Raw genomic sequence first — 227,789 nt, 5'->3', positions numbered from 1 at the left:
CGCGCAAGGGGAAGGTAGACTTATCTGGTGTGTTTAACCTGAGTTGCCGGAGACAGGCACTGCAGTAGCGGACGGGAAAAGAGCTTCAATTTCTAGGTTGGTACTTTGGATTAAGTGGTATCGGAGGCGACAGTTAGTAACGTTTGTTTTCCTGCGGGTTCGAAGGCGGGCTTTAAGCCCGCCTTAATCGTGCGAGTTTCGGTTCGGATGATGTGGAGGTACTGATCATGCTTGCGCCGGAAGGTTACGATTATTCAAATAATATACATTTGTTCTCAATGAAAGGGCTGAAGTTTGCTCTCGATGTGAATAGTGGGGCGGTTAGTGTTTTGGATGACATCGGTTTCAGGTTTCTGAGCGAACTAGTGCTGGCTGGCGGAAATCTGGAGCAGGCACGGAGAAGATGCCTGGAGCTAGCCTGCCCGCAAGAGATCAGAGAAGCAGAAGCGGAACTGCAGGAGGCGAGAGACAGGGGATACCTATTTACAGCCCAAGAAATCCCGTGTTTTGCTTTTGACGAGATGCCGGTAAAGGCATTGTGTCTGAACGTAGCCCACAAGTGCAATCTTCGTTGTAGGTATTGTTTTGCTGCTCAAGGTAGTTTCGGCGGGGAAGAGATGCTCATGACCAGCGAGGTAGGACAGCGGGCGGTTGATTTTCTTCTCGCGAACTGTGGCCAGGTCAAGAACCTTGAAATCGACTTCTTCGGAGGAGAACCTTTGCTGAACCTGGATGTAGTCCGGGACACGGTGCGCTACGGCAAAAAATGTGCTGACAAATTAGGAAAAACCATCAATTTTACCCTCACTACCAATGCGGTTTTATTAACGGAAGAGATCATGGATTTCTTGCTCGCCGAACACATCGCCCTCATATTGAGCCTTGACGGTCGACAGGAGGTGAACGATGCCTGCCGGGTAAGCTCCAGCGGGAAAGGCAGCTATGATCTAGTTCTACCCAGGATTCAAATGGCTGTCGCCAAAAACCCCCATAGCTACTATGTAAGAGGGACTTTTACCAAGAAAAATCTAGACTTCGGTCGCGACCTGGAGCACCTTATTGAATGTGGATTTACGAACGTTTCTTTAGAACCGGCAGTAGGCGGGGCCGAGGGTTACGCCATCGGCGAGGCGGATCTGCCGAGGGTTCTCCACGAATATGAACAGTTAGCGGGTATTCTCTGGGACTATTATCTGAGAGGGAAAGAAGTAAATTTTTTTCACTTTAACATCGATTTCGAGCGAGGGCCGTGCTTGGCCAAGCGGGTGACAGGATGCGGGGCGGGAGTTGAGTACCTGGCGGTTACCCCCAAAGGGGAGATATACCCTTGTCACCAGTTTGTCGGGAACCAGGATTACCTGATGGGCGATATATACAAAGGCCTAAGGAATACCGAGGTGCGCGGGCTTTTCGCCGAGAATCAGTTGTTTTTCAAGGAAGATTGCCGGACGTGTTGGGCCCGCCATTATTGCGGGGGAGGGTGTGCAGCGAACGCCTATTTTGAAAATGGGGACTTGAAGAAACCGTCACAGGTGAGCTGTGCCATGCAGCGTAAACGCATTGAATGTGCGATCTGGCTGGAAACCCAGAAACAGCTCCTGGCTGAGGAAACCAACCATAATATACCAAGATAAAAATGGATTGATAAAGAAGGAGATCTCGAACAACGTATAGAATACACTAGTACGTACCAGGATGAATCGAATAAATGACAACCGAAATCAAAGAGTGGGAGAGGGCCTATGAAACATCTTAACAGCAGAAGCCTGGTCTACCCACTGCTTGCGCTGCTTGGTCTGTGGTTACTAATCGGAGTCTGTCGAGCCGAAACCAACACAACTGCCTGTGCCGTGTACTCTGGAGACCGACTTTTAGGTATAGTCGAGGACAAGGACGCGGCGAAAAAAGTAATCGGTGAGGTTTGCCGGGAAAAAGAAAAGGAGAGCGGCCAGCAGGTTGCTATCCGAGACCGTATAGAGTACAAATCTACTATTGTCGACAAACGCGAAGTATTGACCGTAGCTGAATTTAAACAGGCGGTTGCCCAAAAGCTTCGTTTCAGTGTCGAGGGAGCCTGCATCACAGTAAACGGGAAAACAGTGGCGGTTGTGAAAAACGAAGGAATAGCAAAGCGAGTCCTGGATGATTTGCGACAGCAGTATTCCTCCTGTGAGCAGGGGGAGAAACTGGTTTCGGTGGCTTTCAAGGAATCAGTAAAGGTGATAGTAAAACCGGTTCCGATAGAAAAGATCGTGGACCAGAATCGGGCTGTTGAAATCTTGAAGACAGGCACCGATACTCCGGTTATTTACCAGGTAAAAGAGGGAGATTCTCTTTGGCTGATTGCGAGGAAACACAACACGCATGTAGCGGACATCAAAGCTGCAAACGGCTTGCAAGGGGAAGATCTGCAGCCGGGACAGAAGCTGAAGCTGTATGCTAGCGAACCGTATGTACACGTGGTAGCTGTGGTAGAAGGAAGCAGGAACGAGAAGATTCCGTACCAGACTAAGGTCATAACTGACCGTTCATCGAGCAGCGTTCGAGTCAAGCAGGCAGGGGAAGAAGGAGAAAAGCAGGTTACATACCGGGCCGTTCGAGAAAACGGCAAGGAAATAAAAAAAGAAATTCTTGCGGAAAAAATATTAGCCCAAGCCGTTGACCGCATCATAGTGAAAGGGCAAAAAGTACAGTTGGCCTCGCGTGGCGGGTCAGGAATATTGTCTTGGCCCCTGTTCGGTGCGATTACTTCCTACTTCGGTGCCCGGGGAGGCAGCCACACTGGCGTGGATATTAACGGAAGAACAGGTGATCCTATAAGGGCGGCTGATGATGGTCAAGTGATTTTTGCGGGCAGAAGAGGAGGCTACGGGCTGACGGTTGAAATCAGCCACGGCAACGGAATTGTCACCCGGTATGCTCACTGTTCCAGTATCCTGGTCAACGTAGGTGACCAGGTAGACAAAGGGCAGATAATCGCCCGGGTCGGTTCTACCGGGCACAGCACGGGATCCCACCTCCATTTCGAAGTTATTACCAACGGTACTCAACGTAACCCATTACAGTATTTGAGATAGTTTCTTCGAATAGCCCCTGGACGTATCAGGGGCTATTCCGTTTGAGGAGGATGTTTCGGGATCTGACGGTAAAACTAATCACAAGGCTAGTAACACGTAAGGTTTAAACGTTGTTCAGTATCGTCGAAATCCGCGATTTTCGCGTGAATCTAACGGAAGATCTTTCTTTGGAGATTGTCGAAGGGGGTGCGTCGGAGATGGACCGATATGAAGTAGTGATAATCGGGGGCGGGCCAGCGGGGCTTACAGCCGGTATTTACGTGGCTCGATCCCGTTTGCGGGCATTGCTACTAGAAGCCGCGTTTCCGGGAGGGAATGCGGCTCTTACTGACCAGATTGACAACTATCCAGGATTCCCTTTCGGTATTTCTGGACCAGAACTAGCAGACCGGTTTCGCCAACAGGCAGAACGGTTGGGGTTGGAAATCAGGATAGCTGAAGCCAAGAAAATAGCCCTGGAAGGGGACTTGAAAAGGATAGACACGGACAAAGGTAGTTTGGTGGCGGACATTGTTATCGTGGCCGCTGGCGTTCGCCGACGGGAACTGGGGGTACCAGGAGAAACCGAGCTGGTAGGGAAAGGAGTGTCGTATTGCGCCACTTGTGACGGGCCCTTCTTTGAGAACCGCAGGGTGGCGGTAGTGGGTGGAGGGGACTCGGCGGTAGAAGAGGCTCTCTACCTGAGCGGTCTGGCCGAAAGAGTGTATTTGGTCCACCGGCGAGATACGCTCAGAGCTAATCGCATGGCTCAGGAGAAGTTGCTGGCCAATAACAGGATAGAGTTAAAGCTCAACCGGGTAGTGGAGCGATTAGAAGGGGAAAAGATGTTAAAAGCACTGGTGTTGAAAGATACGGTGACTGGAGACTTGGAACGGCTTGAGGTAGACGGGGCTTTTGTGAGCATAGGCATGAAACCAGCTTTGGAGTTTTTGGGAAACTTGGTTGAGCTGAAAGAAGGGTACATCGTCACGGACGAGAACATGCACACCTCGGTTCCGGGGATACTGGCAGCCGGAGATATACGCTATAAAACGGACAGGCAGATTGCTACAGCGGTTGGGGACGGGGCTATAGCCGGGATGGAAGCAGTTCGCCTACTTGAAAACCGCCGCTAACAAGGTGGTTCGCGGTTACAGTCGAGGGTCTTGAACGCATATCTTATATAGTTTGCTCAAAGGTAACACAGGCATGACATAAATTGGATATCCTCTCTTTCTCCCCTGAGTAGTATAATGGTAGCGACAAAGGAGGAGGAAGAGAGTTGTTGGGGAAGGGGATATGGTTTGCCCGTCTGGCAGTAGGTTTGCTACTTGCCTGTTCGGCGCTTTTTTTTGTACAACTGTGGGAATGGCCTGCTTTTTCAACTCATGGGATATACAAGGTTTGGCGTTATCTAGAGGGGGTTAAGGCTAATGTCCAAACCCGAAACTTTAGTACCATGGAGACCGGCCATTTTGTGATAAAATTCATACAAAAGGATAAGCCGTACGTGCAGATGGTTGCAGATAACGCCGAAGAGGTATATGGCCCAGTTACCGAGTTTTTTGGTTACTATCCTGGGGACAAGACGGTTGTAGTGGTTTATCCAGACGGGGAAAGCTTGGCGGCAAGCTTCGGTTGGGACAGGGATGAACAGGCAATGGGGGTGTACTGGGCAGGGACTATTCGGATACTTTCTCCGGGAGAATGGATCAGCACCCGAGATACAGAGGACGTCTTTAAACGGGAAGGACCGATGGCCCATGAGTTAACCCACCTGCTGGTAGATAACATCACCAAGGGTAACTACAATCGCTGGTTTACGGAAGGAGTAGCTCAGTACGTAGAACGAAGAGTCACGGGGTTTTCATTTGCCGAGCCTTCTCCTGATCGCCAGCTTCGGTACTATGAGTTTGAGCTTTTGGAGAACGACTTTGACAGTCTGGATCAGAGACTAGCTTATTGGCAATCCTTGGTGGCGGTTGAGTGCATAGTTGATAAGGCAGGAAAAGAGGGATTGCTGCAGGTAATGAAGGCCTTAGGAGATGGTTGCAGTTTCGAAGAAGCTATCAAAAAGGGAACAGGGATGGATTTTAATCAGTTTGCCCGAGAAGTGTACTTTCGCCTGGATCATAACTTAGGGTGAGGAGGTACTTTTAGTTGGATGAACCGTTGACTATCGAAGGAGGGCACCCGCTTCGAGGCAGGGTAAGGATCAGCGGAGCTAAAAACGCTAGCCTGGTAATAATGGCAGCCAGCGTCATGATAAAAGGAGAAACGGTTTTAGAAAACGTACCTAGGATTCGGGATGTGGAGGTGCTGTGTGGGATCCTCCAGCATCTCGGCGCTAGGGTTGCGTGGCAAGAAGATAACAGCCTGTGCATCTCAGTGCCCGAGAACATCGACGTTGAAACTCCGTATGAATTGGCTAAGAAACTCAGGGCATCGAATTTGCTGCTGGGCTCTCTGCTTGGGAGGAAGGGACAGGCGCGCATTTGCCTTCCGGGGGGTTGTAACATAGGGTCAAGGCCCATGGATTTGCATTTGAAGGGGCTTTCGGCTCTAGGGGCAGAGGTGAAGCTAGAACACGGTTTTGTTGAAGCTTACACCGGTAATTTGTCAGGAACAAGGGTCTACCTTGATTTTCCGAGTGTTGGGGCCACAGAGAATATAATGATGCTGGCGGCTCTGACCCCTGGACAGACGTACGTCGAGAATGCAGCCAAGGAGCCAGAGATCGTCGACCTCGCCAATTTTCTTAATGCAGCAGGGGCTAAAGTTCGGGGAGCCGGAACGGACTTGATAAGAATAGAAGGTGTAAAGGAGCTGAGAGGGACCCGCTACACTGTTATTCCAGACCGTATTGAAGCCGGTACTTTTATGGCGGCAGCAGTGGCTACTGGTGGGGATGTACTGGTGGAAAATGTAATTCCCACTCATTTGTATTCGATCATGGCCAAACTGCAGGAAACCGGGGCAGTTATTCGACAGGTCAACGGTGGTGTCAGGGTAATCGGGCCTAAGGAGATAATGCCGGTTGATGTTAAGACTTTACCTTACCCCGGTTTTCCAACAGACATGCAATCCCAGATGATGTCCTTGTTGGCCACGGCTAAAGGCACCAGCGTAATCGTGGAGAACGTTTTTGAAAACCGTTTCCAAATGGTGGATGAGATCAAGCGAATGGGGGCCAAGGTCAAGGTAGAAGGGCACACCGCAGTCATTGAGGGAGTGCCTGCGTTGTACGGAGCTCGAGTCAAGGCTACTGACCTCAGAGCGGGGGCAGCCCTAGCCATAGCAGGTCTAGCAGCTCAGGGATTAACCGAGATCGAGAACGCGTATTATATTTACCGGGGATATGAGAATTTTAAGGCTAAGCTACAGAATCTAGGCGCTCATGTGTGGTAACAGGCAGCGGCTAGTTTTGAAGTAGGGTCACCGTTACCACTGTACCTAAGCCTTCTTTGCTCTTGATCGAGATGGTGCCTCTGCATGATCGCAGTATCTGCTGGCAAACTGTGAGTCCTAGGCCAGCCTTATGAGGGAAGGTGGAGAAGAAAGGGTCAAATATCCTTTCCATATTGGCCTGGCTTATTCGGCATCTTCGGGTGTGGGCAGCTAGTGACCAGCCAACAGTAAGGTGGAATCTCTTCTATATTCGCCCTGTATCTCCCTCCATTCACCAGGCCTCGGTCTACTTTACATTGTTTATGGATATATTTCCTCATCTTCATCAAATTTCCTCTGTGGAAAATTAATAAGTTTTGTCGAAACCGAAAGCGTGGGTTGGTATTTGTGGTATTTGCATGAGAAGAGGACTTGTGCCAAAATTCAGATTAGGTGGTAAAGTCTGACATGGAGATAAGACTGATTTCGGTTGGTAAGATCAGAGATAAAGTTTATAAGGAAAAAATCGACGAGTATTTGAAGTGGATTCGACCTTATGCTAGAGTAACTTTTACAGAGGGACTGGAAGAGAGGCTGAGCCCCAAGGCCGGGTCAAGGGAACAGGAAGAGGCGAGGCGGCGTGAAGGGCAGCGGGTGCTTTCCCTTATCGACAAGAACGAGTTATTGGTAGCTTTGGATGCCGGCGGGGAGCAGGTAACTTCCGACCAGTTAGCGGCAATTCTCGAGCGACTGCTCGTGATGGGTAAGCGACGTTTGAATTTTGTCGTGGGAGGAGCGACCGGGCTGGACGGGTCGGTAAAGGCACGGGCTGATATGGTGCTGTCTTTATCGTCTTTGACTTTTCCCCACCAACTGGCGGTGCTGGTGTTATCCGAACAGCTGTACCGTGTGTTTACGATTATTCATTCTCATCCGTACCACAGGTAGAGGACAGAAGGATACAGGTGTATTAAAATAGTTGTCAAGGCACACAACTAACTTAACAAGGAGGAACAGGAAATGGCTGCAACTTATTCCGCTCCCCCAACCAATTTTATCCAAAACATTATTAACGAAGACCGGAAAAGGGGTAAGCACGGGGGTAGAGTACATACTCGTTTTCCTCCTGAGCCCAATGGATACTTGCACATCGGGCATGCCAAGTCGATTTGCTTGAATTTTGGGATTGCTCTAGCCAACGGCGGACTTTGCAATCTTCGGTACGACGATACTAATCCCAGTAAGGAAGAAATCGAGTACGTCAACTCGATCGAGGAAGACGTTCGCTGGCTGGGGTTTGACTGGGAAGACCGGAAGTTTTACGCTTCCGATTACTTTGATCAGTTGTATGACTATGCGGTCCAGCTGATAAAAGAAGGTAAGGCTTATGTATGTGATCTCAGCCCCGAGGAGATTCGCGAATACAGGGGGACCCTGACCGAACCCGGGAAAGAAAGCCCATACCGTAACCGTTCGGTGGAGGAAAACCTGGACCTTTTTGAACGGATGAGAGCCGGGGAATTCCCAGACGGGTCACGGGTTCTCAGGGCCAAGATCGATATGGGTTCACCTAATCTCAATTTGAGAGACCCGGTTCTATATCGAATTATGAGGGTACCTCACCACCGCACCGGGGACAAATGGTGTATTTACCCGATGTACGACTACGCTCACCCCATATCGGACGCGATCGAGGGAATAACGCATTCTATATGCACGTTGGAGTTCGAGGATCATCGGCCGCTTTATGACTGGGTGTTGGATGCGCTACATTTCGAGGTAGATGACAGACCACAACAGATTGAATTTGCCAGGCTCAATCTCACTTATACCGTAATGAGTAAAAGAAAGCTGAGATACCTGGTGGAAAAAGGTTACGTGAACGGCTGGGACGATCCCCGTATGCCTACCATTTCGGGACTGCGCCGGAGAGGCTACACGCCGGAAGCCATCCGCGATTTTTGCGAGCGCATCGGGGTAGCCAAGAGCAACAGTGTGGTGGACATAGAATACTTGGAACACTGCGTCAGGGATGATCTTAACGCCAGAGCTCCCAGAGTGATGGCAGTGCTCCGTCCCCTGAAGGTAGTGATAACGAACTACCACGATAATTTGGTAGAAGAGCTGGAGGCCGAGAACAATCCAGAGAACCCCGCTATGGGTTCGCGTAAAGTGCCGTTTTCTAAAGTAATATACATCGAAAGGGACGATTTTGCGGAAAACCCGCCCAAGGGCTTCTTCCGCCTATCGCCCGGGCGTGAAGTTCGATTAAAACACGCATACATCATCAAATGCGATCAGGTGATTAAGGACGAGAAGACAGGAGAGATTGTGGAAGTCCATTGTACTTATGACCCCGAAACCAGAAGCGGAGGATCGGCTGCCGGGCGCAAGGTGAAAGGGACTCTACATTGGGTCTCGGCAGAACATGCGGTCAAGGCCGAAGTGAGGGTGTACCATTACTTGTTTACTGTGGAGAACCCTGACGAGTTTGATGCCGTGGAAGAAGTCTTGAATCCAAGTTCACTCGAGGTCCTGACCGGCTGCCTCATCGAGCCCACCGTGCGCGGGGCCAAACCTGGGGACAGGTACCAGTTTTTGCGGCAAGGGTATTTTTGCGTTGACCCAGATTCACGAGGGGAGAAACTGGTGTTTAACCGTATCGTGCCCTTAAAAGATTCGTGGGCGAAGATCAAGAAAGAATAGAGCGTTTACTTGAATAAACTGGAGGATGAAAAGAGGGCAACAGGTGCCCTCTTTTTGCTTTAGGGTTGAACAGCAGGGAAGTGAACACGTGTCGTTCAACGAGAAAGTAGGAGCTAGCCTGCGGAAACGCAAAAAATTCGGAGTTGAAGAGATTCAAATCCGAGCCAAAACTTTTCGAAAAACAACACTAGTCTATCACCGCTTATCTTATAAAGAGGTAGCAGACGATTGTAACGGTAATTTCAATCAACCCACGGGGGTCCGCATTTAAAAAGATGAGCATGTTCTCGAGATGCGTGCCGCTTTGCTCTGTACAGCAGCCATTTCTATCTGGGGCTGTTTCTGTTAGTTAGGTAAACAGAAACAGTATTACGGGACCGGGAAGGGGAGCGAATGAAACTAATGAGACGGGTAGGGGCTTTTTTTATACTGATCACGTTTTTTCTGTCATTGCTGTTCCCTAGTTCGCTCTTTGCAGCCAGCACTATAAGCGTGACTGATATTAAAAACGCCAACGGAACCAGTGACGTTACGGGCGGTTCCTTAGTAATAATCGACGGCTCGGGCTTCGGCGCTTTCGGCAATGATTGCCAGGTGACCTTCGAGTTCAATACCGTATCCATGAACGTTTACCGCATTCAGACCTGGTCAGATACCCAGATAACCGTGAGGGCTCCTTATTATACTCTTGGGACTAAGGAAACGGAGCAGGTACTCGCAGTTACCATCACAACCAACGACGGTCGCACCTATACCTATACCCAGAAGAAGCTCACCTATGTCCATGATCCCTTTATTACTAACGTTTACCCCTACAGCCTTATCACAGTGAGCGGGTTTGACCAGAATGGAAGGCCAATCATACAGTCTACAGTCAAGAGGGTAGCGGTTGAAGGGGCTTATTTGAAGAAGGTATCGAAGATAAGGGTAAGTGCGGCTGTGAGCGGCAATTCCATTTTATACAGTAACCTCGACGAAGACAAAAAGGAACCAGGTTATGCGGGCGGTATCTCCTGGGACAGCGAGGGGGCCATATACGTTGCCTGGAATTCGCTTATGGAGAACAACGACCTGATTTTTACCGCGGAAAGCACGGCCGGAGGGCTTTCTAATGCTTACGAGGGCGCCCAGGGCGAAATGCGGCTCTCCAACATCGGTATCCCCGAGGCTACCAGCTTTAATCCGAGCCCGTCAGCTCTAATAAGGGGCATCGATATTGCGATTACCGGTTCGAATTTCGAAAGCACTCCTGCTAACAACGTTGTCATAATCGCAGGTGGCGAGGCGACTGTTAAGACAGTGGAGCAGGTGGGGATGGGCAAAAAGATAGTAGTCACTGTCCCTAGTTCCGCGGACAAAACCCAGCATGACCTGCGTTTTAAGATAAAGGACCCGGCTACAGGGAAGGTAAAATCTGGGGCCATATATGCAGGAGCGGTGAACATTCTCCCGACCCCAGGAGAGCTCGAGATACTCGGGGTAGTTCCCAATGTGGGTACTCCTGCGGGGGGTACCGAGATCATGGTTATCGGGCGGGGGTTCAATACCGACACCGAGGTGTTATTTTCATCGGCGAACCCCAAATGGGAAGGTTTAGGCGCGAACCCCAGGCTGCTTTCCAGCGAGGAGCTTCCAGCCGGATACCCTGAAGATGCGGTTGTTCTTAAGGTTTCAACCCCGCGCTCGCCTAACAACGGCTATTATACCGGACCTGTGGACGTGACCGTTCGAGACAAAAACCTACCGGACATCGTCAAAGACACCCTGACCAACGGCTTTTATTACAGTACCCAGGGCCAAGCTTTACGGCTTACTGCTATTATGCCGATCAGTGGACCCGAGGAAGGCGGGCAGACCGTGACCCTGACTGGAAGGAGCTTTTTCCGCTTCCGTTCGAGCGACCCTGTTACTTCCCTCCGCTATGCTAACGGCCGACTTATTTCGGCCGACTACAACTCGAACCCCTACGTCATTTCAGGGTTTGAACCGGCCTCGGACAATAACCTTGTAATAACCGAAAAGATGAACAGCTATTTGGAATATACTGACGTAGTTGTTTACCGCACCATCTCGGTCACGATCGGCGGTACGCCAGTAAAGATAACCAAGGTCACCGAGCTCATACAGGCTGACGGGCAGAGGGTGCAGTATTTGGAAGGTACCACCAACGCTCACTACCTTGATCCCTTGGTCCTAGGGGAAACGGTGGACGTAGTGGTCACCGTAACGGAAGAGATGTTTACCGGCGGGCAGCGGCTGGTCATCCCCGAGGATCCGGCAGTAGCTGAAAGGGCTGTCTTGTCAAAATCTTATACCTACCAGCGAGTTAAAAGCGTGCCAGAGATAACGAGCATTACACCTACCAAAGGCCCGACTGCGGGCGGAACCCAGGTGGAGATTGAAGGCTTCGACCTTTACCAGGGGCTCAGCGTCTTTTTCGGGGAAACGAAGGGGACCGTAGTAGACATTGTTCCCGGAGGTGTTGAGGACGGGAGGCCGAAGGCAAAGGTTTCCGTACTTGCACCTGCCCATGCTAAGAGAGAGAGGGTAGACGTGCGGGTTGTGAATTGGGATGGTGGCGAAGATGTTCTCGAGGAGGGCTTTGAATACATCAGCAGCCCCACGATTACTAAAGTCAGCCCGGCGGTGAGCTCTCCTGCCGGCGGGGTTTTTGTGACTGTTGAAGGCAAAGACTTTATGTACGGGTCGGCGGTGAAAATCGGAAATAATGTGGTAATAGGTCACGTTTACGAGGACGAGACAGAAAACCAGCGCTTCTATACCGACCTTATCGATAGCCTTTTTCCTGGTGAAAACGTTACCTTCTTTGATGAACTCGAAATCAGGGTAATGCGGGACGCGGTAGAGCTTGCCCCCTACGACCGTGCGAATGGCAACCGCATATACCTGGAGGTACCGCCGGGAGAGCCGAAAGAACAGGACTTTTGGGTCATCAACCCGGATGGCGGGATAGCTCTGTGGCAGAACAAGTTCCAATACCTTGAATCCAGCACCCAGCTGGCCCCCAGGATCAACACTATAACCCCGAATGAAGGGAACATCCAGGGGGGGGAAGTTGTAACTATAAACGGCAGCAACTTCAGAGACGGGGCTCTAGTAACCTTTGACGGGCAGTTGGCCAGTGCGATTACGGTAAGCCAGGCAGGGCAGACCATCACCTGTCACACCCCCCCGGGTACGCGGAGCGACGTTTGGGTGCCGGTGCAGGTGATAAACGTTTCCGCCAACGGTATAGGGGTTGCGACTGTTGCTCAAGGGTTCAGGTACCACGCGGTTTACACCAACCCGACTATAAACAGGTTTGCGCCGACGCACGGCACGAAAGGGACAAAAGTTGTGGTTGAAGGGGCTGACTTTGTTGTCGGAGCCGAAACAAGGGTATTTCTTGGGGACCAGCTTTTGACAGCTGTTACATCGTGGAATAGCGACCAGCAGGTAATGGGGGCAGTGTATGTAAAGAGTCCTGAACTTATCGAGTTCATCGTTCCGGAACTGCCCTCTCCTGGCGAGTACGCCATCAAGGTGATTAATCCGGATACGGCCCAAGCCATCGCTGCTAAGCCGTTTGTGTATCAGCTTCCTACCAGTAACCCGACTATCGAGGATATAGATGGGGACCAAAAGGCGGTTAATCCCGAGCGGGGCTCAGTATACGGCGGTACTGACATAGTGGTAGAGGGGGCTGATTTTAGGGAAGGGCTCGAGCTTTATGTAGGAACCCAGTTAGCCAGCGAAGTAAAGCTCGAATTGGTACATTTCGACAGCGGGGCTGGGATTTGGAGCAAGTGTCGGGTCCGGGCCAAGACGCCTGCTCTTCCTGCAGGGCAGACCCCAGGACCGGCAGACATCATGATCGTCAACCCAGACGGGGGAACTGCTCGTGCGTTGGGGGCGTTCACCTATGTTACGCCTTCCAGCAGCCCGGTCATAACCGCAGTTCAGCCTAATAAAGGACCAGCGGCCGGAACTCAGGAAGTAATAATTCGCGGGCGTGATTTCAGGGTGAACAGAGATGAGAACAATGTAATTACGGATTGGCCCGTGGTAACCTTCGGAGGAATAGAGGCAACTGTGGTCAAGGACGATACTCTATCCAAGAGCCAGGGTACCCAACTGAAGGTAATAACCCCGCTATATTCAGGGGGCGGGGCGGTCGACGTAACCATTACCAATCCCGATACCGGGACCTATACGCTGAAGAAGGGCTTCACCTTCGAAGTGAGCAAACCCACCATCAGCAGTGTGAACCCGTCTAAGTTTCCAAAGAGCAGGCCTAGCCTGGCGACGATCACGGGTAGCGGTTTTGTGGTTCCATCTGAAGCGGAGGGGGTAAAGTGGGCCGGTAGCGATGTTCTTTTGAGCGATGCCACCGGGCAGACATTCACTTCGCTCGCCGATGTAACTCCTACCGGCAAGACGACTATCGACGGGGCGGAATACCCGAACATCGAAGTCCTGGATGCGTCCCGTATAAGGGTAGTAATTCCTCCTTTGAGCACAGGCCAGTTCATAGGAAAACGGGTACTGCGGGTCCGTAACCCGGACGGGGGACAGGCGGACTGCACGGTAGAGTATGTATCACCGGTAGTAGAGCCGACGATAAGCTCAATCGAGCCATCTCAGGGGAGCGCTAACGGTGGCACCAACGTGACTATAACCGGTACCAACTTCCGGGATCAGGTCGAGGTATACTTTGGGACCGGCCAAGCTACCATTATCGAAAAGTCTGAAAACAGACTGGTGGTGCGTACTCCGGCTTACAGCATGCCTGCCAACCAGACCACGGCAGCGGTGGATGTATCGGTAATCAACACAGCCGACCAGGGGACGGCGGTAAAACCGTCAGGGTTCACCTACGTATCTCCTGAGCTGCAGCCAACGATAACCAGCATTACCCCAGATCACGGAACAACCCTGGGAGGTACGATTGTAGTAATAAAGGGAGACAACTTCCGCACCGGATGCAGGGTATTCTTCGGAACGTTGGAAGCGGCTTCAGTAACTTATGACCGGTACGACCAGCTTACGGTAGTGACTCCCTCACATGCCAAGGGGTCCGTGGACGTGTCGGTGCGCAACCCAGCTCCCGACTACGGCGAGGCCCTGAAGGCCAACGGTTTTACTTTCGAGGAAACGGTAGCTCCTCCGCCGTCGGATTTCGACGGGGAATTGTGGAACCGGCGCGCTATCAAGCTTTTCTGGTCGGCGAGTTCGGTGCCGAGTAGTTACGAGATATATGTAAACACCCGTTCCAGCACCAACTCCAAACAGTTCCTGGTTTCTACTGACAAAACCGAGTTCGTGTTCGAGGACATCGAGCCCGGCAAGCGCTATTATTTCTGGATGAGGACCTTCAACCAGTACGGCTGTTCCGATTTCATCGCTTGCAAATCGAATCCCATTTACGTTTCCGACGATGATGTCGAGAACCGCCCACAAACGGCCGAAATATTACAGAACACAACTAGGATCAGCCGGGAGAAAGATGACCTGGTTATAATCGTGGGGGACGAGATTTCGTCCTGGTCAAGCAGCTACTACGACGTCACCTTAGACTCTGAGCAGGCAGCCCTAAAACGGCTGCGGCTGATGATCCCCTTGGTCGGGGTTAGAACGAACCCTGATGTAACTCTGAGGATTAACGGGGACAGGATAAACCTGTCCGTACCTCTGAAAGTATTAAAGACATCGGAAATGCAGGACTTTTGGAGCCGAACGGGAGAAGGTTACGCCTTCATCTACATCTATCCCACAAGTACGGCGGTTTTGGAATCGGTTAAGGCCAATCGGTCAGGTTCGAGACCTCTTGATGGGTTCGCCGTCGAGATCGGATTCGAGGCCAAAACCAGGAAAGTTCAGGCCTCAACCCTGGCAGGCAGCCTGCGGGTGGTCTGGCAGGTGGAAGGCGGGGTCGGTCGCCCGACGCGGGCGGAGTATTACTCGTACCCGCGTCTCGAGTGGGTGAACTGCACGGATGTGGCAAGCAGCCTAACCGGCAGGATAGAAGTGCGGGTGCCGCAGCCGAACCTTTTCATCATTTTTGGGTAAGGGCTGAGAAAAGTGAAGCGACTTTTGATTAGTTGGATAACTCTGATATTGATGCTGTTCCTGGTATTTCCCTTGAAGGCGGAGGCAGCGGATGTCTACTACGGGAGGCTAGGGGCAGGAACAGATATTTCCCATCTGTCTTTTGCCGATGTGGCTTCTCATTGGGCTCGTAGCTCAATTTACCGCCTGGCTGCGCTAGGGGTATTGAGGAGTAGTGGGCCGGACTTTCGCCCTGAGGCATATGCGACCAAAGAAGAGGCCTTGGGAATGGTTGTGAGGCTGGCCGGAAAAGAAGGCGAAGCCCAGAAGCTGGCGGTTGGACCTGGGGAAATGGCCAGCTATCGAACTCCTTGGGGAGCCAACTACACCCGACTTGCTCAAAACATGGGCATCGTAACCCCGGCCGAAAGGGCAAGCGCCAACTGGCAGGCCCCTGCCACCAGGGAAGAAGTAGCCTACTGGATAGCCCGGATGAGTGGGCTTGCTCCTGTATACGATTCCGAACAGCACCCGGTTTACTCTTTTCAGGATTGGGCAAGGTTCAGCTCCGAGCGTATCCCCTACTGCGCAACCGTGGTCAAATTAGGGATAATGAGCGGAAGGGATGCAGGGATGTTCTATCCGCAAGCGAGCATAAGGCGGGGAGAACTGGCTGCCGCCCTGGACAAGGCCAGCCGTATAATCCTGGCCGGACAGGGATACAAGGAGCTTTCCGGAACGGTGGTCAGGGTTTCGAGCGGCGGTCAGGCCGACAGTGCAGATACATATGTTCAGGTCGCCCAGAACGACGGGCTGAGCTTCTACGTGATTGCAGGAAGTGACAAAGAGGTATTCGTGTATGACCGAACATCTGGGAAAACAGGTCTTTCGGGTCTGTTGACGAGCGGGGATCAGGTAAGTGTTCTGGTGACACCGCAGAACCTGGTTGCTTATATAGAAAAAAGGCAGGTAGCCGAAGCATCCGTCAGTGGCTACCTGGATTATGTGGATAGCGTTAAAAGGATCGTACGGGCGACCGCGAGTGACGGGAAAAGCTATGAACTGGCAGTAAGTCCTTTATGTAAGATCAGCCTTAGCGGGTATCCGGCGAGGATGAACGACCTTGTTCCAGGCCAGCCCGTGGTTATGCTGGTTAGCGGTTCCCAGGTATCGGAGATAAGAGGTGACCTGCCGGATTCGCTGACAAGCGGTGAAGTGAACGGGACGCGGGTTGTTTACGGAACGCTCTTTACCAAAACGGCAGGCGAGATCAGCATCCGGGATGAGAACGGGAATCCTTATACCTATTCCTTGACAAGCGAGACCGACTACTATGTTGGCGGCGTAGTCAGCACCTACTATTCCCTCAAGACCGGGGACTATCTAAAGCTCACAGTTGATAGTCAGGGCAATGTGATCCGGGTAGATGTTCGCAAGGATGCAGGAGACCTGGCGGTTTACCGCGGTTATTTGGACGAAGTGAAAGCTGCTTTTAGTACCGTACGTTTCACGGATATCTACCGGTATGAAAACGGCGACCTGGTAAAGGAAACGTCAGCAGCCAAGACTTTGAAACTGGCTAGCGGCGCCGAACTCTTCGCCAGCAGCAACCGGCTGAGCGCAGCCCAGCTTGAAGCTTATCGCGGCAGGTATGCTTTTGTCGTTACTTCCATCGAAGGAGGAGAAGAACGTATCGTCCGGCTGGTAGTAAGAGGCGATTCCGAGCGTCGGATAAACGGGAAGGTCGAGGAGCTAGATGCTTACCGTGATTGCATGACCGTAAAGTATGAGCCGGCCTTGATCCAATACGACCAGTCAACCATAGCAGTTGAAGACAACCGCTTGGTGGATCCGGATATGGTACAGGCAGGGGATATGGTGACTGTACTGGCCGAACGGAAAGACAACTCTTCTGTATTAGCGAGGGTCATTGTGATCGAGGGAACGGAGGAAGCCCGCTATACAATCGGCAAAGGAGTTCTGGATGAGGTCCTTTCGCGGAGCTCGATTCAAATCGACTCACTCGACTGCTTGGAGAACAACGAATGGGATTACGTGGGAAGCAACCGCGAGTACTATTACGATGCCTTGACCTATATTGTCCTTGCCACGTCGTCTTCCGTGCGGGAGCTGAACGCCGAAGAGTTCTACAATCTCGACGAGGACCTCGAAGAAGACGATATTCTCTTTATAGCGGAAGGAGACCGGATATTAGCCTTACTTGTTGCAGACGGGATAGAGTTCTCAAATGAGATTATCACAAAAGGCGCCGTGACTTCGCTCGACTCTGGTTCGATAACCATCGGCAGCGTGACCAACTGGTCTGGTTTCACAGAGAAATGGGTGGCCCAGAGCGATAATCTTACGGTGAAAACGAAGTATGCTTTAGTCGTGAAAAAAGGGCAAGGCGGCTCGGCTTCCAAACTGGCTACGAAGGATGCGGTCTACTTGCTACGGGCGTCGGTAGGAGGGGAAAGGGATGTCTATGCTGCAGCCATTCTGGTGGAATAGTCTGGGAAAGCGTGTCTTTGCAACGGTGTTGGCGGTTTTTTTAGCTGGGACAATGGTGCTCAGTACAGCAGGAGCGGGTCTGGCCTTCACCGGTTTTGATCCCGGGGTGTCGGATGGGCAGGAATACCAGGAAGTAGTTTTTGTAGCTGGCACTCCGCAGGTATTCAAGGGAACGGTCAAGGAGACCAGTCGAGATCGGGGCGACAGTCGGCAGGTCACCCTTACCTATAAGCTGGTTCAAGTCGGGGGAGACGGAAAACTGACCCGCAACGTAAAACTGACGTATAATGTACAACGTAGCGGTGCCCAGGAGGTCCAGGTTATGAGCCTGGACGGGTATACGGAAAGCCTCACGCTGGGGAAGACGACCTACAAATTGGATAAAGATAAGCTTTACTTTTCAGGATCGCAGGCTATCGACCACCGGCCGGCGGTTGATTTTTGGGCCGGGAACTGGTATATGAAAAAGGTGTATGTAACCGGAAGGGGCAGCAAGAACCAAATCACGGTAGAGTCTGCGGGGAAAAGCGAAGGGTACTCAAATGCTTGGGGGAAAGGAGATACCCGCATTATAGATGTATCGGTCAAGGGAGAACCTTCTGATGGAGATAGCTGGGAGGGTTCAGCCCGCATAACCATGAACGATACCCTCTCTCGTTCCCTCGCCTACGTAAGCCAGGGGGCAGAACTTTCGAGCTTTGACGGAGGCTTCGTTGACGAGACGCGCACCCAACAAGTGATGACGGTTGAGTACGACCTTCCGTCCACTGGGAGCGAGGGGATTGATGACGACCGGAGAAACGAAGGTACCCTGGAACTGTCTTCAGCCTCTCCGGCCCAGCAGAAGCGGCTGTTCATCAAGGAATTTAAGGACCTACGGGGCCACTGGGCAAAAGAAGCAGTGGAGTCACTTTGCGGTCTGGGGGCTATAGACGGGGAGAACGCCTATTTCTACCCAAACCTTCCCGCCCGTCGGGGAGATTTCATCAGAGCCTTGGTCACAGTGGCAGGGATGACCTCTGCCAGCGAAGAGAATACGGCCAAAAGCACTCGAAGAACGAAAAACCAGGCAACAACTCCGCTTTTCTATGATGTTGACTCCAGCAGCCCCTACTTCAAGTATGTGCAGATTGCGGGCGAGAAGGGGCTCGTAGACGGCAAAATATTCGGGCTGAACGATAATATAACCAGGGCCGAAGCGGCTGTGCTACTGGTAAAAGCCATGGGGCTAGAAAACCTGTCTCCAGGACCCGAGACCTCAACCGGGTTCTATGATGATGCGCTGATACCGCTCTGGGCCAAAGAATCGGTTTATGTGGCGCAGGAATACGGCATAATCGGCGGGGAAACCGCGGCAGGAGCCAACTTTTTCAGGCCCAACGATATCGTGACCAGGGCAGAGATGGCAGCCATGTTAGACCGGTTTAGGGAATTTCTGAACCGCGATTTTTCCAAGGATTACCGGGACAGGCTCTACGAATTCTCTCGCAGCTGAAACAACCGGACGAGAGTGGGGGCAACATGGTGCGAAACAAGCGGTTTTACCTGATGATACTCGCGGTGCTGCTTATAACGGGTGCCGCTGTTTTTGTTTGGAAGTATTGGCTTTATCACGCCGTAGGCCTGCTAAAAGGGGGAAACGGAGACGCATTCGGCCGAGGAGGCGACACTTTTCCTCCTACCGAGGAAACACGTTACAACATGGGCCTTTATCTGGACGTGTCAACACTGACACTATATGGAACTAGTGTTATCGAAACCGAAAACAACCTGGACGGCCCCCTTTCGGAGATGTACTTCACCTTGTATCCTAATGCTTTCGAGGAAAAAGCCTCTTCACCTGCGCCCCCATCGGCATACAAAAACGGGTTTGATCCCGGGTATATAAGGGTCACCGAGGTAAAGACTGATGGTATCCCTGCTTCCTATGAAGTTCAGGGCACGAAGTTGAAACTCACGCTTGAAGAGGCCCTGTCTCCCGGGCAACCCGTAAAGATCGAGATGGCGTGGAAGGTTAAAATACCGCAAGCAGCCTACCGCTTCGGTGCCTGGGATGGGGTGTTCATGTTGAGCAACTTCTACCCGGTTCTCACTGTTAGAAAGGGAGGGGAATGGCGGTTTGCCGAGGAGACCCCTTTGGGGGATCCGTTCTGTTTTGCTTGTGCAGACTACCTGGTGAAGTTGAACCTTCCGTCGGAGTATCAGGTGGTTTCAACCGGTCATGTGCTGGCGAGAGAAGCGGGAGCTGAAGGAAGGGACACGGTTCTTATTGAGGCCAGCCGAGCCCGCGATTTTGTAATCGCGGCAACCTGGCGTCACCAGCAGTTGGACACTAAGGCCATGAATATTCCGATCAGAGTGTATGTAAATCCGGGGTACGAAGACACGGGAGTGCAGGTTTTGAGTGAAGCAGAGAAGATACTCGAGTATTATGCCTGCACATTTGGGTCTTATCCTTATGAGGAACTGGATATCATACAAGTGCCGATGGACGGTTTTCAGGGCATGGAGTATTCAGGGGTCATTTTTTTACAAGATCAAGTGTTGTCAAAAGCGTATTCCCCGAGCAGACGCGAGTTCCTGTTGGCTCACGAGATTGCTCATCAATGGTGGTTTGGGCTTGTTGGAAATGATCAATCGCGGGAGCCTTGGCTGGACGAGGGCCTGGCCAATTGGTCGGCAGGGCTTTGTCTAAGGAGGACAGGAAAGCAAACCGGCAGCGAGCAATCTGCGGGAATCAAAGCAGCGGACCTTTCCCGTTCCCTGACGGAAATGAGATCCAGAAGCGATTACCTGTACTCTGCTTACCGGGGAGGCGAGGCTTTCTGGAATGGGTTGGAAGGGGAGATAGGGACGGACAAAGTCGTCGGGGTCTTACGAAGGTATTTGGCCGAAAACAGGTACGGAATTGCTACCAGCGAAGATGTTCTGAGAGCCGTGCAGAACGAGACAGGAAAAGACATGACCCGGTATTTCTCGCAGTGGTTTCGAGACTGGCAGGAAAAAGCCGCCCCTGTGGTGAAAGTCAAAACAGGGGGTGATTAGTGTGGAAAACCTCGCTTTCATGTATACTTTGGTCAACAAGCTCTTCCTGGCCATTAGCGAAGTAATTGCGGAGTTGCCGGATGGGCAGCAGTGGCTGGAGCGGGTGATTGAGAGCTTATCTCGCCGGGTTTACTACGAGTTCGAGCGCGACTATTACAGCCGGGGGAATCAGGCGACGGACTACGCGCAAGCTTGGGTTAGGGTGTTGGGCAAACAAGGGTTTCTCAAAGAAAGCCACTATCGATTTGTACAAGAAGATGGTGTAATAAACGTTTACATCACAAACGGCACTTGTGCATACCGGGAGTACTGCCGACAGGCCAAAAGGGAAGGTACCCTGTTCGTATGCCCGCGTATGACCAGCATTAAATGGATAATCGCCGTCAAGACGGGGCAACCTTATCTGATGGTGACTGACGAAATCGACAACGAAGGGGTATGCCGGGGCAGGGTTTACCCAGAGGATTCTGGGAAATAATTGTATATAATCTTTGCTTAACCCCATAATATAATAATGTTTGTGGGAGGCATTACAGCATGGATTTGGTAAAGAAGATTCAGGATGATCTGAGGCAGAAGATCGTGACAGCACTCGAAAAAGCGAAAACCGGAGGCAAATTTAACTACCAAGAGATACCGGCCTTTGTTATTGAAGTTCCGCGCGAAAAACAGCACGGGGATTATGCCTGTAATGTAGCCATGCTCTTGGCTCGACAGGCCCGCATGTCCCCAGTTGCGATAGGACAGGCCATTATAGATCTCTTGCCCCAGAATGATCCCCTTATATCAAGGGTGGAGGTTAAAGGGGCAGGATTTATAAATTTTTTCCTTAAAGAAGACTGGCTATTCGATGTGCCTAGAGTGGTTTGGCAAAGCGGCGAGAGTTACGGGCAACATAAGCCAGTAGGGAAGAAGGTTCAAGTAGAGTTCGTCAGCGCCAACCCTACCGGAGATCTTCACATGGGCAACGCCCGCGGGGGGGCTATCGGGGATAGCCTGGCTAATATTTTGTCCATGGCGGGATACGAAGTAGAGAGGGAGTATTACGTAAATGATGCCGGGAACCAGATTGAGCTGTTTGGACTGTCCTTGGAAGCGCGGTATTTGGAGTTGTGTGGATGTGAATTCCGATTCCCGGAAGGTGGATACGAAGGACAGGATGTCGTAGAGACGGTTCGGCATTTCATAGAAGCATACGGGGACTATCTGGTTGGGGCTAATCCATACGAGAGACGGCAGAAACTCACGGAATTTGCTCTGAAAGAGAAATTGGAAAGCATTAAAACTTCTTTAGAGGCTTTCGGTATAAGATACGATGTCTGGTTCAGTGAACAGAGTTTGCACGACTCTGGTAAAATAGAAGAAGTGACTGAGGAATTGAAAACTAAGGGGTATTTGTACCTGAAGGAAGGGGCCTGGTGGTTTAGAGCAGGAGAAGACTCTGGCGAAAAGGACGAGGTGGTTATTCGTAAAAATGGCCTTCCTACTTATTTTGCTGCGGACATAGCCTACCACAAGAACAAGTTTGAGCGAGGGTTTGACTGGGTTATCAACGTGTGGGGAGCAGACCACCACGGGCACGTAGCGAGGATGAAAGCGGCTATCGCTGCCCTGGGCTATGACCCGAACCGGTTAGACGTTATCCTGATGCAGTTGGTGAGGTTGTACCGGGGAGGGGAACTGGTACGGATGTCTAAGCGTACGGGGACTCTGGTAACCTTGGACGAGCTGCTGGAAGAGGTAGGGAAAGACGCCGCCCGGTTCTTTTTCGTAATGCGAAGTCCAGACAGCCACCTGGACTTCGACATGGAACTGGCTCAAAAGCAGAGCCAGGAGAACCCGGTTTACTACGTCCAGTACGCGCATGCCCGCATTTGTAGCATTATGAGGCAAGCTGAGAGGGCTGGCATTCTTCTAAAGAATCCGGATGAAGTTAACCTGCGGCTTCTGTGCCTACCTGAGGAATTAGAATTGCTACGCAAGGTAGCTGAGTTCCCTAACGAGATATCAATGGCAGCAGCAACCCTGAGCCCGCACCGCATCGCCCGCTATGTGCTGGACTTGGCCGGGATGTTCCATAGCTATTATAACCATCACCGGGTGCTGAACGAGGAGGAGAATCTGAGAGACGCTCGAATGGTATTGATGGAAGCTATAAGGCGAGTCGTCAAGAATTCTCTGGGTGTTTTGGGGGTTTCGGCCCCGGAAAGGATGTAGGGGGGACTAGCTTTGACCGCTAAGAAAAGCGAGGCAGATTGGGCTTACGAGGTTTTGCGAAACCGGGAAGGTCCTGTGTATTACCGAGAACTGGTGGAAACTGTATTACAGTTTATGAACCGGGAGATCAACCCGCGCAACATGGCCGCCGTTTATACCCAGATTAATCTCGATAACCGGTTTGGTTATATGGGAGATGGATACTGGGCATTGAAGGTCAGATAGGAGGGAAAACCATGAAGCTGACTTGGTACGGTCATGCCTGCTTTTTGATAGAAGGAAACGGGGTAAAAATTCTGACAGACCCGTTCGATAAGTCTGTTGGTTACCCTATTCCTCAGGTAACGCCGGATATAGTCACCGTCAGCCACGAACACTATGATCACAACGCTGTCGGCTCTGTAAAGGGTTCTTTCCTTGTAGTCCGGGGGCCAGGGGAACATTCAGCTAAGGGCGTCAAAATCAAAGGCGTTGCCACTTACCACGACCGTTCAGGAGGAAAGGAACGGGGGAAGAATACCGTTTTTGTCTTGGAAGTGGAAGGCATCAAAATAGCTCACCTGGGAGATCTGGGGCATGTACTGACTCCTGCCCAGGTTGAGGAGATAGGGAGTGTTGATGTTCTCTTAGTTCCGGTAGGCGGGACTTATACCATCGATGCTGATGATGCGGTTAAGGTCGTCAACCAGCTTGATCCGCAGGTAGTGGTGCCAATGCATTTCAAGACCCCTCATTGCCAAATTAATATCGCACCGGTCGAGGGTTTTTTGAAAAATTATGCTAAGGCTATAAAAAAACCATATCTCGAGTTAACCGGCGTAGACCGTACGGGAGAAAAGCAAGTTACAGTCCTGGACTATTTCCAAAAATGAGGGAAGCGGGGAACAAAACCCCGCTTGCTTTTGGATTTGGAGGACGGTAGAGAGGGTCGCGAGTCAAAAAAAGGGGGAGCAGGAATTGACCAAGTTCATATTCGTAACAGGAGGAGTAGTATCATCGCTGGGGAAGGGAATTACGGCCGCATCGCTCGGTCGACTGCTCAAAAGCCGGGGATTGCGGGTTTCTCTCCAGAAGTTCGATCCTTACATCAACGTGGATCCGGGGACGATGAGTCCTTATCAGCACGGAGAAGTTTTTGTGACTGAGGATGGAGCGGAAACCGATTTGGACGTAGGACATTATGAACGGTTTGTGGACGAGAACCTGAGCCGTAATTCCAATGTAACGACCGGCCAGATATATAAGGCCGTGATTGACAAGGAGAGAAGGGGAGACTACTTAGGACAAACCGTTCAGGTGATACCCCATATTACCAATGAAATAAAGGAAAGGGTTATTCAAGTAGCAAAAGAGTGTTCGCCCGATGTGGTCATAACCGAGATTGGGGGCACGGTAGGGGATATAGAATCGCTGCCTTTTCTCGAGGCTATCCGCCAGTTGAAAAAGGATGTGGGCAAGGAAAACATCCTATATATACACGTTACCCTCATTCCTTTTATCAAAGCCGCGGGGGAACTTAAGACCAAACCGAGCCAACACAGTGTCAAGGAGCTCCGCAGTATAGGTATCCAGCCGGATATCCTCGTCTGCCGTACGGAGAAAAAACTTTCGCGAGAAATGAGGGCTAAACTGGCCTTGTTCTGCGACGTGGACGAGGAAGCGGTTATCGAGGCCCTAGACGCGTCGACCATCTACGAATTACCGCTCATGTTCCATGAAGAGGGACTCGATGACATCGTTCTCAAACGTTTAGGGCTATCGTGTCCCCCGGCTGACTTAGATGAATGGCGCCGGTTGGTAAGTAGCCTTAAGAACCCGTGCGGGTCGGTGCGGGTGGCTCTGGTCGGCAAATACGTGCAGCTTCCGGATGCTTACTTAAGTCTTATCGAGTCTTTACACCATGCCGGTATATATCACCAGTTAGGCGTGGAAGTTAACTGGGTCTACGCCGAGGAGATTGAAGAGAAGGGCTGCGGCTGCTTAAAAGAAGCAGATGCGGTGCTCGTTCCAGGCGGTTTTGGAGAAAGAGGAGTGGAAGGGAAAATAAAAGCGGTCCAATTCGCGAGAGAAAACCGGATTCCTCTTTTGGGAATATGTCTGGGCATGCAGTGCGCCGTCATCGAGTTTGCCCGGAATGTCTGTAATATGGCGGGTGCTCATAGTTCCGAGTTCGCTCCTGATACGCCTTACCCGGTGATAGATCTTTTGCCGGAGCAAAAAGAGGTTCATGCCAAAGGGGGAACCATGCGCTTAGGGGGGTATTTGTGCCAGTTGGTGAAGGGAACTAAAGCCCATCTCGCCTACCAGGTAGACCAGGTAGTTGAAAGACACCGTCACCGGTATGAGTTTAATAACCGGTATCGAGAGGCATTAGAAGAAAAGGGTCTGGTAATTAGCGGGATTTCGGTAGCTAGGGATCTTGTGGAAATCATTGAATTGAGGGATCACCCGTGGTTTGTGGCTTGTCAATTCCATCCTGAATTCAAGTCCCGGCCAAACCGGCCTCATCCCCTGTTTCGGGATTTTATTCAAGCAGCTTATGCCCTGAAGAGTCAAAAGAAGTACGAGCCGTGATCATATCATAGACAGCATCTTATGACACTGTGCCCACCTTATAAGGGGTGGGCTTTCTGATAATCATATCGGCCAGAAGGAGAGAGTAGTGTGTACACAGGTCGGGTCGTAATAGACCGAGAGAAGGAGATGTTCGACGAATTTGTATCCCGGCACCCCAAAGGCCACATCCTTCAAACCTGGGAGTGGGGGCAGGTCAAGGCATTTACCGGTTGGAAGCCTCTACCCATGGTGTTGGAGCGGGACGGACAGGTAGTTGGAGCAATCTTGATACTGAAACGGCGGCTTCCGATACCAGGACTCGAAAGGAGCATTTTTTACGCGCCGAGGGGTCCAGTAATCGATGTGCATGACCGCGAACTTTTTGCGGCTTTGATAACAGAGGTAAGGAAACTGGCACGGAAACACAGGGCGATATTCCTAAAGATAGATCCGGATGTTCCGGCGAGCGACGAAGAGTTTGTCCGTCTTTTACGCGAAAACGGGTTTAAGAAGACGGTGACCGCAGAAGGGTTCGAAGGGGTACAGCCTACTTTTGTCTTTAGACTGGACATTTCTCCTTCCGAAGAAGAGCTTCTTGGCAGGATGAGTTCGAAAACCCGCTATAACATCCGGCTAGCTGTACGAAAAGGAGTAAAGGTCTACCCGATGGAAACCAAGGAGCAACTCCCCGTGTTCTACTCCATCTTGAAGGAAACCGCGGAGAGGGACAATTTCCTTATTCGCGGGTATGACTACTTCAGTACCATTTGGGATGAACTGGTACCGCAAGGCCTTGCCCGTTTTTTTCTTGCCGAATACGAGGGAAAGGTGATAGCAGGTACCTTAGCATTAAAACTGGGGAGCAAGGTATGGTACAGCTACGGGGCTTCCAGCAACCAACATCGCAATGTTATGCCTAATTATCTTTTGCAGTGGTCTATGATCCGATGGGCGCAACAAGAGGGATGTACGCTGTACGATTTTCGCGGGGTGTCCGGGGAATTGAGGGAAGATAACCCCTTGTATGGGTTGTACCGGTTTAAGAAGGGATTTGGCGGTGAATTTGTAGAATTCGTGGGTGAATGGGACAAGGTGTTCTCGCCTTTTTTCTATTGGCTGTGGGAATGGGCCTTACCATTATACTACCGGGGGACAAGATGGATTATACGGTGGCGAAAACGCGGAGGAAGAAAACAGGGACATGCAACTTATGCCGAATAACCGCTGGATAGAAGTTGATATTGACGCGCTGGTTCATAACCTTGAAGCGGTTAGATCCTTGCTGAAGGAAAACACCCGCCTCATAGCCGTTCTCAAAGCTAATGCATATGGATTAGGAGCGGTGGGGACGGCACGGGTGCTCGCGCGGCACGGGGTAGACTATTTCGCCGTTACATTTCCTGAAGAGGCCTTCGAACTGCGAGAAGGAGGAATCAGTACCGATATCCTGGTATTTGCCCCTGCAGGCGAACGGGAGATCGAGAAGGCCGTTGAGCAGGGACTGACCCTGACGGTGGCGAGCTACAGGGACTACAGGCTAGCGAGTGAGGCTGCCTCTCGCTTCAATAAGAAGGTGAGAATTCACTTGAAAATCGACACTGGTTTGGGAAGGTTCGGGGTAACAGCAGACCGGGCTTTAGAGTTAGCCCGCTTAATACACTACGACCAGTGGCTGGTTTTAGAAGGGTTGTACACGCACTTTGCGGAGGCTGGGGCGCGGAGTCCAAAATTTACGCAGAGCCAGTTCGAACAGTTGCAGAAGACTGTAGATGCTCTAACCAGTAATGGTATAAGGCCAGCTTTAATACACTGTTGTAACAGTGCGGCTGCTCTTCGTTTCCCCGAAATGCACCTAGATGCGGTCCGGATAGGAACGTTGCTTGGCGGACAGCACCCGGCTGGACACGTACCCAACAAGATAAAGCTTAAAAACCCTTACCGGTTCAAGGCGAGAGTAACGGCGGTGAGGGAAATGCCAGCAGGCAGTTATCTGGGCTATTACCGTACCTATCGAACCAGGGCAGCATCGAAAATAGCAGTGGTACCGGTCGGGTTCGCGGACGGATTGGGGCTAGAAGCGTTATCAAGGCCTGGAAGTTGGTTTGACCTGTTCAAGATAATCGCCAAATTGGTAGGATCATACTTGAATCTAAGCCGGTTTACGGTTAAGGTCAAGATAGGAAAAGACGAGTACCCGGTCAGGGGCAAGGTGTTCATGCAATTTTGTTTGGTTGAGCTACCTCCGGATTTTCCAGTGGAACCGGGCACAGTGGTGGAGGTACCGGTAAAAAGGACCTTAGCTCCCAGCGACATTCGTCGTGCATACATAGAGAACGGATGTTTAGTTGAAGCGGAAGGGGATGACGAAGGAGTCTTGGGTGCCAAGAGGGAGGTGGTGGAGTGAGGCAGAGGTTAGTGGTTGGCCTTATCGTGGCTTTTTGCTTAGCTGTGCTGGTGTTGGCGGTAAAATGGTCTCCCGATACTTCCGGGTCAGCGTCCATGGTCGGAGCCGGGGGAGCAATCGGAGTGGTGAGGATTGAGGGCGTGTTGAGTGGGGCCAGCCAGGGGTACGGGGGAGCTACCCAGACAGAGGAGATTATGGAAGCTTTACGAGAGGCCGGAAAAAGGGACGACATAAAGGCAGTTCTAATTCGCATAGATAGTCCGGGAGGTAGTGCGGTAGCCGCCCAAGAAATCGCAAGGGAGATAGAGCGGCTAAAAAAGAAGGGGAAACCCCTGGTGGCTTCAATGGGAGATGTAGCTGCTTCCGGCGGATACTGGGTTGCTGCTAGCTGCGATGAGATATTTGCCAACCCGGCTACTACTACCGGCAGTATTGGAGTCATAACTGAGCAGGTAAATCTGGAAGAACTGTTCAGTAGAATGGGGATCGAAACTGAGGTAATAAAAAGTGGTTCATACAAAGATATGGGATCCATAACCCGAAAACTATCTCCTGAAGAGAGAAAATTGCTGGAAGAATTGGTTGATGATGTTTACCAGCAGTTTTTGCTCCAGGTAGAGAAAGGTAGGCGGGGCAAGATGAGCCCTGACGAGATACGAACTATTGCAGATGGTAGAGTCATGACCGGAAACAAGGCTAAACAAATAGGGCTCGTCGATCACCTGGGCAACTACTACGATGCTTTGGAAAGGACAAAGGAACTGGCTAACCTGTCCGGAGAACCGCAAGTCATCGAGTTAAACCCACAAGATCCTTTTTCCAAGGTTTTTTCCCAGTTACTGAATTCAAAGGCTATTCTTCAGCCTTATCTAAGTATAAGATGAACTGCTTTCAAGGTTAGGAGTCGCAAGGCAAAGTCTAACACGGCAGAATATCAGATGGTCTTTTTGCATTCTTGGGGAAGGGGGGAGGAACTTGCGGGCACACGAATTAGTCTACGGGGTATTCTTTAACCCGGCTGCGACCTTTCGCTACGTGGGAGAGGAAAAGCCTCTCAGGCAGGTTTTTGCGATTTGGTTGGCGGCTTTGGGGTTCGGGGCTGTGGTCAGTTTCAGCCTTTTCAGGGGAAATGTAGTTTCTGGTTTGCCGCCGGATTGGAGTGTGCTTGCTGACCGTGTAGCCAATTTTTCTCTGGTATACGGGGTAGGGTATGTAGTGGTGTCGTTATTAATATGGTTTGTTTCGGCAGCGGTCTATTCATTGGCATCCGAAGTGTTGTACCAACGGGGAAACGGTCGAGGCCTGTTAGCAGCTTTGGCTTTGGCTAACTTGCCCAGCACTTTGGGGCCGGCCTTTCGGCTGCTGGGACGGGTGTTTGTTTGGGAGTCTTTGGTCATTTTGCTGACGTTGGGAATATGCCTTTGGACCGTTGGCCTGCAAGTCGTGGCCCTGCGCGAGGCACTAAAGGTGTCAACATCACAGGCAATAATGTTGTGGGCTTTTCCCATGGTGATAACAGGGTTGCTTTTAGTGATAATGATAGTTCTGTTGGGGGTAGCGGCAGGGGGATTCTAGCCATAAGTGCCAATAAATGTATATAATGCTTTTAAGGGCGGATATCGAGTGTACGATACTCTCGATGAAGCACTAGCTTGGAGGGAGGAAAAGGATGGCTCGACGTATGTTGGTCGTCGATGACCAGAAAGGAATTCGCCGGCTTTTGGAGGAACTGTTCAAGCAGGAGGGGTTCGAGGTAACTGTCGCGGCTGACGGCAGGCAGGCTGTTGAGGAAGTGCGAAAAAGCATCCCCGATATAGTGTTGATGGACATGAAAATGCCGAATATGAACGGGATAGAGGCGTCGGAGGAAATACTAAACATAAGTGAGAATATACCGATTATTTTGATGACCGCTTACGGTGAAATCGAACTCATAGAAAAATCCCAAAAAATAGGGGTTAGAAGGTACATTGTGAAGCCGTTTGATATATCTGTTTTGAGAGAAATGGTGGCCGAAGAACTCGGCTAGGCTGCACCGCGTTTCTTGTACATAAGTGGGCTTTGCGATTTACATAATATCACGTCAGAGAGGTGAGGATAATGGCTTTGGTACCTGTAGCTGATCTATTGGTACAAGCGGAGAAAGGGGGGTACGCGGTAGGCGCCTTCAATGCCAACAACATGGAGATCGTTCAAGCCATCATGGAAGCTGCTAGGCTTGAAAAGGCTCCGGTCATAATGCAGGCCAGTCAAGGAGCCATCCAGTACGCCGGGCTCGACTTCATTACCGGAATGGTGAAAATTGCGGCAGGAGACGAGGACATACCAGTAGCCCTGCATCTTGATCACGGTACCAGTTTTGAGCAGGTAATTCGCTGTATCAGAGGTGGATTCACTTCGGTCATGTATGATGGTTCAAAATTGCCTCTGGAGGAAAACATCGCTATCACCAAAAAAGTGATAGAGATCGCTCGAGCCGTTGGAGTATCGGTGGAAGCAGAGTTGGGGAAAATAGGCGGTACGGAAGATAACGTGTCGGTAGACGAGCGCGAGGCAATGTTTACGGATCCTGAAGAAGCTCGGTATTTCGTAGAACAGACAGGGGTGGATTCGCTGGCGGTGGCCATAGGGACGGCGCACGGGCAGTACAAAGGCGAACCCCGTCTTGATTTCGACCGGCTGGCCAAGATTCGCCAACTTACTAATATACCAATCGTTCTGCACGGTTCATCCGGGGTACCGGACGATCAGATCCGGAAGGCTATCAGTTTGGGCGTGAGAAAGGTAAACATTGACACCAATATCCGGGAAGCGTTCGTAGGGAAGATGCGGGAGGAACTAGCCAAGAACGAGCGCGAAATCGATCCTCGGAAAATTCTCGGCCCAGCCAGGGAAGCGGCCGTAGAAATAATAAGGGAAAAGATAAGACTGTTTGGAAGCGCGGGTAGAATTTAGAATTAAGAATTAAGAATTAAGAATTAAGAATTGGGGAGGAGCGTTGTTGGTTTTTGGCTGGCTGCTGTCAGGGTGAAAGAAAGGGGGAGTTTGGCATTGCGCATTTTTATCGATTCGGCCAACGTGGAAGAAATAAAGGAAATAAACGACATGGGGTTTTTGGCTGGAGTTACCACTAATCCTACCTTGGTTGCCCGGGAAGGAAAAGATTTTAAGACCGTGGTAAAGGAAATATGTGGTATAGTGGATGGACCAATTAGTGCTGAAGTCATAAGCATGGACACAGCAGGCATGATAGCTGAAGCCCAGGAATTAGCGGCTATTCACCCGAACGTAGTTATCAAAATTCCCATGAGCGAAAGCGGGTTGAGGGCCATTAGATTACTGGCTGATAAGGGGATAAGGACTAATGCTACTCTGGTTTTTTCTCCAGCCCAGGCTTTGCTCGCAGCCCGCGCCGGGGCCAGTTTCGTCAGTCCTTTTATCGGCAGAATTGACGATACCGGAAATAACGGGCTGACGGTATTGGACGATATAGTGTCTATTTTCAACCAGTACCTCATCGACACCGAGATCATAGCAGCCAGCATAAGACACCCGGTACACGTGGTGGAAGCTGCCAAGATCGGAGCTCACATAGCCACGGTTCCCTACAACGTTATCAAGCAGATGGTAAGGCATCCTATGACAGACCTGGGTATAGCTAGGTTTTTGGAGGATTGGAAGAAGGTAAGGGCGTGAGGCCGGGTTACGGCAAGGGAGGGAAACCACAATGGAGAGGGAACTCGCACTGGAGTTTGTGAGGGTTACCGAAGCAGCTGCTTTATCCGCTGCTAGGTGGATGGGGAGAGGCAACAAGGACGCGGCGGATGAGGCTGCCGTCTCAGCCATGAGGGCAACTTTCGATACAGTTCAGATTGACGGTATTGTTGTCATTGGTGAAGGGGAAATGGATGAGGCCCCCATGTTGTACATCGGAGAAAGAGTTGGTATGGGGGTGCCTCCCATGGTCGATGTTGCTGTAGATCCGCTGGAAGGGACAAACATAGTGGCCAAGGGCTTAACCGGAGCTATTGCCGTGTTAGCAGTGGCGCCTCGGGGTACCCTGCTTCATGCTCCAGACATGTATATGGACAAGATTGCGGTAGGCCCTGAGTGCAAAGGCAGGGTAAGTTTAGATGCCCCGGTAAAGGACAACTTGAAAGAAGTGGCCAAAGCTTTGAATAAGAAGATATGCGAACTAACGGTGGTGGTTTTGGATCGACCCCGGCACCAGGAGTTGATAGAGGAAATCAGGATGGCGGGAGCCCGGATTAAGCTGATTACGGATGGAGACGTTTCCCCGGCAGTGGCGGCTGCTTATCCAGGATCCGGAGTCGATATATTGATGGGGATTGGCGGAGCTCCGGAAGGGGTTATTTCGGCGGCAGCCCTACGTTGCTTGGGCGGCGACTTTCAGGGACGGCTTTGGCCGACGGAAGAGGCAGAGGTAGAAAGAGCTCGTAGCATGGGGATATCCGACATTAACCATTTATTCACTTTGGAAGAATTAGTACAGTCGGAGGATGTAATTTTCGCCGCTACTGGTATAACCGATGGAGATCTCTTGAAAGGAGTGCGGTATTCGGCAAGGAGAGCTCGAACCCACAGCCTGGTGATGAGGGGTACGTCCGGGACGGTAAGATACATTGTGGCAGATCATCAGCTTGATAGAAAACCGCTTTTCAAGGATAATAGAATTAAAGTATTTGAACCATAAAGAGATAAGTGAGGATGTTGTACTATTTCTAGGATCAAGCGCCTGCGTAAGTCGTTGTCAGACCTGCTGTTGCGCGTGTTTAAAAAGGAAGATGCGGCCCTACGAATAGCCGTGGGCTTCGCCCTCGGTTCCTGCGTGAATTTTCTTCCTACCATGGGATTTGGGCTTCCGATAGCTGTGGCAGTTGCTTTTATTTCTCGCACCAACATAGTGGCTGCTGTTGCTGGAGAGACTCTATTTAAACCGTTGTTTCCTGTAATGTTATACTTGAACTTCAAAGTGGGGGCGGCTTTGACGGGGAATTATTTGGGAAAGGTTTTCAGCTGGCCTCTTGAGTCGCCCCGCTTGGTCTTTCAGACTTGTTTAGCCTATTCCAAGGTTTTCGTGGTGGGACTGATTACCAACACAGTGGTGTTAGGAGCAATTTTGGTGGGGGTATTAGTGGTGCTCCTGTCAAAATATAGACAAAGAATTATTAGTTTGCTGTCAACCAGAGAGGAGGATATTGGTTGAACTTATCGGAACTGGAACAGAAAACCATGGTCGAGTTGTACCAAATGGCCAGAGAGCTTAATCTAACCGGGTACTCTCGCCTGCGAAAAAAAGAGTTAGTATTCGAGATAATGAAGGCGCTTACCAACTCAGACCAGCTTTTGGAAGCATCAGGAGTACTCGAGATTCTGCCCGACGGCTACGGTTTCTTGCGACCCTTTGCTTATCTCCCCAGCCAGGATGATATTTATGTTTCTCCATCGCAGATACGCAAGTTCGATTTGAGGACTGGGGACCGGGTATCCGGACAGGTAAGGCCGCCAAAGGACAGCGAAAGGTTTTTCGCTTTGCTTAAGGTGGAGAAAGTTAACGGGTTTGCGGCCGAAGAATCTCCCCGACGCTTGCACTTCGATGCGCTGACCCCGTTATACCCCTACGAAAAAATCAAGCTAGAAACTACCTCCCATGAAATCAGTACCCGCATAATAGACCTGGTAGCTCCTATCGGAAAGGGACAGAGGGGGTTGATAGTTGCTCCCCCCAAAGCAGGAAAAACAGTACTGTTGCAAAAGATTGCCAACGGCATTATTACTAATCACCCGGAAATAATAGTATTTATTTTGCTCGTCGACGAGCGTCCAGAAGAAGTAACCGATATGCAGCGTTCGGTACAAGCGGAGGTAATCGCTTCTACCTTCGACGAGCCCCCTGACAACCACGTAAAGGTCGCGGAAATGGTGCTTGAGAGGGCGAAACGTTTAGTAGAGCATAAGCAGGACGTGGTTATCCTCCTCGACAGCTTAACCCGCCTGGCAAGGGCCCACAATTTAGTAATTCCCCCCAGTGGCCGGACCCTTTCGGGAGGGCTTGACCCCGCTTCGTTGAACAAGCCCAAGCGCTTTTTCGGTGCTGCCCGCAAGATTGAAGAAGGAGGTAGCTTGACTGTTTTGGCTACGGCCTTGGTAGAGACCGGTTCGCGTATGGACGAGGTTATATTTGAAGAGTTCAAAGGAACAGGTAATATGGAACTGGTCTTGGATCGAAAGCTAGCCGAAAGGCGGATTTTCCCAGCCATCGATCTCAAACGTTCTGGTACTCGCAAAGAGGAGCTCCTTCTTTCTCCGGAAGAGTTGGAACTGATGTGGAACTTAAGGCGGATGTTCAGCAATTACCAGACAACCGAAATAATGGAGATAATGATCGACACGTTGAGAAAAACCAAATCGAATCGAGACCTGCTGCGGGCAGCCCCCATGGTGTTTGCCGATAACTAAAAAAAGGCCGAAACCGGTATAATCTGTGCACTGTTGGGAAAAATAAGGGTGATTGACCCTTATTTTTTTCTTCGAGGTGGAATTATGTTCCCAAAAGCGGGGAAACTGGCACTTGTATTGGCTCTGGTTATAAGCCTGGCCCCAGGTCGCGCCCAGGCCTGGATTACCCGCGACGACTTTGTCCCTTGCGTGAGAAGCGGTACTTCTGCCGCTGACAGCGAAACCAGGTTGCACCGGGTAGCGAGGGGAGAAACACTGTGGGGTATAGCCCGCAACTTGGGCATCGACGTAGAAGTGCTGATGGCGATGAACGGTCTTGACGACAACAGCTTACTGTTAGAAGGACAGCTGATTAAAATTCCCTACCGGCAATCAAGGTTACACCGGGTAAAGACGGGCGAGACCGTGTGGAAGATTGCCCGCATGTATCAGGCGGACGTTAACGAAATCCTTAACGCTAACCGGATTACCAGGCCGGAACGCCTGAGAGCCGGTACAGTTCTGTTAATTCCGGGAAGCAAGCCGTATCCGGTTGTTGCTCCAACCTCCCGTGGCTTCTTGACTTCCGCTCTGAGTTGGCCGTTAGTAGGAACCATTACTTCAAAGTTCGGGGGGCGGAAATCAGGGTTTCATCACGGGGTAGACATCGCAGCCAAAAAGGGAACACCTATCCGTGCCGCGGACGCAGGAGAGGTGATATTTGCGGGTTGGAAACCGGTTTATGGGCAAACGGTGATAATAAAACACCCGGGAAACAAAACCACGCTTTACGGGCACGCCAGCAAAATAAAGGTCAAAAAGGGGCAAAAAGTAAGGCGGGGACAGGTGATAGCAGAGGTGGGAAGTTCGGGAGTAAGTACGGGGCCTCACCTGCATTTCGAAGTTCGCGTGGACGACGAGGTAAAAAACCCTCTGTTGTTCTTGTCACGCTAAAACTGACCGTAACCCAAAAAGAGCCGGCCGCGACAGGTTTCGGCTCTTTTTTTTGGGGGTGCGCATGTCATGGGCGACCGCTTACGGGTGGGAGACAGAAGGGTTAGTGTCATGTTAGTATTGATATGCATCCTGATGAACTTCGAACTGATAAAGGCAGGCTATCCTCCAGCCATCATCAAGAAAAGAGACCGTCTGAGATATTACGAGGCTTTGGACGAGGCACACATTAAAGGAGATTACCGGAGTTTTACCTTGCTTGTTGCCCGCTGCGTCGAAAGAAGCTTGGATTGGTGGCTGGAAACGCTAGGCAATTGAACCAGTTGTATTAGGATTAGCTCGAGGGTTATCTATGAAAGAATAAATAAGAGTGATAATTGGATAAGGTATGTGCGGTCGAGAGGAGAATCCTACATGTATTTGACTCTATTCGCAGATGAGAAGGGGCGTGTCTTCGAACACCCCCAGTTGCAGATGCTGGGGAGGACCGCTGATAGCTGGGCCCTTCCGAAGCGAGGAGAAATGATGAGGTTGCCCTCAGGTGCGTCTCTGGTAATGGTACCTCAGCATTACCCGGTGGGTTGGGACCCGGAGCAGGGTAAAGCGGTCCTGTTGGAAGCGAACCCTTACTCTGGCAGGGGCAGGGTTTATGCTGTGGCTGCCCTTTTGCCGCAGGGATTTACGAGGACCTATCTTCCGGCCACGGTTGTGCCGACAGGGAAAAAGACCTTGCCCTTGCTAGGGTACGCGGCTGTCGCTTTGAAAGGCGATGAAGTTTACGTGGCTGCGATTCAAACCGATGAACACCGCAAATGGCACCCTCGTTTCTACAACACCCCATCCCTGGAGAAGAGGATCGAAAAGCGGCTTTCGCTCCACTCTCACAACCGGATACTGCAGCACCTTTCGCACTGTGCCAAGCACTACAGCTGCTTTACCGCGCAGAACATATTCTACGAGCGCTGGGAAGGGGGAATACCCACGTCCCCGGCTTGCAACGCGGCATGCATAGGGTGTATTTCCGAACAGCACGGGGACGCGGTTTCACCCCAGGATCGGCTTGACTTCGTGCCGGAAGTAGAAGAGATTGTCGAGGTAGGGGTGCACCATCTGGCGCGAGCCCGAGAAGCGATTATAAGCTTCGGGCAGGGATGCGAAGGGGAACCTTCTCTGAATCATGAAATCTTGGCTGAAGCTGTAAAGGCCATGCGCAAAAGAACAGGCCGCGGCACCATAAACCTCAACACCAACGCCGGTTTTACTGAGGGGATAAAGAAGATAGTCGATGCCGGGCTGGACGCTATGAGGGTGACTATTTTTTCTTGCCGCCCGGAGAATTATGCTGTTTATCACCGACCTCGAGATTTCCAGCTCGAAGATGTAGAAGAATCTATCCGTTACGCCAGAAAAAAAGGCGTATATGTCTCCTTGAATTTGCTGACCTTTCCCGGATTTACCGACCGGGAGGATGAAATAAGAACCCTTCTCGATTTCGTTACCCGAAACGGCGTAAGCATGGTCCAGCTACGGAACCTTAACCTGGATCCTGAACAGTTGTTCCCTCTTTTCTCGTGTTCTGGTGCCACCATGGGTGTCAAAGGCTTGATCCTGGCCCTGCGTTCCGCCAAGGTCCGGGTAGGTTCGTACACGTGTCCCAAACCCGTGTAGCTACGATTTCGGGATACGAGCTCGTTGCTGATGAGATAGAAGGCCGTGGGATTTTGACAACATCACCCAAAGCAAGATATAAAGTATAACAATTTAAGCTTACTACAGAGATGGGATAGCAGGGGGAAAGTAGATGCGGAAAGTCAGGGAGCCGAAATTACGGATGGTGAGAAAACAGACATACATCATGCCCGAACAGGATGAGGAGCTAAAAAAGCTGGCCGAAGTCAAACGGGTCGCCGAGGCCGAGGTAATACGGGAGGCACTGGACAGTTTTATCAGACAGGAAAAGCATAGATTGAACATTAATCCTTTACGAAGCATTATCGGGATAAGCGGCGAAATAGAAGGCCCGGAAGATGGGTCGGCAGCTCATGATAGATATATATACGGTCGAAGACGACTGTAATCTTGTTTTTGGCAGGCCCACCTGATATAATTATCTGCGTTACCAAGGGAGGAGAAGAGGTGAGAAAGTGAAAAAAGAGATACATCCCAAATACTTCAGGACTACCGTTACCTGTGCTTGCGGTAACTCCTTTGAGACCGGTTCCACTAAGGAGAACCTGAGGGTCGAGATCTGTTCGAAGTGTCATCCTTTTTATACCGGAACAAGGGTAAGGGTTGTAGAGACAGGCGGTAGGGTAGACAAGTTCAAGAAGAAATACGGGCTCAAGTAATAGCAGGGATCATCTCTGCTATTCTTTTTAAACGATAGTTCCGTAATCATGAAGGGGACCGAAAGGATTGGTACTATTGCCCCGGAAACAAGGATATTTATTCCAGAATAGTTTTATCCCTCGGGTAGGCCGGCTGCGTGTGGGTTTGCATTCGGTCGTCAGCTCTTTTAACTATGGAGGGCAGGCCGTTATCGAAGGAGTAATGATGAGGGGGCCACGCAGCTACGCAGTTGCAGTAAGGCAGGCAGATGGGAGCATAGTTGCCGAGAAGGAAAGAACCGTCGCCTATGCGGAACGAAACCCGGTATTTAAATGGCCGTTGCTACGAGGGAATTTTGTCCTCTTCGACTCATTAGTTCTAGGAATGAAGGCTCTCAGCAAGTCTGCCAACTTGGCCATGGAAGAAGAGGAAGAGTTGTCGTGGGCAGAAATGTCTGGCAGTATACTGCTGGCCCTTGTTTTGGCGATAGTACTATTTATAGTGGCGCCCGTGGGGGCAGTACATCTGATAAGACATTGGGTGCCAGGGATTTTGGTTCAGAACGTTTTGGAAGGCTTCATACGCATTGCGGTTTTTCTAGGCTACCTGGTAGCTATTTCGCGAATGAAAGATATAGAGCGGGTCTTCATGTACCATGGGGCGGAGCATAAAGTCATCCATACGTACGAGCACGGCGACGACTTGACAGTGGAAAACGCTCGTAAATATTCCACTCTTCATCCTCGTTGCGGTACGAGTTTTCTTCTAGTAGTCTTAGTAATTTCTATCTTCATATTTGCTCTGCTGGGAGGAGGAAGCCTGTTTTGGAAAATCGGGTCCAGAATACTGGTATTGCCAGCAGTGGCTGGTTTGGGATATGAGTTCATCAGGTTTTCGGGGCGATGGCAGCAGCATGCCTGGGGTAGGTTTTTGATTGCTCCGGGACTATGGTTTCAGGGGTTGACTACTCGTGAGCCTGACGACGAACAGCTAGAAGTAGCTATCCGTGCGCTGGAAGAGGTTTTGAAGGACGAAAACTGATGCTTTGGATGCAGGAGGATGTTGACAAGTATGTTAGAGAAGCTGGATAAGCTGGAAGAGAAATTTGAAGAGATAACCGCCTTGCTTTCTCAACCCGAGGTAATTGCCGATCAAGCGCGGTTTCAAAAATATGCAAAAGCCCACGCTGAACTAAGTGAATTGGTTGACACGTACAGGGAGTACAAACGAGTTCGTCAAGACAAAACCGATGCCAGGGCAATGCTGGAGGAGGAAGAAGATGACGATCTTCGAAATATGCTGGTAGAGGAAATCAGGGTCTTAAGTGACAAGGAAGAGAAGTTAGAGCAAAGGCTTAAACTGCTACTTTTGCCGAAAGACCCTAATGATGAGAAAAACGTTATTATGGAAATTCGTGCTGGGACAGGGGGCGAGGAGGCGGCTTTATTCGCGGCCGACCTTTTCCGCATGTATAGCCGTTACGCGGAGAAACAGGGATGGAAAGTAGACATCATGGACACGAGTTATTCGGATTTAGGCGGATTCAAAGAGATTATTTTTATCGTCGAAGGCAGAGGGGCTTATAGCAAACTGAAGTTTGAGTCCGGGGTGCACCGGGTCCAGAGAATACCGGTTACCGAGTCGGGAGGCCGCATCCACACCTCGGCAGCAACGGTAGCAGTCTTGCCGGAAGCAGAAGAGGTAGAAGTGGATATAAACCCGAACGATTTGCGGATAGACGTCTTTTGCTCGAGTGGTCCTGGAGGACAGTCGGTGAATACTACCCAGTCGGCCGTAAGAATTACCCACCTGCCGACGGGAATCGTGGTAAGCTGCCAGGATGAGAAATCACAGCATAAGAATAAAGACAAGGCCATGCGGGTTTTGAGGTCGCGTTTGCTCGAGTTGAAGCGTGCTGAACATGAAGCCGAGATTGCGGATGCCAGGAGGAGCCAGGTGGGAAGCGGGGACCGCAGCGAACGGATCCGTACCTATAATTTCCCCCAAGGACGAGTGACTGACCACCGCATAAACCTTACTTTGCATAAATTGGATGTTGTCCTTGAAGGTGAGCTGGATGAGATAATCGAAGCCCTGATAACCCACGATCAGGCGGAGAAAATGAGGCAGGTCGAGTAGATGCAGGAGCCTTGGACAGTTAAAAGTCTTTTGGAGTGGACTACCGGGTATTTTCGTCGCAAAAACATAGCAGAACCTCGATTGGAAGCAGAGCTGTTATTAGCCTATGTTCTGGGAATAGACCGGGTAGGCCTTTATGTAAATTATTACCAGCCCGTGAATCAGGATGAAAGGTCTTGTTACCGGGAAATCATTAAACGACGAGTCCAGGGTGAGCCAGTAGCGTATCTTACTGGGAAGAAGGAGTTTTTTTCTCTTGAGTTCGATGTGTCCCCTGAGGTGCTTATCCCGCGGGCAGAGACGGAAGTAATGGTGGAAAAAGCGATAGCAATTGGGCGCGGGATGGGCGGATCACTCTGGGTTGCGGATGTCGGAACTGGCTGCGGGGCTATTGCCATAGCTCTGGCCGTGTACTTGCCTAATGCCCGCATAGTGGCAATTGATATCTCCTCCGCGGCTGTAGAGTTAGCTCGCAAAAATGCTCGCCGTTACCAGGTTCATGACAGGATCGATTTTATGGTAGGGGACCTTTTGACCCCATTAGGACAGGACAATGCCGGTTTAGACATCGTAGTAGCCAACCTTCCTTATGTTCCTACGAACGAATGGGAGAATCTGGCTCTAGAAGTGAAAGAATTCGAACCCCGGATTGCATTGGATGGAGGGGCTGATGGTCTGGCTTATTATCGGAGGTTGATGCCCCAGGCACGGCAGTGCTTGCGAGAGGGAGGATATATCTTAGTCGAGATTGCGTGGAACCAAGGACCTGCTATGCTTAGTTTGATGCAGCATTTCTTTGATGAAGTGGAGGTAGGACAAGATCTGGCAGGAAGAGACCGAGTTGTAGTCGGAAGGAAAGGGGCTGAATCACCTGCAAACCAAGTGTTATAAGGTTGATCCGGAGACCCCGGAGGCTAGCGTTATAGCAGAAGCAGCCGCTCTTATTCGCAAGGGCGAAGTAGTCGCTTTTCCAACCGAGACCGTATACGGGTTAGGCGCTGATGCTTTCAACGAGGAAGCGGTCTGCAAGATTTTTATCGCTAAGGGGAGACAGCCAGACAATCCTCTAATAGTTCACATTAGCAACATGAGCCAGGTTTCAGCGTTGATCAAGTCGGTTCCGGACGAAGCCCGGCTTCTCATGGACAGGTTTTGGCCTGGTCCTTTGACTCTGGTTATGGAAAGTCTGCCGTCAGTGGCCTCAGCCGCTAGGGCAGGGGGGAATACCGTGGGAGTGAGGATGCCCCGACATCCCGTGGCCTTAGCCTTGATCGATGAAGCGGGGCCATTAGCAGCTCCGAGCGCCAATCTCTCCGGCCGACCAAGTCCCACTACTCCCGAGCATGTGAAAAACGATCTGGATGGCAGGATAAGCGCGATACTGGACGCGGGCCCAACCGGCATGGGAATAGAGTCCACGGTACTGGACATGACGCAAAAACCTTTCCGTATACTGCGTCCCGGGGGGATATCGCTGGAGGAACTGGAGGAAGTACTTCCTGGTATGGTTGAGACCGCAGAAGCTAAAGGGCCGGCGGACAGGTACCCCCATTACCAAACTCGAGCGCGGGTTATCCTTTTGTCAGAGCCAGCAGATGTGGCAAGCGCTCTACATGAATATAAAAAGCAGGGAAAAAAAGTAGGGTTAGTGGCTCATAGTTATGAGGAGTATCGCCATATCGAGAAAGAATCAGACCTGGTTTATTGGCTGCCGCCGAGTGCGGAAGAGGCAGGGAAGCGTTTGTATGCCGTCCTGCGCGATGCGGACCAACGGGGTCTAGATATACTCTTCTTTGAACCTTATCCCGAGGAAGGGAAGGGATCAGCTCTTATGTATCGTTTGAAAAAGTCTAGCCAGCGGTTAGAGGAATAGAAAGAAAGGCAGGGCTGGCAATGGTAATGGAAGACGCCGCAACAGTTGTAGCTGTGGCCGTGGCTTTGGGAACCGACGCTTTCTCTGTGGCTCTAGGCTTTGGGATTGCTAGGGTTGTCGCAGGTTTTCGAGCGCGATTTGTAGGCATGGTTACCTTGCTCCACATACTGATGCCGTTGCTCGGACTGGAGATAGGATTGACGGTCGGTAAGGTGTTGGGAGTGTGGGCGGGAAGATTAGGGGCTTTGGTTCTGATTTATGTTTCCTACGATATGATAAAGAAAGGGATGAAAGGACAGAAAGAATATTCCTGGCAAGAAAAGGCCCTAAGGGGAAAAGAAACTGGCGCCACGGTAGTCAGCTTAGCAGCTACAGCTGTACTCGGGTTATCAGTAAGCATGGATGCTCTTACTGTCGGTTTCGGGCTAGGAACGGCCAAGGTTCCAATAGGGGTTACCGTCGCGGTAATGGGAATTACCGCCGGCTTGATGACTGCTGCCGGGTTTTGGGGAGGACGGTGGCTGGGGAAAACGGTGGGGAAAATAGCGCAGACGCTTGGAGGTTGCGTTCTTTTATTAATAGCTCTTAAAATGGTGTTATAATGTGTTGCTTTAGGGGGAGACGAGCGGATGAGGAAGGTCCGGGTTTTATTTGTTTGTAGCGGTAATACTTGTCGCAGTCCCATGGCGGCTGCTTTATTCCGCAAGTATCTGGAACAAGAGTTCCCCGACTATAAAGATGCTTTCGTGGTCGATTCGGCTGGACTTTACGCTCTGGACGGGTCGCCCGCTACGAAAGAAGCGATAGAGATCATGGCTTTATGCGAACAGACGGATTTGACTGAGCATCGGAGTAAGTCGGTACAACAAGGACTGATAGAAGAATCGGACTTGATACTTGCGATGACTGCCATACATAGAGACGAATTGATAGAAAAATACCCTTGGGCAGCAGACAAAATATTTACCCTGAAGGAATTTGCGCTGGACGAAAACAGCACCGGAGCGGACCCCGACCTCGACGTTATGGATCCGTTTGGGCTGGGGCTGGACGCTTACGAAGAAGCTTGTACTGAACTCAAGCAACTGATAGAGGTAGCCTTGGAACGATTGGTGGAACTATGCGAAGAACAGGGAGGATAGAGGCTATAACTATCCCTGAGCTATTCTTTGGTGTGCGAGGTAGATTTTTTGGCTTGTTTCGGGAGGATATGCTACAGACGGGCTAGAAAAAAGTTTATGAGGTGAGGGGTTTTGACAATTGTTATAGGGAGTGACCACGCAGGGTATGTCCTCAAGGAGTTTCTCAAAACCAAACTTGGGGGTGAAGGATACAGGGTTGTTGATTACGGAACTGATTCGGAGGAACCTGTGGATTATCCGGACGTAGCGGAAAAGGTAGCCCTGGCGGTGAAAAGCAGCGAAGAGAGCCTGGGGATTTTGGTTTGTGGGACAGGCATAGGGATGTCTATCGCTGCCAACAAAATACCGGGAATAAGAGCCGCAGTCTGTCATTCCCGTTTTACTGCCAGAATGGCCAGGGAACACAACTGGGTGAACGTCATAGCCGTAGGGGCACGGGTGCTTGAACCCAATGAGGCCTGGGAGGTTGTGAAAGAATTCCTAAGTGCATCGTTCCAGGGAGGTAGGCACAGCCGCAGAATAGAAAAAATAACTGCCCTGGAAACAAAGTACATGAGCCCAAAGTATAGGTGATGAGGGGGTTTTTGAGGTTGGATTACATTGAAAAATATGTAAGGCCGGTTGACCCGGAGGTGGCTGAAGCTATTGCCAACGAAGAAAGAAGAGAGGCCACCAAGCTAGAGTTGATAGCTTCGGAAAACTTTGTATCCAGAGCAGTTATGGCGGCTCAGGGATGTGTAATGACTAACAAGTACGCTGAGGGATATCCGGGCAAACGCTATTACGGCGGGTGTGAGTTCGTTGACGTGGTGGAAGAGCTGGCGAGAGAAAGAGCGAAAAAGCTTTTCGGAGCGCAGCACGCTAATGTACAGCCCCATTCTGGAGCCCAAGCCAATACTGCGGTTTATTTTGCTGCTTTACAACCGGGGGATACTATTCTTGGCATGAACCTGTCCCATGGGGGACACTTAACCCACGGAAGCCCAGTGAACATTTCGGGTACGTATTTTAATATCGTGCCCTACGGTGTAAACCGGGAGACAGAGACCATCGATTACGGGGAATTGAGGGACATTGCCCGGAAAGCCCGCCCCAAGATGATAGTAGCCGGAGCCAGTGCTTACCCGCGGGTGATAGATTTCAAAGCCTTTAGAGAAATCGCCGACGAGGTAGGGGCATTGCTGATGGTGGATATGGCTCATATAGCTGGCCTGGTAGCGGCGGGGCTTCATCCTAATCCGGTTCCCTATGCTGATTTCGTTACGACGACTACCCACAAAACCCTGAGAGGACCGCGCGGCGGCATGATACTTTGTCCTTCGGAGTGGGCGGCACGCATCGATAAAGCGGTGTTTCCGGGGACTCAAGGGGGACCGCTCATGCACGTTATAGCGGCCAAGGCTGTGTGCTTGAAGGAGGCTATGAGCGAAGAGTTTGCGACTTACCAGCAAAACATAGTTAAGAATGCTCGGGCATTAGCCAGCGGTCTTATAGCCCATGGGTTTAGGCTGGTGTCTGGCGGTACAGATAATCACCTGATGCTGGTGGATGTAAAGGCTAAGGGAATGACCGGTAAAGTCGCGGAGGAGCTTTTAGAAGCTGTAAACATAACTGCCAACAAGAATACAATACCTTTTGACACGGAAAAACCGACTGTCACCAGCGGTATTCGTCTGGGAACTCCGGCTGTTACTTCACGGGGACTACAAGAACAGGATATGTATGAGGTTGCGCAGGCAATAAACCTTGCTCTTAACCATCCTGAAGATGACCAGAAAAAGCTCGAGGCCAGAGAAATTGTGGCTCGGTTGTGCCAGAAATACCCTCTTTACGGTATCTAAAATGATTTGCGAGGGAGAGCAGCATGGACTATTGTCGACCGTCGTGGGATGATTATTTTTTGGAGCTGACACAGGTAGTGGCGAAAAGATCTACCTGTTTGCGGCGGCACGTAGGCGCGCTATTGGTCAAAGATGAAAGGATTATCGCGACCGGTTATAACGGTGCCCCGCAAGGATTGAGACACTGTTTAGAAGCTGGTTGCCTGAGAGAAGAAAAAGGAATTCCATCTGGAGTTAGATACGAGCTATGCCGGGGGGTCCATGCTGAGCAAAACGCCATAATAAACGCCGCGCGCTACGGGGTTTCTACTTTGGATTCGGTTCTTTATTGCACCGACCAGCCCTGTATCCTGTGTGCGCGTATGTTGATCAACGCCGGGATCAAGAAGGTTATACACCAGGGAGACTTTAGAGATGAAGTGGCATTGCAGTTCTTGGAAGAAGCGGGAATCGAAGTAGTGAAGGTCCCGTTTCAAAGCAGGTGATGGCATGAAAACCAAAACTATTTCTTTGCCTCGGCTGAATGGCCTTTCTCCGACGTTGGAGTCGACTGCTCTCAAGCTGATGGAGGAGGCAGGAGAACTAGCTCAAGCCATCGGCAAGTTACGCGGGCTCAGCGGAGAGAGGATTGAGGTTAGCGAAAACGAGGCGGTGCAACTGATAACCAAGGAGCTTTTGGATGTAGCACAGACAGCGGTTTCCATGATGTTTGTGATGGAGGAAAGGTATGGAGTTGACATCGAACAGGCTCTTGACCATCATTATGAAAAGCTTTACCGGAAGGGCTATTTAATTAAGAAATAATAATGAAACTTGTTTAAAAAGGGTTTTTAATACCGATGTAGAATAACCACTTGTTACGAGAGCTCATACATCACTAACTTTTTTTTCGGGAAAAAGAGGAACTTTGTTACGCGTGGCGAATAAAGATTTTTGGTGTGTGACTGAATGTATAATGGAGCTACGTGAGAACATGCGTACTGAAGGTGAGAGGTGATGGCTCGGAGGCAAGGTTGGCAACGGGCCTTGGGGAATGCCCTTTCCATGGCTACTAACATGGCTGCGGCTATCGCCCTCGGGTACTTTGCAGGGAAGTACCTGGATAAGTGGCTGGGGACTGACCCGTGGCTAACATTGTTGCTGTTCTTGCTCGGAGTAGCGACCGGTCTTAAGATAGTATACGATCAGGCCTTCGGCAAAGGCAGGAAGAACGGCCAGCACGAAGAAGATAAGGAAAGTGATAACAACATCAAGATAAGACCCGGCGACCAGGTGATAGAAAGTCTCAAGGTTGCCCGCGAGAGTCTCAAGGAAGTTCAAGAAAAGGTTAAGGATATCTACCCGAGTCAAGACGAAGAGAAGACAGGAGACAGCGATCCGAAGGACAAAACTAAGGGAGAAGATGGTCAGGATTGATATGGGCTGGCCTCATTACAGGTCTGGCTGTTTACACGGTTAACCTATTTCTGGTGGTCTTAGTATTACGCAAAGCTGAAATGCTGCCGGAGGAAGAGGCGCCGAAATACATTGCTATGAGATACTACCTCCGGTACGCGGTTCTCGTAGTAGTGTTAGGAGTGCTGGTCTGGCTAGGAGGACTGCAGTTTGCCCTGGGTACTATGGGGGGATTGGTGCTGGCGAAGGTTATTCTCCTAGCGATAGGCAGCCAAAACAAGGGTCTTATTGCCCGGTTAATCAAGGGTAGTAATATTGACACCCCGGGCGAGGAATAGGCAAAATTTCATTACGGAAGGGGGGGAGAAGATTGATTTTCGGAGCATCGTATGAACCGCTGTTTCATATTGGTCCAGTACCTGTCTATGATCATGTCGTGGCACAGTGGCTAGTAATGATTATCCTGGCGGTTGTATGCATTCTGGCAACCAGGAACATGCAGGTGGTCCCCCGTGGGCTGCAAAACTTTTTCGAATGGGTCGTAGAGTGGTGCTACAATTTCTTTGGTGGTGCTTTGGGCAACGAGCATGCTGCCAAAAGGTATACGCCGCTCTTAGCGACGTTCTTCCTTTTTATTCTCACCAGTAACTATTTCGGTCTTATCCCCGGAGCGGGAACCATCCACGGTTTCGTACCACCTACCTCAGACTGGAACATCACCGCTACTCTTGCCACAATTGTCTTTTTTGCAGTGATCATTGTCGGCTTTAGAGAACAAGGAAGTCACTACCTGGCACACTTCGTTTCACCGTACTGGCCCTTCTTGCCGATGAACATTCTAGAACAGTTTGCCAGGCCATTGTCCCTGACTCTCCGTCTATTCGGCAACATATTTGGTCATGAAATGATAGTTGCCTTTCTAGTTCTGATGGCTCCGTTCCTGGTTCCGATGCCATTGCAAGCTCTGGGAGTTCTGACGGGACTCATCCAGGCGCTGGTGTTCACCATTTTGGCGACCAGTTATTTGGCGGACGTTGTCGGAGAAGGGCATTAAAAGTAATCAAAAAACTACAATATTGCTCAATGATGCATTGGAGCAAGAAAGGGGGGAAATGGAATGGAAGGAGCACTCGCCATTGGAGCTGGCCTCGCAGTAGCAGTTGGTGCGCTGGGCGGAGGTATCGGCCAGGGTATAGCCGGGGGTAAATGTTTCGAGAGTATCGCACGGCAACCCGAGATTGCAGACCAAGTTAGAACCCTATTGTTCATAACTCTCGCATTCATTGAGACTCTGACGATTTACGGTCTACTAATCGCATTCATGCTGGTCGGGAAGATCGGCTAGTTCCAGTCAATAATTACACCAGGACATGGTTTTGGGGCGATGGGGCAACGGAACCGAGGGAACCTAGCCCATCGCCCAAAACACTGTTAGTACTGTTAATAACGTATAATGCAACGCTCAACTCAAAGGAATGGAGGTAACATGCCCGTGATAAGGAAAAGATGGCTGGCTTTGACAGTCCTTCTATTAAGCATGCTCTTCGTACTTGGATTGGCTACCTCCTGCTTCGCGGCGGAAAGCGAAGGCGTGCCGCCATTCCCTGACATTTACAAGATCGGTTGGACAGCAGTAAACTTCTTCGTGCTTTTTGCTATTCTTTATAAATTCGGCTACACACCCATAGTAAATATGCTGGAGCAACGGACCAACACTATAGAATCGTCGCTAAAGCATGCGGAAGATTTGCGGGCAGAGGTTGAGCAAATGAGGAAAGAGGCTCAAACCAACCTAGCCGAAGCGCGCCGGGAGGCTCAGGAAATAGTAGCCAGAGCCACCAAGGTTGCAGAAGAGGCCAAGAACGATATTATCGCCAAAGCTCAGCAAGACGCCCGTGCGGAGAAAGACAAGGCCCTGGCCGAGATCAAGGCCGAAAAAGAACAGGCCTTGACAGAACTCAGGGATACGGCTGCTACTCTGGCTATTATGGCTGCGGAGAAAGTTCTGGGCAGAGCGCTTACTGAAGAGGACCATAAAGGGATGGTCAAAGAGTTCGTCAAGGAAGCAGGAGATCTCTTATGCTAAATAAGAGCGTCGCGAGACGCTATGCAGAAGCGCTTTTTGCTATTGCCCAGGACAACAACAAAGTGGACGAATTACAAGGTGAGCTGGAGTTGGTGGTCCAGGCCATTAATGCGCACGAGGAGTTGAAGGCCTATATGCTTCATCCGCTGATTCCTCCGAAGGACAAGAAGGATGTAATAGTTAAGCTGTTTGGCGACAAGATATCCGAAGTTACAAAGAACTTCTTGTTCCTAGTGAGCGATAAGAGGCGCGAAGCGTATATTGAAGCTATGTACGAAGAATACAAGGCTATGGCCAATGAGTTTAAAAACGTGCTGCACGCGGACCTGGTATCAGCCAAGAAGCTGGAAGAGTCAGACATTTCAATGCTTAGGGAGAGGCTGGCAACGGCTACGGGAAAGAGTATCGATTTCAATGTTTCCATTGACCCATCCCTAATCGGAGGAATCAGGGTCCGGGTGGGAGACCGGATAATCGACGCCAGTATTAAGAAGAAGCTAGAGATGCTGAAGGACAACCTCAGGAAGGTTAAGATCAGTTAATACGATAGGGGTGAACAAGGAGATGAGTATCAGACCGGAAGAGATTAGCGCTATTTTGAAAGAACAGATAGAGCGCTACCAATCCGAGGTCGAGGTTAGCAATGTCGGCACTGTCATATACGTTGGTGACGGTATCGCGCGCGTCTACGGTCTACAGAATGCCATGTCCGGCGAGCTCCTCGAGTTTCCGGGCGGGACGTACGGGATGGTTCTTAACCTGGAAGAAGACAACGTCGGGGCGGTTCTATTAGGAGAATACTCCCACATTAAGGAAGGAGACATAGTAAAAGGGACAGGCCGCATCATGGAAGTTCCTGCCGGGAAAGCGATGCTTGGACGCGTCGTTAACGCGTTGGGACAGCCCATCGATGGTAAAGGGCCTATCAATACCAACGTTTTCCGCCCAGTCGAGCGTGTGGCGCCGGGCGTTGTTAGCAGAAAATCGGTTTACCAGCCGGTACAGACTGGGATAAAAGCTATTGACGCTATGATCCCCATCGGTCGGGGTCAGCGGGAATTGATCATCGGCGACCGTCAGACCGGAAAGACGGCTATATGCGTGGACACCATCATTAACCAGAAGGGCCAAAATATGATATGTATCTACGTGGCCATCGGGCAGAAACAGTCCACCGTGGCCAGTGTGGTCCAGAAGTTGGAAGAGTACGGAGCTATGGACTACACCATAGTGGTGGCAGCTACTGCTTCCGAGCCTGCACCTCTGCTCTACCTGGCACCTTATGCTGGGGTAGCTATTGCGGAGGAATTCATGGAAACAGACCATGCTGACGTGTTGATAATCTACGATGACCTTTCCAAGCACGCGGTGGCGTACCGCGAAATGTCGCTGCTCCTCCGGAGGCCGCCTGGGCGTGAGGCGTATCCCGGGGACGTATTTTACCTGCACTCCCGACTGCTCGAGCGGGCCTGTAAACTCAACGAGAAACTGGGCGAAGGGTCAATAACCGCTCTGCCAATTATCGAAACTCAGGCCGGCGACGTTGCAGCCTACATTCCGACCAACGTTATTTCGATAACGGATGGCCAGATATACCTTGAAACAGACCTCTTCTATGCCGGGATTCGGCCGGCTATCAACGTAGGTCTTTCGGTTTCCCGAGTTGGTGGCGCAGCTCAGATCAAGGCCATGAAATCAGTTGCAGGTCAGTTGCGTCTCGACCTGGCACAATACCGAGAGCTGGCTGCGTTTGCCCAGTTTGGCTCTGACCTGGACAAAGCGACTCTGGCCCGTCTGAACCGCGGGGAAAAATTACAGGAGATATTGAAACAAGGGCAGTACCAGCCCATGCCGGTTCAGGAACAGATAGTGTCCATTTACTGCGGTGTTAATGGCTGGCTGGATGATATCCCAACCGATAAGGTCCAGCAGTTTGAGTCTGAGTTCTTGAAATTCGTCCGTAGCAGCTACCCGGATATTTTGAAAACCATCGCTGACACCAAGGTCTTGGATGCCAATACGGAGAAGAATCTGGTTAAGGCTATACAAGAATTCAAGGCCATATTCGCTTAGGTGGTGAGAGTATGGCTGGAAGATCAGTCAGAGACTTTAAACGCCGAATTAGGAGCGTTACCAACACTCGACAGATAACCAAGGCCATGAAAATGGTGGCGGCAGCGAAGCTTCGTAGAGCCCAAGAGAGTGCTGAGGCATCGCGTCCGTATGCTGGGAAACTGGCAGAAGTGCTGGCCCGACTGTCCGCGATATCGACCGATACCCGGCATCCTCTACTCGAAAAACATGAATCAGTAGACAATGTTACCTATGTGGTGGTCACCGCGGACCGCGGCTTGTGCGGGGCCTTTAATACCAACATTATTAGGGCAGCCCAGGAAGCGATTAAGGAGGACACCCGTCCGGTAACGGTCGGGATAACCGGGGTAGGCCGCAAGGGACGGGATTTCTTCCGGAAACGCGGGTTCAAGATGCAAGGTGAATTTGTTAACCTCGGCGACAGGATCAGCTATGCGCATGCCAAAGAAATAGGACAGTATATCATTCAGATGTACGAAGAAGGAGCCACGGACGAGGTCTACTTGGTATACGCGCGGTTCGTGAATGCGCTGAGGCAGGTTCCCACCGTGGTTAAACTGCTTCCACTGGAGCCGCCGCAGGCTGAGGAAGGAGAATTGTCTCCCCGCGAGTTTGTGGCCGACTATATATACGAGCCGAGTGCGGACGAGATCCTCATGACCCTGTTACCCCGTTATATTGAAAGCCAAGTCTACCACGCCCTGCTGGAATCGAAGGCCAGTGAGCACGGAGCGCGGATGACAGCGATGGGTAACGCTACGGACAATGCTACGGAGCTAATCGATGCGCTCACATTGCAGATGAACAAAGCGCGACAGGCAGCAATTACTAAAGAAATTCTTGATATAGTAGGTGGCGCAGAAGCCCTCAGAAAAGGAGGAAAGTAAACGATGGCAAAGGAAACTATCGGCACCGTCGTCCAGGTTATAGGACCGGTAGTGGATATCCGGTTCAAACCTGGTGAACTGCCAGACCTACTGGACGCCATTCGGATCAGGACCGAGGACCAAGATCCGGGGTTTAAGTCCCCCGTCCATGTTGACATTACCCTAGAAGCCATGCAGCTTTTGGGTAACGATATCGTAAGATGCGTTGCGGTACAACCAACAGACGGCGTAATGCGCGGCATGAAGGCGGTCGCCACCGGGGCCCCGATCAAAGTGCCCGTGGGGCCAGCAACCTTGGGCCGTATACTGAACGTAGTAGGCAACCCGGTGGACGAACTGGGACCGGTCGATGCGACCGAATATTGGGAGATTCACCGGAAACCGCCGGCTCTTGTAGACCAGGTGCCTTCACGGGAAATGCTCGAGACCGGGGTTAAGGTGCTCGATTTGATCTGCCCTTATGCCAAAGGCGGGAAGGTCGGGATGTTCGGCGGAGCCGGCGTAGGCAAGACGGTTATAATTATGGAACTGATACGTAACATTGCGTACGAGCACGGTGGCTACTCGGTCTTCACCGGCGTCGGTGAGCGTAGCCGCGAAGGCAATGACCTGTGGAACGAAATGAAAGAATCCGGGGTTATAGAAAAGTGTGCACTTATCTACGGGCAGATGAACGAGCCGCCTGGAGCCCGGCTTAGAGTGGGTCTGACCGGCCTCACCGTTGCCGAGTACTTCCGCGACGTAGAAGGGCAGGACGTATTAATATTCATCGACAATATATTTAGGTTTGCCCAGGCTGGCAACGAAGTGTCCGCGCTTCTCGGTCGTATGCCGTCCGCGGTCGGTTATCAGCCTACGCTAGCAACTGACATGGGCTTGCTGCAAGAGCGGATTACTTCGACCAAGAAAGGATCTATCACATCCGCTCAAGCAGTATACGTACCGGCCGACGACTTGACTGACCCTGCTCCGGCGACGACCTTTGCGCACTTGGACGCGACCACGGTCTTGTCGAGGCAGATTGCAGAGCTGGGCATATACCCCGCAGTGGACCCGCTCGACTCGACTTCTCGTATATTGGACCCCCTAGTGCTAGGGAAAGAACACTATGAGTGTGCGCGCGGCGTCCAGAAAGTTCTGCAGAGATACAAGGAACTCCAAGACATTATCGCCATCCTCGGTATGGACGAGTTAACTGATGAGGACAAGCTGATCGTGGCTCGGGCTAGAAAGATACAGCGGTTCTTGTCACAGCCGTTCCACGTGGCCGAGCAGTTCACAGGCACTCCCGGAGTGTATGTCCCGGTCAAGGAGACGGTATTTGGGTTTACCCAGGTGCTGGAAGGGAAGTATGACCACCTGCCCGAGGCGGCGTTCTACATGGTCGGTAATATAGACATGGTAGCCGCCAAGGGTAAAGAATTGGAGGCGTAGAGTAAATGGCGGAAAGCACCTTCATGTTAGAAGTGGTGACCCCCGAACGCATCGTGCTTAGCGATGAGGTGGAATTCATGGTGGTTCCCGCTGTCGAAGGTGAACTGGGTGTACTGAGAAACCACGCTCCGATGGTGGCCGGGTTGAAGATCGGGGTACTTAGGTACCGCGGAACCGATGGAATAACGCGGCACATGGCAGTCAGTGGAGGCTTCATGGAGGTCATCGACAACGAGGCGATTGTCCTGGCTGAAACCGCTGAAAGAGGGTCGGAAATCGACATTCTTCGGGCCAAGGCGGCCAAGGAAAGAGCCGAACGCAGGCTACAACAGCGGACCGAGGAAATCAACTTTGTACGTGCCCAGATGGCCTTACAGCGGGCGTTGGCCCGTATCAAGGCAGCGGAAGCTGACCAAAGGCTATAAGCCAGGTATGGTAAATGGTGACAATGGCCCGGACGAGGGATGTGTTCTCGAAGGGTCTCACAAAAAGAGGGAGCCGGAGGCCTGGACATCCGGCTCCCTTACTTTCAATACCGCTATTCCGGTACAAAGGTTCATTGTCACCAAGGGTAAACCGCCTAGTAGGGGCTGAGCCCCAAGCAGGAGGTCACTTACAGTGCAAAAACAGTTTGCATTTATCACGTTACTTTATCTACTCGCCAAGATTGCTCTATTCGTATTGATATGGATTGCCACTATTAGGATTCAGAAGAAGGCGATGGAGGCGAAAAAGAGAAGAGAAGCGCTGCGCCAGCGGCAGCAGGAATCGGCGAACACCGAAAAAGAGTATATTAAGCCAGAAGATCACCCGTTTCTCTAAAATGGCAAAGCAAGGGCATATAGCGATTAGGCGGCTGGAATACTGACTAGAGGGCGCCCTACTGTAATGCTGCAGACAAGGGTCTCGCGTCTATACGAACTGTTCAATCGGAAGGGACTTGCCGGCCCATGTGGCCGGCGAAGCTTTTTCATAGACGAAGAGCTGAATATCTAACAAAGAAAATGGCAATTATTGTTAATAACAGCTTTGGTCAGGAGGCCCCGAAGATGAAGAGGTTAGTGATAGCTGCGATTTGCGCCGGCCTTATCTTGGGACTGTGTGAAGCCCGGTACGTTGCCAACTTGAATCTGGCTGGAAACGAGAACTCGCTATATTGCCTAGCTTTTTCAAGAATAGGAGCAACTTTGCTCGAATCGCGGCTCGACGCGTGGGCCACAATAAAGAAAAAAAACAGCACACAAGAAATGAAAGAACGCCTGATGGACATTGGGCGGGCACTCGAGATTCCAATCGACCCGCAAACCATAAGCACCAGCAGTACAGGGGACATAACAGTAGTCAGGACTAGTGTTACCAAAAACAACGGACGATATTATCTAACTGCTCAGGCCAGCAAAGGTTATACTCTCTTACTGGTTTCGGTAATCTTTGCCGCCGGAAAGGACGCGACGAATAATATTATTGAGTGCCAAAAAAGGATCAAGAAGATACTCCCCGCTCAAACAGCTTCACAATACACGGGCGTCTTGGCGGGAGAGGTAGCTTCTTCTAAAAGAGAGCCTTTGATTAACCGCATGTTCGAGGTATTTGAGGCCCAGATGATTGAGGTGTATAAGACTTCAAACGCGGTGAGTGCCACCGGATATACCCCATTTATCTCCAGTCACTTAGGATATGGCAAGAAGCAGTATAACCTTCAGGCCGCGGTACACTATAACCCGACTGAAAACAAAACTTACATATACCTGGGAACACCTTTGTTGTTGGGAGAGTACTGAGGCAAGCGGAAAAGGGGTGATATCGGGTGGATAAAGCCTCCTATTCGATGACGGAAGTCGGAGCTACTTCTTCGATCAGCCAAAACAAGATAATTATCCAAGGAGGCGAACCTCTTAAAGGTGAGGTGGTAATCAGCCCGTCTAAAAACGCGGTTCTCCCTATTTTGGCTGCCTGCCTCTTGCAGCACGAAGGACAGACGGTAATTCCGATTGCACCTAACTTGACGGATGTTCAGACCATGATATCTGTGATTGAACACCTTGGGCTGAGGGTCAAGAGCAAACCACCCAGCCTCCTCATTGAGAATGCCGGGATCCAAGGAAATGAACCACCCTACAAACTGGTTCGAAAGATGAGAGCATCGATTCTGGTGTTGGCCCCGCTTTTGGCCAGACAAGGACGTGCGATCATCGCTCTGCCCGGGGGATGCGCAATCGGGACCAGGCCTATTGACCTTCACCTCAAGGGATTGTCTGCCATGGGAGCTGACTTGCAGACCAGGGAAGGGAAGATAGAGGCCAAGTGCTCCGAATTAACAGGAGCTAAAATATACCTGGATTTTCCAAGTGTGGGCGCGACCGAGACATTGATGATGGCAGGTGTATTGGCAAGAGGGGTAACAATGATCGAGAACGCAGCCTTGGAGCCAGAAATCGTGAACCTAGCTCAGTTCCTGAATGCCATGGGAGGGAAGGTCCAGGGAGCAGGTACCAACGTTATAAGGATTGAAGGCGTCCGTTACTTGCGGGGAACTGTACAGCCTATAATTCCCGACAGGATTGAAGCCGGTACCTACATGGTGGCAACTGCTATCACTGGCGGCGAAGCCGTACTAAGAAACATAGAACCTGACCACCTGCAATCCATTATTTTTAAGTTGAGAGAAACGGGGACTGAGGTGGAATGCGAATCTAGTAAACTGTACGTTAAAGCCCCGGAAACTCTGCGACCCATCCAGCTGAGAACCATGCCTTACCCCGGCTTCCCTACTGACATGCAGCCTCAGTTTACGGCCCTATTGACCAAGGCTCAGGGTACGAGCTTAATAGTTGAGACCATCTTTGAAAACAGGTTCCTACACGTAAACGAGTTGCTACGGATGGGGGCCCGGATACAAGTTGAGGGGCGAACCGCGGTCGTACAAGGACTGTCCAGGCTGTGGGGAGCACGGGTGAGGGCCACCGATTTGCGGGCCGGCGCGGCCTTGGTGATAGCGGCCCTAGCCGCCTGCGGTAAGACAGAGATCACCGGAAGCGACCACATAGACCGCGGATATGAGAATATGGTTGCCAAGCTTTCAGCTATGGGAGCCTCAGTTACTCGACGGTAAGATGCAGTGATGAAGAACCCTGGCCTCTCATATACTTAACTACGTGATTACAGAGGAAGACCGGGGATACCTTAATGAGCATATGGTGGGTCAAGAGAAAACGGCTATCCAAAGCAGCTTTAACCGCACTGATGATAATTATAGCGTGCACGGCAGTTTTTATCTTAAGGAAGAATTCCGAGATTCCTGGCTCCGGGCCAGAGATAAAAGTCTATTTCCATCGTTCAAAACAAGTCAAGGCCATTCCTCTTGAAAAATATGTTATCGGGGTAGTATTGGCCGAGATGCCAGCCTCGTTTGAAATCGAAGCCTTGAAAGCCCAAGCCGTTTGTGCCCGTTCCTATGCCTTAGTACAGGCATATAGCCCTTCAGACCACCCCGGACGAGCCCATGTTTGCGACGACCCGAATCACTGTCAGGCTTACGTTGACCCCGAAAAAGTCTCTAATGCTTGGCGGGTAATAAGGATAGAAAGAGCTGTCAAAGCTACTCGAGGCCAAGTGCTTACATACCGAGGCGAACTAGCAGTTCCCTATTATCATTCCTGTTGCGGGGGAAGAACTGCTTCCGCGTCCGAGATCTGGAACCGTTCCGTTCCTTACCTAACCAGCGTCACTTGCCCATGCCCTGACATATCTCCCCATCGCTTAAAACAATTTACTTTCGACGTAAAACAGATCGCCGATCAGCTTAAGATAAGAACTTCCAGTCGTTTGCTGAAAATCGAAGTAGCAGAACGCTCTGCGTCAGGCCGGGCTTCTAAGATAAGAATAGGCAGCTATCTGGTGACAGGGGCTGCTTTTCGAAGGGCACTAAATCTACCTTCTACATTTTTGACGATAACCCAACAAGGGTCAAAGGTCACGGTCCGGTGCCGCGGCTACGGCCATGGAGTAGGATTGTGCCAATACGGAGCCAACCGCCTGGCCCAAGAAGGATACTCTTACCAGTCCATACTTTTTCACTACTACCATGGAACTGAACTGTGCCGATTGGCTTACTAAATGTTCTTGCTGTTCCGGGAGGTGAATATATTTTTCAAAAAGGCTGGAAGGTGGCATAATGCAAAATTATATCAGGAAACGGGCGGTAAAAATCGGGCAGTATATCCTCCGAACCTCGGCGACGGTACGGCAGGCAGCAGAAGTGTTCGGCATAAGCAAGAGCACAGTCCATAAAGATGTTTCCGAAAGGCTACCCCGGATAAACAAGGAACTGGCCGAAGCAGTGAAGGCCATTCTAAATAAGAACAAGGCGGAACGTCATTTGCGGGGCGGTGAGGCTACCAGGCAAAAATACATGGCCCAGCACAGGGCTTAAAAAAGGATTTTTCCGATTCGCAGTAGAATCATTGACTAACCGTGGCAATTTTCGCCCAAAGGAGGATACACGTGTTCTTTTCGGAAGATATCGGCATCGACTTGGGAACTGCTAGTGTACTGGTGTTTGTGAAAGGAAAAGGAATAGTGCTTCACGAACCCTCAGTAGTAGCTATCGAGAAGCAGAGTAACAAGATAATAGCGGTTGGAGAAGAAGCACGTCGCATGCTGGGCCGAACTCCAGGGACCATCGTAGCTATCCGCCCACTAAAAGACGGGGTTATCGCGGATTACGACGTTACGGAAAAAATGCTGGCTCACTTTATTCGCAAAGTGGTGGGCAGGCGTCTGATTTTCAAACCGCGAGTAGTTGTCTGTATACCGACTGGCGCCACCGATGTTGAGGAGCGGGCGGTTCGGGAAGCAACCTTGTCAGCAGGCGCAAGACAAGCATATCTTATAGAGGAACCAGTCGCTGCGGCCCTGGGAGCAGGCATAAACATTTCTGAGGCCGCCGGGAACATGGTGGTCGACATCGGCGGGGGTACTACAGACATAGCTGTTCTTTCCCTAGGGGGTATCGTGTGTCACACTTCACTGCGGGTAGGTGGAGACAAGTTTGACGAGGCCATCGTCAGGTACCTTCGCCGTGAGTACAACCTTTTAATCGGGGACCGTACTGCTGAAGAACTCAAGATAAGAATCGGTACCGCTTATCCGGACCCGACAAAGCCAGATGAAGGCCTGGAAGTCAAAGGACGTGACTTAATCACCGGGCTGCCCAAAACGGTTCGCGTAAGCGCGGTTGAAAGCTGGTACGCTATCCAGGAACCGGTCCAAGCCGTAGTCGATGCGGTGAAAGGTGTGTTGGAGATTACTCCCCCCGAGTTAGCGGCTGACATATTGAACCGAGGCATCGTCATGACAGGAGGCGGTGCACTGCTAAGAGGCCTCGACACCCTTCTTTCACAAGAAACCCGATTGCCGGTGCATGTGGCCGAAAACGCTATTTGTTGTGTGGCACTAGGTACCGGGAAGGTTCTCACCAGCCTCGACATATTGGTAAAAGCCAAAAAAGGCGGTCCCCGGAGGGTACTGTAAAGGTCAAACCGGCTAAAGAATGGGATTGGATTCCACGATAAATAATAAGAGATGGAGTTCTCCTAGAGGACGAAGGGAGATGAAACTTTGATTAGGGGGTTATATACAGCCTGCTCGGGAATGTTGTTGCAGCTGGCTAAGCAGGATGTCATAGCCAACAACCTCGCCAATGCCAGCACACCGGGGTTCAAAAAAGACTTGGCAGTTTGCACCGCTTTTCCTGATATGATGATTAACCGCTTGGGTGAAGTTAAAGTGGTAGCAGGCAAGGAAGAACCCATACCCCCAGTAGCCATTGGCAGGCTGGGAACAGGTGCGGCGATACAGACTATTTCCACCGACTTCTCGGCAGGCGCGGTGCAAAAAACGGACAACCCTTTGGACCTGGCTATAGCGGGAGACGGTTTTTTTGTGATTCAGACTCCTCAAGGGGAGAAGTATACTAGAAATGGTAGTTTCAGGATCGGCGATGACGGAATCCTGACCACCGCTCAAGGGTATCCAGTACTCGGTAGGTCAGGCCCAATCAACATCGGGGATCAAACCTTCACCATAGATGAGAAGGGGAACCTGCTGGTTGGGGATGAGGTCTTGGATACTCTTAGGGTTGTCAGGTTTGAAAATAATTCTGAGTTGGTTAAGACAGGCGACGACTTGTTCACGAATCCGTCAGGTACGCCTGTAGATGTAGAAGACGGACAGGTTATTCAGGGCTATTTGGAGTTGTCCAATGTAGTCGCAGTCAAAGAAATGGTAGAATTGATTAGCGTATTGCGAGCCTACGAGGCCAACCAAAAAGTTGTCCAAGCCCACGATCAAACCTTGGATGCGGCCATCAACCGGGTAGGGGCTGTGTGACCGAGTGTACGCTAATAATTGAAGCAACCACAGATGAACACTGATGCTCACAGATTGGCACGGATGATTATTGTTAATCAAAAAATCAGTGCCCATCTGTACTTATCAGTGTTAATCTGTGGTTGCCGTTTTTTAGACACGGGACACTGAGGAGAGTACAAGTTCAATGCGAGCAAAGGAAATTGGGTTCGATCAAGCTTATATCCTAGGCTGCCGCCTGGATCTGGTAGATATGGAGCAGAGCTTGTCTGTTATAAAACGATTCGTGGAGGAGAGGACCCCTCACCAGGTCGTCACCGCCAACGCGGAGATGGTGTATGCTGCCTCCCGGCAAAAACCGCTACGAGACATCATCAACCGGGCTCATCTGGTGACCTTGGACGGTGCCGGGGTAGTCTGGGCTGCTCGGTTTTTAGGACACAGAGCCAGGGAGAGGGTTACGGGTATAGACCTGACCCTAGCTTTGGCTGAGCTGGCCTCAAAACTACGTTGGAGATTGTACTTACTGGGTGCCAAGCCGGGAGTTGCTGAGGAAGCTGCAGCTCGGATGGTGGCCAGGTTTCCCGGACTCGAGATTGTCGGGACCCACCACGGTTATTTCCAACAGCAGGAAACCGCAGAGGTTGTGAGGGAGATTAAAGAAGCGAAGCCTGACCTGTTACTGGTGGCTTTAGGTGCTCCCTATCAGGAATTTTGGATTAACCGTCATTTGGCTGAACTTGGTGTGCCGGTGGCATTGGGTATAGGGGGAAGTTTAGATGTGCTTTCAGGACAGGTCAAAAGGGCTCCCAAGCTGTTTATACGCTTGAACTTGGAGTGGCTTTACCGTCTTGTCACAGAACCTCGGCGGTGGCGTAGGCAGTTGGCCTTACCTCGGTTTGTTTTTGCGGTATGGCGGCAAAAACTGGGATTGTTTCGTCTGGAACCGTGAAAGGCCTGTTTCCTCTCCGAACCGAGAAGGGAAGGAGTCAAACCGGGCTTGACGAATAGAAAAAGAGAAAAGGGTTGAAAGGGGGGATAAGGTGTCCGAAAGCCAGCGAGTGTTTGCTCTGGACGTAGGTACCCGCACGGTGACAGGACTTGTGTTAGAAAAGAACGCATCAGATATCCGAATCTTAGGGGCTCGGACAATAGAACATGAAACCCGGGCTATGTATGATGGGCAGATACACGATGTCGAAGCCGTGGCAGCGGTTATTAACCGTATTAAGAAAGAACTGGAAGATGAACTAAAAATGCAACTGAATCAAGCGGCCGTAGCAGCGGCGGGGCGAGCCCTGCGCACAGCCACCGGTGAAGTGGAAAGACAGAGAGATTATTTCCAGGAATTCACCAGGGAAGAAGTGCATGCTCTAGAGCTTGAAGCTGTACAAGAAGCGCAAATCAAGATAGCTTCGGCTGAAGGCGAGGAGGGCGGGGAAGGGTACTTTTGTGTTGGCTACAGTGTTATCAACTACTACTTGGAAGGACAGGTCATCGGCAGCCTGGTTGGGCAAGTAGGCAGCGAGGTGAGAGTAAAGGTAATAGCCACTTTTCTTCCCCGGGTGGTGGTTGACAGCCTATTATCCGCGTTACGCAAAGCCGGGCTTGAGATGTACAGTCTGACCCTAGAGCCGATTGCGGCTATGAGCGTGGCTATCCCACCAAGAATGAGGTTGCTGAACCTGGCTTTGGTGGACGTAGGGGCGGGTACGTCCGACATAGCTGTTGTAAAGAAGGGGACTATCACCGCTTACGGGATGGTTCCCATTGGCGGGGACGAGGTTACAGAGAGGATAGCAGAAGAGTATTTGCTCGATTTCAACACCGCCGAAAACGTAAAGTGCCGGCTGGGAGAAAATGAAAAAATCAAGTTTGAAGATGTATTAGGGAATTCGATTGAAGTGCAAACGTCAGAAGCGATAGAGGTAATTCGCATAGTGGTGCGGGAGTTGGCAGTAAGGGTGGCGCGGGAAATACTGGTTTTGAATCAGAAGGCGCCAGATGCGGTCATCTGTGTAGGGGGTGGGAGTCTAACTCCCCGGTTTTTGCAGGAACTAGCTGATTGCCTGGAACTGCCCGCTAACCGGGTGGGGATCAGAACGCGGGAAGCCGTCAAAGAGATCCAGGGAGAATTCCCTTCTTTACAAGGTCCACAAGGGGTTACTCCCTTGGGAATAGGGTTCAAAGCCTTGGAAGGAAAGCCGTTACCGTTTATGCGGGTGGTCGTTAACCAGAGAGAGGTTCCGGTATGGGGTCTTAAAGAAACAACGGTAGCCACCGCTTTGTTAAGTGCAGGTATAAGTCTTCAGCAACTATACGGAAAACCTGGATTAGGGCTTACGGTCGACGTAAACGGTGTCGTTAAGGTGATAAAAGGAGGGCTGGGGACAAGCCCGGTAATAAAAGTAGACGGTAAGCAGGCTACCCTCGATACAGTTGTGCATGATGGAGCAGTGATTGACTACGTCAAAGGCCAAGACGGAAGCGACGCTCAGTGTACGGTAAGGGACATTGTTAAAGATGCCGGCGGTGAAGTCTACGTAAATGGCCAAAAGGTCAATATACTGCCGACAATTTCGATGAACGGTCAGGCAGCAGCCTTGGACGATCCGGTGCCGGATAGGGCGAAGATACAGTACAGCCTTCAAAACTCGGTCCGAGAAATATTGCAGAAGTCCGGTGTTGGGGAAGAGTACCTGGAAGAAAAAATCGTTACCCTTCGTTTAAACGATAAGCCTGTGAGCGTACGATGGCTGGCTTGTGAAGTTCAGGTCAACGGGCGACCGGCTGGCATGGATGAGTATGTGCTTTTTGGCAGCAAAGTCGAGTACAAGCTGAAAGCGCTCGCTCCGAGGGTGCGAGATGTTTTGCCCGAACGACCGGTGAAATCGATGAAGCTTACCGTCAACGGAAAGAGCGTGGAGTTACCCTACAGCCGATGGTCGGTTCGCATGAATGGACGAGTTGTTTCCCTGGACGATTACCTTATAGACGGCGCAGATATTGAGGTTACGGAGAGCGACGGAGGTGCCATACTGAGTGATGTACTAGGACATATTGATCTGGGCCGCGTGGGCAAAGGGCAACTGGTGATGCGGGTCAACGGAGAAAAGGCCGGTTTTACTACTCCCATTTTCGACGGCAGCGAGATCGAGATATTCTGGGATGGAGAGATACTGAAAGCACACTAAAGGAAATAATAAGGCCAGGGTTATTGTCCCTCACAGACGGGCAGCGACTCTGGCTTGATTTTTTTTGACGTTGGTTGACAAACAGAAACAGGCGGTATAGAATAAAAGCGAAGGTCAAAGAAAGTCAAGGGAGGTTTATATGAAGAGCCTGGCAGACAAGATAGAGGAGTATATAAAAGTACTTATTGAAAGAAGTGAAAGCAAGACTCTGGAGTTGCAGAGGACTGAGTTGGCAGAGACTTTTAACTGCGTGCCTTCACAGATTACTTACGTACTGGCTACCCGGTTTACCCCTGAGGAAGGATTTGTAATAGAAAGCAGAAGGGGAGGGAAAGGGTATGTGAGGATTAGGCGAATCAAAGGTTCTGGTTTGGTGAAAAAAATTAGGTATTCACAGGCCGAGGCCTGTGACTGGGTTGACGCTTTGATCCAGCAAGGGTTGTTAAACGGGAGAGAGGCGCGTCTGATTGGGGCTTTAATAGATAACCAGGTTTTGGGGCAACTAGGAGAACAGGCTGACGTGATTCGGGCCAGGATGTTAGAAGCCATAATACAATGGCTGCGAAGCGAAAACTAGGGCCAAGAGAGGGCCAAGGGGGTGTGCGGTTTGTATTGTGAAGAATGCAAGATGAAACCCGCTACGGTTCACATAACTCAGATTCACGACGGGCAGAAAACCGAGATGCATCTATGCGAGGAGTGTGCTGCTCAGAAAGGTACCCATGTATTGAAGTTTGATAATTATTTCTCTTTGCCCAAGCTGCTGGGCAGCATATTCGGACAGGAAGTTCCTGTGATGGGAGAAATAGCTCCTACTCCCAGGACACGGGTCCAAAATTGTCCCAAGTGCGGCATGAGTTTTCAGCAAATCGGACAAATAGGTCGCTTGGGGTGCAGCGAATGCTACACGACTTTTGAACAAGAAATTGAACCGGTCTTGCGCCGGATTCACGGTAACACTAAGCACGCAGGGAAAGTTCCCCGGCGAGCTGGAGGGAAGTTCGAATTGAAGCAAATGATAGAGGACTTGAAGAAACAACTTCAGGCAGCCATAAAACGGGAACAATACGAAAAGGCCGCCGAATTGCGAGACAAGATAAAGGAATTGGAGAAAAAGACCGGAGAGGAGAGGGGGTAGAGTAGCGTGGGCATAACCGACATCCTTAATCGCACCTACGTGAGTTGGATGGATGCTGCTGGCCCCGAGTCGGATATAGTCATAAGCACAAGAGTAAGGCTGGCAAGGAACTTGAATCAATTACCTTTTCCGCATTTGACGGACGAGGCTACGGGAAAACAGTTGATGCAAAAAATCCGTGCAGCTCTACCTGAGAATGAGGAAGGTATTTTTCGGGGGCTGGAACTGGTGTCTTTGAGCCAGCTCTCTCCCCTGGACCGTACTATTTTGGTGGAAAAGCATCTGATTAGCCCTGAACATGCCGAAAGCAATTCGCCTTATCGCGGCGTAGCTGTCAACTATGACGGTTCCGTGGCCATAATGGTAAACGAAGAAGATCACTTGCGTATTCAGTGTCTGTTGTCTGGTCTGCAGGTAAACCAGGCATACAAGTATGCCCAGACGGTTGATGACAAGCTCGAGGAAAGTCTAGACTACGCTTTTGATTCGAGACGTGGATACCTGACTGCTTGCCCGACTAATGTTGGAACCGGCATGAGAACGTCAGTCATGCTTCATTTACCAGCAACCGCCATGACCAATCAGATCAACTCTCTGATTCAAAACGTAACCCAATTCGGGTTGACAGTAAGGGGCATGTACGGGGAGGGGACTGAGGCTACCGGCAGGTTTTACCAGGTATCAAACCAGGTTACGCTCGGGCAGACCGAGGAGGATATAATCAACAACCTTTGGACGGTGGTCATACAGATTGTTGAACAGGAGAGATACTTGAGAAATGGACTGCTTAAAGAAATGAAGTTCCAACTTGAAGACCGCATACTCAGGTCCTATGGTTTACTGACTAATGCCAGGATGATAACTTCGAACGAAGCTCTGGGTTTACTGTCAGACGTGCGCATGGGGATGGATCTGGGTATTATAACATGGGTCAATCGCCAGGTTTTGAACGAGCTGATAGTCGCGATTAAGCCTGCTCACCTGCAAAAGGCGGCAGGGAAAGAAATGGATCCAGTAGAGCGAGACCTGAAAAGAGCTGAAATAATTAAGGAAAAGCTGACTGGGAAAAAACAATAAAAACCAAAGGGGGGTTTTTAAATGTTGAGAAGATTTACGCAAAGAGCACAGCGAGCTATAATACACGCTCAAGAAGAAGCCAGGAATCTTGGGCATCCGGCTGTTGGGACTGAACACATTTTGTTGGGGTTGATTCGAGAGGGCGAAGGTGTTGGGGCCAAAGCTATTCTGGCTCTCGGCGTTGACCTAGAGACAGTGAGGAACGAGTTGAAAAAGGTGTTGGGAGACGTGGGCGAGAGGAAAGAGTCCGCAACCAGCACAGACCTTCCGATCACGCCCAGGGCCAAAAAAGTGCTTAACCTAGCCTTTGAAGAGGCGAGGTTACAAGGGGTCAACTATGTGGGGACCGAACACCTTTTACTAGCCCTGCTGCGCGAGGAGCAGTCCGTAGCAGCCCAGGTGTTGAACTCCTTGGGCATACGGCCTGATGCGGTGCGTGAGCAAGTTATGCTGCTTTTAGGAGCAGAAGGGTTTCAAGCCAATTATCAAGAACCCGGCACGGGCGAAATGAAGAACCAATCTCAAGGGCCTGGGGTTGCTGGTCGTCGGGGCAGAGGCAGGGGCAAGACTCCGGTTTTGGATACTTTTAGCCGGGATCTGACCCAACTGGCCCGGGAACACAAACTCGATCCGGTCATCGGTCGAGAAAAAGAGATAGACAGGGTGACTCAGGTTTTGTCCAGACGCACCAAGAATAACCCGGTCTTGATAGGAGACCCTGGGGTAGGGAAAACAGCGATCGTCGAAGGGCTGGCCCAAAGAATAGTTGAAAACAAAGTGCCGGAGGTTCTTTCCGACAAGCGGGTGGTGGTGTTGGACCTATCTACCATGGTTGCTGGCACCAAATACCGGGGAGAATTCGAAGACAGGTTGACCAAAGTCGTTAATGAAATAAGGAATGCAGGGGATATCATCGTATTCATAGACGAGTTGCACACCATAGTCGGGGCTGGAGCGGCCGAAGGAGCCATTGATGCAGCTAACATTTTAAAGCCGGCTTTGGCTAGAGGAGAATTTCAATGCATTGGGGCCACCACCATAGACGAATACAGAAAACACGTAGAAAAGGACGCTGCTTTAGAGAGACGTTTCCAGCCGATCATGGTGGATGAGCCTACTGTCGAAGAGACAATCGAGATATTGAGAGGATTACGGGATCGCTACGAAGCTCACCACGGAGTCAAGATAACCGACGAAGCTATTGAGGCCGCGGCTAGGTTATCAGCCCGTTATATAACGGATCGTTTCTTGCCGGACAAAGCCATCGACCTCATCGACGAGGCTGCTTCCAAAGTTAGGCTTAGAAACTACGTTTTGCCGGACGAGCTGAAAGAAATGGAGGCCCGTCTTGAAGAGATAGAGAAGGAAAAAGAAGAAGCGATCATGGCTCAGGAGTATGAGAAAGCTGCAGGATTAAGAGACGAAGAGCAGAGAGTCAAAGAAGAAATCGAAAAACAAAGGAAAGAATGGATGAGCCGCCGTGATCGGGATAGCGGTGTCGTGACCCCTGATGAGATTGCACACGTAGTCTCCAGTTGGACTGGAATTCCGGTGGTTCAGATGGCAGAGGAAGAAAGCGAACGTTTGGTCAAGCTGGAAGAGATTTTGCACCAGCGGGTGATAGGCCAAGATGAAGCGGTAAAAGCCGTAGCTCAGGCAGTCAGAAGAGCCAGGGCTGGACTTAAGGACCCCAAACGGCCGATAGGTTCTTTTATCTTCTTGGGGCCGACTGGAGTAGGTAAGACCGAACTGGCCCGGGCTTTGGCGGAAGCGCTTTTTGGGAGTGAAGAAGCCCTCATCCGGCTTGATATGTCCGAGTACATGGAGAAGCACGCTGTAGCCAGGATGATCGGTTCGCCGCCGGGTTACGTGGGATACGACGAGGGCGGGCAGCTCACAGAAAAGGTCAGGAGAAAGCCTTATTCAGTCATTCTCCTAGACGAGATTGAAAAAGCTCACCCCGACGTCTACAATATTCTTTTGCAGGTATTGGAAGATGGTCGTTTGACTGATGGCAAGGGTAGGACTGTGGATTTCCGCAACACTGTGGTTATCATGACTTCCAATGTAGGGGCGGATACTATTCGCAAGGCGCGGAACTTGGGGTTTGGCAGGCAGGACGCTGATGAACAGGATCATGAAAAGATGAAAGAAAAGATTATGGAGAAATTAAAGGCAACTTTCCGGCCTGAATTCCTGAACCGCATAGATGAAGTCATCGTTTTCCACAGCTTGAATGACACCGAACTAGGCCAGATATTCGAGTTGCTGATTCGGGATCTGCGCAAACGCTTAGAAGACCAGGGATTCAGGCTGCAGGTTACGGATGATGCCAAAAAGTTTATCATCAAGCAAGGCCATGATCCGGTCTTTGGTGCTCGGCCGTTGAAGAGGGCTATTCAAAAGAACGTAGAAAACCTGCTTTCGGAAGAGATTCTTAAAAGAACGGTAGAACCAGGGGACACGATTCTCATCGATGTTGAAAACGATGAAATAAAAGTAAGAAAAGCTTAGCCTACGCAAATGAAGGGCCGGGGTCTCTGAGAAACCCCGGCCTTTTACCTTAAGGCACAAAGCCGCCTACTCCTCGTGAAAAAGAAATTAGAAAACATTAGATTACCTTCTTTTATCATACTATAATTTTTACAGGACTGCTCAAAGGTGAGACAATGGGAAAGAATAAAGTAAAATACGTTTGTAATGAATGTGGACACGTTGCGGCCAAATGGCTAGGAAGATGTCCCGGATGTGGGGCCTGGAACACCCTGTCCGAAGAGATTATAACCAGCGTAACCCAGCGTTCCAAACCTAACCAACGGGCAACGCCTCTTTCGTCTATCACCGGAGAAGAATCTAGTCGGTTTAGTTCTGGTTTGCAAGAGTTGGATCGGGTTTTGGGTGGAGGCATAGTTCCTGGTTCGTTGGTTCTGATCGGCGGAGACCCTGGAATAGGGAAATCTACCCTTCTCTTGCAAGCAGCGGGACATATTGCCGCGCGAGGTGGGCGGGTTCTGTATCTTTCCGGGGAAGAATCCGGCTATCAAATTCGGATGCGGGCTTTGCGTTTAGGTATCGACAGCGAGTCCATTTACCTTTTGAATGAGCAGAACCTGGATTTGCTGCCCGAGTACTTGGAGGAAACGAAGCCGACCGTAGTAATTGTAGATTCTATTCAGACTGTATTTACGGGGGAAGTGCCTTCTATTCCGGGATCGGTCGGTCAGTTGCGAGAGTGTGCGGCCCGCATACTGAACCTGGCCAAAACTTCGGGGGTAGCTTTTTTCCTGGTAGGTCATGTTACCAAAGAAGGTTTGTTGGCTGGTCCAAAGATACTAGAACATCTGGTCGACACGGTGGTTTATTTCGAAGGCGGCAAAGAACAAGTATTTAGAATCTTGCGAGCAGTGAAGAACCGGTTTGGCTCCACCGATGAGGTAGGGCTGTTGGAGATGTCGGGAGGCGGAATAATAGAGGTTCCTGATGCGTCTAGGGTTTTTCTTGATGGGCGTGATAACAGCGTAAGTGGTTCCACGGTGGTTGCGGCTTTTGAAGGTACAAGGCCGTTGTTAGTGGAAGTACAGGCCCTGGTAGCTCCCTCCGGTCATAGTTATCCTCGCCGGATGGTGTCTGGGTTTGATCAGAACCGGCTGGCTCTAATTGTGGCTGTGTTGGAAAAGAGGTGTGGCTTGGCTTTATCTTCCTGTGACGTATACGTTAAAGTGACGGGAGGGGTTTTCCTCCGTGACCCGTCTGCTGACCTGGGAATGGCAGCCGCCATAGCTTCAAGTTTTGCCGAGGTTCCCGTTCCTAAAGATATGGTGTTCATTGGGGAGGTTGGACTTTCTGGTCAGATTCGAACTGTTCCGGCATTGGAGTCTCGACTAAGAGAGGCGGCGAAGCTCGGCTTTACTACTGCTGTGGTTCCGTCCAACGGCCTGAGAGGAAACAGCGGTTTGGATAGCATCAAAGTAGTTTGCATACATAGTGTCAAAGAGGTGCTGGAGGTTATGGGTGAGTGGGGGTATGGGCGGTGAGGCCTGAGAGCGTAATTGGAACTGGGTTACAAAAGGCACTACAGATGGTTGCTCCGGGGACTGCTCTCAGAGTGGGCCTGGAAAACGTGGTTAAGGCCAAGACAGGAGCGTTGATCGTTGTTGGAGATACTCCCGAGATAATGAACCTGGTTAACGGCGGGTTTAGGCTCGACTGCGAGTATTCACCTGCCAACCTGTACGAGCTGGCTAAAATGGACGGGGCTATTATTATGAACGCGGATGCTACGCGCATCCTGGTGGCTAACGCCCAGTTGGTGCCAGATATTAGTATTACTTCCATAGAAACGGGTATCCGCCATCGGACCGCCGAACGCGTGGCCAAGCAGACGGGAGAGCTTGTTATTGCCATATCCCAGCGGCGAGGGATGATAACGTTATACAAAGGCAATTTTATTTACGTGCTACGGGATATAGGGACTATTCTGGCAAAAGCGAATCAGGCTTTGCAGACCTTGGAGAAATACCGTAACGTTTTGGAGAAGGATCTTATCCGGCTGGGCGGGACTGAATTCGAGGATATGGCCACGGTCAACGACATCTGTCGGGTTCTGCGCAGATGCATTATGGTACTTAAAGTTGGCCAGGAGATTGAGAACTATATCATCGAATTGGGAGTAGAAGGACGGCTGGTCAAGATGCAGCTAGACGAGCTACTGACCAGTGTCGAGGAAGAAGCTATTTCAATAGTCAAGGACTACTCTCGGGGACAGGATCGGGGGGCTTCTGAGATTCTGGGTGCGTTATTGCGGTCTTTTGAGGAAGACGTGTCCGATTATTTGGCCATAGCGAAAGCCTTGGGGTTTGGGAGTGCGGCCAGCGTCTTAGAGCAACACGTATCACCCCGCGGCTACCGAATTCTGCAAAAACTACCTAGAATACCGTCTCAGGTCATCGATAACCTGGTAGCTACGTTTGGAAGTTTTTCGAACATCATTCGTGCTTCTATAGAGGAGCTGGATGACGTGGAAGGCATAGGCGAAGTCAGGGCTCGTTCAATCCGTAACGGTCTCAAGCGGATGCAAGAGCAGCTTATTTTGGAATATATGGTATAGAACCTGGTACCAAGGGCAAAGGGTCATAATGGCAAAAAAGGAAGCCGGACTTTCAGTCCGGCTTCCTTTTCGGTTACCTGTGGCAGATCGCGTTCGTTATCAAGTTAGGTTAAAAACTCCTAGGGCTGTAGCTTTCTTATATTCGGCAATAAATATGTCGTGAAGATTGAGTCCTAGCAAATTACAGAGGGCGGCGGTATAAAAGAGGGATTTGCCCAATTCACTGATAACGATATCTTCACATTCAGGGCAAAGGGTTCCACGGAGGTGGCTATCCAAGAATTTTTTCAGGTCCTCCAGGGAGTTGACGTGGTCAGGAAACTGAACTTTCTTAGCATCTATTGAAAGACACCCGCAATCGGTAACTGATTTACAAATAGCCCGATTAATCCGCGCAGAGGATTCGGAAAGTTTAGATAGGACATCGAGGATGCTATGATGACGGATGAGCAATTCGCCTACTACGTTCTGAAACTCATCACACAAAAGATCTTTCACAATCAGGACACCCTCCTTTTGCCGATTTCATGCGGTTTTTTTAATTATAGCCCTGAGCCGGAAGCATTGTCAATTGACGGAATTTAACATGATTTGGCGTCCAAGAAACCCGAGGTGCAGAAAGATGCCAAAGAGTTACGGAAAAATTTTCCTAAAGAGAGTAGGATAATTACCGTAGATGTATAATATTTGAAATATATTACAAGAATACATAAAGGAGGTGAACAATAATGTTGCGCTTCTTTAAGATGATCAGGATTTTGCCTGTAATAGCGCTATTGGCTGGGGTTTGGTTCTTTCAGGTAACCGGGGTATGGCTTGAGCACCTTGGCATTCGAATTGGCAGCGGGGCCTTATTTTCTATCATGGTCTATGTCGGACTTGTCGAGACGTCTTCCCTTTGCAAGAGGACATGGAATAACATAAACCATTTTCTAGAGAACACGGATCCAGAGGTTTTGCTCGGGAGCATCGCAGGGCTTTTGTTTGGGCTCTTGGCGGGTTTTCTCATCGGTTTCCCATTCTCGTCGGTCAGCGGCGTGGGGTTATATGTTATTCTGTGGGCTTTCCTGGTCTGCGGCTACCTGGGTTTTAAGATCGGTAAAAAGCGCGGAGCTGAGATGATCGCGGTATTTTCCAGGGGGCGTAGCGGGCTAACTCAGGCTCACATTTCTGAAGGCAGGAAAAGTGACATCAAGGTTCTGGACACGAGCGCCATCATAGACGGACGCATCTATGACGTTTGTTTAGCCAATTTTATGGATGGACGTTTGGTGGTGCCTTCTTTTGTCTTGCAGGAGTTACGTCACATTGCCGATTCTTCAGATTACATCAGGAGGAATAAAGGCAGACGCGGATTAGAAATCTTGGCTAAGATGCAGAAAAGCCCTAAAATAAATATTGAAATAGTGGAAGGAGATCACATTGATGAAAAAGAAGTTGATAACAAGCTAATCCGCCTCTGCAAGGAACTGAACGCGAGCATCGTTACCAATGATTATAACCTCAACAAAGTAGCAGAATTGCAAGGTATTCGAGTTCTCAATGTCAACGAACTGACCAATGCGGTCAAGGTTATCGTGTTCCCGGGAGAGACTATCAAGGTTCATATAATCAAAGCCGGAAAAGAGGACGGGCAGGGAGTAGGGTATTTAGAGGACGGGACCATGGTGGTAGTGGAAAACGGTGCGGATGACATTGGGAATGAGGTCGAAGTCATGGTGACTAGTGTTTTCCAGACCTCAGCCGGTCGGATGATATTTAGCAAGAAAACCAAAGAGAATCTGGGAGTAAAGACAGCGCACCAGGTGCAGAGGCTACAAGAGGTGAACTTTTTTGGATGAGGTCGTCGGCGTGGTTATTGCGGCCGCCGGCAAAGGCCAAAGAATGAAAACCGATATTAACAAGCAGTTCTTGCTTTTGGCAGGCCAGCCGGTTCTAAAGTATTCGGTCGAGACTTTCTCAGCCTTAAAAGAAGTGAGTCAGGTGGTGGTCGTAGCTCATCCCCAAGAGGTTGAGCATTGTCGAAGGCTCCTGGGAAACGAGCGGGTTCAAGTGGTCGCGGGGGGGAAGGAAAGACAGGATTCGGTTTATCTTGGGCTTCGAACCCTGGCCCAAGACACGAAACTGGTGGCCGTGCACGATGGTGCTCGGCCTCTTTTGTCATCGGCGTTGGTTTTGTCTTTGCTTCACAAGGCAACCGAGTGGGGAGCGGTGATACCAGCGGTGCCAGTCAAAGACACGCTCAAGGAAGTTACCGATGACGGTGTAATTGTGAGTACCCTTGATCGTACCAAAATATGGCAGGCGCAGACTCCTCAGGTGTTTCCTTATCGAAGCCTGGTATATGCCTACGAGCAGGCCGTGGCCGAGGGCTTTTATGCAACAGATGACGCGTCTTTATACGAACGGTACTGCGGGCGGGTAAGGGTAATAACTGGGGACTACCGCAACATCAAAATAACTACACCCGACGACCTGTTGATAGCCGAAGCCCTCATCAGGGCAAGCCGGAGCGATAGTTTAAAGGAGAGAAACAGACAGTGATGAGAATCGGTATAGGTTATGATGCCCACCGCTTGGTTGAGGGTCGATCTCTGGTACTGGGAGGGATCAATATTCCGTTTGACCTAGGGCTTTTGGGCCATTCCGATGCCGACGTTTTGACCCATGCGGTATGTGATGCCTTGTTGGGGGCCGCGGGGCTAGGTGACTTAGGGAAACACTTTCCGGATTCCGATGAGAGATACCGCAACATTCGGAGCCTTTTTTTGCTCGAGCAAATAGGGGAAATGGTGAGAAAAGCTGGCTACGCCGTAGTGAATATAGACGCGGTCATAGTAGCCCAAAGACCCCGCTTAGCTCCGTTTGTTGGCCGAATGGTCGCCAACTTGGCAGAGGTTTTGGAGATCGACCCCGTTCGGGTGAACGTCAAAGCTACCACCACGGAGGGGATGGGATTTGAGGGACGGGGTGAGGGTATGTCGGCCTATGCTGTGGTTTTGCTCAAAAATTTGGAGTAACTTACCATACCCGGACTTCCCGTTGCTAGGCAATCCTAGTAATGCTATAATTGGCGGAGAAAACGAGGAGGGTGCAGGGATGAAAGTGAGAGTAAGATTCGCTCCCAGCCCTACAGGACCGCTTCACATCGGAGGGGCTAGATCAGCCCTGTTTAATTTTCTTTTTGCCAAAAGATACGGGGGAGAATTCATCGTAAGGATTGAGGATACTGACTTGGAACGTTCCTCGCGGGACTATGAAGCGGAGATAATCGAGTCCTTGGAATGGTTGGGAATCACTTGGGATGAAGGGATAAAGGTAGGGGGACCGAACGGGCCTTATCGCCAAACTGAACGGCTGGACATCTACCAAAGATGGGTAGATATCCTGGTGTCCACTGGCTGGGCTTATCCTTGCTTTTGTACGGAGGAGGAGCTGGAGGAAGAAAGGGAGCAGCTGATGAAGCAGGGGGAAACCCCTAGGTATCTTGGACGCTGCCGTAACCTCGACGAAGCAGAGCGGCAGGCCAAGCTGGCTCAGGGATTGCGGCCCACTATCAGGTTCAGGGTTCCTGAACACCGGGTGTTCGTGGTTGAGGATTTGGTCCGGGGGCGGGTAGCGTTCGAAAGTGAAAACATGGGAGATTTCATAATAGTCAAGTCTGACGGGTTGCCAACCTACAACTTCGCCGTCGTTATCGACGATCATCTGATGGGGATAACCCACGTCATACGGGCTGAAGAGCATCTTTCCAATACGCCGCGCCAGCTCATGATCTACGAAGCATTAGGGCTTGAACCGCCGAAGTTTGCTCATATATCGTTGATACTGGGGGACGATCGCCAGAAGATGAGCAAAAGGCATGGGGCAACTTCGGTAATTCAATACAGACAGCAAGGATACCTGCCGGAGGCTCTGGTTAATTTCTTAGCTCTTCTTGGCTGGGCGCCTGAAGGCGAAGAAGAGATAATGTCCCTGGCGGATATAGCCAACAGTTTTTCTCTGGAACGAGTGGCGAAGAATCCCGCAGTCTTTGACGTAGATAAGCTGAACTGGATAAATCAGCAGTACATCAAACGGAAATCGACTGAAGAACTCAAAGAACTGCTATGGCCTTTTATAGAAAGGGCGGGATACCGGGATGAGGTAAAGTCCTTAGGTGATGAGAAATATACCTTGCTGGTTGAAACCATGCGCGATTATTTGGTGTGCTTGTCGGATATCACAGACAAGCTTGACCTTGTCTTTAAGGATGCCGAACCTGACCATGAAGCCGAAAAGGTTCTCCTACAAGAGGGTGTGGTTCAGGTTTTGCGGCTTTGCTCTGAGCGCATCCTGGATCAGGAGGCGAGTCCCCAAGAAATGGACAAGTTTCTGAAAAGCTTGGTCAAGGATGCTGGCGTATCAGCCAAGAAGGTGTATATGCCTTTGCGGGCGGCGCTCACGGGGAAAGTCAAAGGGCCGGAACTGCCTTATTTGATGGCCTTGTGGGGAACGAATGAGGTAAGAAGGCGTTTGGAGCGAGCTGTAAAGAGAACGGAAACCGAAAGCTGACGGACCGGAAACCGGTTGACAGTAGCTGAAACCTCACCCTATAATTAACTCACATAATTGTAATAACAACGACATGACCGCAAATGCTGGGAACGGGAAGAGTAGGTCCTTGTGCCTGCCTATAAGAGAGGAAAGGTCAGCGGCTGAGAGCCTTTCCAGGTTAGGATGGACTGAAGTGCGCCCGGGAGCAGGTGGGCTGAATCGAAAGCAAAAGGACTCACGAAGTAAGTCCACCCGGTTAGGCACCGTTAGAGCTATCGAGGAGGGACACGAATGTGTCCAAACAGAGTGGAACCGCGGGCTTGCCGTCTCTGTACGGCAGGCTTTTTTATTTAGGTTCTGAGGGGGTTGGTAAATATGGGTTGGTTCAGTACTTTGAAAAGAGACATTGAGGTGGTGTTCGAGAGGGATCCGGTTGCTCGAAGCGTGCTGGAGGTTGTACTATGTTATCCTGGGTTTCATGCCATTGTCTTCCACCGCATAGCGCATTATTTTTATTGTCACCGGTTTTTCTTGATAGCAAGGTTGATTTCTCACATCAGCCGGTTCCTTACGGGCATCGAAATCCACCCGGGGGCTCGTATTGGTAGAGGATTTTTTATCGATCATGGCAGCGGAGTCGTTATAGGTGAAACGACGGAGATAGGGGATAACGTCACGATTTACCAGGGAGTAACCCTGGGAGGCACTGGAAAACAGAAAGGAAAGCGTCATCCCACGATAGGAAACAACGTGGTCATAAGTGCGGGAGCCAAGGTTTTAGGTTCGTTTACTGTGGGCGACAATTCGAAAATCGGAGCAGGGTCGGTTGTTTTAAAGAGCGTTCCTCCGAATTCTACAGTCGTGGGGGTCCCGGGGCGATTGGTTATCAGGGACGGGGCTAAGGTAGAGGATGGTCGGGTTGAAGTGGACCTAGAACACCACTTATTGCCTGACCCCATAGCCGATACCTTGGCGGCTTTGCAGGAGAAGATACAGGAATTAGAGACCAAGATTGAGATGTTCGAAAGGAAGGATAGACGTGATACAGGTTTACAACACCTTAAGCAGAAGAAAGGAAAGACTAAATACGCTTGAACCGAACAAGGTCAAGATGTACGTGTGCGGGCCTACCACTTACAACTACATTCACCTGGGGAATGCTCGGCCGTTAGTTGTTTTTGACATTATAAGAAGGTATTTACAATATAAAGGATACGAGGTTACGTATGTCCAGAACTTCACCGATGTCGATGACAAGATAATCCAGCGGAGTCAAGAAGAAGGGAAATCGGCAGCCGAAGTGGCCGGAAAATACATCGACGAATACTTTCGAGATGCAGATGCTCTTGGAGTAAAAAGAGCTGACTACCATCCCCGGGTAAGCGACCATATCCCCGATATTATAAGAGTTATCGAAACCCTGGTTGAGAAAGGTTACGCTTACAGAATAGGTGGAGATGTGTATTACCGGGTAAGAGCGTTTGAACGTTACGGGCAGCTTTCGGGGCGTTCGTTGGAGGAGATGTTGGCTGGGGCCAGGGTGGAAGTGGACGAACGTAAAGAGGATCCTATGGATTTTGCTCTGTGGAAGGAGGCGAAGCCGGGTGAACCTGCTTGGGAAAGCCCCTGGGGACCGGGACGACCAGGTTGGCACATCGAATGCTCGGTTATGGCCATGAAGTACCTGGGGGAAACCTTGGATATTCACGGCGGGGGAGCGGACTTGGTTTTCCCCCACCATGAAAACGAGATTGCACAAAGCGAGGCGTACAGCGGACGGCCATTTGTGCGCTACTGGCTACACAACGGATTTATAACCGTGAACAAGGAGAAGATGTCGAAGTCTCTCGGAAACTTCTTTATTCTGAGAGAAATACTCAGCCAGTATCCAGCCGAAGTGGTAAGGTTTTACTTAGGGTCCACCCACTACCGGAGCCCGCTCGACTTCGACAATACGAAACTGGAAGAAGCTGGCCGGGCCTTAGCTAGGCTTAACAACACGCTCCGTCGGCTGAACGAAGTGGTGAAAAATGAAGAAGTGGAAGCGAATGATGAGACTAGAGATGCAGACAAGGGTTTTGTATCTCGCCTGCATGAGTTGAAAGAGAAGTTTGAAGTGGCCATGGACGATGATTTTAACACGGCTCAGGCGATAGGGTATCTTTTTGATATGGCCCGTGAGATCAACGCTTACCTTGATTTCTGGGAAGGAGAAGGAAGCTCAAAGGCGCCGGCTGCGATTAAGGAAGCTTATCGAGTATTCACGTTGTTGGGAGGGAATATCTTAGGTTTTTTGAGCGAAGACTTCGAGCATAAAGGGCATGGAATATCGGATAAAGTCATTGAGATATTGTTTGAGATGAAGGAAGAGGCGCTGGAGTCAGGGAGTTTAGAGAGGGTCGAACGCATTCTAAGTTGTTTGCAATCGGCGGGAATAGAGATTGAAGACACGTTTAGCGGCAGTACCTGGAGAGCAAACCGACCGGTGAATGTGTCTGATTTGATAGAGCCTTTGCTCAGCTGGCGGTCGGAGGCCAGAAGGAACAAGGACTTCACCACCGCCGATGTTATCCGAGACAACCTCAAGAAAATAGGAGTCGTCGTTGAAGACACCAGAGAAGGGGCAAGATGGAGAATTGAAGCTACTGGAAAGATTTGAAGGCGAACGGGTTAATCAAATGTCACCGGTTCTTTTGGCTTATGTCGGTGATGCGGTGTATGAGCTTTATGTGAGGACCCAGCTGTTGGCGAAAGGCAACCGACCGGTGGGCGAGGTTCATAGAGATGCGGTTAGCCTGGTCAGGGCTTCTACTCAGGCCAGGCTGCTGAAGGAGATCAGTCCTCAGTTGAGTGAAGAGGAAAAAGACGTTATAAGGCGAGCCAGGAACAACAAAAGACTTACACCCCCTCGCAATGTCGATATTTCTGACTACCGATTGAGTACGGGGTTAGAAGCTCTTTTTGGCTATCTCTACTTGAAAGGGGAAGAAGAAAAGCTTAACAAGTACATGAGCCTGGTATTGTCGGAGTTTGAAAAATTGGAGGTACCGGCGATCTAGGCCGGTTTACAGAGAAAATTTTCTTATATAGGACCGCAGCGGTTGTAGAAGTTGTAGAATAAGAAGCAACTAATATCATCTGCCCCGAAAATAGCCACTGATAAACACAGATTTTAACAGATGTTCACAGATGATTATAAAATTGGCATATAGATGTCCGCGTTGTTGGCAAGCGTGTCGGTATTTTCATTCTGTAGTGGTGACACCGGAAGGTGTCGTGAGGGTCTGCCCCGAAAATAGAGTCGAAGGGGGAGTGTTAGCCGGGCGAGCGACGTATGACGAGCTCCGGCACTCAACCCGACGGCTCAATGATAGAACGACGCTCGCTACTACCGTTGAGTGCCGGACAACACACGGCGAAACTGAGGGCTGCGAAGCGGAGCGAGAAACAGGAGGTTTCGAGCAGCGAGGGACTGAGTTCCGGCACTCAGGATGAGTGTAGCTTGGAAGCCCTTTCCGTAAGCAGCGATTTCCCGGAGCATGCCATTCCCTGAGTGCCGGACGAATCCCGAGCGGTCCGCTTCGCACCGAAGAGAGCCGATGTGTTGCAGGCGAGGAGTCTTGGAGCGAGCTGGCTAACACTCCTCCATAGCCGCATTTTCATTCTCTAGTGGTAACACCGATAGGTGTCGTGAGGGTCTATGTAAGGAACAGGAGGCCTTGATTAGATGGAGACCAGGCTCAAGGTCAGGCTGCTTCAGCACACTTATGAACCGGAGAAGCTTGTAGCTGTGGCTGCCAAGCTGTGCTACTCCCCATCGGGGATAGACGGGATAATGGAAGGATTAGACAGCAAGACAACGAGCGATTTTTTAAACATGCTGACGGAATTGGGGCATGAAAGTCCTATTGAACATGCTACCTTTACTTTTGGGATTGAGGGTGTAAGCCGGAGTCTTTTGGCCCAAATAACACGGCATCGAATAGCAAGCTACAGCGTAAAATCGCAGCGGTGGGTAAGAGAGGATCAGTTTGATTATGTGATTCCGCCTGAGATACAGGCGATCCCCGCAGCCAAAGATATTTTCGAGAAGGCGATGCAGGAGGATCAGGCCTACTACCGTGCCCTGACCGAAATCCTTTTTGAACGGCATTTTAAAAAGTTGCTTGAGGAAGGAAAAGACGAAAAGGTAGCGAAGCGGGAGGCAGAGAAACAAGCAATCGAGGATGCCCGCTATGTTTTGCCCAATGCTTGCGAAACCAAGCTTATAGTCACGATGAACGCCAGGAGCTTGTTCAATTTCTTCCGCCAGCGTTGCTGTAATCGGGCTCAATGGGAGATAAGAAGACTGGCAGAAGAGATGTTGAGACTGGTGAGACAGGTAGCCCCTACTCTTTTTGCCAAAGCCGGACCCGGGTGCTACATGTTGGGGAAATGCCCCGAAGGGAAGATGAGCTGCGGCAAGAGCAAGGAAATTCAAGAGAAATATAGGAATTTAACAGGGGTGCCAATTGAACGAGCAGATTGAAGGGATAAACTGGGTCAGCGAGGCTTTGAAGGCCGGTCGTCAGATTCATAGGATTTACGTGGATGATTCCAGGAAGGATCGCAGGGTGGAGTCAATACTGGCCCATGCTCACAAACGGGGGATTCCGGTCGAAAGCGTCGGCAAGAATCAATTGAGGAGCATGTCGGCTTCAGGTTCACCGCAGGGAGTCGTTGCCCTTGCCTCTCCTTATCATTACTGGCCTATCGAAGACATCTTGGAATTTACCCAAAGTCGGGGCGAACAGCCATTTCTCATACTGCTGGATGGGGTGGAGGATCCGCAAAACTTAGGAGCCATCATACGGACAGCTGAGTGTGCGGGGGTTCATGGCATAGTGCTGCCTCTCCACCATTCGGTGAAGGTTACGCCGGCAGTAGGAAGGGCTTCGGCTGGTGCAGTAGAACACATGAAGATAGCGTTGGTTACTAATCTGGTTCGGGCTATAGAGGAACTAAAACAAGGTGGCTTGTGGATAGTAGGAGCAGACGCGATGGCCAACCACACCTATTTTGAGGTTTCATTGGCAGCACCTTTGGCGCTGGTTTTTGGCGGCGAGGGCAGGGGCATCAGGCGGTTGGTGAGAGAACACTGCGACATCCTTGTAAGCATCCCTATGTTTGGCCAGCTTAATTCTCTTAATGTTTCAACAGCTTGTGCTCTGGTTACCTTCGAAGTGTTGCGTCAGAGGTACCAGGATGGCGGAGTAAAGGGATGAGAAAAACAGTACTTCTTGTAGACGGGTACAGCATCATCAATTCTTGGCCGGAACTGTCGAGGCTGAAAAGCGACAATTTACAGAGGGCTCGGGAGAAGTTGGTGGAATTGATGATCAACTACGCCGGTTTCACAGGCCGGCAGGTTGTCATCGTTTTCGATGCTCATCAGGTGAAAGGGGCTGTCGGTAGCAGGGAAACGTTTAACGGGGTTGAGGTTCTGTTTTCCCGAGAAGGTGAGACCGCGGACGAAGTTATAGAGAGATTGGTTGGGGACTACGCGGCTGAAGAGGAACAGGAGGTCTACGTGGCGACCTCGGATTGGACCGAACAGAGGATAGTCTTTGGAAAAGGAGCTTACAGGGTTTCCGCCAGGGAACTGTATCACGAGGTAGAAGAAACCTTGCTCAAACTCAAGGAATGGGAAAAACCGGAATCCATATCCGACAGGCTTTTAGTAAACCGGTTGAGCGAGAAGGTCAGGAAGCTGCTGGATATCAGGCGTAAGCGATGACCAGAGCGGGCGTGGTAGCTCGACGGGTGGGGAGGCGATGATATTAATTTAGGGCGTGTGTACAGCAAAGTGACCTACCGGTTCGGCAGGCAGGACGTACCATAGCTTGACTTAAGAAATTTAATGGCTATATAATTAAATTGCTTGTATATGTCCGGGTTTCTCGAGCTTTATAAAACTGAATAGATACCAAAGTCTGGGGGCGGTTAGATGAGCTTACTTGCCTACAAGAGGTGCGACGTAGCTTATGACGATCTATCCGATGAAGAAATAGTGGAACTTGCCCAGGAAGGCGAGCAGTTGGCTACTGAGTACTTGGTGGACAAGTATAAGAACTTCGTCAGGGCCAAGGCTAGGTCGTATTTTCTCATCGGAGCGGACAAGGAAGACATCATCCAGGAGGGGATGATCGGACTATTCAAGGCTATTCGAGATTATAAAGGTGATAAGCTTACCTCTTTTAGGGCTTTCGCAGAACTGTGTATAACCAGGCAGATTATCACTGCTATAAAGACCGCTACGCGGCAGAAGCACATTCCGCTCAATTCATACGTTTCATTGAACAAACCTATCTATGACGATGAATCGGATCGGACTTTGATGGATATCCTGGCAACTACTCGCATAACTAACCCGGAAGATATCGTAATAAGTAGGGAAGAATTTGTCTGTATCGAACAGAAGATGGGAGAAATACTGAGTTCGCTTGAATGGAAGGTCTTGATGGCCTACTTGGAAGGCAAGTCGTATCAAGAGATCGCCCTGGATCTCAAGCGGCACGTTAAGTCTATAGATAACGCTTTGCAGAGGGTTAAACGGAAATTAGAAAAGTTTTTGGAAGACAGAGAAGAAATGGAATCCTGAAAAATGCGGCGAGTTATATTCTTGACTAACCGAAAGAATGCCGTATAATATAAATGCTGAGCCGAGCTAGCTCAATGGTAGAGCAGCTGATTTGTAATCAGCAGGTTGCGGGTTCGAGTCCTGTGCTCGGCTCCAACCAGCAAAAAATGGAGGGATACCCAAGCGGCCAAAGGGGGCAGACTGTAAATCTGTTGGCACAGCCTTCGCTGGTTCGAATCCAGCTCCCTCCACCATTTGTTACAACCGAGTACTGCGCGGTTCGGAGAAAGATCAAATAAATCTTGAGATGGTCTAGCCATTGAGGCGGTCTCATCAACGTCGCGGGGTGGAGCAGCAGGTAGCTCGTCGGGCTCATAACCCGAAGGTTGCTGGTTCAAATCCAGCCCCCGCAACCAACGTGCCCATATAGCTCAGGAGGCAGAGCGTATCCTTGGTAAGGATAAGGTCACCGGTTCGAATCCGGTTATGGGCTCCATTTCATGTCTACGAATAGAGTCGTGGCGGTGTAGCTCAGCTGGCTAGAGCATGCGGTTCATACCCGCAGTGTCCGGGGTTCGAGTCCCTGCACCGCTACCAAAGCAATCAGGGAAGTGGGATAACTCACTTCCTTTATTTTATATCGTCGCTTGGTCATGACTTACTTGATCGACGTGTTCCGTGGGATGGACCGGTAAGGTGATTGATGGCTGAGAGTTTAGACGGTTGTCGGGTCAAGGTTGACAGTGATTTTGGCTTATGCTACAGTAGGATAGGCAATTTGCGATTAGGGGGTGCAGTAATGCGCGTAGGAATAACCTTAGCCTGCAGTCAGTGCAAACAACGCAACTATGTCACTACCAAGGATAAGAGAAAACATCCGGAGAAGATGGAGATACGAAAGTATTGCAGGTTCTGTAATACCCATACCCTACACAAAGAGACGAAGTAGGGCAGGTATCTCGCGGTAACAGTAAATAATTGAAGGTGTGAATACATGGTGGCTGGAGTGAAGAAGCAAGAGCAGTCCTCTCTCATGGTTCGCTGGGGGTACGTAAGGGATTACCTTAGGGGGGTTTATAACGAGCTGAAAAAGGTCCATTGGCCGAACCGTAACCAGTTAGTGGCTTACACGGCAGTGGTTTTGATCTCAGTGGCTTTGGTGGCAGTAATCATATGGGCCTTTGATTTCTTATTATCGTATTTGTTGGAACTGCTTTTTAACGCTGTTCAGTAGGAGTGGTGGAGGAGGTGTCCCTTATATCCTTGGACGAGGAAAAGGAATCTAGGAATGTTGAGGTAGGGACAGACAATCCGGAAAGGCGCTGGTATGTAGTACATACCTATTCCGGTTACGAGAACAAGGTCAAGGCGAACCTCGAGAAGAGAGTAGCTTCGATGAACATGGAAAACCAGATTTTCCAGGTATTGATTCCGGAAGAGGACGAGGTCGAATACAAAGGCGGGCAGAAGAAAGTCACTAAGAAGCGCATCTTTCCGGGGTACGTTTTGGTTGAAATGATAATGACTGACGATTCTTGGGTCACGGTCAGGCATACTCCAGGAGTCACTGGATTTGTAGGCAGCGGGACCAAGCCTATTCCTTTGCAGCCGCACGAGGTTCAAAAGATACTTAAGCACATGGGCATGTTGGAAACCAAGCCTAAAATCGATGTTGAAGTAGGGGAATACGTGCGGGTTAAAAGCGGTCCGTTTGAAAACTTCGAAGGCATGGTTAAGGAGATTCTGGCTGATCGGGGGAAGCTGAGGGTAAACATTTCGATGTTTGGCCGTGAGACCCCGGTGGAGTTAGATTACGAGCAGGTAGAGAAACTGTGACTTCCAGTAATTAGTATTGTGATTAGTTTTGATTCGAGGAGGTGTAGAGATGGCAAGAAAGGTTATAGGAATAGTCAAACTACAGATTCCGGCCGGGAAAGCTACGCCGGCTCCCCCTGTTGGTCCAGCTTTGGGTCAGTACGGCGTTAACATAATGGCTTTCTGCAAGGATTACAATGCTAGGACGGCCAACCAGACCGGGTTTATCATTCCGGTAGAGATTACGGTTTATGATGACCGTTCTTTTACGTTCGTCCTGAAGTCACCCCCGGCCTCGGATCTTCTGAAAAAGGCAGCTGGCATTGAGAAGGGTTCTGGGGTACCTAACCGAAACAAGGTAGCGAAGATAAGCCGGGCCAAAGTCAGAGAGATCGCCGAGCAGAAGATGCAGGACCTAAATGCCTGTGACTTGGAGGCCGCGATGAGGATGATTGAGGGAACAGCCCGTAGCATGGGAATCACCATCGAATAAGAAACCAGTGGGAGGACGTAAGTCCGAGACTACCACAAGGAGGTTTGTCCGCAATGAAGAGAGGAAAGAAGTATTTGGAAGCTCTAAAGAAAATCGATCGCAATCGGCTTTATGAGCCAGGTGAAGCCCTGCAGCTGGTTAAGGAGCTGGCTAGTGCCAAGTTCGACGAGACGGTGGAGCTGTCGGTTAGGCTGGGGGTTGATCCTCGCCACGCTGATCAGCAAGTTCGGGGTACAGTTGGACTTCCGCACGGCACCGGAAAGACGAGGAGGGTATTGGTGTTTGCCAAAGGCGAAAAGGTGAAGGAAGCGGAAGAAGCAGGAGCCGATGTAGTGGGAGGAGAAGAACTGGCGGAGAAAATACGAGGAGGGTGGCTTGACTTTGACGTGGCCGTGGCTACTCCTGACATGATGGGGGTAGTTGGTAAGCTGGGTAAGATTCTCGGCCCTCGCGGGCTTATGCCGAATCCGAAGTCAGGTACGGTCACCTTTGACATAGCCCGGACTGTTAAGGAACTCAAGGCCGGGAGAATCGAATTCAGGGTGGATAAGACAGCTATCGTTCACGGTCCTATTGGTAAGGTCTCTTTCGATCTTGATAAACTGGAAGAAAACTTCGGTGCGTTTGTAGAAGCACTGATCAAGGCCAAACCGCCGGCTGCTAAAGGACAGTATTTGCGCTCCATAGCTGTTTCATCGACCATGGGCCCTGGCATTAAGATAAATCCTGTCAGTGTTATGCAAAAGGCCAGGTAACTTTCTCGAAGTTTTTGATTTGTGTAAATCCGAACTAATTTGTGTCCATCGATGGTTATTAATCTGCCACGAAAACATGCCACAGATGGACACAGACCCGGCACTCAGCCAAGTTCTAAATTCTTAGCAACTGTCCTTTTGCATGCGAAACAGCATGGTGCTACAAACTCAGCTAACTGAGTGCCGGGCGGATGAACACAGATGGTCTTATGACCGAAAATCTTTCATCATTATTAAAACGACCAGGTTTTTATTCTCCAGCGGTGACACCTGGAGGTGTCATGGGGGTCTGCATCTCATTCCTGTAACAGGGCACAATTAAATACCTGATTGACCGTAGACAGTGGGTGGCTTTTGGAGCCTTAATAGTTTGGCCCACCGAGGTCAGAGGAAAATAGGTTCAAACAGCCGGTAACCTCTGCGTCTTGGTGTCTGCGGAGGTTTTGTTTTTTTGTATGCACAGGCAAAAGGGGGTGAAAGTCGAATGCCAGATATCGAAGCCAAGAGACAGGTAGTTGACGATCTCAAGAACAGGTTTTCCAGGTCAACAGTGGCCATATTCACTGACTATCGCGGGTTAACAGTGGCTGAGATGACTGAACTACGGAACCGCCTAAGAAAAGCCGGCGTAGAGCTGAAGGTAGTCAAAAACACATTGGCCAGATTTGCTCTGCGGGAATGTGGTCTGGAAGAAGTCGAGCCTCACCTAGAGGGGCCAAACGCGGTAGTTTTCGGGTACGAGGATCCGGTCGAGCCGGCCAAAATCGTCAACGATTTCATCAAGGAGTTTAAGAAATTAGAGGTCAAAGCCGGTATACTGGACCGTAGGGTCATCAAGGTAAAGGACATCGAGTCACTAGCTGCTCTGCCTCCCAAGGAGGTTATCATCGCCATGGTTCTAGGCGGACTTCAAGGCCCGGTACGTGGCCTGGTTTATGTATTGAACGCCAATTTGTCCGGGTTGGCTCGGGCAATAAACGCTATCAAGGAGAAAAGAGAAGCATCGTAAGCTTAATGAATTATTAGCATAGGAGGATGAGAAAATGAGTAGGGTGCAAGAGGTAATTGAAATTATTAAGAACATGACGGTTCTGGAGCTTTCTGAGTTGGTGAAAGCTTTGGAAGAAGAGTTCGGAGTAAGTGCGGCTGCTCCAGTAGCGGTAGCAGCGGGCCCTGCAGTTGCGGCTGCTCCGGCGGAAGCGGAAGAGGAGCAGACTGAATTCGACGTGATACTTACCAGTTCCGGCGACAAAAAGGTTAATGTAATCAAGGTTGTGCGCGAACTAACCGGACTAGGGTTGAAAGAATCCAAGGCTCTAGTAGACGAAGCTCCGAAGCCGATAAAGGAAAAGGTTTCAAAGGAGGAAGCAGAAGCCATCAAAGCTAAAATTGAGGAAGCCGGAGGAACGGTTGAGATCAAGTAGATATTAAAGGACTGACGGCGCCAAGATTAAGAAGTACCGTAGAATTGCTAGCCAGACCCCCATAACACCAAGGTGTGATGGGGGTCTGTGTCAATGAATGGCTTGTATTAGGAACCAGTTAGAATCCGGTCACAGCTAGGGTTTTTGGGAATGCTTTTTGTTAGATTCTTTCTGGAGGGATCGAATTGACGGGTAAGTATCTTATTTTTATTGGACTGTGCTTGGTAGGGGCATTGTTGTTTACTGTGCTTTTTTTCCTCAAACAACTGCGAAAAACGGAGCGTCTGATTGAAGAATTGGAGTCAGGTGAACTGGAGGAAGAAGAGGAGAAAGAGAACATCAATTCTTTAGATTACTAGATGTTGGTATCTTCGCTTTGCCCGTCGAGTTTCTGCAACTTTGTTGTTTAGAAATCTTGACTCCAGGTGGTACATATGGTAACATTAACAATTGCCATTCGTAGGAGTTTACGGCAAGTTTCTGTATGTGCTTTTCTGTATGTGCTAAGGAATGGAAAGCAGCTAAAGCAGCTAATACACGGAACAGGTTCGAAGAAGCGAGGTTAGTTTACAGACCTTGCTTTTAACTCTTTTAGGAATACACGACGAGGGGTGAAGTCCGTAAATGGAAAGGGTAGTGAAATACGGCCGCCGCGAACGCGTCAGTTATTCATCTATCCAGGAGGTCATGGAACTCCCTGATCTGATTGAGGTCCAGAAAAAATCATACCAGTGGTTCTTGGAGACGGGGTTGCGGGAGGCTTTGCAAGAGGTCTTCCCTATAGAGGATTTCACCGGTAATTTACAACTTGATTTCATCGACTACACTCTTGGCGAGCCCAAATACGAAGTGCAGGAATGCAAAGAAAGGGACGTAAGTTATCAGGCGCCCTTGAAGCTCCGGGTACGGTTAACCGACAAAGAGAACGGCGAAATCAGGGAATCCGAAGTGTATATGGGAGATCTTCCCATTATGACAGACAAAGGAACGTTCATCATTAACGGGGCTGAAAGAGTTGTCGTCAGCCAACTCGTCAAGTCTCCTGGCGTGTATTTCAACGACCGGGTGGATATCACCGGAAAAACGTTGTACGGGGCAACCATTATTCCTAACCGCGGGGCCTGGTTTGAGTTGGAGATGGACAGCTCCGGAGCGGTCTACACCAGGATTGATAAGACGCGGAAGATACCGGTTACTGTGCTTCTGCGGGCATTGGGGTATCCCACCAACGAAGATATACTGGCTTTGTTTAACAACGACGAGACAATAGTCAAGACTTTGGAAAAAGACACTACCACTAACCGGGAAGAAGCCTTGATCGAGTTCTATCGCCGGCTGCGACCGGGCGAATTGGCTACGGTCGACGGTGCCGAACAGCTGCTCCACAATCTTTTCTTTGATCCACGTCGCTATGACTTGGCCGCCGTAGGGAGGTACAAGATCAACAAGAAGCTAAATCTTGATACTCCGGACGACGTTAGGTGTCTGCAGCCGCGGGATATCATCGCCACCATCGGCTACTTGCTGGGATTAGTTCGGGGCGAAGGCAAAACCGACATTATCGACCATTTAGGGAACAGGCGTTTACGGTCGGTAGGGGAACTTCTTCAGAACCAGTTTCGGACTGGACTAGTCCGCATGGAAAGAGTAGTCAAGGAAAGGATGTCAATTCACGACGTCGAGGCGCTTACTCCGCAGGTTCTCATCAATATCAGACCGATCACCGCAGTAGTCAAAGAATTCTTTGGCAGTTCACAGTTATCCCAATTCATGGATCAGACTAATCCTTTGGCCGAGCTCACCCACAAGCGAAGGCTCAGCGCATTGGGGCCAGGAGGTCTGACCAGGGAAAGGGCCGGTTTCCAGGTTAGAGACGTGCACCATTCTCACTATGGCCGGATTTGTCCGATCGAGACTCCTGAAGGCCCGAATATAGGCTTGATCGGATCTTTATCCACTTATGCCCGGGTCAACCGCTTCGGTTTCATTGAGACGCCTTACCGGAAAGTGGATAAGGAAAACCGCAGGGTGACCAATGAAATACATTACTTGTCTGCCAGCGAGGAAGAAGAATACGTTATCGCTCAAGCCAACTCCCCGGTTGATGCTGACGGGTACTTTCTGACCGACAGAGTCATCGCTCGTTATGGTTCTGAGATCATAGAAGTTGGAGTGGAGCGAGTAGATTACATGGACGTTTCTCCTAAACAGGTGTTCAGCGTTGCCACCTCCCTCATTCCTTTCTTGGAACACGATGACGCCAACAGGGCTTTGATGGGGGCTAACATGCAAAGGCAGGCAGTACCTCTTATCCGTACCGAAGCTCCCATAGTGGGTGCCGGATTGGAGTACAGAGCGGCCAAGGACTCGGGAGCGGTGGTGATCGCCAAAAAAGGAGGCGTGGTTAAGAAGGTATCGGCCAATTTCATACAGATATTGAATGACGATGGAGAAATCGATACCTACCATCTTCTCAAGTTTGTCCGTTCTAACCACGGTACCTGTATCAACCAACGGCCCATAGTGGTAGCAGGGCAGAGGGTTGAAGCGGATGAAATAATCGCCGATGGTCCGGCAACAGACCAGGGCGAACTGGCCTTGGGACGAAATGTAATGGTAGCGTTTATGCCCTGGGAAGGCTACAATTTCGAGGATGCTATCCTGATATCGGAAAAACTGGTCATGGAAGATGTCTTTACCTCTATCCACATTGAAGAGTACGAGTGTGAAGCCCGGGATACTAAGCTAGGTCCGGAAGAGATAACCCGCGACATACCGAATGTGTCTGAGGATATGTTGAAAAACCTGGATGAAAGAGGCGTTATCCGGGTGGGAGCAGAGGTAAGGGCGGATGATATTCTGGTAGGAAAAGTCACTCCTAAAGGAGAGACTGAGCTGACTCCGGAAGAGAGATTACTTCGGGCCATTTTCGGGGAAAAAGCGCGCGAAGTCAGAGATTCCTCTTTGCGGGTGCCGCACGGGGAGTCTGGCAAAGTAGTCGATGTCAAGGTTTTTTCGCGTGAAGCTGGGGACGAATTGGCGCCGGGAGTGAATCAACTGGTCAGGGTGTATGTAGCTCAAAAGCGGAAGATATCTGAAGGCGATAAGATGGCAGGGCGTCACGGTAACAAAGGCGTTATTTCTCGGATACTGCCTGTAGAAGACATGCCTTACCTGCCTGACGGGACCCCGGTGGAGATAGTGCTCAATCCTTTGGGTGTGCCTTCGCGTATGAACATCGGGCAGGTGCTCGAGTGTCACCTGGGATTGGTGGCCAAGACCTTGGGCTTTAACGTAGCCAGCCCCGTATTTGATGGGGCCACGGAGGAGCTTATTTTCAAGAAACTTGCGGAGGCCGGTTTGCCCCCAGATGGAAAGATCCAGCTTTATGATGGAAGAACAGGGGAACCGTTTGACAACAAGGTTACGGTTGGTTACGTCTACATGATGAAGCTGGCTCACCTGGTCGATGACAAGATCCACGCCCGATCAATCGGTCCGTATTCTTTGGTTACCCAGCAACCTCTGGGTGGAAAAGCCCAGTTTGGGGGACAGCGTTTCGGAGAGATGGAGGTGTGGGCCCTGGAAGCTTACGGGGCGTCCTACACTTTGCAGGAGATACTTACTGTAAAATCAGACGATGTGGTTGGGCGTCTAAAGACGTACGAATCTATCGTCAAAGGCGAGAATATTCCAGAGCCAGGGGTTCCAGAATCGTTTAAGGTTTTGATAAAAGAACTTCAGAGCTTGTGTTTAGATGTCCGCATACTCTCAGAAGAAGACCGGGAGATAGAGATTCAGGAGTCTGACCATAACCTGAGTGAAGAGGAAAGGGCCAGGGATCTCGGTTTCGATATTCCTGCTTTGGCAAGACCGAAGCGGCAAGAGGTGGAAAAGGCGGAATTGGATCAGGACGAACAAGACGAAGACGACATTTTTGTTGACACGGAAGCAGATGGCTACCAGGAAGACGGTGATTACGGAGACGGTGATTACTTGGATGAAGACCTTCCAGAGCATGATGACGATTTCGATTTAGATTAGGTGGCCTTTTTGGAAAGGGCCAGGTTTATCTTCTGAGAAGGGAGAGACGAAGTTTGCTGGATGTTAACAATTTTGAGCGTATCCGGATATCACTGGCTTCCCCCGAAAAAATCCGTTCCTGGAGCAGCGGCGAAGTAAAGAAACCAGAAACTATAAACTACCGTACCTTGAGGCCGGAAAAAGAAGGTCTGTTTTGTGAGAAAATATTCGGACCGGTGAAGGACTGGGAGTGCCATTGCGGCAAATACAAGAGAGTCAGACACAAAGGTATCGTGTGTGACCGTTGCGGGGTAGAAGTGACTACTTCGAAAGTCAGGCGCGAACGTCTGGGACATATCGAACTGGCAGCTCCGGTGTCCCATATCTGGTACCTTAAAGGCATACCCAGCCGTATGGGTCTTTTGCTAGATTTGTCCCCCAAGGTGTTGGAAAAAGTCATCTATTTCGTAAACTATATTGTTCTGGACCCGGGGGACACGCCGCTTTTGCGAAAACAGCTTTTGAACGAGCGGGAGTACCGCGAGCTCAAAGAAAAGTACGAGGGCAAGTTCAGGGTTGGTATAGGAGCTGAGGCAGTCAAAGAGTTGTTGGAAGCTATTGACCTTGAGGAACTGTCGAGAGAACTCAAAGAAGAGATAAGCATTTCCACCGGGCAAAGACGGAGCAGGGCCATTAAGCGCCTGGAAGTAGTTGAGGCTTTTCGCATGTCGGGCAATCGCCCGGAATGGATGATACTGGAGGTGTTGCCGGTTATTCCACCCGAGCTTCGGCCAATGGTGCAGCTGGACGGGGGTAGGTTTGCTACTTCCGACCTAAACGACTTGTACCGGCGGGTTATCAACCGCAATAACCGGCTCAAGCGGTTGCTGGACTTGGGAGCACCCGACATCATAGTGCGCAATGAAAAGCGGATGTTGCAGGAAGCGGTAGACGCGCTCATCGACAACGGGCGCCGGGGAAGGGCTGTAACCGGCCCGGGCAACCGTCCTCTAAAATCGCTGAGCGATATGCTAAAAGGTAAGCAGGGGCGTTTCAGGCAGAACCTGTTGGGCAAGAGGGTGGACTACTCCGGTCGTTCGGTCATCGTGGTGGGACCGAATCTCAAGATGCACCAGTGCGGGTTGCCGAAAGAGATGGCCTTGGAATTGTTCAAACCTTTTGTAATGAAAAAACTGGTAGACAAGGGTATGGCCTCCAACATTAAGAGCGCGAAGAAGATGGTTGAGAGAGGAAAGGACGAGGTATGGGACATTCTGGACGACGTTATTAAGGAACACCCCGTACTATTGAACCGGGCTCCTACTCTTCACCGTCTCGGCATTCAAGCTTTTGAACCGGTGCTGGTGGAAGGACGGGCTCTGCAGATACACCCGTTGGTTTGTACGGCCTATAACGCCGACTTTGACGGTGACCAGATGGCGGTTCACGTGCCTTTGTCAGCCGAAGCTCAGGCCGAGGCGAGGTTGCTCATGCTTTCTAGCGGTAACATCCTTAACCCCAAGGACGGCCGTCCGGTCGTTACTCCCACCCAGGACGTGGTCATCGGGTGTTATTACTTGACCTTGAGCCGGGAGGGAGAAAAAGGAGAAGGTCGCCATTTCTCTTCACCGGAAGAGGCAAGAATGGCTTATGAAATGGGACACATAAGCCTGCACGCTAATATCTACGTCAGGATGAAGAACGGGGAAAAGATAAAGACTACGGTTGGCAGGATAATATTCAACGAGACTATCCCCGAAGAACTTGGCTATTTGAACCAAGTGGTGGGTAAGAAAGAGCTCGGGGACCTGGTTTACAATTGCTATCGTAAGCTAGGCAACGACGTTACGGCTCGAATGCTAGACGGAATAAAGTCGGTTGGATATACGTTTGCCACACGGGCCGGCATTACTGTGGGTGTTACCGATTTTCAGACGCCAGATGCCAAGGCGGAGATATTGAGAGAAGCTGATCAGAAGGTCAGTGAGATAGAAGAAAACTACCAGGCTGGTCTAATAACCGCGGAGGAAAGGCATTCCTTGGTGGTCGACGTCTGGAACGAAGCGACAGACCGGGTTACAGAAGCTCTCAAACAACAATTAGATGAGGATAATCCGGTGTATATGATGGCCATTTCCGGAGCCCGCGGTAATTTCCAGCAGATACGACAATTGGCGGGAATGCGGGGCCTGATGGCGGATCCTTCGGGCAAGATCATCGACCTTCCGATAAAAGCTAACTTCCGGGAAGGACTGACCGTACTCGAGTACTTCACCTCAACCCACGGGGCGAGAAAAGGCTTGGCTGACACCGCCTTGCGTACAGCTGACTCCGGTTACCTGACCCGAAGGTTAGTTGACGTTTCTCAAGACGTGATCATCAGAGAGGAAGATTGCGGTACCCACGAAGGTATCGTGGTTTCAGAGATTACGGAAGGGACCGAAGTAATAGAAAAACTGGAAGAAAGGATAATCGGCCGAGTAGCAGTAGACGATATCGTCGATCCGCAAACCGGCGAGATTCTAGTTCAAGAGAATCAGGAAATTGACGAAGAGGCAGCCGAGCGAATAATCAAGGCGGGCATTACCAGCGTGAAAATCAGGTCTGCTTTAACCTGCAAGACTAGGCACGGGGTGTGTCAGAAGTGTTACGGGCGTAATCTAGCTACCGGCTACCAGGTCGAGATCGGAGAAGCAGTCGGGATTTTAGCAGCCCAATCCATCGGAGAGCCGGGGACGCAGCTGACGATGCGCACTTTCCACACCGGAGGGGTAGCGGGGGATGACATTACCCGCGGTTTGCCTCGGGTAGAAGAGTTGTTTGAGGCTAGAAAACCTAAAGGGCAGGCGGTTGTTACCGAGGTTTCCGGTTCGGTAAGAATCGTGGACAACAAAGGACGGAGAGAGGTACAAATCGTCAACGCTGAGGGTGAAGTCTTAGCAGCTTACCAGGCCCATTACGGTTCCCGTTTGAAGGTTCAAGACGGCGACATAGTGGAACCCGGAGACGAATTGACCGAGGGGCCTCTTAACCCCCACGATATTTTGCGGACCAAAGGGTTAAGGGCAGTGCAGGCCTATCTCTTGCACGAGGTCCAAAAGGTCTACCGTCTACAAGGGGTGGACATAAGCGATAAGCATATAGAAATAATGATCAGGCAAATGCTAAAGAAGGTTAAAGTTGAAGAAGCCGGTGATACTAACCTGCTGCCCGGGGCTTACGTGGACATTTCTGATTTTGAAGAGGAGAACCGTCGGGTGTTTGAGAAAAACAAGGGTCTCCCTGCCGTGGCTAAACCTATGCTTTTAGGTATTACCAAGGCTTCTCTTAATACGGATTCTTTTTTGTCGGCTGCTTCTTTCCAGGAGACGACCAAGGTTTTGACCGAAGCTGCAATCAAGGGTAAGGTAGACAGCTTGATCGGTTTGAAGGAAAACGTGATCATAGGCAAGCTTATTCCGGCCGGAACCGGGTACGCCAAATACCGCAATCTTGTAGTAGAGGATGCAGAGCAAACCGAGTCCGGCAATTGACTGTGAGTAAGTCAGGTGCTAAAATGTTTAAGTGCGCGAAGTACGATCAGCTCCGCCGTTTAGCTGTTGGCCGGCACAAAGGGGGTAGTCGGGGATGTCCTGGGATGACCTCAAGAGAGCCAAGAAGGTAGTGGGGACCAAGCAAGTGGCCAAAGCGGTGGAAAAAGGCATTGTGCGCAAAGTATATATAGCCAAGGATGCTGACCAGCACATCACCGCCCCTTTGCTCAGACTTTGTGAGGAGCGGGGGGTTCAAGTCGAGTTCGTGGATTCTATGCTGGGGTTAGGTCGAGCCTGCGGACTGAATGTGGGGGCGGCATCTTGCGGCATACTTTCCCAATAGACACTGAAGGGAGGTGGCTGAGTGACCACAATTAATCAGCTAGTTAGGAAAGGGAGACAGCAGGTTGTCAAGAAGTCGACGGCCCCGGCTCTTAAGGGCAACCCCCAGAAAAGGGGTGTTTGTACTCGGGTTTACACCACCACTCCTAAGAAGCCTAATTCTGCCTTGCGGAAAGTAGCCAGGGTGAGGTTGACCAACGGTATAGAGGTAACCGCGTATATACCGGGTATCGGACATAATCTCCAGGAACACTCGGTGGTACTGATTCGCGGGGGCAGGGTTAAGGACCTGCCAGGAGTGAGGTATCACATAATCCGGGGGGCCCTCGATAGTTCAGGGGTTCAGAACCGGAATCAGGGGCGTTCCAAATACGGTACCAAGAGGCCAAAAGTCAAGAAGTAGAAGGGAGGTAGACCATGCCTAGAAAAGGGCCGGTTCCCAAACGGGATGTCCTGCCTGACCCTATCTATCACAGCAAGGTTTTCACCAAACTGGTGAACCAGGTTATGTGGGACGGCAAAAAGAGTCTGGCAGAAAAAATATGTTATGGTGCATTCGAGATAATAGAGAAGAAGACCGGCAAACCTGCTATCGAGGTTTTTGAAGAAGCTTTGAAGAATCTGATGCCGGTATTGGAGGTTCGCCCACGGCGGGTGGGAGGTGCCAACTACCAGGTGCCGGTAGAAGTGAGACCGGAACGCCGTCAAACCCTGGCAATCAGGTGGCTGGTTAACTATGCCCGTAACCGGGGGGAAAAAACCATGATACAGAGGCTGGCGGCCGAGATCTTAGATGCTTACAATAACACAGGTGGAGCTATAAAGAAGAAAGAAGACACCCACAAGATGGCGGAAGCCAACAAGGCATTTGCCCATTACCGCTGGTAGAGCTTTTCCCGTTTATGGGAGGTAGCAGCGTGAGCGATGCACATGAGTTAGAGAACACTCGCAATATAGGTATAATGGCCCATATCGATGCTGGCAAGACCACAACCACCGAGCGTATCCTTTTTTACACGGGAAGGGTGCACCGGATGGGAGAAGTGGACAAGGGAACCGCGACCATGGATTGGATGATTCAAGAACAGGAACGCGGCATTACCATAACATCAGCGGCCACCTCCTGTTATTGGAAAGGGCGGCGGATCAACATTATTGACACGCCAGGCCATGTGGACTTTACGGTTGAGGTAGAACGCTCGCTCAGAATACTGGATGGGGCAATAGCCATATTCTGCGCCGTAGCGGGAGTGCAACCCCAGTCGGAAACCGTGTGGCGGCAGGCAGACAAGTACAGGGTACCTCGAATAGCTTACATCAACAAAATGGACCGGATCGGAGCCGATTTTTTCCGGGTGCTCGAAATGATCAACCGCAACCTAGGGCAAAAAGCGTGTGCGATTCAACTGCCTGTTGGTGTAGAAGACAGCTTTGTTGGGGTCATCGACCTGGTCCGAATGAAAGCCTATACTTACCATGATGAACTGGGCTTGGACATCAGGGAGAGAGAACTGACCGGCGAAGAGAAAGAAGAGGCACTGCGTTGGCGAACGGATCTGATAGAATTCTTGGCGGAGAGAGACGAGAGTATATTAGAAAGGTATTTGGAAGGACAGGAAATTCCCGAGCTCGAGCTCGTGGCAGCCATACGCCAGCAGACCTTGGCTAATGAATTGGTGCCGGTCTTGTGCGGCTCTTCCTTTAGAAACCGGGGGGTCCAGTTCCTGTTGGATGCGGTCGTAGATTATTTACCATCTCCTCTCGACATCCCGCCGGTGGCAGGTGTAGATCCCGTGACTGGGGAAGAGGTTATCCGGGCTGCCAGTAAAGACGAGTCTTTTAGTGCTCTTAGCTTCAAGATTGCAGTGGACCCTTATGTGGGTAAACTGACTTATTTTCGTGTATACTCGGGGGTGGTGAAGACAGGGAGCCTGGTATATAATGTTAGGAAAGGCCGAAAAGAACGTTTAAGTCGCATTTTGAGAATGCACGCTAACCATCGAGAAGAGGTGGCTGAGGCCTCAGCCGGTGATATAGTGGCTGGGGTAGGGCTGAAGGAAACGACTACCGGAGATACGCTGAGCGATGAAAAGTGTCCTATACTTCTAGAAGCCATGACTTTTCCGGAACCGGTCATTTCTGTGGCCATTGAACCAAAGACCAAAGCAGACGAAGAGAGAATCAGCGAAGCTCTCCAGCGCCTAGCCGAAGAAGACCCTACTTTTAAGACCTTCATAGACCCGGAAACAGGGCAAAGCATTATTTCTGGTATGGGCGAACTGCATCTGGAGGTAATCGTTGACAGGTTGGTAAGGGAGTTCAAGGTAAATGCCAACGTAGGCAGGCCCCAAGTGTCCTATAAGGAGACTATTAAGGGGACAGGCAGAGGGGAAGGCAAATTTATCAGGCAATCCGGTGGCCGTGGGCAGTACGGGCACGTATTGCTACAGGTAAGCCCGCTGGCTCAGGGTGAGGGATTCAGATTTATCGATGCTACCAGTGGAGGGGTTGTACCCAAGGAATTTATTCCGGCGATTGAGGCCGGAATAAGAGAGGCCATGGAGGCTGGAATAATGGCGGGTTATCCGGTGGTAGATGTCGAAGTCAAACTCATCGGGGGTTCATACCATGAGGTGGATTCGAGCGAGATAGCCTTTAAGGTTGCGGCGTCGATGGCGTTCAAAGATTCTTTGGATAAGGCCGGGCCTGTTCTACTCGAACCTGTAATGGATATTGAGATAGTTGTTCCCGAGGAACATACTGGCGATGCTATTAGCGACCTCAATGCCAGGAGAGGCAGGGTGTTAGGACTCGAGGAGAACAAGGGGATCAGAACCATTAGGGGATATGTACCCCTGTCCGAGATGTTCGGATATGCGACCGATCTCAGATCCCTGACCCAGGGTCGGGGGACTTTTACCATGCAGTTTTCGCACTACGAGGAAGTTCCAGAGTATAAGACCAAGGAGATTATAGCCAGGCGATACGGCTTGCCTAATTAAATTTAAAAACACTTTAAGAAAGGAAAGGTGAACAAACCAATGGCTAAAGCGAAGTTTGAAAGGACAAAACCTCATGTTAACGTCGGTACTATTGGGCACATTGACCATGGGAAAACGACTTTAACGGCGGCTATTACTGTGTGTCTTTCCAAAGTCGGTAAGGCAAAAGCTACTAGCTATGAAGAAATCGATAAAGCTCCGGAAGAAAGGGAAAGAGGCATCACCATCAATACCGCTCACGTCGAGTACGAAACCGACAAGCGGCACTATGCTCACGTGGATTGTCCTGGGCATGCCGACTACATTAAGAACATGATTACAGGAGCTGCCCAGATGGACGGGGCTATTCTAGTAGTATCGGCGGCCGATGGACCCATGCCGCAGACCCGGGAGCATATTATTTTGGCTAGGCAAGTACAGGTGCCGTATATCGTAGTATTCATGAACAAGGTCGATATGGTAGACGATGAAGAGCTGCTTGAACTGGTGGAAATGGAAGTTCGCGACCTGCTTAACGAATACGGTTTTCCCGGCGATGATATACCGGTAGTCAAAGGGTCTGCTTTGAAAGCCCTGGAATGCGGGTGCGGCAGTCGGGAATGCGAGTGGTGCTCCAAGATATGGGAGTTGATGGACGCGGTAGACGATTATGTACCGCTGCCTGAAAGAGACATTGACAAGCCTTTCTTGATGCCGATTGAGGACGTATTCACGATTACCGGAAGAGGTACAGTGACGACCGGCAGAGTGGAGAGAGGTACTGTTAAAGTGGGCGACGAAGTCGAGATAATCGGTTTGAGAGACGAGACTCGCAAGACCGTCGTTACCGGTGTAGAAATGTTCCGCAAGATACTGGACTTTGCTCAAGCCGGTGACAACATCGGGACTTTGCTCAGGGGTGTTGACCGGAAAGAAGTGGAGCGGGGGATGGTTCTGGCGAAGCCGGGTTCCATTAAGCCGCATACCAAGTTTAACGCCGAGGTTTATGTTTTGACCAAAGAAGAAGGTGGCAGACATACCCCGTTCTTTGACGGGTACCGCCCGCAGTTTTATTTCCGTACTACCGACGTTACCGGTAGCATTCGGTTGCCCGAAGGGGTAGAAATGGTTATGCCGGGCGATAATGTTCAGATGACCATAGAGTTGATCACACCCATCGCTATCGAAAAAGGGCTCCGTTTCGCGATTAGAGAAGGCGGTCGTACCGTAGGCGCTGGTGTGGTAACTTCTGTTATCGAATAACTGGGTTCAAAGGTCTGGTCGGAAATCTAACCAGGAGCATGTCCCCGGTTAGGAGAAGGTAAGGCTTTTGCCGTATAGCGGGGGATGTGCTGCCTGGTAGCAAACCAGGCCGAAGGGTGTTTGTGACGTTTGCCTATTAACACGCCCGGATGCGTGGAATAGGAGTTACCTGTATAAGGAGGTAAAGCAAGAAGTGAAAGGCCAGCAGAAGGTCAGAATAAGGTTAAAAGCATTCGACCACAAACTTTTAGACCAATCCGCCAGCAAGATAGTCGAAACAGCAAAAAAGAACGGGGCTAAGGTTTCAGGGCCGATACCATTACCGACCGAGAAGAGTATTTATACGATTCTCAGGTCTCCACACGTTAACAAAGATTCGCGGGAACAGTTTGAAATGCGTACCCACAAACGTCTAATAGATATACTGGATCCTAATCCGAAGACTATCGATGCCCTGATGCATCTAGATCTGCCGTCCGGGGTGGACATAGAGATCAAGCTTTGAAGTCTTTAACAGACTCGGACGTCGAACAAGGGCTACCGGGATCAGAAGGGCACCATCTAGTGGGAACTGAAGCCATGCCCCATCAACATGGGAGGTAAACGAAAGTGAGCAAGCATGTCGAGAAGGGTCTCTTAGGCGTAAAGCTAGGGATGACACAGCTTTTTGATGAAAATGACCGGGCTACCGCGGTTACAGTGGTAGAAGCGGGTCCATGCATAGTATTACAGAAAAAAACGGTGGCTACTGACGGCTACAATGCCATCCAAGTCGGTTTTGGTAGTGTAAAAGAAAGTAAGATAACAAAGCCTTTGAAAGGACACTTGGCTAACGCCAACGTGAAACCAGTTCGCTTTATCAGGGAATTCCGAGTGGAAAATATCGATGATTACCAGGTAGGACAGGAGATACGGGTTGATATCTTTAAGGAAGGCGACATAATTGACGTCACCGGCATTTCCAAAGGGAAAGGCTTTGCTGGGGGCATCAAGCGTCACAACTTCCAACGGGGAGCTATGGCCCATGGTTCAAAGTATCACCGCAGACCTGGAGCCTTGGGGGCGAAAGGACCGGCTCGGGTTTTTAAGGGACGTAAACTGCCAGGACGTTTAGGTGGGGAGAAGGTTACAGTACAACGTTTACGGGTGGTTAAAGTCTATCCCGAAAAAAACATCCTCTTGATAAAAGGTGCGATTCCAGGCCCGAGGCGGGGATTAGTCACGATTAAGAATTCCGCCAAGGCTTAAAGAGGTCGGGCGAAGGAGGTTAAAAAGATGCCAAAAGTGCCACTTTATAACATGAACGGAACTCAGGTAGGAGAAATTGAGCTCAGCGATGAGGTTTTCGGGATAGAGCCTAATCAGGCCGCAATGCATCAGGTGGTAAAGATGCAGTTGGCTAACCATCGGGTAGGCACCGCAGCTACTAAGACCCGAGGAGAAGTCAGAGGAGGAGGGCGTAAGCCCTATCGCCAGAAAGGAACCGGACGCGCCAGAGCGGGAAGTATCCGTTCTCCTCTATGGCGTAAAGGAGGAGTAGTGTTCGGCCCGCAACCCCGTGACTACTCATATACTCTTCCCAAGAAAATCAGGCGGCTGGCCTTAAAGTCTGCCCTTTCCAGCAAAGTCAAAGGGCGGAACATGATTGTGATGGATGAACTTACTTTAGAAGCTCCGAAGACCAAAAGAATGGTGGAAATCCTGAATGCTCTGCAGGTTGATCGAAAAGCCCTGATAGTTACGGCTGACGGGGATGTGAACGTGTATAAATCAGCGCGCAACATCCCTGGAATTAAGCCGGTCAGGGCCGACTTCATGAGCGTGTATGACATACTGAATCACGACAAACTGGTTATAACCAAGGATGCTGTCGCCAAGGTAGAGGAGGTATTGGCCCGATGAAGGATGCCAGAGACATTATCGTGCGACCGGTTATTACTGAGAAATCCATGAATCTCATGGCAGAAAACAAGTACACGTTCATCGTTGACAAACAGGCCAACAAGACGGAAATACGCAAAGCTATAGAAGAGATATTTCACGTAAAAGTAGACAACGTTAGAACAATAAACGTAAAAGGCAAGAAGCGGCGTATGGGAAGGTTTGAAGGGTACAAACCAGACCGAAAAAAAGCCATCGTGACACTAAAAGCGGGACACAAAATACCCCTGTTTGAGGGGATGTAAGAGTAGTCCATCCTAATAAGGAGGCAGTTTTGATGGGTATAAAAAAGTTCAAGCCTACCTCACCGGGAAGGCGGCAGATGACAGTACTGACATTTGAAGAAATAACTAAAGTTGAGCCAGAAAAAGCCCTGACCGTGTCCCTTAAAAAGACCGGGGGCAGGAACGCCGTGGGGCGCCAAACGGTCCGTCACCGGGGCGGCGGTCATAAGCGGTTATACCGCATCATCGATTTCAAGCGCAATAAGGACGGCGTGCCGGCCAAGGTTGCGGCCATCGAATACGACCCCAACCGGTCGGCAAATATAGCGCTTTTGCACTACGCTGATGGAGAAAAACGTTATATTGTTGCTCCTAATGGGCTCAAGGTTGGGGACAAAGTGGTATCGGGGCCGGATGCCGATATCAAAGTAGGCAATGCTCTCCCCCTGAGGAACATTCCTGTAGGTACTACTATTCATAACATCGAACTGAGGCCGGGCAAAGGAGCGCAGATCGTCAGATCAGCTGGGGCTTCCGCCCAGCTGATGGCCAAAGAAGGAGATTACGCTCACGTAAGGCTACCTTCAGGAGAAGTGAGGTTAATTCATTTGAGTTGCCGGGCCACCATAGGGCAGGTAGGCAACCTAGACCACGAGAACATTACCCTGGGAAAGGCTGGACGTTCTCGCTGGTTGGGGATTCGTCCCACAGTTAGAGGAACAGCAATGAACCCCGTAGATCACCCGCACGGGGGCGGGGAAGGAAGGGCTCCTGTGGGAAGAAAATACCCGGTATCGCCTTGGGGTAAAATCGCCATTGGCGGAAAAACCAGGAAAAAGAAGCCGTCTGATAAGATGATAGTAAAGAAGAGGAAGTAGTTTGAAGGAGGTACGGACATGGGCAGGTCTCTAAAAAAGGGCCCTTACTGTGACGAGAAACTGCTAAAGAAGATCGAGAAAATGAATGAAACTGGCGAAAAAAGGGTTATCAAAACCTGGTCCCGCCGGTCGACGATACTACCTGAAATGGTGGGACACACGCTGGCCGTATATGAAGGAAGAAAGCACGTTCCCATCTATATAACTGAAGACATGGTAGGCCATAAGCTGGGTGAATTTGCCCCTACTCGGACTTACCGGGGTCACGCCGACAAGTCGGAGAAGACGAGCAAGCGCAGATAACAAAAAGGGGGGAGACCAGTGGAAGCAAGAGCAGTGGCAAAATACTTAAGGGTATCACCATTTAAGGCACGACAAGTGGCAGACCTTGTACGGGGCAAGAATGCGCAAGAGGCTATGGCTATCCTTAGGTACACCAACAAAAAGGGGGCACCGTTGATAGCCAAGGTTTTGAAGTCAGCTATGGCCAATGCCGAGAACAATTTCGACATGGACGTAGATGCCCTGTATGTGGCCGAGATCTATGTTAATGAAGGCCCGAGCTTGAAACGGCTTAAGCCCAGAGCCTATGGGCGGGCTGATGTGATGAAGCGGAGAACTAGCCATATAACGGTGGTAGTTAAGGAAAAGGAGGTTAGATAGTGGGTCAAAAGGTTCATCCCAAAGGGCTAAGGATAGGAATTATCAGGGATTGGGATTCCAAGTGGTATGCAGATCGGGACTACACTGACCTGCTCCATGAAGATTACCATATTCGAAAATATATCAAGGAAAATTTCTTCGCTGCAGGGATATCGAAGGTCGAGATCGAGCGTACGGGCAATCGGGTGCGCGTGTCAATTCACACGGCGAAACCCGGAATTATCATAGGCCGTGGAGGAACAGAGGTTGAACGGTTGCGTCAGGACCTGGGCAAGCTAACCGGCAAGACTGTAAATATCAATATAGTGGAGATTAAGAAACCGGAGCTAGACGCTCAGATAGTTGCTGAAAACGTAGCGGCTCAGATTGAACGACGGGTAGCTTACCGCCGAGCTATGAAACAGGCAGTCCAACGTACAATGAGAGCCGGAGCCGAGGGCATCAAGATAGCGGTATCGGGACGGCTGGCAGGGGCAGAAATTGCCAGAACTGAATGGTACGCTGAGGGTAGAGTACCGCTCCACACCTTGCGGGCTGATATCGACTATGGGTTTGCCGAGGCTATGACCACGTATGGCAAGATCGGAATAAAGATATGGATAAACCGGGGCGAAGTGTTACCAGCGGCCAAGCAACCAGCGAAGAAGACGGGGGAGGAAGATAAGTAATGCTGGTACCTAAACGTGTTAAATACAGAAAACAGCATAGGCCGAGTCTTAAGGGCAAGGCTACTAAGGGTAACTCCGTCACTTACGGGGAATACGGCCTACAAGCACTGGAGGCAGCATGGATAACTAACCGCCAGATTGAAGCAGCACGCGTGGCCATTACCAGGCATGTGAAACGCGGAGGGAAGGTATGGATAAAGATTTTCCCGGACCGACCCATTACAGCGAAGCCCGCAGAAACCCGAATGGGAAAGGGCAAAGGCTCGCCTGAATACTGGGTTGCAGTGGTCAAACCAGGGCGGGTCATGTTCGAGCTAGCTGGCGTGAGCGAAGAAGTGGCGAAAGAAGCGATGAGATTGGCCTCGCACAAGCTGCCGATCAAGTGCAGGTTTGTAAAACGAGAAGAATTGGGTGGTGAGGCTGGTGAAAGCTAATAAGCTGCGGGAACTGACTGATGAAGAATTGAGTAAGCGGGCAAATGATTTCAAGGAAGAATTGTTTAATCTCAGGTTTCAACTGGCAACGGGGCAACTGGACAACCCGATGAGAATACGTGAGGTCAAGAAGAACATCGCCAGGATTAAGACCATACAGAGAGAACGCGAGATTAAGCGGCTCAAACTGACCTAAAGGGGGCCTAAATGGTGTCAGAGACAAGAGGACAACGGAAAGTGAGAATCGGCACGGTTGTAAGCGACAAGATGGATAAGACAGTCACTGTCAAAGTAGAGAGAGTAATGCAACATCCCTTGTACCGGAAAGTTGTTAGAAGGAGCAAAAAATATATGGCCCACGACGAAAACAACGAGTGCAAGACAGGTGACGTGGTAAGGATTATGGAAACCAGGCCGTTAAGCAAAAGAAAGCGCTGGCGGGTAGTTGAAATTATCGAAAGGGCCAAGACCTTGCAGTAAACTTATCTGGAAGGAGGTAGCTGACATGATACAGCCCCAAACCATGCTCCGGGTTGGTGACAATACTGGTGCCAAACGGGCAATGTGTATAAAGGTGCTCGGTGGCTCCCACCGGAAGTACGCCACAGTTGGAGACATTATAGTGGTATCGATCAAAGAGGCAAGTCCGGGAGGGGTAGTGAAGAAAGGCGATGTGGTTAAAGCGGTGGTTGTTCGAACCACCAAGGAAATTCGGCGGCCGGACGGGTCTTACATCAAATTCGGAGAAAACGCAGCGGTGATCATAGACGACAACAACAATCCGAAAGGTACCCGGATCTTCGGTCCGGTAGCGAGAGAGCTTCGGGAAAAGAACTTCATGAAGATTATTTCACTCGCACCCGAAGTCCTATAGGATGGAGGTAAGGTTGATGGGTAAGTTAAAGATAAGAAAAGGGGATACGGTACAGGTCATCGCCGGTAAGGACGTAGGCAAGAAAGGCAAAGTGTTGAAAGTCGAACCAGCCAAGAACAGGATAGTAGTAGAAGGCGTAAACCGGGTGAAGAAGCATCAGAAGCCTACCCGCGCCTTGCCGCAGGGCGGGATTCTACAGATAGAATCACCTATTCACGTTTCGAACGTGATGCTGCTATGTAATAAATGTAACAAGCCCACTCGTATCGGTCGAAAGGTACTGGAAAGCGGGGAAAAAGTGCGCGTTTGCAAGAAGTGCGGGGAAATCGTGGACTGACGTTGTTACTAAAGGCAAACGGAGAGCGAAGGCGATAACTAATACCTCCCAGCCCTGTATCCGGTAGAGCACGCCTGACCCAATACCTGTACGTAATTTGGAACCTGCCTGATGTAGGGAGAACCTGGGAGAAGGAGGAAAGAATATATGGTCAGACTAAAAGAAATATACAAGACTGAGATAGTCGATAAAATGATGGAAAAGTTCAATTACCGTAACCGAATGCAGGTACCGAAATTAGAGAAGGTTGTGCTCAACATCGGGGTCGGAGAAGCGATTCAGAATCCCAAGTCTTTGGACGGGGCGGTCAACGATTTGATGGCCATATCCGGGCAGAAGCCCGTTGTGACCAAGGCCAAAAAATCCATAGCCGGCTTTAAGCTCAGGCAAGGCATGTCTATAGGTTGCAAGGTTACCTTGCGCGGGGATAGGATGTACGATTTCCTCGATAAGCTTATTAACGTGGCTTTGCCTCGGGTCCGGGACTTCAGAGGAGTATCACCCACAGCATTTGACGGGCGCGGGAATTACACTTTGGGGATCAGGGAGCAGGTTATTTTCCCGGAAATAGACTACGACAAGATCGACAAGATTCGGGGATTGGAGGTTATCATAGTTACAACCGCTAAGACCGACGAAGAAGCGAGAGAGCTGCTCCGCCTGATGGGTATGCCATTCCGCGAACAATAAGGAGGGAAAAGCAATGGCCAAGAAGTCTTTGATCGCGAAGCAAAAACGTCCCGGCAAGTTTTCCACCAGACATTACAATCGCTGCAAAATATGTGGTCGGCCTAGGGCCTATATGAGAAAATTTGGCATGTGCCGTATATGCTTCCGCACCTTGGCGCATCGGGGCGAGATTCCTGGCATAACCAAGGCGAGTTGGTAAATGTAACTAGAAGAGGAGGTTTAAACTATGGTCATGACTGATCCAATCGCCGATTTGTTAACTCGCATCCGGAATGCTAATACCGTAATGCACAAAAGCGTAGAAGTACCGGCTTCCAAAATGAAGCTCGGAATCGTTGAGATACTGAAAGAAGAAGGCTATATCAAAGATTACGAGTTTATCGCTGACGGTAAGCAAGGGATCATCCGTATTTATTTGAAATACGGCCCCAACAAGGAAAAGGTTATAACTGGGATCAAACGTATTAGTAAACCAGGCTTGCGGGTGTACGTAGGTAAGAATGAAATACCGAAGGTTTTGGGCGGGCTGGGAACGGCTGTGATATCGACGCCCAAAGGATTGATGACCGATAAGAAGGCCCGTAAACAAGGACTGGGCGGTGAAGTGGTTTGTTACATCTGGTAGTCGTAGTCAAAGGGGGTAAATCAGAGTGTCTAGAATAGGCAAAAAACCGATCGAAAAGCCAGAAGGGGTTACAGTTACAGTGCAGGAAAATACCGTTTCAGTCCAGGGCCCAAAAGGCGTGTTGACATTAGGGATTCCGGCCGGGATAGAGGTTCAGGTGGAAGATAATCAGGTGTTAATTACCCGGGCCAGCGATGAGAAGGAGCACAGGGCCTTACACGGACTGACGAGGGCCCTTCTTGCTAACATGGTTGAAGGGGTCACCAAGGGATTTGAAAAGCGCCTGGATCTGGTAGGAGTAGGTTACCGCGCCCAGGTGCAGGGTAGGAAACTGGTGCTCAGCGTGGGCTACTCACATCCCGTAGAGGTAGATCCCCCACAAGGCATCGAGATAGAAGTGCCGGCACCTACCAAGATTGTAGTCAAAGGTATTGACAAACAGCAGGTGGGAGAAATGGCCGCAAGGATAAGGGCTATCAGAAGACCTGAGCCTTACAAAGGCAAGGGCATCAAGTATGAAAACGAAGTAGTCAGACGCAAGGCCGGCAAGGCAGGCGGACGCTAAGACGATAAATTCTAGGAAGGGAGTGAACACCCGTGATTAAGAAACCTAGCCGTGCTAGCCTGAGACAGAAGAGACACAAGCGGGTAAGAGTTCGGGTTTCGGGAACAGCAGAGAAACCTCGGCTCTGTATTTATCGGAGTCTCAAGCATATATATGCTCAACTCATAGATGATTCTACTCACCGTACCCTGTTGACATGTTCGACTCTGGAAGGCGAGTTTAAAGACCTGCCGGGGAAGGACACAGTAGAAGGGGCCCGGGCCGTCGGAACGGCTTTGGCTAAGAAGGCTTTAGAAAAAGGTATATCCGAAGCAGTTTTTGATCGAAACGGTTACAAGTATCATGGCCGAGTTGCCGCTCTGGCCGATGCAGCCAGGGAAGCTGGCTTAAAGTTCTAGGCTGATATGAGGAGGGAAACGATGATCGAAAAAGAGCAGGAAGGCCGGGAGATTTCGGAGCGGGTCGTGGCTATACGGAGGGTTGCCAAAGTAGTAAAGGGCGGCCGGCGATTTAGCTTCAGTGCTGTAGTGGTAGTTGGAGATGGGAAGGGCAACGTGGGGGCCGGGCTGGGCAAAGCCGGAGAGGTACCGGAGGCCATAAGGAAAGGCATCGAAGATGCCAAGAAGAATATGATAGCGGTTCCCCTAATCGACGAGAGGACCATTCCGCATCCAATCATTGGCAGGTTCGGAGCTGGAGAAGTGTTGCTCAAACCGGCAGCACCTGGTACTGGAGTAATCGCTGGGGGACCGGTTAGAGCAGTTCTGGAGTTGGCTGGAATCAAAGATATTCTGACCAAATCCTTAGGTTCATCCAATGCTAACAACATGGTTAGGGCGACTATTGAGGCTCTGAAAAACTTGAAGAAAGCAGAAGAAGTAGCTAGGCTGAGAGGAAAGGCTGTTGAAGAAATCATCAAGTAGGAGGGCGTCAATTGGGCAAGAAGCTGAAGATTACATGGAAGAGGAGTACCATTGGCTGCCCTAAGACTCAGCGAGCCATCATCGCAAGCCTCGGGCTGCGAAAATTGAACCAGAGTGTGGTCAGGGAAGATACTCCGACGGTTAGAGGGATGATTGCCCGGGTTGGGCACCTTTTAGAGGTAGAAGATATCGACTAGCGAGGAGGATTAGCATGAGATTGCACGAACTAAAAGCGCCTCCTGGGACCAATAAGCGGGTCAAGAGGGTGGGCCGGGGCATAGGTTCCGGACATGGAAAAACCTCTACGCGCGGGCACAAAGGACAGAAAGCGCGTTCCGGGGGCGGGGTCAGGCCGGGCTTTGAAGGCGGGCAAATGCCCTTGCAAAGACGCTTGCCTAAGCGGGGATTTACTAATATATTTAAAAAGGAATTTGCCATTGTGAATGTCAGGGATTTGAATCGGTTTCCGGATGGAACCGAGATCACACCGGAATTGCTCTTAGAAAGTGGTTTGATCAAGAGGATAAAAGATGGAGTCAAGATTTTGGGAGAAGGCGAATTAGAGCGGACCCTGGTTGTTAAAGCTCACAAGGTCAGCCAGCAGGCGGCCGAGAAGATAGCGGCCCGGGGTGGCAAGGTAGAGGTGATTTAGTTTGTTCGGTTCGTTCCAACAGGCCTTAAAAGGAGGGGACCTCCGCAACAAGTTATTATTCACCCTGGGAATGTTGCTGGTGTTCAGACTGGGAGCACATATCCCGGTTCCCGGCATTAACGCCGATGTCTTCGCCAAACTACTCACTAACCAATTGTTTGGCTTCTATGACATAATTTCCGGAGGAGCGTTCAAGCGGTTTAGTATTTTCGCTATGAGTATAACCCCTTATATAAACGCTTCCATTATCATGCAGCTCTTGACCGTAGTAATACCTAAATTAGAACAGCTGCAAAAGGAAGGAGAAGAAGGACGTAAGAAAATAACGCAGTACGTCCGGTACGGCACGGTTATACTCGGATTTATCCAGGCCATAGGGATGGCCATTGCGATGGGGAGGTATCCTGGCGTTTTGCACAAGCCGGGCATCGGTGCTTACCTCATAATAGCTATCAGTCTTACTGCTGGTACTGCTCTCCTGATGTGGATAGGTGAAATGATCACCGAGAAAGGCATAGGGAATGGTATTTCTCTAATAATCTTCGCCGGAATTGTTGCCCGTATACCCAGCGGTTTAAACACCATGGTTGAACTACTAAAGGCTGGAACCATCGGGTTTTTTAACATTCTTTCCTTTGTGGTTATCGCATTGGTCATCATTAGCGCGCTGGTAGCCGTTAACGAAGGACAACGACGAATCCCGATACAGTACGCGAAGCGCGTCGTCGGAAGACGGGTTTATGGAGGCCAGAGCACATTCTTGCCCTTGCGGGTGAACATGGGCGGGGTTATTCCCATAATCTTCGGAATGTCAATCATGATGTTTCCGGCTACCATTGCTTCCTGGTTTCCCAAGTCAGGCGTGAGCACCTTCATAAACACTTATTTCCATTTTGGTACCGTCCTGTACAATATACTGTACGCCTTGCTAATATTCTTTTTTACCTACTTTTACGTAGCTATAATCTTCAATCCCGCCGACGTGGCGGACAACATCAAGAAATACGGGGGATTTATCCCTGGTATTAGACCGGGGCGTCCCACTGCCGATTACATTGACAGGGTACTCTCTCGGTTGACTTTTGCAGGCGGAATCTTCCTGGCGTTCATAGCTATCTTGCCTAACTTTGTTATCAAAGTAACCGGGATTACTAGCCTATATTTTGGCGGTACTGCCTTGCTCATTGTGGTAGGGGTAGCTTTGGACACCATGAAGCAGCTGGAAGCTCATCTGTTGCTCAGGAGTTATGAAGGTTTTGTCAAGTAGGAGATGATAAGATGAACGTAGTATTGATGGGCCCTCCCGGGGCAGGCAAGGGAACGCAGGCAGAGATGATTGTACAGACCTTCGGTATATCTCATATCTCTACCGGGGATATGTTCAGGGAGGCGGTAGCCAAGGGAACCGAACTGGGGAAAAAGGCGAAGGAGTATATGGACGCCGGGAAATTGGTGCCGGACGAGGTCACTATAGGCATCATAGCAGAAAGGCTAAAGCAGGCAGATTGTGCACAGGGATTTTTGATGGACGGGTTTCCTCGCACTGTAAAACAGGCCGATGCGCTCGCAGACATTTTGAACCAGATGGGTCGCAGGTTAGACCTGGTGATAAACATTGATGTCCCGACCGATGTTCTGATTGAACGCATGACCGGCCGCCTGACTTGTCCTAACTGCAAAACAGTTTATCACAAGGTTTTTAACCCACCGCAAATAGAAGGAGTCTGTGATAAATGCGGTACCCTTTTACAGCAACGTAGTGACGATACCGCAACCGATACAGTAATCAAGCGACTCCAGGTCTATGCAGAGGAAACCAACCCTCTGCTCCAATACTATGAGCAGCGTGGCTTATTAGTCAACGTGGACGGACAGCGAGACCGTAGTGAGGTCTTCAGTGAAATCTCGGTTTACTTGGAGAAGTTAAAATGATATTGCTTAAGACCGAACGCGAACTGGCCCTCATGCGGAGAGCAGGACGCGCGGTTGCCATAACCTTAGAAGAGATAAGGATGTCAGTCAAACCCGGGATTACTACTGGCTACCTGGATGGACTTGCAGAGAAAACGTTGCGCAAATTAGGGGCCACCCCTGCGTTTAAAGGGTATCAAGGCTTTCCCGCAGTTATATGTGCCTCCATCAACGAGGAGGTAGTGCATGGGATTCCAGGTCCGAGAAAGCTTAAAAACGGGGATATTATCAAAATCGACATGGGTGCAGTGGTCGAAGGGTATTTCGGAGACGCTGCCATTACAGTCCCAGTGGGGGAAGCATCACCTGAGGCAGCAGAGCTCATTCGTGTTACAGAGGAGTGCCTTTACAAAGGTATCGAGCAGGCGAGAGTGGGTAAGCGTCTAGGTGACATCTCACACGCTGTTCAAAGAACAGCCGAGTCTCATGGGTATTCGGTAGTCCGGGACTACGTGGGGCACGGTATCGGCAGCAGAATGCATGAAGATCCTCCCGTTCCCAATTACGGACGGCCGTCACGAGGACCGCTACTGCGAGCTGGCATGACCCTGGCGATAGAGCCCATGGTGAACCTGGGTACGTACGAGGTATATGTCAAGGAGGATCAGTGGACAGTCGTTACACGCGATGGCAAGCTATCAGCTCATTTCGAGCATACGGTGGCTATAACTCCGGAAGGTCCTCTTATTCTCACCGTGGGTTAATGGGGGTGAAGTATGTCCGAAGAAAACCTGGTAGGCAGGTTGGTATATTCCAAGGCTGGTAGGGACCAAGGGCGGCCCTTGTTAGTAATAAGAGTCATCGACAACAGACTGGTTTTGGTGGTGGATGGCGATTTGCGAACGGTAGAAAAACCTAAGATTAAGAACCTGAGGCACCTGCAGACAACTAATCGCGTTGCATCAGCCATTGTAGAAAAGATGGCGCGGGGTGATCCGTTGAGTAACTCTGAGGTTAGGAAAGCCATCGAAGATTTACTCTATCGAGACTCAGGGGGGGGAGGACTGGAGGATGGCTAAAGAAGATGTAATCGAGGTCGAGGGCAAAGTGGTAGAGTCACTGCCCAACGCCATGTTCAGGGTTGAGTTGGACAACGGCCACAAGGTCCTCGCTCATATCTCGGGAAAAATGAGAATGAACTTTATCCGCATACTCCCAGGGGATCGGGTCATGGTGGAGCTATCGCCCTACGATTTAAACCGGGGAAGAATCATATACAGGTTTAAATAAGGGATTATCAGAATTGCGGATTAAGGTAAAGTGACTTGTTCAAGGAGGTTTGAATTGGTGAAAATTAAACCCTCAGTTAAACCCATATGTGAAAAGTGCAAGGTTATAAAGAGAAAAGGCAAAGTAATGGTTATCTGCGAAAACCCAAAACACAAACAGAAGCAAGGCTAAATCTGGAGGTGAATTGATTTGGCGAGAGTAGCAGGGGTAGACTTACCCAGGGATAAGCGAGTAGTTGTGGCCCTTACCTATATATTCGGAATAGGACGGTCTTCGGCAGAGAAGATAGTGAAAGAAACGGGTATAAATCCGGACACCAGGGTGAAAGATCTAACTGAGGAAGAAATAGCCAAAATAAGGGAAGCCATTGACCGGGGTTACAAGGTCGAGGGTGAATTGCGTAGAGAAATAAGTATGAACATCAAAAGACTCATAGATATCGGGTGTTACCGTGGAATACGGCATCGCCGTGGGCTACCGGTCAGGGGACAGAGGACCAGGACCAACGCGCGCACCCGAAAGGGTCCACGTCGCACGGTAGGGACTAAACGGAAGAAGTAAGGGGGAATTGGCTAGATGGCGCGTAAGACTACGACTAGGGTTAAGAGAAAAGAAAGGAAGAACATCGATTACGGAATTGCCCATATCAAATCGACGTTTAACAATACTATAGTTACGATTACTGATCGCCAGGGAAACGTCATTTCCTGGGCCAGCGCGGGTACAGTGGGGTTCAAAGGCTCGCGTAAAAGCACTCCGTTTGCCGCGCAGCAAGCGGCGGAAAACGCGGCCAAGGCGGCTATGGAACACGGGGTGCGGGAAGTGGAGTGCTATGTTAAAGGTCCAGGAGCAGGAAGAGAAGCGGCCATAAGGAGTCTCCAGGCTGCAGGACTTGATGTCAGCGTGATTAAAGATGTCACTCCAATTCCTCATAACGGGTGCCGCCCTCCCAAGAGAAGAAGAGTTTAAGGAGGTAATCGACGAGTGGGAAGATACACAGGACCAGCCTGTCGGCTATGTCGTAGAGAAGGGATAAAGCTTTATCTAAAGGCCGAAAGGTGTTATTCAGAAAAATGTGCGCTTGAAAGGAAACCTTATATTCCCGGCCAGCACGGGCGGGGTCGCCGTGGCAAACCGAGCGAGTATGGGTCGCAGCTGCGCGAAAAGCAAAAGGCAAAGCGGATTTATGGAATACTCGAGCGCCAGTTCCGCAACTATTTTGAAAAGGCAGAAAGACAGCCGGGCATTACGGGGGAAAACCTGCTCGCTTTGCTGGAGAGAAGGCTGGATAACGTCGTATACCGTTTGGGATTTGCCGGGTCGCGCCCTGAGGCACGGCAGCTGATTACCCATGGGCATTTCTTGCTGAACGGTAGAAAAGTTAACATTCCTTCGATCCTGGTTAAGGTCGGGGACGTCATTCAGGTAAAAGAAAAGAGCATGGAATCTGCGAAATTCAAGGAATTGCAGGCCCAAGCAGCCTACAAAACCCCTCCCGAGTGGTTGGAAGTCAATGCCGATAACCTCTCTGGAAGAGTGCTGGCCTTACCCAGGAGAGACCAGATCGATGCTCCTATCGATGAACACCTGATCGTAGAGCTGTACTCTAGATAAGAGACCAGGGGATCCAGCCCGGGTCAAAAAGGAGGGTGAGGCATCGATGCTTGAGATTGAAAGACCGAGAATAGAGTGCGTGGAAAGGACCCCGGACAACCGTTATGGCAAGTTTGTGATAGAGCCCTTGGAGCGCGGGTTCGGAATAACCTTGGGCAATTCCCTGCGCAGGGTACTACTTTCGTCCTTGCCTGGAGCGGCTATCAGCACCATAAAGATTGACGGGGTTTTACATGAGTTTTCAACCATACCTGGTGTAGTTGAGGATACTACCGAGATTATTCTTAATCTCAAACAGGTAGTTCTCAGGTACGACTATGATCAACCTAAGACCGTATTTGTGGAACAGCGAGGCCCTAAAGAGGTAAAAGCAGGGGACATTATCCGCGATGCTGAAATCGAAATACTTAATCCAGAGCTGCATATCGCTACTCTAAATGAAGACGGGCGCCTGGCCATGGAAATGACAGTTGAACGCGGCCGCGGATATGTGAGTGCCGATCAGAAAAAGAAGGATGAAAACGTTATCGGGCTGATTCCTATCGATTCGATTTTTACCCCGATAAACAAGGTCAATTTTACGGTTGAGAACGCCCGCGTAGGTCGAGTTACCGACTATGATCGCCTGATGCTAGAGGTTTGGACAAACGGAAGCATAAGCCCAGAAGAGGCAGTCAGCCTGTCTGCCCATATACTTATCGATCACTTGAAATTATTCACCGAGATCAATGATTCTTACTCCCCGGTCGAGATCTTGGTAGAAAAAGAAGAAGACCAGAAGGACAAGATACTGGATATGTCCATCGAGGAATTGGAGTTATCAGTGCGGGCTTCCAACGGGCTCAAGCGGGCTAACATTAATACGGTTGGTGATTTGGTCGAAAAGACCCGTGAAGAAATGAGCAAAATAAGAAACCTGGGGCAGAAGTCCCTGGACGAAATCGAAAGGAAATTAAAAGAACTGGGCCTATCGTTCAAGAAGCCTGAAGAGTAGAGGAGGATACAGACATGGGATATCGCAAACTTGGAAGGAGGACCAGTCATCGCAGGGCAATGCTTGCCAACATGGTGGCTGCAGTGATTAGCAATGAAAGGATAACCACTACCGAAACCAGGGCCAAAGAAGTGAAGCGGCTCACCGACAAGATGATTACTCTCGGCAAGCGAGGCGATCTGCATGCGCGCAGACAAGCCTTGGCTTTTATCCAGGACGAGGGGGTTGTGCACAAGCTCTTCAGCGAGCTGGCGGATAAATACAGCGAACGTCAGGGCGGGTACACCAGGATAGTTAAAGCTGGCTTTCGCCGGGGTGACGGGTCGCCTTTGGTTATTCTAGAGCTGGTCTAGGAGGCTTATGCTAGAACTGAACAACGTGCATTTCGTTTACGAAGCCGGTCAACCCCCCGCGGTAACCGGCATAACTTTTTCTGTCGAACCCGGAGATTTTGTGGTGATACTGGGTAGAAACGGCTCGGGTAAATCGACTCTGGCTAAACTGATGAGCGGAGTGATAGTTCCTATCCGGGGAACAGTTCGGATAATGGGACTGGACACCAGGGAAAGGTCCCATAAGAGGACCATTCGCCGGTTTGTAAGCCTGATGTTATCTGACCCGGAAAACCAGATTGTCTCAACCCTGGTCGAAGAGGACGTGGCTTTTGGGCCGGAAAACCTGGGGGTGCCTCTAGAGGAAATTGAGCACCGGGTGCAGGAAGCACTGGCAAGTGTGGGGCTAACGGGCTACCGGAATAGCTCTCCCCGGTTCTTGTCGGGCGGAGAAAAACAGAGATTAGCTATTGCCGGCCTTTTGGCTATACGGACCAGGTACCTTGTCTTAGACGAGCCCACCGCCATGCTAGATGCTAGGGGTCGTAGAGAAGTGTTAGCCGTCCTCGCTCAGCTCAATGAGACCGAAGGGATCGGCGTTGTGATGACATCGCACCGGGCAGAAGAGATGATTTGGGCCAAGAGAGTAGTCATCCTAGACGAAGGACAGGTACGGGCGATAGGATACCCGAAGGACATAATGGGAGACGAAGAACTCCTGATAGCATCGGGGATAGATCCTCCCCCTTTGTCCCGGTTGGCAGATGCACTAAGACGCCGCGGATTCCAGCTTCCAAAGCCGATTCTAACCGTAGAAGAGATGGTAAAAACACTATGTCAATCCGTTTAGAAGAGGTAAGCTTAATCTACCACCCGGGCACTCCTTTCCAAACTGCGGCACTTGAGTGCATTACCTGCACCATGACCAAAGGCGACATCACGGGAATCACCGGACCGACCGGCTCGGGAAAGTCGACCCTTCTACAGCTTTTAAACGGCCTGCTCAAACCGAGCTCAGGACAGGTTTTCATCGACGGCGAGCGCATCGACCAATTAGGTGGAGAAAAGCTGACTCAATTGCGCAGGAAGGTGGCTCTTGCCTTTCAGTTTCCGGAAAAGCAGGTCTTCGAGTTGACCGTTAGAGAAGATATAGCCTTCGGTCCGCGGCAGTTGGGATTGAGGGGAGAAGAATTGGAAAATCGGGTATGCTGGGCCATGGAACAGGTGGGGCTACCACCGGCAAGATACGCTGAACGGACCTGCGCTTCTTTAAGCGGAGGGCAAAAACGGCTGGTGGCCTTGGCCGGGATGGTGGCGATGAGGCCTGATTATGTTCTCTTAGATGAGCCATGGGCAGGGCTTGACGCTGTTGCTCGCCAGCACCTGAAGCAGTTTATACTTCGTCTGAAAGGTGAAGGCACCACGGTTGTATTAGTATCCCATGACCTGGAAGACCTGGTCGAGATAAGTGATAGGTTGTTGCTTTTAAAAGAAGGGCGTCTGATTATGCAAGGGCCGACCAGAACTGTGCTGAATCATTGCAGCGAATTGGTGGCGTCCGGTATTGAGGTTCCCGTGTGGCATCGGGTATTGTTGGAGATTAAAAAGCGGTGTCCCGAGATTAACCTGGCGGTGACTGATGTGGAAGAAGCCGCCGACGAACTGGAAAGGTTACTCAGGTCTGCGCACCTGCGCTGCCGCAGCCGAAAGCAAGAGCATTCGGGCCCTCGAGAAAACGGAGCGTAAACAAGACAATGTCTGGCGGAAATGTACTTGGACAGTATATACCGGTAGAATCTCCCGTACACAGGTTAGAACCTCATACTAAACTGCTTTTGACGCTCATCTTGGCGACGGCGGCGTTCCTAGCCGGCGATTTTGTCGAGCTCAGCTTGGTAACAGGGCTGGTAATTGTTTTTACCATCTTGTCCCGAGTACCCGCTACGCAGTACGTTCGAAGCCTCAAACCGATGCTGGTGCTGGTGGCAGTGACGGTGGCTGCTCAGCTTTTCCTGAGTCAGGTGTTAAATCTCACCGCTGAACACGGCATCGCCCTTAAAGAAGAAGGGGTTAGGCAGGCCCTAACCACAGGGATGAAACTGCTGCTGGTTTGTTGGGTAGCCCAATGGCTAACCTTTACTACTTCTCCGGTGAAACTGGCTGAAGGGATAAAGGTTTTACTGACACCTTGCCGGAGGGTAGGGGTTCCGGTGGAAGAGCTGGCCATGATAGCCACCATAGCCATCCGTTTTGTGCCCATCGTTTTTGATGAAGCAGAGGAAATGGTAAAGGCCCAGGCCTCGAGGGGCGCCGATTTTGAATCCCTTCACTTTCGCGCAAGGCTAAACAGCATAATATCGGTTTTAGTTCCTCTTGTAAGCCGGTGTTGGCGGAGGGCAGAAGACCTGGCCCTGGCTATGGAGATCAGGGGATACGGGGCCGGTGGCAAGAGAAGTCGGGTCAGGAGGTCAAAGATGACGTTGACCGATTATCTTTTCTTGGCAATTGGTGTCCTTCTATTGATAGGTGTCCAATTCACCGGAGGGCGAGGATGAACAGAATCAAAGCATTAGTTGAGTACGAAGGAACCCGATACAGCGGTTTTCAGAGACAGCCCCGAGGCCTGACGATAGAGGGGGAACTGGAAGCAGCCATCTGCAAGCTCACAGGCGAAAGGGTGAAGGTCTTGGCAGCCGGTCGCACTGATGCCGGGGTTCACGCTCTGGGGCAGGTTATCGCCTTTGACACCGAAAGCCCGATACCACCTGAAAGGTTTGCCCCAGCTCTCAACTCTGTTCTGCCCTCAGATATCAGGGTGCTCAAGAGCGAAAAAGCGAAAGAAGGTTTCCATCCTCGTTACCAAGCCCGGGCTAAGGCTTATCGGTACTTGATATATCGCCAGGAAGAAGGACGTACCTTTTACCGTAACCTTGCTTACTACTACCCTCAACCACTGGACCTACCGGCAATGGCGAAGGCAGCGCGATATATGGAAGGTACCCACGACTTCATGGCGTTTTGTGCAAGTGGAAGCGGGGTCAGGAACTATGTCAGAACAGTGTTTGAAGTCAGCATAAATGAAAAACCGCCATTTCTTCAAATCGACGTCTGCGGTGACGGTTTTTTGTATAACATGGTCAGGATAATGGTAGGTACCTTGCTGGAAGTCGGTAGGAAACGGCTTGCCCCTGAAGAGGTTGAGCAGATATTGCTATCTAGGGACCGGCAGCGCGCCGGACCCACGGTGCCGGCCTGCGGCCTGTACCTCAAGAGGGTATTTTATTGACAAATACGTGGTGATTTTCGTAATATTAAAAGGTACATCAGGCTAATACCCGGAGGTAGAGCCCCGCTACCGGGCAAAGCCTTTTAAGAACCAGCTATTCGAATAGGATATAGGAGGGAACGAGTTTGAAGACCTTTATGGCCAAGCCATCCGATGTCGAACGCAAGTGGTATGTATTAGACGCGGACGGGCAGACCCTCGGAAGGTTGGCAGCCCAAGCCGCTTACCTTCTGCGGGGAAAACATAAACCGACGTACACTCCGCACATCGATACCGGCGATTTCGTTATCGTGGTGAATGCCGACAAAGTTCGCTTGACCGGTAACAAGCTTCTCAAGAAGAAATACATTTATCATACCCGTTATCCAGGTGGCTTACGCGAGATGACGTACAGGGATCTACTCGACAAGAACCCGGAAAAGGCAGTGGAGATAGCTATTAAAGGGATGCTCCCCCATAACCGGTTGGGGAAAAAGATGTTTAAGAAGCTGAAAGTCTACCGGGGGCCGGATCATCCACATCAAGCGCAGAAGCCCGAAGCCTGGATACTAAGAGGGTAAGGAGGCGAGAGAATGGCTAAGGTCCAGTACTGGGGGACAGGCAGGAGAAAAACGGCAGTAGCTCGGGTTAGGCTTATCCCAGGAGAAGGCAACATAATCATAAACGGGCGGCGAATGGAAGAATACTTTCCCAACCTGACCCGGAGGCTCTTGGTTATGCAGCCCTTGGAGTTGACCGGTATGACCGGACGTTTTGACGTGATTTCAAGGGTGGACGGAGGAGGAATAACCGGGCAAGCGGGAGCCGTCCGGTTGGGGATTGCCAGGGCTTTGGTGCAGGCTAACCCTGATCTCCGTCCTCAATTGAGGAGAGCCGGTTTCTTGACCAGAGACCCGCGCATGAAGGAACGCAAAAAATACGGCTTACACAAAGCTAGAAAAGCTCCGCAATACTCCAAACGCTAAAAAGGAAGGCAAAGAACCTTCCTTTTTTGCTTTCTAAATGGGGCCCAACACCCATCGCTACTCACGCTCTCACACCAAGCGGGGTTTTAATTTTTCAATAGCCGCATATAAGTTTACGAGAGGGGGTATGTAAGCTTCCAGGCTTGGGGGGATAGCAGCTGGGTCGGTTGTGGCTATTGGTTATTCGCCTGAAAAGGGTGCAGTCCGTTATGGCGGTGGTATTTGCCGCTGTTTTGTTCATCGCTAGTTTACAAGTCGGGGCAGAGGAAGATTACAGCGTGCTATCTTATGCGATTGCGAATAAAATCATCGTTATCGACCCCGGACATGGGGGAATCGATCCGGGAGCGGTCGGGCGTAATGGCACCCTTGAGAAAGATGTGAATCTGGAGATTTCAAGGCGTTTAGCTACCTATCTCGGCCAGGCAGGAGCAGTAGTGGTGATGACCCGGGAAACAGACAATGACCTGGCAGACTCAGGATTTGAGGGGAGCCTTATCGAAAGGAAGAGACAGGATCTAGCCCGTCGAGCAGCCAAGGCCCAAGAGGTAAAAGCCGATATGTTCATCAGCATACACTGCAATGCCGACTTCTCCCCCCGGTGGAGCGGAGCCCAGGTTTTTTACTGTCCTACCAGCGAAGAAAGCAGGCACATAGCTATCTCTATCCAGCAGGAATTGAGGAGGATTCTGGGGAATACTAACCGTGAAGCTAAGCCGGCGGTGTACTTCATAACCGAAAAAACATCTATGCCTGCTGTCATCTTGGAAGTCGGATTCCTGTCTAATCCGCAAGAAGAGTTCTTGCTCGCCGATAAAGCATACCAAGCTCGCCTAGCTTATGCCATCTTTTCTGGGATCGTCAAATACCACGTTGAGGAGGCGGGAGAATGATAGTTTACGGGGCCTTGATGCCACACCCCCCAATTATCGTTCCGGAAATCGGAGGGGCCGATCTACTTGAGGCCCAAGCCACGGTGCAGGGAATGAGAGAACTCGCTCAGAGGGTCCGTATTCTTACCATCCCGACGGACAAGTCTTCGACCTGAAGGTAAAGGAGCTCCTAGCGCAAGGAGATGTCAAGGGGGTACTGGAACTACCATCCCAGTTAGTCGAGAATGCAGGAGAATGTGGTTACCGCTCCATAATAGTGCTAATGGGTGCTTTGGAAGGCAGGTCTTTTTCCAGCCTGGTCTTTTCTTACGAAGGCCCGTTTGGGGTCGGTTATCTTGTCGCCGGTTTTATTCCCGGATGCTCTGACCAGTCCAGGATGTTTTTATCCCGTCTTAGAGAGGATAACAGGCGCCAGATCGAGTCCCGGCGCCAGCAGGAGTCCCCCATAGTCAGGTGGGCTCGCGAATGCTTGGAGACGTACGTACGTCAGGGTAAAAAGGCGGAGCTACCTCCCGAACTCCCACAGGAATTAAAGAAGCCAGCCGGTGCATTTGTTTCCCTGAAAAAGGAAGGGCAACTCCGCGGTTGTATAGGTACCATTTTGCCCACGCAAAAAAACCTGGCCTTGGAAATCAGGGAGAATGCGGTCAGTGCCGGGACCAGGGATTACCGCTTTTCTCCGGTTACCGAAGAGGAACTGGATGAACTGGTTTACTCGGTCGATGTACTGGGCCAGCCGGAAGCTGTGTCGGGCAGAGATCAGCTGGACCCCAAGAAGTATGGGGTTATCGTCAGGTGCGGAGGCCGGACCGGGGTGCTGCTGCCAGACTTGGAGGGGGTTGATACGGTAGACCAGCAGATCAGTATTGCTCTCCAAAAAGCCGGTATTAGACCAGACGAGCCTTACCAGATAGAGCGTTTTAAGGTAACGAGGTACAAGTAACATGGACAGACACGAGGCGAGATTTTGGGAGAAACAAGAACAAAGCAAAGTGCGGTGTTTGCTCTGCCCCCACCGATGTGTCCTAGATAACGGCAAAAACGGGATTTGCCGGGTCAGGGTTAATCAAAACGGCATGCTTTACACCCTCAACTACGGCGAAATAGGAGCCCTTGCCCTTGATCCTATTGAAAAGAAACCCTTATACCATTTTTATCCGGGCATGGCAATACTGTCGGTTGGGACGGTGGGCTGCAACTTGTCTTGCGGCTTTTGCCAGAATTACGAACTGGTTGTGGGGGATGTTCCTCGGCGAAGACTGGACCCCGAAGAAGTAGTCCAACTGGCGGAAGAAGTAAGGAGCCGGGGAAACATCGGTATCGCATACACATACTCAGAACCCCTGGTGTGGTACGAGTTTGTGGCCGATACGGCTCGTCTGGCAAGGAAAAGAGCTTTGAAGAATGTTCTAGTAACTAACGGGTTCGTTGAAGAAGAGCCGCTACTCGATCTGCTACCATATGTAGACGCCGTGAATATAGATCTAAAATCTTTTAAGGACGAGTTTTATCGTAAAACCTGTAAAGGCCGGTTGGCCCCTGTTATGCGCACCATAGAGATTTGTAGCCGCAGAACTCATGTCGAAGTGACGACTCTCTTGATTCCGGGATTGAACGATAGCCCAGAGGAGATTAGCCAGCTGGCGGGGTGGTTGGCGTCTATCAGTCCCGATATAGTCCTGCATTTGTCGCGCTATCACCCGGCCCGCGAATTCAACCTTCCGCCTACTCCTGCCACCACTATGCACCAGGCACGGGAAACCGCCAGGCAGTACTTGAAGCACGTTTACCTTGGCAATCTGGGATCTGTCGACAATAATACCTATTGTCGAGATTGCGGAAACTTGCTGGTGGAGCGTTCGGGCTATTATACAGGTATCAAAGGCGTTCGGGAAGGAAAATGTTCTGGTTGTGGAGGATCGGTGCCTATAGTTGGGGACCAAAACGTCTAGTCCTATTAAGCCTGCAGAATTTTATCTAATTTTATTCTTAGCAGGAGAAGGATTTTGAAAGAATAGCTAGAATAGAAATCTAAATAAAGGGGACTAGCAACTTTTGCAGCCATTAGCGACGTTGGAACAGCCGATCTTTAACTTGAAGGTATAATGCTGGTCTCACGTAGATAAAAATATAATACGAGGAGGTATCTGTAAGGTGGAACTGGCGAATGTATTGTACGAGAAAGAAGGAGACATAGCAATAGTAACCGTGAACCGGCCTAAAGCCCTGAATGCTCTTAATGCAGAAACGTTAGCCGATATCGAAAAAGCTATGGATGCAGCTGCGGCCGATCCGGAAGTAAAGGTCGTTATACTTACAGGAGCAGGGCGAGCTTTTGTGGCCGGCGCGGATATTACTTTCATGCAGAACATGAAACCTCTGGAAGGCAGGGCTTTTGCCATGTTAGGACAGGCCGTTTTCCGGAAGATCGAAACGATGGAAAAGCCTGTCATAGCTGCGGTGAACGGGTTTGCGCTTGGTGGTGGCTGTGAGCTGGCTATGGCTTGCGACTTCCGTATAGCGTCAGACGCTGCGAAGTTCGGGCAGCCCGAAGTTGGACTGGGCATCACCCCAGGATTTGGCGGCACTCAGAGGCTGCCGAGACTAGTGGGTGAAGGCATGGCCAAAGAACTGTGCTACACCGCCGACACGATTGACGCGAATGAAGCCCTGCGTATAGGCTTGGTAAACCACGTGGTTCCGGCTGACGAACTGATGACTTATGTCAAAAACGTGGCCAAGAGGATCGCTAGCAAGGGACAACTCGCGGTTAGAGCATGCAAGAAGGCTATCAACGAAGGCATGCAGGTCGACATCGACCGGGCTATGGGCATCGAGGCCGATATCTTCGGCATCTTGTTCTCGACCGAGGAACAGAAGGAAGGCATGACCGCATTTGTAGAAAAGAGAAAGCCGGCGTTCACCGGGAAATAGGGATTAGATCACTGGCTAAGCGTGCGGCAGGCGGGTCAGCCCTGAAGAGATACACAAAAAGGGCTGACCCCATTTTACCCGGGATAGGAGCCGTAAGGTGGCAAAGAGGTTGTAGTTACCTCTTTACCATAAGTCGTTAGCAGGGGGGGTGAGCTTTCAAACTTTATCCCGAGGTGTCTGTGTTATTTATTTCTTGAATTAATTCTTTGGAGGAGGGGTTTTTAATGTCAGGACATGGTGGAGGATGGGCAAATCCTGCCCCGGCAGGACTGGTAGCACTGGCAGTAGCGTGTTTCACTTTCTTCGCAGTATTGTGCGGCAAAGTTGAACACACCTGTATTCCCCTGTTGGGTATCTGGTTGATCGGCGGCGGCATTGTACAGCTGATAGTCGGCTTGATTGAGCTGAACGAGGGCGCAGTTACTGGCGGCAACGTGTTCACTTTCTTCGCGGCTTTCTTCATGTTTGTCGGTGCTTTTGAATTCTTATTCAAGTATTTTGCTGCATTGAACGGATGGCAGATAGATGCTAGGATCGATGGTTGGGCCTGGTTAGTCCTGTGGATAGCGCTCTGGCTGTGGACTCCCGCATACTTCAAGTCTACACTCGTGATGACACTTCTTTTGCTATGCTTAGACGTGGCTGTTCCACTGGTAGCTTTGAGAGACCTCGGCATCTTAGGAGCATCTGCTAGCCCGATAGCTGGGTATTTCCTGCTCTTCACCGGGATTTTCGGCCTGTGGCAAGCTACTGCTATAGTTCTTAATACAACGTACGGAAAGACCATTATCCCGACCGGCGGTCCGCTGGCTAAGTAGGGGTAGCGTCGGTTTAACATTAGGATAAGATATTTTGCACTCATTTAAAGAAAGATAGTTGTGAAAAAGAGCAAAATTATAGCAGGTCGCGCGACCTGCTATTGTTTTGGTAGAACAGGATAGATGTAGTCTTAATAGATTCTTTCAATCAGGCAATAAAATTGAATAAGTAGCCGACAACTGTAGCGATACCAAAGATGGTAACGATGTATGCTATCATCAGTTTCCGCTTAAATATCGATGACAAGAGGGTGAGTTCGGGTATGCTGGCTCCGGCTCCTCCGATCAGCAAGGCCATGACAGTGCCGACCGAAACGCCTTTCTTTACAAATGCAGAGGCAATAGGAATCATAGTCTCGGTTCTGACGTACATGGGAACACCTATCGCGGCTGCCAGCGGCACAGCGAAAGGATTACCTGCTCCCGCGTACTTGATGAAAAAGCCTTCCGGAACGAATCCGTAAATGAAAGCGCCGATACCTACCCCGACCAAAAGATAAGGGATCATCTGTCGGTAAAGGTTTTGGGCGAATCCCCAGGCAACAGCCAGTCTTGGTTTCAGGGCTTCCCACCCAGAGGCATCCTCAACCGTTGTGATAGCTACCTCTTCTTGAGCTCCAACGATCCTCACCGCTCTAACCTCGCGCTCGAGGTTCAAGCCGCCGAGGATGATGCCCGCGAGAACCGCGGCTACGAAAGTGGCGACAACATAGAGCACAGCCACTCTGAATCCAAAGATCACGGCGAAAAGCGAAATCACGGCTATGTTGAAAACCCCCAGCGGTGAAGCGATCAGGAAGGACATGGCAATGCGAAACGGAACACCGACATTTAGCAATCCTACCAATGCTGGAATAGTGGAGCAGGAGCAGAACGGAAGAAGGCCTCCGAAAACCGCGCCCAAAATGTTTCCAGCAATTCCTCGACCATATCGGGAGAGGATGCCCTCCACTTTCTTAGGTGAAACGTAGGTCGTTATCAACCCGATGATGAAGGTAATCCCGACAAAAAGGATGGTTAGCTCTAGTGAGATATACACAAACCAATAAGCAGCTTCTCGCAGGCTGTTCAGACCGTCCATTACTATCCTCCTCAGTGGCGTTTATATGCCATTAATACCCTGCGGCAGGATCTTTATAGACGACCCGAGCCGCGGTTTCATGGTGGTTATACCCAGGTATTGCGGAATTACCCTTGCTAGTTTTTCTTTGTTTCCTGCTGCGCGCTATCCCCGGCGGAGGCGTCTACATTGGCTTCCTTGACAGCATCAGCTGCTTCGTCTACAGGAATAATCTGGACTCCACAACAACCGCCGCTGCTCTTTCCGAAGATTCGGGATAGAATACTGCCTTTCTTCTCATCTTTCTCACCTTTGGTGTTGGCCACTGTTGCCTCACCTCCTTTCCAAGCATAATCGTTGAAACCAGAAGTGCGTACGAGGCGGGATGACCGCTCAGACATGAGATTCCTCTGCTACCGCTTCCAGCACGTACCTGGCGGCTTCGCCCCAGGCCTGAGCAGCAACTTGATATGCCTGTTCGCCTTTTTCGGTCAGGGTGTACACCTTGCGCTCGCGCCCCGACACCACCTGCACTGCCACCGACAGAATCCCCGACTCTTCCATGTCTCTCAGTAAGGGATACAGGCTGCCCTCGGTCGGCGCGCAGCAACCGTTGGTAAAAGACGCCACCTGTCGGCTAATCTCGTACCCGTGCAGTGGTCTCAGATGGAGGGCATGAAGTATAAAAAAACGGGAAAGACTCATCCTTATAAGGCTGACCCAATATTCCCTCGAGTCGTACCTAATCATAACCGCCACCCCCTATACCTATTGAGGATATACATAGCCCATAGATACATTGTAGAGATATACGTTGAAGCTGTCAATGTCCGTAGCCAGCCTGATTCGCAAAAAGTTGCCAAGAATGTTGACACGATTTAATAAACAAATTATTATAAAACTACACAATAATATAAGGCATTGCTTATATATAGAGGTGAACTGCGATGATAAACGAACTTGAGATTTTCTTTAAAGCACTAGGTGAACCGACCAGGCTAAAGATTGTCAAACTACTTTCCTTGCAAGAGCTGTGCGTGTGCGAGCTGGTGGCTGTTTTAGACATGAGCCAGCCGCGGGTGTCACAGCACCTGAAGGTCTTGAAGAAAGCCGGTCTGATCAGAGAAAGGAAAGAACGGCAGAGGTGTTTTTACAGCCTGGACCCGGTTATAGGTTCTGGGGTTATAGAGCTGTTTGCCGATTACATGAAGAGGAACCTGGAGGACATACAAGAGTTGGCGCCGGAAAAAGAACGCCTGGCCGTCTTGGACGAAGACGTTAGGGTGAGACAGTGTAAGGCGGGAGAAAAGCCGGTTCCAATTTCTTGAGCGAAAAGTACCAGTAACGGCCGCCGAAAAGCCCAGTAATGCTTTTTAAAAACGGTTGAGAGTGCATGGGCACAAAATTTGCGCTGCTGCGCGAGGCTGTTTCTAGTTTTCCCCCTATTGTCGACTTTTTGCTCAGAGGGTTTTAGAACGGGCAGGGTGCCATGAAGCTTGGAAGGGGTTGGACATGAGACCGAAGCCAAAGATGATGTTGAAGTAAATGGTTGGTTGACGAACGGTCAATGACGGTGGAACAGTCTATTGGAGGAGGCAGATTAGTGACTTATCTTGTTTTCTTTATAGTGGGTATTCTGGCGGGAGTGATTGGCGGGCTGTTGGGAACAGGTGGTTGTGCCTTGATCATGCCGGTTATCAGGTTCGGGTTTGATTTTGCCCCGGCCTTAGCAGTAGGTACGACTTTGACCGCCGTGGTCTTTACTGCGAGCTCGGGGGCTATCCAGCACATCAAGATGGGTAATGTCGACAAAGAAACCGCTATGCTTACAGGTTACAGCGGTATTCTGGGGGTTATCATAGGGTCCATCGTCTTCGGATATATCAAGCCTTACGGTTCGTTGATCGACTTGATTATCGGCATCGCTTTTATTGTGGTTACTCTGCGCATGCTGTACGAGGGTATAACCGGGTTAATAGCGGCGGCACAGCCTCAGCCTGCTCCAGCCAGCGGTCAAGGGCTGCCGGGAACTCCTTTGAGCAAGAGCATATTGGGTTCAGCCATCGGTTTTCTCACCGGTATAATTGGACTCGGAGGCGGGTACGCTTTGGTGCCTTCTTTTCTCTACCTGTTTAAGGCACCCATGCGGTTCGCTATCGGAACTTCTATGGCTTCCTTTGTGTGGATGGCTTTGGTGGGAGCTATTTTCAAGCTGTACCAGCACGTGGTAAATATCCCGGTGGCCATTACCCTCGGTCTGGGAGCAGTCATCGGTGCCATCTATGGAGCAAAACTGGTGGCCCGGTTCAAGCCTGCGGCTCTGAAGACCTTGTTTGGCCTCTTGTTCCTGTACGTTTCCCTGAAGTACATTCTGATATACTTCGGCATAACCATTTAGGTTACCGCGGTGCCGATTGGAAGCCAAACTCTTGCTTGGGAAGCATGACCCGGGCTTTTCTGGGTGTTACCGGCAGTTATAGAAGGAAAGGAGGTGAAGAAAATGGCGGACGAAAAGGTACTGGTAGAGGTGTTTGATGGCAAGGCAGTAGCCATAGGATGCGGGTGCTCTGCTCCCTGTGGGAGTGATGAAGGCTGCGGGGCAGACATCTCCTGGAAGGAAGCAACTGAGAAGCTGGCTTGCGATTTGAGCCGGACTTATGGAGAAAAGGTTGAAGTCAAGTATGTGGATACGAGAGAAAAGGGGATCAAGGCATACCCGATGATTCAGCGTTTGGCTGAGGTCGGCTACCCCTTTCCTATCATAAGCATAGGAGGCAAGCCGCGGTTGGCGGGAGCCATCGATGTGGAGCAGATACAGTCCATGCTAGATGAGGTTTTGAGTGCCTAGGTAGACCCATAAATTTACAAGCGATTCACAGAGAAAAGAGTGGAGGGCGAGAGAATGAGTGAATCGGTCGGTGCTAAACTGTCCTTTTTAGACCGCTACCTTACCTTGTGGATATTCCTGGCGATGGTCATAGGGGTAGGGGCTGGCTACTTCTACCCCTCGATAGCCAACTTTTGGGGCAAGTTTCAGATCGGGACCACCAACATAGCCATAGCTATCGGCCTGATACTGATGATGTACCCGCCCCTGGCCAAGGTCCGGTATGACGAACTCCCCACCGTTTTCAGGGATAGGAAGCTCCTGTCTCTTTCCCTGATCCAGAACTGGATCGTAGGTCCCATAGTCATGTTTGTCCTGGCAGTGCTGCTTTTGCCCGACAAGCCCGAGCTTATGCAGGGCGTCATCCTGGTGGGATTGGCCCGTTGCATCGCCATGGTTTTGGTTTGGAACGACTTGGCAGAAGGCAGCCCCGAGTATGCTGCTGGCTTGGTGGCGTTCAACGCGATATTTCAGGTTCTGACCTACTCTATCTACGCCTACATCTTTTTGACCATAGTACCCAAATGGCTGGGACTGACCAGTGCGGCGGTCGATGTCTCGATGGCCGAGATCGCCAAGAGCGTTTTCATTTACCTGGGCATTCCTTTTATAGCAGGCTTTCTCACCCGCACGACCATGGTGCGCTCGAAAGGCCGGGAATGGTACGAAGGCCAGTTCATCCCCCGCATCAGCAAGCTTACCTTGATCGCGCTTCTTTTCACCATCTTGGTAATGTTTTCGTTAAAAGGGAATGTAATCGTAACCCTGCCGCTCGATGTTTTGAGGGTGGTAATCCCTCTCACTCTTTACTTCGGTTTTATGTGGCTGGTGACTTTCTTTATAGGGAAATGGATAGGTGCCGACTATCCTAGGACCACCACCATAGCCTTCACCGCCGCCAGCAACGATTTCGAGCTTGCTATCGCGGTGGCGGTAGCTGTTTTCGGCATCCATTCCAGTCAGGCCTTTGCCACTGTTATCGGGCCTTTGGTGGAAGTGCCGGTGCTTATCAGTTTGGTTAACTTGGCCCTGTATTTCAAGCGAAAATATTTCGCGCCCGACATGGCGAAAGCCCGGTAATCGCTTGCAAGCCGCCGGGGATGCGCTGTGGCGAATAATGCCGAGATCTTTTTCGAAGAAGCTGGAACGGTTATGGGGGAAGAGCTAACATCAAGGTGGGCGGCCTCGGCCGAAAATTATTTCTTGAAAGAACCTTACAAAAGGAGAGTGTTGGTAGTGAGCCAGGAGTACATGGAGGTTACCTACGACAAATTTACTTTCCGGGTGATGAAAGACTACCTCTATCACCCTGAAGAGTGCTGGGTCAAGCGGGAAGGAGACCTGGTGGTGGTAGGCGTCACCGATTTTCTCCAGACGAACGCGGGTGACGTGGCCTTCATCGAACTGCCGGAAGCGGGGAAAGAAGTAAAGCAGGGGGACGAAGCAGGGGTAATAGAGACCATCAAGACTACTGTGACCCTTATATCACCGGTAAGCGGCGAGATCGTGGAGGTGAACACTGCTTTGGAGGACGATCCCCAACTCATAAACTCCGATGCCTACGGCGAGGGTTGGATCTTCAAGATCAGACCTACCGCCTGGGACCAGGATGCCGAGAAACTGATGGCAGCCGAAGCGTACTTCCCGGTAATGGAAGAGAAAATCAAGGCAGCCTTGGAAAAGTAACAGGGAGGGGTTCGGGGTGACGAAAAAGATAATGGTTTTACCTTGCAGCGGCATCGGTAAGGCCTACGGCGAGATTAGCCGGCAGGCGGCCTACGAGCTAATAGACGACATCCGTCCCGAGGACGTTACTACTGCTTGTCTCGGCCGCTTTATGATTCGCGATCCTGAGGTGGTGGAACAGGCCAAAGACAGCTTCATCATCACGGTGGACGGGTGCGCCAAGGAGTGCGCCCTCAAGAATGTCGAGGCCGCCGGGCTCAAGGTAGATAAAGCGGTCAGGACTATAGAAGTTTTCAAAGAACACCGGGATCTCAAACCGGAAGGGGTACTGAAACTGGGAGAGCCCGGTTTCAAGCTGGCCCACCTTCTGGCCGAGAAGCTGGCGGGCGAAGTCGACTGCCTTGTGAAGGAGGAGGGATAGGCATGGCTCAAGCTATCAAGCTAGATGATAAGCCGAAGGCCTTGAAAATAGGCATAGTTCCCTGCAACGGAGAAGAAATCTGCGAAGGAACGTTGACCCGCTTTGCCTGCCGCAAGGTGCTGGATGAACTGCGCCCGGGCCAGACGGTTACTCTTTGCCTGCCTCTCTTCATAGCCGGTGACGAGAAGGAACGAAATTTTGCCAACCGTTTTCCTACCATCACCGTCGACGGGTGCGAAAAGCGCTGCAGCCAGATCTCTACCGAGAAGCTGAGCGGCAAGCCCGCTTATTCGCTGGTAGTGTCTGATGTGCTCCAAAAACATGGCATTTCCCTGTCCGATACGCGCCGTGTCTTAACCGATGAGGGCCAGGCAGCTGTCAACGTCCTGGCAGAAGAAATAGCCAAGAAAGTAGACGAAATCTTGGCCGGACAGGGGGGTTAACGATGCCGATTTATACCAACAAGGTAGTTTGGAAAGGAGAGCACCTAGGGTACACCTACTGCGAAAACGGGACCGAGATGGAGTTTTCGGCGCCACCGGCTCTGTACGGTCATCCCAACATGATGACGCCGGAAGACGCTTTTATGATGGCGGTAAACACCTGTGTGCATATGATGGTTATCTGGGCGGCCGAGCGCCTGCAACTGGACCTGGTGGCCTTCGAGTGCGTGGCTGAAGGCGAAGTGGAGGAGTTCATAGACCGCACTTCCTGGTTTAAGAAGGTGGTGCTGAAGCCCAGAGTCACGGTCCGAGGTGCTTCTAGAAAGAAAGTTGAAAGGGCTTTGGAGATGGCCCGCAAGTATTCGACTATAGCCGAATCGGTGAAGAGCGAAGTGGTCATCCAGCCCGAGATAGAGATCATCGAGTGAGGGGGGAATGACATGGGCGAGCAGGTATTCGATGTGGTCTTTATCGGCGGCGGGCCCGCCGGTTACCAGGGCGCGATTCGCGCCGCCCAGCTGGGGATGAAGGTGGCTGTAGTCGAGTCGCGGGAACTGGGTGGAGTGTGCCTCAACCGGGGCTGCATTCCGACCAAGGCTATTCGAGCGTCGGTGGAAGTTCTTTCCCGGGCACGGCGGGCTAAGGCCTACGGTATCGAGATCGAAACGGCTCGCCCCGACATTAAGGCTATTATCGCCCGTAAGAATAAAGTGGTAGGCCTTCTACGCGGGGGGATAAGCCAGCTCTTTCGAAGCCGCAGCATCGAGCACCTGGAAGGAACCGGGACGCTGCTTTCCCCGCGCGAGGTCGAGGTTGAAACCGCCAACGGCATAATCAGGCTGAAAGCAGGAAAGATAGTCATCGCTACCGGATCCAGGCCTTCAATCCCTTCTCCATTTACCGGATTGACCGGCGAGAACAAGGGGGTGCTGACCACCGACGATATCCTTGAAGTATCTCGGGTGCCGGCCTCCCTCCTTATCGTCGGTGCTGGGGCGGTGGGAGTGGAAATGGCTTCCATAATGGCCGAGCTGGGGAGCTCGGTAACCCTGCTTGAGATGAAGGACCGTATCCTTCCCGGGGAAGACCTGGAGATGGCTTCCTACATGACGCGCATGTTGAAGAGGCAGAAGGTAAAGGTGCTTACCGGCCTGTCTGTCAACGAAGCGGCGGTGGGGGACAAGGTTACCGTTATGCTGTCGAACGGGCAAAAGTGGGAAGGAGATGCGGTATTGATGGCAGCGGGCCGGGTGCCAAACGTGGAATCGATCGGGCTCAGAGCCGTTGGTCTGGCGGAAAATGGCAGGCCTCTAGCAGTGAACGAGCACATGGAAACGGGCATCTCCGGAATCTTTGCTGCCGGGGACGTTGTGGGCGGGTGGCTCTTGGCCCACGTGGCTTTCGCTGAAGGGATAACCGCGGCTGAAAATGCGGCTGGCCTAACATCCCGGATGGACTACCGGGTGGTCCCCCGTTGTGTTTTTGCCTTCCCCGAGTACGCCGCGGTAGGATTGAGCGAAGAAGAGGCTAAGGAGCAGTTCCCGGCTACTGCCTTCAGCTTCCCGTTCAAATCCCTGGGCATGGCCCAGGCTTTAGGGGAGTGGGAAGGCATGGTCAAGCTGGTTGTACACGAGAAAAACGGGCAGATCCTGGGAGGCCATGTTATAGGGCCACACGCGGCGGATCTGGTGGCTGAGATTGCGCTGGCCATGCGCCACCAGATTCCGGCCAAAGGTATCGTGGACACCATACACACGCACCCTACCTTGTCCGAAGCTGTCCTGGAAACAGCCCAGGCCGCCTGCGGCCAGGCCATCCACATGCTGCCTGGAGAACATACCAATAAGTAGCCACAGATGAACACCGATTAGCTCTGATTCTCACAGATTTTTTAAGTTTGGACACAGACGACGGATGCTTCTAACGCTTGGTAGACAACTTCTAACATGGTGAACAAAAACAGGCTTTACTAGTGATATTTGAATCAGTGTAAATCGGTGAAAAATCTGTGTCCATCTGTGGCTGAGAAATGGACGTGGGAGTATGGAAAGAACCGCAGTGCCGCGGTGGTTGCTGGAAACCGTAAGAAAAGCGAAGAGGCCGGAGAACGTCACAGTTTATAAGGATACAAGCAACGAAGTGACGGCGCACAGGCTGAACACCGTATGCGAGGAGGCCAGGTGCCCTAACCGGGGAGATTGTTTCTCCCGAGGGTCGGCTACTTTTATGATACTAGGGGATGTTTGTACGCGGAACTGCCGATTCTGTGCGGTGAAGAACGGGCATCCGTTGCCAGTAGATCGGGAAGAGCCGCTCCGGATAAAAAGGGCTGCTCAAAAGATGGGGCTGAGACACGTGGTCGTTACATCTGTTACCAGGGATGACCTGGCCGACGGAGGTGCAGAACATTTTGCTTCGGTAATAAGGGAGCTTCGTACTCTCCCCGGAGCGCCAACGGTCGAGGTTCTGGTACCCGATTTCAAAGGGTACCATGAGGCATTAAACCTGGTGCTTGAGTCCAAGCCCGAGGTTTTCGCCCACAACGTAGAAATGGTGCCCCGCCTGTACCGAGAAGTGCGGCCGGGAGCCGTGTACGAACGCTCTCTCGATGTGTTAGCTGCGGCCCAAAAAGAATCCCGCCCGGGCACGGTCACAAAATCCGGTTTTATGTTGGGATTGGGCGAAACCGAAGCCGAAGTACTCGCTTTGCTCGAAGATCTGCGGGATGCGGGGGTAGCCCTGTTGACCATAGGTCAGTACTTGGCTCCTTCCTGGCGGCATTACCCGGTTGCCCGCTACGTGACGCCTGAAGAGTTCGCCGATTGGGAAAAAGAGGCTTACAAAATGGGATTTCTCGGAGTGGCGTCAGGACCCCTGGTACGGAGCTCTTACCAGGCAGGGTATTATTATCGGAAGGTGACTGGTCGTGTCCAAGCAATGGCGTCTGATTAGAAGCGGGGCGGGGGAACCGGCTTGGAACATGGCGGTCGACGAGGCCCTCGCTGTCCTGCACTCCAAAGAAGAAGGACGGCCGCCGGTCTTGCGGTTGTACACTTGGGAACCGCCCGCCTTGTCGCTGGGGTATTTTCAAGACGTAGGCGAAGTCGATCTTGCTGCCCTGAAACGGCTGGGCATAGTCCCGGTAAAGCGGATTACGGGAGGCCGGGCCGTTCTTCACTACGGCGATTTGACCTACACCGTGGTGGCGACTGCTGGCAAGGATGCGCCGGAAGGGGTCATCTCCTCCTACCGTTATTTATGCCAGGGGCTCCTGCAGGCTTTTGCCGACCTCGGAATAAAGGCTGAGTTGGGCCGAGCCAAGCCTTCTTCGGGTTGGTCAGAGGCCTGTTTTGCGACGGCCACAACCAGCGATATAACCTGGCACGGAAAGAAGTTCGTGGGCAGTGCCCAGAAGCGTTTGGGAAGGACCCTTCTGCAGCACGGATCAATCCTGGTTTTTCCCCAGGATCAGCTTTTGAATGAAGTTTTTGCCTGCGAGGAAGAGGCCAAGTGCCGCGCCTTGCTGGAATCGGTGACCTGCCTGCAGTCGATATTGGCAAAAACACTCACCTTAGGCGAAGTGGCTGAAGCCGTTATCCGGGGCTTCAGCCGGGCCTTGGGTATTCAGTTTGAGGAGGACGAGCTAAACGACGAAGAGAGAAACCTGGCTGCCAGCTTGGTTCCTAAATATGAGCTGCTTCCTATTCTATCAAAGTTTTGATAGAATATGCATATAATATGCGGGAGGTGGGTATCATGCCGAACATCAGACCAAGCTCTGATTTCAGAAATAAGTATAACGAAATTTCGGACTTCTGCCACAAATATTCAGAACCGATTTTTATTACCAAGAACGGAAGAGGCGACCTGGTGGTCATGAGTATTGAAACTTATGAAAAGCTGGTCGGCAAGTTTGAACTGTACAGGCTGCTGGACGAAGGGATGGAGGCCCTGAAAAACCGCAAAGTCGTCCCTGCCCAGAACGTGTTTTCAAAAATAGAAAAAGGATTACCAGAATGAAAAAATACAGGGTTTTGATGACTGAACCGGCAGCCAATGATCTGCAGGAAGTTGTGCGGTATATTGCAGGGGAACTGCGGGAGCCTACTACCGCACAGAAACTGGTTGGCAAGATCAGGGATGCCATAATGAGCCTTGCCGAAATGCCGAGCCGTCATCCGCTGGTGGCAGACGAAGTTCTGGCTGCAAAGGGTATACGAAAGCTTCCTGTAGAAAACTATATTGTCTTTTATGTGGTTTTCGAAGAGGATAAGACGGTTACGGTAGTTAGAATTTTATATGGTAGACGGAACTGGGAGCATTTGCTGTGAAGTGGGGTCTGCGTTAATCAGCGTCAAAAAAAAGATAATCTTACCTGCCTATTTCCTGGCTTTCACGTAAGCGCTGGCGAAGGCGCCGTCTAGTTCTCGTGCCTCTGATTCTGACAGATTCTTCAGGCTATTCCCCGCTATATCCTCCAGCACCTTCCCTTGGTAAACAATAGCAGGCTGCACTTCGATGTCTTTAAAGCCTACTTTTCCCAAGATGTTCTCGTATTCTTTCACATCGAGTGCACCGGCGATGCAGCTTACCCAAAGAGAAGCTAATTCTCTCGCCGATTCAGGCACAGGTTTCACGGAAACGATGTCCGCGATGCAGAGCCTGCCTTGCGGCTTGAGCACGCGGTAGGCTTCGGCTAGAGCCTTTTCTTTATCGTGGGAGAGGTTGATGACGCAGTTAGACATCACTACATCGCACGATTCATCCGGTAGGGGAATGTCTTCGATAAACCCTTTCAGGAATTCCACGTTAGTCACGCCCATCTGCTCCTTATTCCGGTTGGCAAGATCCAGCATCTCGTCGGTCATGTCCAGTCCGTAGACCGTGCCGGAAGGGCCGACATATTTAGAAGCTGCCAAGACATCGAGCCCGCCTCCACTGCCTAAATCGAGGACGACTTCTCCCTCTTTAAGATCCGCCAGCAACAGGGGATTGGCGCATCCTAACGAGAAATTCACCGCTTCCCGAGGCAGGTCTTCCAGATTGTCCAGGTCATATAAAACTATGGCATTAGCGATCGGGGTGCAACAGGAACCGCCGCTGCAGCAGCTAGCCGGAGCCCCGGCTTTCGCCTGCTCAGCCAGGCGACCATAGAATTCTCTTACTTCTTGCCTGACATCTTTCTCCATACTGATTCTCCTTTCTTTCCCGAATATGTAACCACAGATGCGCAAGACTTCTTGGCAGATAAACGCTCGATATATTCTGAGAACCTGTAGAAAGCGAACTATTTTGGACATTTTGCGATGACCCCAGAGGGTCCCGGGGGTTCGCCTTTTGTTTCGAGAGCGCGCCTCTCCTGCTGAGAATTACTCTAATATTACACATTTTAACCGAGTTCCGTCCGTTCTGTCACCTCTGAACGCGGCGAAAAAATTCCACGGGCCGCAAGCCTTAAACCCTTGCAAGGATATACATATATATGTATAATTATAGACATGTTTGGCGGGAGAAACTAATGTGGAACAGATTTTGCTCGTCGGTTTGCTTGCATCGTGAACACAGCGCTAGGGGAGGAAGTAGGCATGATACCGGTAGGGATAATCGGAGACGGGTATACGGCGGCGGAGCTGGTTAGGGTCCTGAGCAGGCACAGGAGAGCCAGGGTAGCAACCGTGTTTTCTACCGAGAACATCGATAAGGGATTTGCCGAAGTATATCCACATTTACTCCGGTTCAGCGAAGTTATTTGTGAAAAGGCCGATATCGACAAGCTCAAGCGGGAGTGCCAGGTGGTTTTCCTAGCTTTGCCCCACGGATTGTCTGCGCCCATAGTGCGGGAATTGATAGGCTCCGGCGTCAGGTGCATCGACCTGGGAGCCGATTTCCGGCTGAAGGATCCTAAGATTTACGAGGAATACTATGAAGTTACGCACGAAGCTCCGGAGTTGCTTGATGTGGCCGTATACGGGTTACCTGAAATATACAGGGAAAAGATAAGGGGAACCATGATAGTAGCGAATCCGGGATGTTTTCCTACCGGGGCGATTCTGGCTTTGGCTCCTCTTTTGAAGGAGGGGTTGGTCGAGACCGAGAACATCGTTATCGATTCTAAGACCGGGGTATCCGGGGCCGGAAGAAGCCTTAAGTTGGCCAGCCATTTCTGCGAGGTGAACGAAGGGGTCAAGGCGTACAGCGTAGGCAGCCACCGTCACGCTCCAGAAATCGCGCAGGAGCTCAGCTTTGCCGCTGGGCAGGAGGTCGAGATAACCTTTACACCCCACCTGATTCCCATGAGCCGGGGAATACTGACGACTGCTTACGTCAAGCTTAGGCCAGGAGTGACTGAAGAGCAGGTAAGACAGGCTTTTGCCGACCAGTACGCAGACGAGCATTTTGTGAGGGTTTTGCCAGAAGGGACGTACCCACATACCCGCTGGGTCTATGGAAGTAATTTCGTCGATATCGGCATTTTTGTGGACGACAAGAAGCGTCGAGCTATAATAATTAGCGCTATAGATAACCTGAACAAAGGGGCTTCAGGGCAGGCGGTCCAGAACTTCAATATAATGTTCGGACTTGAAGAGACTGAAGCACTGGACTTTGCAGGAATCTTTCCATAAAACAAGGGAGGGCAGGTTGGATGCAGGTAATTACAGGAGGAGTTACAGCCCCGAAGGGTTTTCTCGCCCAAGGGGTTATGGCAGAGATAAGAAAAAAAGGCAAAAAGGACGTAGCCGTAATCTATAGCGAGGGTTTGGCTAGGGCGGCCGGGGTATTTACTACTAACCTGGTGCAGGCAGCGTGCGTGAAATACACTAAGCAGGCCATCGCCGACGGGCAGGCCCAGGCCATCGTGGTCAACAGCGGCAATGCCAACGCCTGTACCGGGGCCCACGGCGAGAAAGATGCATATCTAATGGCTGAAGCCGCGGCAAGAGCGCTCAAACTTGAGCCTCGAGACGTATTGGTGGCCTCGACCGGGGTCATGGGGGTACCGTTGCCTATGGACAGGGTTAAAGCCGGGATTGAACGGGCGTGCCAGGGATTGAGTCGGGAGGGCGGTCTGTGTGCAGCTGAAGCCATAATGACCACCGACACCGTTGTTAAAGAGACAGCGGTGGAGGTTGAGATCGAAGGCAGAGCGGTTCGCATAGGCGGAATGGCTAAAGGTTCTGGCATGATTCATCCCAACATGGCTACTATGCTGGCTTTCATAACCACCGATGCCAACATCAGCGCCGAGTGTTTGCAGAAAGCACTGCGCGATTCGGTAGACATCTCATATAACATGATAAGCGTTGACGGCGATACCTCAACCAATGATATGGTGCTCGTTTTGGCCAACGGGCTGGCGGGTAACCCCGAGATCAGCGACGAAGCATCGGAGGCATACCTGGCTTTCAAAGAAGCCTTCAATTACGTAAATGTGGAACTCGCCAAGATGATAGCCCGGGATGGGGAAGGAGCGACGCGTCTGATCGAGGTTCAGGTGGAGCGGGCTCCTAGCCAAGAAGATGCCCGCCGCATAGCTCGTGCCATAACGGCTTCTAACCTCATTAAGGCGGCAGTGTTCGGCGAAGACGCTAACTGGGGAAGGATCATATGCGCCGCCGGTTATTCGGGGGCGGATTTTGACCCTGAATTGGTTGATATTTATCTCGGCGGAGTTCAGGTAGCCAGGGACGGAGCGGGCTTAGAGTTTGATGAGGAAGCAGCTCGTGAAGAACTGAGGAAGGATGCGGTAATCATCAGATTAGACTTGAAACAGGGTAGTTACTCGGCCCGGGCTTGGGGCTGCGACCTTACGCATGAGTACGTCGACATCAACGCCAGCTACCGTACGTAGGTGATTAGCCACTGATAGACACAGATTGACGCAGATTTACACAGATGAAAATTTCCGGAATTTATTGTTATAGCCACTGATGGACACGGATTTACGCGGATTTACACAGATAACTTTTTTGTGAAGCGTGCTATAGCCATTGGTAATGGCTGTTTTATTCTAATTAACATGACATCATTGCTTTCGGGTCTTCTGAGGAGTGACGTAACATGACTACGGTATTTGTTATTTTTTGTGCACATGAATGGCTCAATTTTGACGGGCGTGCGTAGTTGAAGGTTATAAATTAAGGACTCTGCGTTAATCAGCGTCTAAAAATCAGTGATAATCAGTGTGAATCTGTGGCTATAGAAAAAGGGGAGGATAAAGTGACTGCATGTGAGAAGGCGGCGATACTGGTGGAGGCCCTGCCGTATATAAAAGAATTCTACGGGAAAACCGTAGTCATAAAGTACGGCGGAAGCGCCATGACCGACTGTTCCTTGAAAAAGGCGGTCATGGAGGACATCGTGTTGATGAAGTACGTCGGTATGCACCCGGTGGTAGTACATGGAGGTGGCCCTGACATTACCCGCATGCTTGACCGCCTGGGCATCTCTACCTCATTCGTAAACGGGCTTAGGGTAACTGACGAGGCTACGATGGAAATCGTGGAGATGGTGCTAGTAGGCAAGATCAACAAGGAGATAGTTGCCGGCATCAACGACAGCGGTGGTTCGGCAGTCGGGCTGTCAGGCAAGGACGGCAAGTTGATTAGGGCCGAACCTATACCCGGCAAAGAAGTCCTGGGGCTGGTGGGGAGAGTCAGGGACGTCAACACGGAGTTGATCGAGACCCTGACGGAGAGAGGTTATATACCGGTAATCAGTCCGGTAGGAATCGGCGACCACGGAGAGAGTTACAACATCAACGCTGACCACGTAGCCGGAGCCGTAGCCAGTGCCCTTAAGGCAGACAAACTGGTGCTTCTGACCGATGTCCCCGGCATACTTGCCGACAAGAAGGATCCTACCAGCCGCATATCGAGGCTGAGAATCTCGGAGGTCGATGAGTATATCGACTGCGGTATCATTGAAGGCGGGATGATACCAAAGGTAGAGTGCTGTGTAGACGCGTTAAAGGGCGGGGTAGGCCGGACCCACATCATCGATGGCCGGGTCCCGCATGCCATCTTGCTGGAGGTTTTTACCGACGAAGGTATCGGAAGCATGGTAGTTAAAGGGTAGAAGGAGGTGGGGTGATGGGCAATCAAGAAGTCATTAACGAAGGGCAACAGTACCTGATGAACAACTACGCACGATTTCCGATAGCCCTGGTCAAAGGCGACGGGGTAAGGGCTTGGGATGCGGACGGCAAAGAATACCTGGACTTTACTAGCGGGATCGCGGTGTGTGGAGTGGGCCACTCCAACCCGGCTTTGAAAGAAGTCCTCGAGAACCAGGCCGGTCGGCTCTGGCACTGCTCTAACCTGTATTGGATCGAACCACAGGTGCAGCTGGCAGCCAAGCTTTGCCGTCTTTCTGGGCTCGACAAGGCTTTCTTTGCTAATAGCGGGGCAGAGGTTAACGAGGCTGCACTGAAACTAGTTCGTAAGTATTTTAGCCTTAGAGGAAAACCAGGATGCGAGATTGTAGCTTTTCACAACTCGTTTCACGGGAGGACCTTGGGCGCACTGACTGCCACCGGGCAAGAAAAGTATCATCGCGGGTTTGAACCGCTGGTTCCCGGTTTTGTTTATGCTGAGTTTAACGATCTCGGATCGGTAGAGAAAGTGATAACGGAAAAGACCGGAGCCATTATTGTCGAGCCCGTACAGGGAGAAGGCGGGATCAACCCTGCAACCAGCAAGTTCCTAACCGGGCTCAGGAGGTTGTGCTATGAATTCGACCTGCTGTTGGTCTTGGACGAGGTTCAGACCGGCTTGGGTCGTACCGGTAAGATGTTTGCTTACGAGCATTACGGTATTAAGCCTGACATAGTCACTCTAGCCAAGTCTCTGGGAGGGGGCTTTCCCATCGGGGCCATGCTGGCCCGAGCCGAGGTGGCCCAGGCCTTCGAACCAGGGGATCATGCTTCGACTTTTGGCGGGAATCCTTTGGGGTGTGCGGTGGCGAACCGGGTTTTAGACATTTTAAGTGAAGAGGAAATGCTGAACCACATCACTCGTATCGGGGATTATCTCAAGAGCCGTTTACAGTCCATGACCGGTAAGAGGAAAGATGTGAAGGAAGTCAGGGGCTTAGGCCTCCTGCTGGGAGTAGAATTTACCCGGGAAGTCAAGCCCCTGGTGGACATCTGTATGCAAAAGGGACTCCTGGTTATTTCGGCCGGCCCTCGGGTGTTGCGGTTGGTACCGCCGCTTAACATAGCTCTAGATGAGGCGGACCAGGGGTTAGCCATACTGAACGAGGCCTTAAACGAATGGCAGGATGAATAGAGTTATCAAAAAGAGTATGAGCGGCGTCTTATCGTTATTACGGGAGAGGAGGGCATGGATAAAAATGACGGTAGAACTTAATCCGAAGTTCAAAGGGCGCGATTTCTTAGCCATTCGCGACTATACTTCAGAAGAGGTAATGGAGATACTTGAGCTGGCTCAGAAGCTCAAGAAGATGCAGAAGGAAGGGATACCCCATCCCCTTCTGGCGGGAAAGACCCTAGGGATGATATTCCAGAAGCCTTCGACCCGTACCCGGGTTTCCTTCGAAGTGGGCATCTACCAACTGGGAGGTTACGGACTTTTCCTGAGCCCGAACGACCTGCAGATGGGAAGGGGCGAGACCATAAAGGACACGGCTTTGACTTTGTCCCGATACCTAGATGGAATCATGATCCGTACCTTTGCCCAAGAAGAGGTTGAGGAACTGGCTTATTGGGCGAGCATCCCGGTTATCAATGGTCTTACTGACTTGCTGCACCCGTGCCAGATCATGGGAGACATCTTAACCATACTTGAAAAGAAAGGGACACTTAAGGGGCTCAAATGTGCTTTTATAGGAGACGGGAATAACGTGTGTCATTCGCTGCTGGTAGGGGGAGCAAAAGTGGGCATGAACGTAGTGGTGGCTTGTCCCCCAGGCTTTGCACCCAAACATGAGATAATGGCTCAGGCCTTGAAAGATGCTGAAGAAACCGGGGCTAAGCTTTGGGTAGTTGAGGATCCGGCCGAAGCAGTTGATGGGGCGGATGTGATCTACACGGATGTGTGGGCCAGCATGGGCCAGGAAAAAGAGGCTCACGAGAAGGAGAAGCACTTTGCCCGCTACCAGGTAAATGCTTCCCTGCTCGGCAAAGCCAAGCCGGACGTTATCGTCATGCACTGTTTGCCCGCCAAGCGAGGGCGAGAGATTACCGATGAAGTGATGGACGGCCCTAACTCGGTGGTATTCGACGAAGCCGAAAACCGCCTGCACGCGCAGAAAGCGATCATGGCCCTGGTGATGCAGTAACAGGGGTGGGGCGATGAGGGAACCGAGGTTTACGGTAAGGGAAGCCAAAGCTGAAGACGTTCATGCTATGCTCGGCCTGTGGGCTGCTACCCCCGGAATCGGGCTCGGAGTCGGTGACGACGAGGAAGACCTCAAGCGATTCATAGCACGGAATCCAAGGACCTGTCTTGTGGCGTGGAAGGGAGGTATCTTGGCAGGCGCAGTTGTGGGAGGTTTTGATGGGAGGAGGGGCTACCTGTATCATCTTGCCGTGCGAAAAGATTATCAGAGCCAGGGCATAGGCAAGGCTTTGGTGGCTGAGGTACTGGACAGGTTTAGGGAAATAGGGGCGAGGAGGGTCCACCTCCTCGTATTCACGACCAACCAGCAAGCTGTTGCTTTTTACACGCGTCTGGGGTGGAGGCTGCGCCAGGATGTTTTGGTTGCGAGCTGGGATTGTGAACCTGGAAAAGACTGTGGATGCTAAGCGCGTACCCCGGCCGCTCTTAAAAAGGATTGGTAAAGGAGAATGGGGGAGAGTTCCGATGGACAAAGTTGTGCTTGCTTACTCAGGTGGACTGGATACTTCCATTATTATTCCCTGGTTGAAAGAAAACTACGGTTATGAAGTTATCGCCATGTGTGCGGACCTCGGCCAGGGAGAAGAGCTGGCCGGGTTGGAGGAAAAAGCGCTCCGCTCTGGGGCCGGCAAAGTGTACATCGAAGACGTACGGGAAGAGTTCGTCCGCGACTATATCTTTCCGGTTTTAAGGGCCGGAGCTATCTACGAGGGCAAATACCTGCTAGGCACCTCGTTTGCCCGGCCTCTAATTGCCCGAAAACTGGTAGAGATTGCGGAAAAGGAAGGAGCGACTGCCGTGGCCCACGGGGCGACCGGCAAAGGCAATGACCAGGTGCGGTTTGAAGTGAGTGTTAAGGCTCTCAATCCGGAGCTTAAGATTATCGCCCCGTGGCGGGAGTGGGATATCAAGTCCCGGGAAGATGCCATCGAGTATGCACAGAAACATAACGTTCCCGTGCCTGTGACCAAAAAGAGCATTTACAGCCGGGACCGCAACCTTTGGCATCTCTCCCATGAGGGAGGCGAACTCGAGGACCCCATGCAGGAGCCTAAGGACGAAATGTACCTCTTAACAGTTCCTCCCGAAAAAGCCCCGGACCATCCTACCTATGTAGAAATCGAATACGAACAGGGGGTTCCGGTTGCGATAGACGGACAGATGATGGGTCCCGTAGAGCTCATCGAAAAGCTTAACCATTTGGCCGGTGCTAACGGAGTGGGAATAGTGAGCTTGGTGGAAAATCGCCTCGTCGGCATGAAGTCCCGCGGTGTATATGAATGCCCCGGCGGTACCGTGCTCTTTACCAGCCACCGGGAATTGGAGAACCTGACCCTGGATCGCAGGACCATGCACTTCAAGGAACAGGTGGCTATTCTCTATGCCGAGCTGGTCTACGACGGGCTGTGGTTTTCTCAGCTCAAGGAGGCTTTGGACGCCTTCGTGGCCAAGACCCAGGAAACAGTTACGGGCAAGGTCAGGGTCAAGCTGTACAAAGGCAACTGTACTCCGGTCGGAGCCGAATCACCGTATTCGCTTTATCGCCACGATTTGGCCACTTTTGGAGAGAGCGATTTTTATAATCAAAAAGATGCAGAAGGATTTATTAACCTTTTCGGCTTGCCGCTGAAAGTAAGGGCATTGATGGAAAGAAAGGTCGGTAAAAGATGAGCTCAAAGATGTGGGGAGGAAGGTTTCAGAAGCCACCGCACCGGTTGACAGAAGAGTTCAACGCTTCTCTTTCGTTTGATAGGAGACTTTACCGCCAGGATATAAAAGGCAGCATGGCCCACGCGGCTATGCTGGCCAAGCAGGGACTGATAACCGAGGAAGAGAAAGAACTCATAATAAAAGCCCTGCAAGAAATAATGTCGGCTCTTGACCGGGGTGAGTTGCAGTTTGACCCTGGGGTAGAGGACATACACACCCAGGTGGAGCTCTGGCTTATCGAAAGGATCGGGACAACGGGCAAGAAGCTTCACACCGGGCGCAGCCGCAATGACCAGGTGGCTCTGGATGTAAGGATGTACTTAAAAGAGGAAATAGGCGAAATCAGGGAGCTGCTTTTGGACCTGGAAGAGACCCTGGTGAGCCTGGCTGAAGAACACCTCTACACCATCATGCCGGGGTATACTCACCTCCAGAAGGGTCAACCGGTAACATTGGCCCACCACTTGATGGCTTATTTTGAAATGTTCTGGCGGGATCTGGGCAGGCTTGAAGATTGCAAAAAGAGACTAGATTTCATGCCTTTAGGTTCGGGAGCTCTAGCCGGGAGCGGGCTCGATCTAGACCGGGAATACGTTCGGGAACAACTGGGCTTCGCCGAGTTGACGCGGAACAGCCTGGATGCCGTCAGCGACCGGGATTTTGCCTTGGAGTTCCTGAGTTTTGCCAGCATAACCATGATGCACCTGTCCCGTTTCTGTGAAGAACTGGTGTTGTGGTCTACCGATGAATTCAAGTTTGTGGAGATGGACGACGCTTTCGCTACGGGATCGAGCCTTATGCCTCAGAAGAAGAACCCGGATGTGGCTGAACTGATAAGGGGCAAGACTGGCCGGGTATACGGGGATTTGATGTGCCTCTTTACGGTGATGAAGGGGTTGCCTTTGGCCTACAACAAGGACATGCAGGAGGATAAGGAACCGCTGTTTGACGGGATTGACACCTTGAAAAAGTGCTTGGCCGTGTTCACCCCGATGTTGCGAACAGCTAAGTTTAATCGCCAGCGGATGGCTGAGGCGACTAGAGGCGGGTTTACCAACGCTACTGATATGGCCGACTACCTGGTTGTCAAGGGAATTCCTTTCCGGGTTGCCCATGAAATAGCGGGACGAGCTGTTTTGTACTGTATAGAGAAGAACAAGACCTTGGAGAGCATGGGCCTGGAAGAGCTGAAGCAGTTCAGCCCAGAGATCGAGGACGATGTCTACGATAGGATAAGCCTCAATGGGTGCGTGGCCAGCCGCAAGGTCAAAGGAGGGACGGCTCCAGAAGCCGTGAGGGACGCCATACTGGAGGCAAATAAGTTACTTTCCGAGTTTGGTCGCGTAAGAGTCAGTGGAGGTTCTTTGTCGGGAGACGAAGAAGGGGAAGACTGGGAACAGGACGGTGAAGAACCGTTGAAACCAAAGGAACCTGAAGCCGGTTTCAGCGACGAATCCTGGAGATATGAAATCGACGAATGGGTGGAAGGGTTTTTTCACAGCCTCGTCAGCATGTTGAATGCCTTCACGGCTGAACAGCCACCGGAAGAAGTCCTTGCTACGCTGGAGATAGTTCCCTTTGGTCAACTGGTGCGGGAGCAGCTGTCGGACCGTGAAGAGGAGCTGATAGAGTACGCGGTAGAGAAGGTTAACCAATTACACCAAGCCGAACTGGAGCGTCTCAAGGCGTATCTTGGAGGTGAATAGAAGGAGGCAAGGAAACCCGTTGCTATAATACTCAACCAGCTCTCCGCATAAGGTTAGTAGAAGAGGAGCCAAACTCGGATGCAAGGAGAGTGACCGGGGTGTATAACGGCTATTACGAGGTAATCGCGATTCCGGTTATAAACGGGCTGGTTGAGATAGCGAAAAAGGCTGGACTCAGCAAGCGCTACTGTCCTGTTCTGGCCGTGAGTCTGGGAGTTTTGTTAAGGCTGGGGGTGAGGGCCCCTGGGGAACCGGTAGGCGTAGCTATACTGGATGGCCTAGTAGTCGGGCTATCGGCGGTTGGGCTGTACAGTGGGGGCAGGAGCGTCCTTCGCAGGAACAGCAGGTACTTGTAAGTTACAGTTGAGCGGTCATCGTGCCGAACGTGGTTTCAAGGAAAGCTAGAAGGAGTTAGGGCCGGCTGGAGGGTATGCGGGTTACTTGACAAAAGGGCCAGGGCTTGTTAATATGAGGTTCGAAGATGGGCTGCGCTTAGCCCGATTGGTATGCATGACTCGCGGCAGAGTCGCCATTATAGCGTGGCAATCGACTTGGTTGCTAATAGAATCAAAAGGCGAAACAACCATTGATAAGCTTTTGTAATCTTCGCCTATCAGTGGCTATTTTCCGAAAACGCAGGCCGGCGTAGCTCAGCGGTAGAGCAGTCGATTCGTAATCGACAGGTCGTCAGTTCGAATCTGACCGTCGGCTCCATATCGAACTTCTGCCCCGGCTGGGATGGACCGGGGTTCATTTTTTTGTCTGGAGCATTTTTGCACATCGGAGGCGGCAAAGGCGGGAGTCAGAGGTTTGGGTAAGAGGTGTTCTCGGGTGTTAAAAGAGGATATCAGGACCGAATTGCTGGAGATATTTCAAGAACTACTCGATCATTTTGGGCCCAGACATTGGTGGCCTGGAGAGACGGCCTTGGAAGTGATTGTAGGGGCTATTCTTACCCAGAACGTGGCTTGGAACAATGTAGAAAAAGCCATCAACAACTTAAAAGAAGAGGGACTGTTGTCGATAAGCGGCTTAATCAAGACACGGGTAGAAAAACTAGGAAATCTCATTCGCCCTGCCCGTTACTACAACCAGAAAGCGGCGCGGCTCAAAGCATTCGCGGAACTGGTTAACATTAAGTATGAAGGAGATCTTGAAAAACTGCTGAGCCTGTCCACCCCCGAACTGAGGATGGAACTTTTGGCCTTGAAGGGGATAGGACCGGAGACAGCGGACAGTATCCTTTTATATGCTGCCAACCGGCCCGTTTTCGTGGTCGACGCTTATACTAAGAGGATATTTCAACGGCTCGGGTACCTTGAGGCTGATGTTGGTTATTCAGTGGTGCAGGATTTCTTTACCTCGAACCTTCCCTGTGAAACCTACCTTTTCAACGAGTACCACGCCCTTATCGTGGCCTTGGGCAACCGCATCTGTTTGGCCCGGCGCCCTTTATGTCAGAAGTGCCCCCTACTTCACAGGTGCAAGACCTCTTCACTTGAAAAAGAGAACTCCGAAACCGCTCTAGGCACGACTATGGGCTGTACGTGAGCCAGTCTGTAATCCTTTATAAACTTTCGCCGTGCGTGACGGGTTTCCCAAGAAAAACCCTGAATTGATCCTTTAATCGAAGAACAAGTCATGGTTAATCGACATTTATTCTAGAATCGAGTGTTTTCAGTCCCTAGGGCCGTGTTCCCAGGTCTGGCGCATTTTGCGGAGAAGACAACCGCCTAGGTAAAGGCCGTTGAGAAAAGCGATGGGAACCGCCAAGTACTCGTATTTCCAATATGGTTTGCCCTTGTTATCTTCGGTACGGAAAAACACGGCTAAGCAACCTCCTCAGTTTTTTTGTTGGTATTGGTTTAGGACAAAACTTGTTTAAGAGCTAACAAATTCTATTAAGGATACAAATACTTCTCTAAGACCACGCGTTCGCTACCGACAAGGAAACGTTTCGTCCCTAAATCAGTGCAAATCTGTGTCCATCTGTGGCCCGCTTTCGCAGCAGCAGGCTTACCTCCTGCTGGTAACAGTGGGCAAGATCTTGCGGAAAAACACGTAAAACATGGAACCGCCTATGAAAAGAACTAAAAAACCAGCCAGTATCTTCAGGGTCATCCTCTCACCTCTGCTTATTACTAGTGTTGGTGAGCTTGAAAAATTTATTCTGGCAAGAAAAGGAAATTATTCTTGAGTTGTATCGGAAGCATCCTGAGGAACAAAGGTACCCGACTTCAGATGGATAATGTCTTGCTCGGTTAGAACCCGGGCGATGTAGACTGTAGAAAGATTGGAAAGGTCGACCTCGTGAGGGTTTTTAAGTCTCAGCAGTCTCCGATCAAAAACCACCCGCACCACAGGGCGAGTGGGGGCATTGCGGTTTACGTCTACCACTACTCCGATTTCTCCAGTATTGAGCATTACCACGCTGCCTATCGGATAAACGGCAACATTGGAGACAAGGGCGGCTAGGATCCGGGGCTCGAAGTACAATCCTGACATGTGGTTAAGGATGGCAACGGCCTGGTTGATGCTGTAAGCCGAACGGTAGGGACGATCTGCCAGGAGCGCGTCATAAACATCGGCGACAGCCACAATCCTGGCGTATTCGTGAATTTGCTCCTGATTCAGGCCACGAGGATACCCTTTTCCATCCCAACGTTCATGGTGTTGGAAGGCGATGTGAGCGGAGAGGAGGGGAATATCTTCGTAGGTGCGGAGTATATCAAAACCGTAGGCTGCGTGCTTCTTTATCTCAGCATACTCATTTTTGGTTAATTCCCCCCGCTTGTTCAACAGCTCTTTACTGACCCGGATCTTACCGATGTCGTGCAGAAGAGCGCCTATACCCAGTTCCTTGAGCTTGAGCTCGTTGTAACCGAGGGTGATCCCGGTCAGCAGGCTCAGTACGCACACGTTGCAAGAATGGGAAAAGGTATAATCGTCGTAAGTTCTGATGTCGCTGAGATTGATCAGCACTTCCCGGTTGGACATCAGCTCGTCCAATATGGTATCTACCATCTTTTTCACGTGGCGGGTATTGATTCGCCGGTTGGCCTCCAGGGCCTGGAAATTCTTTCTAACTTCTTTTATGGTCTCAAGCCTGGTTTGTTCGGAGATGGGCTCTTTGATCTCTCCCAGCGAATCAAAGAGATCGTCCTCAACGTATATCGAAACTATGCCCAACTCTTTTAACCTTTGAATATAATAATCCGTGAGAGTTACCCCGGCACCCAAAAGACAGTTGCCTTCACTGTCGAAAATGCTCCTTGCTACTATCATTCCTGGTTCCAGTAATTCGACTGCGACGCGACGCATAAATCCTCCGGGAAGTAATATTTTTGCTAAACATATCAATTCTGCGCGAAAAAAACAAATCCTGCTCGCTTATCCCAACAATTTCTCACATCAACTAAACTAAGGTAGTATGGCATTGTAGTAAAATCCCGTTTCTGGCGGTACTGGAAGCGGTATTATCTGTATGTTTGCCACGCGGTTCATCAAGTGCTAAATTTATTCTAGGATGAGTTTCTCTTCGAATAAGAAAAGGGACTGGAGAAGTCAAATGAAGAGCAGGAGCAACAACAAGCTCATACCCCGGTCTTTACTGAAAAGCTTGGCTGGTGACATTAAGCACCTGATGGACAGTAATGAAGGCAGGCTTTTCGCTTTGGAGATGATGGAAGAGATACCGCGTGATTTCCGTTCACTAGTCATAGAGAGCCTATCCGGTTTTCACGAAAAGGAACTAGCGGTTTTTTTTCATCTATTGCAACAGGAGTATGGAGCTGAGCTGGAAAGACCTATAAGCAGAGCTTTAGGCAAACTTCGGATGGCAGGGGTACCTGTGACTTGCCCTGCCTTTTTTCGAGGGCGATTTTACCGAGCTTATGCCACCAAGACCCGCCATCTAGGACAGGTTACGGTTGACATTGCTTGGGAAACTCCGCACGGTTCTTTGGACGTAGAATGTTTTTTCTTGACTTTTGGACCCGAAGGCATACACAGCATCTTCGCCTTATCAGATGTTGCCGCAAGCGATTTCGAAAACGACAGGAGAAAATTGACTAATGTGGTAGATATCTCTTTAAAAGAAGCTGCCTTCCTGATTCAACAGTCATATCAGTTTAACCTCAAGCATATGACCAGACCTGGTCCCGGCCGATTTCTCTTTCACAAATACTTAGATATGTCTTCTGATTTGACTGAAGCTGAAGTGCGCGAACTTTTTGACAAGCTGTCGGAGCTGCTGTCTCCCCAACAGTTAGTCAACAGTTTCTTCATCGCTTTGCGTCGCCAAGACCATGCTTATGTTAAGGCGCTTTTCGATGAGGAAAAGCTCCTTAGGCCGGATTTCGCCGGGCAGGTAGAATCAGTTTTAAACCTCGGGCAAACCTTGGTGGAGGGGCACGCGGCCGGTGTAAAGACCAGTGGCAGATACGCTGTAGTCAAGGCCCGTTGTATCACTTTGGGAGACGAAGAGGTAGGGTACAGGGAGTTATCGTTTTATCTGAAAAAGTTTAGGGGGAAATGGTTCGTTTCTGATGTTTGTCATCAGCTATTTGAGATAGCAAGTACATCCAGTGATCACGCACCTTCGTTTTTCAAGATACATTGTTACGTGTACGAGGTTTTAGATGTCGATGAACTACTGTCTACCCTCGAGGTGTTAGATAATATTGAGGAAGCCGGGGAAATCGCGGGGGGAATTCATTTGAGGATCGCTCACCATGAGGACGAGTATTCTTGTGGAGGGTTCCTTCTTCCAGGAGTTTGGGCTGACCTTGTTATCAAGGGTGATGAGATGGTCGTGATGGGCAAGGACCTGCGCACATTGGAAGCTCTGCATCAATTAGTAACCAGGGAACACCAAGTAGTCTTGAGTTCACGGCACGAGATCAGTACTTTAACTGCTTACCGGTATTTGGCCGGACAGTATTTGAGCTTCGATGACGTACTGGCAGGGGGTAAGCAGGATGGGGTTTTTGAGGATGGAATGAAATTCATCAGTGCGAGGTACCTGGTGCGAGACCGGAACAGGGTTTTGGCCAAACTACAGAACATCGCGAACCAACAGTATGATTTGCCGGGAAACTGTCAAGTGTTTTACCAGTACCGCAAAAGCCCGGATACTGGCGCCGAGATCTTTCTAGCCGAGTACGTGTTCGGTAATAGCTGGATGACGGTTTCCGCTTACGGAGATAAAGAAGTTTCTGCCGTTCGTGAATATTTCGAACATGGGATCCAAGACTGCCTGCAATTTGAAGGCCTAGAGATCAAAGAAGAGGGGATATTTGAAGTTCTGACCCGGGAGATTAAAGCGCAGTATCCCAACCTGGAAGCTCGTTTGAAGAAGGCCTACTTAGACAAGTGGTATTTTTCCAAGTCAAAGGAACTAGGGGGACTTTCACCAGCCCAGGCCCGGGAAAGCGAGGAGGGACAGCGCCGTTTGTGGGAAATGTTTAAGGATATGAACCAGAGAAGAAAATCCTGCATCCGTCAGCGCGTAAAACGCTATCTCAACCTAAAAGAATACCTGGAGAGGATGTACCTGTAAACGCGAGTGTGTGATCTTTTTTGATATTATCGGTAGAACTTGTTGACAGGGGATAGGCTTTTACCTATACTAGTAAGCAAATCTTCATTCCCCAAAAAGCTATGACAGGGATGAACACATGCCGTCCCTTAGTCGACAGAGAGCCGGGGTAGCTGAAAACCGGTACTAATATGGTATGTGGAGATCGCCCTCGAGCTGCAGTTCTGAACGGTTTAAATGGCTTAGTAGGAATTGCCGGACTGGTAGTCCGTTATCAAAACCGGTAGCATTGAAGCGCTGGTGAGTGGCCGCAGCAAGCGGCAATCAGGGTGGTACCGCGGGAGTTAAACCTCTCGTCCCTGAATCTGGGGACGAGGGGTTTAAGTTTTTATTCAGTAACTTGAAGTCGAAGGAGTGTTGGGGATGGGGTTGTTAATCTACCTTAACGGGAGTTTTGTGCCAGAAGAAGAGGCCAAAGTTTCAGTTTTCGACCACGGGTTCCTTTACGGGGATGGGGTATTCGAAGGAATACGCGCCTACCACGGTAAGGTTTTTCGCCTGCGCGAGCACATCGATCGACTGTATGACTCTGCCAAAGCCATCAACCTCGAAATCCCTCTAACTAAAGATGAAATGATCGAGGTCGTATGTGAAACCTGCCGCCGGAACAACCTTACCGACGCCTACATCAGATTGGTAGTATCACGCGGAGCTGGGGATCTAGGGCTGGACCCGAGGAAGTGCCCCCGACCGACTGTAGTAAACATAGCTTCGTCCATAACCCTGTATCCCGAAGAGCTTTACCAGACAGGGCTCACTGTGATAACCGTTCCTACCCGTCGCAATATACCGGAAGGCGTGAACCCGCGGATAAAATCACTTAATTACCTGAACAACATAATGGCTAAGATTGAGGCAAACATAGCGGGGGTACCAGAAGCGGTTTTGCTGAATCAAGAAGGTTTCGTAGCAGAATGTACAGGGGATAATATCTTTATTGTAAAGAACGGGGTGCTTAAGACGCCTCCCCCTTATGCCGGCATCCTAGAAGGGGTTACGCGCAACGCTGTTATAGAGCTGGCACAGAAGAGAGGCATTCCGGTGGCTGAGGTGATGCTGCCCAGGTATGACCTGTTTACAGCGGATGAATGCTTCTTGACTGGCACAGCCGCCGAGCTTATCCCAGTTACTAAGGTCGATGACCGCGTAATCGGAAACGGCAAGCCCGGACCGATATTCCTGCAGCTCTTAGAAGATTTCCACGAACTGGTCAAAGTCGACGGGATCGATATTTATTGAGACTTAACCATAGGGTAACAGGATACAGGCAATCATGTTATCGGAAACGGTAATTTCGTTAAATCCAGACCAGACCCCGATAACACCCAGCGGTTTCACGATTAGAGAAGGAAAGCCTCGGTGTCGGGTAATGTAACCTAGTAAATATTCAATTAAAATAATCTGTGTACATCATTAAACATCTGTGTGCATCTGTGGCTAATTTTCGTGGTATTCATTATCATTATAAATCTGCGTTAATCTGCGTCTAATTTCTTTCGCAACCGAAAGGAGAGAAACCATGAGAAGTGACCTGGCGAAAAAGGGTCTAGAAAAAGCACCTCACCGTTCACTGTTTAAAGCTTTAGGATTGACCGATGAGGAGTTGGAGAGACCCTTAGTCGGTATAGTCAACTCGGCCAACGAGATTATTCCAGGGCATATTCATCTAGACCGTATAGCCGAGGCGGTCAAAGCCGGGGTGAGGATGAAAGGGGGCACTCCTATAGAGTTTTCTACTATAGGGGTATGCGATGGTATTGCCATGAACCATATCGGTATGAAATACTCTCTGGCCAGCCGGGAACTGATTGCCGATTCTATTGAGATAATGGCTATGGCTCATCCTTTCGATGCCCTGGTTTTTATACCTAACTGCGACAAAATCATCCCTGGGATGCTGATGGCGGCCGCTCGCCTCAATCTTCCTTGTATGTTTGTCAGCGGAGGGCCGATGTTGGCTGGCAATTTCCGGGGGCGCAAGGTCAGCCTCAACACGGTCTTTGAAGGGGTAGGCGCGGTCAGCGCAGGTAAGATGTCGCTTTCGGACTTAGCGGAGCTTGAAGATGTAGCTTGCCCGGGTTGTGGCAGCTGTGCCGGTATGTTTACCGCTAATTCCATGAACTGCCTGACGGAAGCGGTAGGAATGGGCTTACCCGGGAACGGAACTATACCGGCGGTACACTCTGAACGAATCCGTCTAGCCAAACAGGCGGGCATGAAAGTGATGGAGCTATGGGAAAGGGACATAAAGCCCCGGGATATCATGACCCAAGAGGCTTTCATCAATGCCTTACGCCTGGACATGGCAATAGGTTGTTCTACCAATACGGTTTTGCATCTTATGGCTATCGCTCACGAAGCCGGCGTTAAGCTGGACTTGAACCTGATAAACCATATCAGCGATACCACTCCTCACCTATGTAAAATCGAACCTGCCGGCAACCATTTTATAGAAGACTTGTACGCTGCGGGTGGAGTTCAGGCCATTTTCAACGAGTTAGACAAGGCAGGGCTGGTAAACCGCCAGTGCCTGACGGTTACTGGTAAGACGGTTGGGGAGGTTATCAATGACTACCCTGTGAAGGACCACGAGGTCATCCGTAGTATAGAGAATCCGCACAGTACTACCGGGGGGTTGGCTATACTGTTCGGTAACCTGGCCGAGGAGGGCGCGGTGGTGAAGAAGGGGGCAGTTGACCCGGACATGCTCTATCACGAGGGTAAAGCACGGGTTTTCGACTCGGAAGAAGAAGCTGTTGCAGCCATTCTAGGAGGCAAGATTGAAAAAGGAGAAGTCGTCGTAATCCGGTATGAAGGGCCGCGCGGAGGGCCAGGGATGAGGGAAATGCTCACGCCTACTTCTGCTATAGCGGGGATGGGGCTAGACAAGGACGTAGCCCTTATAACCGATGGCCGTTTTTCTGGTGCTACCCGGGGAGCTTCTATAGGGCACGTATCTCCCGAGGCGGCACAAGGGGGCAATATTGCTCTTATTCAGGACGGAGACATAATCGTCATTGATATACCGAACCACAGCCTTAGTGTACGACTTAGCGACGAGGAACTTGCTGCCAGGAGAACGCAGTGGCGAGTTCCGGAACCCAAGATAAACTCAGGCTATATGAAAAGATATTCAAAAATGGTGCAATCCGCCAGTACAGGCGCTATCTTGAAAGATTAGACTTATCAATAGCTAATATGAAGGCGGGCCCAGTGCCCGCTTTTTATATAAGGATTTTAGCGGGGTGAGAAGATGAGAATGAAAGGGGCAGAGGTGCTTCTGCGTTGTCTGAAAGAGGAAGGCGTAGAAGTTATCTTCGGTTATCCTGGGGGTGCAGTGCTTCCAATATATGACGCCCTGTACTCCTCAGAGGTAAAACACGTTTTGGTAAGACACGAACAAGGGGCAGCCCACGCGGCAGACGCATACGCCCGGGTTAGCGGAAAAGTCGGGGTGTGCCTGGCGACTTCTGGACCTGGAGCTACCAATCTGGTAACAGGTATTGCTACCGCGTATATGGACTCGGTACCGTTGGTGGCTTTTACAGGACAGGTTGCGACGCATCTCATAGGTAGGGATGCCTTCCAGGAAGCTGACATCACAGGAATTACGCTGCCGATAACCAAACACAACTACCTGGTCAAGCGAAGCGAGGACCTGGTGAGGATTATCAAAGAAGCCTTTTATATAGCCCGTACCAACCGGCCGGGACCCGTTGTAGTAGACCTTCCACGCGACATAATGGAAAGAGAGATGGAATTTAACGGCTATCCCGAAGAAGTGAACCTCAGAGGATACCGGGTGCTGAAGAGCTGTAACATGGGGCAGGTTTTGCTGGCGGTGGAAGCCATCCGACAGGCGGAACGCCCTGTCATCTACGCCGGAGGAGGGGTTATCAGTTCCGGCGCTTCTGAGGTATTGCAGGAGCTGGCTATAAAGATGAAGATACCGGTGGCTACGACCCTGATGGGTATAGGTTGTTTCCCGGAAACCCATTACCTTTCCCTGGGGATGCTAGGGATGCACGGAACCCGGTATGCGAATTATGCAGTCAGTGAATCGGACCTCATCATCGCAGTCGGGGTACGGTTCGATGACCGGGTGACGGGAAAGATTACGAGCTTTGCTCCTCATGCCAAGGTGATTCACATCGACATCGATGCCGCCGAGATAGGTAAGAATTTTGGAGTTGACATCCCCATAGTGGGTGATGTGAAACAGGTGCTGGAAGAGATCGTACCTCGGCTCGAACCGCGAGAGAAATTCAGCGAGTGGCACCGGGTGATTGACCGGTGGAAGGAAGAGTTTCCTCTGACTTACTCTGAGTCGCGCGAACCTGGAAGGATTAAGCCCCAGTACGTGGTGGAGCAAATTTATTACGCTACCCAAGGAAATGCTATCATTACCACCGAAGTAGGACAGAACCAGATGTGGGCAAGCCAGTTCTACAAATTCACCCGCCCTCGTACTTTCATTACTTCGGGAGGGTTGGGGACCATGGGTTTCGGGCTTCCGGCGGCAATAGGAGCCAAGATCGCTCGCCCCGATATGACGGTTATCGACATAGCCGGAGACGGGAGTATCCAGATGAACATCCAGGAGTTGTGCACCGCGGTCGAGCAACGGCTTCCCATCGTTATTTGTATTTTGAACAATCAGTATCTGGGGATGGTTCGGCAGTGGCAGGAACTGTTTTTTGGCGGGCGTTACTCTTACACCGATATCAGTTTGCAGCCTGATTTCGTGAAACTGGCCGAGGCTTATGGGGCTATCGGCATGAGGGTGAAGGAGGCCCAAGATGTGGCTCCCGCTTTGCGGGAGGCTTTTTCGGTGACCGACCGGCCTGTAGTGATCGATTTCTGGGTGGAAAGGGAGGCTAACGTATTCCCGATGGTTCCGCCCGGCGAATCGCTGTATAACATGCTGGGAGGTGAGGAATGATGAAACACACTTTATCGGTGGTGGTCGAAAATCACCCTGGAGTCTTGGCCCGGGTAGCGACCCTGTTTCGCCGTAGGGGATATAACATTGACAGCTTGGCCGTCGGAAGGACTGAGAATCCCGCCGTTTCGCGTATGACCATCGTGGTCGAAGGCGACGATGTGGTTATCGAGCAGGTTACCAAACAACTTCATAAACTGGTAGAAACTATTAAAATATATGATATAACCGACCAGCCCACTGTCGACAGGGAATTGGTTTTGATAAAGGTGAAGGCCGATGCCCAGGCCAGAAGTGAGATCATCCAGATAGTCGATGTTTTTCGGGGCCGTATCGTAGACATCGGACCTAACAGCCTTATCATTGAGGCTACGGGAGACACCGGCAAGATCGACGCGATTGAAGCTTCTCTCCGTCCATTTGGCATACTGGAGTTGGTCAGAACCGGCAAGGTTTCCATGTTAAGGGGGGCTAGATGAAAGGATACAGTATAAGCATACAGAATCCTCCGGCAAGTAGAGGGGTGGTGGTTTAATCAGTACTTCCTTTGCCTTTAAGCCTTGGGCAATGCCTGAGCGCTCTAACGGCGGGGAATAGGAATTGAGAATTGAGAATTGAGAATTGATTTGTTTTGGGGAAGGCTAAAGAGGTAACACCAAGTCTCTGTAAAGTAAGAAGGGATGTTTAGAAAAGGAGGTAGGTTTTAATGGCTAGGATGTATTATGATGCTGATGCAAACCTTGACCTGCTTAAAGGCAAGACCATTGCCGTGATCGGTTATGGCAGCCAGGGACACGCTCAGGCCCAGAACCTTCACGACAGTGGTCTCGAAGTGGTGGTAGGGTTGCGTAAGCCGGAGGACGATTTTACCACTGCGGAGTGGAATCAGGTTGTAGCCGACGGGCTTACGCCTTTACCGGTAGATGAAGCGGCCCGAGCTGCCCAGATAATCCAGATTTTGGTGCCGGATGATATCCAGGCCAAGGTTTACCGGGAAAAGATCGAACCTTACCTTAACGAAGGCGATGCGTTGGGATTTTCTCATGGGTTCAACATACATTTCGGGCAAATTGTGCCTCCGCCTTCCGTCGATGTCTTCATGGTAGCGCCTAAGAGTCCTGGTCATCTGGTCAGGCGTATGTACAGGCAAGGAGTGGGAGTCCCCGGGCTCATAGCCGTACATAATGACCATACGGGGAAAGCCTTGGAAACGGGGTTAGCCTATGCTAAAGGTATCGGCTGTACCCGTGCAGGTGTCATCGCTACTACTTTTAAAGAAGAAACCGAGACCGACCTATTCGGAGAACAATGTGTGCTCTGTGGCGGGGTCACTGAACTTATTAAAGCCGGTTTTGATACCTTGGTAGAGGCAGGATACCAGCCGGAGATAGCCTATTTCGAGTGCCTGCACGAGCTTAAGCTCATAGTAGACCTTATATACGAAGGCGGTATCGGCCTTATGCGGTACTCGGTCAGTGATACCGCTGAGTACGGCGACCTCACGGTAGGTCCGCGCATAATAAACGAAAACACCAGGGCTGAGATGAAAAAGGTTTTGGCTGCCATCCAGGATGGAACTTTTGCCCGGGAGCTCTTGCTCGAATTCCAAGTGGGCCGTCCGGTCTTCAGTGCCTTGCGGAGGAAAGGGCAGGAGCACCTGATAGAAAAAGTAGGTAAGGAACTTAGGGCGATGATGCCTTGGCTTAAAGAGGTAAAATAGCAGACCATTTTGGGTTTGACCTGTACTTGACCGGGGGGCGGGTGGCAAACCCGCTTCTCCTTTTTTTGCTGAAGCTCTAAAGGGTGACGAGAGGAGGATGTTCATGTCGAACAACCGGATATACATTTTCGACACGACCTTGAGAGACGGGGAACAATCTCCGGGGGTAAGCCTCAACGTTCAGGAGAAGCTGGAGATAGCTCAGCAACTGGCCCGCCTAGGGGTGGACGTTATCGAGGCCGGTTTTCCGATTGCTTCTCCCGGAGACTTTCAAGCGGTAAAAACGATTGCCGAGCGGGTTAAAGGGCCCGTTATTGCCGGGTTGTGCCGGGCTACCAGAGAAGACATCGATGCGGGATGGGAGGCTTTAAAGGGGGCAGAAAGCCCGCGAATTCACACGTTTATCGCCACCTCGGACATACACCTAAAATACAAGCTACAGAGGTCGCGGGAAGAAGTCTTGGAACAGGCGGTGGCAGCGGTCAAGTATGCCAAGCAATTCTGCTCCGACGTGGAGTTTTCGGCCGAAGATGCTTCTCGCAGTGATTTGGATTACCTGTGCACTGTGGTGGAGAAGGTCATCGATGCAGGAGCTACGGTGGTAAACCTTCCTGATACCGTGGGCTATGCGATACCGGATGAGTTCGGGCGCTTCATCAAGGCCATAATGGAGAGGGTGCCCAACATTCACCGGGCACGTTTGTCCGTACATTGCCACAATGACCTGGGACTGGCGGTAGCTAATTCTTTGGCCGCGATTCTGAACGGGGCAACCCAGATAGAGGGAGCTATCAACGGTATCGGGGAACGAGCTGGCAACGCCTCCTTGGAAGAGATTATAATGGCCCTGTACACTAAAAAAGCCTTTTATCAAAAAGAAGTAGCTGTCAACTACCAGGAGATTTACCGCACCAGCAGGCTAGTAAGTTCTTTGACCGGTATGGTGGTACAACCGAACAAAGCTATTGTCGGCAAGAACGCTTTCGCCCATGAAGCCGGGATTCACCAGGACGGGGTGCTCAAAGAAAGAACTACTTATGAAATAATGAAGCCCGAACTGATAGGAATCTACAAGAGCAACCTGGTTTTAGGGAAGCATTCAGGGCGGCATGCTTTCAGCGAGAAACTTAAGGAAATGGGGTTTGAGCTGAGCGGGGAAGAGCTGGACAAAGCTTTTCGCCGTTTCAAGGAGCTGGCGGACAAGAAGAAGGAGGTTACAGATGACGACATCGAGGCCCTTATTAAGGATGAAGTCTGGGCTATTCCCGAAAGGTTCCGTCTTAACTACCTGTATTTCGCCAGTGGTACCCGTTTAATCCCTACCGCGACTGTGGGTGTTGCTATCGAGGGAGTTGTCTTCGAAGATGCCGGCACGGGTGACGGTCCTGTGGACGCCGCTTTTCACGTGGTCGACAAAATAACCGGGCTTCAGGGAGAGCTCCTCGAGTACAAGCTGAACGCGGTCACGGGAGGAAAGGATGCCCTGGGCGAAGTCATCGTCCGCGTGAGAGTGAATGGGCGGACCTACGTGGGTCGGGGGGTCAGTACAGACATCGTCGAAGCCAGCGTTCGGGCATACATCAATGCCCTCAACAAAGCGGACTTTGACCGGATTAGAAACAATAATAATTCCTCATCGGATCAAAGGGGGCAGTGATAGATGGGAATGACTATGACCGAAAAGATTTTGGCCTATCACGCTGGGAAAGACCAGGTGGAGCCGGGAGAACTGATTAGTTGCCGGGTAGACTTGGTTTTAGGAAACGATATAACTGCCCCGGTAGCTATTGCCGAGTTTGAGAAGCTTGGCTTGACCCGGGTTTTTGATAACGAACGGGTGGTCCTGGTACCTGATCATTTCACTCCCAATAAAGACATTAACTCGGCTGAACAGGCTAAGCAGGTACGAGAGTTCGCCCGGGCTTACAGCATTGAAAACTACTTTGAAGTAGGGAAGATGGGTATCGAACACTGCCTGCTGCCTCAGGAGGGGTTGGTGGTTCCTGGAGACGTGGTCATCGGAGCCGACTCTCACACCTGCACTTACGGGGCACTGGGCGCTTTTGCCACTGGGGTCGGGTCGACCGATATGGCTGCAGGGATGGCTACCGGCGAGGCCTGGTTCAAGGTGCCGGAAACCATGAAGTTCGTCTATTACGGTGAACTGCCCAAGTGGGTAAGCGGTAAAGACCTGATCCTTCACACTATAGGGGATATTGGAGTAGACGGGGCCAGATATATGGCGATGGAATTCACAGGTGAAGCTATTAGGAAGCTTTCGATGGATAACCGTTTTACCATGGCTAACATGGCTATCGAAGCTGGGGCCAAGAACGGCATTTTCGAGGCTGATGAAATAACCTTGGATTATGTGAATAGCAGGGCCAAGCGGCCGTACCGGGTGTTTACGAGTGATCCTGATGCCAGCTACTATGAGGTCCGGGAATACGACGTTTCGAAAATGGAACCGCAGGTGGCCTTTCCTCATTCACCGGAAAACGTGAGACCGGTCAGCCAAGCCGGGAATGTGTCTATTGACCAAGTCGTAATCGGCTCCTGTACCAACGGTAGGATAGAGGATTTAGAAATTGCGGCCAGTATATTGAAAGGGAAAAAAGTCCACCGCGAGATAAGGACGATTATTATACCAGGCACCCAAGAAATATACCTCGAAGCCCTACGCCGGGGCCTGGTAGAGATATTCATCGAGGCGGGGGCGGCGGTGAGCACCCCGACCTGCGGGCCGTGTCTGGGCGGTCACATGGGGATACTGGCCAAAGGAGAGAGGGCTGTTGCTACTACCAACCGTAATTTTGTGGGCAGGATGGGTCATCCGGAAAGCGAGGTATACCTTGCTTCACCTGCGGTGGCGGCTGCTAGCGCGGTTATGGGAAGAATCGCGGCTCCTTGGGAGGTGGTAAGATGAAGCTGAGAGGCGAGGTGCATAAGTTCGGGGCTGACGTAGATACCGACGCCATTATTCCCGCCCGTTACCTGAATACCAGTGACCCGAAACATCTGGCCCTGCACTGTATGGAGGATGCTGATCCCGATTTCCCGAAAAAGGTTAAAACTGGGGATGTCATTGTGGCCGATAAGAACTTCGGCTGCGGCAGCTCGCGCGAGCATGCTCCTTTGGCTATCCAAGCTGCGGGAGTGTCTTGCGTAATTGCCAAGTCTTTTGCCCGTATATTTTACCGCAATGCCATTAACATCGGGCTTCCGATTCTTGAATGCCCGGAGGTGGTTGACGAGGTACGGCCTGGCGACGAGCTTGAGGTTGATTTGGACCGGGGAGTAATAACCAACCTGACCTCGGGCAAGGAGTATCAGGCGACTCCGTTCCCAGAGTTTATGCAAAGGATTATGGCCAGCGGTGGGCTTATCAATTACGTTAGGGAAAGGATGAAGGCCGGTGTTTAAGATAGCCGTGTTACCCGGGGATGGTATCGGGACCGAGATCGTACCTGAAGCGCAAAAAGTATTGAAAGCAGTTGCTAAGAGGTTCAAACACGAATTCGCTTTTACCGAAGCCCTGGTCGGGGGAGCGGCTATCGACGAGGTGGGGGTTCCTTTGCCTGAAGAAACCCTGGCCCTGTGCAAAGATAGCGACGCTGTTCTTCTAGGAGCCATAGGTGGTCCCAAATGGGATAACCTGCCGGCTGCGCTCAGGCCCGAGGCGGCAGCGCTGTTGGCTCTGCGTAAGGAACTTGGGCTTTACGCTAACCTGCGGCCCGCTTACCTGTTCCCGGAACTGGTTCATGCTTCCTCCCTGAAACCCGATATTATCGAGGGAGTAGATCTCTTGGTAGTGAGGGAACTGACCGGCGGGTTGTACTTCGGGGAGAAGCGGCGGGAGAAGCTTCTGGGCGGAGAAAGGGCTATCGATGTTCTGGAGTACTCGACGTATGAGATCGAACGCATAGTTCGTTTGGCCTGCGAGGCGGCGAGGAAACGGAGAAAGAAAGTGACATCGGTGGACAAGGCCAATGTTCTAGAAAGCTCTAGGTTATGGCGCGAGGTGGCCAATCGAGTAGCTCTGGAGTATCCTGACGTCGAATTCAGCCACATGTACGTCGACAACTGTGCCATGCAGCTCATACGCAATCCGCGTCAATTCGATGTGATCGTAACTGAAAACATGTTTGGAGATATATTGACCGACGAAGCCTCTATGCTGACCGGATCTTTGGGAATGCTACCTTCTGCCTCTATTGGCGGGAAAGTAGGAATGTATGAGCCTTCTCACGGGTCAGCTCCCGATATCGCCGGGCAGGGGAAAGCAAACCCGTTGGCTACGATACTGTCGGCTGCCATGATGCTGAGGTATTCGTTCGATTTGGAACAAGAGGCTTTGGCGGTTGAGCAGGCGGTCCGCGAAGTTCTGGCCGAAGGCTACCGGACGCCGGACATTACGGAGCCGGATCAGAAGCTGGTTAACACCAGGGAAATGGGTGATTTAGTAGCGAGAAAAGTTGAGGAGGTCGAGGTGTAGTGGGGATAAGAGATTAGGTGTATTGATTTATGATACCACCCTCCGCGATGGGTCACAGGGAGAGGGATTGGCCTTTTCGGTGGAAGACAAGCTGAAAATTGCCAAAAAACTCGACTGGCTGGGCGTAAGCTACATCGAAGGCGGGTGGCCGGGAAGTAATCCTAAGGACCTGGAGTTTTTCAGCCGCATAAAAGAAGTCGAGTTAAAGCACGCGCGCATCACGGCCTTTAGCAGTACCCGAAAACCGGACTCTAGCGTCTGGCAAGATGCCAACCTGCGGGCCCTCTTGGAAGCCAAGACCGAGGCGGTCACGATTTTCGGTAAGAGCTGGGACTTTCACGTGTACCGGGCTTTGGGTACTACCCTGGAAGAAAACTTACAGATGGTGAGGGATACGGTTTCATACTTAAAGGATCGCGGATTAGAGGTTATTTTCGATGCCGAGCATTTTTTCGACGGTTACCGATGTAATCCGGATTATGCTCTGCAGGTTCTGGGGGCTGCTGCTGATGCCGGAGCTGACTGGTTGGTCCTCTGTGATACCAACGGGGGCACTCTCCCTTGGGACCTAGAAGAAACGATAAGCGAGGTTAAAAAGCATTTTAACCTGCCCCTGGGTATTCATGCCCATAACGATAGTGCTTGCGCGGTGGTGAATTCCCTCATTGCAGTCAGGCTTGGCGCCACCCAGGTTCAGGGAACAATGAATGGTTACGGGGAAAGATGCGGGAATGCGGATATCTCAAGTATTATCCCCATCCTCGAGCTGAAGATGCAGAAGCGGTGTATTCCCGACAATCACCTATCAAGGTTAACAGAGGTATCGCACTATGTAAGTGAAGTGGCAAATATGCCTCGATACAACAGCCAGCCCTTCGTAGGGTACGGGGCATTTGCTCACAAAGGAGGCGTTCATGTAAACGCCCTTTTGAAAGATCCTTTAACCTACGAACACATCGATCCGGCTGCGGTTGGTAACCACCGCCGGGTCTTGGTGTCAGAGCTGTCAGGCCTTTCCAACTTGCTCTACAAAGCCAGAGAACTGAACCTCGATATAAATTCCTATGACAGCCGAACGCGAGAGGTCATACAAGAAATAAAGGAGTTGGAAAGCCAAGGATTCCAGTTCGAAGGCGCAGATGCTTCGTTAGAGTTGTTGCTACGGAGGGCTTTCGGCGAGTATCAAGACTTTTTCCAACTGCAAAACCTAAAAATACTCATCGAAAAGCGGGAGGATAACGGCATTATTGCCGAGGCGATGATAAAGCTAACCGTGGACAGCAAAACCGTTCATACCGCGGCTGAGGGTGACGGGCCAGTAAATGCCTTGGACAACGCTTTAAGGAAGGCTCTTACGGAGTTTTATCCGATGATACAGGAGATGCATCTTCGGGACTATAAAGTCAGGGTCCTGGACGGTACTGACGGTACGGCAGCCAAGGTTAGGGTGTTGATTGAATCTTCGGACGAAAAAGATAGCTGGAGTACCGTTGGAGTTTCGGAAAACATCATCGAAGCCAGTTGGCAGGCATTAGTAGACAGCCTCAACTACATGCTTATGAAAAGGCTGAGCCCGACTGGTTCGAAGGAAGACACAGACGAACAAGACGAATAAAAAAGAGGCCCTTTTTAAGGGCCTCTTTTGATTTAGCTTGCTAAGCCCACAGCAAGGTTAGGACCGCAGCCACGCTGGTAAGTATGAGTGCTAGTATTACCGCGACTTTTATTACTTGTGACTCGGTCCCCAGGGCGTCTATGGTTGCGGCTGCGTTTTGCAGTTTAGCAGGAGATATGACGCTGGCTAGGCCTCCGGCTATCGCTGTTCCCGCCGTTACTATGAGCGCGTTTACGTTCAAGAGTTTGGAAGTTAATAGATGATACTTGGTAAACAGGGCTATGGTGGAGGCTTCGCTGCCTGTTACGAAGCCACCCAACAAACCAAGAAAGGCGGCTACAGCCGGGTATAGGCCTCTGAAGAACTCGGCTGAACTGGTGGCCAGGATGTAGACCATGTTATTGCTCGGTTTGAGCAATGACCAATTGCCTGTAACTGAAACGTAACCAGAATAATTCATTACGTAAGCTATGGCAAAAAATACAGCCGCCGAAAAAACAGGACGCGGGGCTCTATGCCACCACTTGACCAAAACCTCACGCCACTCCTGCCTGGAAGGCCGGATGAACGGCACTGCCAGCAAGGTACTTATAATAACCCAGGTGTAAGCATTCCACAGCATCCTGGTCATTATCGGTTTGCCGCCGGGAATGATGTTGACTGGCATTGCCAGCTGTTTGAACAGGTAGTCGAAGACCGGGGGATAGAAATTGATAAAGAGGCAGGCACCGATGAGGATGAGCCACGGGCTCAAAGCTCGTCCCAGGGACATGGTACTCTCAGTTTCCAGTTCTTCCGGAGTCAAAGAAGCCCGGTCGAGTATGGGGCGACCTTTCAATTTCAAGTATAGGAGCATCATGAGGATAGTGGCTATGCCGGCTATGACCCCTGTTAACACAATGCCTTTGCCGATGTGGGCTACGGCCACCGCAGTGAACCCCATGGTTAAACCCGCCAGCAAGCACGGAACAGCCCCTTCTTTCATTTTCTGCCATCCCCCGACTATCCAGAGCATACCGAAGCCAATCATAGTGGAGACCACTGGCATAAACTTCGCAAAGATTAACGCCGAAGTTGTAAGAGGGGTTCCGGTCATGTCTGCGTATACCACTAGCGGAGCACCTAAGAGGGCATAAGTGCACAATGAGTCAAACCCTAGAGCCGGAAGAGCGATTGCCACGAACGTCGAGTAGCCGAGGGCGATCATAATAGGGGGAAGAATCGATACCGGGGTAGCCCCAACCGCGACGAGAAGAGTCCCGATACCCATGTTTATAATCATGACCTGAACGCAGTGATCCTGGCGGGCCACAGTCTTTACGAAAAGAACAATGCGCTTCAAAGCCCCGGTGCATTCTAGAAAGGTTATCTGAAAAATAGAAGTAGCTACCATCAAGGAAACAGGGAAAGAAGCGATTATCCCTGCCATGCTCGCGGTCAGACCAACCTGCATCGAGGTATGAAAGAAAAGGCCAGCGATTATAAGGGTGAGGACCCATCCTACCAACCCACTGGTATCAGCAGCCCATTTTCCGTACACCAATAACACCAATACGAGGGCAATAGGCAGCAGCGTCAACAATACTTTCACTTGTTCCATCCTCCCGTCCTTCATTGTTAAATTTGAGACACGACTCAGTGATACTTCTCCGCAGCAACCAAAAATCCTGCTTTAACAGGGGATAAGCCAAACATTTTTTGGAGCCATGCTTACTCAAGACTGCTGCCCAAGCCTTGAATTACCGCTGTTCCGATTAAAAGGGGCCATTCACGCAAAACTTTTCTAAACCGACCTACGGGGCGGAAGTTTTGATTTCCGCAATCCTGTAGCCTATATCAGCTCTTATTCTCTTAACCTGCGCTTCACAGACCGGGCAGATGACCACTTCGAAATCGGGAACCCGGTTGTCGTTGACTGCTATTACCGTTAACTTGCTCCCGCAGTCCGGGCAAACCATATCTGACCATTCCAGATCTAAGCCGTTGGCGGAAAGATAAGCTAATTCGTATGCAAGATCATCACTTATCGCCATGCGCAAACCCTCCGCTTCCTAATTATGTAGGACATTGTTCAAACCAATTCTTTCAGATGGTTTATCTTGCTGTAGTTATTGAACTGCGCGGCATTTACGCTCCAGAACACCCGGGTAAAGAACAAGAAGCCGTCGAGTGCTACAGGCAGTCCGGCTAATACCCGTTTAAATGTACCCGGCACTGAGCCAGCTTAAATCCCAATAGGGCGTTGAGGCCGAAAACGCTGGTCGCCAATCAAGATCGACACTGAAGGTCGGGCCAGGGTTAAGAAAACATCAAGGTGTTGTCATGGGTTTAAGGATGGACTCCCCTTTTCGATCCACGGTCAAAAAATCCCCATAAAAGTCTCGGAAGTCAACCCGTGCCAGGCAAGCCTTGGGGTGTACAGTAGCTGCTACTCGAAAAAGGGATACTTTCCCCGGGCCTAAAGTCTTCGATTTAATATCGGCGGACTCGTTTTTCAAAAGATTGCCCTCTTTATCGTACAGGCTAAACACAACTTTTACTTGGTCCAAATCCTCCTTGCAAACGTTCTTTATCTTGCCTTCAGCTACAAAGAATAGGTCCGACGACTGGTACCAGCGCCAGTTTATGACCTGTACCTGGGGCGACTTCCTAGACTCCGCTTTTTTAGGTATAGGGGTTTTGGAGGCACAGGAGGTTCCTCCCAATAAGGCAGCCAGTAACAAGCAAAAGATTCCGATTTTGCTAAGGTTCAGTTTAACTACACCTCCATACGACTCATCTAGGCTCTAATGCATACAAAGTTGCCGAGCTTCGAGCAGGAGAGGCCAACCACGATGTCAAATACCTTCAATAACCGAGTCATGCCTGGGCGGAGACGTTGTACTACGTCCTTAAGTGGGGAGTATTATGGTCGTAATCCTACTCGTCGTCACCTTTATGGTCTCCTTTTCGGTGGCATTTATAACCGACCGGGTCTTTCGACGACCCATAGAGTCTATACTCAACCGGCTCATACCCGAGGACATCAATTATGCCTGGAGCAAGTACCTGCAGTTTGCCATCTATGTAGTCGGCCTGAATTATTGTTCTCATCGCCTACGTTATCATCAAGATCTTTGAAAGTAAACGCGAAAAAAGAGCCACAGATTGATAGTCGTCCATTTGACGCTGATTAACGCAGATTTCTTAAAAAGCGTTAATCTGCCCCGAAAACTAGCCACAGATGTGCACAGATGGTCACTGATGAACACAGATTTTTTATTACAGGATTTCCAGATTCTCCCCCTGGAAAACCAAGTTTTCATACTCTAGTGGTGACACTTCCCAGTGTCGTTGGGGTCTGCGTCTTATTTTATAACCACATCAGCTACGCGATATTTTCTGGACCTCGATTTCCGAACTCACCATTTTCTCTAATTCTTCGTTGCTAAAAGTGACTCCGTGTTTAGCCGCCAGCCTTTGCAAATGGCCCAAGTATGACCGGTCTTGGAAGAAGGTCTTCACATAAGCGGCTACCCACTGCATTTTGCTCGGTTTTTCCGGGAGTCCTGGGTTGACCTTCCGGAAAGATGACTCGAACCAGTCGTCTTGCATGGACACCAGCTCGTCTTTAACCAGTGCCCGCAAGTTGCCCAGGCAGTGCTCTACCGCCTGCAGGTAGATGTTGTCCCTTTTTAGAGCTGCTTTGAGGGCAACTATGTCCTCGTTGCTGTAGCTGAAGGTGCGGGCCCAAGCCTCTGCGTCCTGAAAACTCGGTCGCTTGCGAATCCCGTACTTGTCCAGAAGGCTCCGGATTTTCTCTTCAGACGTATCGTACTGTAAAAGGGACAAATCCACCCCTTTTTCGGCCAGGGCTGTCTCTAACTTACCCATATCCTGCCACGGGATATCTATCTCTTGAGGCCACGGAATCCCCGGTTTTCGATATCCGGCCACGAACTCGCGAATCACGGGACGTGCTTCCGATAGCATCTTTTCGTTGATTTCTTCTCGTATGAGACCGGACAGGTTAGCCGGGGGCCGCAGGTCGTTGTCTTTGAGGATGGCGGAAATTTTTTCGGCCAAGGCCTGGACTTCTTTACGCATCATTTCTTTTTTGTCAAATACGGCGCCGAGAGACGTAGCCTCTTCAATCATTTCTGTCCAGTCGGCTAAGAGGTCTTCCCAGTTCTCTTCTAGGTAGCTTTTAATGAACGGGCGGGCATCTCCCTGTTTCGCTTTCTTACCGGTTAGAAAATCGAACCACCCCACGAAGCACAGCCCCCTTTTTCGTACCCGTCTGGTCTTCGGCTTTAATTTAAATCTCATTCTACAAAAGTTGGAAGGAATCCTGCTTGGGGTATGCTTAGTTATCCAAGTGGCAGTTTCGGGCGGTTTATGGTAAACCCCGCGCAGTGTTATGATTAAGATAGGCCGGAGCACGAAGGAAGGGTGGGAGTATGAAGCTGGAGCAGGTAGGTTTCAACCGTTACCGCCTGCCCCGTCAGGGCAAGATGAGGGTCAGCGGTTTAGTTTATGCTAGTCCCGCGCTGTTGGAGCATGTAAGGGGGGACAACTCTTTGCAGCAGCTAGCTCATGCAGCCCAACTGCCAGGGGTAGTAGAGCCAGTGCTGGGAATGCCCGACATACACGAAGGCTTCGGTTTACCCATCGGAGGGGTAATGGCAGTGAGCGAAGAAGGCGTGATTTCTGCGGGGGCGGTAGGGATGGATATCAACTGTGGGGTTCGGCTCTTGCGGACCGAGCTTTCTGCCGACAGTTTTGACCGGCCTCTCTTACGCAAGCTTATGACCGAAGTCGAAGCGCTGGTTCCGACCGGGGTCGGGAAGAAAGGACTTCACCGTGGCATTACTGCCCGCATTTTCGAAGAGGTAGTCTACCAGGGGGCAACAGCGGTAGTAAAGGCTGGCTTCGGATGCCCGGAAGACATAGAACGTATTGAAGAAAACGGCTGCCTGCCAGGAGCTGACTTGGCAGAAGTGAGTAGAGAAGCAATCAAGCGGGGCTCGGAACAGCTGGGGACCCTAGGGGGAGGGAACCATTTCATCGAGTTGCAGAGGGTCGACAAGGTCTTCGATCCGGAAGTGGCTGAACGTTTTGGCCTTTTTGAGGGGCAGTTGACGGTCATGATCCACACCGGAAGCCGGGGCTTCGGTCACCAAATCTGCACTGACTACTCCAAGGGCCATATCCCGGCCGCACCCCGTTATGGAATTGAGCTTCCAAGTAAGGGTCTGGCCTGTGCTCCTATTGATTCCGCAGAAGGAAGGAGTTACTACGCTGCTATGGCCTGTGCGGTCAACTACGCTTTTGCTAACCGGCAGATAATTACGGCCGACATTCGGCAGGCTTTTGTCCAGGTACTGGGACTGCGGTTAGAAGACATAGGATTGCAGGTAGTCTACGACGTGGCTCACAACATTGCCAAGTGGGAGGAGCACGGCGGAAGACGGCTGCTGGTGCACCGCAAAGGGGCGACCCGAGCCCTGCCTCCCGGACACCCGGCTAATCCCCCTGTCTATCGCGGGACCGGGCACCCTGCATTGGTACCGGGCAGCATGGGCACTGCTTCGTACGTATTAGTGGGGACAGACCTGGCTGCAGAGTCTTTCTTTTCCGTGAATCACGGAGCGGGAAGGACCCTGTCCCGCTCGGCTGCGGAAAGGAGTATTACGAAGGAAGAGTTCGAAGCCAGTATGGGGGAGATTCTCTACAACACGCGCAATTTTCGAGATGTTGTGGATGAGGCTCCTCAGGCCTACAAAGATATTGAAGAAGTGGTTGATACCTTGGTTGAGATCGGTCTAACCCGCAAGATAGCCCGGATGATGCCGATGGCTGTTATAAAAGGTAAGGATTAAGCGGTTCTTGCTTCGAACAGTTTCACGATTTCCCACCAAAGAGTTGCGACAGCCGCCAACCCTAAAGCACTAACGAGCTGAAGCGGATCTAAAGGAGTTGTTCTTACCACTGAGTTGGCTGCTGGCCAGTAGACGATAAGGCCTAGGGCGAAAATAACGCCGAAATCGATATGCCAGACTATTTTGTCTTTCAGCCTTGATATCGCAGCCAGAGTGGGCGATATCGTACCATAAGCATAAGCGTATTGCACACGACGATTGACCTCAAGACGATCGATTTTGACTACATACACATATGAACATATCTAGGCACAGGCAGCGGGCTTGGCCCACCCCGCTGCCTGGCCTTATCCTTTTCGGTATTTAGATTACGGATGTCAGTCGACTGCGCTGAACCGCTTCCCATCCTTCCCAAGACATGTCAACTATTCCAGGACTGCACCTGTCGAGGCGTCCAGGTATACGCGCTTGCCGTTCCCGGCCTGGTCCCGGCCATAGATATCCCACCAGACCTTGCAGGACGGGGGCACCTCCCGCGGGGTTGTAACGAATGATGCCTTTTCGTACATCTTCATCGACGTAACCTCCTTTATACCCGCTTCCGCAGCGACCTGCGCTGCCTTGTCGCTGTCGATCCGCCAATCGTTGTTCCAGTCGGGAACCTCATACGGTAGGTTTCCTCCACCGCCCTCCGGGTAGCGGTAAGGTTGCCCGTTCCTGAAGGAGAAAACCCAAATTTCCTTTTTGGACGGCGAAGAGAACCATACCCTCCAGTTCGAACATTTGCCGTCCGTTATGGTTGCCCCGTCCTGATCAGCCTTGCCCTCCAACTTATAAGGGCGGGCGTCACTCGCCCATTGACGGGCGCTTGCAGCAAGCTGCGAGCAGGCCTCCTTTGCCGTTAAGGTGCCGGTTGTTGCAGGTTGCGGCGCACCCTGCTCAGCCTGTTTGGCTCTTTGCGTGCTGCCGGAAGAGTCAGCCCTTTTGTTGTCGCCGCATCCGGCAACTGCCACGAGGACCAGAATGAAGAGAAGAACGAGAAAAGACCATCTGTACATCCATCTCCCTCTCCTTTCTGAGATTTTGGCATATAACTGGGAGAGGCACCGGCGGCACGTTACCGGCACCCCTCTCCGTTAAAAAACTGTTCAGCAAAATGTTCCTAGTTCGTCAGTCTCCCACATTGAATCGCGGGTGGTTCCGGGGTGCGTTGAAGTACCTGACGATTTTCTTGCCTGGGTCCCAACTTACCATCTTGCACCTGTCATTCTGCGGGCCTAGCATATCCGTGCCGTCCAGGTAGATATAAGCGCGGATGATGGCCTTGGCCCAGTCGACTCCGCCGGTGGCGTAAGAGCGGTTGGTCCAGGAGTAGCCGCTGTCCAGAGTGCTGAAACCGGAGTTGCTGGCCCAGACGACCTGGCCGCTGTCGCGGTCGATTATTTCGATCCGGTCCAGACAAACAATGGTCCGGCCCACCCCACCTTCGGCGGAAAGGGTGATCCCGGGGGCGCTCTCCTCGATCAGGAACGACAGGAGATCGGCCGAGGTATCGCTCATGGTCGGGATCAGAGACTGGGCTGCCGCTGAAGCCGTTTCTCCCAGCACGGTCCCCGGGTTGTACTGGGTGCTGACATTGTAAATGGCAGCCGGACCGCTGGCCAACTCGACCTTGACCTCCGCGATCTCCGACTGCTCGTTGCGGTACTTCAAGCGGATGCCGAAGATACCCAGGGTGGTGCTGACATCCCACCCTTGGGTGAAGAAGGTGTCGGGAACGCTGGCGGCAATAGCCCGCGCGCACCCCTTTTTCTTGATTTCATGCCAGCCCGAAGCCGGAGGTGGCGGCGGGGGCGGTGACACGACCAAGTCTACCCGGTACCTCAAGCCCGGGTAGAAGCACTCCGGTTCCGACCTGCCGCTGGCGTTGCCTTTAACGGCTTTAAGGTACATGGGATCTACGTTGTGGTTGTCGAAGGTTACGGTGTAACTGCCGCCGTTGTCGGTGGTGGTAGAGGCAACGACGCTGTTATTAATCCACTTGATCACGTCTACCTTTTGACCAGTCAGAGGATTTCCGTTTTGATCCACTACTCTACCGCTTACCGTGGTCATGGTGGTATAGCTCATGGTGCCGGTCACGTCGGTCACCTGTCCTGCCCGTACGGTGCCGGTTACGGTAGTAGGTGCGAAGCCCCGCTTGGAGAGGCGGAAGGTATAAGTGCCGGCCGGCAGGCTGAAGCTGGCGGGTCCAGCCTGGGTGGTCATGTCTTGCTGCCCTGTTCCTACAACCTCCACGGTCACTCCGGAAAGGAAATTGCCCGTAGCCTGGCTCTTGGCCCCGACCGCGGCACTCCCCATGTTGGTGAGGTAGAGCTTGACATTCATACTGCTCGAGGTCAGCATACCGCTGAAGATGTCCTGCCCGTTATAGCCTATATAACCCGTCTTGCTGGCTTTTACCTGCAGGTTAACCCCGATGGGGACATCGCGGAAGATAGCCATGGAGGCTTCTCCCGTGTTTACTTCCTGGTAGTAGGAGCCTGCGCTGCAGGTAACGGTGAAACCACCCTCGTCAAACGTGCTGTTGTCGGGCTGGCGGATCAGCGCATAGACGGTTCCGGTTTTGAGTATCTCGAGGGTGATGGTTTTACTCAGGGTCGCCGGAGAGATAAGCAGGCTTCCCGGTCCTGGCGGATTGACGGTGACGGTATAGGTGACCGTATTCTGGCTAGGAGGCAGGGCCGCCGGGTGCACAACCACGTCGAACTCGGTGCTGGCCGAGCTTTTAGGATTGATGTTGATGTAGTTGGTCTTAATCACCTGTCCCTGATAGCTGAGCTGCACCGGAAGGTTGGTTATCTGGTAGTTAGAGGTGTTTTTCAAGGTGGCCTTAAAGAATATAGGGTCTCCCAGAGCCGGTTTGCCGCCACCTGCCGACCAGTAACCGCTGGAGGTGAGGGAAACGAACTCGACGGTCGGCAAGAGGAGGCTGGGCTGCAGGCTCGCGGTGTTGTTGGCAGTTGAGACCTCGCCTACTCCAGAAGGCGTCGATACTTGGGCGACAAGCTTGTCGTTGGTGTTGGAGGGCATGGGGAAACCGTTGAAGATCACCTGCTTCTGAGAGTTCTTGGCTATAGTGTTAGATACAGTCTGCAAAGACAGGGCCCCGGGGCTTCCGGTCAGCTTCACCGTAGCTCCAGCCGGGCAGGTACCGGGTCCCAGGTTCTTGACCGTGACCGTCACTTTGACCGGCGCTCCGGGAGCGGCCTTGGAGGGACTAGTGGAAATACCAGTCACGGTGAGGTCCGGTTTGATGATGTTCGGGGTATACTGCTGGCTGTTGTTGTCCGGGTTGATATCACCCGTACCGGCAGGCGGTTCCACCTGGATGGTCATGACTGGGCTGCCGGCGGTCGGCAAAGTAACCCCGCCCACGGTGACGGTGGAGCTAGCCTGGGCCCCAAGGTAAGACATGTTCTTGGTTTTGGTAGTGCCGCCTGCCGTAATCTTGACCACGCCGCCAGCCGGACAGGGAGTGCTTCCGGCGTTCTTGACGGTTACCGACAAGATGACGTTAGCCCCCAGGCTGGCCGGATCCGGCTGCATCTTGACCGCGGTTATGGTGAGGTCGACCGACGGTAAACTCGGCTGCAGGCTCAAGGTATTGTTGTTCGCTGAAACTTCTTTGACATCAGGCGGGGCGAGAACCTCAGCCGTAAGCTTGTCGGTGGCCTTCGACGGCATCGGGAAACTTTCGAAGGTGAACTGCCGCTCCGAGCTCTTGGCTATTGGGGTAGAGGAAGTTTGAGTGGCCTCCGGAGTGCCCGGGCTTCCGGTCAATTTCACCGCAGCTCCCGCCGGGCAGGACCCGGGTCCCAGGTTTTTAACCGTGACCGTGACTTTAACCAGCGATCCGGGAGCAGCAACCGAGGGAACGGTTACGATTTTGGTCACCGTGAGGTCCGGTTCCAGGGTATTAGGGCTGTACTGCCGGCTGTTGTTACTCGGGTTGATATCGGCCGTGCCGGCCGGCGGTTCTACCTGAACGGTTATTTCCTCCTTGCTGGCCTGCGGCAAGGTGACCCCTGCTACGGTAACAGTGGAGCTGGCCTGGGAATTAAGCGAAGACATGGTCTTAGTTTTAATTACCCCGGCAGACGTTATCTTGACCGTACCCCCCGCGGGACAGGCGCTGTTACCGGCATTTTTGACCGTTACCGAAAAGGTAACATTAGCCCCTAGATTAGCGGGATCCGGCTGCATCTTGATCTCGGTTATGGTCAGGTCAGGTCCGGTCTGGGCAGCAGCCGGGGCTGTTGACGGTTTGTCTTCGTCCGAGACTTGAGAGCTGCTCTGTTTTTGCTCCGATAATGGCAAGATTTTCGATACATCGACCGGCAGACCGGAAACCGTGGGAGACACCGATTGGCTTGCCTGCCTAACGCGGAAACTGCTCGACATAACGAAAACGGTGCTTTTAGAGGTGCTCGTAATCTTTATCTGGTAATCATCGCCTTCGGCTAAAGTGGAGGAGATCTTCCAAGAGTAGGTGCCGGCTCCGTCGCTGCCGACCGACGTGTAAGAAGAAATGGTGGTCTTGAACTGGCCTCCTTTATAAAGCTGAATCCGGGCGTACCGCCCTACATCACCTGTATACGTCCAGGCAACGGTATAAGACTGGCCGGCCAGCAGGGTCTCCCCGTCACGCGGGGCAGTGATGGACAGCGACGCCTCCGGCGAAACGCCGCCGGCTGGCCCGGTGGGAGGGAAGAGTGAAAAAGAGACAAGCATAAAAATTGACAAAAGGATTGCCGGGCTGCGTCTTCTCAACAGTACAAAAATCATAGACATTCCTCCTTTCGCTTCGGTAACACCGAACATGGTTCTCGGTTCAATGGGAATCTTAGTGTATTAGTGTATCTGAGGCTCGTATTTCTCTTGCAATGGCTTTAAAATATCTATAATTTCCTTAATTTCTGGCGGGCAAGGAGCTTTCAAATCAGCCACGACCGCCCTTCCATCGTAAGGAGGCGAGTTATAAGTTTGCCCCAGCCATATCATTACCTGAAAATAAGGGTTCTCGTCGCTCGGAAACGGCCATGATTTTGGAGTCGCGGTATAAGCGACGTAGTCCTTCGTGGACCATTGGGGGACCAAGTTCCAGTTCACTTTGGCTAAAGCTGACTTTACGGCGGCGAGTTCCTGGTCGGTGAGTTTCCCCTTTTCGTTGTAAGTATCTCCCCAGTTGCCTTCGGAATCGATCCCTATCTTGTAACAGTGGGCCGAGCCCGGTTTCGGGAAATGGACGAAATCAACGTGCCATAATTCCGGCAAAGTCCCGCCAGGGCCCAGGCTTTGCGGGCCGGACCATTCAGGCCAGGAGACGTTCGACGTCTCGCGCGGCTGGGAAGTCGATTTGGTCTCGTTTTCCTGTACAGCCTGTTTCGGCGATCCACAGCCCGCGAGTGCCGCCAGCGACAGCACCACAAGGATTATGACCGGCAAAAAATACCTATGCATTGGTTCATCTTCTCCTTTCTCAGTTGTAACTTTTCACATCTTCTCCTTTTTTCGACGCGGCAACCGTATACCAGATCCCCGCCGCCCCAACTGCCGTAAAAATGATGCCTATAAGCAGAACCGCAAAAGCAGCCCACGAAAACCCGATTTCCAAAACAGCTAGGGCCGGGTTATCAGGAGCGTAGTGAACGGTGACCTCTTTTCCGGCCGGGTACCTGTCTACCAGACGCCGGGCCGGGCCAGGACTGCCTGAGCTGTACTGGCCGAAGAAAACGTTTTCCGAGGTGTACTCTTTACCGTCAACCGTGTACCGGTAGACTACCTCCGCCCAGTAGGAAGGACCGTCTCGTGGCTCGTGGCTGATGTCTTTTACCTGAGAAGACACAACCCGCCCCGGACATGAAGGCCAGGACAGGCTGGCCAAGGCCTGGTAGACGATGCGGGCCCCCCATATGGTGACCGCGATACCTGCCAGCATTATAAAGCTGAAGCCGAGGATCTCCTTTGTTCGGTTGCGGTCTTCATCCATGACACGTGGTTCCTCCTTAACCGCATCCCTCTGCAGGGCGTGCTACCGATTTGGCAGGTTGGCCGGGAGCTTGTTCATCATGCTGTTGAGATCCGTAACTTGGACGCCGGGAGGGAGTTCGAAGGTATCGGCCGGCAAGGAACCCACGTAGATGTTTTTGTATTCCATTATTGTCTTTTCTCCTGAAGCGGCGGTAGTTTCAACCCTGACAGGCAAACCCAGATCCTCGCGAACCCAAAGCAGGACCTTCTCTCCCTGGCTGCTCGGGGCAATCATTTCCAAGACCTTGCAGCGTGCCCCGTCGTAGATCTCGGTTCGGATTACTTTTACTTTATTGGGGTTGAGGTTTCCGGTGTAGTCGGTGGGAGAAGGGGCCTCGTTCGAATCTGTTCCTGCAGACAATTTGACGGCTTGGTTTTGTTCGGGGTAGTAAGTAATGACGGTGTTGGTAGTGCGGTCAAAAAAAGTAACTATCCTTTTGCCCTCGATAGTGGAATCGGTCTTGAGGCGATTCCCGTCGAGCCACACCTTTCCGGTTTGAGTCCCCTGGGGGGTTGTCAGAATGAATTCATACGACATGCTTTTCAGCCCTTGCCCTTTGGCCAAGACATCGGAAAGCGATTCCTCCTTCGCCGGCTCGCTGACCTGCGTCTTGGTGGAAGGCTGATTGCTTTGTCCCTGCGGCTCATTCTTGGATTCGCCTGGGCCGCACCCGGTCAGAGAAAAACACAGTATCATCGCGAGCAACACTGCGCCGTAGACCCGAATCTTTTTCAACATAGATCGACCTCCCTTTCGTAAAGACAGAACTTGGTTCCCGAATACAGAAAGGAAATCCGCAGAATTCTTCAGCGAAATTATATCGGGAGATCGTCAAAAAAACGTCAAATCCGATCTCGATTTGAAAATTTAAATATGATTCAGACGCTGATTTACGCAGACTTTTTCAGAATTCGTAATCAGATATCACCGCGAAAAGAGTCAACCGCATAGTCTTAACCTAATATGTTGTGGCCATTATTGGCCTCGGCGCTACATACAGGCAAACAGGCAGCCGCCACCTCTTCGGAAGTAGTTTTTAAAGTGAAATCAAAGATGAAAAAGGTCAGGTTGACACACTCAGGGTACCGTTATAAAATACTCATACGAACATATGTTTGGGTGATGTTATGAGCAGAGTGGCCTGCATATTTTTCCCTTATCTTTATGCCGGGTGGGCCCGACGAAAGCATCCCTGGCTTGGCCGGCAGCCCCTGGTCATATTCCGTGAGGGGCGGGTAACAGGGGTTTCGCCCGAGCTGAGAGGGTACGGTTTGGAAGGGTTACCCGTAGCCGAAGCGAAAGGCAAGTGCCCGGATGCTTTTTTTCTGGCTTATGACGAGCCCCTGTACAAAGGAGCCTGTAATCGTTATCTAGAGGCTCTGACCAGGGTTTCCCCTATCATCGAGCCGGTCAGTGATGAGGAATGCTTTTTTGACCTTACAGGGAGCAGCACCGAAAAGGAAATAGCAAAACTGAAAACGAGTTTGGGACCGGATAGGAGCTGGGGGCCGGTGCTGGTAGGAATAGGCAGGAACAAGTTCGTGGCCAGGCTTTTGGCCCGTGCCTTCTGGCAAGCGGGCTCGATAGGTGATTCCGGCTTCTATTGCCTCGAGACAGCTCCTGGCCAGGAAAAGTATTTTATGAAAACTGTTCCCATAACCATGGATTGGCTTTTGCCTCCGAAGGTTCTCGATGCCTTGAGCCGGTTAGGTTTCAAAAGTTACGGAGAACTGCAGGACCTGCGGTTGGACGAACTGGTGGAGATGCTGGGAGAACACGGTTATACAGTCTACCGGCACGGCCGCGGGCTTGACGACACCCCCCTGGTCAACCTTTACCCTCCGGGCAAGCTGGCTTTGGCTTTCGGCCTGGAAGGGGAAACTGAAAGCAGGGGAGTAATAGCCCGGGTTTTGCGGGAATCTGCCCGGGTGCTGGCTTCTCTGCTGTATTCCAGGAGAAAGGGATGCCGCTTTGTCAAGCTGGCGCTGGCATCCGAGGAGGATACATGTGAGGAAGGACGGTTAGTACCGTGGGGATACCGGGAAGAAAGGAAGCTGTATGAAGTCCTGGTTTTGCTTTTAGACAAACTGACTCTTACCGGTCCCGTGGTTGGGGTGAGGGTAGAGGTTTCATCGCTTTACGACTGGGAACTGGCTGAGCAGGATCTTTTTGACCTTAAGCCCAGGCCCCGGCATGACCTGACAGCTGTTGCCTTGGCCTTGAACGAAAAATATCCCGGTATGATTTCGCGGGGAGTAAAGATCGGGCGCAGGGAAGAGGTTTTATCCTTTTGGGATCCCTGGCGTTTTTCGGGTGAGACCAGGTGAGTCGGCTACTTTTCCAAGGCTTAGAAGTGATGAAAAACGAAGAGGGGGAGCCCCAGAAAGTAAAGTGGAAGGGCAGGTGGGCGAAAGTGGCGGTTATCCTAGACCGGTGGTACGATACCGGCTGCTGGTGGGAGAGCGAGCCGCCCAAGCTTTTTTACCGCCTGGAGCTCGAGAACGGGATGGTTTTAGAGTTGTTTTCCGATGGTGCCGGCCAGGGCTGGAGCCTGTACAAGATCTACGATTGACGGATAAGTCCGAAAACTAGCCACAGATGCACACTGACCCGGCACTCAGCTCAAGTCTTTGGTTAACGTCTAGCGTTTTCGGGACTTGCTGTCATGTTACGACTTCAGTCAGCTGAGTGCCGGGCAGATGAACACAGATTTTCCTTAATTGAAGATTTTCTAAAGAATCCGAAGTTTCCATTCTCTAGTGGTGATACCGCCAGATGTCATGGGGGTCTGCTCCGGAAGTAAACCACAGATGGACACTGACCCGGCACTCAGCTCAAGTCTTTGATTAGCGGCTAGGGTTTTCGGGAACCAGTGGCATGTTACAATGTCAGTCAGCTGAGTGCCGGGCAGATGAACACAGATTTATTTTTGATTTAAACGCTGATTTACGCAACCCCCCTTATATACACCAAGCGGTATCACTACCAGAAAATGAACCGCATTCCTCGCAATTTTAAGTCGTATGCATTAATTATTAAAAAATCTGCGTTAATCAGCGTCAAATATAAACATCTGTGTTAATCAGTGCTTATCTGAGTTCATCTGTGGCTCGTTCTTGGGGCAGGTGGTAGGATGTTCGTGCATCTTCACGTGCACAGCTGTTTTTCATTTCTGGACGGGGGGAGCTCAATCAAGAGCCTGGTAGACAGGGCGGCTGAATCAGGCATGCCGGCCCTGGCCCTGACCGATCACGACAACCTGTGCGGCGCGGTCCAGTTCAAGCTAGAAGCCCAAAAAGCGGGAATAAAGCCTATCCAGGGGGTGGAGGTGACCGTAGCCGGGGGATACCACCTTACCCTTTTAGCCGAGGATGAAGAAGGCTACCGTAATCTCTGCCGTATTTTAACCAAAGCCCATCTGGATAATCCCCGGCGCCAGCCTCAGGCGGGCCTAGATATACTGAAGGAGCACGCGGAAGGCATCATCGCCCTGTCGGGCTGCCGCAAAGGGGAGATACCGGCCCGGATTCTTTCCCGCCAGTACGATGCCGCTTACCGGGCTGCTCTGGCTTACCTGGAGATATGGGGAAAAGACGGCTTCTACCTGGAACTGCAGGATACCTACCTGCCCGGCACCAGGACCTTAAACCGGGACCTGGCCGAACTGGCCGAGAAACTGGGGGTGGGTGTGGTGGCCACCAACAACGTCCACTACGCGTGTCCGGAGGACTTTAAGGTTCACGACATCCTGACCTGCGTCCGAACCTTGACCCGGGTGTACGAGGTACACCCGGAACGCCCGCTCAATGCCGAGAACCATCTCAAGCCAGAACGGGAAATGAAGAAGCTTTTTCGGGAGTACCCGCAGGCGGTAGCTAATACGTGGGAGATAGCGGAGCGGTGCCGGCCTTCTCTGGAACCGGGCGCCTCTCTTTTCCCTAGGTTCAACCCGCCTCCCGGCCAGACGGCGGAGTCACTTCTTAGAGAACTTGCTTACCGCGGGGCCAGGAAAAAGTACGGCCGGGTAACGCGAAGGGTCGAAGAGAGGCTGGAACACGAAATCCACATCATCAATACCCTGGGTTATGCCGACTATTTCTTAGTGGTTTGGGATATAGTCGAATACGCCCGCCGGCAGGGGATACGGCATACAGGGCGAGGATCGGTCGCCGATTCTTTTGTAGCCTATTGTTTGGGGATAACCGAGGTAGATTCCCTAGCCCGGGGGCTCCTGTTTGAGCGGTTTATGAGCCTGGAGCGGGCGGAGAAGCCGGATATCGACATCGATTTCGATGCCCGCTGGCGCGACCGCATCTCCGAGTACGTTACCCGGAAATACGGCGAGGACAAGGTGGCGAAGGTCTGCACCTACAGCACGTACAGGGCAAGATCCGCGGTGCGGGAATTGGGCAAAGCTTTGGGGCTGCCCGAAGCCGAACTGGACAGGGTGGCCAAGAGGCTCCCTTACGGTGCCTACGCCGACCGGATTAGGGATATGCTGTCTTTGCTGCCGGAGCTGCGGGAGAGCGGGCTGGATCGGGACAAATTCGCGCTGCTGCTGGACCTGTGTGAAAGAGTGGCCGGTTTTCCCCGTTTTCTGGGTACCCACCTGGGAGGGCTGGTGGTGAGCCGGGAGCCCCTCTGCGATATTACCCCGCTCCAGCAGTCGGCCAAAGGGGAAATCGTTACCCAGTTCGACAAAGACGATGTAGAAGAACTGGGACTCGTTAAGCTCGACCTTTTATCTTTGCGAGCGATGTCGGCGGTCGAAGACACGGTAAGGGCAGTCAAGCAGGAAAAGAAAACGTTCGACTACGAAAAAATACCCCTGGACGATGATGCTACCTACCGCATGATAAACAAAGGACAAACCATCGGGGTTTTTCAACTGGAAAGCCCGGCCCAGAGAGCTCTGCAGGCGCGGCTGGGGGCCTCTGATATCGAGGACATCGTGGCCAGCGTGGCCCTTATAAGGCCGGGGCCGATCAAAGGCAACATGGTAGAACCCTATATATCCCGCCGGCAGGGCCGGGAACCGGTGACTTTCCTGCACCCCGCGCTCGAGCCTATCCTGGCCAAGACCTACGGGGTCATCCTTTTTCAGGAGCAGGTGATCGAGATTGCCACCGCGATTGCCAGATTCACTCCGGGAGAGGCCGACCGCCTGCGTAAAGTGATGACCCACGCCCGTTCCCAGAAAGTGATGGATGAGGTGGGGCGGGAGTTTATCAAGAAAGCGGTGGAAAACGGGGTGTCCCAGGAAGCAGCAGCGACGATATTCAAGGCCATGGCCGGTTACGCCAGCTACGGCTTCTGCGAAGCCCACGCCGCCGCTTTTGCCACCACCAGTTACAAGACCGCATACCTCTTACGCCACTACCCGGCCCAGTTCTACGCGGCTGTTCTCAGCAACCAGCCCATGGGTTACTACCCTCCTCACGTTATCCTGAATGAGGCCAGGCGGAGGGGGATAAAGATACTCCCGCCCTGCATCAACAGGAGCGGGGAAGCCTTCCGGGTGGAAAAAGGCGGCATCCGGATTCCGCTGGCCCGGGTAAAAGGTCTCAGCCGGGAAGGGTTGAAGAAAATCCTGGTTTACCGGCCGTTTGCATCCCTGACCGAGGTGTGGGAGAAAACCGGGCTGGCCCGGGACGAAATGAAGAACCTGATAAAGTGCGGGGCCTTAGATGTATTCGATACCAACCGGCGCCGGCTATTGGTCAAGGCCCGAAAGCTGTATTTTCGACCCCAACCGGCGGGAAACGTAAAAGAAGGGATTATCGCCTTCGATGACGGCGAGGCGGCAGACGCGAAAATGGACATCCCCGATTTTACCGAGGACGAAAAATACGCGATGGAGTTCGAAATCTTAGGTTTGAGCCCGCGGGAGCACCTTATGGCCAGGTTCCGCGGTTACCTAAAGAGGAACGGCTTTAAAAGCAGCCGGGACCTGGCAGCCCTGCCGGACGGGAGCTGGGTAAAGGTAGCAGGGGTACTGCTCTGCCCCCACCGGCCCCCTACCAAAAGCGGCAGGATTACCGTTTTTATGTCGCTGGAGGACGAGTTCGGCCTCACCGATGTGACGGTTTTCGAAGACGTGTATCAGCGCTACGGAGGACTTATATTCTCTCCCCAAACCTCGCCGCTGGTAGTGGAAGGGGTTTTGCAGAAAAGAGGCAACGCAGTCAGCGTGGTGGCAAAAATTATAAAACGATTGGTATTAGACGCTGATTAACGCAGATTTTATATGATTATAAAATTATAAATTACTGCTATATATTTAATAAATTTTAGTTATTATTAATCAGCGTTAATCTGCGTCTAGTTAAATGAATCTGTACCTACCTGTGGCTTTGTGGCTAGCTGTCCTAGCATTTCGCGAATCCGGAGGGCGTTTCTCACCGCGTAATCGCCGAAGTTGTTGTTCATCAGTATGTGCATTTCTTCTGCTTTCTCAGATAGGGGCAAGACTCGTCCGAGAAGCTCTTCGAGTTCTTCATCCGAGTACAGGTAATTAAACCTCTCGCCGCTCGTTTTCAGGCCTTTTCTGTACCACATTTGAGCATTGCGGCCGTGGAAACGGCAGATTACGAGTTTCGGGTAGGTTACCTCTGCTACCATCGGTACACTGCCCTGCCCAATCTGGGGCTCATCGCAGACCACGTTGACCAGGCGGTTATCGGCGAGCAGTTTCAAGGTCTGGTCGCGCGTATCGCCCTCAAACCAAGAGCGGTGCCTGAATTCTACCGCCAGGGTGAAGGAGGCCAGCCGCTCCCGGCACCACAGAAGATAGCTTATATTCCGGGGGTTGCAGACGAAAAACGGGGGAAACTGGAGCAGAACCGCCCTCAGCTTGCCCGCTTCTTCCAAGGGAGTCAGGGAAGAGGCGAAGCGATTGACGATGTAGGCGAGCTCATCCTTGTCCATAGGGGAACGGTCGTGCCTGGTTATCACCCGGTAGGCCTTGACATCGAAGACAAAGTTTTCCGGAGTTTTTCTAGCCCAGCCGGCAAAATTGCGAGCGGGCTGAAGCGCGTAGAAGGTGCTGTCGATCTCCACTACCGGGAAAAACTGGGCATAATATTCTAGCTGTCGGGTGGGTTTTAGACCAGGGGGGTAAAAATCGGTGTGATCGCTCCAGGCGCAGGTGCCTACGAGAACAGTTCCCACTTGTCTATTTTATCCTCCTCTAATAAATTGCAACCTGTTCCTTATTTTGCAAAACCTCACGCGAATACTTAAAATATATCGTAGAAGCCCTGGGGTTTGATGTCAATGCTTCTTTTTTTCATCCAAACGCGGAATTTAGGTTGTTCAAGAATCTAGACAGGGGGGCAGTTTCCTGGACATCGCGGTATTGTCAGAATTCATCACCGACCCAATAAAGGTCGTGCTTTCTTTACTGGACATACTCATCGTGTCTTACCTTTTCTACCGCTTACTCTTGTTGATCAGGGGCACCCGGGCAGAACAGCTGCTGAAGGGCCTGTTGTTGCTACTCGTTTTCTCTATCGGTTCTCGGTACCTGCAACTGGAAGTCGTGGGCTGGCTGATGGAAAAGATGTGGACCATGCTGTTCGTGGCTTTACCGGTCGTGTTCCAACCCGAACTGCGCCGGGCTCTGGAGCAACTGGGACGGGGCCATTTTTTTGCTGGCACCACCTCCCGCTGGACCGATAGAGACACGGTCATAGAAGAAATACTTAAAGCGGTTGCTATCCTCTCTCAAACCCAGACCGGGGCCTTGATAGTCGTCGAGAGAGATACGGGTATCAAAGACTACATCGAAAGCGGCGTGCCGCTGGATGCCCTGGTCAGCTCCCAGTTGCTGGTCAACATATTTACCCCCAAGACGCCTCTGCACGACGGGGCGGTTATTGTAAGCAACGGAAGGATAGTTAGGGCTGGGTGTTTTCTGCCTTTGACCGACAACCCTAACTTGGCCGAGGACCTGGGAACCAGGCACCGGGCCGGTATTGGCATCACCGAGGTTTCCGATGCTTTGACCATAGTAGTGTCGGAGGAGACGGGGAGTGTTTCCTGCGCTCTCGAAGGCAAGCTTAGCCGCGATCTGGACCAGAAGGGAGTGCGGGAAATTCTTGAACGAGAATTGTTGGGCAAAAGAGACCGCAAAAGCGAGGTTTTCAAGGTTTTGAGGTGGCCAAATGAACGGGAGTAAGAAGAATACCACCGGTTTGAAGATTATTTCGTTGGTGCTGGCGGTGATGCTGTGGCTGTTCGTCACCAACGAGAACGTTATCATCACCCGCAAAGAGATCACGGGAGTCAAGCTCAACCATATCAATCTCGAGGAAGGTTTGAAGGCTTCACATACCGACAAGGTTTCCGTGGAAGTAATTGGTACTCCTAAAGAAGCCTCGGACATAAACGCCTACATTGACCTCAAAGGGCTGGAGCCCGGCATCTATACCCTGCCGGTCAAAGTGGAGCCCGTCCCTGGGGCCCGGGTGACCAAGATCCGGCCGGAACAGGTAAAGGTTCAGGTTTTTAAGACCGAAGAAAACATCTTTCCCGTGACCTGCCGGGTGCAGAAACCTCCGCCCGCCGGTTATACTGTAGAAGGCATGATTACGGTCCCAGAAAAATGCCTGGTAAAAGGGCCGCAAGAAGTGGTGAGAAAGGTAGCCTCAGTGGTGACGTTTTTGGACCTGACTGACCGGACTGAAACATCTTCGTTCTATGCTCCGGCGCGGGCGGTAGATGCGAGGGGGGAAACCGTAACGGATAACATCACCTTGATCCCAGACCAGGTAAAGGTTTACGTGGTTGTGGGCCAGGAACGTACCCTGACCAAAGTTGCGGTTAATCCTACTCTGACGGGCAAGCTGCCGGACGGCTACGTTTTGGGGGATATGCGGGCAGAGCCGTCCGAGGTCACTTTGATCGGGCCTCCCGGCACCCCGGCTCCTTCCTTGCAAGTGACGACATCCCCCGTCAGCCTGGAGGGACATACCCTTCCTTTCACGGAAGAGGCCGCTGTAACCGTTCCCCAGGGTGTCTCGGCATTCCCGGAGCGGGTCCGGGTCATGGTCGATGTTAAACCGGTTACTAAAGAGGAGAGCCCATGAAGATAAGGATTCGTAACCTGAGGCTGGGCTTGGAAGAAAACGAGAACCGGCTCAAGCATTTAGCCGCAGGCAGGCTGGGGGTCAAACCGGCTTCTCTAAGGAATTGGAGCATAGCCAGGAAGGCAGTGGACGCCCGCCGGCAAAAGGTGGTGCTGGTCTATACGGTTGATGTAGAGCTTTCCAGCCGGGCCGATTTGGACCTGGCGGTTTTGGCGTCACCGGAGGTATCGATAATTCAGGATCGCCTACCCGCTAAATTGAGGGAAGGGGAAGAGACCGTGCGCTACTCGCCGGTTATTGTCGGTTCTGGGCCTGCAGGTCTTTTTTGTGCGCTAGGACTAGCGCGATACGGCTACCGGCCTGTAGTCATCGAGCGGGGGCGCGAGGTAAGAAAGCGGGCGAAGGATGTAGAAGAGTTCTGGCAGAACGGGGTTTTGAACCCGGAATCGAACGTCCAGTTCGGGGAAGGCGGGGCCGGGACCTTTTCCGACGGCAAGTTGATCACCCGCATTGGGGATGAGCGGGTAGATAAGGTGCTCGAGACTTTTGTAAACTTCGGGGCCCCGGAGGAGATTCGCTACTTGAAAAAGCCTCACATAGGGACCGACCGGCTGCGCAAGGTGGTGGAGGGGATGCGTCGCCAAATCCTCGAGTGGGGAGGCGAAGTCTACTTCGGTGCCCGCCTTACCGACATCGACTGGGCTGCGGGCAGAGTGCGGGGGATAACCGTCAACCACCGGGTCAAGGTCCCTTGTTCGGTGTTGGTGCTTGCCACCGGCAACGGCGCTCGGGATGTTTACCGGCTCCTAGCCGACCGCAACATCAGCCTCGTGCCCAAGGGGTTTGCCGTTGGAGTGAGGGTCGAGCACCCCCAGGCCCTTATAGATACCATCCAATACGGGCAATGGGCAGGACATCCTCGCTTGGGACCTGCCGACTACCACCTCACCTACCAGGACCGGGAAACCGGCCGCTCCTTGTACACCTTCTGCATGTGTCCGGGGGGATACGTCATAGCCGCTGCCTCCGAACCAGAGACGGTGGTTACTAACGGGATGAGCTACTATGACCGGGACTCCGGCGTCGCCAACAGTGCCTTGGTGGTGACCGTGGCGCCTTCGGACTGGGATGGCACTTCACTTGGTGGAGTTAGCTTCCAGGAAGAGGTGGAGCGTAAGGCCTTTGCCGCAGGGCGGGGAGGATACCGGGCTTGTGCCCAGCTGCTGGAGGATTTTCTAGCGGGACGGGTTGGTTCTGGGATTCCGAACGGCCAGGTCACGTACAGACCCGGGGTGACCCCGGCCAACCTGTGGGAGGTACTGCCATTGGAGCTCGCCCGGGTCCTGCAGAAGGGGATAACGGAGTTCGGACGCAAAATGAAAGGATTCATTGACCCGGCAGCGGTGCTGACAGGGGTAGAAACCAGGACTTCGGCTCCAGTACGCATCGAGCGGGGGCCTGATTACAGCTCGGTCAGTGTCAGGGGACTGTATCCTTGCGGGGAAGGGGCCGGTTATGCCGGGGGCATCGTGAGCTCGGCGGTAGACGGGTTGAGAGTAGCAGAAACTATCATCACTACCTATAAAAAACCGCTTGACAAGATAACCCTTGAAGCCAATCATGGTATTATTGATGCGAGGAGTCTCTGAGCGGACGGGCTAATGCCCCTCGACAAAGCCACAGTGGCGGCTTGATTCCTCAATAGCGATACCGTGAGAAGTGTTGTGAGGTATTCTACGCCAAGCGAAAGGGAGGGTAAGTTTTGGGGAGGTTATTCGGTACGGACGGGGTCCGGGGCGTAGCCAACGAAGACCTGACTCCAGAGTTAGCATATAAATTAGGTCGGGCTGGGAGTTACGTGTTGGCCCAGGAGTTCGACCACCCGCGGATACTGGTCGGCAAAGATACTAGAATATCGGGAGATATGCTGGAAGCGGCCTTGATCGCCGGGATTCTGTCTACAGGGGCGAGCGTTCTCAAAGCCGGGATAGTGCCCACCCCGGCAGTAGCATACCTTACCCGCAGGTATGAAGCTTCGAGCGGAGTGGTTATCTCCGCTTCACATAACCCTATGGAGGATAATGGCATCAAGTTTTTCAGTGCGAACGGCTATAAACTGCCCGATGAAACCGAGGACAGGATTGAAGAACTGGTTAAAAAGGGAGTGGATGACCTGGCCCGTCCAGTTGGTGACGGCATCGGCCGGGTCTACGAGGTGGCAGAAGCGGAAACGAACTACATCGATTACTTGAAAAGCTGTTACCGGGCACCGCGTGACTTAAGCGGGCTCTGCGTGGTCGTGGACTGTGCAAACGGTGCTGCTTATAGTGTGGCTCCCCGCCTTTGGGAGGAACTGGGGGCCAAGGTCATTTCTATAAGTAACCATCCCAATGGCATCAACATCAACGACCGGTGTGGGTCCACTTACCCAGAGAAGCTGCGACGGGCGGTTCTGGAACACAAGGCCGATTTTGGAGTGGCTTATGACGGGGACGCAGACCGGGTTATAGTTGTGGATGAGCGGGGTAATGTCCTGGATGGGGATGTAATAATGGTAATCTGCGGGCTGCACTGGCAGAGGACGAAGAGGCTGGTCCCGAGCAAGGTAGTGGCCACGGTGATGAGCAACATCGGGCTCGACATTGCCCTGCGCCGGGAGAAAGTTGAGGTAGAGTATTGCCAGGTCGGAGACCGGTATGTACTGGAAAAAATGATGGAAACCGGGGCTCGCATGGGAGGGGAGCAGTCGGGTCATATTATTCTGCTAGATTACGCCACTACCGGGGACGGTTTACTCTCCGGGTTGAAATTGGCTGAAGTCATGCGCGAGACTGGGTTACCCTTGTCAGAACTAGCTCTGGAGATGGAAAGATTGCCACAGATTCTGGTTAATGTGGACCTAAAAGATAAGGAAGGGATACTGGATAACGACAACGTTAAGGAGGTGATAGCTAAAGCAGACATCCGGTTAGGAGAATGGGGCAAGGTTTTGGTTCGCCCTTCAGGGACTGAGCCCAAGATAAGGATCATGGCCCAGGGGCGGGATGAGTTCATGCTGAAGGAGGTGGTTGAAGAGATAAGGAAGGCCATACTTTTAGCTCAAAAGTAACCGTTAGGAGGCGATTTTCATATTTTAATAGTGTCGACAAAGCGCCAGCCCCGGCACTCAGCCGTTGAGCTGTTTTATAGGAAGTTTCCACAGCTATCTTTTTTGATACAAACTGGAGTTGGAATTGGCTTGCTGTTACTCCTGAGTGCCGGGTGACGAGGAAGGGACTTATCGAAAGTATCGGCGGATGGTCCCTCGGTGTGCCACCATCGTGAGCCTTGCTACAAAACCTACCGGCAACGGTCGGGACAAAAGGCAAGGCGAGTGGAGATTTGGAATTGAGAATTGAGAATTAAGAATTGAGAATTAAGAATTAAGAATGACCTGGTTGGGTAGGTTGTGGTCTTGAGGAAGAGGAGGTAATAGAATTGTGCGGGATAACAGGATACATCGGCTCTAACCAAGCCGTGCCTGTAATTATAGACGGTTTAAAAAGGCTCGAATATAGAGGGTACGATTCAGCCGGGATAGCGGTAATTCAGGAAGAGCGTTTGTGGCTGTTGAAGAAAGAAGGAAGGCTGGAGCGGCTGGAAGGGATTCTAAACGGCAGTCACCCCACATCCGGTCTGGGGATAGGGCATACCCGCTGGGCCACCCACGGGGTTCCGAGCGATGACAACGCTCACCCCCACACCGACTGTCAAGGACGCATCGCCGTGGTCCACAACGGGATAATCGAGAATTTTGCCAGCCTGCGCCGGTGGCTGGAAAGGGAGGGACACCGTTTCAGTTCTGAAACGGATACTGAGGTCCTGGCTCACCTGGTGGAGCACCACTACCACGGCTCGCTGGAGGAAGCAGTGCGCAGGGCTTTAGAAGCGGTAGAAGGGTCCTACGCCTTGGCAGTCATTTGCGCGGACGAACCCGACAAGATTGTGGCAGTCAGGAACCAGAGCCCTCTGGTCATAGGAGTGGGGGAAAACGAGTATTACCTGGCTTCTGATATCCCGGCTATCCTGAACCGGACCCGGAAGGTCTATCTCTTGGAAGACCGGGAAATGGCGGTCCTCACCCGGGACGGGGTTGCCATTTCCAACGGGGAAGGAAAGAGGGTAGCCAAAGACATGTTCACTGTTACGTGGAGTGCCGAGGCGGCGGAAAAAGGCGGGTATCCCCACTTCATGATCAAAGAAATAATGGAGCAACCCCAGGCTTTACGGGATACCCTTCGCGGGCGGATTCAAGGGGGGCGGGTTGAGTTTTCGGACGTGGATCTCGACTGCTGCTTGGATGGGGTGGAAAAGGTATTTATCGTGGCCTGTGGTACCGCCTACCACGCGGGGGTGGTGGGTAAACACGTCATAGAACGGTTGGCCTGCCTGCCGGTGGAAGTAGACATCGCTTCCGAGTTCAGGTACCGCGATGTATTGTGGGGAGATAAATCTCTGCTCATCGTGATAAGCCAGTCGGGCGAAACCGCCGACACCCTGGCCGCCCTGCGCGAAGCTAAGAAAAAGGGCATCAGGGTGCTGGCCGTAACCAACGTGGTGGGGAGCTCGGTAGCCAGAGAGGCCGACAGGGTGATCTACACATGGGCCGGTCCTGAGATCGCGGTAGCTTCGACCAAGGCTTATTCTACCCAGCTCCTGGTCATGTACCTTCTCGGCCTGTACCTGGCGCAGAAGCGGGGCACTTTGCCCGAGGAAGTGATAGCCTCTACTGTTCGGGAGCTGAGAGGTATCGCGGACAAGGTAGAAGCCATCCTGGAAAAAGCCGGTGCAGTGGAAGCGATAGCTGAGAAATATGCCGCTACCGCGAGCACTTTCTTTATTGGGCGGGGGCTCGATTACGCCGTGGCTTTAGAAGGTGCTCTCAAGCTCAAAGAAATATCGTACGTCCATGCCGAAGCCTATGCTGCGGGCGAGCTCAAGCACGGAACCCTAGCCCTAATCGAAAAAGGGGTGCCGGTCATCGCCATCGTAACCCAGGACGAACTCCAAGACAAGATGATATCTAACATTAAAGAGGTCAAAGCCCGCGGGGCCGAAGTGATTGGCATAGCAAAAGAAGGGCTCGCTGGCATCGAAGAGGAAACAGACGAACTTTTCGTTATTCCCGGTGAAGACTCTCTCTTGACCCCGATGCTGACCGTGGTCCCCTTGCAGCTCTTTGCTTATTACATGGCGGTCAAACGCGGCTGCGATGTCGACAAACCGCGAAACCTGGCCAAAAGCGTGACGGTGGAGTAAGAGTAGAATTGAGAAAGGAAGAGGGCCAGGGCTTGTTTTGTTGAAGCGGAGCGAAGGGGTGGTTTTAAGCAACCAGGGCGAGGGATTGAGAAAACCTCGCCCCGGTTTTTAACGGAGCAATTTCTACTCGAAGCTATAAGTTTCTCATGATGTGAATCACGGTACATTTCTCAACTGCTCAGTAGGGTCACGGTTTTCAGCCCAGGAATTCTTTCCGCTGCCAGCGTGAAATGGTGGTCACGGTGAGCGAGAGTACATTCATAGGTAAGGGCCCAGCAAATAATGAGAAGATCCAATGTTGGAATCCTCAGTCCCTGCCTGCGCAGGGAAAACCCGATGGACGCAACCCTCTCCCAGATCTCCGGCTTTTCTTTCAGCAGGGGCAGGGCTCCCAGCATCTCTTCTAGCTCAGAAAACTGCTTTTCGTCACGAGCGCCCATAAGAATTTCTTCTTTGACCAGGGGAATGAGCACGACTGCGTCCCGGATCAGAGCTTCTCTTAGCCAAGAAGCTACCTCTGGCTTCCCTCTCGGGCGAAGGGCCTCGATCCACACCGACGTATCCACCAGAAATCGTTCACTCATCTTTCGCGCGTCTCCCCGAGTTCTTCGTCGCTCATCGCCAGGTCAACTTTTCCCAGAGTTGCCGCCAGTTTTTCCAGGCGTTTGCGGCGTACGAACTCTCTAAGGGCAGTATCGATTGTCTCTGTGATCCCTTTCGTTCCTGCCATTTGCATGGCTTCTTGCAAGAGTTTCCGATCAACATATAGCGTAGTCTTCATGATATGTCACCCCACGCCAAACTATAACAGATAAACAAAAAAGGTCAAGACTTATTGATGGGGTCTATAGCGATTGCCGTCTTGGCGAGCGTGTTGGCCGGTGAGAAAATTGACTACTCCAAATCCTATTGCTCTGTGAAGAGAAACTTCGACCACTATGCCGGGTAGTCATTTGTCCTTTTTATCTTTTAGCTAGCTCAACTGCGACGCAAAAAGTGGGTTGAATTCCGATAGTGTATTCGTATTTCGTCTTTAAGCGGGCTGGCAGGATTGGCGCTTAACTCCTTCGATGCACTGCTGAAGAAAGCGAGCATAAAAGACACGAGGTCGAGGGTTTTGCTCGTTGCTAGATTCTACTGACAGGTGACGTCAACGTCAACAAACAAGAACAAATCATTTTTCAGAGGAAAACATGCGGTTTGCGTAGCACGTCTTGATTCCAGGTCAAGGTACTGATCAGAGACGACTCCACGGCCGAAGTACCTGCACAGAGTAACGGTTGGATAGAAATACGGACGCCATGCCCAGTTGCGTCGACGATAGCTTGTATCGACCTTCCATTCTCCCCGGTCGTCGCGGGTGAAGTTTGGCGTTATCTGGTATCCCATACGATCGCAAACGTACACGCGATAGCAGTTCACGGGAAGATCATAAACGGCATCAATAAGTATGGATTCCAGCTCCGAAGGGGTTGTGGATAGACTGTACATCCTGACAACCGTTTCAAGCCGCTCCATCACAGTAAATTGACTCTTACGTCGTGCGGTTTCTTGGTCTGCGAACTGCTCCAGTTCACGACGCATAAGCGTGCGAATGTTGGGACAAATGCTGGGACGAGGACCAGGAGACCCGAGCAAGAAGCCCTGATAATAACGAAACCCGGCCTTGAGTCCTGTTCGGAGGACCTCAGCCGTTTCAACTCCCTCCATTACTACGTCTATGCCTGCTTTTGCAGCGAAGAAACCCAGGATATCGAGAACGTTTTGGGCAGTTTGGTCATAACCAGACGCCAGGGCTAGGCGGGTATCCACCTTAAGGATGTCGGGCTTTAACGCGGCTATGCGGTCGAAGTTGCTTAGTCTACAACCCACGTCATCGATTGCAATTCTACACCCCGCTTGCCGATATTTGTCCACCAATAGGGCAAGTTGCTCCATATCTCCGCTGAATTCGGTCTCGCTTATTTCGATGACTATCTTTTCGGGATCAATTCTAAAGGACTCGATGTATTGCAGGGTAAGAAACCGTTCTCGGTTGTCGAGGAAAGGCAAGAGCCACTGCGGTTGAATGTTTAGAAGAAGCGTAAACCGCGTTGGGCCTGCCTGCATCAGTACCTTCAGAGCTTTTTCTCGGATGAGACGGTCGACCTCGAGTTTCTCCCTTGCCGGTACTGTTGGGTCGTGAAAAAACGGGCCCAGGCTTTTCGGCCCGTGCGGAGTTGACACCCGTCCCAATACCTCGTATCCCCATACATCGCATGTATCCGCCGCGAGTACAGGTTGAAAGAAGGGAAAAACGTCGTCCATTCCCAATCGGTGACTCATATAAGCATCCCTTCTTTGGTACAGACTCAAGCCAGAACCGAGATCGGTAGATACTGGTTCTCGTCATTTCGCCCTTAACCTGCGAACTTTGTCTTAAGCGCCCATCAGGTGATTCTGCCGACGACCATGTCTGCTGCCAGAGTACCTACGATTTCGCCTGTGTTGTCTCTTAAGGGTACGGACACGGTTCGGCACGGAAGGCGAGTAATGGCAGAAATATATTCAGGTGAAACATAGTTCTCGCCCGCTATAGCCTTTTGCCACCATGGACGTATTCTTGCGTTGGCCAGTGCAGCCGGTGGTTCTGAAAATATGAAGGTGCCGTCTCTCCGATTGGAATAAACCGCTTCTACTTCGGGTCTCTCGGCCATCCATCTGCGGAGAACCGGACCATGAAGCTCAGGCTTAAGCTCCTTTAATCTTGGTTCGCGAGCGAGTACAAGTAAAGACTCGAGCACCTTGTGAACCTGCTCATCACCGTTAAAACCAGATTCCTCCATCGAAAGTGACTTGGGCTTCACCAGAGTAAAACTCCCGGCATTTGCTTGCACTATTTGAGCCACATTAGTCAACATTTCCGCAACTGCCTGGATGCTGGCAAAGCTGCGTTTTATCTGTTGTCCCGCGGCTTTTAAGCGGCCGAAGTATTCTCGGATCTCGCGGTGTGCTGTCCAAACGCTTTGGCTCATAATCTCAACCTGTTGCTCGAGACCATGGAGCTCTGTTCTTATTTCATCGATCGCCTGAACAGCGAGATTTACACCACGCTGCCCGGTCTGAACAGATTGCTCCATTTGTTTTACTTTGTTCTTCACGTCTGTGAGAATTCTGCCAGTTTCCCCCACTGCCTTTTCGGTTTGAAGAGACAGCTTTTTTACCTCATCGGCGACTACTGCAAAACCTCTGCCGTGTTGTCCAGCCCGCGCGGCTTCGATGGAGGCGTTCAACGCTAGAAGCCGGGTTTGGCGTGATATTTCTCCGATACTGGTTAGAATACCGTCTACTTTTCTTACAGCCTCTTCGAGAGATGACATCTCTCGGTAAGTATTATCGGTGTCAAGACAAACACGTTCGGTAAGCGCGAGAGTCTGCACCAAGGCCTCGCGGGCTCGTCGCGTGGAACTAGTGGTTTCTTCAACCTGCTGAGTTAGTTTTTCGCCCAATGCGCCAATCACGTCAGCAGCACGTTGAACATAATCGAAGGCCGTGATGGCTTGAGAAGCAGTTTCGGTAACTAGTTTCATTTGGTCAACAGAGGACAGGATCTGGCTGGCCGTGACTTGGTAGTCACCAGCGAATGCTGCAAGTTTGCTCTTAAGTTCCTCTGCTTCTGGGGCCGAACAGCACCCGGAAGACACGGCTGAGGTCTCGGTTTCGCCTAACACGTTCTCCTGATAAGGCTCGGGAAGTCTTGCCAAACGACAGCGTTCCAACCGCGCAAGATACGATGTAAGCCGGGGCAATAGTGCTGAAATGACAATTATGGCCAAAACTATCGTGATTACCTGCCACGGAAAGGCTGCTTCCCAAGATGAGATGCCGCTGACCCACACGCAGCCGGGGGATGCAACTGGTAAAACGTGGGATAAAGGGTAAACGGGGTGCTGCATAGTACCAACTCCTTTTTCCTCTGCACTCCAAAAAAACAAACCCCTGTGTGGCCCGTCGTGGGCCCAACAGGGGCACCTTTGCCTTCTCTCACTTCGATTCAACTTTAGCAGAAATCTTCATTTAGAGTCAAGGGTAATAACGGTGGCTTGTTATCGATCTGTGATATTGTAACCTTATTAATAATGACTATTAACCAGGCCATTAACGAGGCCGCCCGCATCCTTGGCCTGTCAAACGGCCAGGTCAAGAGACTGAAAAAAGGAGTGTTGGAACTGGGCCCTCACCCCGAGGCTTAGTGGAGGCTTAGTGCGGCGGTTTTATAAGACAGTATTTACTTATAAGGTACGTTCGGCCGACGGTGGCTTTGGGCTTGCTTCGCTAACGGACCTAATGTATACACGTATACTTGTCAAGGAGATATTGTCTTTTGGGTGAGTAGTGAATAAAATGAAATCATAATACAACCGCAAAGACATCCGGCAGATGTTACGGCGAAGCAGCCTAAACGGGATGAAGAAGTCCCCCTCAATATGAGCGGGGACTTTAACGTTTCGTGTACTTCTGCCAGAGCGAAACAATATAGGCCGGGAAACGTGCCGAAGCGTGACCGGTACGCAGCGATGCCCCTGTTTGAGGAACGAGGTAGTTCCGATAAACGGGGGCTTTGTGTTTCCTCAAAGACCTTCCAATGGAGCGAAGATTACAAATTTCTTGTCGGAAAGGGAGATGGTGTTGGATGACCAGAAAGATTGCGATTTACGGCAAGGGCGGCATCGGCAAGTCCACCACCCAGCAGAACACGGCAGCCGCACTGGCCTACTTCTACGGGAAGAAGGTTTTGATTCACGGCTGTGATCCTAAAGCCGACTGCACCCGCATGGTGCTGGGAGGGAAGCCGCAGGAGACCGTAATGGATACCCTGCGGGAACTCGGTGAGGATGCAGTTACCCTGGAAAAGGTGGTTAAAACCGGTTTCTGCGGCATCAGGTGCGTCGAATCCGGGGGGCCGGAGCCCGGTGTGGGCTGCGCCGGTAGGGGTGTGATCACCGCCATCAACCTGATGGAGGAGCTCGGTGCCTACACGCCCGATCTGGATTTCATCTTCTTTGATGTGCTGGGGGATGTGGTCTGCGGAGGTTTCGCCATGCCGGTCCGCGAAGGAAAGGCAGAAGAGATCTACATTGTTGCATCGGGCGAAATGATGGCCCTTTATGCGGCAAACAACATCTGCCGCGGTATGATAAAGTACGCCGAACAGAGCGGAGTGCGCCTCGGCGGAATCATCTGCAACAGCCGCAATGTTGACGGCGAGAGGGAGTTAATGGAGGAATTCTGCAAGAGAATCGGAACCCAGTTGATTCATTTTGTTCCCAGAGACAACATCGTGCAGAAGGCGGAATTTAGTCGGCAGACGGTGACGGAGTTCGACCCTGACTGTAACCAGGCCAGGGAGTACAAGGAACTCGCCCGGAAGATTATCGAGAACGAGATGTTTGTTATTCCGAAGCCGATGACGATGGACGAGATGGAAGCCCTTGTCGTGAAATACGGACTTTTGGATTAGGAGGGAATTGCTATGAAAATGATACGCGCTATCGTACGGCCGGAAAAGGCCGAGGATGTGGTCGACGCCCTTGCTGAGGCGGGGTTTGTGGCCCTGACTAAGATGGACGTCGTCGGCCGGGGAAAACAAAAGGGGATTCACGTCGGCAGCGTTTACTATGACGAACTCCCCAAGGTTATGATTCTGATGGTTACCGATGACGAAAATGTGGAGAAGGTTATGCAGATCATCACTCAGGCGGCGTTTACTGGAAATATCGGTGATGGAAAGATATTTGTCAGTCCTGTAGACGAAGCCTATACTATCAGGACGGGATGTAAGGGATTATAAAGTTTGGAGGTTGACCCAAATGAAAGAAATAATGGCGATTATCCGGCCGAAGCAGATGACCAGAACCAAGGAAGTGCTGGCTGCCCTAGGTTTTCCCGCCCTAACCGCCTGGAGGGTGCTGGGGCGGGGAAAACAGAAGGGGCTTGCCGGTGAGGTTTCCTTCGAGGTCCACCCGGAGCTGATGAAGCAGGGCGGAGGGATGAAATTTGTCCCCAAGAGGTTCATTTCCCTGGTTGTAGAGGATGAGGACGTCCCCCTGGTTGTCGCTGCCATCATCAAGGTGAACCGAACCGGCGAAATCGGTGATGGCCGCATCTTCGTCTGTCCGGTAGACGATGCTGCCCGGATCCGGACGCAGGAAAGATCGTCAGAAGCGATTTCGTGAAGGAGGTAGAGCTATGCCTCTTGTCAACATGAAGTGTGATGAGAAGATCCCAGAACGGGGGAAGCACATCTACATACACGATCCGGACAACCCAGTAATTCCAGCCTGTAACATCAGGACGATCCCAGGGGATATGACCGAGCGCGGGTGTGCTTTCGCAGGCTCCCGGGGCGTCATCGGAGGGCCGATCAAAGATGTCATTTGTATGGTGCACGCTCCGGTGGGGTGCGCCTGGTTCACCTGGGGGTCGCGGCGCAACCTGTCCGATCTCCATGCCTGGGCGACGCCGACTCGGCTTACCAATGTCGCCTTCAACCGCCGCTACTGTGTTGTTACCGACATGCAGGAGAAGGACGTGGTGTTCGGCGGGATCAAGAAGCTGAAGGCTTCCTGCCTGGAAGCCTTCAGGCTCTTTCCGGAAGCGCGCGGCATGATCATCTTTACCACCTGTACCACCGGACTCATAGGGGACGACGTCCAGGGAGTGGCCAGACAGGTGGAAAAGGAGGTCGGAAAGCCGGTGTTCACTGCCGAGTCTCCCGGGTGTTCCGGGGTGAGCCAGTCCAAGGGCCACCACGACTTTAATATCCAGTTTTACCGCCAGATTAACGCTCTGCGGGAGCGCCGCCCGGAGCTGAAGATGCGGGAAGAGGAAAAAACTCCCTACGACATCTGCCTGATCGGTGAGTACAACATGGACTGGGACCTGCAGGCCATCCGTCCGCTTTTTGAAAAGATCGGTGTGCGCGTTGCTGCAGTGTTCTCGGGAAATGAACGCATCGAGAACCTGATCAAGATGCTGGATGTCAAGCTCAACGTTGTTCACTGCCAGCGCTCTGCGGAATACATCGCCCAGATGATTAAAGACGGGTATAATACCCCGTTCATACGGGTTTCTCTTTTCGGTATTGAACAGACCAGTGAGGCCCTGCGCGAGGTGGCGGCTTTCTTTGGCCTTGAGGACAGAGCGGAGCAGGTCATTGCCGAGGAGAAGGCCCGCGTGGAAAGGGCCCTGGCCTTTTACAGGGCAAAGCTGGCTGGCAAGCGGATCGCCGTCTATGTAGGCGGCCCGCGGGTCTGGCACTGGATTAAGCTGTTGGAGGAGCTGGGCATGGAGGTTGTGGCCGGTGCCTGCACCTTTGCCCACGAGGATGACTACGAAAAGATCAACGTCCGGCACAAGGGGGGGATCTTGGTCATTGACGCCCCGAACGAGTTCGAAATCGAGGAGATGCTGGTTACCCTCAAGCCTGACCTCTTCTTGACCGGACTTAAGGAGAAATACCTGGCCCGCAAGATGGGGATTCCCACGGTAAACTCCCACTCCTACGAAAAGGGGCCATACGCGGGGTTTGCCGGTATGGTGAATTTTGCCCGGGACATCTACCAGGGCATTTACTCACCGGTGTGGCGCTTCCAGGGCGGCCTGCCGGAGGTGGAAGAGGAGGTTGAAACAGAATGAGGTTGCGAGAAATACCGGTAGACGGCATTCCATACGACAGGCTGTGTGTCGAGAAGATTCCCGCTGCGCCCGAGTACATCGCGCGCGATCCAGAACTGGTACCGGCATCAAACCGGTCGGTGGTTGTAAACCCGAACCGTATCTGCATGCCGATCGGGGCCATGTGGGCGGTGCTCGGGGTACACCGGGCAATCCCCTTTGTTCAGGGGGCCCAGGGCTGCACCACCTACGCCCGCTACACCTTCTGCCGGATCTTCAAAGAGCCTGCCACTATTGCCACCGCTTCCTTCCACGAGGACGCGGCGGTTTTCGGGGGGCGTAAGAATGTGATCGAGGGGATCCGCAACCTGGTGGTACGGTACTGGCCGGGTCTCATCGGGGTTGTGACCACCTGCTCCAGCGAGATCATGGGGGATGACATGGTGAGCTTCTTGAAAGAGGCGCGGGCGCGGCTGAGCAGGGAGATTGGGAGAGAAAAGACGGAGGAAATCCCCATCGTCCTGATAAACACCCCGAGCTTTGCCGGTTCCCACGTGGAGGGGTACGACCGGGCGTCCAAAGCTTTTTTGGAATCGCTGGCAACCACCAGGGACGTGCTCTCGGAACGGGTGAACATCATCCCGGGGATGTTGTACCCGGGTGACATCCGGGAGATCAGGCACCTGCTTGAGGAGATGAATGTGGAAGGGACGGTCCTGTTCGATATCTCCGATACCCTGGATGCACCCCTGAACCCTCCGCAGGAGATCCCTTATTACCCGCCTGGGGGCACCCCTGTGTCCGAGATCAGGCAGATGGCCAATGCCCGGGCGACCTTTGCCCTGCAGCCTCATGCCGGGGGAAGCGGGGCGCGCTACCTGGAACGAAAATTCGGTATACCCGCTTTCATCGGGCCTGTCCCGATCGGGGTAGCTGCCACCGATGCCTTTCTTCAAAACTTGAGCCGGATTACGGGGCGTGAGATACCGGCGTCCCTGCGAGACGAGCGCGGGCGCCTGGTAGATGCCATGGCCGATACCCTGCACCACACCATGATGAAGCGTGTCGCCATCTTCGGCGACCCGGATGTGGTCATCGGGATGACCAGGTTTGCCTGTGAACTGGGCATGACGCCCGTGGCGGTGTCGTCGGGAACCCCGAGCAAAACCTTTGAAGGGGAGATAGAGTCAATATTTAGAGAATACCGGGAACTGTTCCTGGCGGAGCCCAGGGTGTTCAACGGCGGCGACCTGTTTGAGTTCGAGGAGTATTTAAAAACCCTGCCGCAGATCGACTTGATCCTCGGCCATTCAAAAGGGGTTGACATCTCCAGAGAACTGGAAATTCCCCTGGTGCGGGTCGGCTTCCCGATCTACGACCGGTTCGGCTACCAGAAGAAACCGGTGGTGGGGTACCGGGGGGCGGAACTGCTGCTTTACGAAATAGTTAACGAACTCCTGGACTACCGCTATCCGGACGACCGTACGCAGCAGCTTTAGTGCTGTAAGAGCGAGGTGAAGAAAATGCCGGGCGTAGAGAGGCTTTTACCCGAACGGCGGAGGCATGTGGTAACCAAAGGTGATGGTACGGCGGTTCTTCCGGAATGCGGCAGGCCTACCGTACCGGGGCTGGTGTCGGAGCGTGCCTGCGCCTTCTACGGGGCACGTTGGATGCTGGGAGCCATTCCCGACGTTATTCACCTGGTGCACGGCCCGGCAGGGTGCGCCTATTTCGGGGGCATCGTGCGCCGGAAGAGCTACCGGGTGTTTTCCACCCAACTAGAGGAGAGCGACATCGTATTCGGAGCAGGGGAAAAACTCTACCGGGCGATATTGGAGGCCGTCGCAGCTGCTCCCGGCGCCAGGGCGGTTCTGGTCTACGCTACCTGCACCGCCGGGCTGATCGGAGACGATCTGGACGGCATCTGCAGGCGTGCCGCCCGGGCTGTCGGCCGCCCTGTCGTACCGGTGAATTCCCCCGGTTTTTGCGGTTACAGCCAGGCGGCAGGGCACGATATAGCCGCCGGGGTGCTGCTGGAGCATTTCATCGGTACCGGGAAGGCACAGGAACCGGTTGCCAACGGTGTGAATCTCCTGGGCGAGTTTGATGTGATGGGGGACCTGGGGGAGATCGAGAGGCTGCTGCAACAGTTGGGTCTGAGAATTCTCTGCGCCTTCTCCGGCAGGGCGGCGACGACGGCTATGGCCGATGCCCACCGCGCCAGGCTCAACATAGTTCACTGCCGTCGCACCGGGCAGAGACTGGCCGATGCCATGCAGGAAAGGTTCGGCACGCCGCAGTTGAAGGTTTCCTTTTTCGGTTTTGAGGAGACTGCATCTGCCCTGCACTCCATCGGAAAGTTTTTCGGATCGGCCGGGGTGGAGGAGATCGTGGAGCAAGGGCGCCGGGAAGTTGGGAACGCGGCTCCCTTTTTGAAGAAACTGGCCGGCAAACGGGTGGCCCTGTTTTTCGGAGCTTCCCGGATAGGAACGATGGCCAGGGCCTTCGCCGAACTGGGGATGGAGGTGGTCATGATCGGGTCCCAGTTCGGTTGCCTGGAAGATTACGGGGATGCCGGGGCCAGGGTGCGGGCGGGTACGGTTCTGATCGACGATCCCCCAGAAAAGGAACTGGAAGAGTTCATCAGGAAATACAGGCCCCACCTGTTCGTGGGGGGCACAAAGGAGAAGTACCTTGCCACGAAACTAGGAGTTCCCTTTCTGGTTTTTCCTCAGGAGATGAGTTCCTTCGCCGGGTTCCGGGGGTTTGTGAACCTGGCGCGGGAGGCGGCGGGTCTGGTTGGCGCTCCCGTATGGCGGCTGGCGAGGTGTGAAAGATATTACCGTACTTTGCAAACAGCGGAGGGATGAGTATGTACAGCGATATTGAGCAAGATATTGTTCACGAACACCCGTGTTTGAATAAAGCGGCAGCCAAGTGGTTCGGTCGCATCCACCTGCCGGTGGCGCCGGAATGCAACATCAGGTGCCGCTATTGCACCAGGGTCTACGACTGCGCCAACGAAAACCGTCCCGGTGTAACCAGCCGGATTATTGGTCCCGGCGAGGCACTGCACCTGGTCACGGAAGCGGTTGAGCGCGACCCTCGCCTCCGGGTGGTAGGGATAGCCGGCCCCGGTGATCCCCTGGCTAATCCTGAGACATTTGAAACGTTGGATCTGGTACACGAGCGATTTCCTCATTTAATCAAGTGTGTCAGCACCAACGGCCTTTTGTTGGAGGAGTGCCTGCCCCTGCTCAAGGCTGTGGGGGTAAAAGCGGTTACCGTGACTGTAAACGCGGTTAACCGGACAGTTGCGTCTTTTATTTACGGCGATATTTGCCACCATGGCGAGATCTACCGCGGCGGTTCGGGCGTCGATCTGTTTATGGAGGCGCAACGGGCGGGGATAAGAATGGCGGTGGAGGTGGGTATGGTTGTGAAGATAAACACGGTGTACATTCCCGGGATTAACGACTACCACTTGGTGGAGGTGGCCAAGTCGGTAAAGGCAGCAGGAGCACAAATCATGAACGTGATGCCGCTTATCCCCCAGGGCGAGTTCGCGGGACTGCCGCATCCCGACAGAGAACAGATACGGCTTACCCGACGGAATCTAGCTCGCATTATCGGACAAATAGATCACTGTCGCCAGTGCAGGTCCGACGCGGTGGGTATGCTGTTGTGAGTTGGGAGATCGGGTAGCACCTGGGTATTGTCCCTTCCCGGTGTCCTGATGCTTGGTGGGGGGATATGGCGGTCAGCAGGGAAAGGGTGAACACTTGATGGTGAGAATTAAAGCCTGGCATGCGTTAGTCTTGGTCCTTCTTTTCACAACGGCGGGATGCGGACAGGGGAAAGAAGAGGTTACGGTATCGGCACCTATGAGCTTGAAGGATGCATTGGAGGAAACCAAAAAAGGTTATCCGGCCAAAAATGTCGTGATCAACTTGAACTTCGGTGCGTCAGGGGTTTTACAACATCAAGTTGAACAAGGAGCGCCTGTTGACGTGCTCATAACAGCCGACCAGGAGCGGATGAAAGATCTGGAAGGGAAAGGGCTTGTTGACCCTTCCTCGCGGAAAGACTTTCTTACTAACGAACTGGTGCTCGTCACCCCAAAAGACGTCAAGATAGTTGAGAACTTCAGCGACTTGTTGAAGGCGGGAGTCGAGAAAATCGCTATAGGCGATCCTGGAGTTGTGCCTGCGGGTAAATACGCCAGGCAGACACTGCACAGTTTGAATCTATGGGATGAGCTGAAACACAAGCTGGTCTTAGCCAAAGATGTTCGCCAGGTTCTGCATTACGTTGAAACCGGCAGTGCTGATGCCGGGCTCGTGTACCTTTCTGACGCTTATTCTTCAAGGAAGGTGAGAGTGGCCGCTATTGCCGGCAAGGATTTGCACCAAGAAATTGTTTATTCAATTGCTATTCTGAACAATAGCCGTAATCAAAAAGCCGCCTCGGATTTTGTTCACTACCTGACAGGGGCGGAGGCTGCGAGCGTCTTTGCCAAGTACGGCTTTTCCCCCATATCTGTTCAACAGTGAGATTTTCGTAACTGTTGCCCAAGGGGTTAAGAACATGATGGTTGAAGATGTCTTGATTCCAATCCTCCTATCTTTAAAAATAGTCCTGGTCGCTACGGCGTGTGTTTTTGTGGGGGGCGTGTTCCTGGCTCGTCTGCTGCTAACACAAAACTTTTTTGGAAAGGAAGTAATCGAGTCACTGCTCCTTCTCCCGATGGTGTTGCCCCCGACGGTTACAGGGTTCGGTCTTTTGGTTCTTTTTGGCAAACACGGTCCTTTGGGAGTGCTTACCCGTTTTCTATTCGGAGGACAGGTGCTTTTCACGTGGGGTGCAGCGGTGATAGCTGCCGCGATCGTGGCCTTCCCCCTGATGTACCAGAGCGCCCGAGCAGCTTTTGAAAAGGTTGATGCCAGGCAGGAACAGGCTGCACGAACACTGGGAGCAGGGGAGCTCAGGGTTTTCTTTACGATTACATTGCCACAGGCGTGGCCTGGTATCCTGTCAGGTCTGGTACTAGCGTTCACCCGTGCCTACGGGGAATTCGGCGCAACTCTGATGGTGGCCGGGAATATTCCGGGTAAGACTCAAACCGTTCCCATGGCCATCTACTTCGCGGTGGAATCGGGGAATTACCGTGTTGCCGTTCCCCTGGTAGCAGCCACCGCCTTGATTTCGCTTGGCGCGATACTTTGGTTGAAAATCTGGTTGAAAAGGAAATTCTGGTGTTATACGGAAAGAAAGATGGGATGAAGCATGTTGACTGCCTGTTTCCGTAAAAGGTTGCCTGACTTTACGTTAAACGTCAACTTCGCCGTTGAGGAAGAGGTCCTGGTTTTGGCGGGCCCCTCCGGCTCCGGCAAGACCACCATTCTGGAATGCCTGTGCGGGCTGCAAAAACCGGAGGAAGGCAGAATCCTCCTGAACGACAAGATTTTATATTCATCCGATGCGAGGATCAATCTTCCTCCTTCCGAGCGCGGAATCGGGTATATTTTTCAGGATTATGCTCTTTTTGAACATATGACGGTAAAGGATAATATCCTGTATGGCGTAAAAAGAACCCGCGGTACGGGAAGAGACGAACGGCTTCCTGCGGTTTTGGAACGGATGGGGATCGTCCACCTGATGGACCGCTACCCCATTCAGTTGTCAGGCGGTGAAAGGCAGAGGGTGGCACTGGCCAGGGCGCTGATGACCAGACCTTCGATCCTGTTGCTGGATGAACCGCTGGCGGCCCTGGACAGGCGCTTGCGAGAAAAAATGCGGCAGGAACTGCGGGAGCTGCATCGCGCATGGCAGATCCCTTTTATCCTTGTAACCCATTGCTGCTGTGAAGAGCAGCTGGCGGATAAAATTCTGCGGCCTTTGCAGGGCCCGGATAACGTGAGTTGGGCAGAAAGAAAGGAGGATGTCCTGTGCAAGCATTAGTAGTGCAGCATGTGGCCTGCGAAGGCCCAGGGTTGCTTCAGGATGTACTTGTTGGAAAGGGCTGGGGTCTTGACATCAGGTGCATGGACCAGCCTGGGGCAAATCTGCCGGAAAGCGTGGGGAACCATGATGCCTTCGTGATTCTTGGGGGGCCGATGGGAGCTTACGAGGAAGAGAGTTATCCTTATCTTCTCCGGGTGCAGGAGTTGATACGGGAAGCGGTAGCACTACGCCTACCCGCCCTGGGAATCTGCCTGGGTGGCCAGCTGATTGCCCGGGCGCTGGGAGCAAAAGTGGAGCCGAACCCGGTCAAGGAGATCGGCTGGTACAAGGTTCGCTTGACTTCGGCAGGCCGGCTGGTGCCGCTATTCACTGGCATGCCGCCCGAGTTGTTGGTTTTTCAGTGGCACGGCGATACGTTTGCTTTACCCAAAGGTGCGTTTTTGCTTGCCACCGGTGATTCGTGCTTTAACCAGGCATTCGTCTACGGGGCGCATGCTTACGGCGGTTACGCATGGGCGCTTCAATTCCACCCGGAAATATCCCCAGAAATGATCGAGGAGTGGGTAAAGTTTAATGCCGACGAGCTTGCCGATTTCGGTGGTCCGGGAGCAGCGGACAGAATTCTTCAGGAAACTAGGCTGCGATGGGAAAAGATCCGGCCCTTCCAGGAGCTTTTACTCAATAACGTCGAAGAAGTCTTGCGTGGTACCAGACCCACGAACTGATTTATCGAAATTCTCTAAAGTATACGTGTATACTTGTAAAAAAGGGTTGTATTTCTGAGATAATCGAGTATTATTTTATGTAAATTATTCCATCCGGCGAGGTAGCCGGCTATTGGGATGAGGAAGTCCCCGAAAAATTCGGGGATTTTGCATTTCCACCGTCGGCATTGGCCAAACATTTACACCGGAGTCCGCACAGCAGCGGAACCGGCCAGGCAGTGATGCCCCTGTTTAGGAACGCAGAGGTTCCTAAAACAGGGGTTTTTCACTTTTTAGCATCGCGGCATAAACAGTGAGGTTAGCGATGCTCTGTCAGGGAACGATGGTGTCTCTGACTGAGGTTTGCTTGGGAAAAACCTTGGCCCTGAAAGGGGGGATTTGGAATTAGCGGGCATCATAAAGAATATCGGAAGAAGGGGGGGCTGGATACTCTGTCAATTAATACACGGTGCAATTTGTCTTGAAGGGGGTAAAAAGATGAAAAAGGCGCGAACCTTTCTGTTAATCTTGAATATCCTTCTTGTGGGACTACTCCTTTTCGGCTTTGCCTCGATTGCCCTGGCGGCCGATCCCACCGGAGCGGAAACTTTAAAGGAAAACCCGGAAGCCCCTGTAGACTACGTGTGGGTGCTTGTCTCTGGATTTCTAGTCTTCTTTATGCAGGCGGGATTTGCGATGGTGGAGGCTGGGTTTTGCCGGGCCAAAAATGCTACGAATCTGCTGAGCAAGAACCTGATTGACTTCGTGGTAGCTTCTCTTGCGTTGTTTGCTCTAGGATACGGATTCCTCAAGGGGACGGACGTGGCTGGATTTATAGGAATGGGAAACTGGTTTTTGCATGGGGATTCCTATGATGTGGGAATTTACCTGGATTTCTTCTGGCAGCTTGTGTTCTGTGGTACGGCTGCAACGATCGTTTCCGGAGCGGTTGCCGAGCGGCTTAAGTTCCCTGCTTACTTGATCTACACCTTTTTTGTCAGTCTGATTATTTACCCCATCTATGCCCACTGGGTATGGGGCGGCGGTTGGCTTTCTAAGCTGCCTTTTGGATTGGGGCATTTGGACTTTGCAGGCTCTGGTGTGGTCCATACCATCGGCGGTATGGTTGGCCTGGCTGGTGCCATGGTACTCGGGCCGCGGTTCGGCAAGTACGGGCGTGACGGCAAACCGCGCCCCATTATTGGACATAATATGGCGCTCGCCGCGCTGGGTACCTTCATTCTGTGGTTTGGTTGGTTCGGGTTTAACCCGGGCAGCACTTTCAGCGCGCACCACCTCAGGATCGCTGTTGTGGCCGTAAATACGAACCTTGCAGCGGCGGCAGGTGCCCTGACGGCACTCATTACCGTTTACGTCAAAACCCGGAAGTGGGACCTGGGCATGGCCTTGAACGGTACCCTGGGCGGTCTTGTAGCCATTACGGCGCCTGCAGCCTGGGTAGAGGCCTGGGCAGCCGTGGTTATCGGAGTGATTGCAGGGCTTATTGTTGTGGGAGGAGTATACTTTTTGGAATCCCGGGGGGTCGACGACCCTGTGGGCGCGGTGAGCGTTCATGGTTTCAACGGGATCTGGGGCCTGTTAAGCGTCGGATTATTTGCAGACGGTACTTACGGTGTTTATTCAATCGAAAAGCCCTTCGTTACCGGACTCTTCTACGGCGGAGGTTTCGGCCAACTAATCGCCCAGCTCATCGGTGTAGTGGTTGTGGTGGTATGGGCTTTCGGATTAGGTTATATACTGTTCAAAGTGATGGATATGATCTTCGGCATCAGGGTATCTCCTGAGGAGGAATTGGCTGGTCTGGATGTCCTGGAGCATGGGACTCCTGCCTATCCGGAGTTTCAACACCGGCGCACGACTCTGATAAATGCATCGTAAGGGTTTGAAATCAAATATGGGAGAAAGGAGGGCTTTTCTTGTTTAAGTTAGAAATCATCGTCCGAGAAGAAAAACTTGAGGAAGTCATTGAAGCACTCGGCGAAGTCGGTTACCCAGGGCTCTCGATTGCCTCAATCGAGGGGCGGGGTCAGCAAAAGGGGTTGCAGGAGCAATTCCGTGGGCGTGCTTACACGATTCCCTTTCTTCCCAAGAGAAAGATAGAGGTTTTAATCAGGGAAAACGATCTGGAAAGGGTTAAAGAGACTGTAATCAAAGCAGCCAGAACCGGAGAGCCCGGTGATGGAAAGATCTTCATCACGCCGGTAGTGGATGTAATTAGAATTCGCACCGGAGAGACGGGGGAGAGCGCGATCTAAGCGGTTCCCGGTTTCAGCCGACCCGCCAATCTAACACGACTTAACCGATCAAAATGGTGGGTGGTCAGGTGTTAAGATACCTGGTGTCAGGAATGGCAATGGGTGGGCTTGTCACCATTCGAGGTAATCAATGGTCTACAAGTACCGTCGGCCGTGTGCCCAATTGGTGCTGATTTCAAGGATCACTGCCCCAATTAGCCTTGGGGTGACTCCCGCCTCAGAAGAGGCGCGGATTACTATTACATCGACAACAGTAAAAAGGCACCTCGATTTTGGTGGTGGAAGGCGTTGACTGCGATTATAACTACAAGAAGTATTTCAGGGCCGGTGTTTGAAGACCGGCCTGATTTGTTTGTAGCCGGACGAAAACTCGGCCATTAGATTAAGGCGGCTGTGTTTGTAGTTATACCCTAGATAAACCGCGACTCCTATTGCCAGCCAAGCCAGGAACCTCACCCAGGTCAGGGGCGAAAGGTTGAGGGCGAGGTATGCGGACACGAGGGCCGAAAGAAAGGAAAGGTAGGGACTGAAGGGGACGCGGAAAGGCAGCTTTTCGGGTGGGAAGGAATTGCTGAATCGTGAACCTAGATTTGACAGAATTCGGTTTCAGGGACAATTTTGATGGGGGAATCGGGTATAATGGAAGCGAAAAGTTATGTGCATCAGGAAGTAGACTGTCAAGATCAGGTCGGCGTCAGGAGGTAATAAAGTGGGAAAGATAGGGCGTAACGAGCCTTGCCCATGCGGTTCGGGTAAAAAGTACAAGAACTGCTGCTTGAAGCAGGAGGAGGAGAGGCAGGAAACGGTCGTTCAAACAGGGGAGTTCGGGGAGCAGCTAAGCCTGTTTGAAAATTTGTGGGAGAAGAAGCTGGAGGAGTGCTTGATGGACCTTATGGAAGGACAGGCAAGCGAAGAATATCAAGCGACGGTGGGAATGGCTGAGGCCAGGCTGGATGAAAAGATTAATCCGCAGGTAATGGACGGTTTGGTTAAGGCTTTTTTGAGGTTCGTGGAGCTAAAGCCCTGGGAGTGGATGAGCGACATAGATCTTTTTGCCGTCCAGGTTCCCGGCGAGGAAGAGCTCACTTATGCGTGTATTCTCGGCAATGCGGGAGTTGTATTCGGATTGGCCATATACCCTGGAGACGACGGTATTCAGTATTACCTTCGGCAGCGGGCAGTAGAGGGAAAGGGGCATTTGAGTATGTTCGAGGATCTAGGGCCCAGCCTTCTGCTCAGCTTGGGTAATCGGGACGAGCTTTTGCCCGAGGAACGGAAGGTTTACAAGGAACTGGACTACAGGTTCCGGGGCCGGGAAGCCTGGCCGGTTTTCCGAAGCTACAGGCCGGGTTATTATGTGTGGAAACTGACTGCCGATGAAATGCTGCTAGCAACCGCGGTTTTAGAACAGAGCATCCAATTTGCCCTGCACTGCAAGAAACACCGTCGCCAGTGGAACAACAAGATAGAGCAGGATAAGATACCGTGGTGTGTGGCGGGCTGTAGCCTGGAGGAAATGGAGAAGAAACTGCGGTGGACGCCCTTGCCGGAGGTGCGGCATAAAATTGAAATTATACCAGCCGATGAGATCCTGCTCAAAAAGGTGAGAAAGGAAGTACCTCTTTGTCAAGGGATATGGGAGCTCGACTGGTTTTACAGTCCCATGCCGGTACAGGAGAGCAAGCACCATGTTCCGGTGCGGCCGTTGATGTTAGCTATATGCGATCACGAGACCGGCTTAATGCTGGATTTTAACTTAGTCTACCGTGAGCAAGCGGATATTGCAGGGTTTGTGGTCAAAACCATCAGGGGTCTTAGGCGGCGTCCCAGGGTGGTCATGGTCAGCGATCCCCTAAAGGTTTTGGCGGTCTCAAAGCTGTTTTCGTTGCTGGGGTGTGAGGTGTGCGTTGCCGATTACATGATGATGGACGATTTCAAGGATACGCTTCTGGAAATGGACTAGTGGGGCCACGGAAGGGGACTTAAACTAGGTCCGGAATGCATTTGCAGAAACCCCAGCGAGACCAGCCTCTGCGAGGTTTCAAGCCGGGTCGATTTTCCGATCCTGCTAGGGTTCATAACTGAAAAAGCCGTTGGACCGTCGCTCCCCTGATCCAGCGCAAGGATGCTAAAAGGGGATTGAAATCCGACAGTGTATTCGTATTTGCGTTTAACTCTTTAATACACGGGCTGAAGAAAGCAGGTATAAAGATACAGGGGCAACGGTCTTGCTTCACGAAGAGAGCACAATTATAATTACGCGAAATATCTCAGGGCCGGCGTTTAAAGACCGGACGGATTTGTGTGCGCGCGGATGACAATTCATTGGTTTGGTTTAATAGGCTGTATTTATAGCCATACCCAAAGTAGATAACGATTCCTAATGCAAGCCACACCGTGAACCTTATCCAGGTCAGGCGTGAAAGATTGAAGGCCAGGTATGCGGACACAAGGGCTGAAAGAACAGGAAGATATGGACTAAACGGAGTGTGGAATGGCAGCTTTTCAGGAGAGATCTTCTTTTCCAGGGCTAGAACCGCCAGAGAGGTAATGAAAAAGGCACTGAGTATTCCGATGTTGGCCATTTCGGCTATAGTGGCTATGGGGAGGAAGCCGCCTACTAGGGAGACGAAGAGTCCGACCCCGATGGTTATGCGGTAGGGACTTTGCTAAACAGCGTGTACGGCAGCCAGCCATGACGGCAGTAGGCCATCCCGTGCCATGGCGAACAATATACGGCTCTGCGCGAATATGGTGGCAAAGAGGACGCTCGCAAGGCCGGCCAGGGCGCCTAGGGAAACCAGGAGTGAGCCCCAGCGGATCCCTGCCACAAGCAGGGCCTGCGCGATAGGAGCAGCTGTGTCAAGGTACTTGTAGCTGACGAGACCGGTCAGCACAAGGGCCACTAAGATGTATAGTATGGTGGATATGCCAAGCGAAGCGATGATCCCTACAGGAAGGTTGCGCTGCGGGTCCTTGACTTCTTCGGCTGCGGTAGCCACGGCATCGAACCCTATATAGGCAAAAAAGACAACGGCAGCACCCTTGATGGCACCCAGTACGCCTAGGGGGAAAAAAGGCTGCCAGTTAGACGGGTTGATTCGAGACGCGCCTACTGCTAGGAAAACTAGTACTACGCTTAATTTAATCATAACTACAACTCTATTGAAGACAGCACCTTGCCGAGCCCCGCGTATCAAGAAATAGGTCATGAAGAGAGGGAGCAGGATTGCAGGAAGATTGATAATGCCTCCCTGGGCTGGCGAAGACATAATCCCGGCTGGCAGGTAAATCCGGGCGGCGGCGAGGAGGCTGGCGAGGTAAGCAGACCAGCCCGAAGCGACTGCTCCGGCAGCTACTCCGTATCCCAAGACAAGACTCCAACCTACCATCCATGCTAGAAACTCGCCCAATGTAACGTAGGCGTACGTATAGGCACTGCCGGCTGAGGGTACGGCGGCTGCCATCTCCGCATACACCAGTGCTGCTAGGGCAGCCGCAAAACCGGAAGTTACAAAGGACAAGACCACGGCCGGGCCAGCGTAGCGGGCAGCAGCGATTCCGGTCAGGACAAATATCCCGGTTCCGATTGTAGCCCCTATTCCCAGAGCGGTCAGATCCAGAACCCCCAGGCTTTTGGAGAGATTACGGTAAGCAGGGTCGTTTTGTTTCCGGAAATCTATCTGCTTGCAGCGCATAATGCTCAGTTTAACCACCTCTTCTAGCCTTGTTTTGCCCGGCATCAGCAATAATATTCAGGAAGTTTTTCATGCCGCGCAAAAGTCCGAATGATGGTTTTGGCGATGATGTCAAAAGGGGGTTTTTCTCCGTTCCTGTGTGATAGGTTTCCCGGGATCCATGATTTCAGGGCTTCTACGGGGGCGTTGGTGGGAAACTGAGATAAGGCTTGGAAATGAGCACAGCGTGACAGGAAAGCGGCTCCCCGTCACGCTGTAAAGGGCAGGTCAGTCCTCGATGTAGTAGCGGGCGTTGCAGCCCGGGCATTCGATGTATTCGCCTTTATCGTCTTGGTGGAGACAACCTTCGCCTACCGTAACCACTTCTTTACCCTGGGCATCTACCGAGGTCATGTTCATGTCCGGGCAGTAAACCCACTCCCCGCAGTTCTCACAGTACAGGTCCTCCGTTAAAACCTTCTGCTTCTTTACCCGATATTCGGCCACCCTCATCCCTCCCTCGCTTGATGATTAAACAATACTCCCGTGTGACCTATTTCGCGACGGCAACCGAAAATCCTGCTCGAGTTTTGGATAGACGGAGATACGGTTAAATGCCCGGGGCAGCAGCATCTCTCAAGACAGTTCAATATCAATCACTATGAGGTCTGTTTCAATTGTCGGCTTACAACCAACCTGGATCATCGATGATAACTTAATAATTTTTGCAAGAGGACAATTGTTTATACTATAATTAGCATTATGAGACATATTAATATTCTGGCGAGGGAGGTGAAACGGGTTGTTGACTCAAGAAATCAAAGATGTTGTTACCCAGTCGCCTTTCATTCCGATCACCACGGTCTCCAAGGATGGACAACCCCACCTGATCGTGGCAGGTAAAGTAAAAGAGATTAGGGGCGACGACACCTTGGTTTTCGGTGTTTACAAGATGGTAAAGACCAGACAGAACCTAGCCGAAACCGGAATCATGCAAGCAGTAGCAGTAGTCGGCAAAAAGGGTTACCGTTTCAGTGGGAAAGGGTACTCGGAAGACAAAGAAGTCATCTTAAAAGTGGAAAAGGTGGATTCGCTGCTGTAAGAGCAGCAACGAGCTGATGAACCTTAGAATAGAGCTGTCCTCGGGTACAGCTCTTTTTTGTACTGTCTTTGCTAGTTATGACAAGAACTTAGGAGGCAAGGGATCAGACTCTAAAAAAGAAACTACGTCGGCCGAAATTGATCTTCCGGCAAGCACGATCATTTTCGAGTTACCTCGAGCTATTAACTTGCCATCTTGATCGTTTACTGAGGCCAAAGCTAGGCATACCGTCTTACCACAGCGGATACTTTTCCCTTCAACTACTAGTCTTCCTTTCTGGGCCGGCGCGACAAAATCTACGGTAACATCGAGGCTAGTAATACCTATTTCTTCCGGCAAATCACAGTAAACGGCCCAGTAGGCAGCGGTGTCGATGAGCGAAGCGCAAAGCCCACCGTGCACGCTGCCAAAGGGATTAAAGTGTTTTCTTTCCAGGTCTACTTCAAGACGGCAAAAGCCTTTACCTAGGGCACACATCCTCATGGACAACAATTGAAAGTATGGACTGCGGTTCAAAAGAGGGATCAGCGCTTCAATATGGCGCAGATTAACCGTTCTGCTCATGGCCAGACCCTCCGAGGGCAAGATTTGTGAGATAATTATAACCTGTTTCTCACACATCTGGCACAAAAAACTATAAGAAAATTGCTTCTATACCTCTAAGGAATATCCACGCTCAAACCTCCAAATTGGAGAGCTTGTTGATCAAACGGGGCACTATTTCAAACAGGTCACCGACAAGCCCGTAATCAGCAACCTTGAAGATTGGAGCCCTTGGATCCTTGTTGATGGCGACGATAGTACTTGCAGACTGTATGCCTACCAGGTGTTGTACGGTACCCGAAATACCGCAGGCTATGTACAGCCTGGGGGCTACGATTTTGCCGGTTTGTCCTACCTGGTATTCGGACGATATCCACCCTTCATCCACCGGGCCTCGAGAAACCGCAAGCTGCCCGCCCAAAACCTGGGCCAGTTGCTCCAGGAGCTTTAGCCCCTTGGATCCGCCAACACCGCGTCCCCCGGCTACGATGATGTCGGCTTCCTCGAGTCTTACAACAGGCTTGCTCGAAGGGATGAATCCCAGGATATTCGACAAGCGAAACCGCGGCTCTGGACATGGTAAATCTATAATTTCTCCTGCCCGTGAGTAATCGGCAGAAGGCTTCTTGATAACTCCTGAGCGGACCGTGGCCAGCTGAGGCCTGTGGTTAGGGGTGAGGATGGTGGCCATAATGTTTCCGCCGAAAGCGGGCCGGGTTTGCAGGAGATGCCCGGTGGAAGGTTCTATAGCAAGGCCGGTGCAGTCGGCGGTTAATCCGGTTCGCAGCCTGGCGGCCACACGGGGAGCCAAGTCCCGACCGTTATACGTGGCACCGAATAGTATAACTGAGGGATGATAACGCTTGGCCAATTCAACGACTGCTGCTGTATATAACCCGGTTTCGTAGTATTTCAGCTCTCGAGAAGAAATCCTCCATACCTTATCGGCGCCATGGGCGATAGCTATCTCAGCCAAACCTTCAAGTTCATCGCCGATTAAAATGCCGGCCACGTTCTCTTTGCGGGTATCGGCCAGTTCTCTGGCAATACCTAGTAACTCAAGGCTAACCTGTTTAATCTGGTTATCTGAGATTTCCAGCCAGACCCACACGTCTTCAGCCTCAGAGGCAACCTTCGCTTTCGTTTCGGGACGCGTAATCACGATAGCCCCAACTGGGCAATCGTGGGCGCAGGACCCACAAAGGGTACAGGTATCCGAAACCACTGGCACGTTGTTAACCAGGGTGATAGAGCCAAAAGGACACGTTTCGACACAAATACCACAACCTATGCACAAAGTCTCGTCTATGGTAATCAAGTTACTCACCTTCTATCTCCGTAGTTTCTAAAACCCGAATTCTCCAAACCGGGCGTTGACGCAGGCCGTGGATTCACACAGGCAGGGGCCAAAATCGAGTGTCGCCTGTGGCTGGGTTAATGCTCAGGAGACGCCTTGTTCGGTTAAGATACTGAACAGCCAGTCACTTAGATCCTGTGGACCTCCTTGGCGGATTTGCCCTCGCCGGGAATGGTCAGGATAAAAAATCCTACGCACTTGCGTCGGAGAGCCAGCCAGTCCCACGCGTTCCCGGTAAACCATGATATCATTCTTAGTCCAGACCGTAACGTGTGCTCGATTGGCGGCCATTCTTCCCTTTATGGTCGGCAGCCTGGGTTCGTTGATGTTCTTGGTGACAGTTACCAAGGCAGGGAGAGAAGCATGTACCTCTAGATGACCGCCTTCTTGCTCCCGCCACGCGCGTATGTCGTTGCCTTCTATAATGACACGATCCACGCCCGTCAGCTGAGGAATACCCAACCATTCCGCCAGTTCAGGGCCTACCTGGGCGGTATCACCGTCTACCGCTTGTTTACCACAGATAACTAACGCAAAAGGCTGCAATTGTCTTATGGCTGCAGCCAGTGTATAGGAGGTTGCTAAAGTGTCTGATCCCCGAAAGGCGGGGTCGGAGAGGAGAATGGCCTCGTCAGCTCCCATCGCCAGGGCGTCACGCAGGCACTCTTCTGCTGACGGCGGGCCCATAGAAATGGCGACTACTCTTCCACCGAATTTTTCCTGCAGGTCAAAAGCGGTTTCCAGAGCATGAAGATCATAAGGGTTCATGATAGACGGGACGCCTTCGCGCAGAAGGTTGTTGGTTTGACGGTCTAATTTTATATCAGATGTGTTCGGAACTTGCTTGATACATACAATCCATTTCATCGACTTACACCCCCGCCCAACAAATTCCTAGCGATGATGTCCAGCTGGATCTGCGTGGTGCCCCCGCCAATCTCTAGGATTTTATAATCTCTGAGCGAACGCTCAAGCGGATACTCTTTCATCATCCCATTGGCGCCGTGGATCTGCACGGCATAATCGGCGTTTTTCTTCAGAGCCTGGGCCAGGAAGTATTTGGCCGATGAGGCCTCGATTGGGGCCGGGACCATGCCCTGATCTATCATCCATGCCACCCGGTAGCACATAAGCTTCGCTGCGTCCAGTTCTACCTTCATTTCAGCCAGCATGTGCTGGATAGCCTGAAATTCCGCGATTGGCCGCTTGAACTGTATCCTTTCTCTGGCGTACTTGATGCAAGTTTGGAGGTTATAGTCCATCACTCCAAGAAAGAACGAAAAGTTGGCTCGTTCCCATTCGAGAATCTGGTGGGCTACTATCTTAAACCCTTCACCCTCGGCACCGAGCAGGTTTTCTGCGGGAACTTCGCAGTCGCTGAAGATGAGCTCTGAGGTAGGGGAACTGCGGACTCCGAGCTTATTTAGCTTCTTGCCTCGAGAAAATCCAGGGAAAGAACTTTCCACCAAGAAAACGCTGATACCACGGGGTCCCATATCAGGATTGGTAGAGACAAAAACCAGGCACAGGTCAGCAATCGGCCCGTTGGTAACAAATGACTTAGTGCCATTTAGGATGTAATAATCACCCCGGCGGACGGCTTGGGTTCTAATGCTGCCAGCATCCGACCCGGCATCCGGTTCGGTTAGGCAGAAGGCGCATATAAGGTCGCCGTTGGCAATCCGAGGCAGGTAGCGCTTCTTTTGTTCTTCGGTACCGAATTTGATAAGGGCTACCGAACCGAGAACCATGCTGACTGCCCAGGATAACAGGTGACCGGCAGCAGCTCCACCGCGTCCCGCTGCTTCCAAGCACATGTAAGTGTCGAGGGCCCCTAATCCGGCACCTCCGTAACCGGTAGGAATCGGGAGGCCGCAATAGCCGAGCGAAGCCATTTTTCGCCATATGGGCGTTGGTATGAACTCTTGCTTCTCGTCGCACTCTGCAGCGATAGGGGCAAGATAACGGCGGGAAAATTCCTCAATATCTTTCATCAAGGTCTTTTGATCAAGCGACAATGCAAAATCCACTGGTCTTACCTCCCCCACTGAAAAGAGTTAGGATAGCACCGCTGGATAAACCTCTATCTATTTCGGTTTTCCAGCTATTTGGTTAATGAAGCCTTGTAAACCGACTTGCTACATAGTCACCTCCTGTTTTTCGATTTGGTTAAGGAAGCCCCCAGTGGATTTTCTCCAGGCTACACTTGATATCCTGCTAGACCTAGGGCGCTGTCTGCGCATGGCCCAGCGAGTTGCAACTTTGTGGAGTGCGGGTGCGAGCGATTGGTCCTAATTTTAGCTTGTTACTCCGCCTAAAGCAGGCTATTATTATATCAGCAAAGCTAGGAAAGAATACCTGCTGTATAGCGGTGCTGGTATTCTCCCAAGTACTATGTTGAATCGTTTGATTTAGTTGGGATGTGGGGTGATGGGATTGGAATGCAGGTACCATCCGGGAGAAGAGACCTGTGAACAGTGCAAGCTGTGCTGGACACCGATATGTTTGGAGTGCCTAGATATGGCCTTGAGCGTAGGGTACAGTCAGGTATGTCCTAAATGTTTGAGGGCCTTGGGAATAGAGTTTGAAGACATCATAATACCGCCAAGGGGTAGGATTTCCGATCAGTAGAGCTGGCTATGGTCAGTTTTGTAAAGGCAACCTTTTAGTATTGAGCTTTCTAAGGGGTAGAACAGAGAGAGAACTGCGTGATCAAGATGGCTGAGGGAGGGTGTACTCGATATTGGCCAAGAACATAATGGTACAGGGAACCGGCTCTTCCGTGGGCAAGAGCCTTATCGTTGCCGGTTTGTGCCGGATACTTAAGAGCGCCGGTTACAAAGTGGCTCCATTCAAAGCTCAGAACATGTCCCTGAACTCCTATATCACCGCTGAAGGGGGAGAAATGGGTCGGGCTCAGGTCGTGCAGGCCGAAGCCAGCGGGATCGAACCCTCGGTTTTGATGAACCCAATATTGATTAAACCTACCGGGGACATGAGTAGCCAGGTAATAGTTTTGGGGAAAGTTTACTGGCAGCTAGGGGCCGAAGAGTATTATAAAGTGGTTCCAGAACTAGTAGAAACGGTGAGACGAGCCTATCAAGAACTGGCAGCCCAGTACGATGTCATAGTTTTGGAGGGGGCCGGCAGCCCTGCCGAGATAAACCTCTATCACCGGGATGTGGTTAACATGGGTATGGCTCGGATGGTAGACGCCCCGGTAGTCCTGGTAGGGGATATCGAAAAAGGTGGGGTTTTTGCATCAATTTTTGGTACAGTTTCGCTGCTCCCTGAGGAAGACCGGAAACGGGTCAAGGGTTGGGTTATCAACAAATTCAGGGGATCATTACCTATACTCGAACCGGGGATAAAGGATCTGGAACGGATGATGGGCATCCCCTGCCTAGGAGTGATACCGCACGTTAAGCTTGCTTTAGATGAAGAGGACGGAGCGATAGAACTCTTGGACAACCGTACGGCTATACCGGTTTTCAGAATGGACGAGACAGGGCAAAACACGGTGGTAGCCGTCATCCGCTTGCCTCATATTTCCAATTTCACCGACTTCGATGTTTTTGCTCACCTCCCTGATACCTCTGTGGTTTATGCCAATCATCCTTCCCAGCTGGAGAACGCCGATATCGTGATCCTGCCCGGGAGTAAGAATACCATCGGTGACCTGACTTACCTTGAAAACGCCGGGTTTGTAGAGGCTATCATGAGGCATTACCGTGAAGGCGGTTTCATTATAGGGGTGTGCGGCGGTTACCAGATGCTGGGCAAAGAGATACACGATCCTCACCATACGGAGAGCCAGCAAGAGAAGATAAAAGGATTAGGATTTTTAGACATTGTGACCGTTTTTGCGCCGCAGAAGACAACGGCTCAGGTGCAGGGCCATTTCTTGCCTTCCGGCTGTCCGTGGACGAAAAAACTAGCCCGGCGGCATTTCCGGGGCTACGAAATTCACATGGGGGTGAGTCATTTGGGCCCGGAAGCGAGGCCGCTATTGTGCTGTGTCAAAAACGATGGCTCTCTCTACGAAGACGGGACTTTCAGTACTGATGGCCGGGTGCTGGGGAGCTACGTGCATGGTCTTTTCGATGACCCGGTCATAGCCGCTGAGATCGTTAACCATGTCCGGCGCAGCCGCGGGTGGCAGGAGATAAGTTGCGGTAGTTTAGACTACCGGTCGGCGAAGGAACGGGAATACCAGCGATGGGCCGATATCGTGGCTGCCAGCCTGGACATGGACCGGGTTTTTGAATTGATTTTTAGACGCTGATTAACGAAAAATTTGAGTAACGGCCACAGATGCACACAGATGAGCACAGATTTGCACAGATGTTTGTTAGACGCTGATTAACGCAGAAAGACCCAGGACTGCCCTGTAGGTAAGGCGCAGACCTCTATGAAGCTTAACAGTGTTACCACTAGAGAACGAAAATGAGAGGGTGTTGGGCTGGCGAGTCATACGTTACTCGATTCGGCTAACACTCGTCTCAATTCTGAGTTATCTGTGTGCATCTGCCCGGCACTCAACGGACCCAAAGCCATTGTGTTGCCCGGTAAGGGCTCAATGTCAAGGTTCGTTGTTGAGCTTCAGGTTGAGTGCCGGGTCTGTGTTAATCTGTGGCTCATGCAGGGAGAAGGGTTTTCATGTTTTCTACTGCCATGGCCCATCTCATAGCCGGGTACCTGCTGGATATTTTCTTAGGTGATCCCCGGTGGATGCCGCACCCGGTTAGGTTATTGGGAAGAGTCATAGCCCGGGCGGAAGGCCTACTGCGCCGGGTATTTCCACCGTCCCCAGGGGGCGAGCGGTTAGCAGGAGTGATTTTAACGGTAAGTGTAGTGGGTTTCGCTTATTTTTCGGTGGCCTTCTTGCTATTTTGTGCTGGCCGTATCCATCCCTGGCTTTTTCACGGTTTAAGCGTGTGGATTGTTTACACCGTACTGGCTACCCGCAGTCTGGACCAGGAAACGCGGGTGGTTTACCGGGAACTCGTAAGAGGGGATTTGCAGCGGGCGAGGAAGCTGGTGGCGAATGTGGTGGGCAGGGACACAGCGGAGCTCGACGAGAACGAGGTGGCCAGGGCGGCGGTCGAAACCATAGCTGAGAATACGGTAGACGCTGTGGTTTCTCCTATTTTTTTTCTGGCCTTAGGTGGACCGGCCTTGGGTATCGCTTACAAGGCAGTAAGCACCTTGGACTCGATGGTGGGGTACAAAAATGAGCGTTACTTGTACTTAGGCTGGGCTTCAGCCCGCCTGGATGACCTGGCGAATTTTATTCCTGCCCGTTTAACTGGTTGGCTGTTGGTACCTTTGTCGGCTCTTGTGAGCGGGCAGGATTTTCTGTTAAGCGTGAAAACGGTAAAGAGGGATCGCGCAAAGCACGAAAGCCCTAACAGCGCTCACCCAGAATCGGCTTTTGCCGGGGCCCTGAGGGTACAGCTGGGGGGACCTTGCCGCTACCAGGGGCGACTGGTAGAACACCCGGTCATCGGGTCAGGGTTAGGTGCGGTACAACCGAAACATATACCGAAAGCCATCTTACTCATGTACATAACGTCACTTTTGGCTTTAAGTTTTGGTCTTGGTCTCATTGGGATAAGGGAGGGTTGGTAGTGTCAAAGGGGGAGCAGCGTCCTTTTGGTCTTGAAGGCAGTGACCGTTTGTTTTTGCCGGCACCCAAGAGGCAGGAGGCGAAAACGGAAAACCGGCTGGTCTTGGTGACCGGAGGGGCGCGGAGCGGGAAAAGCAGGTGGGCCGAGTATCTTTTGCAGGAACAAGGAGGCGGGGTCTTGTACGTCGCCACCGCTCTGCCCATCGACGAAGAGATGCAAGACCGTATAAACAGGCACAGGACGAGGAGGCCACCGCACTGGCGGACCCTAGAAGGATACTCCGGGCTGGCTCGTCTCATCCGGGAGACCCGGCTGTTCAGAGAAGCAGTTCTGCTCGACTGCCTCACCATAATGGTGACCAACCTGCTTTTGGATGCGGTGAAGGACTTTGACCGCGTAACCCCGCAAGAAGCGGAAACCGTGGAGAAAGCTATTGAGCAGGAAGTTGTGTCATTGGTCAAAGCCTTACGCGAGATAGAAAGCACCGCGGTAATCGTGACCAATGAAGTGGGTATGGGCTTGGTTCCCGATAACCCGTTAGGTCGTTTATTTCGCGATGTTTGCGGCAGGATGAACCAGTTAGTTGCCGCGGAAGCGGATGAAGTATACCTGGTGGTCTGCGGCATCCCCGTCCGGATAAAATAGCACAGAGCACTAGCACACGGGGACGGTTCCTTTGTGCCTACTTGACCAAGTAGGCACAAAGGAACCGTCCCCGTGATCGAGAAGAAGTATACTGTGGACATTGTTGCAGGTAGCGGGTGGCGGTAATATAATACCCTTTAAAGGCCTGCGGACGAGCAGGTGCTGGCCAGTGAACGGGAGGGAAACTGATGTTTCGAATCGTTGCCAAGAAAGAGCTTGCTCCTCGCATCAAGTTATTTGATGTGGAGGCGCCGGAGATCGCGCGGAAAGCGCGTCCCGGACAATTTATAATCCTGCGCGTAGACGAGGAGGGGGAACGGATCCCCTTAACTATAGCGGACTTTGACCAAAAAAAAGGGACTATTACTATCATATTCCAGGAAGTCGGGAAGACGACTGAGCTGTTGGGAGAGTTACAGGCCGGTGACTCCATCCTGGATTTTGTCGGACCGCTGGGTTGTCCGTCCGAGATTGAAAGATTCGGAACTGTAGTCTGTGTTGGCGGCGGGGTCGGCGTGGCCCCGGTGTTCCCCATAGCCCGAGCCCTGGGGGAGGCGGGTAACCGGGTAGTATCGATAATCGGAGCCCGGTCCCGCGACATGCTGATCTGGGAAGACGAGATGCGAAACGTGAGCTCAGAGCTTCTCGTCGCAACCGATGACGGCAGTTACGGGATTAAAGGGTTTGTTACCGATATTCTAACAGGGGTTTTGAGTCGGGAGAAGGTAGACCGGGTCGTGGCTATCGGTCCTGCTGTCATGATGCGCGAGGTGTGCCGGGTTACCCCGGAGTCCATACCGACTGTGGTCAGCCTCAACCCGATAATGGTCGACGGCACCGGTATGTGTGGAGCTTGCCGGGTTGAAGTGGGGGGCAAGACCAGGTTCGCCTGCGTGGAGGGACCCGAATTCGACGGGCATCAGGTGAATTGGGAACTGGTTCTGAAACGGTCCAAGATGTTCGTGGAGGAAGAAAGAATAGCCATGGAAAGAGGGGGATGCAGGTGTCAGGAGAACGCAAGAAGATAATTCCCCAAAAGCACCCGATGCCAGAGCAGGAAGCTGCCGTGCGTTGCCGTAACTTCGACGAGGTGGCGCTGGGGTATTCGGAAGAGACGGCGGTAGCCGAGGCCAACCGCTGTATACAGTGCAAGAACAGCCCTTGCGTGGAAGGATGCCCGGTAGAGATTGATATCCCAGCTTTTATTAAAATGATAGCAGCAAGAGATTTCGCCGGGGCAATAAAGAAGATAAAAGAAAAGAACAATCTGCCTGCTATCTGCGGCCGGGTTTGTCCTCAGGAGAACCAGTGTGAAAGCAAGTGCACTTTGGGCAAGAAGCACGAACCGGTGGCTATTGGAAGACTGGAGCGGTTCGTGGCGGACTGGGAAATGGCCCAGCCAGAGCCAATCCAGGTTCAGGCAATTAATCCCTTAGGGAAGAGGGTAGCGGTGATCGGGTCCGGGCCGGCGGGGTTGACGGCAGCAGCGGACCTGGCTCTGATGGGATACAAAGTTACGGTGTTTGAAGCCCTCCATATACCGGGAGGAGTACTGGTTTACGGGATCCCGGAGTTTCGCTTGCCCAAGGCTATCGTCGCTCGCGAAATTGAGAACATCACCCGGCTGGGGGTTGAGATCAGGACCAACTACGTGGTAGGAAAACTGGCCAGTGTCGGGGAACTCTTGGAGCAGGGCTACGACGCTGTGTTCATAGGCACAGGAGCGGGTTTACCTTATTTCATGGATATTCCAGGAGAGAACCTGAACGGGGTATACTCGGCCAACGAGTTTCTGACCCGAAACAACCTGATGAAAGCCTACAAATTCCCCCAGTACCTAACCCCTATCAGGGTGGGGAAACGGGTAGCGGTAGTCGGCGGGGGCAACGTGGCTATGGATGCGGCGCGTACCGCGCTGCGCCTCGGTGCTGAGGCGTATATCGTGTACCGCCGCACTTTCCAGGAGATGCCGGCCCGGAGGGAGGAAATCGAACACGCCCGCGAGGAAGGGGTAAAATTCGAGCTCCTGGCAAGTCCCATCGAGATCAAGGGGAACGAAGAAGGGCGAGTCACGTCTATCATTTGTCAACGGTACGAGCTGGGGGAACCGGATGAGTCAGGAAGAAGGAGCCCGGTACCCATACCGGGGGCGGTGTTCGAGATGCCGGTAGATACGGTAGTCATGGCTATTGGGCAGGGACCAAACCCCCTCATTCCACAGACCACTCCAGAATTAAAGACCAATCGCAGGGGCAACATCCTGGCAAAGGAGGAAACCGGCGAGACCTCGATGCCTGGGGTATTTGCCGGGGGAGATGTAGTTACCGGGGCTGCGACCGTCATCTTAGCGATGGGGGCAGGCAAGAAAGCTGCCCGGGCCATCCACGAGTATTTGCAGAATAAGGGATGATGTTGCTTCCTCAATTAGTCTCAGGTTGAAACCGGTTTTCGCTCCGGTACTGGGCGATGGATTCCCGTCGCTGGTCAGTGCCGGGGTTTTTTTATGGGATAAAATTGTAAGACACATTGCAAGCTTTGGTGCTAGAATGTTAATAACAAGCTTTCGTCGTCATAGGAAAGGGCTCAGTTAGTAACTTGCATGCGCTTATTAAACCGGAGACGTCGGCGGTTGCTGAACTGAGCGGCCCGTAAAGGGAGGTGATGGCGCTGCAGGTACCTTTTAAATGTCCGGGGTCGTAGCTAAGAAACACACCCGAACGAGGAGGTGAAGACTGATTTCAATTTTACATTGAAATCAGGACTGTATGAACAAAATACTCACGATTGCTCCTGAAAAGTGTACCGGGTGCCGGACTTGCGAGCTGGTATGTTCCTTCTTCCATGAGAAAGAGTTTAATCCGGCTCGCGCGCGGGTCACGGTTATCACCTGGGACAAGGATGGATTCTCAGTTCCCATGATGTGTTTGCAGTGTAGCAATGCTGCCTGTATGCAGGTATGCCCCGTAGGAGCAGTATACCGTGATTTCGCGACCGGAGCGGTTATGGTCGACCACAGCCGTTGCATACGCTGCAAGATGTGCACTAACGCGTGCCCGTTTGGTAACAACACTTTCGACCTAGAGCTCGATCGGATACTGAAATGCGACCTTTGTGGCGGAGATCCTCAGTGTGCTAAGTACTGCCCTTCCGGAGCTATAAGTTATGTGCCGGATACGGCGGCAAATACTGCTAAGAAGAGGCTGGCAGCGAGCAAGTTTAGGGAACTGTTCCGGGAGGTGGTCTAGTTATGTACGGTTGGACTGGACAAATCCTGCGGGTTAATTTGACCGATGGAACCATCCAGAAGGAAGCTTTATCGAGAAAGGACGCCCAAGATTTTATAGGGGCGCGCGGGTTGGGCACCAGGTACTTTGTTCGTGAGGTAGACCCGTTGGTTGATCCCCTCGCTCCCGAGAACAAGCTCATCTTTATGACCGGTCCTCTTACCGGTACCGCCGCTGCGTCAGCTGGCAGGTACAACGTCATCTGTAAAGGCCCCCTTACTGGAGCTATTGCCGCTTCTAATTCCGGAGGATTCTGGGGACCGGAACTCAAGTTTGCCGGGTATGACGGCATCATCTTTGAAGGCAAATCTCCTTATCCCGTGTATTTATGGATTGAGAACGAGAAAGTTGAATTACGCAGGGCAGACAGGCTCTGGGGAAAAACCGTGTCCGAGGCCACCGACCTCATTAAAGGAGAAACGGACGAAGAGGCGAAAGTGGCTTGTATTGGTCCGGCTGGAGAGAACCTGGTCAAGTTCGCTGGTGTGATTAACGAGTATTCTCGGGCAGCGGGCCGTTCAGGTGTTGGGGCGGTGATGGGTTCCAAGAACCTGAAAGCTGTTGCCGTGCGCGGGACCAGAGGAGTAAGAGTAGCGGATCCGGATAGTTTTAAGCAGGCTATCGACAAGGCCAGGCAGATGCTCGCCCAGCACCCGGTTACCGGACAAGGGCTGGCTCTTTATGGGACAAATGTTTTGATCAATATCCTGAACCAGCACGGCGGCTTGCCGGTTCAGAATTTCAGCCAGGCTGCCACTTGTGATTATGCGGAGAAGATATCCGGAGAGTATCATGCCGAACGGTATCTAGTCCGTAACAAAGGCTGTTTTGGCTGCAACATGGGTTGCGGGCGGGTGACTAAGGTGCCGGCTGGAAAGTTCAAAGGGTTCGGGGAAGGGCCTGAGTACGAAGCTACCTGGGCTTTGGGCTCTAACCTTGGAAATGACAATTTTGAAGCGATAGCTAAAATCAATTTCCTATGTAATGAAATGGGGATGGATCCTATCACCTTTGGCGGTACCATCGCCTGCGCTATGGAACTGTACGAAAAAGGTTATCTGGACGCAGGTACGGTGGGCTGGGATCTGGTCTGGGGTAACATGGACGCGGTCGTAGACCTGGCGGAAAAGACGGCTTTAAGGCAAGGGTTTGGCAACCAGTTGGCTGAAGGCTCCTACCGTTTGGCTGAGTCTTTTGGTCATCCTGAGTTTTCGATGACCGTGAAGAAACAGGAACTGCCTGCCTACGATCCACGGGCCTTGCAGGGGATCGGATTGAACTACGCTACCTCCAACCGCGGCGGCTGCCATGTGCGCGGGTATATGACTTCGGTGGAGGTGTTGGGTATTCCGGAGAAGCTGGACCCAGATACCACCGAAGGCAAAGCTGCTTGGACCAAGGCTTTTCAAGATATAACGGCTGTGTGCGATTCATCCGGTACCTGTTTGTTTGCTACCTTTGCCATAGGGATTCCGGAACTGACAGCCGAGATGCGAGCTGCAACCGGGGTTGATTACACGGAGGAATCTGTATTACTTGCAGGAGAGCGCATATGGAACCTGGAACGGCTGTTCAACCTCAAGGCCGGGTTTACTGGGAAAGACGATGTTTTGCCCAAACGACTCCTGGAAGAGCCGATGAAAGGTGGTCCTCATGCTGGACAGGTGGTAAGGCTCGAAGACATGCTTAAAGAATATTACGAACTCCGGGGATGGGACGAAAACGGGGTGCCGACTCCGGCCAAGCTGGAGCAGTTAGGGTTAGCCTAGAAAGAAGCAGTGACGCTTATGAAGGTGCTGTTTTTTGCTACTCTGCGTAAAGTAACAGGTTGTACTGAAACCGAGGTCCACGGACCAGCTGATCTAGAGGGGGTTTTACGGGAACTCGGAGCGAGGTACGGTTCCGCGTTTAAAGAAAAGGTGTTTCCCGATGGTCAGTTAAGCCGCGATGTAATGGTAATGATAAATGGTCATGCGGTAGAACACTTAGGCGGGTCAAAAGCTGTTGTAAATGAGGATGACACTATTGCCATCTTCCCCCGGCTGGCCGGGGGCTAGATGGCAATACTTTTGTGGGACTGGGGGGATGAAGCAAACATGGGAGAAGAGACGCGCGAAGGGATCCGCGGTGACGTTCAGCCTATCATCGATAAATACCCGGCCGAAAAGAGGTATATTCTTCCTATTATGCAGGATATTCAAAAGAGGTTTAACTACCTGCCCAAAGAGGCCCTGGAAATAGCTGCGGCTTACGTCGGTGCACCTGTAAGCCTGGTTTACAGCATGGCTACTTTTTACAAGGCTTTCAGCTTGGTGCCCAGGGGGCGGGTTCATTTCAGGATGTGTGACGGCACTGCTTGTCACATCAAGTCATCCCAGGTGATACTAGATGAAATCCACAAGTGTATAGGTATCAGGCCTGGGGAAACCACACCAGATGGCCAGTTTTCGCTGGAAACCGTCAACTGCTTGGGGGCATGTGCCTTGGCGCCGGTGCTGGTAGCCAATCAAAAAGTACATCCCAAAGTGACTCCGGCGGCAATGAGGGAAATCATAAAGCAGTATGGAGGGCTTGCCGATGGACCAACGAGCGATGCTTGAACCAAACATCAGGACAGTCTTGGTTTGTTGCGGGACCGGGTGCTTGGCCAACGGCAGCATGGACGTCTTCCGGGCGTTGCAGAAGCAGTTGGAGACTGAAGGAGGCGAGTTTCAAGTCCGCACCTATACCAAGGCTACAGGATGTAACGGCTGGTGCGAAAAAGGTCCTCTGGTGAAAATAGTGCCCGATGATATAACTTACTGTAACGTCAAGGCAAGTGACGTTCCAGCCATAGTGGATAAAACGCTGAAAAAAGGGGAAGTGGTGAAGAAGCTTCTTTACCGGGATCCTAAGACCAAGAAGTACTTCAAATCTCACCGGGAGATCAGCTTTTATACCAAGCAACTTAAAGTGGCTCTTCGTAATATCGGGGAGATAGATCCGGCGAATATCCAGGACTACATTGCCCGAGACGGGTACCAGGCTTTGGCAAAAGTGTTGAAAAGCATGAGTCCGGAGCAGGTCATCGACGAGGTTCAGCGCTCGGGCTTGCGCGGGCGGGGGGGAGCGGGTTTCCCAACCGGTCTTAAGTGGAAAGCCTGCGCTTCACAGGCGGCAGAACCGCGATATGTGGTATGTAACGGGGACGAAGGCGACCCCGGTGCTTTCATGGACCGCAGTATAATGGAAGGAGATCCGCACAGCGTTATCGAGGGCATGATCATCGGTGCTTACGCGGTAGGGGCCGCGGCCGGTTTTATCTACGTGCGAGACGAGTACGACCTGGCGGTGGTCAACCTAGGACGTGCCATCGAAGACGCGCGCAGGAGCGGTTATCTGGGAGACAACATTCTGGGGAGCGGGTTTTCTTTTGACATCGAAATAGTTCGGGGCGGTGGGGCCTTCGTCTGTGGCGAGGAAACGGCGCTCCTCGCTTCCATCGAGGGGAATGTTGGGGAGCCCCGGGACAAATACGTTTATCCGACGGAAAAGGGTCTATGGGGGCAGCCTACAGTCATCAACAACGTTGAGAGCTGGGCAAACGTGCCGGTAATAATTAACCGGGGAGCCGACGAGTGGGCTAGGGTAGGGACGGCGACGAGCAAAGGGACGAAGGTTTTTTCCTTGGTAGGCAAGGTTTACAACACCGGCTTGGTTGAGGTGCCCATGGGGACGACCTTGCGCGAGATAATTTTCGATATTGGCGGGGGTATACCCAACGGCCGCCAGTTCAAAGCGGTACAAACCGGAGGACCATCGGGAGGGTGCATCCCCGCCAGCCTCATCGACCTTCCGGTGGACTTCGATTCACTGACCAGCGTCGGTTCCATGATGGGATCCGGGGGCATGATTGTCATGGACGACCGGACCTGTATGGTGGAGGTAGCGAGGTATTACCTGAATTTTCTGGCCGGTGAATCTTGCGGCAAGTGCGTGCCTTGTCGAGAAGGGATTAGACGCATGCTGGAGATTTTGACGAGAATCTGCAACGCTCAGGGCCACCCCGAGGACCTGGAAATTCTGTCCAGCCTAGGTGAGACATTACAGGTCGCTTCTTTGTGCGGGCTAGGGAAAACTGCTCCTAACCCGGTTTTGTCTACACTGAGGTATTTTAGGGATGAGTATGTGGCGCATATCGTAGAAAAACGTTGCCCGGCCGGGGTCTGCCGATCCATGACCGAGTTTTACATCGACGCTTCCCTTTGTACCGGTTGCGGGCTCTGCAAGAAGAATTGCCCGGCTGATGCCATTTCCGGTGAGATCAAGGAAGTACACGTTATCGACCAGGACCGGTGCATCAAGTGCGGCGAGTGCATAAACAACTGTAAGTTCCAGGCAGTCAAGGTGAGGTAAGGGGGTAGGGATATGAGGGTTAAGATTGACGGCATAGAACTCGAAGTCCAGCCAGGAGAGATACTGCTAAACGCTGCCCGAAGAGCAGGGATCAACATCCCGACCCTTTGCTACCATGAAGCTTTCGGAGGTCAGGGGCACTGCCGGATGTGCTTGGTCGAAGTAAGAAAAGGAGCCGAGGTGAAACTGGTTGCGTCCTGTACCTATCCCATCAACGAGGAAGTAGAGGTCAAGACCAGGACCCCGGTTGTGGAAAAGATCAGGCAGAATATCGTCATGCTCCTCTATAAAGAGGCTCCCGCCAGCGAAATCATGCAGAAAATGTATGTTGAGTACGGGTGCGAGGCCAACTTGCTCGAGCCTAATGAGGGAGAACGCTGCATTCTGTGCCGGCTGTGCGTCAAAGCCTGCGAGAAAATGGGGGCTAGCGCCATATCCGCCGTGTTTCGTGGTACCAGCAAGCGCATCGGGACTCCTTACGACGAGGCTTCAGCCGACTGCATCGGCTGTGCGGCCTGTGCCCAGGTTTGCCCTACAGGAGCCATCGAGGTTCGGGAAACGTTGGACACCCGCACTATCTGGCACCGGGATTTTGAGCTGGTGCGGTGTAAGGAATGCGGGAGAGTAGTGGGAACGAAGGAGCAGTCAGATTATCTTAAAGGCAAATTGGGGTGGAAGACACCCAACTACGAACTGTGTGAGACCTGCCGCCGGCGCGAGGCAGCCGGGCACTTGAAAGAGTACAGTCGGCAATGAGGACGCTTGTAATAGCGGCTTGCACCGAAAAGTGCAGGCCTTTTTTCTGTGCTTCACGTATTTCGCTCCCTGACCATCAGCGGTTGTAGAATTTTTTTGGAGGGTTCGGCAAGTTAATTGAAATGATACCAAAAATTCATTCTACTGAATAATCCTTCTATTTACCAACGGGACTCTCATTGATGAACAATTCGCCAGGGAATGTGTGGACGTCGCGAATCTAACCTTTGCCATCAGCATCGATGGGTTTGAAAAGACCAATGACCTGCGGCGGGGAAAAGGAACATTTTCCAAAATCATGCGAGCGGCCGACATTTTGAAGGAGCATGGACTAATTTTTGGTTTTTCTACCACTTATCATCGCCATAACGTCGAAGAAGTAACCTCTGACAGCTTCATCGATATGCTCATCGACAAAGGATTCCGTTTTGGCTGGTTTTTTACGTACGTTCCAGTGGGGGCCAACTCAGACCTGGATTTCATGGCAACCCCGGAGCAGCGGGGGTACGCATACAAGCGTATTAAGGAGTTGCGGCAGTCAAAGCCTATTTTCCTGGCTGACTTTTGGAACGATGGGGAGACTGTAAACGGGTGCATCGCCGGTGGACGGAGGTATTTTCACATTAATGCAGCGGGGGATGTGGAACCGTGCGCCTTTATACACTATTCCTGCTGTAACGTCAGAAATACGAATATAAGGGAGGCACTCGGGAATCCCCTCTTCTTAGCCTATCAGCGGAGACAACCGTTTAATTCCAACCATCTTCGTCCCTGTCCTCTGATCGATAATCCACGCAGTTTGGTGGAGTGTGTCAAAGAAAGCCAGGCGAGTTCAACACAAGTACTGCCGGTTGATGTCGAGGAACTAGCCAACGGTCTGGATGAGTATGCGTCCAAGTGGGCAAACCAAGCGGAGCTGCTGTGGGCAGAACGCTGCCTGTAAAGGGCGGGATATTAACAGCCGTAACTTAGATTAAGAACAATAGAGGGGTACTACCCCTCTATTGTCGTAAGATTAAAGATGACTATTGGGTAGAACTGGAAAAACTTGGCGAGCGACGTTACGATGAAACGTTGCAAATCATGGTGAAGCTGTGGATTGAGAACCACGCTACTTGTGTTGCTATTTTCCAGGGCAAGTTTGGCTTGCTCAGGACCGTTGCTAGCCGCGTTCTCTCAGAAAACGTATAGTGGCCTGGAGGATTATATTGTCCAGTTCCAAACGCTCGATTTTTTCCTCCAACTCCTGAATACGCTTCCTGTAAGTGCTGAAGCTTATCCCGTAGCGCAGGGAGTCGCGCCCGGCTTGGAAAAACTGCTTTTTCCACGTCCGGAATTCATCCTGCTTTATTTGCTGTTGGGCACAGAACTCGGAAAGGCTTTTTCCTGAGCTCAAAAATTGGAGTATGAGGTCCACCTTTTGGTTGGCGGTGTACGCTTTTTGCTTTACGGTCATGCTGCTGTTCCTCCCGGGACTAAGACAGGATAGTGGGAAAAGGGGGCTAAAGCCCTGTTGATTATGGCGAATCGCTGCGCACTTCGAGGGGTCTGCTAGAAACCCGATCGAATAAGTTAGCTATTCCCCCTTTACATTCCACACATAGGGTAATCTTCAGCAAAAATCGTGCCAAACTCCCCTGTTATGGCACGTTTCGAGATAGGAATGTACATGCGCTATCTTCGAGACGGTCCAGTATGCCCACCAGCTTGCAGAAACAATATGGCCTGAAATGGGACAGAGAGACTCTAGTACAAGTGTCCACGTGTGACACACGCGTTCCGACAAATGGGCATGAAGTATTAGTAGCCAAAAGTGAAATACGCTAAGTTTAGACTTTCTTTGCCAGTTCTTCGGGTGACCATTGGCACGTATATTGCTTAACCGTTGGAAGAAGTGATCGCTGAACGCACAAAATTGCAGCGTACATGGCCGAATGCCAGCAGAGGAGGTGGCACGTATGAAGGACTGGAAAATTTGGGACGGGACGGCGGTAAAGAAGATTACATCTGAAGAGATTGTGCACGATGACTGGGAGATTGGTGACGATGGGCAAGAGGAGAGAGAGGTAACCATA

244 protein-coding genes, 6 tRNA genes, 1 pseudogene and 3 other annotated features (1 of these 254 only partly in view) are annotated in these 227,789 nt (G+C 51.5%); of the genes and pseudogenes, 217 read left to right on the top strand and 34 right to left on the bottom strand.

Annotated features, from left to right (window positions below; all coding sequences use genetic code 11):
• Positions 1–227 precede the first annotated feature (227 nt).
• The 5 genes from scfB to murA (SLIP_RS11560) all read left to right on the top strand — a co-directional run bounded on the left by scfB (position 228) and on the right by murA (SLIP_RS11560) (position 6,464).
• A complete protein-coding gene (gene scfB / locus SLIP_RS11580) occupies positions 228–1,634 on the top strand; it encodes a thioether cross-link-forming SCIFF peptide maturase (RefSeq protein WP_013176473.1) in 1,407 nt (468 codons plus the stop codon).
• Between the two features lie 108 nt (positions 1,635–1,742).
• Positions 1,743–3,077 carry a peptidoglycan DD-metalloendopeptidase family protein gene (locus SLIP_RS11575; protein WP_013176472.1) on the top strand — a complete coding sequence of 445 codons (1,335 nt, stop codon included), beginning with the start codon at positions 1,743–1,745 and terminating at the stop codon, positions 3,075–3,077.
• Between the two features lie 197 nt (positions 3,078–3,274).
• Entirely contained in the window at positions 3,275–4,192 is a 918-nt protein-coding gene (trxB, locus tag SLIP_RS11570) for a thioredoxin-disulfide reductase (protein ID WP_041433097.1), read from the top strand.
• Between the two features lie 146 nt (positions 4,193–4,338).
• On the top strand, positions 4,339–5,202 hold the full coding sequence (locus SLIP_RS11565; RefSeq protein ID WP_148216577.1) for a peptidase MA family metallohydrolase: 864 nt from the start codon (positions 4,339–4,341) through the stop codon (positions 5,200–5,202).
• A 14-nt stretch (positions 5,203–5,216) separates the two neighbouring features.
• Positions 5,217–6,464 carry a UDP-N-acetylglucosamine 1-carboxyvinyltransferase gene (gene murA, locus SLIP_RS11560; RefSeq protein WP_013176469.1) on the top strand — a complete coding sequence of 416 codons (1,248 nt, stop codon included), beginning with the start codon at positions 5,217–5,219 and terminating at the stop codon, positions 6,462–6,464.
• A 10-nt stretch (positions 6,465–6,474) separates the two neighbouring features.
• On the opposite strand, the gene SLIP_RS13160 is transcribed toward murA (SLIP_RS11560), so the two are convergent.
• Positions 6,475–6,651: an ATP-binding protein gene (locus tag SLIP_RS13160; protein ID WP_423218591.1), complete on the bottom strand. Its 177-nt coding sequence runs from the start codon at positions 6,649–6,651 to the stop codon at positions 6,475–6,477.
• A 260-nt stretch (positions 6,652–6,911) separates the two neighbouring features.
• Between SLIP_RS13160 and SLIP_RS11555 the strand changes: the two genes are divergently transcribed.
• The 61 genes from SLIP_RS11555 to disA all read left to right on the top strand — a co-directional run bounded on the left by SLIP_RS11555 (position 6,912) and on the right by disA (position 69,447).
• Positions 6,912–7,391 carry a 23S rRNA (pseudouridine(1915)-N(3))-methyltransferase RlmH gene (locus tag SLIP_RS11555; protein ID WP_013176468.1) on the top strand — a complete coding sequence of 160 codons (480 nt, stop codon included), beginning with the start codon at positions 6,912–6,914 and terminating at the stop codon, positions 7,389–7,391.
• Between the two features lie 72 nt (positions 7,392–7,463).
• Positions 7,464–9,149 (top strand): glutamine--tRNA ligase/YqeY domain fusion protein, encoded by a 1,686-nt coding sequence (locus SLIP_RS11550; RefSeq protein WP_013176467.1) that lies wholly within the window; start codon positions 7,464–7,466, stop codon positions 9,147–9,149.
• A gap of 393 nt (positions 9,150–9,542) precedes the next feature.
• Entirely contained in the window at positions 9,543–15,218 is a 5,676-nt protein-coding gene (locus tag SLIP_RS11540; RefSeq protein WP_041433091.1) for an IPT/TIG domain-containing protein, read from the top strand.
• 12 nt (positions 15,219–15,230) lie between these two features.
• Complete coding sequence (locus tag SLIP_RS11535; protein WP_013176464.1) at positions 15,231–17,708, top strand: S-layer homology domain-containing protein; 2,478 nt, start codon at positions 15,231–15,233, stop codon at positions 17,706–17,708.
• Positions 17,677–19,203 (top strand): S-layer homology domain-containing protein, encoded by a 1,527-nt coding sequence (locus SLIP_RS11530; RefSeq protein WP_041433085.1) that lies wholly within the window; start codon positions 17,677–17,679, stop codon positions 19,201–19,203. Before SLIP_RS11535 ends, SLIP_RS11530 begins: the two co-directional genes overlap by 32 nt.
• Positions 19,204–19,229: 26 nt before the next feature.
• Positions 19,230–20,753 carry a M1 family metallopeptidase gene (locus SLIP_RS11525; protein WP_013176462.1) on the top strand — a complete coding sequence of 508 codons (1,524 nt, stop codon included), beginning with the start codon at positions 19,230–19,232 and terminating at the stop codon, positions 20,751–20,753.
• A 1-nt stretch (position 20,754) separates the two neighbouring features.
• Positions 20,755–21,231: a hypothetical protein gene (locus tag SLIP_RS11520; protein ID WP_013176461.1), complete on the top strand. Its 477-nt coding sequence runs from the start codon at positions 20,755–20,757 to the stop codon at positions 21,229–21,231.
• Positions 21,232–21,290: 59 nt separating this feature from the next.
• Positions 21,291–22,970 (top strand): arginine--tRNA ligase, encoded by a 1,680-nt coding sequence (gene argS, locus SLIP_RS11515; RefSeq protein WP_013176460.1) that lies wholly within the window; start codon positions 21,291–21,293, stop codon positions 22,968–22,970.
• 12 nt (positions 22,971–22,982) lie between these two features.
• Entirely contained in the window at positions 22,983–23,195 is a 213-nt protein-coding gene (gene rpoE / locus SLIP_RS11510; protein WP_013176459.1) for a DNA-directed RNA polymerase subunit delta, read from the top strand.
• Positions 23,196–23,206: 11 nt separating this feature from the next.
• The gene (locus SLIP_RS11505) at positions 23,207–23,842 is read left to right on the top strand and encodes an MBL fold metallo-hydrolase (protein WP_013176458.1); all 636 of its coding nucleotides are present in this window, start codon (positions 23,207–23,209) and stop codon (positions 23,840–23,842) included.
• Between the two features lie 85 nt (positions 23,843–23,927).
• Positions 23,928–25,544 carry a CTP synthase gene (locus SLIP_RS11500; protein ID WP_013176457.1) on the top strand — a complete coding sequence of 539 codons (1,617 nt, stop codon included), beginning with the start codon at positions 23,928–23,930 and terminating at the stop codon, positions 25,542–25,544.
• A 129-nt stretch (positions 25,545–25,673) separates the two neighbouring features.
• Positions 25,674–26,747 carry a lipid II:glycine glycyltransferase FemX gene (locus SLIP_RS11495; protein WP_049765119.1) on the top strand — a complete coding sequence of 358 codons (1,074 nt, stop codon included), beginning with the start codon at positions 25,674–25,676 and terminating at the stop codon, positions 26,745–26,747.
• Positions 26,728–27,930: an alanine racemase gene (alr, locus tag SLIP_RS11490; RefSeq protein WP_013176455.1), complete on the top strand. Its 1,203-nt coding sequence runs from the start codon at positions 26,728–26,730 to the stop codon at positions 27,928–27,930. Before SLIP_RS11495 ends, alr begins: the two co-directional genes overlap by 20 nt.
• Positions 27,927–28,814, top strand: coding sequence for a signal peptide peptidase SppA (sppA, locus tag SLIP_RS11485; RefSeq protein WP_013176454.1), 888 nt, complete (start codon positions 27,927–27,929; stop codon positions 28,812–28,814). Before alr ends, sppA begins: the two co-directional genes overlap by 4 nt.
• Before the next feature lie 91 nt (positions 28,815–28,905).
• The gene (locus tag SLIP_RS11480; protein WP_013176453.1) at positions 28,906–29,505 is read left to right on the top strand and encodes a YIP1 family protein; all 600 of its coding nucleotides are present in this window, start codon (positions 28,906–28,908) and stop codon (positions 29,503–29,505) included.
• A gap of 94 nt (positions 29,506–29,599) precedes the next feature.
• Positions 29,600–29,959 carry a response regulator gene (locus SLIP_RS11475; protein WP_013176452.1) on the top strand — a complete coding sequence of 120 codons (360 nt, stop codon included), beginning with the start codon at positions 29,600–29,602 and terminating at the stop codon, positions 29,957–29,959.
• Between the two features lie 71 nt (positions 29,960–30,030).
• Positions 30,031–30,885, top strand: coding sequence for a class II fructose-1,6-bisphosphate aldolase (locus tag SLIP_RS11470; RefSeq protein WP_013176451.1), 855 nt, complete (start codon positions 30,031–30,033; stop codon positions 30,883–30,885).
• Positions 30,886–30,981: 96 nt separating this feature from the next.
• The gene (gene fsa, locus SLIP_RS11465; RefSeq protein WP_013176450.1) at positions 30,982–31,626 is read left to right on the top strand and encodes a fructose-6-phosphate aldolase; all 645 of its coding nucleotides are present in this window, start codon (positions 30,982–30,984) and stop codon (positions 31,624–31,626) included.
• A 31-nt stretch (positions 31,627–31,657) separates the two neighbouring features.
• Positions 31,658–32,644, top strand: a complete 987-nt coding sequence (glpX, locus tag SLIP_RS11460; RefSeq protein WP_013176449.1) for a class II fructose-bisphosphatase — start codon at positions 31,658–31,660, stop codon at positions 32,642–32,644.
• A 54-nt stretch (positions 32,645–32,698) separates the two neighbouring features.
• On the top strand, positions 32,699–33,157 hold the full coding sequence (locus SLIP_RS11455) for a DUF2062 domain-containing protein (RefSeq protein WP_273698608.1): 459 nt from the start codon (positions 32,699–32,701) through the stop codon (positions 33,155–33,157).
• Positions 33,154–34,410, top strand: coding sequence for a transcription termination factor Rho (gene rho / locus SLIP_RS11450; protein WP_013176448.1), 1,257 nt, complete (start codon positions 33,154–33,156; stop codon positions 34,408–34,410). Before SLIP_RS11455 ends, rho begins: the two co-directional genes overlap by 4 nt.
• Before the next feature lie 84 nt (positions 34,411–34,494).
• The gene (locus SLIP_RS11445) at positions 34,495–35,343 is read left to right on the top strand and encodes a peptidoglycan DD-metalloendopeptidase family protein (protein ID WP_013176447.1); all 849 of its coding nucleotides are present in this window, start codon (positions 34,495–34,497) and stop codon (positions 35,341–35,343) included.
• 69 nt (positions 35,344–35,412) lie between these two features.
• A complete protein-coding gene (locus tag SLIP_RS11440; protein WP_041433075.1) occupies positions 35,413–35,661 on the top strand; it encodes a hypothetical protein in 249 nt (82 codons plus the stop codon).
• A gap of 96 nt (positions 35,662–35,757) precedes the next feature.
• On the top strand, positions 35,758–37,011 hold the full coding sequence (locus SLIP_RS11435; protein WP_013176446.1) for a radical SAM family protein: 1,254 nt from the start codon (positions 35,758–35,760) through the stop codon (positions 37,009–37,011).
• A 133-nt stretch (positions 37,012–37,144) separates the two neighbouring features.
• The gene (locus tag SLIP_RS11430) at positions 37,145–37,420 is read left to right on the top strand and encodes a ribbon-helix-helix domain-containing protein (protein ID WP_013176445.1); all 276 of its coding nucleotides are present in this window, start codon (positions 37,145–37,147) and stop codon (positions 37,418–37,420) included.
• A gap of 67 nt (positions 37,421–37,487) precedes the next feature.
• Positions 37,488–37,691, top strand: a complete 204-nt coding sequence (gene rpmE / locus SLIP_RS11425; protein WP_013176444.1) for a 50S ribosomal protein L31 — start codon at positions 37,488–37,490, stop codon at positions 37,689–37,691.
• A gap of 139 nt (positions 37,692–37,830) precedes the next feature.
• Complete coding sequence (locus tag SLIP_RS11420) at positions 37,831–38,712, top strand: DUF1385 domain-containing protein (RefSeq protein ID WP_013176443.1); 882 nt, start codon at positions 37,831–37,833, stop codon at positions 38,710–38,712.
• Positions 38,713–38,742: 30 nt separating this feature from the next.
• On the top strand, positions 38,743–39,810 hold the full coding sequence (gene prfA, locus SLIP_RS11415; protein ID WP_013176442.1) for a peptide chain release factor 1: 1,068 nt from the start codon (positions 38,743–38,745) through the stop codon (positions 39,808–39,810).
• A complete protein-coding gene (gene prmC, locus SLIP_RS11410) occupies positions 39,811–40,701 on the top strand; it encodes a peptide chain release factor N(5)-glutamine methyltransferase (protein ID WP_013176441.1) in 891 nt (296 codons plus the stop codon). It begins immediately after the preceding gene.
• Positions 40,673–41,683: an L-threonylcarbamoyladenylate synthase gene (locus SLIP_RS11405; protein ID WP_013176440.1), complete on the top strand. Its 1,011-nt coding sequence runs from the start codon at positions 40,673–40,675 to the stop codon at positions 41,681–41,683. Before prmC ends, SLIP_RS11405 begins: the two co-directional genes overlap by 29 nt.
• Before the next feature lie 20 nt (positions 41,684–41,703).
• Positions 41,704–42,285: a manganese efflux pump MntP gene (locus SLIP_RS11400; protein WP_013176439.1), complete on the top strand. Its 582-nt coding sequence runs from the start codon at positions 41,704–41,706 to the stop codon at positions 42,283–42,285.
• 27 nt (positions 42,286–42,312) lie between these two features.
• On the top strand, positions 42,313–42,825 hold the full coding sequence (locus tag SLIP_RS11395) for a low molecular weight protein arginine phosphatase (protein ID WP_013176438.1): 513 nt from the start codon (positions 42,313–42,315) through the stop codon (positions 42,823–42,825).
• A 111-nt stretch (positions 42,826–42,936) separates the two neighbouring features.
• Entirely contained in the window at positions 42,937–43,398 is a 462-nt protein-coding gene (gene rpiB, locus SLIP_RS11390; protein WP_013176437.1) for a ribose 5-phosphate isomerase B, read from the top strand.
• Between the two features lie 17 nt (positions 43,399–43,415).
• Positions 43,416–44,666: a serine hydroxymethyltransferase gene (locus SLIP_RS11385; RefSeq protein WP_013176436.1), complete on the top strand. Its 1,251-nt coding sequence runs from the start codon at positions 43,416–43,418 to the stop codon at positions 44,664–44,666.
• A 23-nt stretch (positions 44,667–44,689) separates the two neighbouring features.
• Positions 44,690–45,151, top strand: a complete 462-nt coding sequence (locus SLIP_RS11380) for a deoxycytidylate deaminase (protein ID WP_013176435.1) — start codon at positions 44,690–44,692, stop codon at positions 45,149–45,151.
• Positions 45,152–45,155: 4 nt separating this feature from the next.
• Positions 45,156–45,470 (top strand): MazG-like family protein, encoded by a 315-nt coding sequence (locus SLIP_RS11375; RefSeq protein ID WP_013176434.1) that lies wholly within the window; start codon positions 45,156–45,158, stop codon positions 45,468–45,470.
• A gap of 192 nt (positions 45,471–45,662) precedes the next feature.
• Positions 45,663–46,082 carry an AtpZ/AtpI family protein gene (locus SLIP_RS12210; protein WP_013176433.1) on the top strand — a complete coding sequence of 140 codons (420 nt, stop codon included), beginning with the start codon at positions 45,663–45,665 and terminating at the stop codon, positions 46,080–46,082.
• A complete protein-coding gene (locus SLIP_RS11365) occupies positions 46,079–46,399 on the top strand; it encodes a hypothetical protein (protein WP_013176432.1) in 321 nt (106 codons plus the stop codon). Before SLIP_RS12210 ends, SLIP_RS11365 begins: the two co-directional genes overlap by 4 nt.
• A 32-nt stretch (positions 46,400–46,431) precedes the next feature.
• Positions 46,432–47,115, top strand: a complete 684-nt coding sequence (gene atpB / locus SLIP_RS11360; RefSeq protein WP_013176431.1) for a F0F1 ATP synthase subunit A — start codon at positions 46,432–46,434, stop codon at positions 47,113–47,115.
• Positions 47,116–47,178: 63 nt separating this feature from the next.
• The gene (atpE, locus tag SLIP_RS11355) at positions 47,179–47,406 is read left to right on the top strand and encodes an ATP synthase F0 subunit C (RefSeq protein ID WP_013176430.1); all 228 of its coding nucleotides are present in this window, start codon (positions 47,179–47,181) and stop codon (positions 47,404–47,406) included.
• Between the two features lie 147 nt (positions 47,407–47,553).
• Positions 47,554–48,147, top strand: coding sequence for a F0F1 ATP synthase subunit B (gene atpF / locus SLIP_RS11350; RefSeq protein WP_013176429.1), 594 nt, complete (start codon positions 47,554–47,556; stop codon positions 48,145–48,147).
• Positions 48,141–48,689, top strand: a complete 549-nt coding sequence (locus SLIP_RS11345; RefSeq protein WP_013176428.1) for a F0F1 ATP synthase subunit delta — start codon at positions 48,141–48,143, stop codon at positions 48,687–48,689. Before atpF ends, SLIP_RS11345 begins: the two co-directional genes overlap by 7 nt.
• Positions 48,690–48,711: 22 nt before the next feature.
• Positions 48,712–50,220: a F0F1 ATP synthase subunit alpha gene (gene atpA, locus SLIP_RS11340; protein ID WP_013176427.1), complete on the top strand. Its 1,509-nt coding sequence runs from the start codon at positions 48,712–48,714 to the stop codon at positions 50,218–50,220.
• 11 nt (positions 50,221–50,231) lie between these two features.
• Complete coding sequence (gene atpG, locus SLIP_RS11335) at positions 50,232–51,128, top strand: ATP synthase F1 subunit gamma (RefSeq protein WP_013176426.1); 897 nt, start codon at positions 50,232–50,234, stop codon at positions 51,126–51,128.
• Between the two features lie 3 nt (positions 51,129–51,131).
• The gene (gene atpD, locus SLIP_RS11330; RefSeq protein ID WP_013176425.1) at positions 51,132–52,562 is read left to right on the top strand and encodes a F0F1 ATP synthase subunit beta; all 1,431 of its coding nucleotides are present in this window, start codon (positions 51,132–51,134) and stop codon (positions 52,560–52,562) included.
• Positions 52,563–52,567: 5 nt separating this feature from the next.
• Positions 52,568–52,987, top strand: a complete 420-nt coding sequence (locus tag SLIP_RS11325; RefSeq protein WP_013176424.1) for a F0F1 ATP synthase subunit epsilon — start codon at positions 52,568–52,570, stop codon at positions 52,985–52,987.
• 193 nt (positions 52,988–53,180) lie between these two features.
• Entirely contained in the window at positions 53,181–53,384 is a 204-nt protein-coding gene (locus SLIP_RS11320; RefSeq protein WP_013176423.1) for a hypothetical protein, read from the top strand.
• Positions 53,385–53,611: 227 nt separating this feature from the next.
• Positions 53,612–54,343 (top strand): YwmB family TATA-box binding protein, encoded by a 732-nt coding sequence (locus tag SLIP_RS11315; protein WP_013176422.1) that lies wholly within the window; start codon positions 53,612–53,614, stop codon positions 54,341–54,343.
• 26 nt (positions 54,344–54,369) lie between these two features.
• The gene (gene murA, locus SLIP_RS11310) at positions 54,370–55,674 is read left to right on the top strand and encodes a UDP-N-acetylglucosamine 1-carboxyvinyltransferase (protein ID WP_013176421.1); all 1,305 of its coding nucleotides are present in this window, start codon (positions 54,370–54,372) and stop codon (positions 55,672–55,674) included.
• 74 nt (positions 55,675–55,748) lie between these two features.
• A complete protein-coding gene (spoIID, locus tag SLIP_RS11305) occupies positions 55,749–56,678 on the top strand; it encodes a stage II sporulation protein D (protein ID WP_013176420.1) in 930 nt (309 codons plus the stop codon).
• Positions 56,679–56,736: 58 nt separating this feature from the next.
• Positions 56,737–56,994: a sporulation transcriptional regulator SpoIIID gene (spoIIID, locus tag SLIP_RS11300; protein WP_013176419.1), complete on the top strand. Its 258-nt coding sequence runs from the start codon at positions 56,737–56,739 to the stop codon at positions 56,992–56,994.
• A 71-nt stretch (positions 56,995–57,065) separates the two neighbouring features.
• The gene (gene mreB, locus SLIP_RS11295; RefSeq protein WP_013176418.1) at positions 57,066–58,094 is read left to right on the top strand and encodes a rod shape-determining protein; all 1,029 of its coding nucleotides are present in this window, start codon (positions 57,066–57,068) and stop codon (positions 58,092–58,094) included.
• Positions 58,095–58,181: 87 nt separating this feature from the next.
• On the top strand, positions 58,182–58,952 hold the full coding sequence (flgF, locus tag SLIP_RS11290; RefSeq protein WP_013176417.1) for a flagellar basal-body rod protein FlgF: 771 nt from the start codon (positions 58,182–58,184) through the stop codon (positions 58,950–58,952).
• 166 nt (positions 58,953–59,118) lie between these two features.
• Positions 59,119–59,883 carry a WecB/TagA/CpsF family glycosyltransferase gene (locus SLIP_RS11285; RefSeq protein WP_013176416.1) on the top strand — a complete coding sequence of 255 codons (765 nt, stop codon included), beginning with the start codon at positions 59,119–59,121 and terminating at the stop codon, positions 59,881–59,883.
• Positions 59,884–59,974: 91 nt separating this feature from the next.
• Complete coding sequence (locus SLIP_RS11280; protein WP_013176415.1) at positions 59,975–62,125, top strand: cell division FtsA domain-containing protein; 2,151 nt, start codon at positions 59,975–59,977, stop codon at positions 62,123–62,125.
• 139 nt (positions 62,126–62,264) lie between these two features.
• Complete coding sequence (locus tag SLIP_RS11275) at positions 62,265–62,702, top strand: CtsR family transcriptional regulator (protein WP_013176414.1); 438 nt, start codon at positions 62,265–62,267, stop codon at positions 62,700–62,702.
• A gap of 21 nt (positions 62,703–62,723) precedes the next feature.
• Positions 62,724–63,263, top strand: coding sequence for a UvrB/UvrC motif-containing protein (locus SLIP_RS11270; protein ID WP_013176413.1), 540 nt, complete (start codon positions 62,724–62,726; stop codon positions 63,261–63,263).
• A gap of 6 nt (positions 63,264–63,269) precedes the next feature.
• Positions 63,270–64,340 (top strand): protein arginine kinase, encoded by a 1,071-nt coding sequence (locus tag SLIP_RS11265; protein WP_013176412.1) that lies wholly within the window; start codon positions 63,270–63,272, stop codon positions 64,338–64,340.
• A 21-nt stretch (positions 64,341–64,361) separates the two neighbouring features.
• Positions 64,362–66,854 (top strand): ATP-dependent Clp protease ATP-binding subunit, encoded by a 2,493-nt coding sequence (locus SLIP_RS11260; RefSeq protein WP_013176411.1) that lies wholly within the window; start codon positions 64,362–64,364, stop codon positions 66,852–66,854.
• A 155-nt stretch (positions 66,855–67,009) separates the two neighbouring features.
• Positions 67,010–68,374, top strand: a complete 1,365-nt coding sequence (radA, locus tag SLIP_RS11255) for a DNA repair protein RadA (RefSeq protein ID WP_013176410.1) — start codon at positions 67,010–67,012, stop codon at positions 68,372–68,374.
• A complete protein-coding gene (gene disA / locus SLIP_RS11250; protein ID WP_013176409.1) occupies positions 68,356–69,447 on the top strand; it encodes a DNA integrity scanning diadenylate cyclase DisA in 1,092 nt (363 codons plus the stop codon). Before radA ends, disA begins: the two co-directional genes overlap by 19 nt.
• A 99-nt stretch (positions 69,448–69,546) precedes the next feature.
• Here disA and SLIP_RS11245 read toward each other — a convergent pair whose 3' ends face one another.
• Positions 69,547–69,945 (bottom strand): nucleoside triphosphate pyrophosphohydrolase family protein, encoded by a 399-nt coding sequence (locus tag SLIP_RS11245; RefSeq protein WP_013176408.1) that lies wholly within the window; start codon positions 69,943–69,945, stop codon positions 69,547–69,549.
• A gap of 230 nt (positions 69,946–70,175) precedes the next feature.
• Between SLIP_RS11245 and SLIP_RS11240 the strand changes: the two genes are divergently transcribed.
• From SLIP_RS11240 to SLIP_RS10875, 75 genes are all read left to right on the top strand, one after another.
• Positions 70,176–71,288: a PIN/TRAM domain-containing protein gene (locus SLIP_RS11240; RefSeq protein WP_013176407.1), complete on the top strand. Its 1,113-nt coding sequence runs from the start codon at positions 70,176–70,178 to the stop codon at positions 71,286–71,288.
• Positions 71,281–71,991 carry a 2-C-methyl-D-erythritol 4-phosphate cytidylyltransferase gene (gene ispD / locus SLIP_RS11235; RefSeq protein WP_013176406.1) on the top strand — a complete coding sequence of 237 codons (711 nt, stop codon included), beginning with the start codon at positions 71,281–71,283 and terminating at the stop codon, positions 71,989–71,991. Before SLIP_RS11240 ends, ispD begins: the two co-directional genes overlap by 8 nt.
• On the top strand, positions 71,991–72,467 hold the full coding sequence (ispF, locus tag SLIP_RS11230; protein WP_041433696.1) for a 2-C-methyl-D-erythritol 2,4-cyclodiphosphate synthase: 477 nt from the start codon (positions 71,991–71,993) through the stop codon (positions 72,465–72,467). The genes ispD and ispF overlap by 1 nt, the downstream gene beginning before the upstream one ends.
• Positions 72,468–72,546: 79 nt before the next feature.
• Positions 72,547–74,001, top strand: coding sequence for a glutamate--tRNA ligase (gltX, locus tag SLIP_RS11225; protein WP_013176404.1), 1,455 nt, complete (start codon positions 72,547–72,549; stop codon positions 73,999–74,001).
• A 79-nt stretch (positions 74,002–74,080) separates the two neighbouring features.
• Positions 74,081–74,317: a binding site (T-box leader), on the top strand.
• Positions 74,318–74,358: 41 nt separating this feature from the next.
• Complete coding sequence (gene cysE / locus SLIP_RS11220) at positions 74,359–75,078, top strand: serine O-acetyltransferase (protein ID WP_013176403.1); 720 nt, start codon at positions 74,359–74,361, stop codon at positions 75,076–75,078.
• Positions 75,026–76,642, top strand: a complete 1,617-nt coding sequence (gene cysS, locus SLIP_RS11215; RefSeq protein WP_041433694.1) for a cysteine--tRNA ligase — start codon at positions 75,026–75,028, stop codon at positions 76,640–76,642. The genes cysE and cysS overlap by 53 nt, the downstream gene beginning before the upstream one ends.
• A complete protein-coding gene (locus SLIP_RS11210; protein WP_041433062.1) occupies positions 76,620–77,042 on the top strand; it encodes a Mini-ribonuclease 3 in 423 nt (140 codons plus the stop codon). Before cysS ends, SLIP_RS11210 begins: the two co-directional genes overlap by 23 nt.
• A gap of 668 nt (positions 77,043–77,710) precedes the next feature.
• On the top strand, positions 77,711–78,511 hold the full coding sequence (thyX, locus tag SLIP_RS11200) for an FAD-dependent thymidylate synthase (protein ID WP_013176400.1): 801 nt from the start codon (positions 77,711–77,713) through the stop codon (positions 78,509–78,511).
• Positions 78,495–79,247, top strand: a complete 753-nt coding sequence (gene rlmB / locus SLIP_RS11195) for a 23S rRNA (guanosine(2251)-2'-O)-methyltransferase RlmB (RefSeq protein ID WP_013176399.1) — start codon at positions 78,495–78,497, stop codon at positions 79,245–79,247. The genes thyX and rlmB overlap by 17 nt, the downstream gene beginning before the upstream one ends.
• The gene (locus SLIP_RS11190; RefSeq protein WP_013176398.1) at positions 79,244–79,759 is read left to right on the top strand and encodes an NYN domain-containing protein; all 516 of its coding nucleotides are present in this window, start codon (positions 79,244–79,246) and stop codon (positions 79,757–79,759) included. The genes rlmB and SLIP_RS11190 overlap by 4 nt, the downstream gene beginning before the upstream one ends.
• Positions 79,760–79,969: 210 nt before the next feature.
• Positions 79,970–80,623, top strand: coding sequence for an RNA polymerase sporulation sigma factor SigH (sigH, locus tag SLIP_RS11185; protein WP_013176397.1), 654 nt, complete (start codon positions 79,970–79,972; stop codon positions 80,621–80,623).
• Between the two features lie 60 nt (positions 80,624–80,683).
• Positions 80,684–80,758 (top strand) — tRNA-Thr (locus SLIP_RS11180).
• Positions 80,759–80,771: 13 nt separating this feature from the next.
• Positions 80,772–80,856, top strand: a tRNA-Tyr gene (locus tag SLIP_RS11175).
• Positions 80,857–80,942: 86 nt separating this feature from the next.
• A tRNA-Met gene (locus SLIP_RS11170) sits at positions 80,943–81,018 on the top strand.
• Between the two features lie 4 nt (positions 81,019–81,022).
• A tRNA-Thr gene (locus tag SLIP_RS11165) sits at positions 81,023–81,098 on the top strand.
• 24 nt (positions 81,099–81,122) lie between these two features.
• Positions 81,123–81,199 (top strand) — tRNA-Met (locus SLIP_RS11160).
• 202 nt (positions 81,200–81,401) lie between these two features.
• A complete protein-coding gene (rpmG, locus tag SLIP_RS11155; RefSeq protein WP_041433057.1) occupies positions 81,402–81,551 on the top strand; it encodes a 50S ribosomal protein L33 in 150 nt (49 codons plus the stop codon).
• Between the two features lie 45 nt (positions 81,552–81,596).
• Positions 81,597–81,836, top strand: a complete 240-nt coding sequence (secE, locus tag SLIP_RS11150; protein ID WP_041433055.1) for a preprotein translocase subunit SecE — start codon at positions 81,597–81,599, stop codon at positions 81,834–81,836.
• Positions 81,837–81,859: 23 nt separating this feature from the next.
• Positions 81,860–82,438 carry a transcription termination/antitermination protein NusG gene (nusG, locus tag SLIP_RS11145; protein ID WP_423218590.1) on the top strand — a complete coding sequence of 193 codons (579 nt, stop codon included), beginning with the start codon at positions 81,860–81,862 and terminating at the stop codon, positions 82,436–82,438.
• Positions 82,439–82,487: 49 nt separating this feature from the next.
• Positions 82,488–82,910 (top strand): 50S ribosomal protein L11, encoded by a 423-nt coding sequence (gene rplK, locus SLIP_RS11140; RefSeq protein WP_013176393.1) that lies wholly within the window; start codon positions 82,488–82,490, stop codon positions 82,908–82,910.
• A 53-nt stretch (positions 82,911–82,963) separates the two neighbouring features.
• Entirely contained in the window at positions 82,964–83,665 is a 702-nt protein-coding gene (gene rplA / locus SLIP_RS11135; protein ID WP_013176392.1) for a 50S ribosomal protein L1, read from the top strand.
• A gap of 316 nt (positions 83,666–83,981) precedes the next feature.
• Positions 83,982–84,121 (top strand) — a sequence feature (ribosomal protein L10 leader region).
• A 28-nt stretch (positions 84,122–84,149) separates the two neighbouring features.
• Positions 84,150–84,674 (top strand): 50S ribosomal protein L10, encoded by a 525-nt coding sequence (rplJ, locus tag SLIP_RS11130; protein WP_013176391.1) that lies wholly within the window; start codon positions 84,150–84,152, stop codon positions 84,672–84,674.
• A 34-nt stretch (positions 84,675–84,708) separates the two neighbouring features.
• A complete protein-coding gene (rplL, locus tag SLIP_RS11125; protein ID WP_013176390.1) occupies positions 84,709–85,089 on the top strand; it encodes a 50S ribosomal protein L7/L12 in 381 nt (126 codons plus the stop codon).
• A 185-nt stretch (positions 85,090–85,274) separates the two neighbouring features.
• Positions 85,275–85,448 carry a hypothetical protein gene (locus SLIP_RS12820; RefSeq protein WP_013176389.1) on the top strand — a complete coding sequence of 58 codons (174 nt, stop codon included), beginning with the start codon at positions 85,275–85,277 and terminating at the stop codon, positions 85,446–85,448.
• A 265-nt stretch (positions 85,449–85,713) separates the two neighbouring features.
• Positions 85,714–89,133, top strand: coding sequence for a DNA-directed RNA polymerase subunit beta (rpoB, locus tag SLIP_RS11120; RefSeq protein WP_013176388.1), 3,420 nt, complete (start codon positions 85,714–85,716; stop codon positions 89,131–89,133).
• A 53-nt stretch (positions 89,134–89,186) separates the two neighbouring features.
• The gene (gene rpoC / locus SLIP_RS11115; protein WP_013176387.1) at positions 89,187–92,645 is read left to right on the top strand and encodes a DNA-directed RNA polymerase subunit beta'; all 3,459 of its coding nucleotides are present in this window, start codon (positions 89,187–89,189) and stop codon (positions 92,643–92,645) included.
• Positions 92,646–92,739: 94 nt separating this feature from the next.
• Complete coding sequence (locus SLIP_RS11110; protein ID WP_013176386.1) at positions 92,740–92,988, top strand: ribosomal L7Ae/L30e/S12e/Gadd45 family protein; 249 nt, start codon at positions 92,740–92,742, stop codon at positions 92,986–92,988.
• A gap of 21 nt (positions 92,989–93,009) precedes the next feature.
• Positions 93,010–93,390 (top strand): 30S ribosomal protein S12, encoded by a 381-nt coding sequence (rpsL, locus tag SLIP_RS11105; protein WP_013176385.1) that lies wholly within the window; start codon positions 93,010–93,012, stop codon positions 93,388–93,390.
• A 14-nt stretch (positions 93,391–93,404) separates the two neighbouring features.
• The gene (gene rpsG / locus SLIP_RS11100; protein ID WP_013176384.1) at positions 93,405–93,875 is read left to right on the top strand and encodes a 30S ribosomal protein S7; all 471 of its coding nucleotides are present in this window, start codon (positions 93,405–93,407) and stop codon (positions 93,873–93,875) included.
• 29 nt (positions 93,876–93,904) lie between these two features.
• Positions 93,905–95,989 carry an elongation factor G gene (gene fusA / locus SLIP_RS11095; protein WP_013176383.1) on the top strand — a complete coding sequence of 695 codons (2,085 nt, stop codon included), beginning with the start codon at positions 93,905–93,907 and terminating at the stop codon, positions 95,987–95,989.
• Between the two features lie 39 nt (positions 95,990–96,028).
• Positions 96,029–97,231 carry an elongation factor Tu gene (gene tuf / locus SLIP_RS11090; protein ID WP_013176382.1) on the top strand — a complete coding sequence of 401 codons (1,203 nt, stop codon included), beginning with the start codon at positions 96,029–96,031 and terminating at the stop codon, positions 97,229–97,231.
• Between the two features lie 193 nt (positions 97,232–97,424).
• Positions 97,425–97,736 (top strand): 30S ribosomal protein S10, encoded by a 312-nt coding sequence (gene rpsJ, locus SLIP_RS11085; RefSeq protein WP_013176381.1) that lies wholly within the window; start codon positions 97,425–97,427, stop codon positions 97,734–97,736.
• Between the two features lie 104 nt (positions 97,737–97,840).
• On the top strand, positions 97,841–98,479 hold the full coding sequence (gene rplC, locus SLIP_RS11080; protein WP_013176380.1) for a 50S ribosomal protein L3: 639 nt from the start codon (positions 97,841–97,843) through the stop codon (positions 98,477–98,479).
• 27 nt (positions 98,480–98,506) lie between these two features.
• Positions 98,507–99,133 (top strand): 50S ribosomal protein L4, encoded by a 627-nt coding sequence (gene rplD, locus SLIP_RS11075; RefSeq protein WP_013176379.1) that lies wholly within the window; start codon positions 98,507–98,509, stop codon positions 99,131–99,133.
• Positions 99,130–99,417, top strand: coding sequence for a 50S ribosomal protein L23 (gene rplW, locus SLIP_RS11070; RefSeq protein ID WP_013176378.1), 288 nt, complete (start codon positions 99,130–99,132; stop codon positions 99,415–99,417). Before rplD ends, rplW begins: the two co-directional genes overlap by 4 nt.
• 32 nt (positions 99,418–99,449) lie before the next feature.
• A complete protein-coding gene (gene rplB / locus SLIP_RS11065; RefSeq protein WP_013176377.1) occupies positions 99,450–100,274 on the top strand; it encodes a 50S ribosomal protein L2 in 825 nt (274 codons plus the stop codon).
• An 18-nt stretch (positions 100,275–100,292) separates the two neighbouring features.
• Positions 100,293–100,577 (top strand): 30S ribosomal protein S19, encoded by a 285-nt coding sequence (gene rpsS / locus SLIP_RS11060; RefSeq protein WP_013176376.1) that lies wholly within the window; start codon positions 100,293–100,295, stop codon positions 100,575–100,577.
• 18 nt (positions 100,578–100,595) lie between these two features.
• On the top strand, positions 100,596–100,937 hold the full coding sequence (gene rplV, locus SLIP_RS11055; RefSeq protein ID WP_013176375.1) for a 50S ribosomal protein L22: 342 nt from the start codon (positions 100,596–100,598) through the stop codon (positions 100,935–100,937).
• Positions 100,937–101,605: a 30S ribosomal protein S3 gene (gene rpsC, locus SLIP_RS11050; protein ID WP_013176374.1), complete on the top strand. Its 669-nt coding sequence runs from the start codon at positions 100,937–100,939 to the stop codon at positions 101,603–101,605. The genes rplV and rpsC overlap by 1 nt, the downstream gene beginning before the upstream one ends.
• Positions 101,605–102,039, top strand: a complete 435-nt coding sequence (rplP, locus tag SLIP_RS11045; RefSeq protein WP_013176373.1) for a 50S ribosomal protein L16 — start codon at positions 101,605–101,607, stop codon at positions 102,037–102,039. The genes rpsC and rplP overlap by 1 nt, the downstream gene beginning before the upstream one ends.
• Positions 102,029–102,235, top strand: a complete 207-nt coding sequence (gene rpmC, locus SLIP_RS11040) for a 50S ribosomal protein L29 (RefSeq protein WP_013176372.1) — start codon at positions 102,029–102,031, stop codon at positions 102,233–102,235. The genes rplP and rpmC overlap by 11 nt, the downstream gene beginning before the upstream one ends.
• An 11-nt stretch (positions 102,236–102,246) precedes the next feature.
• Positions 102,247–102,519, top strand: coding sequence for a 30S ribosomal protein S17 (rpsQ, locus tag SLIP_RS11035; protein WP_013176371.1), 273 nt, complete (start codon positions 102,247–102,249; stop codon positions 102,517–102,519).
• Between the two features lie 25 nt (positions 102,520–102,544).
• The gene (rplN, locus tag SLIP_RS11030) at positions 102,545–102,913 is read left to right on the top strand and encodes a 50S ribosomal protein L14 (RefSeq protein WP_013176370.1); all 369 of its coding nucleotides are present in this window, start codon (positions 102,545–102,547) and stop codon (positions 102,911–102,913) included.
• Positions 102,914–102,929: 16 nt separating this feature from the next.
• Complete coding sequence (rplX, locus tag SLIP_RS11025; RefSeq protein ID WP_013176369.1) at positions 102,930–103,250, top strand: 50S ribosomal protein L24; 321 nt, start codon at positions 102,930–102,932, stop codon at positions 103,248–103,250.
• 147 nt (positions 103,251–103,397) lie between these two features.
• Positions 103,398–103,940, top strand: a complete 543-nt coding sequence (gene rplE, locus SLIP_RS11020) for a 50S ribosomal protein L5 (protein ID WP_013176368.1) — start codon at positions 103,398–103,400, stop codon at positions 103,938–103,940.
• Between the two features lie 13 nt (positions 103,941–103,953).
• Positions 103,954–104,139: a type Z 30S ribosomal protein S14 gene (locus SLIP_RS11015; protein WP_013176367.1), complete on the top strand. Its 186-nt coding sequence runs from the start codon at positions 103,954–103,956 to the stop codon at positions 104,137–104,139.
• Between the two features lie 27 nt (positions 104,140–104,166).
• On the top strand, positions 104,167–104,565 hold the full coding sequence (gene rpsH, locus SLIP_RS11010; protein WP_013176366.1) for a 30S ribosomal protein S8: 399 nt from the start codon (positions 104,167–104,169) through the stop codon (positions 104,563–104,565).
• 25 nt (positions 104,566–104,590) lie between these two features.
• On the top strand, positions 104,591–105,130 hold the full coding sequence (gene rplF, locus SLIP_RS11005) for a 50S ribosomal protein L6 (protein WP_013176365.1): 540 nt from the start codon (positions 104,591–104,593) through the stop codon (positions 105,128–105,130).
• A 32-nt stretch (positions 105,131–105,162) separates the two neighbouring features.
• Complete coding sequence (gene rplR, locus SLIP_RS11000; protein ID WP_013176364.1) at positions 105,163–105,528, top strand: 50S ribosomal protein L18; 366 nt, start codon at positions 105,163–105,165, stop codon at positions 105,526–105,528.
• A gap of 21 nt (positions 105,529–105,549) precedes the next feature.
• Positions 105,550–106,053 carry a 30S ribosomal protein S5 gene (gene rpsE / locus SLIP_RS10995; protein ID WP_013176363.1) on the top strand — a complete coding sequence of 168 codons (504 nt, stop codon included), beginning with the start codon at positions 105,550–105,552 and terminating at the stop codon, positions 106,051–106,053.
• An 11-nt stretch (positions 106,054–106,064) separates the two neighbouring features.
• A complete protein-coding gene (gene rpmD / locus SLIP_RS10990) occupies positions 106,065–106,250 on the top strand; it encodes a 50S ribosomal protein L30 (RefSeq protein ID WP_013176362.1) in 186 nt (61 codons plus the stop codon).
• Positions 106,251–106,264: 14 nt separating this feature from the next.
• A complete protein-coding gene (gene rplO, locus SLIP_RS10985; protein WP_013176361.1) occupies positions 106,265–106,705 on the top strand; it encodes a 50S ribosomal protein L15 in 441 nt (146 codons plus the stop codon).
• A gap of 1 nt (position 106,706) precedes the next feature.
• The gene (secY, locus tag SLIP_RS10980; RefSeq protein WP_013176360.1) at positions 106,707–107,972 is read left to right on the top strand and encodes a preprotein translocase subunit SecY; all 1,266 of its coding nucleotides are present in this window, start codon (positions 106,707–106,709) and stop codon (positions 107,970–107,972) included.
• An 11-nt stretch (positions 107,973–107,983) separates the two neighbouring features.
• Complete coding sequence (locus tag SLIP_RS10975) at positions 107,984–108,637, top strand: adenylate kinase (protein ID WP_013176359.1); 654 nt, start codon at positions 107,984–107,986, stop codon at positions 108,635–108,637.
• On the top strand, positions 108,634–109,380 hold the full coding sequence (gene map / locus SLIP_RS10970) for a type I methionyl aminopeptidase (protein ID WP_013176358.1): 747 nt from the start codon (positions 108,634–108,636) through the stop codon (positions 109,378–109,380). Before SLIP_RS10975 ends, map begins: the two co-directional genes overlap by 4 nt.
• A gap of 12 nt (positions 109,381–109,392) precedes the next feature.
• Entirely contained in the window at positions 109,393–109,695 is a 303-nt protein-coding gene (locus SLIP_RS10965) for a KOW domain-containing RNA-binding protein (protein ID WP_013176357.1), read from the top strand.
• Positions 109,688–109,906: a translation initiation factor IF-1 gene (infA, locus tag SLIP_RS10960; RefSeq protein ID WP_013176356.1), complete on the top strand. Its 219-nt coding sequence runs from the start codon at positions 109,688–109,690 to the stop codon at positions 109,904–109,906. The genes SLIP_RS10965 and infA overlap by 8 nt, the downstream gene beginning before the upstream one ends.
• 57 nt (positions 109,907–109,963) lie before the next feature.
• The gene (rpmJ, locus tag SLIP_RS10955) at positions 109,964–110,077 is read left to right on the top strand and encodes a 50S ribosomal protein L36 (protein ID WP_013176355.1); all 114 of its coding nucleotides are present in this window, start codon (positions 109,964–109,966) and stop codon (positions 110,075–110,077) included.
• A gap of 18 nt (positions 110,078–110,095) precedes the next feature.
• A complete protein-coding gene (gene rpsM, locus SLIP_RS10950) occupies positions 110,096–110,467 on the top strand; it encodes a 30S ribosomal protein S13 (RefSeq protein ID WP_013176354.1) in 372 nt (123 codons plus the stop codon).
• A gap of 15 nt (positions 110,468–110,482) precedes the next feature.
• Positions 110,483–110,875, top strand: a complete 393-nt coding sequence (rpsK, locus tag SLIP_RS10945) for a 30S ribosomal protein S11 (protein ID WP_013176353.1) — start codon at positions 110,483–110,485, stop codon at positions 110,873–110,875.
• 15 nt (positions 110,876–110,890) lie between these two features.
• Complete coding sequence (gene rpsD, locus SLIP_RS10940; RefSeq protein WP_013176352.1) at positions 110,891–111,520, top strand: 30S ribosomal protein S4; 630 nt, start codon at positions 110,891–110,893, stop codon at positions 111,518–111,520.
• A gap of 46 nt (positions 111,521–111,566) precedes the next feature.
• A complete protein-coding gene (locus SLIP_RS10935) occupies positions 111,567–112,514 on the top strand; it encodes a DNA-directed RNA polymerase subunit alpha (RefSeq protein WP_013176351.1) in 948 nt (315 codons plus the stop codon).
• A 14-nt stretch (positions 112,515–112,528) separates the two neighbouring features.
• Positions 112,529–112,867, top strand: coding sequence for a 50S ribosomal protein L17 (gene rplQ, locus SLIP_RS10930; RefSeq protein ID WP_013176350.1), 339 nt, complete (start codon positions 112,529–112,531; stop codon positions 112,865–112,867).
• A 7-nt stretch (positions 112,868–112,874) separates the two neighbouring features.
• A complete protein-coding gene (locus tag SLIP_RS10925) occupies positions 112,875–113,696 on the top strand; it encodes an energy-coupling factor transporter ATPase (RefSeq protein ID WP_013176349.1) in 822 nt (273 codons plus the stop codon).
• Positions 113,681–114,592 carry an energy-coupling factor transporter ATPase gene (locus SLIP_RS10920; protein WP_013176348.1) on the top strand — a complete coding sequence of 304 codons (912 nt, stop codon included), beginning with the start codon at positions 113,681–113,683 and terminating at the stop codon, positions 114,590–114,592. The genes SLIP_RS10925 and SLIP_RS10920 overlap by 16 nt, the downstream gene beginning before the upstream one ends.
• A gap of 8 nt (positions 114,593–114,600) precedes the next feature.
• Complete coding sequence (locus SLIP_RS10915) at positions 114,601–115,401, top strand: energy-coupling factor transporter transmembrane component T family protein (RefSeq protein WP_013176347.1); 801 nt, start codon at positions 114,601–114,603, stop codon at positions 115,399–115,401.
• Complete coding sequence (truA, locus tag SLIP_RS10910; RefSeq protein ID WP_013176346.1) at positions 115,398–116,132, top strand: tRNA pseudouridine(38-40) synthase TruA; 735 nt, start codon at positions 115,398–115,400, stop codon at positions 116,130–116,132. The genes SLIP_RS10915 and truA overlap by 4 nt, the downstream gene beginning before the upstream one ends.
• A gap of 137 nt (positions 116,133–116,269) precedes the next feature.
• The gene (gene rplM / locus SLIP_RS10905) at positions 116,270–116,692 is read left to right on the top strand and encodes a 50S ribosomal protein L13 (protein WP_041433690.1); all 423 of its coding nucleotides are present in this window, start codon (positions 116,270–116,272) and stop codon (positions 116,690–116,692) included.
• A 12-nt stretch (positions 116,693–116,704) separates the two neighbouring features.
• On the top strand, positions 116,705–117,097 hold the full coding sequence (gene rpsI / locus SLIP_RS10900; RefSeq protein WP_013176344.1) for a 30S ribosomal protein S9: 393 nt from the start codon (positions 116,705–116,707) through the stop codon (positions 117,095–117,097).
• Positions 117,098–117,306: 209 nt separating this feature from the next.
• On the top strand, positions 117,307–117,990 hold the full coding sequence (gene cwlD, locus SLIP_RS10895; RefSeq protein ID WP_013176343.1) for an N-acetylmuramoyl-L-alanine amidase CwlD: 684 nt from the start codon (positions 117,307–117,309) through the stop codon (positions 117,988–117,990).
• Positions 117,987–118,145, top strand: a complete 159-nt coding sequence (locus tag SLIP_RS12815; protein ID WP_169303766.1) for a hypothetical protein — start codon at positions 117,987–117,989, stop codon at positions 118,143–118,145. Before cwlD ends, SLIP_RS12815 begins: the two co-directional genes overlap by 4 nt.
• Positions 118,142–118,933, top strand: coding sequence for an AmmeMemoRadiSam system protein A (gene amrA, locus SLIP_RS10890; RefSeq protein ID WP_423218589.1), 792 nt, complete (start codon positions 118,142–118,144; stop codon positions 118,931–118,933). The genes SLIP_RS12815 and amrA overlap by 4 nt, the downstream gene beginning before the upstream one ends.
• Before the next feature lies 1 nt (position 118,934).
• Complete coding sequence (gene amrS / locus SLIP_RS10885; RefSeq protein WP_013176342.1) at positions 118,935–119,942, top strand: AmmeMemoRadiSam system radical SAM enzyme; 1,008 nt, start codon at positions 118,935–118,937, stop codon at positions 119,940–119,942.
• A 202-nt stretch (positions 119,943–120,144) separates the two neighbouring features.
• A complete protein-coding gene (locus SLIP_RS10880) occupies positions 120,145–120,924 on the top strand; it encodes a short-chain-enoyl-CoA hydratase (protein WP_013176341.1) in 780 nt (259 codons plus the stop codon).
• Positions 120,925–121,148: 224 nt separating this feature from the next.
• A complete protein-coding gene (locus SLIP_RS10875; RefSeq protein WP_013176340.1) occupies positions 121,149–121,742 on the top strand; it encodes an acetate uptake transporter family protein in 594 nt (197 codons plus the stop codon).
• Positions 121,743–121,890: 148 nt separating this feature from the next.
• On the opposite strand, the gene SLIP_RS10870 is transcribed toward SLIP_RS10875, so the two are convergent.
• The 3 genes from SLIP_RS10870 to SLIP_RS10860 form a co-directional block, all read right to left on the bottom strand.
• Positions 121,891–122,823, bottom strand: coding sequence for a permease (locus tag SLIP_RS10870; protein ID WP_013176339.1), 933 nt, complete (start codon positions 122,821–122,823; stop codon positions 121,891–121,893).
• A 116-nt stretch (positions 122,824–122,939) separates the two neighbouring features.
• A complete protein-coding gene (locus SLIP_RS10865; protein ID WP_013176338.1) occupies positions 122,940–123,128 on the bottom strand; it encodes a hypothetical protein in 189 nt (62 codons plus the stop codon).
• A 67-nt stretch (positions 123,129–123,195) separates the two neighbouring features.
• Positions 123,196–123,552, bottom strand: coding sequence for a PadR family transcriptional regulator (locus SLIP_RS10860; protein ID WP_013176337.1), 357 nt, complete (start codon positions 123,550–123,552; stop codon positions 123,196–123,198).
• Positions 123,553–123,749: 197 nt separating this feature from the next.
• Between SLIP_RS10860 and SLIP_RS10855 the strand changes: the two genes are divergently transcribed.
• The 13 genes from SLIP_RS10855 to SLIP_RS10795 all read left to right on the top strand — a co-directional run bounded on the left by SLIP_RS10855 (position 123,750) and on the right by SLIP_RS10795 (position 132,570).
• Positions 123,750–124,130 (top strand): ArsR/SmtB family transcription factor, encoded by a 381-nt coding sequence (locus tag SLIP_RS10855; RefSeq protein ID WP_013176336.1) that lies wholly within the window; start codon positions 123,750–123,752, stop codon positions 124,128–124,130.
• A 275-nt stretch (positions 124,131–124,405) separates the two neighbouring features.
• Positions 124,406–125,200 carry a sulfite exporter TauE/SafE family protein gene (locus tag SLIP_RS10850; RefSeq protein WP_013176335.1) on the top strand — a complete coding sequence of 265 codons (795 nt, stop codon included), beginning with the start codon at positions 124,406–124,408 and terminating at the stop codon, positions 125,198–125,200.
• Between the two features lie 102 nt (positions 125,201–125,302).
• Complete coding sequence (locus tag SLIP_RS10845; RefSeq protein WP_013176334.1) at positions 125,303–125,650, top strand: hypothetical protein; 348 nt, start codon at positions 125,303–125,305, stop codon at positions 125,648–125,650.
• A gap of 54 nt (positions 125,651–125,704) precedes the next feature.
• The gene (gene arsB, locus SLIP_RS10840; RefSeq protein ID WP_013176333.1) at positions 125,705–126,769 is read left to right on the top strand and encodes an ACR3 family arsenite efflux transporter; all 1,065 of its coding nucleotides are present in this window, start codon (positions 125,705–125,707) and stop codon (positions 126,767–126,769) included.
• Between the two features lie 27 nt (positions 126,770–126,796).
• Complete coding sequence (gcvH, locus tag SLIP_RS10835) at positions 126,797–127,375, top strand: glycine cleavage system protein GcvH (RefSeq protein WP_013176332.1); 579 nt, start codon at positions 126,797–126,799, stop codon at positions 127,373–127,375.
• Positions 127,376–127,391: 16 nt separating this feature from the next.
• Positions 127,392–127,796 carry a putative zinc-binding protein gene (locus tag SLIP_RS10830; protein WP_013176331.1) on the top strand — a complete coding sequence of 135 codons (405 nt, stop codon included), beginning with the start codon at positions 127,392–127,394 and terminating at the stop codon, positions 127,794–127,796.
• Positions 127,797–127,798: 2 nt separating this feature from the next.
• Positions 127,799–128,239: a putative zinc-binding protein gene (locus SLIP_RS10825; protein WP_013176330.1), complete on the top strand. Its 441-nt coding sequence runs from the start codon at positions 127,799–127,801 to the stop codon at positions 128,237–128,239.
• Positions 128,240–128,241: 2 nt separating this feature from the next.
• Entirely contained in the window at positions 128,242–128,667 is a 426-nt protein-coding gene (locus tag SLIP_RS10820; protein ID WP_013176329.1) for an OsmC family protein, read from the top strand.
• A gap of 12 nt (positions 128,668–128,679) precedes the next feature.
• A complete protein-coding gene (gene lpdA, locus SLIP_RS10815) occupies positions 128,680–130,089 on the top strand; it encodes a dihydrolipoyl dehydrogenase (protein WP_013176328.1) in 1,410 nt (469 codons plus the stop codon).
• 193 nt (positions 130,090–130,282) lie between these two features.
• On the top strand, positions 130,283–131,191 hold the full coding sequence (gene lipA / locus SLIP_RS10810) for a lipoyl synthase (RefSeq protein WP_013176327.1): 909 nt from the start codon (positions 130,283–130,285) through the stop codon (positions 131,189–131,191).
• Positions 131,166–131,960 (top strand): lipoate--protein ligase family protein, encoded by a 795-nt coding sequence (locus tag SLIP_RS10805; protein WP_013176326.1) that lies wholly within the window; start codon positions 131,166–131,168, stop codon positions 131,958–131,960. Before lipA ends, SLIP_RS10805 begins: the two co-directional genes overlap by 26 nt.
• A 35-nt stretch (positions 131,961–131,995) precedes the next feature.
• Positions 131,996–132,259 (top strand): type II toxin-antitoxin system Phd/YefM family antitoxin, encoded by a 264-nt coding sequence (locus SLIP_RS10800; protein WP_013176325.1) that lies wholly within the window; start codon positions 131,996–131,998, stop codon positions 132,257–132,259.
• Positions 132,256–132,570, top strand: coding sequence for a type II toxin-antitoxin system RelE/ParE family toxin (locus tag SLIP_RS10795; protein ID WP_013176324.1), 315 nt, complete (start codon positions 132,256–132,258; stop codon positions 132,568–132,570). The genes SLIP_RS10800 and SLIP_RS10795 overlap by 4 nt, the downstream gene beginning before the upstream one ends.
• Positions 132,571–132,618: 48 nt before the next feature.
• Here SLIP_RS10795 and arsM read toward each other — a convergent pair whose 3' ends face one another.
• Positions 132,619–133,428 (bottom strand): arsenite methyltransferase, encoded by an 810-nt coding sequence (gene arsM / locus SLIP_RS10790; RefSeq protein WP_013176323.1) that lies wholly within the window; start codon positions 133,426–133,428, stop codon positions 132,619–132,621.
• Between the two features lie 396 nt (positions 133,429–133,824).
• Between arsM and argC the strand changes: the two genes are divergently transcribed.
• The 11 genes from argC (at position 133,825) to SLIP_RS10735 (ending at position 144,563) form a co-directional block, all read left to right on the top strand.
• Positions 133,825–134,862, top strand: coding sequence for an N-acetyl-gamma-glutamyl-phosphate reductase (gene argC / locus SLIP_RS10785; protein ID WP_013176322.1), 1,038 nt, complete (start codon positions 133,825–133,827; stop codon positions 134,860–134,862).
• Between the two features lie 20 nt (positions 134,863–134,882).
• Complete coding sequence (gene argJ / locus SLIP_RS10780; protein WP_013176321.1) at positions 134,883–136,088, top strand: bifunctional glutamate N-acetyltransferase/amino-acid acetyltransferase ArgJ; 1,206 nt, start codon at positions 134,883–134,885, stop codon at positions 136,086–136,088.
• 368 nt (positions 136,089–136,456) lie between these two features.
• Positions 136,457–137,314: an acetylglutamate kinase gene (gene argB / locus SLIP_RS10775; RefSeq protein ID WP_013176320.1), complete on the top strand. Its 858-nt coding sequence runs from the start codon at positions 136,457–136,459 to the stop codon at positions 137,312–137,314.
• A gap of 14 nt (positions 137,315–137,328) precedes the next feature.
• On the top strand, positions 137,329–138,525 hold the full coding sequence (locus SLIP_RS10770; protein WP_013176319.1) for an aspartate aminotransferase family protein: 1,197 nt from the start codon (positions 137,329–137,331) through the stop codon (positions 138,523–138,525).
• A gap of 64 nt (positions 138,526–138,589) precedes the next feature.
• The gene (gene argF, locus SLIP_RS10765; protein WP_013176318.1) at positions 138,590–139,537 is read left to right on the top strand and encodes an ornithine carbamoyltransferase; all 948 of its coding nucleotides are present in this window, start codon (positions 138,590–138,592) and stop codon (positions 139,535–139,537) included.
• A gap of 13 nt (positions 139,538–139,550) precedes the next feature.
• Positions 139,551–140,003, top strand: coding sequence for a GNAT family N-acetyltransferase (locus tag SLIP_RS10760; protein ID WP_013176317.1), 453 nt, complete (start codon positions 139,551–139,553; stop codon positions 140,001–140,003).
• Positions 140,004–140,061: 58 nt separating this feature from the next.
• Complete coding sequence (locus tag SLIP_RS10755; protein ID WP_013176316.1) at positions 140,062–141,267, top strand: argininosuccinate synthase; 1,206 nt, start codon at positions 140,062–140,064, stop codon at positions 141,265–141,267.
• On the top strand, positions 141,264–143,012 hold the full coding sequence (argH, locus tag SLIP_RS10750; protein WP_013176315.1) for an argininosuccinate lyase: 1,749 nt from the start codon (positions 141,264–141,266) through the stop codon (positions 143,010–143,012). Before SLIP_RS10755 ends, argH begins: the two co-directional genes overlap by 4 nt.
• A gap of 98 nt (positions 143,013–143,110) precedes the next feature.
• Entirely contained in the window at positions 143,111–143,368 is a 258-nt protein-coding gene (locus SLIP_RS10745; protein ID WP_013176314.1) for a hypothetical protein, read from the top strand.
• Between the two features lie 283 nt (positions 143,369–143,651).
• Positions 143,652–143,726, top strand: a tRNA-Thr gene (locus SLIP_RS10740).
• Positions 143,727–143,822: 96 nt separating this feature from the next.
• The gene (locus tag SLIP_RS10735) at positions 143,823–144,563 is read left to right on the top strand and encodes an endonuclease III domain-containing protein (RefSeq protein ID WP_242649106.1); all 741 of its coding nucleotides are present in this window, start codon (positions 143,823–143,825) and stop codon (positions 144,561–144,563) included.
• Positions 144,564–144,689: 126 nt separating this feature from the next.
• On the opposite strand, the gene SLIP_RS12810 is transcribed toward SLIP_RS10735, so the two are convergent.
• Both SLIP_RS12810 and SLIP_RS10730 read right to left on the bottom strand, forming a co-directional pair.
• Positions 144,690–144,839, bottom strand: coding sequence for a hypothetical protein (locus tag SLIP_RS12810; protein ID WP_013176312.1), 150 nt, complete (start codon positions 144,837–144,839; stop codon positions 144,690–144,692).
• Between the two features lie 360 nt (positions 144,840–145,199).
• Positions 145,200–146,333, bottom strand: coding sequence for an HD-GYP domain-containing protein (locus SLIP_RS10730; protein WP_013176310.1), 1,134 nt, complete (start codon positions 146,331–146,333; stop codon positions 145,200–145,202).
• Between the two features lie 247 nt (positions 146,334–146,580).
• Here SLIP_RS10730 and SLIP_RS10725 point away from each other — a divergent pair, with 247 nt between their 5' ends.
• The 11 genes from SLIP_RS10725 to cimA all read left to right on the top strand — a co-directional run bounded on the left by SLIP_RS10725 (position 146,581) and on the right by cimA (position 161,383).
• Positions 146,581–148,572: a hypothetical protein gene (locus SLIP_RS10725; protein WP_013176309.1), complete on the top strand. Its 1,992-nt coding sequence runs from the start codon at positions 146,581–146,583 to the stop codon at positions 148,570–148,572.
• A 92-nt stretch (positions 148,573–148,664) separates the two neighbouring features.
• Positions 148,665–148,915, top strand: a binding site (T-box leader).
• Positions 148,916–148,974: 59 nt separating this feature from the next.
• On the top strand, positions 148,975–149,850 hold the full coding sequence (ilvE, locus tag SLIP_RS10720) for a branched-chain-amino-acid transaminase (RefSeq protein WP_013176308.1): 876 nt from the start codon (positions 148,975–148,977) through the stop codon (positions 149,848–149,850).
• Between the two features lie 280 nt (positions 149,851–150,130).
• Entirely contained in the window at positions 150,131–151,792 is a 1,662-nt protein-coding gene (gene ilvD / locus SLIP_RS10715) for a dihydroxy-acid dehydratase (protein WP_013176307.1), read from the top strand.
• Positions 151,793–151,864: 72 nt separating this feature from the next.
• A complete protein-coding gene (gene ilvB / locus SLIP_RS10710) occupies positions 151,865–153,553 on the top strand; it encodes a biosynthetic-type acetolactate synthase large subunit (RefSeq protein ID WP_041433041.1) in 1,689 nt (562 codons plus the stop codon).
• Complete coding sequence (gene ilvN, locus SLIP_RS10705) at positions 153,553–154,032, top strand: acetolactate synthase small subunit (protein WP_041433039.1); 480 nt, start codon at positions 153,553–153,555, stop codon at positions 154,030–154,032. Before ilvB ends, ilvN begins: the two co-directional genes overlap by 1 nt.
• Before the next feature lie 227 nt (positions 154,033–154,259).
• Positions 154,260–155,273, top strand: coding sequence for a ketol-acid reductoisomerase (gene ilvC / locus SLIP_RS10700; protein WP_013176304.1), 1,014 nt, complete (start codon positions 154,260–154,262; stop codon positions 155,271–155,273).
• 103 nt (positions 155,274–155,376) lie between these two features.
• Entirely contained in the window at positions 155,377–156,930 is a 1,554-nt protein-coding gene (locus SLIP_RS10695) for a 2-isopropylmalate synthase (RefSeq protein ID WP_013176303.1), read from the top strand.
• A 3-nt stretch (positions 156,931–156,933) separates the two neighbouring features.
• On the top strand, positions 156,934–158,199 hold the full coding sequence (gene leuC / locus SLIP_RS10690; protein ID WP_013176302.1) for a 3-isopropylmalate dehydratase large subunit: 1,266 nt from the start codon (positions 156,934–156,936) through the stop codon (positions 158,197–158,199).
• On the top strand, positions 158,196–158,696 hold the full coding sequence (gene leuD / locus SLIP_RS10685; RefSeq protein ID WP_013176301.1) for a 3-isopropylmalate dehydratase small subunit: 501 nt from the start codon (positions 158,196–158,198) through the stop codon (positions 158,694–158,696). The genes leuC and leuD overlap by 4 nt, the downstream gene beginning before the upstream one ends.
• Entirely contained in the window at positions 158,689–159,768 is a 1,080-nt protein-coding gene (gene leuB, locus SLIP_RS10680; protein WP_013176300.1) for a 3-isopropylmalate dehydrogenase, read from the top strand. The genes leuD and leuB overlap by 8 nt, the downstream gene beginning before the upstream one ends.
• A gap of 22 nt (positions 159,769–159,790) precedes the next feature.
• Entirely contained in the window at positions 159,791–161,383 is a 1,593-nt protein-coding gene (gene cimA / locus SLIP_RS10675) for a citramalate synthase (RefSeq protein WP_013176299.1), read from the top strand.
• A gap of 40 nt (positions 161,384–161,423) precedes the next feature.
• Here cimA and SLIP_RS10670 read toward each other — a convergent pair whose 3' ends face one another.
• From SLIP_RS10670 to SLIP_RS10650, 6 genes are all read right to left on the bottom strand, one after another.
• Complete coding sequence (locus SLIP_RS10670) at positions 161,424–162,983, bottom strand: L-lactate permease (protein ID WP_041433036.1); 1,560 nt, start codon at positions 162,981–162,983, stop codon at positions 161,424–161,426.
• 193 nt (positions 162,984–163,176) lie between these two features.
• Positions 163,177–163,416 (bottom strand): hypothetical protein, encoded by a 240-nt coding sequence (locus SLIP_RS10665; protein ID WP_013176297.1) that lies wholly within the window; start codon positions 163,414–163,416, stop codon positions 163,177–163,179.
• Positions 163,417–163,454: 38 nt separating this feature from the next.
• The gene (locus SLIP_RS12805) at positions 163,455–163,598 is read right to left on the bottom strand and encodes a hypothetical protein (protein ID WP_169303765.1); all 144 of its coding nucleotides are present in this window, start codon (positions 163,596–163,598) and stop codon (positions 163,455–163,457) included.
• Between the two features lie 94 nt (positions 163,599–163,692).
• A complete protein-coding gene (locus tag SLIP_RS13040) occupies positions 163,693–164,088 on the bottom strand; it encodes an FxLYD domain-containing protein (protein WP_278078301.1) in 396 nt (131 codons plus the stop codon).
• Positions 164,089–164,302: 214 nt separating this feature from the next.
• Positions 164,303–164,476, bottom strand: coding sequence for a hypothetical protein (locus SLIP_RS12800; protein WP_169303764.1), 174 nt, complete (start codon positions 164,474–164,476; stop codon positions 164,303–164,305).
• A 270-nt stretch (positions 164,477–164,746) separates the two neighbouring features.
• Positions 164,747–165,634 carry a hypothetical protein gene (locus SLIP_RS10650; RefSeq protein WP_013176295.1) on the bottom strand — a complete coding sequence of 296 codons (888 nt, stop codon included), beginning with the start codon at positions 165,632–165,634 and terminating at the stop codon, positions 164,747–164,749.
• 188 nt (positions 165,635–165,822) lie between these two features.
• On the opposite strand from SLIP_RS10650, the gene SLIP_RS10645 reads away from it, so the two are divergent.
• Complete coding sequence (locus SLIP_RS10645; RefSeq protein ID WP_013176294.1) at positions 165,823–167,244, top strand: RtcB family protein; 1,422 nt, start codon at positions 165,823–165,825, stop codon at positions 167,242–167,244.
• On the opposite strand, the gene SLIP_RS10640 is transcribed toward SLIP_RS10645, so the two are convergent.
• The 6 genes from SLIP_RS10640 to SLIP_RS10615 form a co-directional block, all read right to left on the bottom strand.
• Positions 167,241–167,495, bottom strand: a complete 255-nt coding sequence (locus SLIP_RS10640; protein ID WP_041433032.1) for a cation transporting ATPase C-terminal domain-containing protein — start codon at positions 167,493–167,495, stop codon at positions 167,241–167,243. The genes SLIP_RS10645 and SLIP_RS10640 overlap by 4 nt on opposite strands.
• 174 nt (positions 167,496–167,669) lie before the next feature.
• A complete protein-coding gene (locus SLIP_RS10635; RefSeq protein WP_013176293.1) occupies positions 167,670–168,302 on the bottom strand; it encodes a hypothetical protein in 633 nt (210 codons plus the stop codon).
• A gap of 112 nt (positions 168,303–168,414) precedes the next feature.
• Complete coding sequence (locus SLIP_RS10630; protein ID WP_013176292.1) at positions 168,415–172,092, bottom strand: CARDB domain-containing protein; 3,678 nt, start codon at positions 172,090–172,092, stop codon at positions 168,415–168,417.
• Positions 172,093–172,158: 66 nt separating this feature from the next.
• Positions 172,159–172,767, bottom strand: a complete 609-nt coding sequence (locus SLIP_RS10625) for a hypothetical protein (RefSeq protein ID WP_013176291.1) — start codon at positions 172,765–172,767, stop codon at positions 172,159–172,161.
• Positions 172,768–172,786: 19 nt separating this feature from the next.
• Complete coding sequence (locus tag SLIP_RS10620; RefSeq protein ID WP_013176290.1) at positions 172,787–173,296, bottom strand: DUF3592 domain-containing protein; 510 nt, start codon at positions 173,294–173,296, stop codon at positions 172,787–172,789.
• Between the two features lie 42 nt (positions 173,297–173,338).
• On the bottom strand, positions 173,339–174,076 hold the full coding sequence (locus SLIP_RS10615) for a LolA family protein (RefSeq protein WP_013176289.1): 738 nt from the start codon (positions 174,074–174,076) through the stop codon (positions 173,339–173,341).
• A gap of 389 nt (positions 174,077–174,465) precedes the next feature.
• On the opposite strand from SLIP_RS10615, the gene SLIP_RS10610 reads away from it, so the two are divergent.
• The 3 genes from SLIP_RS10610 to SLIP_RS10600 all read left to right on the top strand — a co-directional run bounded on the left by SLIP_RS10610 (position 174,466) and on the right by SLIP_RS10600 (position 179,573).
• Positions 174,466–175,665, top strand: a complete 1,200-nt coding sequence (locus SLIP_RS10610) for a DNA polymerase Y family protein (protein WP_041433030.1) — start codon at positions 174,466–174,468, stop codon at positions 175,663–175,665.
• Positions 175,662–175,910, top strand: coding sequence for a DUF6504 family protein (locus SLIP_RS10605; RefSeq protein WP_013176287.1), 249 nt, complete (start codon positions 175,662–175,664; stop codon positions 175,908–175,910). Before SLIP_RS10610 ends, SLIP_RS10605 begins: the two co-directional genes overlap by 4 nt.
• A gap of 561 nt (positions 175,911–176,471) precedes the next feature.
• On the top strand, positions 176,472–179,573 hold the full coding sequence (locus SLIP_RS10600; RefSeq protein ID WP_041433028.1) for a DNA polymerase III subunit alpha: 3,102 nt from the start codon (positions 176,472–176,474) through the stop codon (positions 179,571–179,573).
• A gap of 86 nt (positions 179,574–179,659) precedes the next feature.
• Here SLIP_RS10600 and SLIP_RS10595 read toward each other — a convergent pair whose 3' ends face one another.
• Entirely contained in the window at positions 179,660–180,508 is an 849-nt protein-coding gene (locus SLIP_RS10595) for a DUF72 domain-containing protein (protein WP_013176285.1), read from the bottom strand.
• A 187-nt stretch (positions 180,509–180,695) separates the two neighbouring features.
• Between SLIP_RS10595 and cdaA the strand changes: the two genes are divergently transcribed.
• From cdaA to glmS, 5 genes are all read left to right on the top strand, one after another.
• On the top strand, positions 180,696–181,517 hold the full coding sequence (gene cdaA, locus SLIP_RS10590) for a diadenylate cyclase CdaA (RefSeq protein ID WP_013176284.1): 822 nt from the start codon (positions 180,696–180,698) through the stop codon (positions 181,515–181,517).
• The gene (locus tag SLIP_RS10585; protein ID WP_013176283.1) at positions 181,504–182,427 is read left to right on the top strand and encodes a CdaR family protein; all 924 of its coding nucleotides are present in this window, start codon (positions 181,504–181,506) and stop codon (positions 182,425–182,427) included. The genes cdaA and SLIP_RS10585 overlap by 14 nt, the downstream gene beginning before the upstream one ends.
• Positions 182,424–184,076, top strand: a complete 1,653-nt coding sequence (locus SLIP_RS10580) for an NAD(P)/FAD-dependent oxidoreductase (RefSeq protein WP_013176282.1) — start codon at positions 182,424–182,426, stop codon at positions 184,074–184,076. Before SLIP_RS10585 ends, SLIP_RS10580 begins: the two co-directional genes overlap by 4 nt.
• A 113-nt stretch (positions 184,077–184,189) precedes the next feature.
• Positions 184,190–185,536 (top strand): phosphoglucosamine mutase, encoded by a 1,347-nt coding sequence (gene glmM, locus SLIP_RS10575; RefSeq protein WP_013176281.1) that lies wholly within the window; start codon positions 184,190–184,192, stop codon positions 185,534–185,536.
• 368 nt (positions 185,537–185,904) lie between these two features.
• Positions 185,905–187,725: a glutamine--fructose-6-phosphate transaminase (isomerizing) gene (glmS, locus tag SLIP_RS10570; protein ID WP_013176280.1), complete on the top strand. Its 1,821-nt coding sequence runs from the start codon at positions 185,905–185,907 to the stop codon at positions 187,723–187,725.
• 170 nt (positions 187,726–187,895) lie between these two features.
• On the opposite strand, the gene vapC is transcribed toward glmS, so the two are convergent.
• From vapC to SLIP_RS10550, 4 genes are all read right to left on the bottom strand, one after another.
• Positions 187,896–188,309: a type II toxin-antitoxin system VapC family toxin gene (vapC, locus tag SLIP_RS10565; RefSeq protein WP_013176279.1), complete on the bottom strand. Its 414-nt coding sequence runs from the start codon at positions 188,307–188,309 to the stop codon at positions 187,896–187,898.
• Positions 188,306–188,506: a type II toxin-antitoxin system VapB family antitoxin gene (locus tag SLIP_RS10560; RefSeq protein WP_013176278.1), complete on the bottom strand. Its 201-nt coding sequence runs from the start codon at positions 188,504–188,506 to the stop codon at positions 188,306–188,308. Before SLIP_RS10560 ends, vapC begins: the two co-directional genes overlap by 4 nt.
• Before the next feature lie 353 nt (positions 188,507–188,859).
• Positions 188,860–190,050, bottom strand: a complete 1,191-nt coding sequence (locus SLIP_RS10555; protein WP_013176277.1) for an EAL domain-containing protein — start codon at positions 190,048–190,050, stop codon at positions 188,860–188,862.
• 104 nt (positions 190,051–190,154) lie between these two features.
• The gene (locus SLIP_RS10550) at positions 190,155–191,660 is read right to left on the bottom strand and encodes a methyl-accepting chemotaxis protein (RefSeq protein WP_013176276.1); all 1,506 of its coding nucleotides are present in this window, start codon (positions 191,658–191,660) and stop codon (positions 190,155–190,157) included.
• Between the two features lie 147 nt (positions 191,661–191,807).
• Here SLIP_RS10550 and SLIP_RS12795 point away from each other — a divergent pair, with 147 nt between their 5' ends.
• From SLIP_RS12795 to SLIP_RS10485, 14 genes are all read left to right on the top strand, one after another.
• Positions 191,808–191,957, top strand: coding sequence for a hypothetical protein (locus tag SLIP_RS12795; protein ID WP_169303763.1), 150 nt, complete (start codon positions 191,808–191,810; stop codon positions 191,955–191,957).
• A gap of 440 nt (positions 191,958–192,397) precedes the next feature.
• Positions 192,398–193,225 carry a nitrogenase iron protein gene (gene nifH / locus SLIP_RS10545; protein ID WP_013176275.1) on the top strand — a complete coding sequence of 276 codons (828 nt, stop codon included), beginning with the start codon at positions 192,398–192,400 and terminating at the stop codon, positions 193,223–193,225.
• A 12-nt stretch (positions 193,226–193,237) separates the two neighbouring features.
• Positions 193,238–193,555, top strand: a complete 318-nt coding sequence (locus tag SLIP_RS10540; protein ID WP_013176274.1) for a P-II family nitrogen regulator — start codon at positions 193,238–193,240, stop codon at positions 193,553–193,555.
• A 19-nt stretch (positions 193,556–193,574) separates the two neighbouring features.
• A complete protein-coding gene (locus SLIP_RS10535; RefSeq protein ID WP_013176273.1) occupies positions 193,575–193,940 on the top strand; it encodes a P-II family nitrogen regulator in 366 nt (121 codons plus the stop codon).
• Positions 193,941–193,953: 13 nt separating this feature from the next.
• Complete coding sequence (locus SLIP_RS10530; RefSeq protein WP_013176272.1) at positions 193,954–195,402, top strand: nitrogenase component I subunit alpha; 1,449 nt, start codon at positions 193,954–193,956, stop codon at positions 195,400–195,402.
• Entirely contained in the window at positions 195,399–196,880 is a 1,482-nt protein-coding gene (locus SLIP_RS10525; RefSeq protein ID WP_013176271.1) for a nitrogenase component 1, read from the top strand. Before SLIP_RS10530 ends, SLIP_RS10525 begins: the two co-directional genes overlap by 4 nt.
• A gap of 24 nt (positions 196,881–196,904) precedes the next feature.
• Positions 196,905–198,251 (top strand): nitrogenase component 1, encoded by a 1,347-nt coding sequence (locus SLIP_RS10520; protein WP_013176270.1) that lies wholly within the window; start codon positions 196,905–196,907, stop codon positions 198,249–198,251.
• Between the two features lie 2 nt (positions 198,252–198,253).
• The gene (locus SLIP_RS10515; RefSeq protein ID WP_013176269.1) at positions 198,254–199,069 is read left to right on the top strand and encodes a radical SAM protein; all 816 of its coding nucleotides are present in this window, start codon (positions 198,254–198,256) and stop codon (positions 199,067–199,069) included.
• Positions 199,070–199,166: 97 nt separating this feature from the next.
• On the top strand, positions 199,167–199,934 hold the full coding sequence (gene modA / locus SLIP_RS10510; protein ID WP_013176268.1) for a molybdate ABC transporter substrate-binding protein: 768 nt from the start codon (positions 199,167–199,169) through the stop codon (positions 199,932–199,934).
• Between the two features lie 34 nt (positions 199,935–199,968).
• Complete coding sequence (gene modB, locus SLIP_RS10505) at positions 199,969–200,664, top strand: molybdate ABC transporter permease subunit (protein ID WP_013176267.1); 696 nt, start codon at positions 199,969–199,971, stop codon at positions 200,662–200,664.
• A gap of 3 nt (positions 200,665–200,667) precedes the next feature.
• Positions 200,668–201,342, top strand: a complete 675-nt coding sequence (locus SLIP_RS10500) for an ATP-binding cassette domain-containing protein (protein WP_013176266.1) — start codon at positions 200,668–200,670, stop codon at positions 201,340–201,342.
• Positions 201,330–202,070, top strand: coding sequence for a type 1 glutamine amidotransferase (locus tag SLIP_RS10495; protein ID WP_013176265.1), 741 nt, complete (start codon positions 201,330–201,332; stop codon positions 202,068–202,070). The genes SLIP_RS10500 and SLIP_RS10495 overlap by 13 nt, the downstream gene beginning before the upstream one ends.
• A gap of 477 nt (positions 202,071–202,547) precedes the next feature.
• A complete protein-coding gene (locus tag SLIP_RS10490) occupies positions 202,548–203,948 on the top strand; it encodes an ammonium transporter (protein ID WP_013176264.1) in 1,401 nt (466 codons plus the stop codon).
• 38 nt (positions 203,949–203,986) lie between these two features.
• Entirely contained in the window at positions 203,987–204,325 is a 339-nt protein-coding gene (locus SLIP_RS10485; RefSeq protein WP_013176263.1) for a P-II family nitrogen regulator, read from the top strand.
• Between the two features lie 318 nt (positions 204,326–204,643).
• Here SLIP_RS10485 and SLIP_RS13155 read toward each other — a convergent pair whose 3' ends face one another.
• A complete protein-coding gene (locus SLIP_RS13155) occupies positions 204,644–204,874 on the bottom strand; it encodes an amino acid permease C-terminal domain-containing protein (RefSeq protein WP_423218588.1) in 231 nt (76 codons plus the stop codon).
• Positions 204,875–205,028: 154 nt separating this feature from the next.
• Between SLIP_RS13155 and SLIP_RS13060 the strand changes: the two are divergent.
• A pseudogene (locus SLIP_RS13060) lies at positions 205,029–205,109 on the top strand (SEC-C metal-binding domain-containing protein); the annotation flags it as partial.
• A 99-nt stretch (positions 205,110–205,208) separates the two neighbouring features.
• Entirely contained in the window at positions 205,209–206,288 is a 1,080-nt protein-coding gene (locus tag SLIP_RS13150; RefSeq protein ID WP_423218587.1) for a DUF7309 domain-containing protein, read from the top strand.
• Between the two features lie 307 nt (positions 206,289–206,595).
• Here SLIP_RS13150 and SLIP_RS12975 read toward each other — a convergent pair whose 3' ends face one another.
• Positions 206,596–206,775 carry an amino acid permease C-terminal domain-containing protein gene (locus SLIP_RS12975; protein ID WP_242649167.1) on the bottom strand — a complete coding sequence of 60 codons (180 nt, stop codon included), beginning with the start codon at positions 206,773–206,775 and terminating at the stop codon, positions 206,596–206,598.
• Between SLIP_RS12975 and SLIP_RS12970 the strand changes: the two genes are divergently transcribed.
• Positions 206,723–206,986 (top strand): hypothetical protein, encoded by a 264-nt coding sequence (locus SLIP_RS12970; RefSeq protein WP_242649175.1) that lies wholly within the window; start codon positions 206,723–206,725, stop codon positions 206,984–206,986. The genes SLIP_RS12975 and SLIP_RS12970 overlap by 53 nt on opposite strands.
• A gap of 8 nt (positions 206,987–206,994) precedes the next feature.
• Here the strand turns inward: SLIP_RS12970 and SLIP_RS10475 are convergent, their stop codons facing one another.
• Both SLIP_RS10475 and SLIP_RS10470 read right to left on the bottom strand, forming a co-directional pair.
• Complete coding sequence (locus SLIP_RS10475; RefSeq protein WP_242649105.1) at positions 206,995–208,068, bottom strand: amino acid permease; 1,074 nt, start codon at positions 208,066–208,068, stop codon at positions 206,995–206,997.
• 222 nt (positions 208,069–208,290) lie between these two features.
• Positions 208,291–208,509: a hypothetical protein gene (locus SLIP_RS10470; protein WP_013176261.1), complete on the bottom strand. Its 219-nt coding sequence runs from the start codon at positions 208,507–208,509 to the stop codon at positions 208,291–208,293.
• Positions 208,510–208,804: 295 nt separating this feature from the next.
• Between SLIP_RS10470 and SLIP_RS10465 the strand changes: the two genes are divergently transcribed.
• Positions 208,805–209,104, top strand: a complete 300-nt coding sequence (locus tag SLIP_RS10465; protein WP_013176260.1) for a pyridoxamine 5'-phosphate oxidase family protein — start codon at positions 208,805–208,807, stop codon at positions 209,102–209,104.
• A gap of 75 nt (positions 209,105–209,179) precedes the next feature.
• Here SLIP_RS10465 and SLIP_RS10460 read toward each other — a convergent pair whose 3' ends face one another.
• The 4 genes from SLIP_RS10460 to SLIP_RS10445 all read right to left on the bottom strand — a co-directional run bounded on the left by SLIP_RS10460 (position 209,180) and on the right by SLIP_RS10445 (position 213,034).
• Entirely contained in the window at positions 209,180–209,668 is a 489-nt protein-coding gene (locus tag SLIP_RS10460; protein ID WP_013176259.1) for a PaaI family thioesterase, read from the bottom strand.
• A 112-nt stretch (positions 209,669–209,780) separates the two neighbouring features.
• Entirely contained in the window at positions 209,781–210,974 is a 1,194-nt protein-coding gene (locus tag SLIP_RS10455; protein ID WP_242649104.1) for an electron transfer flavoprotein subunit alpha, read from the bottom strand.
• 114 nt (positions 210,975–211,088) lie between these two features.
• On the bottom strand, positions 211,089–211,871 hold the full coding sequence (locus tag SLIP_RS10450; RefSeq protein ID WP_013176257.1) for an electron transfer flavoprotein subunit beta/FixA family protein: 783 nt from the start codon (positions 211,869–211,871) through the stop codon (positions 211,089–211,091).
• A complete protein-coding gene (locus SLIP_RS10445) occupies positions 211,868–213,034 on the bottom strand; it encodes an acyl-CoA dehydrogenase family protein (RefSeq protein ID WP_013176256.1) in 1,167 nt (388 codons plus the stop codon). The genes SLIP_RS10450 and SLIP_RS10445 overlap by 4 nt, the downstream gene beginning before the upstream one ends.
• 400 nt (positions 213,035–213,434) lie before the next feature.
• Here SLIP_RS10445 and SLIP_RS10440 point away from each other — a divergent pair, with 400 nt between their 5' ends.
• The 13 genes from SLIP_RS10440 to SLIP_RS10380 all read left to right on the top strand — a co-directional run bounded on the left by SLIP_RS10440 (position 213,435) and on the right by SLIP_RS10380 (position 226,657).
• Positions 213,435–213,635 carry a hypothetical protein gene (locus SLIP_RS10440; RefSeq protein ID WP_041433023.1) on the top strand — a complete coding sequence of 67 codons (201 nt, stop codon included), beginning with the start codon at positions 213,435–213,437 and terminating at the stop codon, positions 213,633–213,635.
• 127 nt (positions 213,636–213,762) lie between these two features.
• A complete protein-coding gene (locus tag SLIP_RS10435; protein ID WP_207635772.1) occupies positions 213,763–215,289 on the top strand; it encodes a cobyric acid synthase in 1,527 nt (508 codons plus the stop codon).
• A gap of 374 nt (positions 215,290–215,663) precedes the next feature.
• Positions 215,664–216,635 (top strand): adenosylcobinamide-phosphate synthase CbiB, encoded by a 972-nt coding sequence (cbiB, locus tag SLIP_RS10430; RefSeq protein WP_013176254.1) that lies wholly within the window; start codon positions 215,664–215,666, stop codon positions 216,633–216,635.
• Positions 216,635–217,279, top strand: coding sequence for a bifunctional adenosylcobinamide kinase/adenosylcobinamide-phosphate guanylyltransferase (gene cobU / locus SLIP_RS10425; RefSeq protein ID WP_013176253.1), 645 nt, complete (start codon positions 216,635–216,637; stop codon positions 217,277–217,279). The genes cbiB and cobU overlap by 1 nt, the downstream gene beginning before the upstream one ends.
• A 188-nt stretch (positions 217,280–217,467) precedes the next feature.
• Positions 217,468–218,307 (top strand): sulfide/dihydroorotate dehydrogenase-like FAD/NAD-binding protein, encoded by an 840-nt coding sequence (locus SLIP_RS10420; protein ID WP_013176252.1) that lies wholly within the window; start codon positions 217,468–217,470, stop codon positions 218,305–218,307.
• Positions 218,283–219,689: an NADPH-dependent glutamate synthase gene (gene gltA / locus SLIP_RS10415; RefSeq protein WP_013176251.1), complete on the top strand. Its 1,407-nt coding sequence runs from the start codon at positions 218,283–218,285 to the stop codon at positions 219,687–219,689. Before SLIP_RS10420 ends, gltA begins: the two co-directional genes overlap by 25 nt.
• A 355-nt stretch (positions 219,690–220,044) precedes the next feature.
• A complete protein-coding gene (locus SLIP_RS10410; protein ID WP_013176250.1) occupies positions 220,045–220,524 on the top strand; it encodes a 4Fe-4S dicluster domain-containing protein in 480 nt (159 codons plus the stop codon).
• Between the two features lie 2 nt (positions 220,525–220,526).
• Positions 220,527–222,332, top strand: coding sequence for an aldehyde ferredoxin oxidoreductase family protein (locus SLIP_RS10405; protein WP_013176249.1), 1,806 nt, complete (start codon positions 220,527–220,529; stop codon positions 222,330–222,332).
• Between the two features lie 18 nt (positions 222,333–222,350).
• Positions 222,351–222,620, top strand: a complete 270-nt coding sequence (locus tag SLIP_RS10400) for a MoaD family protein (RefSeq protein ID WP_013176248.1) — start codon at positions 222,351–222,353, stop codon at positions 222,618–222,620.
• Positions 222,621–223,163, top strand: coding sequence for an NADH-quinone oxidoreductase subunit NuoE family protein (locus tag SLIP_RS10395; protein WP_013176247.1), 543 nt, complete (start codon positions 222,621–222,623; stop codon positions 223,161–223,163). It begins immediately after the preceding gene.
• Positions 223,141–224,958 carry an NADH-quinone oxidoreductase subunit NuoF gene (locus SLIP_RS10390; RefSeq protein WP_013176246.1) on the top strand — a complete coding sequence of 606 codons (1,818 nt, stop codon included), beginning with the start codon at positions 223,141–223,143 and terminating at the stop codon, positions 224,956–224,958. Before SLIP_RS10395 ends, SLIP_RS10390 begins: the two co-directional genes overlap by 23 nt.
• A 12-nt stretch (positions 224,959–224,970) precedes the next feature.
• Positions 224,971–225,714, top strand: coding sequence for a 2Fe-2S iron-sulfur cluster-binding protein (locus SLIP_RS10385; RefSeq protein WP_013176245.1), 744 nt, complete (start codon positions 224,971–224,973; stop codon positions 225,712–225,714).
• Positions 225,715–225,862: 148 nt separating this feature from the next.
• Positions 225,863–226,657, top strand: a complete 795-nt coding sequence (locus SLIP_RS10380) for a radical SAM protein (protein ID WP_341271059.1) — start codon at positions 225,863–225,865, stop codon at positions 226,655–226,657.
• Positions 226,658–226,876: 219 nt separating this feature from the next.
• Here the strand turns inward: SLIP_RS10380 and SLIP_RS10375 are convergent, their stop codons facing one another.
• Positions 226,877–227,170 (bottom strand): transposase, encoded by a 294-nt coding sequence (locus SLIP_RS10375; protein WP_013176244.1) that lies wholly within the window; start codon positions 227,168–227,170, stop codon positions 226,877–226,879.
• A 502-nt stretch (positions 227,171–227,672) separates the two neighbouring features.
• Here SLIP_RS10375 and SLIP_RS10370 point away from each other — a divergent pair.
• Positions 227,673–227,789: the 5' portion of a hypothetical protein gene (locus SLIP_RS10370; RefSeq protein WP_013176243.1), read on the top strand. 114 nt of this gene lie beyond the right edge of the window; 117 of the gene's 231 nt are visible here — the first part of the coding sequence; its start codon is at positions 227,673–227,675; its stop codon lies off the right edge, out of view.

This window comes from Syntrophothermus lipocalidus DSM 12680, from assembly GCF_000092405.1.
GTDB lineage: Bacteria > Bacillota > Syntrophomonadia > Syntrophomonadales > Syntrophothermaceae > Syntrophothermus > Syntrophothermus lipocalidus.
This window is presented reverse-complemented; position numbering and strand designations above follow the sequence as displayed.

What these genes read in the sequence shown, in the direction of transcription:
- scfB (WP_013176473.1), top strand. Translation starts at nt 228, where the DNA reads ATGCTTGCGCCGGAAGGTTACGATTATTCAAATAATATACATTTGTTC.
- SLIP_RS11575 (WP_013176472.1), top strand. Translation starts at nt 1,743, where the DNA reads ATGAAACATCTTAACAGCAGAAGCCTGGTCTACCCACTGCTTGCGCTG.
- trxB (WP_041433097.1), top strand. Translation starts at nt 3,275, where the DNA reads ATGGACCGATATGAAGTAGTGATAATCGGGGGCGGGCCAGCGGGGCTT.
- SLIP_RS11555 (WP_013176468.1), top strand. Translation starts at nt 6,912, where the DNA reads ATGGAGATAAGACTGATTTCGGTTGGTAAGATCAGAGATAAAGTTTAT.
- SLIP_RS11550 (WP_013176467.1), top strand. Translation starts at nt 7,464, where the DNA reads ATGGCTGCAACTTATTCCGCTCCCCCAACCAATTTTATCCAAAACATT.
- SLIP_RS11540 (WP_041433091.1), top strand. Translation starts at nt 9,543, where the DNA reads ATGAAACTAATGAGACGGGTAGGGGCTTTTTTTATACTGATCACGTTT.
- SLIP_RS11530 (WP_041433085.1), top strand. Translation starts at nt 17,677, where the DNA reads ATGTCTATGCTGCAGCCATTCTGGTGGAATAGTCTGGGAAAGCGTGTC.
- SLIP_RS11525 (WP_013176462.1), top strand. Translation starts at nt 19,230, where the DNA reads ATGGTGCGAAACAAGCGGTTTTACCTGATGATACTCGCGGTGCTGCTT.
- argS (WP_013176460.1), top strand. Translation starts at nt 21,291, where the DNA reads ATGGATTTGGTAAAGAAGATTCAGGATGATCTGAGGCAGAAGATCGTG.
- SLIP_RS11505 (WP_013176458.1), top strand. Translation starts at nt 23,207, where the DNA reads ATGAAGCTGACTTGGTACGGTCATGCCTGCTTTTTGATAGAAGGAAAC.
- SLIP_RS11495 (WP_049765119.1), top strand. Translation starts at nt 25,674, where the DNA reads ATGTTCGACGAATTTGTATCCCGGCACCCCAAAGGCCACATCCTTCAA.
- alr (WP_013176455.1), top strand. Translation starts at nt 26,728, where the DNA reads ATGCAACTTATGCCGAATAACCGCTGGATAGAAGTTGATATTGACGCG.
- SLIP_RS11475 (WP_013176452.1), top strand. Translation starts at nt 29,600, where the DNA reads ATGGCTCGACGTATGTTGGTCGTCGATGACCAGAAAGGAATTCGCCGG.
- SLIP_RS11470 (WP_013176451.1), top strand. Translation starts at nt 30,031, where the DNA reads ATGGCTTTGGTACCTGTAGCTGATCTATTGGTACAAGCGGAGAAAGGG.
- glpX (WP_013176449.1), top strand. Translation starts at nt 31,658, where the DNA reads ATGGAGAGGGAACTCGCACTGGAGTTTGTGAGGGTTACCGAAGCAGCT.
- SLIP_RS11445 (WP_013176447.1), top strand. Translation starts at nt 34,495, where the DNA reads ATGTTCCCAAAAGCGGGGAAACTGGCACTTGTATTGGCTCTGGTTATA.
- SLIP_RS11440 (WP_041433075.1), top strand. Translation starts at nt 35,413, where the DNA reads ATGGGCGACCGCTTACGGGTGGGAGACAGAAGGGTTAGTGTCATGTTA.
- SLIP_RS11435 (WP_013176446.1), top strand. Translation starts at nt 35,758, where the DNA reads ATGTATTTGACTCTATTCGCAGATGAGAAGGGGCGTGTCTTCGAACAC.
- SLIP_RS11430 (WP_013176445.1), top strand. Translation starts at nt 37,145, where the DNA reads ATGCGGAAAGTCAGGGAGCCGAAATTACGGATGGTGAGAAAACAGACA.
- prfA (WP_013176442.1), top strand. Translation starts at nt 38,743, where the DNA reads ATGTTAGAGAAGCTGGATAAGCTGGAAGAGAAATTTGAAGAGATAACC.
- prmC (WP_013176441.1), top strand. Translation starts at nt 39,811, where the DNA reads ATGCAGGAGCCTTGGACAGTTAAAAGTCTTTTGGAGTGGACTACCGGG.
- SLIP_RS11400 (WP_013176439.1), top strand. Translation starts at nt 41,704, where the DNA reads ATGGTAATGGAAGACGCCGCAACAGTTGTAGCTGTGGCCGTGGCTTTG.
- SLIP_RS11395 (WP_013176438.1), top strand. Translation starts at nt 42,313, where the DNA reads ATGAGGAAGGTCCGGGTTTTATTTGTTTGTAGCGGTAATACTTGTCGC.
- SLIP_RS11380 (WP_013176435.1), top strand. Translation starts at nt 44,690, where the DNA reads ATGGACTATTGTCGACCGTCGTGGGATGATTATTTTTTGGAGCTGACA.
- SLIP_RS11375 (WP_013176434.1), top strand. Translation starts at nt 45,156, where the DNA reads ATGAAAACCAAAACTATTTCTTTGCCTCGGCTGAATGGCCTTTCTCCG.
- SLIP_RS12210 (WP_013176433.1), top strand. Translation starts at nt 45,663, where the DNA reads ATGGCTCGGAGGCAAGGTTGGCAACGGGCCTTGGGGAATGCCCTTTCC.
- atpE (WP_013176430.1), top strand. Translation starts at nt 47,179, where the DNA reads ATGGAAGGAGCACTCGCCATTGGAGCTGGCCTCGCAGTAGCAGTTGGT.
- SLIP_RS11345 (WP_013176428.1), top strand. Translation starts at nt 48,141, where the DNA reads ATGCTAAATAAGAGCGTCGCGAGACGCTATGCAGAAGCGCTTTTTGCT.
- atpA (WP_013176427.1), top strand. Translation starts at nt 48,712, where the DNA reads ATGAGTATCAGACCGGAAGAGATTAGCGCTATTTTGAAAGAACAGATA.
- atpG (WP_013176426.1), top strand. Translation starts at nt 50,232, where the DNA reads ATGGCTGGAAGATCAGTCAGAGACTTTAAACGCCGAATTAGGAGCGTT.
- atpD (WP_013176425.1), top strand. Translation starts at nt 51,132, where the DNA reads ATGGCAAAGGAAACTATCGGCACCGTCGTCCAGGTTATAGGACCGGTA.
- SLIP_RS11325 (WP_013176424.1), top strand. Translation starts at nt 52,568, where the DNA reads ATGGCGGAAAGCACCTTCATGTTAGAAGTGGTGACCCCCGAACGCATC.
- SLIP_RS11315 (WP_013176422.1), top strand. Translation starts at nt 53,612, where the DNA reads ATGAAGAGGTTAGTGATAGCTGCGATTTGCGCCGGCCTTATCTTGGGA.
- spoIID (WP_013176420.1), top strand. Translation starts at nt 55,749, where the DNA reads ATGAGCATATGGTGGGTCAAGAGAAAACGGCTATCCAAAGCAGCTTTA.
- spoIIID (WP_013176419.1), top strand. Translation starts at nt 56,737, where the DNA reads ATGCAAAATTATATCAGGAAACGGGCGGTAAAAATCGGGCAGTATATC.
- SLIP_RS11285 (WP_013176416.1), top strand. Translation starts at nt 59,119, where the DNA reads ATGCGAGCAAAGGAAATTGGGTTCGATCAAGCTTATATCCTAGGCTGC.
- SLIP_RS11275 (WP_013176414.1), top strand. Translation starts at nt 62,265, where the DNA reads ATGAAGAGCCTGGCAGACAAGATAGAGGAGTATATAAAAGTACTTATT.
- SLIP_RS11260 (WP_013176411.1), top strand. Translation starts at nt 64,362, where the DNA reads ATGTTGAGAAGATTTACGCAAAGAGCACAGCGAGCTATAATACACGCT.
- radA (WP_013176410.1), top strand. Translation starts at nt 67,010, where the DNA reads ATGGGAAAGAATAAAGTAAAATACGTTTGTAATGAATGTGGACACGTT.
- SLIP_RS11240 (WP_013176407.1), top strand. Translation starts at nt 70,176, where the DNA reads ATGTTGCGCTTCTTTAAGATGATCAGGATTTTGCCTGTAATAGCGCTA.
- ispF (WP_041433696.1), top strand. Translation starts at nt 71,991, where the DNA reads ATGAGAATCGGTATAGGTTATGATGCCCACCGCTTGGTTGAGGGTCGA.
- gltX (WP_013176404.1), top strand. Translation starts at nt 72,547, where the DNA reads ATGAAAGTGAGAGTAAGATTCGCTCCCAGCCCTACAGGACCGCTTCAC.
- cysE (WP_013176403.1), top strand. Translation starts at nt 74,359, where the DNA reads ATGGGTTGGTTCAGTACTTTGAAAAGAGACATTGAGGTGGTGTTCGAG.
- thyX (WP_013176400.1), top strand. Translation starts at nt 77,711, where the DNA reads ATGGAGACCAGGCTCAAGGTCAGGCTGCTTCAGCACACTTATGAACCG.
- SLIP_RS11190 (WP_013176398.1), top strand. Translation starts at nt 79,244, where the DNA reads ATGAGAAAAACAGTACTTCTTGTAGACGGGTACAGCATCATCAATTCT.
- sigH (WP_013176397.1), top strand. Translation starts at nt 79,970, where the DNA reads ATGAGCTTACTTGCCTACAAGAGGTGCGACGTAGCTTATGACGATCTA.
- rpmG (WP_041433057.1), top strand. Translation starts at nt 81,402, where the DNA reads ATGCGCGTAGGAATAACCTTAGCCTGCAGTCAGTGCAAACAACGCAAC.
- secE (WP_041433055.1), top strand. Translation starts at nt 81,597, where the DNA reads ATGGTGGCTGGAGTGAAGAAGCAAGAGCAGTCCTCTCTCATGGTTCGC.
- rplK (WP_013176393.1), top strand. Translation starts at nt 82,488, where the DNA reads ATGGCAAGAAAGGTTATAGGAATAGTCAAACTACAGATTCCGGCCGGG.
- rplA (WP_013176392.1), top strand. Translation starts at nt 82,964, where the DNA reads ATGAAGAGAGGAAAGAAGTATTTGGAAGCTCTAAAGAAAATCGATCGC.
- rplJ (WP_013176391.1), top strand. Translation starts at nt 84,150, where the DNA reads ATGCCAGATATCGAAGCCAAGAGACAGGTAGTTGACGATCTCAAGAAC.
- rplL (WP_013176390.1), top strand. Translation starts at nt 84,709, where the DNA reads ATGAGTAGGGTGCAAGAGGTAATTGAAATTATTAAGAACATGACGGTT.
- rpoB (WP_013176388.1), top strand. Translation starts at nt 85,714, where the DNA reads ATGGAAAGGGTAGTGAAATACGGCCGCCGCGAACGCGTCAGTTATTCA.
- SLIP_RS11110 (WP_013176386.1), top strand. Translation starts at nt 92,740, where the DNA reads ATGTCCTGGGATGACCTCAAGAGAGCCAAGAAGGTAGTGGGGACCAAG.
- rpsG (WP_013176384.1), top strand. Translation starts at nt 93,405, where the DNA reads ATGCCTAGAAAAGGGCCGGTTCCCAAACGGGATGTCCTGCCTGACCCT.
- tuf (WP_013176382.1), top strand. Translation starts at nt 96,029, where the DNA reads ATGGCTAAAGCGAAGTTTGAAAGGACAAAACCTCATGTTAACGTCGGT.
- rplD (WP_013176379.1), top strand. Translation starts at nt 98,507, where the DNA reads ATGCCAAAAGTGCCACTTTATAACATGAACGGAACTCAGGTAGGAGAA.
- rplW (WP_013176378.1), top strand. Translation starts at nt 99,130, where the DNA reads ATGAAGGATGCCAGAGACATTATCGTGCGACCGGTTATTACTGAGAAA.
- rplB (WP_013176377.1), top strand. Translation starts at nt 99,450, where the DNA reads ATGGGTATAAAAAAGTTCAAGCCTACCTCACCGGGAAGGCGGCAGATG.
- rpsS (WP_013176376.1), top strand. Translation starts at nt 100,293, where the DNA reads ATGGGCAGGTCTCTAAAAAAGGGCCCTTACTGTGACGAGAAACTGCTA.
- rplP (WP_013176373.1), top strand. Translation starts at nt 101,605, where the DNA reads ATGCTGGTACCTAAACGTGTTAAATACAGAAAACAGCATAGGCCGAGT.
- rpsQ (WP_013176371.1), top strand. Translation starts at nt 102,247, where the DNA reads ATGGTGTCAGAGACAAGAGGACAACGGAAAGTGAGAATCGGCACGGTT.
- rplN (WP_013176370.1), top strand. Translation starts at nt 102,545, where the DNA reads ATGATACAGCCCCAAACCATGCTCCGGGTTGGTGACAATACTGGTGCC.
- rplX (WP_013176369.1), top strand. Translation starts at nt 102,930, where the DNA reads ATGGGTAAGTTAAAGATAAGAAAAGGGGATACGGTACAGGTCATCGCC.
- rplE (WP_013176368.1), top strand. Translation starts at nt 103,398, where the DNA reads ATGGTCAGACTAAAAGAAATATACAAGACTGAGATAGTCGATAAAATG.
- SLIP_RS11015 (WP_013176367.1), top strand. Translation starts at nt 103,954, where the DNA reads ATGGCCAAGAAGTCTTTGATCGCGAAGCAAAAACGTCCCGGCAAGTTT.
- rpsH (WP_013176366.1), top strand. Translation starts at nt 104,167, where the DNA reads ATGGTCATGACTGATCCAATCGCCGATTTGTTAACTCGCATCCGGAAT.
- rpsE (WP_013176363.1), top strand. Translation starts at nt 105,550, where the DNA reads ATGATCGAAAAAGAGCAGGAAGGCCGGGAGATTTCGGAGCGGGTCGTG.
- rplO (WP_013176361.1), top strand. Translation starts at nt 106,265, where the DNA reads ATGAGATTGCACGAACTAAAAGCGCCTCCTGGGACCAATAAGCGGGTC.
- SLIP_RS10975 (WP_013176359.1), top strand. Translation starts at nt 107,984, where the DNA reads ATGAACGTAGTATTGATGGGCCCTCCCGGGGCAGGCAAGGGAACGCAG.
- map (WP_013176358.1), top strand. Translation starts at nt 108,634, where the DNA reads ATGATATTGCTTAAGACCGAACGCGAACTGGCCCTCATGCGGAGAGCA.
- SLIP_RS10965 (WP_013176357.1), top strand. Translation starts at nt 109,393, where the DNA reads ATGTCCGAAGAAAACCTGGTAGGCAGGTTGGTATATTCCAAGGCTGGT.
- infA (WP_013176356.1), top strand. Translation starts at nt 109,688, where the DNA reads ATGGCTAAAGAAGATGTAATCGAGGTCGAGGGCAAAGTGGTAGAGTCA.
- rpsK (WP_013176353.1), top strand. Translation starts at nt 110,483, where the DNA reads ATGGCGCGTAAGACTACGACTAGGGTTAAGAGAAAAGAAAGGAAGAAC.
- SLIP_RS10935 (WP_013176351.1), top strand. Translation starts at nt 111,567, where the DNA reads ATGCTTGAGATTGAAAGACCGAGAATAGAGTGCGTGGAAAGGACCCCG.
- rplQ (WP_013176350.1), top strand. Translation starts at nt 112,529, where the DNA reads ATGGGATATCGCAAACTTGGAAGGAGGACCAGTCATCGCAGGGCAATG.
- SLIP_RS10925 (WP_013176349.1), top strand. Translation starts at nt 112,875, where the DNA reads ATGCTAGAACTGAACAACGTGCATTTCGTTTACGAAGCCGGTCAACCC.
- SLIP_RS10920 (WP_013176348.1), top strand. Translation starts at nt 113,681, where the DNA reads ATGTCAATCCGTTTAGAAGAGGTAAGCTTAATCTACCACCCGGGCACT.
- SLIP_RS10915 (WP_013176347.1), top strand. Translation starts at nt 114,601, where the DNA reads ATGTCTGGCGGAAATGTACTTGGACAGTATATACCGGTAGAATCTCCC.
- truA (WP_013176346.1), top strand. Translation starts at nt 115,398, where the DNA reads ATGAACAGAATCAAAGCATTAGTTGAGTACGAAGGAACCCGATACAGC.
- rplM (WP_041433690.1), top strand. Translation starts at nt 116,270, where the DNA reads ATGGCCAAGCCATCCGATGTCGAACGCAAGTGGTATGTATTAGACGCG.
- rpsI (WP_013176344.1), top strand. Translation starts at nt 116,705, where the DNA reads ATGGCTAAGGTCCAGTACTGGGGGACAGGCAGGAGAAAAACGGCAGTA.
- cwlD (WP_013176343.1), top strand. Translation starts at nt 117,307, where the DNA reads ATGGCGGTGGTATTTGCCGCTGTTTTGTTCATCGCTAGTTTACAAGTC.
- SLIP_RS12815 (WP_169303766.1), top strand. Translation starts at nt 117,987, where the DNA reads ATGATAGTTTACGGGGCCTTGATGCCACACCCCCCAATTATCGTTCCG.
- amrS (WP_013176342.1), top strand. Translation starts at nt 118,935, where the DNA reads ATGGACAGACACGAGGCGAGATTTTGGGAGAAACAAGAACAAAGCAAA.
- SLIP_RS10875 (WP_013176340.1), top strand. Translation starts at nt 121,149, where the DNA reads ATGTCAGGACATGGTGGAGGATGGGCAAATCCTGCCCCGGCAGGACTG.
- SLIP_RS10870 (WP_013176339.1), bottom strand. Translation starts at nt 122,823, where the DNA reads ATGGACGGTCTGAACAGCCTGCGAGAAGCTGCTTATTGGTTTGTGTAT.
- SLIP_RS10860 (WP_013176337.1), bottom strand. Translation starts at nt 123,552, where the DNA reads ATGATTAGGTACGACTCGAGGGAATATTGGGTCAGCCTTATAAGGATG.
- SLIP_RS10855 (WP_013176336.1), top strand. Translation starts at nt 123,750, where the DNA reads ATGATAAACGAACTTGAGATTTTCTTTAAAGCACTAGGTGAACCGACC.
- SLIP_RS10845 (WP_013176334.1), top strand. Translation starts at nt 125,303, where the DNA reads ATGGCGGACGAAAAGGTACTGGTAGAGGTGTTTGATGGCAAGGCAGTA.
- arsB (WP_013176333.1), top strand. Translation starts at nt 125,705, where the DNA reads ATGAGTGAATCGGTCGGTGCTAAACTGTCCTTTTTAGACCGCTACCTT.
- SLIP_RS10825 (WP_013176330.1), top strand. Translation starts at nt 127,799, where the DNA reads ATGGCTCAAGCTATCAAGCTAGATGATAAGCCGAAGGCCTTGAAAATA.
- SLIP_RS10820 (WP_013176329.1), top strand. Translation starts at nt 128,242, where the DNA reads ATGCCGATTTATACCAACAAGGTAGTTTGGAAAGGAGAGCACCTAGGG.
- lpdA (WP_013176328.1), top strand. Translation starts at nt 128,680, where the DNA reads ATGGGCGAGCAGGTATTCGATGTGGTCTTTATCGGCGGCGGGCCCGCC.
- lipA (WP_013176327.1), top strand. Translation starts at nt 130,283, where the DNA reads ATGGAAAGAACCGCAGTGCCGCGGTGGTTGCTGGAAACCGTAAGAAAA.
- SLIP_RS10800 (WP_013176325.1), top strand. Translation starts at nt 131,996, where the DNA reads ATGCCGAACATCAGACCAAGCTCTGATTTCAGAAATAAGTATAACGAA.
- SLIP_RS10795 (WP_013176324.1), top strand. Translation starts at nt 132,256, where the DNA reads ATGAAAAAATACAGGGTTTTGATGACTGAACCGGCAGCCAATGATCTG.
- arsM (WP_013176323.1), bottom strand. Translation starts at nt 133,428, where the DNA reads ATGGAGAAAGATGTCAGGCAAGAAGTAAGAGAATTCTATGGTCGCCTG.
- argC (WP_013176322.1), top strand. Translation starts at nt 133,825, where the DNA reads ATGATACCGGTAGGGATAATCGGAGACGGGTATACGGCGGCGGAGCTG.
- argJ (WP_013176321.1), top strand. Translation starts at nt 134,883, where the DNA reads ATGCAGGTAATTACAGGAGGAGTTACAGCCCCGAAGGGTTTTCTCGCC.
- SLIP_RS10770 (WP_013176319.1), top strand. Translation starts at nt 137,329, where the DNA reads ATGGGCAATCAAGAAGTCATTAACGAAGGGCAACAGTACCTGATGAAC.
- argF (WP_013176318.1), top strand. Translation starts at nt 138,590, where the DNA reads ATGACGGTAGAACTTAATCCGAAGTTCAAAGGGCGCGATTTCTTAGCC.
- SLIP_RS10760 (WP_013176317.1), top strand. Translation starts at nt 139,551, where the DNA reads ATGAGGGAACCGAGGTTTACGGTAAGGGAAGCCAAAGCTGAAGACGTT.
- SLIP_RS10755 (WP_013176316.1), top strand. Translation starts at nt 140,062, where the DNA reads ATGGACAAAGTTGTGCTTGCTTACTCAGGTGGACTGGATACTTCCATT.
- argH (WP_013176315.1), top strand. Translation starts at nt 141,264, where the DNA reads ATGAGCTCAAAGATGTGGGGAGGAAGGTTTCAGAAGCCACCGCACCGG.
- SLIP_RS10730 (WP_013176310.1), bottom strand. Translation starts at nt 146,333, where the DNA reads ATGCGTCGCGTCGCAGTCGAATTACTGGAACCAGGAATGATAGTAGCA.
- SLIP_RS10725 (WP_013176309.1), top strand. Translation starts at nt 146,581, where the DNA reads ATGAAGAGCAGGAGCAACAACAAGCTCATACCCCGGTCTTTACTGAAA.
- ilvE (WP_013176308.1), top strand. Translation starts at nt 148,975, where the DNA reads ATGGGGTTGTTAATCTACCTTAACGGGAGTTTTGTGCCAGAAGAAGAG.
- ilvD (WP_013176307.1), top strand. Translation starts at nt 150,131, where the DNA reads ATGAGAAGTGACCTGGCGAAAAAGGGTCTAGAAAAAGCACCTCACCGT.
- ilvB (WP_041433041.1), top strand. Translation starts at nt 151,865, where the DNA reads ATGAGAATGAAAGGGGCAGAGGTGCTTCTGCGTTGTCTGAAAGAGGAA.
- ilvN (WP_041433039.1), top strand. Translation starts at nt 153,553, where the DNA reads ATGAAACACACTTTATCGGTGGTGGTCGAAAATCACCCTGGAGTCTTG.
- ilvC (WP_013176304.1), top strand. Translation starts at nt 154,260, where the DNA reads ATGGCTAGGATGTATTATGATGCTGATGCAAACCTTGACCTGCTTAAA.
- SLIP_RS10695 (WP_013176303.1), top strand. Translation starts at nt 155,377, where the DNA reads ATGTCGAACAACCGGATATACATTTTCGACACGACCTTGAGAGACGGG.
- leuC (WP_013176302.1), top strand. Translation starts at nt 156,934, where the DNA reads ATGGGAATGACTATGACCGAAAAGATTTTGGCCTATCACGCTGGGAAA.
- leuD (WP_013176301.1), top strand. Translation starts at nt 158,196, where the DNA reads ATGAAGCTGAGAGGCGAGGTGCATAAGTTCGGGGCTGACGTAGATACC.
- SLIP_RS10670 (WP_041433036.1), bottom strand. Translation starts at nt 162,983, where the DNA reads ATGGAACAAGTGAAAGTATTGTTGACGCTGCTGCCTATTGCCCTCGTA.
- SLIP_RS10665 (WP_013176297.1), bottom strand. Translation starts at nt 163,416, where the DNA reads ATGGCGATAAGTGATGATCTTGCATACGAATTAGCTTATCTTTCCGCC.
- SLIP_RS12800 (WP_169303764.1), bottom strand. Translation starts at nt 164,476, where the DNA reads ATGAGAACAATAATTCAGGCCGACTACATAGATGGCAAACTGCAGGTA.
- SLIP_RS10645 (WP_013176294.1), top strand. Translation starts at nt 165,823, where the DNA reads ATGAAGCTGGAGCAGGTAGGTTTCAACCGTTACCGCCTGCCCCGTCAG.
- SLIP_RS10635 (WP_013176293.1), bottom strand. Translation starts at nt 168,302, where the DNA reads ATGTACAGATGGTCTTTTCTCGTTCTTCTCTTCATTCTGGTCCTCGTG.
- SLIP_RS10630 (WP_013176292.1), bottom strand. Translation starts at nt 172,092, where the DNA reads ATGATTTTTGTACTGTTGAGAAGACGCAGCCCGGCAATCCTTTTGTCA.
- SLIP_RS10625 (WP_013176291.1), bottom strand. Translation starts at nt 172,767, where the DNA reads ATGCATAGGTATTTTTTGCCGGTCATAATCCTTGTGGTGCTGTCGCTG.
- SLIP_RS10620 (WP_013176290.1), bottom strand. Translation starts at nt 173,296, where the DNA reads ATGGATGAAGACCGCAACCGAACAAAGGAGATCCTCGGCTTCAGCTTT.
- SLIP_RS10615 (WP_013176289.1), bottom strand. Translation starts at nt 174,076, where the DNA reads ATGTTGAAAAAGATTCGGGTCTACGGCGCAGTGTTGCTCGCGATGATA.
- SLIP_RS10610 (WP_041433030.1), top strand. Translation starts at nt 174,466, where the DNA reads ATGAGCAGAGTGGCCTGCATATTTTTCCCTTATCTTTATGCCGGGTGG.
- SLIP_RS10600 (WP_041433028.1), top strand. Translation starts at nt 176,472, where the DNA reads ATGTTCGTGCATCTTCACGTGCACAGCTGTTTTTCATTTCTGGACGGG.
- SLIP_RS10585 (WP_013176283.1), top strand. Translation starts at nt 181,504, where the DNA reads ATGAACGGGAGTAAGAAGAATACCACCGGTTTGAAGATTATTTCGTTG.
- SLIP_RS10580 (WP_013176282.1), top strand. Translation starts at nt 182,424, where the DNA reads ATGAAGATAAGGATTCGTAACCTGAGGCTGGGCTTGGAAGAAAACGAG.
- vapC (WP_013176279.1), bottom strand. Translation starts at nt 188,309, where the DNA reads ATGAGTGAACGATTTCTGGTGGATACGTCGGTGTGGATCGAGGCCCTT.
- SLIP_RS10560 (WP_013176278.1), bottom strand. Translation starts at nt 188,506, where the DNA reads ATGAAGACTACGCTATATGTTGATCGGAAACTCTTGCAAGAAGCCATG.
- SLIP_RS10555 (WP_013176277.1), bottom strand. Translation starts at nt 190,050, where the DNA reads ATGAGTCACCGATTGGGAATGGACGACGTTTTTCCCTTCTTTCAACCT.
- SLIP_RS10550 (WP_013176276.1), bottom strand. Translation starts at nt 191,660, where the DNA reads ATGCAGCACCCCGTTTACCCTTTATCCCACGTTTTACCAGTTGCATCC.
- nifH (WP_013176275.1), top strand. Translation starts at nt 192,398, where the DNA reads ATGACCAGAAAGATTGCGATTTACGGCAAGGGCGGCATCGGCAAGTCC.
- SLIP_RS10540 (WP_013176274.1), top strand. Translation starts at nt 193,238, where the DNA reads ATGAAAATGATACGCGCTATCGTACGGCCGGAAAAGGCCGAGGATGTG.
- SLIP_RS10535 (WP_013176273.1), top strand. Translation starts at nt 193,575, where the DNA reads ATGAAAGAAATAATGGCGATTATCCGGCCGAAGCAGATGACCAGAACC.
- SLIP_RS10530 (WP_013176272.1), top strand. Translation starts at nt 193,954, where the DNA reads ATGCCTCTTGTCAACATGAAGTGTGATGAGAAGATCCCAGAACGGGGG.
- SLIP_RS10525 (WP_013176271.1), top strand. Translation starts at nt 195,399, where the DNA reads ATGAGGTTGCGAGAAATACCGGTAGACGGCATTCCATACGACAGGCTG.
- SLIP_RS10520 (WP_013176270.1), top strand. Translation starts at nt 196,905, where the DNA reads ATGCCGGGCGTAGAGAGGCTTTTACCCGAACGGCGGAGGCATGTGGTA.
- SLIP_RS10515 (WP_013176269.1), top strand. Translation starts at nt 198,254, where the DNA reads ATGTACAGCGATATTGAGCAAGATATTGTTCACGAACACCCGTGTTTG.
- modA (WP_013176268.1), top strand. Translation starts at nt 199,167, where the DNA reads ATGGTGAGAATTAAAGCCTGGCATGCGTTAGTCTTGGTCCTTCTTTTC.
- modB (WP_013176267.1), top strand. Translation starts at nt 199,969, where the DNA reads ATGATGGTTGAAGATGTCTTGATTCCAATCCTCCTATCTTTAAAAATA.
- SLIP_RS10500 (WP_013176266.1), top strand. Translation starts at nt 200,668, where the DNA reads ATGTTGACTGCCTGTTTCCGTAAAAGGTTGCCTGACTTTACGTTAAAC.
- SLIP_RS10490 (WP_013176264.1), top strand. Translation starts at nt 202,548, where the DNA reads ATGAAAAAGGCGCGAACCTTTCTGTTAATCTTGAATATCCTTCTTGTG.
- SLIP_RS13150 (WP_423218587.1), top strand. Translation starts at nt 205,209, where the DNA reads ATGGACCTTATGGAAGGACAGGCAAGCGAAGAATATCAAGCGACGGTG.
- SLIP_RS10475 (WP_242649105.1), bottom strand. Translation starts at nt 208,068, where the DNA reads ATGCCGGGCAAAACAAGGCTAGAAGAGGTGGTTAAACTGAGCATTATG.
- SLIP_RS10460 (WP_013176259.1), bottom strand. Translation starts at nt 209,668, where the DNA reads ATGAGCAGAACGGTTAATCTGCGCCATATTGAAGCGCTGATCCCTCTT.
- SLIP_RS10450 (WP_013176257.1), bottom strand. Translation starts at nt 211,871, where the DNA reads ATGAAATGGATTGTATGTATCAAGCAAGTTCCGAACACATCTGATATA.
- SLIP_RS10440 (WP_041433023.1), top strand. Translation starts at nt 213,435, where the DNA reads ATGGGATTGGAATGCAGGTACCATCCGGGAGAAGAGACCTGTGAACAG.
- SLIP_RS10435 (WP_207635772.1), top strand. Translation starts at nt 213,763, where the DNA reads ATGGTACAGGGAACCGGCTCTTCCGTGGGCAAGAGCCTTATCGTTGCC.
- cbiB (WP_013176254.1), top strand. Translation starts at nt 215,664, where the DNA reads ATGTTTTCTACTGCCATGGCCCATCTCATAGCCGGGTACCTGCTGGAT.
- SLIP_RS10420 (WP_013176252.1), top strand. Translation starts at nt 217,468, where the DNA reads ATGTTTCGAATCGTTGCCAAGAAAGAGCTTGCTCCTCGCATCAAGTTA.
- SLIP_RS10410 (WP_013176250.1), top strand. Translation starts at nt 220,045, where the DNA reads ATGAACAAAATACTCACGATTGCTCCTGAAAAGTGTACCGGGTGCCGG.
- SLIP_RS10405 (WP_013176249.1), top strand. Translation starts at nt 220,527, where the DNA reads ATGTACGGTTGGACTGGACAAATCCTGCGGGTTAATTTGACCGATGGA.
- SLIP_RS10400 (WP_013176248.1), top strand. Translation starts at nt 222,351, where the DNA reads ATGAAGGTGCTGTTTTTTGCTACTCTGCGTAAAGTAACAGGTTGTACT.
- SLIP_RS10395 (WP_013176247.1), top strand. Translation starts at nt 222,621, where the DNA reads ATGGCAATACTTTTGTGGGACTGGGGGGATGAAGCAAACATGGGAGAA.
- SLIP_RS10390 (WP_013176246.1), top strand. Translation starts at nt 223,141, where the DNA reads ATGGACCAACGAGCGATGCTTGAACCAAACATCAGGACAGTCTTGGTT.
- SLIP_RS10385 (WP_013176245.1), top strand. Translation starts at nt 224,971, where the DNA reads ATGAGGGTTAAGATTGACGGCATAGAACTCGAAGTCCAGCCAGGAGAG.
- SLIP_RS10375 (WP_013176244.1), bottom strand. Translation starts at nt 227,170, where the DNA reads ATGACCGTAAAGCAAAAAGCGTACACCGCCAACCAAAAGGTGGACCTC.